The organism is Streptomyces sp. FIT100, from assembly GCF_024584805.1.
Taxonomy (GTDB): domain Bacteria; phylum Actinomycetota; class Actinomycetes; order Streptomycetales; family Streptomycetaceae; genus Streptomyces.
The window spans coordinates 6,957,763-7,188,448 of the sequence record NZ_CP075715.1; the positions used below are offsets into that span (position 1 = coordinate 6,957,763).

193 protein-coding genes, 2 tRNA genes and 7 pseudogenes (2 of these 202 running past the window's edge) are annotated in these 230,686 nt (G+C 71.6%); 111 read left to right on the forward strand and 91 right to left on the reverse strand.

The genetic code is table 11. From position 1 onward, the window contains the following. From KK483_RS31080 to KK483_RS31160, 17 genes are all read left to right on the forward strand, one after another. Positions 1-2,357, forward strand: partial view of a SpoIIE family protein phosphatase gene (locus KK483_RS31080; protein ID WP_262008538.1) — the 3' portion only. 238 nt of this gene lie to the left of the window's left edge; 2,357 of the gene's 2,595 nt are visible here — the last part of the coding sequence; the start codon falls outside the window, past its left edge; its stop codon occupies positions 2,355-2,357. A 417-nt stretch (positions 2,358-2,774) separates the two neighbouring features. After that, the gene (locus tag KK483_RS31085; RefSeq protein ID WP_262008539.1) at positions 2,775-3,956 is read left to right on the forward strand and encodes an ROK family transcriptional regulator; all 1,182 of its coding nucleotides are present in this window, start codon (positions 2,775-2,777) and stop codon (positions 3,954-3,956) included. A 197-nt stretch (positions 3,957-4,153) separates the two neighbouring features. Beyond that, positions 4,154-5,683, forward strand: coding sequence for a sugar ABC transporter ATP-binding protein (locus KK483_RS31090; RefSeq protein ID WP_262008540.1), 1,530 nt, complete (start codon positions 4,154-4,156; stop codon positions 5,681-5,683). After that, positions 5,680-6,714 (forward strand): ABC transporter permease, encoded by a 1,035-nt coding sequence (locus tag KK483_RS31095; RefSeq protein ID WP_262008541.1) that lies wholly within the window; start codon positions 5,680-5,682, stop codon positions 6,712-6,714. Before KK483_RS31090 ends, KK483_RS31095 begins: the two co-directional genes overlap by 4 nt. Positions 6,715-6,829: 115 nt before the next feature. Beyond that, positions 6,830-7,885, forward strand: a complete 1,056-nt coding sequence (locus KK483_RS31100) for a substrate-binding domain-containing protein (RefSeq protein WP_262008542.1) — start codon at positions 6,830-6,832, stop codon at positions 7,883-7,885. 46 nt (positions 7,886-7,931) lie between these two features. Continuing rightward, a complete protein-coding gene (locus KK483_RS31105; RefSeq protein WP_262008543.1) occupies positions 7,932-9,128 on the forward strand; it encodes a Gfo/Idh/MocA family protein in 1,197 nt (398 codons plus the stop codon). Positions 9,129-9,154: 26 nt separating this feature from the next. Beyond that, complete coding sequence (locus KK483_RS31110) at positions 9,155-10,159, forward strand: sugar phosphate isomerase/epimerase (protein WP_262009762.1); 1,005 nt, start codon at positions 9,155-9,157, stop codon at positions 10,157-10,159. Positions 10,160-10,477: 318 nt separating this feature from the next. Continuing rightward, complete coding sequence (locus KK483_RS31115) at positions 10,478-14,191, forward strand: ThuA domain-containing protein (RefSeq protein ID WP_262008544.1); 3,714 nt, start codon at positions 10,478-10,480, stop codon at positions 14,189-14,191. 100 nt (positions 14,192-14,291) lie between these two features. Continuing rightward, positions 14,292-15,416 carry an inositol-3-phosphate synthase gene (locus KK483_RS31120; RefSeq protein ID WP_262008545.1) on the forward strand — a complete coding sequence of 375 codons (1,125 nt, stop codon included), beginning with the start codon at positions 14,292-14,294 and terminating at the stop codon, positions 15,414-15,416. A gap of 563 nt (positions 15,417-15,979) precedes the next feature. Next, a complete protein-coding gene (locus tag KK483_RS31125; protein WP_262008546.1) occupies positions 15,980-17,002 on the forward strand; it encodes an SCO3242 family prenyltransferase in 1,023 nt (340 codons plus the stop codon). Beyond that, a complete protein-coding gene (locus tag KK483_RS31130) occupies positions 16,999-17,856 on the forward strand; it encodes a sugar phosphate isomerase/epimerase (RefSeq protein WP_262008547.1) in 858 nt (285 codons plus the stop codon). Before KK483_RS31125 ends, KK483_RS31130 begins: the two co-directional genes overlap by 4 nt. Next, positions 17,853-18,455: an EboA domain-containing protein gene (locus KK483_RS31135; RefSeq protein WP_262008548.1), complete on the forward strand. Its 603-nt coding sequence runs from the start codon at positions 17,853-17,855 to the stop codon at positions 18,453-18,455. Before KK483_RS31130 ends, KK483_RS31135 begins: the two co-directional genes overlap by 4 nt. After that, positions 18,455-19,303 carry a TatD family hydrolase gene (locus tag KK483_RS31140; protein WP_262008549.1) on the forward strand — a complete coding sequence of 283 codons (849 nt, stop codon included), beginning with the start codon at positions 18,455-18,457 and terminating at the stop codon, positions 19,301-19,303. The genes KK483_RS31135 and KK483_RS31140 overlap by 1 nt, the downstream gene beginning before the upstream one ends. Before the next feature lie 13 nt (positions 19,304-19,316). After that, positions 19,317-20,486, forward strand: coding sequence for a metabolite traffic protein EboE (eboE, locus tag KK483_RS31145; protein WP_262008550.1), 1,170 nt, complete (start codon positions 19,317-19,319; stop codon positions 20,484-20,486). Further along, entirely contained in the window at positions 20,483-21,886 is a 1,404-nt protein-coding gene (locus KK483_RS31150; RefSeq protein WP_262008551.1) for a nucleotide pyrophosphatase/phosphodiesterase family protein, read from the forward strand. The genes eboE and KK483_RS31150 overlap by 4 nt, the downstream gene beginning before the upstream one ends. A 34-nt stretch (positions 21,887-21,920) precedes the next feature. After that, a complete protein-coding gene (locus KK483_RS31155; RefSeq protein WP_262008552.1) occupies positions 21,921-22,955 on the forward strand; it encodes a sugar phosphate isomerase/epimerase in 1,035 nt (344 codons plus the stop codon). Positions 22,956-23,158: 203 nt separating this feature from the next. Further along, complete coding sequence (locus KK483_RS31160) at positions 23,159-23,857, forward strand: HAD family acid phosphatase (RefSeq protein ID WP_262008553.1); 699 nt, start codon at positions 23,159-23,161, stop codon at positions 23,855-23,857. Positions 23,858-23,984: 127 nt separating this feature from the next. On the opposite strand, the gene KK483_RS31165 is transcribed toward KK483_RS31160, so the two are convergent. The 4 genes from KK483_RS31165 to KK483_RS31180 form a co-directional block, all read right to left on the reverse strand. After that, on the reverse strand, positions 23,985-25,373 hold the full coding sequence (locus KK483_RS31165; RefSeq protein ID WP_262008554.1) for an OFA family MFS transporter: 1,389 nt from the start codon (positions 25,371-25,373) through the stop codon (positions 23,985-23,987). 143 nt (positions 25,374-25,516) lie between these two features. Then, positions 25,517-27,664, reverse strand: a complete 2,148-nt coding sequence (locus KK483_RS31170) for an acetate--CoA ligase family protein (RefSeq protein ID WP_262008555.1) — start codon at positions 27,662-27,664, stop codon at positions 25,517-25,519. A gap of 3 nt (positions 27,665-27,667) precedes the next feature. After that, positions 27,668-28,900, reverse strand: a complete 1,233-nt coding sequence (gene frc, locus KK483_RS31175) for a formyl-CoA transferase (protein WP_262008556.1) — start codon at positions 28,898-28,900, stop codon at positions 27,668-27,670. Between the two features lie 9 nt (positions 28,901-28,909). Then, entirely contained in the window at positions 28,910-30,604 is a 1,695-nt protein-coding gene (locus tag KK483_RS31180) for a thiamine pyrophosphate-binding protein (protein WP_262008557.1), read from the reverse strand. Positions 30,605-30,751: 147 nt separating this feature from the next. On the opposite strand from KK483_RS31180, the gene sucC reads away from it, so the two are divergent. The 4 genes from sucC (at position 30,752) to KK483_RS31200 (ending at position 34,871) form a co-directional block, all read left to right on the forward strand. Further along, positions 30,752-31,891, forward strand: coding sequence for an ADP-forming succinate--CoA ligase subunit beta (gene sucC, locus KK483_RS31185; RefSeq protein WP_262008558.1), 1,140 nt, complete (start codon positions 30,752-30,754; stop codon positions 31,889-31,891). Between the two features lie 11 nt (positions 31,892-31,902). Then, the gene (sucD, locus tag KK483_RS31190) at positions 31,903-32,796 is read left to right on the forward strand and encodes a succinate--CoA ligase subunit alpha (protein WP_262008559.1); all 894 of its coding nucleotides are present in this window, start codon (positions 31,903-31,905) and stop codon (positions 32,794-32,796) included. A gap of 176 nt (positions 32,797-32,972) precedes the next feature. Further along, on the forward strand, positions 32,973-34,526 hold the full coding sequence (locus KK483_RS31195; RefSeq protein WP_262008560.1) for an aldehyde dehydrogenase family protein: 1,554 nt from the start codon (positions 32,973-32,975) through the stop codon (positions 34,524-34,526). 260 nt (positions 34,527-34,786) lie between these two features. After that, positions 34,787-34,871 (forward strand) — tRNA-Leu (locus KK483_RS31200). A 115-nt stretch (positions 34,872-34,986) separates the two neighbouring features. Here KK483_RS31200 and KK483_RS31205 read toward each other — a convergent pair. After that, positions 34,987-36,357 (reverse strand): M64 family metallopeptidase, encoded by a 1,371-nt coding sequence (locus KK483_RS31205; RefSeq protein WP_262008561.1) that lies wholly within the window; start codon positions 36,355-36,357, stop codon positions 34,987-34,989. A 140-nt stretch (positions 36,358-36,497) separates the two neighbouring features. Here KK483_RS31205 and KK483_RS31210 point away from each other — a divergent pair, with 140 nt between their 5' ends. Then, positions 36,498-37,838, forward strand: coding sequence for a helix-turn-helix transcriptional regulator (locus KK483_RS31210; RefSeq protein ID WP_262008562.1), 1,341 nt, complete (start codon positions 36,498-36,500; stop codon positions 37,836-37,838). 127 nt (positions 37,839-37,965) lie between these two features. Here the strand turns inward: KK483_RS31210 and KK483_RS31215 are convergent, their stop codons facing one another. Continuing rightward, entirely contained in the window at positions 37,966-38,613 is a 648-nt protein-coding gene (locus tag KK483_RS31215; RefSeq protein ID WP_262008563.1) for a GAP family protein, read from the reverse strand. 178 nt (positions 38,614-38,791) lie between these two features. After that, complete coding sequence (locus tag KK483_RS31220) at positions 38,792-38,989, reverse strand: amidohydrolase family protein (protein ID WP_262008564.1); 198 nt, start codon at positions 38,987-38,989, stop codon at positions 38,792-38,794. Positions 38,990-38,996: 7 nt separating this feature from the next. Between KK483_RS31220 and KK483_RS31225 the strand changes: the two genes are divergently transcribed. The 4 genes from KK483_RS31225 to KK483_RS31240 all read left to right on the forward strand — a co-directional run bounded on the left by KK483_RS31225 (position 38,997) and on the right by KK483_RS31240 (position 41,750). Then, positions 38,997-39,704, forward strand: coding sequence for a TetR/AcrR family transcriptional regulator C-terminal domain-containing protein (locus tag KK483_RS31225; protein ID WP_262008565.1), 708 nt, complete (start codon positions 38,997-38,999; stop codon positions 39,702-39,704). Positions 39,705-39,810: 106 nt separating this feature from the next. Next, complete coding sequence (locus KK483_RS31230; protein ID WP_262008566.1) at positions 39,811-41,145, forward strand: OFA family MFS transporter; 1,335 nt, start codon at positions 39,811-39,813, stop codon at positions 41,143-41,145. Further along, positions 41,114-41,248, forward strand: coding sequence for a hypothetical protein (locus KK483_RS31235; protein WP_262008567.1), 135 nt, complete (start codon positions 41,114-41,116; stop codon positions 41,246-41,248). Before KK483_RS31230 ends, KK483_RS31235 begins: the two co-directional genes overlap by 32 nt. A 52-nt stretch (positions 41,249-41,300) precedes the next feature. Next, positions 41,301-41,750: a hypothetical protein gene (locus KK483_RS31240; RefSeq protein ID WP_262008568.1), complete on the forward strand. Its 450-nt coding sequence runs from the start codon at positions 41,301-41,303 to the stop codon at positions 41,748-41,750. Positions 41,751-42,005: 255 nt separating this feature from the next. Here KK483_RS31240 and KK483_RS31245 read toward each other — a convergent pair whose 3' ends face one another. Further along, a complete protein-coding gene (locus tag KK483_RS31245) occupies positions 42,006-42,290 on the reverse strand; it encodes a ribosomal protein L7/L12 (RefSeq protein ID WP_262008569.1) in 285 nt (94 codons plus the stop codon). Between the two features lie 191 nt (positions 42,291-42,481). Here KK483_RS31245 and KK483_RS31250 point away from each other — a divergent pair, with 191 nt between their 5' ends. From KK483_RS31250 to KK483_RS31280, 7 genes are all read left to right on the forward strand, one after another. Beyond that, positions 42,482-43,567: a LacI family DNA-binding transcriptional regulator gene (locus tag KK483_RS31250; RefSeq protein WP_262009763.1), complete on the forward strand. Its 1,086-nt coding sequence runs from the start codon at positions 42,482-42,484 to the stop codon at positions 43,565-43,567. 423 nt (positions 43,568-43,990) lie between these two features. Next, positions 43,991-45,238, forward strand: a complete 1,248-nt coding sequence (locus KK483_RS31255; RefSeq protein WP_262008570.1) for a sugar ABC transporter substrate-binding protein — start codon at positions 43,991-43,993, stop codon at positions 45,236-45,238. Continuing rightward, positions 45,235-46,239, forward strand: coding sequence for a carbohydrate ABC transporter permease (locus KK483_RS31260; protein ID WP_399015472.1), 1,005 nt, complete (start codon positions 45,235-45,237; stop codon positions 46,237-46,239). Before KK483_RS31255 ends, KK483_RS31260 begins: the two co-directional genes overlap by 4 nt. Further along, entirely contained in the window at positions 46,236-47,117 is an 882-nt protein-coding gene (locus KK483_RS31265; protein WP_262008571.1) for a carbohydrate ABC transporter permease, read from the forward strand. Before KK483_RS31260 ends, KK483_RS31265 begins: the two co-directional genes overlap by 4 nt. Before the next feature lie 135 nt (positions 47,118-47,252). Continuing rightward, positions 47,253-48,710, forward strand: coding sequence for a glucoamylase family protein (locus KK483_RS31270; RefSeq protein ID WP_262008572.1), 1,458 nt, complete (start codon positions 47,253-47,255; stop codon positions 48,708-48,710). Then, positions 48,707-51,253, forward strand: coding sequence for a beta-galactosidase (locus KK483_RS31275; RefSeq protein ID WP_262008573.1), 2,547 nt, complete (start codon positions 48,707-48,709; stop codon positions 51,251-51,253). Before KK483_RS31270 ends, KK483_RS31275 begins: the two co-directional genes overlap by 4 nt. A 128-nt stretch (positions 51,254-51,381) precedes the next feature. Next, on the forward strand, positions 51,382-53,541 hold the full coding sequence (locus tag KK483_RS31280) for a glycoside hydrolase family 3 N-terminal domain-containing protein (protein WP_262008574.1): 2,160 nt from the start codon (positions 51,382-51,384) through the stop codon (positions 53,539-53,541). A gap of 159 nt (positions 53,542-53,700) precedes the next feature. Here KK483_RS31280 and KK483_RS31285 read toward each other — a convergent pair whose 3' ends face one another. Further along, entirely contained in the window at positions 53,701-53,973 is a 273-nt protein-coding gene (locus tag KK483_RS31285) for a hypothetical protein (RefSeq protein WP_262008575.1), read from the reverse strand. Here KK483_RS31285 and KK483_RS31290 point away from each other — a divergent pair. The 5 genes and pseudogenes from KK483_RS31290 to KK483_RS31310 form a co-directional block, all read left to right on the forward strand. Beyond that, positions 53,869-54,114: pseudogene (locus KK483_RS31290) on the forward strand (extracellular solute-binding protein); the annotation flags it as partial. The gene KK483_RS31285 and the pseudogene KK483_RS31290 overlap by 105 nt on opposite strands. 67 nt (positions 54,115-54,181) lie before the next feature. Continuing rightward, positions 54,182-54,439 (forward strand): annotated as a pseudogene (locus tag KK483_RS31295) (carbohydrate ABC transporter permease); the annotation flags it as partial. A 79-nt stretch (positions 54,440-54,518) separates the two neighbouring features. Continuing rightward, the gene (locus KK483_RS31300; RefSeq protein ID WP_262008576.1) at positions 54,519-55,979 is read left to right on the forward strand and encodes a sulfatase; all 1,461 of its coding nucleotides are present in this window, start codon (positions 54,519-54,521) and stop codon (positions 55,977-55,979) included. Between the two features lie 16 nt (positions 55,980-55,995). Further along, on the forward strand, positions 55,996-57,660 hold the full coding sequence (locus KK483_RS31305) for an alpha-amylase family glycosyl hydrolase (RefSeq protein ID WP_262008577.1): 1,665 nt from the start codon (positions 55,996-55,998) through the stop codon (positions 57,658-57,660). Further along, positions 57,657-58,565: a formylglycine-generating enzyme family protein gene (locus KK483_RS31310; protein WP_262008578.1), complete on the forward strand. Its 909-nt coding sequence runs from the start codon at positions 57,657-57,659 to the stop codon at positions 58,563-58,565. The genes KK483_RS31305 and KK483_RS31310 overlap by 4 nt, the downstream gene beginning before the upstream one ends. A 93-nt stretch (positions 58,566-58,658) precedes the next feature. Here KK483_RS31310 and KK483_RS31315 read toward each other — a convergent pair whose 3' ends face one another. Continuing rightward, positions 58,659-59,441, reverse strand: a complete 783-nt coding sequence (locus KK483_RS31315; RefSeq protein ID WP_262008580.1) for a hypothetical protein — start codon at positions 59,439-59,441, stop codon at positions 58,659-58,661. 387 nt (positions 59,442-59,828) lie between these two features. Here KK483_RS31315 and KK483_RS31320 point away from each other — a divergent pair, with 387 nt between their 5' ends. Genes KK483_RS31320 through KK483_RS31335 form a run of 4 tightly spaced genes read left to right on the forward strand, consistent with a single transcriptional unit; the run spans position 59,829 to position 64,327 of the window. After that, positions 59,829-61,067: a hypothetical protein gene (locus KK483_RS31320; protein WP_262008581.1), complete on the forward strand. Its 1,239-nt coding sequence runs from the start codon at positions 59,829-59,831 to the stop codon at positions 61,065-61,067. Positions 61,068-61,118: 51 nt separating this feature from the next. Further along, complete coding sequence (locus KK483_RS31325) at positions 61,119-62,156, forward strand: hypothetical protein (RefSeq protein WP_262008582.1); 1,038 nt, start codon at positions 61,119-61,121, stop codon at positions 62,154-62,156. After that, positions 62,153-63,295, forward strand: coding sequence for a hypothetical protein (locus KK483_RS31330; RefSeq protein WP_262008583.1), 1,143 nt, complete (start codon positions 62,153-62,155; stop codon positions 63,293-63,295). The genes KK483_RS31325 and KK483_RS31330 overlap by 4 nt, the downstream gene beginning before the upstream one ends. Positions 63,296-63,343: 48 nt before the next feature. Continuing rightward, a complete protein-coding gene (locus tag KK483_RS31335; protein ID WP_262008584.1) occupies positions 63,344-64,327 on the forward strand; it encodes a hypothetical protein in 984 nt (327 codons plus the stop codon). 253 nt (positions 64,328-64,580) lie between these two features. Here KK483_RS31335 and selB read toward each other — a convergent pair whose 3' ends face one another. From selB to KK483_RS31350, 3 genes are all read right to left on the reverse strand, one after another. After that, positions 64,581-66,368 (reverse strand): selenocysteine-specific translation elongation factor, encoded by a 1,788-nt coding sequence (gene selB / locus KK483_RS31340; protein ID WP_262009765.1) that lies wholly within the window; start codon positions 66,366-66,368, stop codon positions 64,581-64,583. 2 nt (positions 66,369-66,370) lie between these two features. Then, positions 66,371-67,645: an L-seryl-tRNA(Sec) selenium transferase gene (gene selA / locus KK483_RS31345; protein ID WP_399015479.1), complete on the reverse strand. Its 1,275-nt coding sequence runs from the start codon at positions 67,643-67,645 to the stop codon at positions 66,371-66,373. Positions 67,646-67,929: 284 nt separating this feature from the next. Then, a tRNA-Sec gene (locus KK483_RS31350) sits at positions 67,930-68,023 on the reverse strand. Between the two features lie 56 nt (positions 68,024-68,079). On the opposite strand from KK483_RS31350, the gene selD reads away from it, so the two are divergent. Then, entirely contained in the window at positions 68,080-69,123 is a 1,044-nt protein-coding gene (gene selD / locus KK483_RS31355) for a selenide, water dikinase SelD (protein WP_262008585.1), read from the forward strand. A 300-nt stretch (positions 69,124-69,423) separates the two neighbouring features. Here the strand turns inward: selD and KK483_RS31360 are convergent, their stop codons facing one another. The 8 genes from KK483_RS31360 to KK483_RS31395 form a co-directional block, all read right to left on the reverse strand. Further along, positions 69,424-70,362: a penicillin-insensitive murein endopeptidase gene (locus KK483_RS31360; RefSeq protein ID WP_262008586.1), complete on the reverse strand. Its 939-nt coding sequence runs from the start codon at positions 70,360-70,362 to the stop codon at positions 69,424-69,426. 10 nt (positions 70,363-70,372) lie between these two features. Further along, positions 70,373-72,133, reverse strand: a complete 1,761-nt coding sequence (locus KK483_RS31365; RefSeq protein ID WP_262008587.1) for a glycoside hydrolase domain-containing protein — start codon at positions 72,131-72,133, stop codon at positions 70,373-70,375. A 342-nt stretch (positions 72,134-72,475) separates the two neighbouring features. Continuing rightward, positions 72,476-72,979: a hypothetical protein gene (locus KK483_RS31370; RefSeq protein WP_262009767.1), complete on the reverse strand. Its 504-nt coding sequence runs from the start codon at positions 72,977-72,979 to the stop codon at positions 72,476-72,478. Between the two features lie 72 nt (positions 72,980-73,051). After that, positions 73,052-73,240 (reverse strand): hypothetical protein, encoded by a 189-nt coding sequence (locus tag KK483_RS31375; protein ID WP_262008588.1) that lies wholly within the window; start codon positions 73,238-73,240, stop codon positions 73,052-73,054. After that, positions 73,241-74,155, reverse strand: a complete 915-nt coding sequence (locus KK483_RS31380; protein ID WP_262008589.1) for a peptidoglycan-binding protein — start codon at positions 74,153-74,155, stop codon at positions 73,241-73,243. It lies immediately after the preceding gene. After that, on the reverse strand, positions 74,152-74,691 hold the full coding sequence (locus tag KK483_RS31385; RefSeq protein WP_262008590.1) for a hypothetical protein: 540 nt from the start codon (positions 74,689-74,691) through the stop codon (positions 74,152-74,154). Before KK483_RS31385 ends, KK483_RS31380 begins: the two co-directional genes overlap by 4 nt. Beyond that, positions 74,667-75,422 (reverse strand): MauE/DoxX family redox-associated membrane protein, encoded by a 756-nt coding sequence (locus KK483_RS31390; protein WP_262008591.1) that lies wholly within the window; start codon positions 75,420-75,422, stop codon positions 74,667-74,669. The genes KK483_RS31385 and KK483_RS31390 overlap by 25 nt, the downstream gene beginning before the upstream one ends. Before the next feature lie 7 nt (positions 75,423-75,429). After that, positions 75,430-76,137 (reverse strand): hypothetical protein, encoded by a 708-nt coding sequence (locus KK483_RS31395; RefSeq protein WP_262008592.1) that lies wholly within the window; start codon positions 76,135-76,137, stop codon positions 75,430-75,432. 139 nt (positions 76,138-76,276) lie between these two features. Here KK483_RS31395 and KK483_RS31400 point away from each other — a divergent pair, with 139 nt between their 5' ends. Then, positions 76,277-76,492 (forward strand): hypothetical protein, encoded by a 216-nt coding sequence (locus tag KK483_RS31400; RefSeq protein ID WP_262008593.1) that lies wholly within the window; start codon positions 76,277-76,279, stop codon positions 76,490-76,492. A 47-nt stretch (positions 76,493-76,539) separates the two neighbouring features. On the opposite strand, the gene KK483_RS31405 is transcribed toward KK483_RS31400, so the two are convergent. Next, the gene (locus tag KK483_RS31405) at positions 76,540-77,991 is read right to left on the reverse strand and encodes an MFS transporter (protein ID WP_262008594.1); all 1,452 of its coding nucleotides are present in this window, start codon (positions 77,989-77,991) and stop codon (positions 76,540-76,542) included. Between the two features lie 324 nt (positions 77,992-78,315). Between KK483_RS31405 and KK483_RS31410 the strand changes: the two genes are divergently transcribed. Continuing rightward, a complete protein-coding gene (locus tag KK483_RS31410; protein ID WP_262008595.1) occupies positions 78,316-78,894 on the forward strand; it encodes a TetR/AcrR family transcriptional regulator in 579 nt (192 codons plus the stop codon). A 31-nt stretch (positions 78,895-78,925) separates the two neighbouring features. On the opposite strand, the gene KK483_RS31415 is transcribed toward KK483_RS31410, so the two are convergent. Both KK483_RS31415 and KK483_RS31420 read right to left on the reverse strand, forming a co-directional pair. Then, positions 78,926-79,717 (reverse strand): N-formylglutamate amidohydrolase, encoded by a 792-nt coding sequence (locus KK483_RS31415; protein ID WP_262008596.1) that lies wholly within the window; start codon positions 79,715-79,717, stop codon positions 78,926-78,928. Between the two features lie 273 nt (positions 79,718-79,990). Next, on the reverse strand, positions 79,991-81,079 hold the full coding sequence (locus tag KK483_RS31420) for an ADP-ribosylglycohydrolase family protein (RefSeq protein WP_262008597.1): 1,089 nt from the start codon (positions 81,077-81,079) through the stop codon (positions 79,991-79,993). A 95-nt stretch (positions 81,080-81,174) separates the two neighbouring features. On the opposite strand from KK483_RS31420, the gene KK483_RS31425 reads away from it, so the two are divergent. The 3 genes from KK483_RS31425 (at position 81,175) to KK483_RS31435 (ending at position 83,485) form a co-directional block, all read left to right on the forward strand. Next, positions 81,175-81,870, forward strand: a complete 696-nt coding sequence (locus KK483_RS31425) for a CPBP family intramembrane glutamic endopeptidase (RefSeq protein ID WP_262008598.1) — start codon at positions 81,175-81,177, stop codon at positions 81,868-81,870. A gap of 131 nt (positions 81,871-82,001) precedes the next feature. Next, positions 82,002-82,376 carry a hypothetical protein gene (locus KK483_RS31430; protein WP_262008599.1) on the forward strand — a complete coding sequence of 125 codons (375 nt, stop codon included), beginning with the start codon at positions 82,002-82,004 and terminating at the stop codon, positions 82,374-82,376. A gap of 143 nt (positions 82,377-82,519) precedes the next feature. After that, on the forward strand, positions 82,520-83,485 hold the full coding sequence (locus KK483_RS31435) for an SMP-30/gluconolactonase/LRE family protein (RefSeq protein WP_262008600.1): 966 nt from the start codon (positions 82,520-82,522) through the stop codon (positions 83,483-83,485). Between the two features lie 194 nt (positions 83,486-83,679). On the opposite strand, the gene KK483_RS31440 is transcribed toward KK483_RS31435, so the two are convergent. From KK483_RS31440 to KK483_RS31455, 4 genes are all read right to left on the reverse strand, one after another. Continuing rightward, positions 83,680-83,910: an e9imm peptide gene (locus tag KK483_RS31440; RefSeq protein WP_262008601.1), complete on the reverse strand. Its 231-nt coding sequence runs from the start codon at positions 83,908-83,910 to the stop codon at positions 83,680-83,682. Between the two features lie 98 nt (positions 83,911-84,008). Beyond that, positions 84,009-84,545, reverse strand: coding sequence for a hypothetical protein (locus KK483_RS31445; RefSeq protein WP_262008602.1), 537 nt, complete (start codon positions 84,543-84,545; stop codon positions 84,009-84,011). Beyond that, entirely contained in the window at positions 84,542-86,005 is a 1,464-nt protein-coding gene (locus tag KK483_RS31450; protein ID WP_262008603.1) for a hypothetical protein, read from the reverse strand. Before KK483_RS31450 ends, KK483_RS31445 begins: the two co-directional genes overlap by 4 nt. A gap of 30 nt (positions 86,006-86,035) precedes the next feature. Further along, a complete protein-coding gene (locus tag KK483_RS31455) occupies positions 86,036-86,473 on the reverse strand; it encodes a hypothetical protein (RefSeq protein WP_262008604.1) in 438 nt (145 codons plus the stop codon). Positions 86,474-86,725: 252 nt separating this feature from the next. On the opposite strand from KK483_RS31455, the gene KK483_RS31460 reads away from it, so the two are divergent. Continuing rightward, positions 86,726-87,613 carry a helix-turn-helix transcriptional regulator gene (locus KK483_RS31460; protein ID WP_262008605.1) on the forward strand — a complete coding sequence of 296 codons (888 nt, stop codon included), beginning with the start codon at positions 86,726-86,728 and terminating at the stop codon, positions 87,611-87,613. Further along, positions 87,610-87,798: a DUF397 domain-containing protein gene (locus KK483_RS31465; protein ID WP_262008606.1), complete on the forward strand. Its 189-nt coding sequence runs from the start codon at positions 87,610-87,612 to the stop codon at positions 87,796-87,798. Before KK483_RS31460 ends, KK483_RS31465 begins: the two co-directional genes overlap by 4 nt. Before the next feature lie 168 nt (positions 87,799-87,966). Here the strand turns inward: KK483_RS31465 and KK483_RS31470 are convergent, their stop codons facing one another. Then, a complete protein-coding gene (locus KK483_RS31470) occupies positions 87,967-89,244 on the reverse strand; it encodes a ricin-type beta-trefoil lectin domain protein (protein WP_262008607.1) in 1,278 nt (425 codons plus the stop codon). Positions 89,245-89,743: 499 nt separating this feature from the next. On the opposite strand from KK483_RS31470, the gene KK483_RS31475 reads away from it, so the two are divergent. The 6 genes from KK483_RS31475 (at position 89,744) to KK483_RS31500 (ending at position 96,075) form a co-directional block, all read left to right on the forward strand. Beyond that, on the forward strand, positions 89,744-90,532 hold the full coding sequence (locus tag KK483_RS31475; RefSeq protein WP_262008608.1) for an MHYT domain-containing protein: 789 nt from the start codon (positions 89,744-89,746) through the stop codon (positions 90,530-90,532). Between the two features lie 66 nt (positions 90,533-90,598). Next, on the forward strand, positions 90,599-93,280 hold the full coding sequence (locus KK483_RS31480; RefSeq protein WP_262008609.1) for a nitrate- and nitrite sensing domain-containing protein: 2,682 nt from the start codon (positions 90,599-90,601) through the stop codon (positions 93,278-93,280). Next, complete coding sequence (locus tag KK483_RS31485; protein WP_262008610.1) at positions 93,277-93,705, forward strand: roadblock/LC7 domain-containing protein; 429 nt, start codon at positions 93,277-93,279, stop codon at positions 93,703-93,705. The genes KK483_RS31480 and KK483_RS31485 overlap by 4 nt, the downstream gene beginning before the upstream one ends. Next, positions 93,698-94,075, forward strand: a complete 378-nt coding sequence (locus tag KK483_RS31490; RefSeq protein ID WP_262008612.1) for a DUF742 domain-containing protein — start codon at positions 93,698-93,700, stop codon at positions 94,073-94,075. The genes KK483_RS31485 and KK483_RS31490 overlap by 8 nt, the downstream gene beginning before the upstream one ends. Beyond that, positions 94,056-94,700, forward strand: coding sequence for an ATP/GTP-binding protein (locus KK483_RS31495; RefSeq protein ID WP_262008613.1), 645 nt, complete (start codon positions 94,056-94,058; stop codon positions 94,698-94,700). Before KK483_RS31490 ends, KK483_RS31495 begins: the two co-directional genes overlap by 20 nt. A 187-nt stretch (positions 94,701-94,887) precedes the next feature. Next, positions 94,888-96,075, forward strand: coding sequence for a S1 family peptidase (locus tag KK483_RS31500; protein ID WP_262008614.1), 1,188 nt, complete (start codon positions 94,888-94,890; stop codon positions 96,073-96,075). An 86-nt stretch (positions 96,076-96,161) separates the two neighbouring features. Here KK483_RS31500 and KK483_RS31505 read toward each other — a convergent pair whose 3' ends face one another. The 7 genes from KK483_RS31505 to KK483_RS31535 all read right to left on the reverse strand — a co-directional run bounded on the left by KK483_RS31505 (position 96,162) and on the right by KK483_RS31535 (position 105,825). Next, positions 96,162-98,201 (reverse strand): DUF1996 domain-containing protein, encoded by a 2,040-nt coding sequence (locus KK483_RS31505; RefSeq protein WP_313879492.1) that lies wholly within the window; start codon positions 98,199-98,201, stop codon positions 96,162-96,164. A 260-nt stretch (positions 98,202-98,461) separates the two neighbouring features. Continuing rightward, positions 98,462-98,689, reverse strand: a complete 228-nt coding sequence (locus KK483_RS31510; protein ID WP_262008616.1) for a hypothetical protein — start codon at positions 98,687-98,689, stop codon at positions 98,462-98,464. Next, positions 98,686-99,300, reverse strand: coding sequence for a ParA family protein (locus tag KK483_RS31515; RefSeq protein ID WP_262008617.1), 615 nt, complete (start codon positions 99,298-99,300; stop codon positions 98,686-98,688). The genes KK483_RS31510 and KK483_RS31515 overlap by 4 nt, the downstream gene beginning before the upstream one ends. Before the next feature lie 175 nt (positions 99,301-99,475). Next, positions 99,476-102,304, reverse strand: a complete 2,829-nt coding sequence (locus KK483_RS31520; RefSeq protein WP_262009768.1) for an NHLP bacteriocin export ABC transporter permease/ATPase subunit — start codon at positions 102,302-102,304, stop codon at positions 99,476-99,478. Positions 102,305-102,347: 43 nt separating this feature from the next. Beyond that, complete coding sequence (locus tag KK483_RS31525) at positions 102,348-104,465, reverse strand: NHLP family bacteriocin export ABC transporter peptidase/permease/ATPase subunit (RefSeq protein ID WP_399016241.1); 2,118 nt, start codon at positions 104,463-104,465, stop codon at positions 102,348-102,350. Between the two features lie 137 nt (positions 104,466-104,602). Then, on the reverse strand, positions 104,603-105,502 hold the full coding sequence (locus KK483_RS31530) for an HlyD family efflux transporter periplasmic adaptor subunit (protein ID WP_262008618.1): 900 nt from the start codon (positions 105,500-105,502) through the stop codon (positions 104,603-104,605). A gap of 95 nt (positions 105,503-105,597) precedes the next feature. After that, a complete protein-coding gene (locus KK483_RS31535; RefSeq protein ID WP_262008619.1) occupies positions 105,598-105,825 on the reverse strand; it encodes a type A2 lantipeptide in 228 nt (75 codons plus the stop codon). Positions 105,826-106,424: 599 nt separating this feature from the next. Between KK483_RS31535 and KK483_RS31540 the strand changes: the two genes are divergently transcribed. Beyond that, complete coding sequence (locus KK483_RS31540) at positions 106,425-107,627, forward strand: S9 family peptidase (RefSeq protein ID WP_262008620.1); 1,203 nt, start codon at positions 106,425-106,427, stop codon at positions 107,625-107,627. Then, on the forward strand, positions 107,624-108,160 hold the full coding sequence (locus KK483_RS31545; RefSeq protein WP_262008621.1) for a nuclear transport factor 2 family protein: 537 nt from the start codon (positions 107,624-107,626) through the stop codon (positions 108,158-108,160). The genes KK483_RS31540 and KK483_RS31545 overlap by 4 nt, the downstream gene beginning before the upstream one ends. A 43-nt stretch (positions 108,161-108,203) precedes the next feature. Here the strand turns inward: KK483_RS31545 and KK483_RS31550 are convergent, their stop codons facing one another. From KK483_RS31550 to KK483_RS31570, 5 genes are all read right to left on the reverse strand, one after another. Next, positions 108,204-109,868 (reverse strand): sigma-70 family RNA polymerase sigma factor, encoded by a 1,665-nt coding sequence (locus KK483_RS31550; RefSeq protein WP_262008622.1) that lies wholly within the window; start codon positions 109,866-109,868, stop codon positions 108,204-108,206. 25 nt (positions 109,869-109,893) lie between these two features. Then, complete coding sequence (locus KK483_RS31555; protein ID WP_262008623.1) at positions 109,894-110,457, reverse strand: NUDIX hydrolase; 564 nt, start codon at positions 110,455-110,457, stop codon at positions 109,894-109,896. A gap of 601 nt (positions 110,458-111,058) precedes the next feature. Beyond that, complete coding sequence (locus KK483_RS31560) at positions 111,059-111,883, reverse strand: metallophosphoesterase (protein WP_262008624.1); 825 nt, start codon at positions 111,881-111,883, stop codon at positions 111,059-111,061. A gap of 65 nt (positions 111,884-111,948) precedes the next feature. Continuing rightward, positions 111,949-112,380 carry a hypothetical protein gene (locus KK483_RS31565; protein ID WP_262009770.1) on the reverse strand — a complete coding sequence of 144 codons (432 nt, stop codon included), beginning with the start codon at positions 112,378-112,380 and terminating at the stop codon, positions 111,949-111,951. 5 nt (positions 112,381-112,385) lie between these two features. Beyond that, positions 112,386-112,823, reverse strand: coding sequence for an ATP-binding protein (locus KK483_RS31570; protein ID WP_262009771.1), 438 nt, complete (start codon positions 112,821-112,823; stop codon positions 112,386-112,388). Between the two features lie 281 nt (positions 112,824-113,104). On the opposite strand from KK483_RS31570, the gene KK483_RS31575 reads away from it, so the two are divergent. From KK483_RS31575 to KK483_RS31585, 3 genes are all read left to right on the forward strand, one after another. Then, positions 113,105-113,965 (forward strand): helix-turn-helix transcriptional regulator, encoded by an 861-nt coding sequence (locus tag KK483_RS31575; RefSeq protein ID WP_262008625.1) that lies wholly within the window; start codon positions 113,105-113,107, stop codon positions 113,963-113,965. Further along, a complete protein-coding gene (locus tag KK483_RS31580; protein ID WP_093657991.1) occupies positions 113,966-114,202 on the forward strand; it encodes a DUF397 domain-containing protein in 237 nt (78 codons plus the stop codon). Between the two features lie 82 nt (positions 114,203-114,284). Beyond that, positions 114,285-115,094 carry an SAM-dependent methyltransferase gene (locus KK483_RS31585; protein ID WP_262008626.1) on the forward strand — a complete coding sequence of 270 codons (810 nt, stop codon included), beginning with the start codon at positions 114,285-114,287 and terminating at the stop codon, positions 115,092-115,094. A 351-nt stretch (positions 115,095-115,445) separates the two neighbouring features. On the opposite strand, the gene KK483_RS31590 is transcribed toward KK483_RS31585, so the two are convergent. The 3 genes from KK483_RS31590 to KK483_RS31600 form a co-directional block, all read right to left on the reverse strand. Continuing rightward, positions 115,446-117,227 (reverse strand): M64 family metallopeptidase, encoded by a 1,782-nt coding sequence (locus tag KK483_RS31590; protein WP_262008627.1) that lies wholly within the window; start codon positions 117,225-117,227, stop codon positions 115,446-115,448. 409 nt (positions 117,228-117,636) lie between these two features. After that, positions 117,637-118,839, reverse strand: a complete 1,203-nt coding sequence (locus KK483_RS31595) for a DUF4157 domain-containing protein (protein WP_262008628.1) — start codon at positions 118,837-118,839, stop codon at positions 117,637-117,639. Between the two features lie 43 nt (positions 118,840-118,882). After that, on the reverse strand, positions 118,883-120,310 hold the full coding sequence (locus KK483_RS31600) for a glycosyltransferase 87 family protein (RefSeq protein ID WP_399015499.1): 1,428 nt from the start codon (positions 120,308-120,310) through the stop codon (positions 118,883-118,885). A gap of 180 nt (positions 120,311-120,490) precedes the next feature. On the opposite strand from KK483_RS31600, the gene KK483_RS31605 reads away from it, so the two are divergent. Continuing rightward, complete coding sequence (locus KK483_RS31605) at positions 120,491-121,609, forward strand: molybdopterin-dependent oxidoreductase (protein ID WP_262008629.1); 1,119 nt, start codon at positions 120,491-120,493, stop codon at positions 121,607-121,609. Further along, positions 121,609-122,550, forward strand: a complete 942-nt coding sequence (locus tag KK483_RS35390; RefSeq protein ID WP_313879493.1) for a hypothetical protein — start codon at positions 121,609-121,611, stop codon at positions 122,548-122,550. The genes KK483_RS31605 and KK483_RS35390 overlap by 1 nt, the downstream gene beginning before the upstream one ends. Before the next feature lie 225 nt (positions 122,551-122,775). Here KK483_RS35390 and KK483_RS31615 read toward each other — a convergent pair whose 3' ends face one another. The 8 genes from KK483_RS31615 to KK483_RS31650 all read right to left on the reverse strand — a co-directional run bounded on the left by KK483_RS31615 (position 122,776) and on the right by KK483_RS31650 (position 132,261). Then, positions 122,776-123,774 carry a D-cysteine desulfhydrase family protein gene (locus tag KK483_RS31615; protein ID WP_262008630.1) on the reverse strand — a complete coding sequence of 333 codons (999 nt, stop codon included), beginning with the start codon at positions 123,772-123,774 and terminating at the stop codon, positions 122,776-122,778. A 21-nt stretch (positions 123,775-123,795) separates the two neighbouring features. Beyond that, positions 123,796-124,311, reverse strand: coding sequence for a mycothiol transferase (locus KK483_RS31620; protein WP_262008631.1), 516 nt, complete (start codon positions 124,309-124,311; stop codon positions 123,796-123,798). After that, complete coding sequence (locus KK483_RS31625) at positions 124,308-125,057, reverse strand: class I SAM-dependent methyltransferase (RefSeq protein ID WP_262008632.1); 750 nt, start codon at positions 125,055-125,057, stop codon at positions 124,308-124,310. The genes KK483_RS31620 and KK483_RS31625 overlap by 4 nt, the downstream gene beginning before the upstream one ends. Then, positions 125,054-125,680: a DUF2064 domain-containing protein gene (locus tag KK483_RS31630; RefSeq protein WP_262008633.1), complete on the reverse strand. Its 627-nt coding sequence runs from the start codon at positions 125,678-125,680 to the stop codon at positions 125,054-125,056. The genes KK483_RS31625 and KK483_RS31630 overlap by 4 nt, the downstream gene beginning before the upstream one ends. Before the next feature lie 75 nt (positions 125,681-125,755). Then, positions 125,756-126,412 (reverse strand): glycosyltransferase family 2 protein, encoded by a 657-nt coding sequence (locus KK483_RS31635; RefSeq protein ID WP_262008634.1) that lies wholly within the window; start codon positions 126,410-126,412, stop codon positions 125,756-125,758. Then, on the reverse strand, positions 126,409-127,413 hold the full coding sequence (locus KK483_RS31640) for an NAD(P)-dependent oxidoreductase (RefSeq protein ID WP_262008635.1): 1,005 nt from the start codon (positions 127,411-127,413) through the stop codon (positions 126,409-126,411). The genes KK483_RS31635 and KK483_RS31640 overlap by 4 nt, the downstream gene beginning before the upstream one ends. A gap of 382 nt (positions 127,414-127,795) precedes the next feature. Then, positions 127,796-130,912: a glycoside hydrolase family 38 C-terminal domain-containing protein gene (locus tag KK483_RS31645; protein WP_262008636.1), complete on the reverse strand. Its 3,117-nt coding sequence runs from the start codon at positions 130,910-130,912 to the stop codon at positions 127,796-127,798. A gap of 11 nt (positions 130,913-130,923) precedes the next feature. Continuing rightward, the gene (locus tag KK483_RS31650; RefSeq protein ID WP_262008637.1) at positions 130,924-132,261 is read right to left on the reverse strand and encodes a 6-phospho-beta-glucosidase; all 1,338 of its coding nucleotides are present in this window, start codon (positions 132,259-132,261) and stop codon (positions 130,924-130,926) included. 279 nt (positions 132,262-132,540) lie between these two features. Between KK483_RS31650 and KK483_RS31655 the strand changes: the two genes are divergently transcribed. From KK483_RS31655 to KK483_RS31680, 6 genes are all read left to right on the forward strand, one after another. Further along, positions 132,541-135,540 carry a glycoside hydrolase family 2 TIM barrel-domain containing protein gene (locus tag KK483_RS31655; protein WP_262008638.1) on the forward strand — a complete coding sequence of 1,000 codons (3,000 nt, stop codon included), beginning with the start codon at positions 132,541-132,543 and terminating at the stop codon, positions 135,538-135,540. Positions 135,541-135,685: 145 nt separating this feature from the next. Continuing rightward, complete coding sequence (locus tag KK483_RS31660; RefSeq protein ID WP_262008639.1) at positions 135,686-136,744, forward strand: LacI family DNA-binding transcriptional regulator; 1,059 nt, start codon at positions 135,686-135,688, stop codon at positions 136,742-136,744. 86 nt (positions 136,745-136,830) lie between these two features. Beyond that, the gene (locus KK483_RS31665) at positions 136,831-138,039 is read left to right on the forward strand and encodes an ABC transporter substrate-binding protein (RefSeq protein ID WP_262008640.1); all 1,209 of its coding nucleotides are present in this window, start codon (positions 136,831-136,833) and stop codon (positions 138,037-138,039) included. Then, positions 138,039-139,109, forward strand: a complete 1,071-nt coding sequence (locus KK483_RS31670; RefSeq protein ID WP_262008641.1) for an ABC transporter ATP-binding protein — start codon at positions 138,039-138,041, stop codon at positions 139,107-139,109. The genes KK483_RS31665 and KK483_RS31670 overlap by 1 nt, the downstream gene beginning before the upstream one ends. Before the next feature lie 107 nt (positions 139,110-139,216). Further along, the gene (locus tag KK483_RS31675) at positions 139,217-140,056 is read left to right on the forward strand and encodes an ABC transporter permease (protein ID WP_262008642.1); all 840 of its coding nucleotides are present in this window, start codon (positions 139,217-139,219) and stop codon (positions 140,054-140,056) included. Next, entirely contained in the window at positions 140,056-140,961 is a 906-nt protein-coding gene (locus tag KK483_RS31680; RefSeq protein WP_262008643.1) for an ABC transporter permease, read from the forward strand. The genes KK483_RS31675 and KK483_RS31680 overlap by 1 nt, the downstream gene beginning before the upstream one ends. Positions 140,962-140,988: 27 nt before the next feature. On the opposite strand, the gene KK483_RS31685 is transcribed toward KK483_RS31680, so the two are convergent. The 8 genes and pseudogenes from KK483_RS31685 to KK483_RS31720 form a co-directional block, all read right to left on the reverse strand. Next, the gene (locus KK483_RS31685; RefSeq protein WP_262008645.1) at positions 140,989-142,764 is read right to left on the reverse strand and encodes an FAD-dependent oxidoreductase; all 1,776 of its coding nucleotides are present in this window, start codon (positions 142,762-142,764) and stop codon (positions 140,989-140,991) included. A 153-nt stretch (positions 142,765-142,917) separates the two neighbouring features. Continuing rightward, a complete protein-coding gene (locus KK483_RS31690; RefSeq protein ID WP_262008646.1) occupies positions 142,918-143,139 on the reverse strand; it encodes a helix-turn-helix transcriptional regulator in 222 nt (73 codons plus the stop codon). Further along, a pseudogene (locus KK483_RS31695) lies at positions 143,139-143,540 on the reverse strand (DUF2975 domain-containing protein); the annotation flags it as partial. The pseudogene KK483_RS31695 and the gene KK483_RS31690, both read right to left, overlap by 1 nt. 196 nt (positions 143,541-143,736) lie before the next feature. Next, positions 143,737-145,488, reverse strand: a complete 1,752-nt coding sequence (locus KK483_RS31700; RefSeq protein ID WP_262008647.1) for a hypothetical protein — start codon at positions 145,486-145,488, stop codon at positions 143,737-143,739. A gap of 1 nt (position 145,489) precedes the next feature. Then, entirely contained in the window at positions 145,490-148,744 is a 3,255-nt protein-coding gene (locus tag KK483_RS31705) for a hypothetical protein (RefSeq protein ID WP_262008648.1), read from the reverse strand. A 90-nt stretch (positions 148,745-148,834) separates the two neighbouring features. After that, positions 148,835-149,629, reverse strand: coding sequence for a hypothetical protein (locus KK483_RS31710; protein WP_262008649.1), 795 nt, complete (start codon positions 149,627-149,629; stop codon positions 148,835-148,837). A gap of 326 nt (positions 149,630-149,955) precedes the next feature. After that, positions 149,956-150,078, reverse strand: a pseudogene (locus KK483_RS35565) (IS630 family transposase); the annotation flags it as partial. Positions 150,079-150,300: 222 nt separating this feature from the next. Further along, entirely contained in the window at positions 150,301-150,573 is a 273-nt protein-coding gene (locus KK483_RS31720; RefSeq protein ID WP_262008651.1) for a YrhB domain-containing protein, read from the reverse strand. Between the two features lie 58 nt (positions 150,574-150,631). Here KK483_RS31720 and KK483_RS31725 point away from each other — a divergent pair, with 58 nt between their 5' ends. Continuing rightward, complete coding sequence (locus KK483_RS31725; protein ID WP_262008652.1) at positions 150,632-151,402, forward strand: transposase; 771 nt, start codon at positions 150,632-150,634, stop codon at positions 151,400-151,402. A gap of 334 nt (positions 151,403-151,736) precedes the next feature. Here the strand turns inward: KK483_RS31725 and KK483_RS31730 are convergent. Together KK483_RS31730 and KK483_RS31735 are read right to left on the reverse strand one after the other, a co-directional pair. Continuing rightward, positions 151,737-152,108: pseudogene (locus KK483_RS31730) on the reverse strand (transposase family protein); the annotation flags it as partial. Positions 152,109-152,854: 746 nt separating this feature from the next. After that, positions 152,855-153,112: a hypothetical protein gene (locus KK483_RS31735; protein WP_262008653.1), complete on the reverse strand. Its 258-nt coding sequence runs from the start codon at positions 153,110-153,112 to the stop codon at positions 152,855-152,857. Positions 153,113-153,324: 212 nt separating this feature from the next. Between KK483_RS31735 and KK483_RS31740 the strand changes: the two genes are divergently transcribed. Beyond that, positions 153,325-155,238: a long-chain fatty acid--CoA ligase gene (locus tag KK483_RS31740; protein ID WP_262008654.1), complete on the forward strand. Its 1,914-nt coding sequence runs from the start codon at positions 153,325-153,327 to the stop codon at positions 155,236-155,238. Between the two features lie 84 nt (positions 155,239-155,322). Here KK483_RS31740 and KK483_RS31745 read toward each other — a convergent pair whose 3' ends face one another. The 4 genes from KK483_RS31745 to KK483_RS31760 all read right to left on the reverse strand — a co-directional run bounded on the left by KK483_RS31745 (position 155,323) and on the right by KK483_RS31760 (position 160,477). After that, the gene (locus KK483_RS31745) at positions 155,323-156,585 is read right to left on the reverse strand and encodes a helix-turn-helix domain-containing protein (protein ID WP_262008655.1); all 1,263 of its coding nucleotides are present in this window, start codon (positions 156,583-156,585) and stop codon (positions 155,323-155,325) included. 504 nt (positions 156,586-157,089) lie between these two features. Further along, positions 157,090-158,088, reverse strand: a complete 999-nt coding sequence (locus KK483_RS31750; protein WP_262008656.1) for a hypothetical protein — start codon at positions 158,086-158,088, stop codon at positions 157,090-157,092. Between the two features lie 55 nt (positions 158,089-158,143). Next, positions 158,144-159,673 (reverse strand): DUF6801 domain-containing protein, encoded by a 1,530-nt coding sequence (locus KK483_RS31755; RefSeq protein WP_262008657.1) that lies wholly within the window; start codon positions 159,671-159,673, stop codon positions 158,144-158,146. Between the two features lie 156 nt (positions 159,674-159,829). Beyond that, positions 159,830-160,477 (reverse strand): hypothetical protein, encoded by a 648-nt coding sequence (locus KK483_RS31760; RefSeq protein WP_262008658.1) that lies wholly within the window; start codon positions 160,475-160,477, stop codon positions 159,830-159,832. A 699-nt stretch (positions 160,478-161,176) separates the two neighbouring features. Between KK483_RS31760 and KK483_RS31765 the strand changes: the two genes are divergently transcribed. The 14 genes from KK483_RS31765 to KK483_RS31830 all read left to right on the forward strand — a co-directional run bounded on the left by KK483_RS31765 (position 161,177) and on the right by KK483_RS31830 (position 174,837). Then, the gene (locus KK483_RS31765; RefSeq protein ID WP_262008659.1) at positions 161,177-162,175 is read left to right on the forward strand and encodes an ABC transporter ATP-binding protein; all 999 of its coding nucleotides are present in this window, start codon (positions 161,177-161,179) and stop codon (positions 162,173-162,175) included. After that, entirely contained in the window at positions 162,172-163,047 is an 876-nt protein-coding gene (locus KK483_RS31770) for an ABC transporter permease (protein ID WP_262008660.1), read from the forward strand. The genes KK483_RS31765 and KK483_RS31770 overlap by 4 nt, the downstream gene beginning before the upstream one ends. Positions 163,048-163,050: 3 nt before the next feature. Beyond that, a complete protein-coding gene (locus KK483_RS31775; RefSeq protein WP_262008661.1) occupies positions 163,051-163,854 on the forward strand; it encodes an ABC transporter permease in 804 nt (267 codons plus the stop codon). Then, positions 163,851-165,104, forward strand: coding sequence for an MCE family protein (locus tag KK483_RS31780; RefSeq protein WP_262008662.1), 1,254 nt, complete (start codon positions 163,851-163,853; stop codon positions 165,102-165,104). The genes KK483_RS31775 and KK483_RS31780 overlap by 4 nt, the downstream gene beginning before the upstream one ends. A 98-nt stretch (positions 165,105-165,202) precedes the next feature. Next, positions 165,203-166,219, forward strand: coding sequence for an MCE family protein (locus KK483_RS31785; protein WP_262009773.1), 1,017 nt, complete (start codon positions 165,203-165,205; stop codon positions 166,217-166,219). 71 nt (positions 166,220-166,290) lie between these two features. After that, a complete protein-coding gene (locus KK483_RS31790; protein WP_399016246.1) occupies positions 166,291-167,328 on the forward strand; it encodes an MCE family protein in 1,038 nt (345 codons plus the stop codon). Next, on the forward strand, positions 167,286-168,428 hold the full coding sequence (locus KK483_RS31795; RefSeq protein ID WP_399015518.1) for an MCE family protein: 1,143 nt from the start codon (positions 167,286-167,288) through the stop codon (positions 168,426-168,428). Before KK483_RS31790 ends, KK483_RS31795 begins: the two co-directional genes overlap by 43 nt. Before the next feature lie 5 nt (positions 168,429-168,433). Further along, positions 168,434-169,537: an MCE family protein gene (locus KK483_RS31800; protein ID WP_399016249.1), complete on the forward strand. Its 1,104-nt coding sequence runs from the start codon at positions 168,434-168,436 to the stop codon at positions 169,535-169,537. Continuing rightward, positions 169,537-170,805, forward strand: a complete 1,269-nt coding sequence (locus KK483_RS31805; protein ID WP_262008664.1) for an MlaD family protein — start codon at positions 169,537-169,539, stop codon at positions 170,803-170,805. The genes KK483_RS31800 and KK483_RS31805 overlap by 1 nt, the downstream gene beginning before the upstream one ends. After that, positions 170,798-171,283 carry a hypothetical protein gene (locus KK483_RS31810; RefSeq protein ID WP_262008665.1) on the forward strand — a complete coding sequence of 162 codons (486 nt, stop codon included), beginning with the start codon at positions 170,798-170,800 and terminating at the stop codon, positions 171,281-171,283. The genes KK483_RS31805 and KK483_RS31810 overlap by 8 nt, the downstream gene beginning before the upstream one ends. A 14-nt stretch (positions 171,284-171,297) precedes the next feature. After that, complete coding sequence (locus KK483_RS31815) at positions 171,298-172,095, forward strand: hypothetical protein (RefSeq protein ID WP_313879495.1); 798 nt, start codon at positions 171,298-171,300, stop codon at positions 172,093-172,095. Between the two features lie 61 nt (positions 172,096-172,156). Continuing rightward, positions 172,157-172,690, forward strand: coding sequence for a hypothetical protein (locus tag KK483_RS31820; protein ID WP_262008666.1), 534 nt, complete (start codon positions 172,157-172,159; stop codon positions 172,688-172,690). A 12-nt stretch (positions 172,691-172,702) separates the two neighbouring features. Continuing rightward, positions 172,703-173,482 (forward strand): hypothetical protein, encoded by a 780-nt coding sequence (locus tag KK483_RS31825; protein WP_262008667.1) that lies wholly within the window; start codon positions 172,703-172,705, stop codon positions 173,480-173,482. Positions 173,483-173,616: 134 nt separating this feature from the next. Next, positions 173,617-174,837, forward strand: a complete 1,221-nt coding sequence (locus KK483_RS31830) for a lytic transglycosylase domain-containing protein (protein ID WP_262009777.1) — start codon at positions 173,617-173,619, stop codon at positions 174,835-174,837. A gap of 17 nt (positions 174,838-174,854) precedes the next feature. Here the strand turns inward: KK483_RS31830 and KK483_RS31835 are convergent, their stop codons facing one another. After that, the gene (locus KK483_RS31835; protein ID WP_262008668.1) at positions 174,855-175,922 is read right to left on the reverse strand and encodes an ATP-dependent DNA ligase; all 1,068 of its coding nucleotides are present in this window, start codon (positions 175,920-175,922) and stop codon (positions 174,855-174,857) included. A 52-nt stretch (positions 175,923-175,974) separates the two neighbouring features. On the opposite strand from KK483_RS31835, the gene ligD reads away from it, so the two are divergent. Continuing rightward, a complete protein-coding gene (gene ligD, locus KK483_RS31840; RefSeq protein ID WP_262008669.1) occupies positions 175,975-177,048 on the forward strand; it encodes a non-homologous end-joining DNA ligase in 1,074 nt (357 codons plus the stop codon). A 54-nt stretch (positions 177,049-177,102) separates the two neighbouring features. Here ligD and KK483_RS31845 read toward each other — a convergent pair whose 3' ends face one another. Both KK483_RS31845 and KK483_RS31850 read right to left on the reverse strand, forming a co-directional pair. Continuing rightward, complete coding sequence (locus KK483_RS31845) at positions 177,103-179,274, reverse strand: OmpL47-type beta-barrel domain-containing protein (RefSeq protein WP_262009778.1); 2,172 nt, start codon at positions 179,272-179,274, stop codon at positions 177,103-177,105. 56 nt (positions 179,275-179,330) lie between these two features. Continuing rightward, the gene (locus tag KK483_RS31850; protein ID WP_262008670.1) at positions 179,331-181,841 is read right to left on the reverse strand and encodes a ThuA domain-containing protein; all 2,511 of its coding nucleotides are present in this window, start codon (positions 181,839-181,841) and stop codon (positions 179,331-179,333) included. A 192-nt stretch (positions 181,842-182,033) separates the two neighbouring features. Here KK483_RS31850 and KK483_RS31855 point away from each other — a divergent pair, with 192 nt between their 5' ends. Continuing rightward, positions 182,034-183,047 (forward strand): multicopper oxidase domain-containing protein, encoded by a 1,014-nt coding sequence (locus KK483_RS31855; protein ID WP_262008671.1) that lies wholly within the window; start codon positions 182,034-182,036, stop codon positions 183,045-183,047. 51 nt (positions 183,048-183,098) lie between these two features. Here the strand turns inward: KK483_RS31855 and KK483_RS31860 are convergent, their stop codons facing one another. Continuing rightward, positions 183,099-183,602, reverse strand: a complete 504-nt coding sequence (locus tag KK483_RS31860; protein WP_262008673.1) for a hypothetical protein — start codon at positions 183,600-183,602, stop codon at positions 183,099-183,101. Positions 183,603-183,731: 129 nt separating this feature from the next. On the opposite strand from KK483_RS31860, the gene KK483_RS31865 reads away from it, so the two are divergent. The 4 genes and pseudogenes from KK483_RS31865 (at position 183,732) to KK483_RS31880 (ending at position 186,208) form a co-directional block, all read left to right on the forward strand. Continuing rightward, positions 183,732-184,499 carry a phosphotransferase gene (locus KK483_RS31865; protein ID WP_262008674.1) on the forward strand — a complete coding sequence of 256 codons (768 nt, stop codon included), beginning with the start codon at positions 183,732-183,734 and terminating at the stop codon, positions 184,497-184,499. Positions 184,500-184,520: 21 nt separating this feature from the next. Continuing rightward, positions 184,521-184,901 (forward strand): annotated as a pseudogene (locus KK483_RS31870) (phosphotransferase); the annotation flags it as partial. 184 nt (positions 184,902-185,085) lie between these two features. Then, complete coding sequence (locus KK483_RS31875) at positions 185,086-185,889, forward strand: VOC family protein (RefSeq protein WP_262008675.1); 804 nt, start codon at positions 185,086-185,088, stop codon at positions 185,887-185,889. 46 nt (positions 185,890-185,935) lie between these two features. Then, on the forward strand, positions 185,936-186,208 hold the full coding sequence (locus tag KK483_RS31880; protein WP_262008676.1) for a WhiB family transcriptional regulator: 273 nt from the start codon (positions 185,936-185,938) through the stop codon (positions 186,206-186,208). Positions 186,209-186,379: 171 nt separating this feature from the next. Here KK483_RS31880 and KK483_RS31885 read toward each other — a convergent pair whose 3' ends face one another. The 6 genes from KK483_RS31885 to KK483_RS31915 all read right to left on the reverse strand — a co-directional run bounded on the left by KK483_RS31885 (position 186,380) and on the right by KK483_RS31915 (position 192,795). Beyond that, positions 186,380-187,297 (reverse strand): chitosanase, encoded by a 918-nt coding sequence (locus KK483_RS31885; protein ID WP_262009779.1) that lies wholly within the window; start codon positions 187,295-187,297, stop codon positions 186,380-186,382. 269 nt (positions 187,298-187,566) lie between these two features. Further along, complete coding sequence (locus tag KK483_RS31890; protein WP_262008677.1) at positions 187,567-188,541, reverse strand: acyl-ACP desaturase; 975 nt, start codon at positions 188,539-188,541, stop codon at positions 187,567-187,569. Between the two features lie 182 nt (positions 188,542-188,723). Next, the gene (ddaH, locus tag KK483_RS31895) at positions 188,724-189,500 is read right to left on the reverse strand and encodes a dimethylargininase (protein ID WP_262008678.1); all 777 of its coding nucleotides are present in this window, start codon (positions 189,498-189,500) and stop codon (positions 188,724-188,726) included. Positions 189,501-189,597: 97 nt separating this feature from the next. Beyond that, positions 189,598-191,235: an ABC-F family ATP-binding cassette domain-containing protein gene (locus tag KK483_RS31900; protein WP_262008679.1), complete on the reverse strand. Its 1,638-nt coding sequence runs from the start codon at positions 191,233-191,235 to the stop codon at positions 189,598-189,600. Between the two features lie 320 nt (positions 191,236-191,555). Next, positions 191,556-191,972, reverse strand: a complete 417-nt coding sequence (locus KK483_RS31905; RefSeq protein WP_262008680.1) for an SsgA family sporulation/cell division regulator — start codon at positions 191,970-191,972, stop codon at positions 191,556-191,558. 514 nt (positions 191,973-192,486) lie between these two features. Then, on the reverse strand, positions 192,487-192,795 hold the full coding sequence (locus KK483_RS31915) for a YciI family protein (protein ID WP_262008681.1): 309 nt from the start codon (positions 192,793-192,795) through the stop codon (positions 192,487-192,489). Positions 192,796-192,834: 39 nt separating this feature from the next. Between KK483_RS31915 and KK483_RS31920 the strand changes: the two genes are divergently transcribed. Further along, positions 192,835-193,515, forward strand: a complete 681-nt coding sequence (locus KK483_RS31920) for an endonuclease V (protein WP_262008682.1) — start codon at positions 192,835-192,837, stop codon at positions 193,513-193,515. Positions 193,516-193,562: 47 nt separating this feature from the next. On the opposite strand, the gene KK483_RS31925 is transcribed toward KK483_RS31920, so the two are convergent. After that, a complete protein-coding gene (locus tag KK483_RS31925) occupies positions 193,563-194,768 on the reverse strand; it encodes a trans-acting enoyl reductase family protein (protein WP_262008683.1) in 1,206 nt (401 codons plus the stop codon). A gap of 128 nt (positions 194,769-194,896) precedes the next feature. On the opposite strand from KK483_RS31925, the gene KK483_RS31930 reads away from it, so the two are divergent. Beyond that, positions 194,897-195,280, forward strand: coding sequence for an MmcQ/YjbR family DNA-binding protein (locus tag KK483_RS31930; protein WP_262008684.1), 384 nt, complete (start codon positions 194,897-194,899; stop codon positions 195,278-195,280). Between the two features lie 32 nt (positions 195,281-195,312). On the opposite strand, the gene KK483_RS31935 is transcribed toward KK483_RS31930, so the two are convergent. Continuing rightward, positions 195,313-195,915, reverse strand: a complete 603-nt coding sequence (locus tag KK483_RS31935; RefSeq protein ID WP_262008685.1) for a hypothetical protein — start codon at positions 195,913-195,915, stop codon at positions 195,313-195,315. A 118-nt stretch (positions 195,916-196,033) separates the two neighbouring features. On the opposite strand from KK483_RS31935, the gene KK483_RS31940 reads away from it, so the two are divergent. The 5 genes from KK483_RS31940 to KK483_RS31960 all read left to right on the forward strand — a co-directional run bounded on the left by KK483_RS31940 (position 196,034) and on the right by KK483_RS31960 (position 202,755). Continuing rightward, positions 196,034-197,329 carry a CaiB/BaiF CoA transferase family protein gene (locus KK483_RS31940; RefSeq protein ID WP_399015531.1) on the forward strand — a complete coding sequence of 432 codons (1,296 nt, stop codon included), beginning with the start codon at positions 196,034-196,036 and terminating at the stop codon, positions 197,327-197,329. A 2-nt stretch (positions 197,330-197,331) separates the two neighbouring features. Further along, on the forward strand, positions 197,332-198,474 hold the full coding sequence (locus tag KK483_RS31945) for an acyl-CoA dehydrogenase family protein (RefSeq protein WP_262009780.1): 1,143 nt from the start codon (positions 197,332-197,334) through the stop codon (positions 198,472-198,474). Between the two features lie 134 nt (positions 198,475-198,608). Next, entirely contained in the window at positions 198,609-199,823 is a 1,215-nt protein-coding gene (locus KK483_RS31950; protein ID WP_262008687.1) for an acetyl-CoA C-acetyltransferase, read from the forward strand. Positions 199,824-199,888: 65 nt separating this feature from the next. Beyond that, positions 199,889-202,063: a 3-hydroxyacyl-CoA dehydrogenase NAD-binding domain-containing protein gene (locus tag KK483_RS31955; RefSeq protein WP_262008688.1), complete on the forward strand. Its 2,175-nt coding sequence runs from the start codon at positions 199,889-199,891 to the stop codon at positions 202,061-202,063. Positions 202,064-202,122: 59 nt separating this feature from the next. After that, entirely contained in the window at positions 202,123-202,755 is a 633-nt protein-coding gene (locus KK483_RS31960) for an MFS transporter (RefSeq protein ID WP_262008689.1), read from the forward strand. Between the two features lie 7 nt (positions 202,756-202,762). Here KK483_RS31960 and KK483_RS31965 read toward each other — a convergent pair whose 3' ends face one another. Then, on the reverse strand, positions 202,763-203,515 hold the full coding sequence (locus KK483_RS31965) for a MerR family transcriptional regulator (RefSeq protein WP_262008690.1): 753 nt from the start codon (positions 203,513-203,515) through the stop codon (positions 202,763-202,765). Between the two features lie 154 nt (positions 203,516-203,669). On the opposite strand from KK483_RS31965, the gene KK483_RS31970 reads away from it, so the two are divergent. Then, complete coding sequence (locus KK483_RS31970) at positions 203,670-204,149, forward strand: macro domain-containing protein (protein WP_262008691.1); 480 nt, start codon at positions 203,670-203,672, stop codon at positions 204,147-204,149. A 102-nt stretch (positions 204,150-204,251) separates the two neighbouring features. Beyond that, positions 204,252-204,716: a hypothetical protein gene (locus tag KK483_RS31975; RefSeq protein WP_262008692.1), complete on the forward strand. Its 465-nt coding sequence runs from the start codon at positions 204,252-204,254 to the stop codon at positions 204,714-204,716. Here KK483_RS31975 and KK483_RS31980 read toward each other — a convergent pair. The 3 genes from KK483_RS31980 to KK483_RS31990 all read right to left on the reverse strand — a co-directional run bounded on the left by KK483_RS31980 (position 204,707) and on the right by KK483_RS31990 (position 207,634). After that, positions 204,707-205,678: a cation diffusion facilitator family transporter gene (locus KK483_RS31980; protein ID WP_262008693.1), complete on the reverse strand. Its 972-nt coding sequence runs from the start codon at positions 205,676-205,678 to the stop codon at positions 204,707-204,709. The two genes, KK483_RS31975 and KK483_RS31980, sit on opposite strands and share 10 nt — an antisense overlap. A gap of 92 nt (positions 205,679-205,770) precedes the next feature. After that, entirely contained in the window at positions 205,771-206,781 is a 1,011-nt protein-coding gene (gene sph, locus KK483_RS31985) for a sphingomyelin phosphodiesterase (protein ID WP_262008694.1), read from the reverse strand. A gap of 130 nt (positions 206,782-206,911) precedes the next feature. Further along, complete coding sequence (locus KK483_RS31990) at positions 206,912-207,634, reverse strand: aspartate/glutamate racemase family protein (RefSeq protein WP_262008695.1); 723 nt, start codon at positions 207,632-207,634, stop codon at positions 206,912-206,914. Positions 207,635-207,963: 329 nt separating this feature from the next. Here KK483_RS31990 and KK483_RS31995 point away from each other — a divergent pair, with 329 nt between their 5' ends. After that, a complete protein-coding gene (locus tag KK483_RS31995; RefSeq protein WP_262008696.1) occupies positions 207,964-208,956 on the forward strand; it encodes an oxygenase MpaB family protein in 993 nt (330 codons plus the stop codon). On the opposite strand, the gene KK483_RS32000 is transcribed toward KK483_RS31995, so the two are convergent. After that, complete coding sequence (locus tag KK483_RS32000; protein WP_399015539.1) at positions 208,919-210,103, reverse strand: LacI family DNA-binding transcriptional regulator; 1,185 nt, start codon at positions 210,101-210,103, stop codon at positions 208,919-208,921. The genes KK483_RS31995 and KK483_RS32000 overlap by 38 nt on opposite strands. A 305-nt stretch (positions 210,104-210,408) precedes the next feature. Here KK483_RS32000 and KK483_RS32005 point away from each other — a divergent pair, with 305 nt between their 5' ends. Both KK483_RS32005 and KK483_RS32010 read left to right on the forward strand, forming a co-directional pair. Next, on the forward strand, positions 210,409-211,761 hold the full coding sequence (locus KK483_RS32005) for a M14 family metallocarboxypeptidase (RefSeq protein ID WP_262008697.1): 1,353 nt from the start codon (positions 210,409-210,411) through the stop codon (positions 211,759-211,761). A 118-nt stretch (positions 211,762-211,879) separates the two neighbouring features. Then, on the forward strand, positions 211,880-213,625 hold the full coding sequence (locus tag KK483_RS32010) for a BCCT family transporter (protein WP_262009781.1): 1,746 nt from the start codon (positions 211,880-211,882) through the stop codon (positions 213,623-213,625). 125 nt (positions 213,626-213,750) lie between these two features. Here the strand turns inward: KK483_RS32010 and KK483_RS32015 are convergent, their stop codons facing one another. Next, the gene (locus tag KK483_RS32015; protein WP_262008698.1) at positions 213,751-214,767 is read right to left on the reverse strand and encodes an FAD-dependent oxidoreductase; all 1,017 of its coding nucleotides are present in this window, start codon (positions 214,765-214,767) and stop codon (positions 213,751-213,753) included. A gap of 78 nt (positions 214,768-214,845) precedes the next feature. On the opposite strand from KK483_RS32015, the gene KK483_RS32020 reads away from it, so the two are divergent. The 3 genes from KK483_RS32020 to KK483_RS32030 all read left to right on the forward strand — a co-directional run bounded on the left by KK483_RS32020 (position 214,846) and on the right by KK483_RS32030 (position 219,020). After that, a complete protein-coding gene (locus KK483_RS32020) occupies positions 214,846-215,868 on the forward strand; it encodes an oxidoreductase (protein ID WP_262009782.1) in 1,023 nt (340 codons plus the stop codon). Between the two features lie 762 nt (positions 215,869-216,630). Further along, positions 216,631-218,268 (forward strand): ABC-F family ATP-binding cassette domain-containing protein, encoded by a 1,638-nt coding sequence (locus KK483_RS32025; protein WP_262008699.1) that lies wholly within the window; start codon positions 216,631-216,633, stop codon positions 218,266-218,268. Next, positions 218,265-219,020 (forward strand): 2-phosphosulfolactate phosphatase, encoded by a 756-nt coding sequence (locus tag KK483_RS32030; protein ID WP_262008700.1) that lies wholly within the window; start codon positions 218,265-218,267, stop codon positions 219,018-219,020. Before KK483_RS32025 ends, KK483_RS32030 begins: the two co-directional genes overlap by 4 nt. A gap of 152 nt (positions 219,021-219,172) precedes the next feature. Here KK483_RS32030 and KK483_RS32035 read toward each other — a convergent pair whose 3' ends face one another. Further along, positions 219,173-221,572, reverse strand: coding sequence for a Tex family protein (locus KK483_RS32035; RefSeq protein ID WP_262008701.1), 2,400 nt, complete (start codon positions 221,570-221,572; stop codon positions 219,173-219,175). Between the two features lie 218 nt (positions 221,573-221,790). Then, entirely contained in the window at positions 221,791-222,660 is an 870-nt protein-coding gene (locus KK483_RS32040; RefSeq protein ID WP_262008702.1) for an SCO6745 family protein, read from the reverse strand. 111 nt (positions 222,661-222,771) lie between these two features. Between KK483_RS32040 and KK483_RS32045 the strand changes: the two genes are divergently transcribed. From KK483_RS32045 to KK483_RS32055, 3 genes are read left to right on the forward strand one after another with little or no spacing between them, the layout of a single operon-like run. After that, positions 222,772-223,743, forward strand: a complete 972-nt coding sequence (locus KK483_RS32045; protein WP_262008703.1) for a GlxA family transcriptional regulator — start codon at positions 222,772-222,774, stop codon at positions 223,741-223,743. Between the two features lie 24 nt (positions 223,744-223,767). After that, entirely contained in the window at positions 223,768-224,412 is a 645-nt protein-coding gene (locus KK483_RS32050) for a DJ-1/PfpI family protein (RefSeq protein ID WP_262008704.1), read from the forward strand. Between the two features lie 34 nt (positions 224,413-224,446). Continuing rightward, positions 224,447-225,124: a DJ-1/PfpI family protein gene (locus tag KK483_RS32055; protein WP_262008705.1), complete on the forward strand. Its 678-nt coding sequence runs from the start codon at positions 224,447-224,449 to the stop codon at positions 225,122-225,124. Here KK483_RS32055 and KK483_RS32060 read toward each other — a convergent pair. After that, positions 225,108-225,860: an enoyl-CoA hydratase/isomerase family protein gene (locus KK483_RS32060; protein ID WP_262008706.1), complete on the reverse strand. Its 753-nt coding sequence runs from the start codon at positions 225,858-225,860 to the stop codon at positions 225,108-225,110. The two genes, KK483_RS32055 and KK483_RS32060, sit on opposite strands and share 17 nt — an antisense overlap. A gap of 65 nt (positions 225,861-225,925) precedes the next feature. On the opposite strand from KK483_RS32060, the gene KK483_RS32065 reads away from it, so the two are divergent. Further along, positions 225,926-226,642 carry an HdeD family acid-resistance protein gene (locus KK483_RS32065; protein WP_262008707.1) on the forward strand — a complete coding sequence of 239 codons (717 nt, stop codon included), beginning with the start codon at positions 225,926-225,928 and terminating at the stop codon, positions 226,640-226,642. 143 nt (positions 226,643-226,785) lie between these two features. After that, the gene (locus KK483_RS32070; RefSeq protein WP_262008708.1) at positions 226,786-227,262 is read left to right on the forward strand and encodes an ATP-binding protein; all 477 of its coding nucleotides are present in this window, start codon (positions 226,786-226,788) and stop codon (positions 227,260-227,262) included. Positions 227,263-227,548: 286 nt separating this feature from the next. Here the strand turns inward: KK483_RS32070 and idi are convergent, their stop codons facing one another. The 4 genes and pseudogenes from idi to galE form a co-directional block, all read right to left on the reverse strand. Further along, on the reverse strand, positions 227,549-228,142 hold the full coding sequence (gene idi, locus KK483_RS32075) for an isopentenyl-diphosphate Delta-isomerase (protein WP_262008709.1): 594 nt from the start codon (positions 228,140-228,142) through the stop codon (positions 227,549-227,551). A gap of 247 nt (positions 228,143-228,389) precedes the next feature. Next, a pseudogene (locus tag KK483_RS32080) lies at positions 228,390-229,154 on the reverse strand (class I SAM-dependent methyltransferase); the annotation flags it as partial. Between the two features lie 273 nt (positions 229,155-229,427). Further along, a complete protein-coding gene (locus KK483_RS32085) occupies positions 229,428-230,369 on the reverse strand; it encodes a cation diffusion facilitator family transporter (RefSeq protein WP_262008710.1) in 942 nt (313 codons plus the stop codon). Positions 230,370-230,592: 223 nt separating this feature from the next. Then, a protein-coding gene (galE, locus tag KK483_RS32090) for a UDP-glucose 4-epimerase GalE (RefSeq protein ID WP_262008711.1) crosses the window boundary here: on the reverse strand, positions 230,593-230,686 show its end. It continues 926 nt past the right edge of the window; only the last 94 of its 1,020 coding nucleotides appear in the window; its start codon lies beyond the right edge, outside the window — the gene reads right to left on this strand; the stop codon is at positions 230,593-230,595.

Below are 230,686 nucleotides of genomic sequence, written 5' to 3' on the forward strand. Positions count from 1 at the left end.
GGTGGCGGATGCATGTGAACCGGCCCTTCCCCGTCGCCGAGGCATTCCGCTCCGGCCGGAGCATCCACCTCGCCGACGCCGAGGAGGCCATGCGCCGCTTCCCGCAGCTCATGGCCGGACTGCCGTTCCCGTTCGGCTCGATGTACGCGCCGGTCACGGGCGGGCGGGAACGGTACGGAGTCCTCGCGGTGCTGCGCCCCGCGACCACCGGGCAGCCGGTCGGCGAGCCGGACCGCCGCAGGCTCGACCAGGTGGCCGAACGGCTCGGCACCGCACTCGCCGGCATCGACAGCGCCGGCACGCCCATCCGGTGGAGCGACGAGCCCATCGTCGCCCGCGCCCCCGACACCACCCGGCGCACCGCCCGCATCGGCCGCTTCGAATGGGATCTCGGCAGCGGCGCCCTGACCGCGGACGACGGCCTGTGCGACATCATCGGCGCCGACCCGGAACACTTCCCCCGCACTATCGAGGCGCTCGCGGCGGCCGTCGCACCCGAGGACGTCTACCAGCTCTGGGCGGTCGCCCACGAGGCCGGCCCCGACGGTACGCCCGTCAGCCGCAGACTGCGGCTGCGGCGCCCCGACGGGACCACGTGCCTGGTGGAGTTCACGGGCCGGACCGTCCACGCACCTCCCGGGGGCGCCGGTGAACGAGGCGCCGGTGAACGAGGCACCGGCCCCTTGGGCGGCAGCCGGCTGACCGGCCTGCTCGTGGAACTCGGCGCCGGGGCCGCCGGCGGCGAGGCGGGCGACCGGCTGCCCGAAGGGCTGTTCTCCCTCGACAGGGCCGGACGCATCGCCTACGTCAACCGCAGCGCCCGGAAACTCCTCGGCGGCACCGGCGACGAACTGGCCGGACGGGTCCTGTGGGAGGCCGTCCCCTGGCTCGACCGGCCCGCGTACGGGGACTACTACCGCGCGGCGCTGCTGTCGGACGAGCCCCTCCAGTTCCAGGCCCGCCGCTCGGAGGGCGACTGGGTGTCCGTCACCTTCTACCCGGGACACCACGGCGCGACCTGCCGGCTCTCCGCCCTGGAACGGCCCGCCTACGAGCCGGGGTCCATGAGCCGACCGGGCGCAGGCATCGGACAGTTCGCCTCCCCCGCCGACCGCGCCAGCGCCCTCTACCGCCCGGTCGCACTGGCCATCGCCCTGACCGAGGCCGTCACCGCGCGCCAGGTGTCCGCCGTCGTCACCGAGGAACTGCTGCCCGCCTTCGGCGGCCGCCAGCTGGCCATCTACATCCTCCACGAGCAGCATCTCTACCTCGCCTGGGAGACCGGCTTCCCGACCGGCTTCCTCGAACCCTTCGACGGAGTCGGACTCGACGCCCGGCTGCCCGGCGTCGAAACCCTCACCACCGGCCGCCCGATCTTCTTCGAGTCCATGGAGCAGCTCGCCGGCGCCTACCCCGGCATCCCGCTCGACGCCTCCATCGGCGCCCGCGCCTTCCTCCCGCTCATCGCCTCCGGCCGCCCGGTCGGCTCCTGCATCCTCGGCTTCGACCAGCCACGGGGCTTCGCCCCCGAGGAGCGCACCGTCCTCACCGCGCTCGCCGGACTCATCGCCCAGGCCCTCGCGCGCGCCCAGCGCTACGACACCGAGGCGGCCCTCGCCCGCGGCCTCCAGGACGCCCTGCTGCCGAGGCGCCTGCCCGCGCTGGAGAACGTGGAGACCGTCGCCCGCTATCTGCCCGGCACCCAGGGCATGGACGTCGGCGGCGACTGGTACGACGTCATCGAGACCGGCAGCCGTATCGCCCTCGTGATCGGCGACGTCCAGGGCCACGGCGTCTCCGCCGCCGCCACTATGGGCCAACTGCGCAGCGCCGTAAGGGCATTCGCCCTCGCCGGACGGGAGCCCGACGAGGTGATCAAGGGCACCAACCGGCTGCTCATCGACCTCGACCCGGGCCAGTTCGCCACCTGCTGCTACGTCCGCCTCGACCCGGCGACCGGCGCCGCCCAGGCCGTACGCGCCGGGCATCCGCAGCCCCTGCTGCGCAGGCCGGACGGCACCACCGAGACGCTCGACCTGCCCGGCGGCGTCGTCCTGGGCGTCGACTCGGACGAGACGTACCCGGTCAGTGAGTTGACCGTCGAGCCGGGGGCCGTGCTCGCCCTGTTCACCGACGGGCTGATCGAACGGCCCGGCGCCGACATGGACGAGGGCGTCGAGCGGCTGCGCACCACCCTGGCCCGGGCCGGAGGCACGACCATCGCCGACGCCGCCGACCGGCTCATCCGCGAGGCCCGGCAGGTCGTCGACCGCCCCGACGACATCGCCCTGCTGCTCACCGCGCACTGGAGCAGCACCGACACCGAGCGGACCCTGGGCGGCCCGCCCCGCGACTGAGCGCATGCGCGCGGCGCTGCGGCCCCGCCCCGGAGATCCCGGCGGGCCCGAGTAGCACCGCCGCGCGCCCGGCTCCGGCCCCGGTCCTGACCCCGCCCCTGGCCCCGTCAGCGGCCGGGGACGGGCTGTCTGAAGTACGCGGCCCGGCCGGCGGCACGGCCGACAGGCCCGGAACGCGGCCCCGTCGTGCGTCGGGCGACGGCCCGCCGTCAGCACCACGACCGGTCCAACGGCGCCGTGCCCCCAGGGCTTTGTCCTCGGGGTGGAAAAAGTCGTAGTGGATTCATGCTCAACTTCTTCCCCCTCCGGGCAAGCGCTGCTACGTTCCCCTCGAAAGCCAGACGGAGCAGGCCGGCCGGCAACGGCCGGGGGATCCCCGTGCCGAAGGCCAGGGGAGGGGAGGGGTGCGTGAGACGTATGACGGCTCGACCCGCCAACGCGCATCAGGCGCGGCTGCTGCGGCTGCTCCGCGACGGCGGGCCCAACTCCAGGGCCCAGCTGGGGGATCAGGTCGATCTCTCGCGCTCCAAGCTCGCCGTCGAGGTCGACCGGCTGCTGGAGACCGGACTCGTCGTCGCCGACGGCCTCGCCGCATCCCGCGGTGGCCGGCGCTCGCACAACATCCGGCTCGCCCCCGGCCTCCGCTTCCTCGGCGTCGACATCGGCGCCACCTCCGTCGACGTAGCCGTCACCAATGCCGAACTGGAAGTGCTCGGCCACCTCAACCACCCGATGGACGTCCGCGAAGGGCCGGTCGCCGTCTTCGAGCAGGTCCTCGCGATGGCCGCCAAACTCAAGGCGTCCGGACTCGCCGAGGGCTTCGACGGCGCGGGCATCGGCGTGCCGGGGCCCGTGCGCTTCCCCGAGGGCATCCCCGTCGCACCGCCGATCATGCCCGGCTGGGACGGCTTCCCCGTCCGCGAGGCGCTCAGCCAGGAACTGGGCTGCCCCGTCATGGTCGACAACGACGTGAACCTGATGGCGATGGGGGAGCAGCACGCCGGAGTCGCCCGCTCCGTCGGCGACTTCCTCTGCGTCAAGATCGGCACGGGCATCGGCTGCGGCATCGTCGTCGGCGGGGAGGTCTACCGCGGCACGACCGGCAGCGCCGGCGACATCGGCCACATCCAGGTCGAGGCCGACGGACGCGCCTGCGCCTGCGGCAACAAGGGCTGCCTGGAGGCCCACTTCAGCGGCGCCGCGCTCGCCCGCGACGCCGAGGAGGCGGCCCGCACGGGACAGTCGCCCGAGCTCGCCGACCGGCTGGAGACGGCGGGGAAGCTCACCGCCGTCGACGTCGCGGCCGCCGCGGCGGCCGGGGACGCCACGTCCCTGGAGCTCATCCGCGAGGGCGGCAACCGTGTCGGCCAGGTCATCGCCGGACTCGTCAGCTTCTTCAACCCCGGCCTCGTCGTGATCGGCGGCGGCGTCACCGGACTCGGCCACACCCTGCTCGCCAGCGTCCGCACCCAGGTCTACCGGCAGTCACTGCCGCTGGCCACCGGCAACCTCCCGATCGTGCTGGGCGAACTGGGCCCCACCGCCGGAGTGATCGGCGCGGCCCGCCTCATCAGCGACCACCTGTTCTCACCCGCGTAACGGGTCACGGGCAGCCGCTCCCCGGGAGGGGAACGGGCGGGCACGCCCTGCCACCGGCCCGAACCCGGCAGCACCACCGGCACCACGGCACCAGCGGTACCACGGCACCACCCGCCCGAAGCCCGGCAGCACCACCGGCACCACGGCACCACCCGAAACGGCACGCGCAGCACCCGCACCCGCCGAGGGGACCCGTCATGGCACCAGCACCACCACCCGCACCGCCGCTCCTCACCATGTCCGGCATCACCAAGTCCTTCCCCGGTGTCCGTGCCCTCGACGGCGTCGACCTGGACGTCCAGGCCGGCGAGGTCCACTGCCTCCTCGGCCAGAACGGCGCCGGAAAGTCCACCCTCATCAAGGTGCTCGCCGGCGCCCACCAGCCCGACGACGGCGAGATCACCTGGCGCGGCGAGCCCGTCTCGCTCAGGTCCCCCATCGCCGCCATGCGCCTGGGCATCGCCACCATCTACCAGGAACTCGACCTGGTCGAGGGCCTGTCCGTCGCCGAGAACGTCTTCCTCGGCCATGAACCCACCACCGCCGGGTTCGTCGTACGCGGCCGCGAGGCCCGCCGGGAGGCCGGCGCCCTGCTGCGCCGCCTCGGCCACCCCGAGATCGACCCGGCCCGCCAGGTCGGCGAACTCTCCGCCGCCCAGCAGCAGATCGTCTCGATGGCCCGCGCGCTCTCCCACGACGTGCGCCTCATCGTGATGGACGAGCCCTCCGCCGCCCTCGACCCCGACGAGACCGACAACCTCTTCCGCATCGTCGCCCAGCTCACCGCCGACGGAGTCGCCGTCGTCTACATCTCCCACCGCCTGGAGGAGATCCGGCGCATCGGCGACCGCGTCACCGTCCTCAAGGACGGCCGGGCCGTCGCGGGCGGGCTGCCCGCGGAGTCCACGCCCACCCGTGACATCGTTGCCCTGATGACCGGCCGCAACGTCGAGTACGTCTTCCCCGGCCGGCCCGCCACCGCCCCCGACGGCGCCCCCGTGCTGCGCGTCGAAGGACTGGCCCGCGACGGCGAGTTCGCCCCCGTCGATCTCGAACTGCGCCCCGGCGAGATCGTCGGACTCGCCGGACTGGTCGGCTCCGGACGCTCCGAGATCCTGGAGACCATCTACGGGGCAAGGAAGCCCACCGCCGGCCGGGTCACCGTCGACGGACGCCCCCTCAAACCCGGCAGCGTCCGCTCCGCCGTCCGCGCCGGACTCGGCCTCGCCCCCGAGGAACGCAAGGCCCAGGGCCTGCTGATGCTGGAGTCCGTCACCCGCAATGTGTCGGTCTCCTCGCTCTCCCGCTTCTCGCGCGGCGGCTGGCTCGACCGCGGCGAGGAGCGCAGGGCCGCACAGCGCTCCACCCGGGAGCTGTCCCTGCGCCCCGACAACCCCGACGCCCGGATCCGCACCCTGTCCGGCGGCAACCAGCAAAAGGCCGTACTCGCCCGCTGGCTGCTCCGCGGCTGCCGGGTCCTGCTGCTCGACGAGCCCACCCGCGGCGTCGACGTCGGCGCCCGCGCCGAGCTCTACGCGGTGATCCGGCGGCTCGCCGACGACGGACTCGCCGTCCTGCTCGTCTCCAGCGAGGTCCCCGAAGTGCTGGGCCTCGCCGACCGGGTGCTCGTCCTGCGCGAAGGCCGCGTCGTCCACACGGCGCCCGCGGCCCAGCTGGACGAGCACCGCGTACTCGACCTCGTCATGGAAGGGAGCCCGAGCTCATGACGCAGCCCGCCTCCGAGGCCCCGCAGGCACCGCCGCCGCCCGTGGCCAAGCCCACCGCCGACCGGGGCGGCCGGCGTCCGGCGGTCGGACTGCGCGCCGATGTGCGCAATCTGTCCCTGCTCGGCGTCCTGGCCGTCCTGATCGCCGTCGGCGGCATCACCAAGCCCGACACCTTCCTGGACACCTCCAACCTCCAGCTGGTGCTCACCCAGGCGTCCGTCATCGGTGTCGTCACCGTCGGCATGACCTTCGTCATCACCAGCGGCGGCATCGACCTGTCCGTCGGCGCGATCGTCGCCCTCGCCTCCGTATGGGCGACGACCGTCGCCACCCAGGAGTACGGCTTCGCCGGCATCCTCTTCACCGCGGTCATCGTCGGTCTGGGCTGCGGACTGGTCAACGGACTGCTCATCGCCTACGGCGGCATGGTGCCGTTCATCGCGACCCTCGCCATGCTCGCATCGGCCCGCGGACTCGCCCTGCAGATCACCGACGGCAGGACCCAGATCGTCACCGTGACGTCGGTGCTCGACCTCGGCGTGCCCGACTCCTACATCCTCGGCGTCCCGCCGCTGGTCCTGGTCTTCGCCGCGGTCACGATCGTCGGCTGGCTGGTCCTGAACCGCACGACGTTCGGCCGCCGCACCGTCGCCGTCGGCGGCAACGCCGAAGCCGCCCGCCTCGCCGGCATCGACGTACGCCGCCAGCGGCTCTACCTCTACCTGCTCTCCGGGCTGTGCTGCGGAATCGCCGCATTCCTGCTGATCATCCTGTCCGGCTCCGGCCAGAACACCAACGGCAACCTCTACGAACTCGACGCCATCGCCGCGGCGATCATCGGCGGCACCCTGCTCAGCGGCGGCCGCGGCACCATCGTCGGCTCCGTGCTCGGCGTCCTCGTCTTCACCACCATCACCAACATCTTCGCCCTCAACAATCTGGAGAGCGCCGTCCAGCAGATCGCCAAGGGAGCGATCATCGTGGCCGCCGTCCTGGTCCAGCGCAGCACCCTGCGCAACGGCGAGACGTGACAGCCGGGCCCGCCCGCCTGTCCCGCACCTCACGCCTCGCCACCGTCCACCCCCCTCACCCCCGCACCCGCCCCGCACGCCCGATCGCACCCTGTCCCGAAAGGGGTCTGTCGCCATGCCAGAAATCACGGGCACCAGCCGCAGAGGACTGCTCTTCGGCACCGCCGCCGTCTCCGCCGGCGCCCTGCTCACCGCCTGCACCAGCAACGAGCCCAGTAAGTCCGATAAGGCGGCCACGGCCACGAACAACGCGCCGGCCGCCGACGACGCCCCCGGCAAGGCCGTCACCATCGGTTTCGCCGGACCCCAGGCCGACCACGGCTGGCTGAACGCCATCAACCAGAACGCCAAGGACCGGGCGGCCAAGTACTCCGACGTGACCCTGGAGATCACCGAGGGCTCCAACGACACCGCCGCCCAGATCGGCCAGATCCAGACCCTCATCAACAAGAAGGTCGACGTCCTGGTGATCCTGCCGGCCGACGGCAAGGCCCTGACCCAGGTCGGCCTCCAGGCCATGAAGGCCGGCATCCCCGTCATCAACCTGGACCGGATCTTCGCCTCCCCGCAGGCGTACCGCTGCTGGATCGGCGGCGACAACTACGGCATGGGCCTCAACGCCGGCCGCTACATCGGCGAACAGCTCAAGGACAAGCCGAACGCCAAGGTCATCGAGCTCGCCGGGCTCGACAACCTGGAGCTCACCAAGCAGCGCAGCCAGGGCTTCGACGACGCCCTCAAGAACTACCCCAACATCACCAAGGTGGCACGCCAGGCCGCCGAATTCACCGTCGAGTCCGGCCAGGCCAAGATGGCCCAGCTGCTCCAGGCGCAGAAGCAGTTCGACGCGCTGTGGAACCACGACGACGACCAGGGCGTGGGCGCCCTGCGCGCCATCCAGCAGGCCGGCCGCGACGACTTCCTCATGGTCGGCGGCGCCGGCGCCAAGTCCGCGATGGACGCCATCAAGGCCGACAACAGCGTGCTCAAGGCGACCGTCCTCTACCCGCCGACCATGGCCGCGTCCGCCATCGACCTGGCGCGGGCGCTCGGCCAGGGCAAGGGCATCGGCGGTCTCGCGGAGCTGGAGATCCCCGCCTCGATCACGCTCTACTCGGCCGTCGTCACCAAGGACAACGTCGCCGAGTACGAGCCCACGGGCTTCAGCTGACCGTCCCGGCCCGCCGCCACCGAGCAATCGACGAGGAGGAACCCGCATGGAACAGAGGGACAGTGAGGCCGCGCCGCCGACGCTCGGCATCGGCATGGTCGGATACGCGTTCATGGGCGCCGCCCACTCCCAGGGGTGGCGCACCGTGGGCCGCGTCTTCGACCTGCCGCTGAGGCCGGTCCTCGCCGCGATCGGCGGCCGTGACGCGACCGCGGTCAGGGCCGCGGCGGACCGGCACGGCTGGGCGGCTGCGGAGACGGACTGGCGAGCCCTCGTGACCCGGGACGACGTCCAGCTGGTCGACGTCTGCACCCCCGGTGACAGCCATGCGGAGATCGCCATCGCGGCGCTGGAGGCGGGCAAACACGTCCTGTGCGAGAAACCGCTGGCCAACTCGGTCGCCGAGGCCGAGGCCATGGCCTCGGCGGCCGAGCGGGCCGCGGCGCGCGGCCAGGTGGCGATGGTCGGCTTCAACTACCGGCGGGTGCCCGCGATCGCGTACGCCCGCCGGCTCATCGACGGCGGCCGGCTCGGTGCGCTGCGCCACGTACGGGTCACCTACCTCCAGGACTGGCTCGTCGACCCCGACTTCCCGCTGACCTGGCGGCTGGAGCGCGAACACGCCGGCTCGGGAGCCCTCGGCGACCTGGGCGCCCACGCCGTCGACCTCGCCCAGTACCTGGCGGGGGAGCCGCTCGTCGGCGTCTCCGCGCTCACCGAGACCTTCGTGCGGGAGCGGCCGCTGCTCGCCGGGGCGTCGAGCGGTCTGTCGGCATCCGGCGGCGCCGCGCGCGGAGCGGTCACCGTCGACGACGCCGCCCTGTTCACCGGGCGGCTCGCCTCCGGCGCCCTCGCCTCCTTCGAGGCCACCCGGATGGCGTCGGGCCGCAAGAACGCCCTGCGGCTGGAGATCAACGGTGAACTCGGCTCGCTCGCCTTCGATCTGGAACGGCTCAACGAGCTGTCCTTCCACGACAACACCGAGCCCGCCGCGTCGGCCGGCTTCCGGCGGATCCTGGTCACCGAGGCCGACCACCCGTACCTCGCGGCGTGGTGGCCGCCCGGCCACGCCCTCGGCTACGAGCACACCTTCACCCACCAGGCACACGACCTGGTGCACGCCATCGCCGAAGGGACCGCGCCCGCACCGTCCTTCGCCGACGGCCTCCAGGTGCAGCGCGTCCTCGCAGCGGTGGAGGAGAGCGCCGAGAAGAACGCCGTCTACACACCCATCCCCCTGTGACACAGCCGTCCGAGGAGGTCCTCGCCGTGCCACGTCCCTTCACCCTCTTCACCGGCCAGTGGGCCGATCTTCCCCTGGAGGAGGTCTGCCGGCTCGCCCGCGACTTCGGCTACGACGGACTCGAACTCGCCTGCTGGGGCGACCACTTCGAGGTCGACAAGGCCCTCTCCGACCCCTCCTACCTGGACGGGCGGCGGGCGCTGCTCGACAAGTACGGGCTCCAGTGCTGGGCGGTCTCCAACCATCTCGTCGGGCAGGCCGTCTGCGACCACCCGATCGACGAGCGGCACAAGGCGATCCTGCCCGCCCGGATCTGGGGCGACGGCGAGCCCGAGGGCGTACGGCAGCGGGCGGCACGCGAACTCGCCGACACCGCACGCGCCGCCGCCGCCTTCGGCGTCCGTACCGTCATCGGCTTCACCGGTTCCTCGATCTGGCATCTGGTCGCCATGTTCCCGCCGGTGCCCGAGCACATGATCGAGCGCGGGTACGAGGACTTCGCCGAACGCTGGAACCCGATCCTCGACGTCTTCGACGCCGAAGGCGTCCGCTTCGCCCACGAGGTCCACCCCAGCGAGATCGCCTACGACTACTGGACCACGCACCGCGCCCTGGAGGCCGTCGGCCACCGCCCCGCCTTCGGGCTGAACTTCGACCCCAGCCACTTCGTCTGGCAGGACCTCGACCCGGTCGGCTTCCTGTGGGACTTCAAGGACCGTATCTACCACGTCGACTGCAAGGAGGCGCGGCGCCGCCTCGACGGCCGCAACGGCCGGCTCGGCTCGCACCTGCCCTGGGGCGACCCGCGGCGCGGCTGGGACTTCGTCTCCGCCGGGCACGGCGACGTGCCCTGGGAGGACGTCTTCCGGATGCTCCGTTCCATCGGCTACGACGGCCCGATCTCCGTGGAATGGGAGGACGCGGGCATGGACCGCCTCGCCGGCGCCCCCGAAGCGCTCGCCACCCTCAAGCGCTACGACTTCGACCCGCCGTCGGCCTCGTTCGACGCGGCCTTCGGAGGCAACGACTAGGAGAGGACCGGGGGCCTGTGTCCCCGTCCGCCCGTCGGGGGCGGGCCCGCGTCCGGTGGCGGCAGCACGCCGCCGGGCCGGTCCGGCCTGCCCCGGCCCCGCTTTGTCCTGCCCCGGGAGAAAGTTCAACTTCCTTGCTGCGCAAGGGCTTTCGGCCCTGGACGAACCCGGCTACCGTCCCTGAGGTGTACAGGACACGGACACGAACCTGTGACACAGCACCGAACGTGACCAGCGTGACGGCGCACGCCGGTCCCCGGACCTTCCGAACGGCAAGCAGCACCCGCCCGTACGACCGGCTACCTCCGGAGGACACACGTGCACAGAAAACGGCCCGGAGCACAACGAGCCCGCATCAGAAAGGGACTCGCGCTCCTCACCGGCAGCCTTCTCGCCGCGACGTCACTGGCCATCTCCGCCCCCGGCGCCGCGGCCCACCCGGACCACCCGGCCCCCGCCCCGGCGGCCGAGGAGTTCCAGCAGGTCACCCTCGCCAAGGGCGAGCCCGAGACCGGCGAGCCCATGTCCCTCGCCGTCCTGCCCGACCGCAGCGTCCTGCACACCTCGCGCGACGGCGAGCTGCGCAGCACCGACGCCGCCGGCAACACCAAGGTGATCGGCACCATCCCCGTCTACTCGCACGACGAGGAAGGTCTCCAGGGCGTCGGCATCGACCCCGCCTTCGCCGAGAACCGGGCGATCTACCTCTACTACGCGCCCCCGCTGGACACCCCCGCAGGCGACGCGCCCAACGACGGCACGGCCGCCGACTTCGCCAAGTACGACGGAGTCAACCGGCTCTCCCGCTTCGTCCTCAAGGCCGACGGAACCCTCGACAACGCCAGCGAGAAGAAGGTCATCGACATCCCCGCCACCCGCGGCATCTGCTGCCACGTCGGAGGGGACATCGACTTCGACGCGCAGGGCAACCTGTACCTGTCCACCGGCGACGACTCCAACCCGTTCGCCTCCGACGGCTACACGCCCATCGACGAGCGCACCGGCCGCAACCCCGCCTACGACGCCCGCCGCACCTCCGGCAACACCAACGACCTGCGCGGCAAGGTCCTGCGCATCAAGGTCGCCGACGACGGCTCCTACACGGTCCCCGACGGCAACCTCTTCGCCCCGGGCACGGACAAGACCCGGCCCGAGATCTACGCGATGGGCTTCCGCAACCCCTTCCGCTTCAGCGTCGACAAGAAGACCGGAATCCTCTACGTCGGCGACTACGGGCCCGACGCGGGCGCGGCCGACCCCAAGCGCGGCCCGGCCGGACAGGTCGAGTTCGCCCGCATCACCAAGCCCGGCAACTTCGGCTGGCCCTTCTGCACCGGCGACAACGACCCCTACGTCGACTACGACTTCGCCACCAAGGTGTCCGGAGCCACCTTCGACTGCGCGGCCCCGAAGAACGACTCGCCGTACAACACCGGCCTGGTCGACCTGCCGCCCGCCGAGCCGGCGTGGCTCCCCTACGACGGCGGCTCCGTCCCCGAGTTCGGCACCGGCTCCGAGTCCCCGATGGGCGGGCCCGTCTACCGCTACGACCCGGACCTCGACTCCCCGGTCAAGTTCCCCGAGGCGTACGACGGCGACTTCTTCGCCGGCGAGTTCGGCCGCCGCTGGATCAAGCGCATCGAGCACGGCGACGACGGCACCGTCCAGTCCATCAACCCCGTCCCGTGGACCGGAACGCAGATCATGGACATGGCCTTCGGGCCCGACGGGGCGCTGTACGTCCTCGACTACGGCACCGCCTGGTTCGGCGGCGACGAGCACTCCGCGATCTACCGCATCGAGAACGCCACCGGAGGCCGCTCCCCGGTCGCCGAGGCCGGCGCCAGCAAGACCTCCGGCACCGCCCCGCTGCGGGTCGCCCTCTCCTCGGCCGGCACCACCGACGCCGACGGCGACGCCCTCACCTACAGCTGGGACTTCGGCGACGGCGGCACCTCCACCGCGGCCAACCCCACCCACACCTACCGCAAGAACGGCACCTATACGGCGACCGTGACCGCCAAGGACCCGACGGGACGCACCGGCTCCGCCAGCGTCCAGGTCGTCGTCGGCAACACCGCACCCAAGGTCACACTGGAACTGCCCACCGAGGGCGCACTGTTCAGCTTCGGCGACGAGGTCCCCTTCAAGGTGACCGTCACCGACCCGGAGGACGGCACCGTCGACTGCGCCAAGGTCAAGGTCACCTACGTCCTCGGCCACGACAGCCACGGCCACCCCGTGACCTCCGCGAACGGCTGCACCGGCACCATCAAGACCTCCGCCGACGGCGGACACGACCCCAACGCCAACATCTTCGGAGTCTTCGACGCCGAGTACACCGACGGCGGAGGCGGCGGCCAGGCCCCGCTCACCACACACGACCAGGCGCAGCTCCAGCCCCGGCACCGGCAGGCCGAGCACTTCAGCGCCCAGTCCGGCATCACGGTCTACGACAAGGCGCCCGCCAACGGAGGAAGGACCGTGGGCGACATCGACGACGGGGACTGGATCTCCTTCAAGCCCTACAACCTGTCCGGCTCCACCAAGCTCACCGCCCGGATCTCCTCCGGCGGCGCGGGCGGCTTCCTCGAAGTGCGCACCGGCTCGGCGACCGGCACCCTCCTCGGCTCCGCCCCCGTCCCGGTGACCGGCGGCTGGGAGACCTTCCAGGACATCGACGTACCCCTGCGGGCCGTGCCGAAGAAGACCACCGAACTCTTCCTGGTCTTCAAGGGCGGAGCCGGAGCGCTCTACGACGTCGACGACTTCGAACTCTCCAGCACCCCCGTCGACCGCACCGCCAAGCGGGTCCTCGTCTTCTCCAAGACCGCCGGCTTCCGCCACGACTCCATCCCCACCGGTGTCGCCGCCCTGAAGGAACTCGGCGCCGGAAGCAACATCACCGTCGACGCCACCGAGGAAGCCGCCCAGTTCACGACGAGCAACCTCGCCCGCTACGACGCCGTCGTGTTCCTGTCCACCACCGGTGACGTCCTCAACGCCGACCAGCAGAAGGCGTTCGAGAACTACGTCGCCACGGGCGGCGGCTACATGGGCGTCCACGCCGCGGCCGACACCGAGTACGACTGGGGCTTCTACGGCGGACTCGTCGGCGCCTACTTCCACTCCCACCCGCAGATCCAGAAGGCCACCGTCCGCGTCGAGGACCACGACCACCCCGCCACCTCGCACCTGGAGGCGGCCTGGGAGCGCACGGACGAGTGGTACAACTACCGCACCAACCCGCGCGGTCAGGCCCGCATCCTCGCCACCCTGGACGAAACCACCTACCAGGGCGGCAACATGAAGGGCGACCACCCCATCGCCTGGTGCCAGACCTACCAGGGCGGCAGGGCCTTCTACACCGGCGGCGGACACACCAAGGAGTCCTACGCCGAGCCGGCCTTCCGCCGGCACCTCCTCGGCGGACTGCGCTACGCCTCCGGACAGGTCAACGCCGACTGCAAGCCGGCGACCGGCTACCGCGACCTGTTCAACGGCCAGACCCTGGAAGGCTGGAAGCAGGCGGGGCCCGGGAAGTTCAACGTCGTGGGCGGCGAGCTGCAGACCGAGGGCGGCATGGGCATGCTCTGGTACCAGGCCAAGCAGTTCGCGTCGTACTCGCTCAAGCTCGACTGGAAGATGGCGGGCGACGACAACTCCGGGATCTTCGTCGGCTTCCCGGCCTCCGACGACCCCTGGTCCGCCGTGAACAACGGCTACGAGATCCAGATCGACGCCAGCGACGCACCTGACCGCACCACCGGTGCGATCTACAGCTTCAAGTCGGCCGACCTCAAGGCCCGCGACCGGGTGCTGCGGCCCCCGGGCCAGTGGAACAGCTACGAGGTCAAGGTCCAGGGCGAGCGGCTCCAGGTCTTCCTCAACGGAGTGAAGATCAACGACTACACCAACACCGACCCCGTCCGCAGCCTGAAGGACGGCTACATCGGCCTCCAGAACCACGGAGCCGACGACCAGGTCTCCTTCCGCAACATCCAGATCAAGGAGCTGCCCTCGGCGTCGTAGGGCGGCCCCTGCCGGATCCACAAGCCGGCGGCGGGCGGGGAGACGCCGTACCCCCGCCCGCCGCCCCACCACCGCCGCACCGCAGCCAGGGAGGCAGCCCGTGACCAATCCCAAGGAACACCGCACCGGGGTCTGGCTGATCGGAGCCCGCGGCTCCGTCGCCACCACCGCGATCGCCGGCTGCGCCGCGGTCACAGCCGGACTGCACCCGGCCACGGGCATGGTGACGGAAACCCCGCCGTTCGCCGCGGCCGGACTGCCATCGTTGTCATCGCTGGTCTTCGGCGGCCACGACACCACCGCCTGCCCCCTGCCCAAGCGGGCCGAACACCTCGCCGCCGGCGGCGTCCTGCCCCACGGCCTGCCCGCCGCCCTGCGCGCCGAACTCACCGCGGCCGACGAGGAGATCCGCACCGGCGGACCACTCCCCGGAGACACCCGCACCGACACCGAACTCATCGCAGCCTTCACCGCCGACCTCACCTCCTTCCTGCGCCGCCACGACCTCGCCCGCGCCGTCGTCGTCAACGTCGCCTCCACCGAACCCGCCCCGGGCCCGGACGCCGAACGGCTCCCCGCCAGCTCCCTCTACGCGGCCGCCGCGATCGAGGCCGGCTGCCCCTACATCAACTTCACCCCCTCCACCGGGCTGCGCACCGCGGCCCTCACCGACGCCGCCTCCGCCCGCGGACTTCCCCACGCGGGCCGGGACGGCAAGACCGGCCAGACGCTGCTCCGCTCCGTACTCGCCCCGATGTTCGTGCAACGTGCCCTGTCCGTCCGGGCATGGTCCGGCACCAACCTGCTGGGCGGCGGGGACGGGGCGGCGCTGGCCGACCCCGCGGCGGCAGCGGCGAAGAACGCCGGCAAGGAACGCGTCCTCGCCGACAGCCTCGGCGCCGCACCCCAGGGCGAGGTGCACATCGACGACGTGCCCGCACTCGGGGACTGGAAGACGGCCTGGGACCACATCGCCTTCGACGGCTTCCTCGGCACCCGCATGGTCCTGCAGACCACCTGGCAGGGCTGCGACTCCGCCCTCGCGGCCCCCCTCGTCCTCGACCTGGCCCGCCTCCTCGCCCGCGCCCACGAGGCGGGCATCTCCGGCCCCCTTCCCGAACTCGCCTTCTACTTCAAGGACCCCGACCCGGGCGCCCCGGCGGCCCTCGCCGAGCAGTACGGGGAGCTGCTCGGCCTTGCCGACCGCCTGCGGGACGCCCGATGACACCCGGCCGCGGCCTCGGCCGGGGCACCCGCGGCGCCGTGGCGGCCGTGACCGCGCTCGGGGCCGTGGGCGTCCTCGGCGTCCTGGCGGCACTGCGCTCCTCGGCCGGGCCGCAGCCGTCCCGGTCCCCGACGGGCCCCCGCCCCGCACCGCGAGCTGTCACGGGCTCCCACCGCCCGCCGGCGGGCGGTGCGCCGGCCCGCGCCGAAGAACAGGCGGGGGACAGCCCCGGCGGGACGAGGGGACCGGAGCCCGCGGCCGCGTCCGGGCCCCCCGACGCCCCCGACGCCCCCGACGCCCCCGACGCCCCCGACGTGCCGGAAGGGACGGCGCCCGATACGCCCCCCGGTGCGGCGCCTGATGCGGTGTCGGGCCGCACCGGGGCACGGGCCGGGGCTACCGGCGCCGATCCGGCTCAGCCGAGAGCGTCGGCACCGACACCGGCACCCGCACCCGGACCGGCACCCGCGCCCGGACCGGCACCCGCGCCCGGACCGGCACCGGCACCGGCACGGGCGGCCGGGAGGCGGGCGCGGCCGGACGCCGCGGCCACCCCCGCCGCGGTGGCCGCGGGGCGCGGCGGCCGACTACGCGCATGGGCCGAACTCCTGCGCGTCTCCGCCCTGTTCACCGTCCCCGGCGACGCGCTCGCCGGCGCGGCCTGTGCCGGGCTGCGCCCCAACCGGGGCACTGCGCTCGCCGTGGGCGCCTCGCTGTGCCTGTACGAGGCGGGCATGGCCCTCAACGACTGGGCCGACCGCGACGAGGACGCCGTCGAACGCCCGCACCGCCCCCTCCCGTCCGGCCGGATCAGCCCGCCCGCGGCCCTGGCCGCGGCCGGCGCCCTGACCGCCGCCGGCCTGGCCCTGGCGGCCCGGGCGGGCCGCGCCCCGCTGGCCGTCGCCACGACCCTGGCGGCGGCGGTCTGGTCGTACGACCTCCACCTCAAGCACACCCCGGCAGGCCCGGCGGCGATGGCCTCGGCCCGCACCCTGGACCTCCTCCTCGGCGCGACGGCCACCCGCCCCACGGCACTGCGCCCCGCCCTGCCGCACGCCGCGCTCCTCGGCGCCCACACCTACGCGATCACCTCCGTCTCCCGCCACGAAACCCAGGGCGGTTCCACCAGGGCGCCCCTCGCGGCGCTGGCGACCGCCCTGGTCATCACCGCGGCGACGGCCCGCCCACGCAACCGGCCCTCTCCCACCGCCGGGACCGGGGTCGGGAGCGGCACCGGGGCCTGGGCCGGGACCGGGGCAGGGGCAGGGGGCAGCCCGCCCACGGCACCGGCCGGACGCCTCCGGGACCGGGCCGCGTCCCTGATGCGGGCATCCGACGGCCTCGCCCCCGTCGCCGCCGGGCTCGCCGCCTCCGCCTACGCCCGCACCGCCCTCACCCCCTTCCTGCACGCCGCCCTCAACCCCTCCCCGCCCCTCACCGAACGCGCCGTCGGCGCCGGGATCCGCGCCATGATCCCGCTGCAGGCCGCCCTCGCCGCACGCTCCGGCGCGCCCGGCACCGGCCTCGCCGTCCTCGCGCTCGTCCCCGTTGCCCGACGCCTCGCCAGGAAGGTGAGCCCCACATGAGCCTGCGCCTCGGCTATGGAACCAACGGCCTCACCGACCTCCGCCTCGACGACGCCCTCGTCCTCCTCGCGGACCTCGGCTACGACGGCGTCGGCCTCACCCTCGACCACATGCATCTCGACCCGCTCGCCCCCGATCTCGGCTCCCGCACCCGCCGGCTCGCGGGCCGCCTCGCCGACCTCGGCCTGGAAGTCACCGTCGAGACCGGCGCCCGCTACGTCCTCGACCCGCGGCGCAAGCACGGCCCGTCGCTTCTCGACCCCGACCCGGACGCCCGCGCCGCCCGCACCGGACTCCTCGTCCGCGCCGTGCAGGTCGCCGAGGACCTCGGCGCGCACGCCGTGCACTGCTTCAGCGGCATCACCCCCGCGGCCACCGCGCCCGAGACCGCCTGGCAGCGCCTCGAAGCCGCCCTCACCCCCGTCCTGGACGTCGCGGCCACCGCCCGCGTCCCCCTCGCCGTCGAACCCGAACCCGGCCATCTCCTCGCCACCCTCGACGACTTCCATCACCTGCGCACCCTCCTCGGCGACCCCGAACCCCTCGGCCTCACCCTCGACATCGGCCACTGCCAGTGCCTGGAGACGGCACCCCCCGCCGACTGCGTCGAACAGGCCGCCCCCTGGATCCGGCACGTCCAGATCGAGGACATGCGCCGCGGCGTCCACGAACACCTCCCCTTCGGCGACGGCGAGATCGACTTCCCGCCCGTCCTCGACGCCCTCGCCGCCACCGGCTACCGCGGCCTGACCGTCGTCGAACTGCCCCGCCACTCCCACGCGGGCCCCGAACTCGCCCGCGCCTCCCTCGACTTCCTGCGCTCCCACCTCCCCTCGAACGGAGCCGCGGCATGACCACCCTGACCCGCGACGAACTCGACACCCGGCTCGACGCCGCCGCCCGCGCCTGGCTGCGCCAAGCCCTCGACGAAGCGTCCCGCCCCGACGACGGCACCCCACCCGCCTGGGAAATCCGCTTCGCCGCCGCGGGCCGCCACTGCGGCCAGGACCACGCCGACTCCGTACGCACCCTCCTCCTGCGCGAAGCCCGCGCCGACGCGGCCACCCTCACCCGCCTCTACCAGCAGGGCACCGCAGCCGAACGTCGCGCCGTCCTCCTCTCCCTGCCCCAACTCGCCCCCGCGCCTGCCGACGGCCTGCCCCTCGTCGAGGACGCCCTGCGCACCAACGACACCCGGCTCGTCGCCGCCGCCGTCGGCCCCTACGCCGCCGAACACCTCGATGCGCACTCCTGGCGCCACGCACTCCTCAAATGCCTGTTCACCGGCGTGCCACTGGCCGCGGCCGACGGACTCGAACGCCGTGCCCGGGGCGACGCGGAACTGGCCCGCATGCTCGGCGACTACGCCGCCGAACGCACCGCCGCCGGCCGCCCCGTCCCCGCCGACCTCCACCGCGTCCTCGCCCTGACGTCCCCCACGGAGAAGTCCTGATGCGCATCTTCGACCCCCACATCCACATGACCTCCCGCACCACGGACGACTACCAGGCGATGCACGCCGCCGGCGTCCGCGCCGTCGTCGAACCCTCCTTCTGGCTCGGCCAGCCCCGTACCTCACCCGCCTCCTTCTTCGACTACTTCGACGCCCTCCTCGGCTGGGAACCCTTCCGCGCCGCCCAGTACGGCATCGCCCACCACTGCACCGTCGCCCTCAACCCCAAAGAGGCCAACGACCCCCGCTGCACCCCCGTCCTCGACGCACTGCCCCGCTATCTCGTCAAGGACAACGTCGTCGCCGTGGGCGAGATCGGCTACGACTCCATGACCCGCGCCGAGGACACCGCCCTCGCCGCCCAGCTCCAGCTCGCCGCCGACCACCAGCTGCCCGCCCTCGTGCACACCCCCCACCGTGACAAACTCGCCGGCCTGCGCCGCACCATCGACGTCGTCCGCGAATCGGCGCTCGCCCCCGAGGACGTCCTCCTCGACCACCTCAACGAGACGACCGTCAAGGAGGCCAAGGACGCCGGCTGCTGGCTCGGCTTCTCCATCTATCCCGACACCAAGATGGACGAGGACCGCATGGTCGCCATCCTCAGGACCCACGGCACCGAGAAGGTCCTCGTCAACTCGGCCGCCGACTGGGGCAAGAGCGACCCCCTCAAGACCCGCAGGACCGCCGACGCCATGCTCGCCGCCGGATTCACCGCCGACGACGTCGACCAGGTCCTGTGGCGCAACCCCGTCGCCTTCTACGGCCGAAGCGGCCGCCTCCAGCTCGACGTCCCCGCACCCGAGGCCCTGCACGAGGGCAACTCGATCCTCCGCGGCGGGGAATGAGGAGGCGACCCGTATGCGCTTCCGCCACCCCGACGGCTCCACCGTCCACCTCTCCTACTGCACCAACGTCCACCCGGCCGAGACCCTCGACGGCGTCCTCGCCCAGCTGCGCGACCACTGCGAACCCGTCCGCAAACGCCTGGGCCGCGACCGCCTCGGCATCGGCCTGTGGCTGGCCAAGGACGCCGGCCGCGCCCTCGTCACCGACCCTGCTGCCCTGCGCGGACTGCGCGCCGAACTCGACCGCCGCGGCCTGGAAGCCGTCACCCTCAACGGCTTCCCCTACGAGGGATTCGGCGCCGACGAGGTCAAGTACCGCGTCTACCGGCCCGACTGGACCGAGCCGCCGCGGCTCGCCCACACCAGCGACCTCGCCCGGCTCCTCGCCGCCCTGCTCCCCGACGACGTCACCGAGGGATCCGTCTCCACCCTCCCGCTCGCCTGGCGCACCCGCTTCGACGAGCAGGCCGCCGCCACCGCACGCACCGCGCTGACCACCCTCGCCGAACGCCTCGACGCCCTCCAGGAACTCACCGGCAAGTCGATCCGGATAGCCCTCGAACCCGAACCCGGCTGCACCGTGGAGACCACCGCCGACGCGATCGGCCCGCTCACCGCCATCGCCGACAACCGCATCGGCATCTGCATCGACACCTGCCATCTCGCCACCTCCTTCGAAGAACCCGGCCCCGCGCTGGACGCCCTCGCCACCGCGGGCATCACCATCCCCAAAGCGCAGCTCTCCGCCGCCCTGCACGCCGAACACCCCCACCTCCCCGAGGTCCGCGACGCACTCGCCGCCTTCGCCGAACCCCGCTTCCTCCACCAGACCCGCACCCGCACCGCCGCCGGCCTGCGCGGCACCGACGACCTCCACGAGGCACTCGCCGCCGACGCCCTCCCCGACGGCGCCCCCTGGCGCGCCCACTTCCACGTGCCCCTCCACGCACCACCGGCCCCGCCGCTCACCTCCACACTGCCCGTACTCCAGGACACCCTGGCCCGCCTCGTCGGCGGCCCCACACCACTCACCCACCACCTCGAGGTCGAGACCTACACCTGGCAGGCCCTCCCCGCCGAGCTGCGGCCCCGCAGCCGTGCCCAGCTCGCCGACGGCATCGCCGCCGAACTCACCCTCGCCCGCGACCTGCTCACCGAACTCGGCCTCAAGGAACTCCCATGACCGCCACCTCCGCCCAGGGCACCGTGCGACCCACCCCCCTCCTCGTCCTGGACGTCGTCGGCCTCACCCCTCGTCTGCTCGACCACATGCCCCACCTCAGGAAGCTCGCCACCACCGGCTCGCACGCCCCGCTCGGCACCGTGCTCCCCGCCGTCACCTGCACCGCCCAGTCCACCTTCCTCACCGGCACCCTCCCCGACGAGCACGGCATCGTCGGCAACGGCTGGTACTTCCGCGAACTGGGCGACGTCCTCCTGTGGCGCCAGCACAACGGCCTGGTCGCCGGCGACAAACTCTGGGACGCCGCCCGCCGCGTCCACCCGGACTACACCGTCGCCAGCATCTGCTGGTGGTACGCGATGGGCGCCGACACCGACATCACCGTCACCCCCCGCCCCGTGTACTACGCCGACGGTCGCAAGGAACCCGACTGCTACACCCGGCCCCCGGCGCTCCACGACGAACTCACCGAACGCTTCGGCACCTTCCCCCTGTTCCACTTCTGGGGCCCGGGCGCCGACATCGTCTCCAGCCGCTGGATCATCGACGCCACCCGGCACATCCTGCGCACCCGCACCCCCGACCTCGCCCTGTGCTACCTCCCGCACCTCGACTACGACCTGCAGCGCTACGGCCCCGACGACCCCCGCTCCCTGCAGGCCGCCGCCGACCTCGACACAGCCGTCGCCCCCCTCCTCGACGACGCCGCCCGCGAAGGCCGCACCGTCGTCGCCCTCTCCGAATACGGCATCACCCGCGTCACCCGCCCCATCGACATCAACCGCGAACTGCGCCGCGCCGGCCTCCTCGAAGTCCACACCCAGGACGGCATGGAGTACCTCGACACCATGGCCTCCCGGGCCTTCGCCGTCGCCGACCACCAGCTCGCCCACATCTACGTACGCCGGCCCGAGGACCTCGACGCCACCCGAGAAGCCCTCGACGGCCTGCCCGGGATCGCCCAGCTCCTCGACGACGAGGGCAAGAAGGAGCACGGCCTGGACCACCCGCGCTCCGGCGAGCTCGTCGCCGTCGCCGACCCCGACGCCTGGTTCACGTACTACTACTGGCTCGACGATACGAAGGCCCCCGACTTCGCCCAGCTCGTCGAGATCCACCGCAAGCCCGGATACGACCCCGTCGAGCTCTTCATGGACCCCGAGGACCCCTACGTCCGTATCAAGGCCGCCGCGGCCCTCGCCCGCAAGAAACTCGGCATGCGCTACCGCATGGCGGTCGTGCCGCTCGACCCCTCACCTATTCGCGGCAGCCATGGCCGCCTCCCCACGAGCGATGACGAAGGTCCGCTCATTCTGTGCTCCACCCCCCGCGCCGTAAGCGGCCGCGTCGCGGCCACCGATGTGAAGTCCCTGCTGCTTCACCTCGCCGGACTCCACTGAACCACAGGACACCGACAACGAGGAGTTATCCACAATGAGCCGCACGAGCAGCACCCCCGACCCCGAGCTCAGCCGCAAGCTCAGCAGACGCGGCATGCTCGGCGTCGCCGCCGGAGCCACCGCCGCCGCCCTCCTCGGCGCCGCCGCCCCCACCGCCGCCGCACACGGCAAGGGCCACGGCCACGGCCGCCCCGTACTGCCCCCGGGACGCCTCGGCATCCAGCTCTACTCGCTCCGCGACAAGGTCTCCACCCTCGGATTCGCCGCCGTCTTCGCCGAACTCGAGAAGTACGGCTACGACGAGGTCGAGTACGCCGGCTACACCCAGGGCTCCGCCGGCGCCATCACCCTCGACCAGCTCCGCCGGCTCACCCGCGACCACGGACTGCGCGCCATCGGCAGCCATGTCGGCTACTACTCCAACGACCCGGCCGCGTACACCTTCGCCCAGAACCTCGACCAGGTCCTCGACGACGCCCAGGCCCTCGGCCTCAAGCACATCGGCACCGCCTCGGGGCCCTGGCGCTACGGCTCCACCGTCGACGGCTGGAAGCGCTGCGCCGAGGAGTTCAACGAGTACGGCGCCGCCGCCAAGGCCCGCGGCATGAAGTTCTACCAGCACAACCACGCCGAGGAGTTCTCCTTCGCCACGGACCGGCCGGACGTCCGCCTCTACGACGTGCTCCTCGCCGAGACCGACCCGGATCTCGTCTACCTCGAAATGGACATCTACTGGGCCTACGCCGGCCAGTTCCGCTTCTCCAAGCGCGCCGACGGCACCCTCGACCCCTTCGACCCGCTGCGCTACGTCCTTGAGCAGCCCGACCGCTACCCGCTCTTCCACGTCAAGGACGGCGAGCACGACGAGACCGCCCGCGACGGCTACCGCATGGTGGACGTCGGCGACGGCGACATCGACTACCAGCGGTTCATCTCCGCCGTGACGAGGACCCGCGGCGGCCGCCTCGACCACCACTGGCAGGCCGAACACGACAACCCCGTCGAGTCGTTCGCCTTCGCCCGCAAGTCCAGCCGGCACCTGCACTCGCTGCGTGAGAAGGACTGCTGACGGACTTCGGCCCACCCCCGCCCGCGGCGAACGATTCGCCGCGGGCGGAGCCATGCGCCGGGAAAGTCACCGGAACTTCTCGCTACTGACCAGTAGAAGGAATGTTGCATTCCGTCCACCATGGGGCGCGAGCATGCCAAAGCCCGTCCGCCGGACCGGCGAACGGACTTCCTGAGCACCACCGAACCCAGGAGAACCCCCCCATGCATGCACGCAGTTGGACCACGGGAGCCGCGGCAGCCGTCGCCGCAACCACCCTCACCCTGGCGGCCCCCGCCGCATCGGCCGCCACCGCCACCGCCACCGCGCCGGCCGCCACCGCCACCGCGCCGGCCGCCACCCCCACCGCGCCGGCCGTCAAGCCCCCCACCACCAGCGCCACCGCAACCGCCGTAGAGACGACGGACGTCGACTACGCCACCTGGCAGCGCGACGTCGCCGCCGTCATCGCCGTCGCCCGCCCCTACATCGAACAGCGCACCGCACAGCCCCACGGCGAGAAGCAGGCGATCGTCCTCGACATCGACAACACCTCGCTCGAAACCGACTTCCACTACTTCTGGGAACTGCCGACCCCCGCGGTCACCCAGGTCCGCGACCTCGCCCGCTTCGCCGACTCCCGCGGCGTCGCCATCCACTTCGTCACCGCCCGCCCAGGCATCATCCACTCGCTCACCGACTGGAACCTGAAGCGAGCCGGCTACCCCGTCGACGGCCTCTACGTCCGCGACCTGCCCGACCTCTTCCACGAAGTCAGCGCCTACAAGACCGAGAAGCGCGCGGAGATCGAAGCCAAGGGCCACACCATCATCGCGAACATCGGCAACAACACCACCGACCTCGTCGGCGGCCACGCCGAGCGGACCTTCAAACTGCCCGACTACGGCGGCCGGCTGTCCTGACCGGGCGAACCACCCCCTGAAAAAGGCCGAACGGTCGTGGTGACCGGAACCCCGGCCACCACGGCCACCCGCACTTTCTCCACCCGCGCCTTCTCCACCGGCGCGGACCCCGACCCCATCCGCCCGATCAGCCCGCATCCCGGCTGATCGGCCGCGGATTCACCTCGATCCGCCCCACCCGCGGACGCCCCGGCGCACTCAGGAACAACGCCACGAACCCCGCGAACAGCGAAATCGAACCCGCGAGCACAAAGGCCCCCTCGTAGTCCCACGCCCCGACGACCACAGCCCCCATGCCCGAACCCAGCAGACCCGACACCAGCTTCGAGCTGTACACCAGACCGTAGTTCGACGCGTTGTTGTTCTCCCCGAAATAGTCCGCCGTCATCGCCGCGAACATCGGGAAGATCGCCCCGCCACCGAACCCGGAAATACTCGAGAACAGCAGGAACAACGGCAGATTGCTGATGTTCCCCGACCAGAGAATGCCGTACTGGGACAACCCCAGCACCACACACACGAAGATCAGACACTGCTTGCGCCCATAACGGTCCGACAGCCAGCCGATCACACCGCGCCCCGTACCGTTCACAATCGCCTTCAGCGACATTGCGGTCGCCACGATCCCGCCGGCGAAACCGGCCTCGTCACCGAACGGCACCTGGAACGCGATACCGAAGATGTTCACACCCGACGTGCACAGCAGGCAGAACCACATCAACGCCACCCGGCCCGTCCGCCACGCCTCGATCGGCGTGTACTGCCGCACCGCCGGCGGATTCTTCTCCAGCGCACGCCGCGCCCGCGGATCATCGGGCTTCCGCAGCGGATCCACCTCCGCCGGCCACCAGTTCTTCGGCGGATCCTGGAAGTAGAACCCCGCAACCGCCACCACCGCCGCCAGGAACAACCCCACCGACACCAGCACCCAGCGGAAATTCGTCAGGTCCATGAAGCCGGTGAAGATGAACACGAACGGCACCGAACCATAGGCGAACCCGCCATTGACGAAACCCGTCTTGCCGCCCTTCCGCTCCGGATACCACTTGCCGACCATGTTCACGCACGTCGCGTACACCATGCCCGCACCCATACCGCTGAACATGCCGAACCCGACATACGCCACCACGACATGCGGCGCAAAAGCGAGCGACAGATAACCCAGCAAGGTGCCCACCGCACCCAGCATCATCGCCCACCGCGCAGGCAACTTCCCGCTCTCCCGCAGTTTCCCCGCCGGGAAAGCCACCGCCGCCTGGAAGAACACCCACACACCCAGCATCCAGAAAATGTGCTGGTTGCTCCACTGATGCGCCGTGTGCAGAGTCTCCTCGGCCGACGCGAACGCATACTCCGCCGAACTGATGCCCATCATGCCGACCCACGGCAGAATGACCATCCATTTACGCTTGCGGCCCATGATGTCCACATCGGACTCGCCGATGCGATACACCCGGCCATTGGCGTCCGTCACCTCCCTGTAGGAGACGGGCGTGGAGATGTCTGTTGTCGCCATGCAGATCGAACCCCTTGCGTCGAAGAAGCCAGGCCAGCGCCCCCTGTCCGTACTCCTCGTGCCAGGGCCCGCGACACCCCGCCCGGCCGATCCGGCCGGGCAGGCCGATTCCACGGACCCCGTGGGTCGTTCTCCGGCTCAGTTCATCGACCACCACCCGGCAACAAACCCGCCGCCCGCGCCCACGCGTACTTCGCGCCCAGCACCGCGACCGGCTTCTCCGTCGTGTACGGATACGCCACGACACCCCGCTCGAAGAGATACGCGCACGCCTCCTCGACCTCCACATCACCGGCCAGCGACGCCACCACCGGCTTCTCGATCCCACGCGCCCGGAACTCCTCGACCACCCGCGCCGTCAACTCCGCGAACACCATCGGGGGAGTGACGATCGTGTGCCAGTAACCCAGCACCAGCGCATGAATCCGCGGATCCTCCAGACCCAGCCGGATCGTCGCCTCATACGTCGACGGCGGCTCCCCACCCGTGATGTCGATCGGATTCCCCGCCGCCCCGAAAGGCGGAATGAACGCCCGGAACGCCGCGTCCAGATCCTGCGGAATCTCCATCAACGACAGCCCACTGTCGACAACCGCATCCGACAGCAGCACACCCGACCCGCCCGCCCCCGTGATGATCACGACATTGTCGCCCTTCGGAGCCGGCAGCACCGGCAGAGCCCGCGCATACTCCAGCATCTCGTTCAGCCCCGGCGCCCGGATCACCCCCGCCTGCCGCAGCACGTCGTCGTACACCGCGTCATCACCGGCCAGCGCACCCGTATGCGAACCCGCCGCCCGCGCCCCCGCACTCGTACGACCCGCCTTCAGCACCACCACCGGCTTCTTCGGCACCGTCGCCCGCGCCGCCTCCACAAAAGCACGGCCATCCTTCAGATCCTCCAAATGCATCGCAATGCACTCGGTATGGGGATCCTCACCGAACCACGTCAGCAGATCGTCCTCGTCGATGTCCGACTTGTTGCCAAGACCCACGATCGCCGACACACCCGTACGCGTCGTCCGGGCAAACCCCAGAATCGCCATCCCGATACCACCCGACTGCGACGTCAGCGCCACCCCACCCCTCACGTCGTACGGAGTGCAGAACGTCGCGCACAAGTCCTGCCACGTCGAGTAGTAGCCGTAGATGTTCGGACCCAGCAGCCGCACACCGTGCCGCTCACCGATCGCGACGATCTCGTCCTGCAGCGCCTGCTCGCCCGTCTCGGCGAACCCCGAAGGAATCAGCACCGCATTCGGAATGCCCTTCCGCCCCACCTCCTCCAACGCCGGCGCCACCAACCGGGCGGGGATCGCGAAAACCGCCACATCCACCTCACCGGGAACGTCGGTGACACTCTTGTACGCCTTGCGGCCCAGAATGTCATCGGCCCTCGGATTCACCGGATGGATCTCCCCGGAGAAACCACCGTCGATGAGATTGCGCATCACCGAATTGCCGATCTTCCCCGGCTCCCCAGAAGCACCGATCACCGCCACCGAACGCGGCTGCATCAGCCGGCGCATCGACCGCAGGATCTCCTCACGGCCATACGCACGCCGCCGCTTCGGCGAGCCCTCCGCGAGGATCACCCGAATGTCCGCCGCCACCGCACCGTCCGGCGTCGCGATCACCGGATTGAGATCGACCTCCGCGATCTCCGGGAAATCCGTCACGAGTTCGGACACCCGGCGGATCTGCTCCGCCACCGCCCACCGGTCCACCGCCGCCCCGCCCCGCACACCGCGCAGAACCTCCGCCGACCGGATCGAATCCAGCATCGACAAAGCCTCGTCCGAACCGACCGGCGCCAAACGGAACGTGACATCCCGCAAAACCTCGACCAGGACACCCCCCAGCCCGAACGCCACCACCTTGCCGAACGTCGGATCCGTCACCGCACCGACAATCACCTCCTGCCCCGGCGGCAGCAGCTCCTGCACCTGCACACCCTCGATCCGCGCCGCGGAATCGTAAGCCCGGGCATTGCCCACGATCCGGCGGAACGCGGCCCGCACCTCCGCCGCACCCTCCACACCGACCACCACACCGCCCGCATCGGTCTTGTGCAGGATGTCGGGCGAGACGATCTTCATCACCACAGGCCCGCCGAAGCGCGCCGCGCACGCCACCGCCTCCTCGACGTCCGCCGCCACCTCCTCGCCCGGCACGGCGATCCCGTACGCATCGGCGATCACCTTGCCCTCCGGCGCGGTCAGCGCACCACGGCCCTCGGCCCGCACCGACTCCAGCAGGGCACGGACCCTCAGCACCCGCTCCTCGGCCATCAATCAGATCACCCCGTTCGACTTGAGCAGACGCAGCTCCTCGTCGCCGAGACCGAGCTCGCCGACGTAGACCTCTTCGTTGTGCTCGCCGAGCAGCGGCGAACTCCTCACGCTCACGGGGGAGTCGGAGAGCTTCAGCGGACTGCCCACCGTCACGAACTCACCCCGCTCGGGATGCGGCACCGTCACGACCATCTCGTTCGCGACCAGCGACCGGTCCTCGATGATCTCCCTGGTGGACAGGATCGGCCCGCACGGAATGTTGTGCGCGTTGAGCCTCTCCAGCACCTCCCACTTGGGAAGCGTGGCCGACCACTCCTCGATCAGCTGGAACATCTTCCCCAGCTTGGGCAGCCGCGCCTCCGGCGTCGCCCACTCGGGATCCTCCGCCAGCTCGGGCCGGCCGATCAGCTCACTCAGCGGCTTCCAGCCGACCGGCTGGACGATGACATACACATAGTCGTTCGGACCCCCCGGCGCGCACCTCACCGCCCAGCCCGGCTGACCACCCCCCGACGCATTGCCCGAGCGGGGAACCTCCGCACCGAAGTCCTCGTTGGGATATTCAGCGAGCGGGCCATGGGCCAGGCGCTGCTGATCGCGCAACTTCACCCGGCAGAGGTTGAGCACAGCATGCTGCATGGCCACGTTCACCCGCTGACCACGCCCGGTGTTCTCCCGCTGGAACAGCGCAGCGAGAATCCCCGCCACGGCGTGGACACCCGTGCCCGAATCCCCGATCTGGGCCCCCGTCGCCAACGGCGGCCCGTCCTCGAACCCGGTGGTCGACATCGACCCGCCCATCGCCTGCGCGACGACCTCGTACGCCTTGAAGTTGGTGTACGGACCCTCGCCGAACCCCTTGATGGAGGCATAGACGACACGCGGATTGATCTCCTGGATGCGGTCCCAGGTGAAACCCATACGGTCCACCGCGCCCGGCCCGAAGTTCTCCACCAGAACGTCGGAACGCCGGATCAGCTCGGTCAGGATCTCCTTGCCGCGCTCCGTCTTGGTGTTGAGCGTGATGCTCCGCTTGTTGCAGTTGAGCATCGTGAAGTAGAGGGAGTCGACATCAGGGAGATCACGCAACTGCTTGCGCGTGATGTCCCCCGTCGGCGCCTCCAGCTTGACGACGTCCGCACCGAGCCAGGCGAGCAACTGGGTCGCGGACGGCCCGGACTGGACGTGCGTCATGTCCAGGACACGGATGCCTTCGAGAGCCTTGGTCGTCACCGGATCACCTCACTTGTACATCGTCTGGTTCATGGTTCCGGGGGCATACGCGTCCGGGTCGACCCAGACGTTGATCAGCGACGGCTTGCCCGACTCACGAGCACGCCGCAGCGCAGGCCCGATATCGGCGGGATCACGCACCTCCTCGCCGTAACCGCCCAGCATCTGCGCGAACTTGTCGTAGTGGACGTCCCCGAGCGTGTTGCCCACCCGCTCACGCTCCAGGCCGTACTTCCGCGCCTGGCCGTAACGGATCTGATTCATCGACGAGTTGTTGCCGACAATGCCGACGAACGGCAGGTCGTAGCGGACGAGCGTCTCGAAGTCCCAGCCGGTCAGCGAGAACGCCCCGTCACCGAACAGCGCCACGACCTCCTTGTCCGGCCGCGCCTGCTTCGCCGCCAGCACGAACGGAACACCGATGCCGAGCGTGCCCAGCGGACCCGGGTCCATCCAGTGCCCGGGCGACTTCGGCTGTACCACCTGCCCGGAGAAAGTGACGATGTCCCCACCGTCCCCGATGTAGATCGAGTCCTCCGTCAGGAACTCGTTGATCTCACTCACCAACCGGTACGGATGGATCGGCGAAGCCTCCGACCGCAACTGGGGCAACCGCTTCTCCACCGCCGTCAGCTCGGCCGCCCGCAACTCCTCCAGCCACTCCTTGCGCCTCGATGCACCCCCGTCGACGCGCCCCGAGGCCGCCTCCGCCACCGACTTCAGCACCAGACCCGCATCACCGACGATCCCGAGATCGACATCCCGGTTCTTGCCGACGGTCCGGTAGTCGAGATCGATCTGCACCACGGTCGCCTCCGGCGACAGCCGCTTGCCGTAGCCCATACGGAAGTCGAACGGCGTCCCCACGATCACGATCACATCGGCGTTGGAGAACGCGTACCTGCGTGACAGCTGGAAGTGGTGCGGATCCCCGGGCGGCAGCGTGCCGCGCCCCGCGCCGTTCATGTACGCGGGGATGTTGAGCGCACGCACCAGCTCGATCGCCGACTCGGTGCCGCGCGTCGTCCACACCTGACTGCCCAGCAGGATCGCCGGCTTCTCGGCGTGTACGAGCAGATCGGCGAGCCGCTCGATCGCCTCGGGGTCGCCGGCCGAACGGGTCGACGCACGGTAGCGGCCGGGCTCCGGCACCCGCGCCTTCTCCACCGGCGCCTTCGCGTCCAGCACATCGCGCGGGATCTCCAGGAACGAAGGCCCCGGAGCACCGTGATAGCACTCACGGAACGCCATCGAGACCATGTCGGCCGCCCGCGCCGTGTCCGGCACGGTCGCCGCGAACTTGGTGATCGGCGTCATCATGTCGACGTGCGGCAGGTCCTGCAGCGACCCCATCTTGTGCTGGGTGTGCGCTCCCTGGCCACCGATCAGCAGCATCGGGGACTCGGCCCGGAAGGCGTTGGCCACACCGGTGACGGCGTCCGTCGTCCCCGGCCCCGCCGTGACCACCGCACAGCCCGGCTTGCCGGTGATCCGGGCGTAGCCGTCGGCGGCATGGGCGGCGACCTGCTCATGGCGCACGTCGACGACCTCGATGCCCTCGTCCACGCAGCCGTCGTAGATGTCGATGATGTGGCCGCCGCACAGGGTGTAGATGACGTCGACCCCCTCGGCCTTGAGCGCCTTGGCGACCAGATGCCCACCGGAGATGAGGTCCTGCTGACGGTCCTGGCTGTCGTCGGGCATGGCGGAGTCCCGTCCCTTCGTAGGGGGAGTTGAGGTGGCTCTCTCGCAGATTGCATACAGTCGACGAATACTGTATGAAGCTTGTTATCCCGCATCCAGTGGGTGGTGTCCAGGGGGCGTGCGGCACTTTCCCAGACAGGAGCCGGCATGGATCTGTACGAGTACCAAGCGCGCGAGATCTTCCAGCAGTACGGCATCGCCGTACCCGAAGCCGAAACCGCGGACACGGCCCGCGAAGCACGCCACGCCGCCGACCGCCTCGGCGGCCGCGTCGTCGTCAAAGCCCAGGTCAAGACCGGTGGCCGCGGCAAAGCAGGCGGCGTCAAACTCGCCACCGACCCCGCCGCCGCCGAACTCACCGCCCGCCACATCCTCGGCATGGACATCAAAGGCCACACCGTACGAAAAGTGATGCTCGCCCAACCCGTCGACATCCACGCCGAGTACTACGTCTCCTACGCCCTCGACCGCGCCGCCGGCCGCTTCCTCGCCATCGCCTCCGCCCACGGCGGCATGGACATCGAAGAAGTCGCCGCCACCCGCCCCGAAGCCGTCACCCGCATACCGGTCGACCCGGCCGAAGGCATCACCCCCACCGCGGCCGCCGCCATCGCCACCGCAGCCGGACTCCCGCCCACCACCGCACCCGTACTCCAGCGCCTCTGGAAGATCCTCACCGACGAAGACGCCCTGCTCGTCGAGGTCAACCCCCTCGTCCGCGCCACCACAGGGGACATCCTCGCCCTCGACGGCAAGATCACCCTCGACGACAACGCCCGCTTCCGGCAGACCCGCTGGGGCGCCGGCGCCCCCACGCACGACGACCCCCTGGAAGCCGCCGCGGCGGCGAAGGGCCTCAACTACGTACGCCTCGAAGGCGAAGTCGGCGTCATCGGCAACGGCGCCGGACTCGTCATGTCCACCCTCGACGTCGTCGCCGGCTGCGGCGCCCGCCCCGCCGACTTCCTCGACATCGGAGGCGGAGCCTCCGCCCAGGTCATGGCCGACGGCCTCACCATCGTCCTCGCCGACCCCGGCGTCCGGTCCGTTCTCGTCAACGTCTTCGGCGGCATCACCGCCTGCGACGCCGTCGCCGACGGCATCGTCAAGGCCCTCGAAACCGTACGCCTCACCAAACCGCTCGTCGTACGCCTCGACGGCAACAACGCCACACGCGGACGCGCCATCCTCGACGCCCGCGCCCACCCGCTCGTGGAACAGGCCACCACCATGGGCGGCGCCGCCCGCCGGGCCGCCGTCCTCGCCACCGACGCCGCAGCAGTGTGAAGGGACCGGACATGGCCATCTTTCTCAACAAGGACAGCAAAGTCCTCGTCCAGGGCATGACAGGCGCCGAGGGCATGAAGCACACCCGCCGGATGCTCGCCGCCGGCACCGACGTCGTCGGCGGCGTCAACCCCCGCAAGGCAGGCCGTACCGTCGACTTCGACGACCGCACCGTCCCCGTCTTCGGCACCGTGCGCGACGCCGTCGACGCCACCGGGGCGGACACCACCGTCGTCTTCGTCCCGCCCGCCTTCACCGGCGCCGCCGTCACCGAGGCGGCGGACGCGGGCATCGGGCTCGCCATCGTCATCACCGAGGGCGTACCCGTCCACGACGCCGTCCGCTTCACGGCGCACGCGAAGCAGCGCGGCACCCGCGTCATCGGCCCCAACTGCCCCGGTCTGATCAGCCCCGGCCAGTCCAACGCCGGCATCATCCCGGCCGACATCGCCCCCGCTCCCGGCCGCATCGGACTCGTGTCCAAGTCCGGGACGCTCACCTACCAACTCATGCACGAACTGCGGGACATCGGCTTCTCGTCCGCCGTCGGCATCGGCGGCGACCCGGTCATCGGGACGACACACATCGACTGCCTGACCGCCTTTGAGGCCGATCCCGACACCGAACTCATCGTGCTGATCGGCGAGATCGGGGGAGACGCGGAGGAACGGGCGGCGATGACTATCAGAGATCAGATGTCAAAATCTGTCATCGCCTACGTCGCCGGCTTCACGGCACCCGAAGGAAAGACCATGGGCCACGCCGGAGCCATCGTCTCCGGTTCCACCGGCACCGCACAGGCGAAGAAGACCGCGCTCGAAGCCGCCGGCGTCAGGGTCGGCTCGACGCCCAGCGAGACCGCCCTCCTCGTCCGCGAAGCCCTGGGACGACCCGGCGTCACGTGACATCGCGTGACCTCACCCACACCGGGCGCAATCACCGGGACAGGACCCGGGCCCGCCTCACTACCTTGGTGTCCAGACGCGTCGATGCCCGTACCCCTCGGTCCCGGTCTCCGTACGCGCCCGCACGAGCCATCGCACCTCCCGCCCCGACTGTGCACCGAGAGCGGAGAACCACCATGGCAACCACCCTCACCCCGCCCCTCTCCCTCAAACCCGGCACCTCCTGGGCCGACGCCTGGCAGCGCTGTCTGACCGTCGCGCCCGAAGCGTTCCACGACGACCGGGTCCTCAACCTGTGGGACACCCGCTGGCAGGCCGACGGCCGTGCGCTCGCCGCCACCAGCCCCGTCGACGGCGGCCCCATCGCCGGCCCGCCCCGCCTCGATGCGGCCACCGCCCAGCGCGCCGTGCGCGCCTCGCTCGACCAGCACCGCGCCTGGCGCCACGTCCCCCTCGCCGAACGGCGCGCCCGCGTCTCCGCCACCCTCGACGCCCTCACCGAGCACCGCGAGCTGCTCGCCCTCCTCCTCGTCCACGAGATCGGCAAGCCGTGGCGGCTCGCGCAGGCCGACGTCGACCGGGCGATCGACGGAGTCCGCTGGTACGTCGACGGCATCGAGGACATGCTCGACGGCCGGGCCCCCTTGGACGGCCCCGTCTCGAACATCGCCAGCTGGAACTACCCGATGTCCGTCCTCGTCCACGCCATGCTCGTCCAGGCCCTCGCGGGCAACGCGGTCATCGCCAAGGCCCCCACCGACGGCGGCCTGTCCTGCCTCACCCTCGCCTGCGCGCTCGCCGCACGCGAAGGGATCCCCACCACCCTCGTCAGCGGCAGCGGCAGCGAACTGTCCGCGCCCCTCGTGCGCGCCCCGGAGATCGGCTGCGTCTCCTTCGTCGGCGGCCGCGACACCGGCGCCCGTATCGCCACCGCCGTCGCCGACCTCGGCAAGCGCCACATCCTCGAACAGGAGGGCCTGAACACCTGGGGCATCTGGAACTTCACCGACTGGGACTCCCTCACCGCCGTCATCCCCAAGCTGTTCGACTACGGCAAGCAGCGCTGCACCGCCTACCCGCGTTTCGTCGTGCAGCGCAGCGCCTTCGCCGAGTTCCTCTCCGCGTATCTGCCCGCCGTCCGCTCGGTGCGTGTGGGCCACCCCCTCGCCGTCGCCGACCCGGCCGACCCGCTTCCCGAGCTGGACTTCGGCCCCCTCATCAACGCCGCCAAGGCCAAGGAGCTGACCGATCAGGTCGCCGAGGCCATCGACAGGGGAGCCGTCCCCCTCCACCGCGGCTCCCTGGCCGACGCCCCTCTCCTCCCGGGCCAGGACACCGGCGCCTACGTCGCCCCCGTGACGCTCCTCGGCCCGCCGCCGTCCTCCCCGCTCCACCACGCGGAGCCCTTCGGGCCCGTGGACACGATCGTCCTCGTCGACACCGAGGCCGAGCTCCTCGCCGCGATGAACGCCTCCAACGGCGCCCTCGTCGCCACGCTCTCCACGGACGACCCGGAGACGTACGAGCGCTTGTCCCCCCAGATCCGTGCCTTCAAGGTGGGCCGCGGTAAGCCCCGCTCGCGCGGCGACCGAGAGGAGCTCTTCGGCGGCTTCGGGGCGTCGTGGCGCGGCGCCTTCGTCGGCGGCGACCTGCTGGTGAAGGCGGTCACCGAGGGGCCGGCGGGGGAGCGCCTCCCCGGCAACTTCCCCGACTACCAGCTCAACGCCTGACCGCCCCCGGGGCGGGGCTGTCGCCCAGGATCCGCGGGTCCCGGGCGACAACCCCGCCCCGGGGCCCGCACCTCGCGCGGTCGCGCACCGCGCCCGCTCCGTCACGGTGCGCACGGGGTCGGGCCGAGCGGACTGCCGGTGGGCCCGGCGGTCCCTCGCCACCCCACTGACCATGCGAAATGCGGTTCGGAGGCACCTCGAAGCCCTGGTAGAGTTATCCATGTCGCCGCGGGGAACGCCCGCGATCGGCAAAACACCTGGTCCGGGTGGCGGAATGGCAGACGCGCTAGCTTGAGGTGCTAGTGCCCTTTATCGGGCGTGGGGGTTCAAGTCCCCCCTCGGACACAACAGTTCACGGTACGGATGCGAGGACCTCGGCCTTATGGTCGCGGTCCTCGCGGCGTTTCCGTAGAGGCGTGGGCGCGGCGAATGGACGGAGCCGAGGTGGGGCGCTCCGTGGTCAGAGGCGGACGTTCCAGTCGACCGTGGACGTCAGAGTCTTCGCGATCTCCGGGTCGCGCACCGCGGCCGTGTGGTTCTCGACGGTGACCGACAGCTTGTGCGTGCGCAGGTCGAGCAGCCACAGGGCCAGGTCCGTGACCCGCACCCGGGTGCGGCCCGCGAGCGGCTTCAGTTCCCTGCCGTCCAGGTGCCAGCGGACCTTCAGTCCGTGTCCGTCCGGGCCGGTGAGCCGCGGCACGGACACCCGCGCCGTGTCCCGCAGTCGGAGGAGGCGCCCGGCGGGCGTGAGTGCGGTGACGAGACGTGCGTGGCGGTGGAAGCCGGCGATCATCGCCTCGACTCCGGGGAGGTTGAACGGTCTGCCCAAGGAGCGCATCAGGGAGTCGTCGGTGGGCCGGTACAACCCGGTGGCGAAGTAGCCCCCGCCCTCGTACGCGCCGACCGCCCCGCCGTCGGGCGACTGTTCCCCAAGCCAGCGGTGCCACTTGGTGCGCTGCCCGGCCATGTCCCCTGCGGTCAGCACGGAGATGTTGGAATCGGCCGGCTCGGGCCCCGTGTACTCCTCGAACCCCGGCTGGTCGGGGTAGAAGTACTCGTCGGCCAGCTTGCCCAGTGAGTGGCCGGTCTCGTGGATGGCGACCTGACCGGACTTCTCGTTGCCCGCCGACATGGTCGAGATCCCCTCGTAGCCCAGGGTCTCGCTCGGCTCGTTGTAGCCGGCGCCGCCGTACTTGGCGCTGTTGGCGAGCACGACCACCAGGTCGGCCTCCGGCGCCTTGGCGGCGTACCCGTCGACCTTCGTCCGGTCGACGCACAGCAGCCGTTCGATGCCGTCGCACCAGAAGAAGGAGCCCAGGGCCGTGTCCCGTACGTCGCCGGGTGCCGGATCGCCCGAGACGCCGGACTGGTTCGAGACGGCCTCGACCGTCCAGACGTTGAAGAGGCCCTGGTACGTCGTGTAGGGCTCGACGCCGGCGAGTTCGGCCCATATCTCCTTCGCGTCGGTGTGGAACCGGTCGAGTTCGGTGGCCGTGTAGCCGTCACCGATGACGACGATGTCCAGCCGGTCGCCGGTGGGGCCGTTGTCGAGCAGTTCGGTGACGGCGCCGTCCGCGGCCTTCTCCACCGCCGAGAGTCTCGGGGAGGGCCGGTGCCGTTCGTCCCGCGGGACCCGTGTGTGGCCCGACCCTGCGGAGTTGGCGTGCTCGGGGCCCGGGATCTCCACCTCCACCTGCGGCCCCGGACCCGTGGACAGCCACGGGCCGGTGGGCACAGCCGGGTCGGCGGCGGCGCCGGGCGCCGCCAGGACCGTCGTGAGAACGGCGGCAGCGGCGGCCGTCGCCATGACCCTGCGCCATGCTGTGCGCATGAAAGCCTCCCCCTGACACATGAATTAAGCGTCTGTGCAAGCTCATTTAAGGGAGTGCTTAAACTAGGCGTGGGTCAGGAAGCTGCGCAATGGTCTACTGCCCCTGAATAATGGGGACTTCGAGCGACCCAGGGGATCCGATGGACGAACCGGCCGAGATCGGCCGCCGCGTGCAGCAACTCCGTGCACACCTGGGCCTGACCCAGCGGCAGTTGGCCGAACCCTCGTACACTCCCGCCTACATCTCGACCCTCGAGGCCGGGAAGGTCAGGCCGTCCGAGGCGGCGCTGCGCTTCCTCGCCGACCGGCTCGGCACGTCGTTCGAGGAGCTGTCCACCGGCCGCCCCGCCCATCTGGCCACCGAGCTTCGCCTCGCCCTCACCGACGCCCAGCGCGAGCTGGCCACCGGCTCCGCCGAGGAGGCCGCCGTGAGCTACCGGCGGCTCCTCACCGACGCGGAGCATCTGCAGCTCACCGCAGAACAGGCCGAAGTGCTGCTCGGCCTCGGCGAATGCGCGCTGGAGACAGGGCAGCTGGACAACGCGAGAAGGCACTTCGAGGCGGCGGAACGGCTCCTCGGCGACGAGCCGCTGCCCCGGCGGGCGCGCGCGGTCCGGGGACGCGCCATCGCGCACCTGCTCGCCGGTGAACTGCGCTACGCCTGCTATCTCCTCGAAGCCACGATCGACGAGCTGAACGCCGGAGGACTGGCCGATCCCGAGGCCCTGGTCCTGCTGTACGCGGCCATCATCGGCCCGTACATCGACATGGGCGCCCACGCCCGCGCGGCCCACGCCGCCGAACTCGCCCTGGCCCTGGCCCCGCAGGTCAACGATCCGGCACTGGTCGCGGGCATGCACCGGCAAGTGGCCCGCACCTTCCTCGCGGAGGGCCGCACGGCCGACGCCGACGCCTCCCTCGCCAAGGCGCAGACCGTCTACCGGCAGTTCGGGCTGCGGACCGACCTGGCGCACTGCCACTGGATGCGCGGCTACGTCCAAGCGCAGGACGGCGAACTGGCCCTCGCGGAGCAGGAGCTGCGCACCGCGCGGGACATGCTCACCGCCAAGCGCGCCGTGCTCTTCGCCGCGCAGGTGGAGGTCGAGCTGGCCGATGTGCTGCGCCGCCTCGGACGGCTCGACGAGGCTTCCGAGCTGCTCACCGAGCTGCTCGAACTGGGCGACCGGCACGGCGCGGTGCACGCGGGCGGGGCGCACCGGCTGCTCGGACTGATCTCCGAGCAGCGCGGCGACGCCGATGCCGCCGAGGAGCACTACGTCCTGGCCCTGGGGCTGCTCGAACGCAGCGGGGCCAGCGGTGACCTCGCCGATCTGTGCCGCCTGCTGGGCGACCTGCTGCGGCGCGGTGGACGCACGGAGGCCGCGCTGGACGCCTACCGCACGGGCCTCGGCCATCGGGCGGCGCCGGGCACGACGACCCTGGGCCCGGCCCCGGCCACGCCGTCGTTCCTGCCGCGCTAGCCAGAGCGGCCCCCGCCGACACTTGCCTCCGCAAGGCTGGCTTCGTCGGTCTGGCCTCCGCAGGGCTGGCCCCTGTCGGTCTGGTCTCCGCCGACCTGGCCCCCGCCCGGCCCGGCCGCGGCGCGGCTCAGAGCCCGACGGCGCCTTCGCAGAGCACGAGCACCCCGATGGCGGCGATCACCACGGCCATCACTCCGGCGGCATGGTCCTCCAACCACGCCCTGACCTTGGTCAGGGGGGCCAGGACCCGCTCGCCCAGCAGCACATGGAGCACCACGGGCAGGGCCACGGTGCTGGCGGCGCACAACGTGAACACCGCCATGGCCAGCACGGCGGTCGTGGCGGTGGGCTCGGCCGAACCGACCGCGAGGCCGGCCGCCGCGGAGAGCAGCAGGATCTTCGGGTTGGCCACCGACAGCAGCAGCCCGAGCCGGAACGCCTTGGACGGGCCCGCGTCGGAGAGGAGCCGCATCCAGGCCGGCGCCGCCCTGCCGTGCCGGGTCAGCCATTGCCGGAGCCCGAAGAGGATCAGGAGCGACCCCAGCGCCACTCTGGCCCAGTCGAGCCAGGCGTGCCCCGCCGCGGGACGCTGGACGACGGAAGCCAGCGCCGCGCACAGGCCGGCGGGCACGACGATCCCGATGACCCAGCCGGCCAGGAAGGCGCTGCTGGAGGCCCGGGGCCGGGGCGTGAACTGCATGAAGAGCGCGGGGATGAGAGTGAACGGCGACACGGCGATCACCGTCGCGAGGACCACGACCTCACCGAACGCCACGGGCACCGCCTTCTGTGCTCGCCCGCGCCGGGGTCGGGCCTCCGGGCAGGGTTCCCCCGAGAATGCCACACGGCCCGGCGGATCCGGCGGCACCGACAGCCCCGTGGCCCTTCGGTGAGTTCATGACGTCGTAGCCCCCGCAAGGGCGTCCGGACCGACGCCGACCGTCGATGAACCTCTACAGCGGCCCTGGGTCCGCGGCATGCACCAGGACGCCGCCCACGTACGTCCGCACGCAGCGGATGCCGTGCAGCTCCCGAGGGTCGACGGCGAACGGGTCCCGGTCCAGGACCGCGATGTCGGCGAGCCGCCCGGGGGCGAGGACACCGGCCTCGGTGGCGCGGGCTTGCCCGGGGGCATCACCGGCTGATCTCATCGGGTGCATGGCATCGCAACGCACGGCGGTACGGGGCAGGGGGCGGCCGCCGAAGGTGGTCCTCGACGTGCCGATCATCGTGGACGCGGCGCTGGCGCTCTGCGACGAACAGGGTGCCGAGGCGCTGACCGTCAGGAAGCTGGCGGCCCGGCTCGGCGTGGACTCGTCGGCGCTGTACCGGCATGTCGCGGACAAGGACGAGCTGCATCTGCTCCTCGCGGACCGGCTCTTCGAGGAGGTCCTGGAGACCTTCGCGCCGAGCGCCGGCGACTGGCGCACGACCCTGCGCGACCTCGCGGTCGCCAGCCGCGAGACGGCCCTGCGGCATCCGGCGGCCGCGGTCGTCGCCACGTACCGGACAACGCGGCGGCCCGCGGAGATGCGGATCGTCGAGCACATCCTGACTGCCTTCGCCGAAGCCGGCTGCGACCCCGGGCAGTCCGCCCTCCTGCACCGCGTCTACGGCGACTTCACCCTCGCCTGGTCGGGCATGGACGCCGCCTTCGCCACCCTCGACCCGGCGGCACAGGCCGGGGACGAGGCGGCCTGGACCCGCGAGTACGCGGCAGCCGACCCGGCCCGCCACCCGTCGATCGCGCGCAGCTCCGCACACATGGCGACGATGACGGGGGAGCGGGTGTTCCGCGCGGCACTGGAGGTGCTGCTGGACGGGCTGGAGGTGCGGATCGGGCGGGGCGGCGGACCGGTGGGGTGAGGCCGGGGGCCGGCGCGACCGTTCGTCGTGCCCGGGATACCGCTCACCGCATACGGTCGACGCGAAGCCTTCTCAACTCCTTGAGCCCTTCCTACCGTTCCGGATCATGAGTCCTCCTGTTGCTCCCCCGGGATGGAGCCGCTGGCTGGTCCCGCCCGCCGCGCTCTCGGTCCACCTCTCCATCGGCCAGGCCTACGCCTGGAGCGTGTTCAAACCCTCGCTCGAATCGGCGCTCGGCCTCAGCGGCACGCAAAGCGCTCTGCCCTTCCAGGTCGCCATCGTCATGCTCGGCCTGTCGGCCGCGTTCGGTGGCACCCTCGTCGAGCGCAACGGGCCGCGCTGGGCGATGACCGTGGCCCTGGTCTGCTTCTCGTCCGGCTTCCTGGTCTCCGCGCTGGGCGCCGCCACGGAGCAGTACTGGCTGATCGTCCTCGGCTACGGCTTCGTCGGCGGAATCGGCCTCGGCATCGGCTACATCTCGCCCGTCTCGACGCTGATCAAGTGGTTTCCGGACCGGCCCGGCATGGCCACCGGCATCGCCATCATGGGCTTCGGCGGCGGTGCGCTGATCGCCTCGCCCCTGTCGGCGCAGATGCTGGAGTCGTTCGGGTCCGACAGCTCCGGGATCGCGCTCGCGTTCCTCGTGCACGGGCTGTCGTACGCCGTGTTCATGTCGCTGGGCGTGCTGCTGGTGCGGGTGCCCCGCAGCGAGAAGCCCGTGCAGGGCGCACCGAGCGCCTTCGAAGGCGTACAGGTGTCCGCACGCGACGCCGTGCGCACCCCGCAGTTCTGGTGCCTGTGGATCGTGCTCTGCATGAACGTGTCCGCCGGAATCGGCATCCTGGAGAAGGCCGCCCCGATGATCACGGACTTCTTCGCGGACACCTCCGCACCGGTGTCGGTGTCGGCGGCGGCCGGCTTCGTCGCACTCCTGTCGGCGGCCAACATGGCGGGCCGCATCGGCTGGTCGTCGACGTCCGACCTGATCGGCCGCAAGAACATGTACCGCGTGTACCTGGGCGTCGGCGCCCTGATGTACGCGCTCATCGCGCTGTTCGGCGACGCGTCGAAGCCCCTGTTCATCCTGGGCGCACTGGTGATCCTCTCCTTCTACGGCGGCGGCTTCGCGACGATCCCCGCGTACCTGAAGGACCTCTTCGGGACCTACCAGGTCGGCGCGATCCACGGCCGGCTGCTCACTGCCTGGTCCACGGCCGGCGTCCTCGGACCGCTGATCGTCAACTGGATCGCCGACCGGCAGGAGGAGGCCGGCAAGCACGGCTCGTCCCTGTACGGCCTCTCGTTCGGCATCATGATCGGGCTGCTCGTCGTCGGCTTCGTCGCCAACGAACTCGTCCGTCCCGTGCACCCCCGCCACCACATCCCCGCACCGAGGCAGGAGACCGCCGATGCCGAACGACAGCCTTCAGAGCCCGCCTGAGCGGCGACTGCTGATCGCCTTCGCCTGGTTGTGGGTGGGGGCGCCGCTGGCGTACGGGCTGTACGAGCTCGTGCGAAAGGCGACGCAGCTGTTCACCGGATGATGCCGGCCGGGCAGCTCGTGCCGCCCGGCCGGACTGGGGGAGGAGGAAGCCGATGACCGGTGTCGGCCGGGACATCGAGGACCTGGCCGGGTGGTCGGCATGGGTGCCGCTCACCGCGGCCGAGGTGCCGCGGCTGCCGGGCGTCTATCTGGCCAGGCGCGGTCCTGACGGGCCTTTGGTGTACGTCGGTAGGGCGGGGGAGCGCGGCGGCTCGGGGCTGTGCGGCCGGCTGCGGCGGTACACCAGCGGCAAGGCGCTGGCATCGGGGCTCGGCGAGGCCGTCCTCGACCGTGCCCTGGCGGATCCGGCCTGGTTGCGCGAGCGCCTCGCGGAGGTCGAGGGCGGCAGGGCGATGCGGGCCACGAGCTGGGGGAAGGCCGCTCTCGCCTGGGCGGACATTCACGTCTGCTGGGCGGTCGCGGAGAGCGGTGAGGCGGCTGCCGCCCTGGAGAAGCAGGTGCTGGCGCTGAAGACCGAGCAGTGGTGGAACCGCGCCCGATGACGCGGGCGGGGCGCGAACTCCGTGGCCTCCGACGGTACGCGGAAGGCCCCGGGGGCCCCGGGGGCCACGGGGTTGGCGCCGACCGCCCCCGGTGCCCACGCTGCGGGTGCCGGGTGCCGGGTGCCGGGTGCCGGGTGCCGGGTGCGGTGCCCCACGTTGCGGGTGCGGTGCCCCACGTTGCGGGTGCGGTGCCCCACGTTGCGGGTGCGGGATGCGGGATGCGGGATGCTGGTGCTGGTACTGGTGGCGTGTCGCTCAGCCGCCGGCCTCGATGCGATCGACCGCGTCCTTCGCCTCCTTGAGACCGGCGTCCGTGATCTCGCGGTAGACCTTGATCGCCTCGATCTTCCTGCCGTCGCGCACCAGCGCCGCCACCTGCTCCAGCCGCGGCTCCGTCTCCTGGATCCCGAGGTGGTCCAGCACGCGGTCGATCTTGCGCTCCAGACGGGCGAGCCTGCGGTCCACGCGGCTCAGCCTTCGCTCCAGGGACCCGCTCAGGAGCGCGAGGCCGACGATGAGGACAACCGCTGCTATATACATGGAGGGACATACTAGGCGGACAGGCCGGCAGGGGGACCGTCAACGCCGGGTCGCGTCCGTGCAGTTGGGGTGCGGGGCCGCCCCGAGGGACAGCCCAGCCCGGACGGCCAGGGCTCGGTTGTCATCCACAGCCGGGGCAATCTAGGCTGAATGCGCTTCCATTGTCAGGTATCGAGGGCGGCGGCTCCACCATGGGCGATCCCACCGTTTACGACGTGGCCGAGCGCGCCGGTGTGTCCATCGCGACGGTGTCGCGGGTCTACCGCAGTCCCGACTCGGTGCGGGCCGCGACGCGCGAGAGGGTCCTCTCCGCCGCGCACGTCCTGGGGTACGTGCCCAGCGCGAGCGCACGCGGACTGGCCAGCCGGGCCACCGGGGTGCTCGGGCTGTGCTTCCCCGACTTCGCCGACCCCGAGGCCGAGGGCACGGCGCCGGACGCCGACGAGGCGGAGCTCAGCTTCTACGGCGACGAGGTCATCCGCGGCATGGAGCGCGCCGCCAGACGGCACGGCTATGCGCTGCTCATCTCCGCCGCGCATGCCGACCGGGCGGGCGAGGTGCTGGCGGACGTCGCCGGACGCGTCGACGGCCTGGCGATCCTGGCGCAGCACGTTCCGCCCGCCGTGCTGGACGTCGTCTCGCGGCGGCTGCCGGTCGTGGTGCTGGCGGGGCGGCTGTCGCCCGGTCTCGACCGTATCGAGGTGGCCAACTTCGACGGCCAGCTGGAACTGACCCGGCACCTGATCGGCGACCACGGGCTCAGCGATCTCGCCTTCATCGGCGGGCCCGAGGACTCGCCGGACGCGGAGGCCCGTTTCCGCGGCTTCCAGGCCGCCCATCTGGCCGCCGGGCTCCCGCTGCCCGCACGCCCCGCCGCGCGGGGCGACCTGACCCTGGCCTCCGGCCGCAAGACCGCGGTGGAGCTCCTTGACCGGGACGGTCCGCGCCCGCAGGCACTCGTGTTCGCGAACGACCAGATGGCCGTCGGGGCGCTCCAGGCGCTCGGCGAGCGGGGGATCGCCGTCCCCGGCGACCTGGCGGTCACCGGGTTCGACGGGATCCCGCTGAGCCGCATGGTCAGCCCGGCCCTCACCACCGTGCGGCAGCCCATGAGCCGGCTCGGCGAGGAGGCGGTGGAGCTGCTCGTTGCACGGCTCGCCGACCGGGGCCGGCCGACGGCCTCGCGTACGCTGCCGACCGCGCTCGCCCGGCGCGCCAGCTGCGGGTGCGAAGTCCGCCCCGTAACGGGCTCCGGAACCGGAACCGGCACCGTGTGATCCTCTCCGAACTCCGCCTGACCCCCTCGGTCCGGCTGCCGGGCGCCGCGCGGCCATGCTGCTGGGCGCCGTCCTCCGCGAGCAGGCAACCAGCGCCGCACCACCGCCTGATCCCCGTCCGGGCTTCGTCCGCTGTCCGTTCGGCACTGCCCGGGGCCCGGGGCCCGGGCCCTGCGCCGGGACCCCGGGGCCTCTGCCTGGTCCCCACTCGCGGAGGCCCGGCGCCGGCCGCCGGAGCGACTGCCGCACGCCCGCCCGCCCGGCGCCGCCGCCCGGCGGCCGCCGACATGTCCGTCTCCTCCGACCAAGGTTTCGGTGGGTTTACGGAAGCGTTACCACCCGCCTCTTGTGTCACCGGACCGCTTCTTGGAAGGTCATGTATGCGCTTACAAGCACGACGCGCGTACTCGAGGAGGAGCCCGCATGTCCCGCAAAGCCTTGTCCCTCACCATCGCTCTCGCCGTTGTCCCGGCGCTCGCTCTGACCGCCTGCGGCAGCGGCGACGGCGGCCAGGTGGGCGCCGACGCCAAGCAGACCCTCACCGTGTGGGGGATGGGCGAGGAGGGCGCGCGGCTCCAGAAGGTCGCCGAGGAGTTCACCAAGGAGAACCCCAACATCACCGTCAAGGTGACCCCGGTCGGCTGGGACGTCGTCCACCAGAAGATGGTGTCGGCCGCGGCCGGTGGCAAGCTGCCGGACATGGCGCAGATGGGCTCCACGATGATGGGCGAGTTCATAGCCCTGGACACCCTGGAGCCGGTGGACGAGAAGGTCTTCGACAAGAACGACTTCTTCCCGGCCACCTGGGACGGCAATGTGCAGGACGGCACCGCCTACGGTGTGCCGTGGTACGCCGACGCGCGCGGCCTGTACTACCGCACCGACCTCGCGGAGAAGGCGGGCATCGACAAGGCCCCCACCACGTGGCAGGAACACCGCGCGCTGGCCGAGGCCTACCAGAAGAACGGCGCCAAGTGGGGCACCGAGCTGCAGCCCGGCAGCACCGGCGCCTGGCAGAGCTGGCTGCCGTTCCTCTACTCCGAGGGCGGTGAGCTGGTCGACAAGGACGGCAAGTCCGCGCTCGGCTCCGCCGAGGCCGTGAAGGCCTTCGACATGTGGGGCGGCTACTTCAAGGACGGCCTGGCCAAGAAGAACTTCGTCGTCGGCCACGACCCGGTCAAGAGCTTCGGCTCCGGCGAGGCCCCGACGTTCATGTCCGGCCCGTGGATGGTCCAGAACATCACCGACCAGCAGCCGCAGCTCGAAGGCAAGTGGAAGGCCGCTGCGTTGCCGGCGGGCAGCAAGGGCTCGGTCTCGTGGGTCGGCGGCTCCTCGCTGGTGACCTTCAAGGACAGTGAGCACAAGGCCGCGGCCGAGAAGTTCACCGCGTTCCTGACCACGCCCGAGACGCAGGCCGAGTGGTACGCGATGGCCAAGTCGCTGCCGGCCAGCAAGGCCGCCTGGGACCAGCCGCAGCTCAAGGAGGGCGGCGAGAGCCTCATGGTGTTCAAGCAGTCCCTGGACACCGCCAAGGAGGTCCCGCCGCTGGAGAAGTGGAGCGAGATCGCCGCGCTGATCGAGGGCGCCCTGGAGAAGATCGCCCAGGGCGCCGACCCGGCTGCCGAGGCGAAGAAGCTCCAGGGCTCGACCGAAGGGCTGATGGCCAAGTGAGCACCGCCGCCACCAAGGCCGGGGACGCGGACCGGGACTCGCTCCCGGCCGCGGGCCCGGCCCCGGCCGGCGGCCCTGACCGGAAGGCGGCCGGGGCAGGCCGGACGCTCCGCCCCGACCGGTTGTCCCGGCAGAACCTCGCCGGCTGGCTCTACTCCACTCCGTTCCTGGTCTTCTTCCTGACCTTCATGGCCTTCCCGATTGTCGCCACGTTCGCGATGAGCTTCACCGACTTCGGGCTGCGCAACGTCACGGACCCCTTCGCCGCGCAATGGGTCGGCCTGGACAACTACACCGCCCTCGCCGACGACGAGAAGTTCGTCAAGGCACTCTTCAACACGGGCTACTTCGTGGTGCTCGGTGTGCCGCTGACCATCGGCAGCGGACTGGTGGCGGCCGTCCTGCTCAACTCCGGTATCGACCGGTTGCGGACCTTCTTCCGGGTCGGTTTCTATGTCCCGGTGGTCACCGCCATCGTCGCGGTCGCCGTCGTCTGGCGGTTCGTCCTCGACCCGTCCGAGGGCCTGATCGCCGGGCTCGGCGCCCAGCTGGGCTTCGGGACCCCTGACTTCCTGGCGTCCGAGGCGCTCGCCATGCCCTCCCTGATCGCGATGGCGGTCTGGCGGAACATGGGTACCGCGATGGTCCTCTTCCTCGCCGGACTGCAGTCCATCCCGGTCGAGGTCCGCGAGGCCGCGAAGCTCGACGGTGCCGGCCCCTTCCAGGAGTTCCGGAAGATCACCATCCCGCTGCTGCGGCCGACCATGCTGTATGTCGCGGTGATGACCTCCATCGGCTTCCTCAACGTCTTCGAGGAGCCCTTCGTGATGACCAACGGCGGCCCGGGCGACAGCACGCTGACGGTCTCCCTGCACATGTACGAGGAGGGCTTCGACTTCTTCCACATGGGCTCCGCGAGCGCCATGGCGTATGTGCTGTTCACGATCGTCCTGGCCGTCACGCTGCTCCAGCTCCGCCTGCTGAAGGACAAGACCCGATGAGCGCCACCGAGACCGAAGCCGCTCCCGCGCCCACCGGCCGCACGGCCACCTCGGGCGTACGCGGCGCCAAGGCCCTGACGTACGTCCTGCTCGGCGTGGGACTGCTCGTCATGTCCGCGCCGTTCCTGTGGATGGGGCTCTCCGCGTTCAAGACGCAGGCGGAGCTGGGAGCCAGCCCGCCGGTGTGGATCCCCACCACGTGGACGACGGAGAACTTCCGCGAGCTGCTGTCCCTGATGGACGTCGGCCAGGCGTTCCTCAACTCGGCGGTCGTCGCCGTCTTCGTCACGCTCTGCAACCTGGTGTTCTGCTCGATGCTCGGGTACGCGCTGGCCAAGCTGAACTTCTCCGGCAAGCGCGTGGTGTTCGGCGTGGTGCTCGGCGCCCTGATGGTGCCCGGCAACCTCATGCTGCTGCCGAAGTTCGTCATGATCAGCAAGATGGAGCTGCTCGACTCCTACGCGGCGCTGATCCTGCCGTTCGCGGCCGGCGCGTTCGGGGTTTTCCTGATGCGCCAGTTCATGATGGCGATCCCGGACGAGCTACTAGAGGCGGCCCGGATCGACGGTGCCGGCGAGTGGTACATCTTCTGGCGTATCGTGCTGCCGCTGGTCAAGCCCGCGCTGGCCACGCTGACGATCTTCACCTTCCTCGGGTCGTGGAACAACTTCCTGTGGCCGCTGGTCGCCACCAACGATCCGGAGAAGTACACGCTGCCGGTGGCGCTCGCGACCTTCGCGATCGACCCCACCAAGGCCGACGGCTCGAACGGCGTCCTGATGGCCGGTGCCTTCCTGGTGGTGCTCCCGGTGATCGCGGTCTTCATCGCGCTCCAGCGTCACTTCACCCAGGGCATCGCCACGGCCGGCCTCAAGTAGCCGGCGCCCCCTGATCCGTACGGGGCCGGCGGCAACCTGACGGCCTCCGGCCCCGTACAACCCCCCCCTGCACGAGCCCTCTCCACATCACGCTGCCCGCACATCTTTCCGCTGCCAAGGGAGTTGGATCGCCCTATGCACCGCCGTACCCTTCTCGCCGCGACGGCCGGCGCCACCGGTGCCCTCGCGCTCGGCGCCGCCCCCGCCCACGCGGGCCGACGCCCCTCGGGGGACCCCGAGGCCCTGCTCAAGCGCTGGTTCGCGGACACCTACCGCTCGCTGGAGACGATGGTCGCCGACAGCGGACTGCCCGCCGACAACATCAGGCTCGGCGGCGAGCGGCCCGTACTCACCGACAACACCTCCACCACCAACATCGGCTGCTGGCTGTGGTCCACCGTCGCCGCCGCCGGGCTCGGGCTGATCGGCGAGCGCGAGATGCACCGCCGCCTCTCCCGCACCGTGGCCACCGTCGAGAAGATGGAGCGGCTGCACGGCTTCTGGTTCAACTGGTACAACACGTTCACCGGCGAGGTCCTGGACAACTGGCCCGGCAGCGGCGCACCCGTCGACCACCTGCTGTCCACCGTCGACAACGCCTGGCTCGACGTCGGCCTGCGCATCGCCGAGGACGCCGACCAGCTGCTCGCCCCGCGCATCCGCAAGCTCCGCAAGGACATCGACTGGTCCTTCTTCTACGAGCCCTACGACGCCGCCGACCCGGTCGCCCACCCCGGCCATATGCACACCGGCTTCCGCGTCGCGGACAACGCCCTCACCCCGTACTTCTACGGCGCCCTCGTCTCCGAGACCCGCATGGCCGGCTACCTCGGCATCGCCGACGGCACCGTCACGGGCGACCACTACTGGCGGATGCTGCGCACCTTCGAGCCCGGGCAGAAGCAGGAGATGCCGCCGGGCGGCGACTGGACCACCCGCGACGGGGTGCGCTACTTCAACGGCCACTACACCTACCGCGGCCGCAACTCGGTCCCCGGCTGGGGCGGCGACATGTTCGGCCAGCTGATGCCGGAGCTGTTCGTGCCCTCCGCGCAGTGGAACGCCTCCTGGCGCACCAGCCTCACCCACCACGCCCTGGGCCAGCGCGACCACGGCCTGATCGACACCGAGTACGGCTACTGGGGCTTCTCCCCGTGCAACGTCCCCGAGGGCGGCTACCAGGAGTACGGCGTCCAGTACCTCGGCATCAACCCCGGCGGGTACTGCTCCAACACCGACCGCACCTACGTGCCGTACGGCGAGCCGAAGCCTGACCCGTCCGCGTACACCAACGGCGTCGTCACTCCGCACGCCGGCTGCCTCGCCCTGATGGTCACCCCGCGCGAAGCGCTGCGGAACCTGATGCGCATCGAGCGGGACTTCGACTCGTACGAGGACGGCATGGGCTTCTACGACTCCGTCAACGTCTCCACGGGCAAGGTCAGCGACCGGATGCTCTCCCTCGACCAGGGCATGGCGGCCGCGGCCCTCGCCCAGGTGCTCAAGCCGGGGCTGCTGCAACGTCCGTTCCACAGCGGCGGGTTCCGCAAGAACCTGCAGCCGCTGATCGCGAAGGAGGACTTCGGGCTGTGAGCGCCTTCTCTTCCGTCAGCCGCCGTACGGTCCTCGGCACGGCCGCGGCCGGCGTGGCCACCGCCGCGACGTCCGCCGCTCCCGCATCGGCCGCCGCATCGGCCGCCGCGTCCGCGGCCGGCTTCGCCGCGGCCGACAACGCCGGGGAGCCGGCCCGGGTCACGTACCGGGACAAGCAGATCCTGATCGACGGCAAGCCCGCCCTCGTCCTCGGCGGAGAGATCCACTACTTCCGGCTCAAGCGCGAGGACTGGCAGTCCCGCCTCGACAGGGCGAAGGACGCCGGACTGGGCGCCATCGCCACGTACATCCCCTGGATGTGGCACGAGACGCCCGACGGCACCATCGACGTCACCGGCCGCACGCGTCCGGAGCGCGACCTCGGGGCGTTCCTCGATCTGTGCATCGGGAACGGCTTCGACATCGTTCCGCGGCCCGGCCCGTTCACGATGGCCGAGCTGAAGGGCGAGGGCGTCCCGGAGCGGGTGCGCAGGGAGCACCCCGAGATCAACCCCAGGGGCTGGAACGGCGCCGACGGCCCCACCCCGGCCATCGACTACCTCGCGCCGGCGTTCCTGACGGAGACCCGCCGCTGGTACGACGCCGTCATGCCGGTGCTCGCGAGGCGGCTGCGCGGCAAGGGCCGTCCAGGTGTCGTCGCCTGCCAGCTCGACAACGAGATCGGCATGCTCGACTGGGTGAGCAACACCCCCGCGCTCACCGACCACCTGCTGATCGACTTCAACTCCTGGCTGGACAGGACGTACGGCAAGGACCTCGGCGACCGCTACCCCTTCGCCGGGAAGCCCGCCGCCGATCGGGACAGGGCGATCCGAACACCCGAGGACGGCTACGCGGCCGCGCTCATGCACGACCTCGGTACGTTCATGCGTGGGCGCTTCGCCCGGTATGTGACCGAACTGCGCGAGGCCGCCGAGAAGAACGGTGTGCGTGGCGTCCCGTTCCTGATCAACATCCACGGCACGGGCGGCGGCAGCGCCGAGAACTTCCCCATCGGCATCAGCCAGTTGATGGAGACGTACTCCGGCAAGCCGGGCATGGTGTCCGGCGCCGACTTCTACCTCGGCGACCTGAGCTTCCGCAACGTCACCGATCTGTATCTGGTGAACGCGTTCATGGACGCGGTCCACGACGCCGACCAGCCCGTCACCGCCCTTGAGTTCGACGCGGGGCACGCCGACTACGGCAACACGCTCAACAACCAGTCCGGCGCCGAGGCCACCGACCTGAAGACCAGGCTCTGTCTGGCCCAGGGCGCCAAAATGATCAACTACTACCTGTTCGCGGGCGGCTTCAACCCGAAGCTCGACGAGCCGGCGGGCGACGGCAACGACCGCATCGGCTCGACCGGCGAGCGGCACGGATTCGCCGCGCCGGTCGATCCCGAGGGCCGCCCCGGACCCAGCTACCCGTCCCTCAAGCGCACCGTCCACGCGGTGAACGGCAACGCCGCGCTGCTCGCGCCGATGAAGACGCAGTACGACCGTCTCTCGCTCGGCTTCGTCCCGGACCACTACCTCACCGAGTACCACCCGGACACCGCCTCGGCGAAGGCCGTCATCGACGATGTGCGCCCGGTGCGCGGCTTCGGTCCCGACGGGGCGCTGTCCCGCGCCATGCTGCTCAGCGGCTTCCGCTACGACAGCGTCGACATCCAGGCCGGTGACCTGGATCCGGCGCGTACGCCGGTACTCGCCCTGGCCACGGGCGAGTACCTGGACGGCGCGCTGCAGCGTCGCCTGGTGCGCTACCTGGAGGCGGGCGGCAGGCTGCTGCTCTCCGGGCTGCTGCCGGGCAAGGACATGGCCGGCCGCCCCGCGACCCAGCTGCGGGACGCCCTCGGCCTGAAACCCGGCAGGACGATGACGGACGCCAACCGGTTCTTCCTGTCGGTGTCGGCGCACGGGTGGGCCGCTCCGCGCGCCGAGATCCGGGTGAACAAGGCCCAGCTGGGCAGCGCGAGCCGCGGCGACGTGGTGCTGCGCGAGGTGTCCACGGGCGACGGCTGCGGCTTCGACATCCCCGTCGGCAAGGGCCGGGCGGTCGTCGTCACCAACGCCTACCGCTGCGACCTCGGCTTCTGGACCGCGGCCCTGCGCGAGCTCGGCGCGGTGCCGGGGATCACCCATGACGCGCGGCTGCCCGGGGTCTTCCTGCTCACCACGGCCGATCCGGCCGGCGGACGGCTCCTGCACGCCTTCAACATCTCCTCCGGCTACGCCCAGGACGTCACCGTCACGGAGCGCGGCAAGCCCCTCTTCGGCGGCGAACGGCTGCACCTGCCCGGGCGCGGCGCGGCCATGCTCCCGCTCGGGCTCGACGCGGGCGGTCTGCGCATCGCGTACGCCACCGCCGAGATCAGCGCGGTGGCGGAGGGCCGGGTGGCCTTCCGGGCGATGGGGGACGAGGCGGTCGTGGCCGTCGAGGGCCGGGCGCACTGTGCCGGGGCGAAGGTCTCCGTCGAGGGGACGCTGACGGTCCTGCGGGTACGGCGGGCGGAGTTCACCGTGCACAAGGGCTGACCGCCGAGGTGCGCCGACCGGTGCGGCGCGCCTCGGCACGGACGTTTGCAAGCAATGATGTATGCGCATACATTCAGGGCTGGGAGGCACCCTGCCCCGGGCAGCGCGAACAAGGCAGAAGGACTGAGATGCTCCGACCGTACGAAGGCCCGGACTACGACGACAAGGTCAAGGACCTGCTCGGCAGGATGACGGTCGAGGAGAAGCTGGGCCAGCTCCAGCAGTTGACCTGGACCGGCGACACCGGCCCGGGCGGCGGCCAGACCGAGGAGGTCGAGCGCGCCGCCCGAGCGGGCCTGCTCGGCTCGGTGCTCAACCTGTACGGCGCGGCGCACACCAACACCCTCCAGCGCATGGCCGTGGAGGAGTCCCGGCTCGGCATCCCGCTGCTCTTCGGCCTGGACGTGATCCACGGCTTCTGGACCACCTTCCCGATCCCGCTCGCCCAGGCGTCGAGCTTCGATCCGGCGGTGGCCGAGCGCGACGCCGAGGTGTCCGCGAAGGAGACCCGTTCCAACGGAGTGCGCTGGACGTTCTCGCCGATGATGGACGTCACCCACGAACCCCGCTGGGGCCGGATCGCGGAGAGCTGCGGCGAGGACCCGTACCTGAACGCCGTGCTCGCCGTGGCCAAGGTCCGCGGCTACCAGGGCGACGACCTCGCCGCCGAGGAGAACGTCGCCGCCTGCGCCAAGCACTTCGTGGCCTACGGCGGCGCGGAGGGCGGGCGCGACTACAACACGGTCGACGTCTCCGAGCAGCGGCTGCGCAACCTCTACCTGCCGCCGTTCCGGGCGGCCGTCGACGCGGGCGTGGCCACCGTCATGGCGGCGTTCAACACCGTCAGCGGCGTCCCGGCCCACGGCAACCCGCACACGCTGACCGGCATCCTCAAGGAGGAGTGGGGCTTCGACGGCCTGGTCGTCAGCGACTACACGGGCGTCGACGAGCTGATCGCGCACGGGTACGCGGCCGACGGCGCCGACGCCGGCCGCCTCGCCCTGATGGCCGGCGTCGACATGGAGATGGTCAGCACCCATATCGCCGGCCACGGCCGGCAGTTGCTCGCGGACGGGCGGATCACCGAGGACCGGCTGGACGACGCGGTCGCCCGCATCCTGCGGCTCAAGTACGCGCTCGGCCTCTTCGACGACCCGTACACCGACGAGGCCGCCGCCGTCGGCGCGCCCACGCCCGCGGCCCTGGCGGCGGCGCGGGAGACCGCGGCCCGCTCCATGGTGCTGATGAAGAACGACGGCGTCCTCCCGCTCGACCCGGGCACCCGGTCCATCGCGGTGGTCGGCCCGTTCGCCGACCACACCGATCTGCACGGCACCTGGGCCGGCCCCGGCTGCCGCCGCTTTCCCACCGTCGGCGTGCTCGACGCCGTACGCGCCGCCGCCCCGGGGGCGGAGGTCGGCCACGCCGACGGCCGGGACCTCGCGCAGGCCGTCGCCGCGGCCGAGGCAGCCGACGTCACGATCGTCGTGGTCGGCGAGGAGCCCGAGCTCAGCGGTGAGGCGGCGGTGCGCAGCGAGCTCTCGCTGCCCGCCCGGCAGCGGGAGTTGATCGCCGCCGTCGCGGCCACCGGCAGGCCGTTCGCGGTCGTCCTGGTCAACGGCAGGCCGCTGACCGTCGGCGACTGGGTCGACGGCGTCCCGGCGCTGCTGGAGGCATGGCACCCCGGCATCGAGGCCGGCAACGCCATCGCCGACGTCCTCTTCGGCGCCGTCAACCCCGGCGGCAAACTGCCGGTGACCTTCCCCCGCGCGGTCGGCCAGATCCCCGTCTACTACAACCGGGAGAACACCGGGCGCCCCTACGACCCCGCGCACGCGGACGAGAAGTACGTCTCCAAGTACCTGGACCTCGCCGACGGGCCGCAGTTCGTCTTCGGCCACGGCCTGAGCTACACCACGTTCACCACCGGCGAGCCGCGGGCGGACCGCGACTCGCTCACCGTGGACGAGCTCTCGGACGGCGCGTGCGTCGAGATCGCGGTCGACGTGGCGAACACCGGCGGGCGCGCGGGCGACGAGGTCGTCCAGCTGTACGTCCACGACCCGGTGGCGAGCATCGCCCAGCCGCTGCGGCGACTGCGCGGCTTCAGCCGCGTCACGCTGGAGCCGGGGGAGAGCACGGTCGTGCGCTTCACGCTCGGCGCCGAGGATCTCGGCTTCTGGACGAACGACCCCGCCGGGCGCTTCGTCGTCGAACCGGGCCGCTTCGACATCTACGCCGGCACGAGCTCGCTGGCCGCGGCCCGCTGCACGCTGACGGTGCGCTGAGGCCCCCGCACACCCTGTGCCGCGCCAAGGCCGCGCACGCCGCCCCGCGCACTCGCCGGCTGCGGGAAATCCCACACGTTCCGCTGCCGCCTGCGAGAGAAACGCAGGGTGTGCGGCGGTCCGGCAGGCGCGGCCCCACACGTATCCGAGGACACAGGGTCACCAGGACTCGAGGAGGAGTTCCCCTTGCCCCGCACGGTCAGGAAGGCGCGAGTGGCGGGCGTCGCCGTCGCCCTCGCGGCGGTGATGCCCGTACTCGGCGCGTGCTCCGGCGGACCCGTCCGCCAGACGGCACTGGACGAGAAGCAGACGCTCACCGTGTGGGGCATGGGGGAGGAGGGCCAGAGACTCGGCGAGCTGGCCGACGGCTTCGAGCGGGAGCATCCCGGCATCACGGTCGAGGTGACCTCGGTCGGCTGGGACGTCGTCCACCAGAAACTCGTCTCGGCGGCGGCGGCCGGCACCCTCCCGGACATGGCGCAGATGGGCTCGACGCTCATGGGCGAGTTCATCGGCCTCGATCTGCTGGAGCCGGTCGACACCCGGCAGTTCCGGCGGGACGAGTACTTCCCGGCGGCCTGGGACGCCAATGTGCAGGGCGGCACGGTCCCCGGCGTTCCCTGGTACGCCGGGGACGCGGCTGGCCGACTCGTACCCGGCGCTGATCCTGCCCTTCGCGGCCGGTGCGTTCGGGGTCTTCCTGATGCGGCAGTTCCTGCAGGCCGTACCCGACGAGATCCTGGAGGCCGCGCGGATCGACGGCGCCGGCGAATGGTACGTCTTCGGGCGCATCGCGCTGCCGACGGTCAGGCCGGCCCTGGCGACGCTGGCCGTCCTCACCTTCCTCGCCTCCTGGAACAACTTCCTGTGGCCGCTGGTCGCCACCACCGACCCTGACACCTGAGCATCGCCACCACGGGCCTCAAGTAGCGCACGTGCCCGCCCCTCAGCCCCTGTTGCCCGGAGGTTCACCGATCATGACCGCTCCCCGGCGGCCGAACATCATCCTCTTCATGACCGACGACCACGCCCCGGCCGCCATCGGCGCCTACGGCAGCGTGATCAACAGGACCCCGGCGGTGGACCGCCTCGCCGCCGAGGGCACCGTCTTCGAGAACGCCTTCTGCACCAACGCGATCTGCTCGCCCGCCCGGGCCACCCTGCTCACGGGCACCTACAGCCATGTCAACGGCATGACCTCGCTGGAGGGCCCGGCCCACCGGTTCGACGCGGGCCAGCCGTCGTTCCCCAGGATGCTCCAGGAGGCCGGCTACCAGACCGCCATCATCGGCAAATGGCACCTCGGCCACGGCGAGGGCCACGACCCGCAGGGCTTCGACCACTGGGAGATCCTCCCCGAGCACGGCGTCTACCACGACCCCGACTTCGTCTCCGCCGACGGCACGAGGAAGTACCCCGGCTACGTCACCGACATCATCACCGACCTGGCGCTGAACTGGCTCGACGGACGCGACCCGGACAAGCCGTTCTGCCTGCTCGTCCAGCACAAGGCGCCGCACCGCCCCTTCGAGCCCGCGGCACGCCACCGGCACCTGTACGAGGACCGGGACATCCCCGCCCCGCCCACCCTCCACGACGACCTCGCCGGCCGCGCCCCCGCCGCGCACGAGGCGCGGATGAGCATGGAGGACCTCACCGACGAGGACCTCAAGGGCGTGCCCGTACCGCCCGGGCTGTCACCGCGCGAGGAGCGCGAGTGGCGCTACCAGCGGTACATCAAGGACTACCTGCGGGTCATCGCCGCCCTCGACGAGAACGTCGGCCGGGTGCTGCACTACCTCGACATCAGCGGCCTGGAGGCGTCCACCGCGGTCGCGTACACCTCCGACCACGGCTTCTTCCTCGGCGAACACGGCTGGTTCGACAAGCGGTTCATGTACGAGGAGGGCATGCGCATCCCGCTGGTGCTGCGCTGGCCCGGCGTCACCGGGGCCGGCGACCGGCGCGGGGAACTGGTGGCGAACATCGACTACGCCCCCACGCTCCTCGACATGGCGGGACTCGCGCCGCACCCGCGGATGCAGGGCCGGTCGCTCCTGCCGCTGCTGAGGGGAGAGGGAGAGGAGGAGCGCGGCGAGTGGCGGGACGCCGTCTACTACCGCTACTACATGCATCTGGACGTCTGCCACAACGTCCAGGCCAGCTACGGCATCCGCACCCGGACGCACAAACTGATCCACTACCCCGGCCACGGCTCCGGCGCCGACGGGTCCAAGGACGCGCCGCGCACGCCCGCGTGGGAGCTGTTCGACCTGGCCGAGGACCCGAACGAGCTGCACAACCGCTACGACGACCCGCACTACGCCGGCGTCGTCGAGGAACTCACCGCCCGACTGGACGAGTTGCAGCGCCACTTCGGCGACACCCCGGAGGGCGTACTGCCGTCCCCGACCACCGCGGCCCCGCCGGCCTCCTGAAGGGAAGCAACCCCCCATGACGACAGACCCCGAGCTCCCCGGCGCACGTCCCGAGCTCCCCGGCACCCGCCCGGCGACCGAGTGGCTGGCCGACGCCGTCCTCTACCAGATCTATCCGCAGAGCTTCGCCGACGCGGACGGCGACGGCATCGGCGACTTCGCCGGCATCGAGCAGCGGCTCGACCACCTGGCCTGGCTCGGCGTGAACACCGTGTGGCTCAACCCCTGCTTCGCCTCGCCGTTCGCGGACGCGGGCTACGACGTGTCCGACTACCTCACCGTCGCCGCCCGCTACGGAACCAACGAGGACCTGGCCCGGCTCGCCGACAGCGCCCGGCGCCGCGGCATCCGCGTCCTGCTCGACCTCGTGGCGGGCCACACCTCCGACCGGCACCCCTGGTTCACCGCGTCCGCCGACGACCCGTCCGACCACCGCTACATCTGGGCCGATGCGGGAAGCGACCCGGGTGACGGCTTCCAGCCCTCGCCCGGCACCCGGCCCGGCTGGTACAAGCCGAACTTCTTCCCCAGCCAGCCCGCCCTCAACTTCGGCTACGCGCGCACACATCCGGACGAGCCCTGGCGGCAGCCCGTCGACGCCGAAGGACCGCGCGCCAACCGCCGGGCCCTGCGCGAGATCATGGACCACTGGCTCGGCCTGGGCCTGTCCGGCTTCCGCGTCGACATGGCGGCCTCGCTCGTCAAGGACGACCCGGGACACGCCGAGTCGGCCCGCCTCTGGCGCGAGATGCGCGACTGGCTCGACACGAGGCATCCCGGCGCCGCGATGCTCTCCGAGTGGGGCGACCCCGCCGTCTCGGTCCCGGCCGGCTTCCACGCCGACTTCTTCCTCCAGTTCGGCGCCGACGACGACGGCCTCAAGCTGCGCTCCCTGTGGAACAACTCCACCGGCACCGTCAGCGAGCAATGGGCCCCGCTGGCCCCCTACTTCGGTGCCGAGGGCGCCGGCTCACCGGCGATCTTCCTCGACGGCTGGAAGGCCGCCACCACCGCCATAGCCGAGGCGGGACGCGGCGGCTTCGTCGCCCTGCCCACCGCCAACCACGACTTCTCCCGCCTCGCCTGCGGCCCGCGCACCGCGGAGCAGCTCCCCGCGGCCTTCGCCTTCCAGCTCACCTGGCCGACCCTGCCCGCCGTGTACTACGGCGACGAGATCGGCATGCGCTACGTCCCCGGCCTGCCGGAGCACGAGGGCAGCGTCCTCGGCCCCCGCTACAACCGGGCCGGCTCACGCACCCCGATGCAGTGGGACTCCACCGCCAACGCCGGCTTCTCCACCGCCCCGCCCGAGCGCCTCTACCTCCCCGTCGACCCCGACCCCGCCCGCCCCACGGTCGCGGCGCAGCGCGAGGACCCCGGCTCCCTGCTCAACCTCGTACGCCGCCTGATCGCGCTGCGCAAGGCCGCTCCCGAGCTGGGCAGTGCGGGCGGCACGCAGGTGCTGCACGCCGGATACCCCTTCGTGTACGTACGCGGCGGACGGTATCTGATCGTGGTCAACCCCCGCCGTACGGAGGCGGAGTTCACGCTCCCCGAAGGAGTCACCGTGGGCGAGACACTGGAGGCGTCAGGGGTAGGGGTCGGGGTGCACGACGCGGTGGTGAGGGCCGCAGGCTTCGCGTACGGCATCTTCACGGTCACGGCCGAGGGAGGACGATGAGCGACGGACCCGGCCCGTCCGCGTGCTGCGCTCCTGGGCGCGGGCGACGGGCGAGCACGCCGGCGGCGCCATCCGTCCGGCACACGGCCGTCACCGTGGAACCGCACGGCGGCTGGTGCGCCTTGACGGGCGGCGCCTTCCTGATGGGCAGCGACGACTCCCCGTATCCGGCGGACCGCGAGGGCCCGGTCCGCCAGATGACGGTCGACGCCTTCGCGATCGGCGCGACGGCCGTCACCAACGAGGAGTTCGCCGCCTTCGCGGGGGCCACCGGCCACCGCACGGACGCCGAGCACTTCGGCTGGTCCTTCGTCTTCGGAGGCTTCCTCCCCGACGACTTCCCACCCACCCGCGCCGCCGCCGCCACCCCCTGGTGGCGCCAGGTCCACGGCGCCGACTGGCGCCACCCGGAAGGCCCCGGCTCCGGTGTGCGGGACCGCCGGGACCACCCGGTGGTCCACGTCTCCCACGGCGACGCCCTCGCCTACTGCCGCTGGGCGGGGGCACGGCTGCCCACCGAGGCCGAGTGGGAGTACGCCGCACGCGGCGGCCTTGAGGGCATGCCGTACCCCTGGGGCGAGGAGCGCGAGCCCGGCGGCCAGTACCGCATGAACATCTTCCGCGGCGCCTTCCCCGGCCGTAACACCGCGGCCGACGGCCACCGCGGCACCTGCCCCGTGGACGCCTTCCCGCCGAACGCGTACGGCCTGTACAACACGGTGGGAAACGTCTGGGAATGGTGCGCGGACCTCTTCGCCCCCGGCGCGAGAGTGCTCAAGGGCGGCTCGCACCTGTGCCACGAGTCGTACTGCCTGCGCTACCGCACCTCGGCCCGCATGGGCAACACACCGGACAGCTCCAGCGGCAACACCGGGTTCAGGGTGGTGCGGGGCCGGTGCCGGTAATGCCGGCTGTGTGGCAGCGGTGAGCCGCGCCCCGGAGCGGCGACGGGACTTCAACCGCCCCGCACTCTGCGGGGGCACGCCTTGGGGATCGTCCTACGGCGGCATCTGCCGCAACCTGGTGGCCTCCTGAGTGAGTCCGGCGACGCCGGCCTGGGGTAGGCCCGCAGCCTGGAGAACGTTTGCGATCTGATCAATGGTGTTCGGGAGTCCCGTGTTGCGGACAGCCCGCTCGGCCGGGTTCTTCGCGATGGCGTACTGGTTCTCCCGGCCGGTCACGAAACCCGCGATGGCCTGGGCCGAGGTGGTGATGCCCACAGCCGGGGCGTCGTAGTTCCCGCCGATGGGCACGGTGGTCCGGATGAAGTGCAGGATCGTCTTCAGCTCGATCCAGTAGGCGTAGGACTCGCCCTGGTGTTGGGCATCCGCCGCCCCCAACAACGCGTGACCGAGTTCGTGCAGCGGAACCATCGCGGACAGGAAGTTGACATCGGCGTCCTGAAGGTTGTCCATCCATTGCTGCTGCAGTCTCACGAATATCACCGGCAGGTAGTAGTGCGGCCCCTCCTCGAAGAGCCGGTACTCCGGCATCGGATATTCCAGCGGAGGGCCGGGGTAGTCCAGGTTGTACTCGTTCATGAACCGCTGGGTGGTGAACGCCAGCAACTGGCCGCGGGAGACCGCGGGGACGTAGAGGGCATTGTTCGCCTGGCCCGCAGCGATGCCCATATTGACCGGAGCGTTCGGGCTGAAGCAGAGGATTCTGACGTCCGCCACGTTCGCGGGAAGCTCATACAGCACATCGGCGACCTGGGCACTCTGGGCGAACCAGGCCCTGAGACGCTGATATCGATCAGTGATCATCTGAGGAATGGGCATCTCCCGCCTCCCCTGCCGCCAGTTCGCCCGGCAGGCCGGCACTCGGCGCAGCCAAGGGGGCGCCTTCCTCAATCCATCAACTCACCGGGGAGGACCTCCTGCATCTCGGGGCGGGAGAACCGCCGTTCGGCGCGGGAGTCTCCGCGGACGTGCCAGAAGCCACGAGTTGATTTGCCTCGCGCGGCCCGCAGGCGAGGCCCCAACCGCGTTGACCTGCCGGCCGGAGCTCACTCCAGATGCGATGACCACCGCCTGGGGGCACCGTGGAGTGAGGACAGCGATGGGATTCCTGCGCCGAACTCCGCCGGGGTGGGACCAGGAGCCGGAGCGGCTGATGCAGTGGGGTGGCTGTCGCGGCCGCGCCCGTACGGACGGAAGGGACGGGGCGTGAGAACGATGGCCGAGAAGGTGTACAGCATCATCGAGGTGGCGCAGCAGGACGGGAAGTGGGGGTACTCGGATATCAACTTCTCCGAGGGGCGGTCGGCCCATTCCCCGGAGTCCGCTGCCGGGCCGGGATGGCGGCAGATCAGTCCGGTGGCGATCGCGGGCAGCGGCCTGGCGGCGGCGGGATCCGGCGAGGACCAGCGACGGGTCTACTACCAGGAGCAGGACCGCAGCCTGGTCGGCGCGGCGTACGACCCGTCGTCGTCGGACGGGCACTGGGCCGGGTACCGCGTCTTCACCAGGGAGACCGGCGCCCCGACCGCCGACGTGGGCAGCGCGGTGGCGGTGACGGGCCGGATCGGGGGCCTGCGGGTCTACTACCTCGACGACGGCCGGGGCGAGGACGGCCGGCGCCCGGTACGGCTGGCGGAACGGGGACGGGAGTGGACGTACAGCGTGTGCGCCGACGCCCCGCGCGGCTCCCCGATCAGCCCGCTGGCCGCCGTCACCACCGAACAGGGCGAGTACGCCTACTACCTGGACGCGCGGGGCCACCTGTTCGAGGCGTCCTGGCTCGGGGAGGAGGGCTGGTCGGTCTGCGACGTGACCTCCGGCATCGAGGGGTGCCCGACCCCCTCCTCGCTCAGCCGGCTCACCGCCGTCGGGTGCGGGACCGACTCCCGCCTCGTGTACTTCCTCGACGAGAACAACCGCCCCGTCCAGCTGGAGCACTCGGTCATCGCGGGTACGAAGAAGCGGCCCGAGGGCGGCGTGGAGTGGCGGCTGCGCCGCCTGTCCGACTACGGGGCCCCGGCCGCGGCGGCGGGCAGCCAGCCGGCGGTCGTGCTCACCGCCGACGGCCATCCGCAGCTCTACTACCTGGACGTTGACCGGATGGTGGTCGAGGTGGAGTTCAACGGCCGCGGGTGGGAGGTCAACCGTGCGGGCGCGGACGCCGATGACGGCGCGGGCGCTCCCGCGGCGGCCGGCGCTAGCTCCCTGGCCGCCGTGCCGGGCGGCGACCGCTCGGCGGCCCAGCTGTTCTACCTGGGCGCCGCCGATCTGGGTGACGGCCCGGGCGACAACCACCTGATCGAACTGCGGGGGGCCGGGGACAGGTGGACCTCCCGCAACCTGGGCGCCGAGCTGGACCTCCCCGACGTCGCCACCGGTGTGCCCAGCCCGTTCGCCGCCATCCGCACCAGCGGCCCGCGCGTCTACTACACCAGCGAGGAGTAGTCGGCGCCGCGGGCCGCCGGCCCGCCGGCCGTACGCGCGAAGGAGCCACCCATGCGCATGAACGAGACCTACCAGGACGCCGTGAGCGGAACGCTCATATCCGTGAACAAGGGCAGCCGGACCAACATGACGGTCACCAACGCCACCCCGGTGCACCTGCTGGTGTACTGGGTCGGCCTCGACGGCCTGCTGTACGGCCGCAACCCGCGGACCCAGAAATTCGCCCCCGGTCATCCGGGCCAGGTCCTGGACCCCGGAGCGACCGCGACCTGGAAGAACATCGACCGCTCCTACTATTTCGTCGCCAAGGCCGGGTATTCGGGTGCCTTCGCGGCGGTCTGGCGGGCCACCGAGGACAACGCCGCCGTGACCCTGACGGGCCGTGACCTGCTGGATCCGGACGACATCGGGGAGACCCCCGTGCCCACCAGCTCCGTGATCATCCCGCCGAACGGGCCGAGGATCCTGGTGGGGGCCGGGGTGCTGCCGAACGGCAACTCCGTCACCCGTGAGCAGTTCTGGCAGCGCCTCCCGGAGTCGTACAGCCTCGCGGCGGGCGAGGAGAAGAACGTCAACTACACACAGACGCAGGGGATGCAGGCAAGCTCGTCGGACACCAAGACGGTGACGGCATCGGTCAGCGCGAGCGCCAGCGCCGGCTGGGGCCCGTTCAGCGCCTCCGTCAACGCCTCCTTGAGCAAGTCCTCGACCAGGACCCAGCAGGTCACCGTCTCCACCCAGACGACGAGCTTCATGTCGAACCAGTACACCAACGACAGCTCCCACGGCCGGATGTGCCTGTTCTGGCAGCTCACGGACGTCCTCACCGTGTTCGACTGCACGGGGACGCCGCTGTCGTCGGTCGTCTCCGCCAAGGGCCCGACGGTCGTCTGGGGGCCCGTCAACGTTGACGAACTGGACACTGAGAAGCCGGGCACGTTCGCCCAGCGCGTCGACGAACCGGACCTGCCCGAGCTCGTCTCCGTACGGCCGGCGTTCGAACCACCACGGCCAACGCTCTCGCAGTCCGGAACGCGGAGCCGCGTTCCGGGCACGGGTACGACCACCAGCAGCCGGAGGAGATCATGACGACAGCCGGCGCCCGCCCCATGGGCGTGACCCCGGGCGGCGACTACACAGCGGTCATCGAGGTGGCACGGGAACCGGACGGCTCGTTCCAATGGACCAACCTCAACATCGCCGCCGGGACGAAAGTGGGCCCCGGCATCCTCAGACCCGCTCCCTTCCCGTCCCTGACCGGCGGGTTCGCCGCCACCGCATGGGGATCGGTCAATCGGCGCGTCTACTATGCGAACGCCGACGGCGCCGTCGGTGAACTGGCGACCGACGGAAACGGCTGGACGTACCAGAACTTCACCAGCGGCGAGGGCACGCCCGCGGCCGCGTGGAACAGCCCGCTGGCCAACAGCGGGATGCGGTCCGGGACGATGGCGCTCTCCTACGTGGACGAGACCGGTCAGCTCATCATCATGAAGTTCAGCGGCGACTGGACCTGGGGTGCCAACCCCAAGCTCCCCCAAGTCCCGGAGCGCAGCCCGCTGACCGCGATGCAGAACGGCCGCGGCCGTTTCGTCTACTACTTCGACAGCGGCAACCACATCACCGAGGTGGAGGAACAGGGGGTGGCGGGCAAGCTCACCGATCTCACCACGTACGCGAGCCTCCCCGCCGCATCCCCCATCAGCGGGTTGTCCGCCGTGGGCTGGGGCACGGACAGGCGCCGCGTCTACTACGCGGACCGCCAGGACAACCTCATCGAGGTGGTGGGCTTCGGGGACGACGGCGGATGGAAGTGGCAGAACCTCTGCAAGCTGAGCGTCAGCCAGCCCAAGGACGGGAGCCCGCTGGCGGCCGCGGTGGGTCCCGAGACCCTGGCAGGCGTCGCCCTGTGGAACGAGGCGTCCGAACCGCTCTGGGCGAGTTGGGACGGCGGGTGGTGCAGCCGGCAGATCCACACGACCGTGGCTGCCAACAGCTCCGTGGCAAGCGTGGTGGACAGCGACGGCCACCCCTGGGTGTCCTACGTGGACAAGGACAACCACCTCTCCCTGTGGCGAGGGCCCGAGGCGGACTGGCAATGGTGGGACCTGACCGCCGATCTGCGCCTTCCGGCCGCCGCCAAGGTGGCCACCCAAGGTCCCCTGGCCCTCGTGCACACCGAGCGCGGCCCGCGCGTCTACTACCTCACCGACGAGCCCGAATTCTGACGGACCCCGCCCCGCACGTGGATGCGCGGCAGGTGATCGGAGCGCACCATGCGAATGAACGACACCTACCAGGCGGCCCTCGACGGGACCCTGTTCTCGCCCCCCAAGGAGTCCAGGGCCGAGATCCTCGTCTTCAACGACCTCTCGATCCCCCTCGATCTCTTCTACCTCGACCAGTCCGGCGACCTGTGCGGGCCCGTCGACGGGAACTGGACCGCGGGCCTGCCAGGGCTCGTACTGGAGCCCAACGGCGGCAACATCGTGATCAGCGGTGACTGCTGGGCGGACGGCTACTGGCTGGCCAAGTCCCACTACTCCGGCGCCTTCGCCGCCGTCCTGCAGAACCTGCCCGGGAAGAGCACCATGACCTTCTCCGGATCCGACCTGCTGGACCCCAACAACATCGGACCGATCCCCCAGCCCACGGCCGACATGCTCATCCCGCAGGACGGCCCCAGCGTCCTGGTGGCCACCGGTCTCGTCCAGCACGGCGCCACGACCCGGACTCCGGTGACCACACCGGGAGACGACCAGGTCGGACTCGGCGTGGCCGTCACCCGTGAACAGTTCTGGCACTGCACGGGAGAGTCGTACAGCCTCGCCCCCGGCGAGAGCCGGACCGTCAGCTACACCGTCACCCAGGGCAAACAGGACAGCAGCTCGGAGTCCGACACCACCAACGCCTCCGTCGGCGTGAGCGCCGGCGCCGGCTGGGGCCCGTTCAGCGCCTCCGTCTCCGCTTCCCTGAGCGAGTCCTCCACCACCACCCAGCAACTCACCGTGTCCACCCAGTCGACCTCCTTCATCTCCAGCACCTACGTGAACCTGAGCCGGCACTCCGAGCTCAACCTCTTCTGGGAACTGACCGACGTCGCGACCGTCTACGACAAGGACGGCCGGCCCCTCGCCTCCGTGCTTTCCGGCGAGGCCCCGGCGGTCGTCTCCGGGCCCTGGGAGGTCCAGGAGATCGAGGAGACGAAGAAGAAGGAGCTGAAGCCGAAGGCCAGGCACGACCGGCCCGCCAAGGAGTGAGCGGACCTGAGCGATCCAGGACCGGATGTCCCCACCAGGGCCGGAGGTTCTTGTGGACCCCGCGCCGTGTCCGCCCGTCCGTCAGCAGCCCGAACCAGCGCTCGACCTGGTTGGGCCACGGTGCTCGGGCATGCCAGGCATACTGCTGGGCCGGCGCCTTGCGCGGACGTCGCCTGCCGCGGCCGGCGCACCGGCGTCTCGCGTACGCCGCCGGTCGATGTCGGTCGATGCCGGCTCAGCGGCAACACCGGGTTCAGGGGCGTGCGGGGGCCGGTGCCGGGTGCTCGTGGGGCGGACACCGGCGGCGCTTGTCGGGGAGCAGCTGGGTGATGCCCTGACCGTCGCAGTGCTCCAGCAGGGGCATGGTGACGCGTCGGGCGGTGTCCAGGGCGCGGCTCGCCGCACCGACGGTGAACGGCTGGTCGAGTCCGCTGAGCCGCTCGGCCGCCAGCCGCGGGGCGTCCGGCAGCAGCACCACGTGCTCCGCGAGCCGCAGCACCGCCCCGTGGCTGGCCGCCGCCGCCAACTCGCGTCGGCCGAGGCCGAGTTCCGGGAGGCGTCCGGCGTGCGGGGCGGCGAACGGCCGGCCGGCGAGCTCGGCGGCGAGCCGGCGCACCGCGTCCGCGACGGCGGTGGGCAGGGAGTCGGGTCCGGCGGTCACGCGCCCGCGGCTCATCCGCAGGGGCGGTGCGACCAGCGCCTCCACGAGTGCGGCGGAGGGCAGCCCGAGACGCTGCCGAGCAGTCTCCAGCGGTATGCCGCCCTCGGCGGGCCGCTCGGAGCGGTACGCGGCGACCAGTTCGGCCAGCCGGGCACGCAGGGCGGACCAGTGGACGGGCTCGGCGAGCCAGTCGTCCGCGACCGGCGCGGTACGGACGACGACCCCCAGCGCGGTCAGCTCCCCGCGTCTGACCAGCAGTCGGCGCCGTAGCTCGGCCGCCTCGTCCAGAGCGCCCCGGGCGCCGGCCAGTTCGCCCGCCCGTCGTGCCGCGGCGCCGCGGCGCCGCAGGTCCGGTGGCTGGGGATCGAGCACCGTCAGACCGGCCAGCACCCGCCGCAGACCGGGATCGCGCAGCACCGCGCGGTCACCGATGCGCAGCGGCAGCGGCTCCGGCAGGGTCAGCCGGACGATGTCCGCACCCAGCGGCCGTACGCGCACCGGCACGGCCGCCGAGCCGACGTGGGCGACAGCGGTGCGGGGCAGCTCGGCGGCCGGGGCTCCGCCGTGTACGCGCACGTCGCAGCGCAGGCAGGGGAGGAAGCCGTCCGGCGTGAGCAGGGCGTCGCCGCGGCCCGTCGACTCCTTCCCGAGGCCCCGGAGGTTCACGGCGACCCGGGCGGTGGCCCCTACCGAGCCGGTCTCCTCGCCGAGGGCCTGCAGCGCCCTGACGCGCACGGAACGGCCGGACCGCGCGGTCACCAGGGTGTCGCCCCGCCGGATCCGCCCCGCACCGAGCGTGCCCGTGACCACAAGACCACTGCCGCGCACGGTGAAAGCACGGTCGATCCACAGCCGCACCGGGGCGTCCGCGTCCCCGTCCGGCAGCCGCGCGGCAAGCCGGCCGAGGGCGGCACGCAGCTCGGCAAGGCCCGCGCCGGTGCGGGCGCTGACGGCCACGGCCTCGACGCCGCCGAGGGCGCTCGCGCGGATCCGCTCCTGTGCCTGCGCCGCGGCGGGGCCGGGATCGGCCAGATCGCAGCGGGTGACGGCGAGCAGTCCGTGCCGTACGCCCAAGGCGTCCACGGCGGCGAGGTGTTCCGCGGACTGCGGTTTCCAGCCCTCGTCCGCGGCGACGACGAACAGCACGGCGGGCACCGGCCCCACACCGGCCAGCATGGTCGGGACGAACCTCTCGTGTCCCGGGACGTCGACGAACGCGAGCCGCTCGCCCGAGGGCAGGTCCGTCCATGCGAAGCCCAGGTCGATGGTCAGACCACGGCGCCGCTCCTCCGCCAGCCGGTCGGGGTGGGTGCCGGTCAGCGCCTGGATCAGCGTGCTCTTGCCGTGGTCGACATGCCCGGCCGTCGCGATGACCCGCATGCTCACCGACCCGCCGCGCGCAGCACCGCGCCGAGGACGGCGCCGTCGCACTCCTCCGGCACGCATCGCAGGTCCAGCAGCAGCCGGCCGCGCACCACCCGGCCGAGCACGGCCGGTTCACCCGTGCGCAGCGGTGCCGCCAGAGCGTCGGGGAGGCTGAGCGCGCAGGACGGCAGAACCGTCCCGGGGGCGCCGCCTCCTCCGACCACCGCTTCGCAGGGCACGACACGGCCGTCGAGTCCCCGGCGCGCAAGGTCCTCCGCCAGGCGCAGGGTGCGGGTGCGCAGCAGCGGCAGCGACAGGTGCACGGCGGCGTGCACGGGGGGCTCGGGACCGCGCAGCGTCGCTTCCAGCGCGGCCAGGGTGAACTTGTCCACGCGCAGGGCGCGGGCCAGCGGATGGCGGCGCATCCGCTCCACCACGGCGGCGCGGCCGAGGACCAGCCCTGCCTGCGGACCGCCGAGCAGCTTGTCCCCGCTGGCGGTGACCAGCGTGGCCCCGGCGCGCAGTGTGGTGGCCGCGTCCGGCTCACCCGGCAGCAGCGGGTCGGGTGCGAGGAGGCCGGAGCCGATGTCGACCACCACGGGCAGGCCCAGCGCGGCCAGTTCGGCGGCGTCGACTCCTCGGGTGAAGCCGCTCACCGTGAAGTTCGACGGGTGGATCTTGAGGATGAAGCCGGTGTCCGGGCCGACGGCGTCCGCGTAGTCGCCGAGCCGGGTCCGGTTGGTGGTGCCGACCTCGCGTATCCGGGCGCCGCAGCAGGCCAGCAGCTCGGGTATCCGGAAGCCGTCGCCGATCTCCACGAACTCGCCCCGGCTGAGCAGGATGTCGCGCCCCGGGGCCAGCGTGGCCGCGGCCAGGGCGAGGGCGGCCGCTCCGTTGTTGACCACGTGCACGGCCTCGGCGGCCGGTACCGCCTCCCGCAGCGCCGCCATGGCGCTGCGGCCGCGTGATGCCCGTCTGCCGGTGGCCAGGTCCAGCTCGACGTCCGTGTAGCCGCCGGCCGCCGCCATCGCCTCCAGCGCCGACCGCGACAGCGGGGCCCGCCCCAGATTGGTGTGCAGCACCACGCCGGTGGCGTTGTACACGGGGCTCAGCCCGGTCCCGCGTGCGGGGAGCGCGGCGAGCGCGGCACCCACGGCGTCGTCCGGCCCGATCCGCCCTTCGCGTACGGCCTGCTGGGCAGTGGCGACCGCGGCCTTGACGACCGTCCTGCCCAGCCGTGCGGACGCCTCGCCCAGCCGGGGATCGCCGAGCAGCAGCGTGGTGCTCGGCACCCGCCGCCGGGGGTCCGGGGTCTGTGCCGGGCTCCAGGCCGGGCTCGCGACGCCCTGCGGCTCCAACTCCGGCGTTGCCGCCGGTCGCCGACTCCCCGGTGGCCCTTCGGGCACGGAGGGTACCCCCACCGCGTCGCCCGCGGCGGCAGTCGCCGATGACACAGCCTCCTGCGCCTCGGATCCGAAGCCGCGTGTCGCGGCTTCCCGATCCAGCCTGGCACCCGGCACAGGCCCCGGTGGCTCCGGCTGCTCGTCCGCCACCCGCGCCACCCCGATCGAAGTCAGCGGAGGCGGACGGGAATCGAACCCGCCTGGCCCGGTTTCCGGACCACACCGATGTTGAAGATCGGGAGGGGCACCAGCCCGCCCAACGCCTCCGGAGCATGATTGTTGTCCCGGCACACTCCTGGGGCAAGAGGTGAAATCATCGCCGTATGACGACAGTTGGCCCTGCAGCCGGACCCGCCGCGCCCGTGCGGCTGACCCAGTACGGACACGGCGGCGGCTGCGCCTGCAAGATCCCTCCCGGGGAGCTGGAGACGATGGTCGCGGGACTGCTGCCGTCCCGGATCCCCGGACAGCCCCCGGACGCCGACGGGGACCGGCTGCTGGTCGGACTCGACGACGGGGACGACGCCGCGGTCGTGCGCACCGGTGACGGCTCCGCGCTGGTGTCGACGGCCGACTTCTTCACGCCGGTCGTCGACGACGCCCGCGACTGGGGCCGGATCGCCGCCGCCAACGCCCTGTCCGACGTCTACGCGATGGGCGGCCGGCCCGTCGTCGCGCTCAACCTGCTGGGCTGGCCCCGGGACGTCCTGCCCGCGGACCTTGCCCAGGAGGTCCTGGCGGGAGCGCTCGATGTCGCCGGCAGGGCCGGCTGCTTCGTCGGCGGCGGCCACAGCATCGACAGCCCGGAACCGCTCTACGGAATGGCCGTGACCGGACTGGTGGACCCGGACCGGCTGCTGCGCAACGACGCAGGCCGGCCGGGTGTGCCGCTGACCCTGACCAAACCGCTGGGCGTCGGGATCCTCAACAACCGCCACAAGCGCACGGGAGAGGTCTTCGCGCATGCCGTCGCCTGCATGGCGGAGCTCAACGACAGGGCCGGTGCCGCGGCCCTGGAGGCCGGCGCCGTGTGCGCCACCGATGTGACCGGATTCGGGCTGCTCGGCCATCTGCACAAGCTGGCGCGGGCGAGCGGCGTCACCGCCGTGGTGGACACCGGCGCCGTCCCGGTGCTCGACGGCGTATGGGAGTCCCTGCGCGCCGGGTACGTCAGCGGCGGCACCCGGCGCAATCTCGACTGGGTGCGCCCGCACCTGGACGCGGGGCGGGCGACCGCCGACCAGCTGCACTTGCTCGCCGACGCGCAGACCTCCGGCGGGCTGCTGGTCGCGGGGGAGGTACCCGGCCACCCGGTCATCGGGGAACTGGTCCCCGCCGTGGCCGGCACGACACTGGTGGTCCGCTGAGCCTTGTGCTCGGTGCTCGGTGCTCGGTGCTCGGCGGTCGGCGGTCGCGGACCCGCAGGCCTTGTGCTCGGTGCTCGGCGGTCGCGGACCCGCACGCCATGCGGCCGGCGGCCGCATGGCGTGCGCGAGGACGGGCCGGCCCGGACGTCGTCACCGACGCGGGTGGCATGACCCGTGCAGCCGATGCGTCAGCCCAGTCGGACGCCGCGCTCGGCCGGCCAGGCCACCGGATCCACCGCAGACCCGTAGGACGGCGTGAGCCCCCCCGCAGGCGATGCCCGGGGCCCGCGGCCGGCGCGCCTACCGGTAGCGGATGTGCAGATGGTTGTCGTGGTTCGGATAACTCGTGGTCAGCCCCTCCGAGATCAGCTGCGGATCGTTGAAGAAGACCAGCTCGACATGGCCGGGTGCCTTCGCCCGGATCTCCTGCACGAGCCGGCGGGTGGCCGCGCGGTCGTAGGTCGACGACTGCCAGGTGATGCGCCCGGCGGTGCACTGCGCCGAATCGGTGCGGATCGGCCACACATCGATGTCCATCCCGACTTCGTGGCTGGCGTGACCGGGTATGTCCCCGCCGTGCTCGAAGCCCGCGTCACCGACCGGCAGTCTGCCGCTCCCGGTGGAGGCGAAGGCGGCAGCGGCGGCCTCCAGTTGGGCGACGGCGCCCGCTGTCGCCCAGTGGGCGCCTGCGTTGCCGTCGGGGCTCTGCGCGCACATCGTGCCGGCGCCGAAGTCGATGTTCTCGTAGTGCCAGAGCAGGTTCTGCCAGGTGACCGGCCCGACGACGCCGTCCGCACCGATCCCGGCGTGGGTCTGGAAGGTGCGCACGGCGGAGGCGGTGGCCGGTCCGAAGTTCCCGTCGACCGTGAGGCCCGCGCCCCGCTTGGCGTTGAGCAGCGACTGGACGGCGTTCACCGCGGGCCCGTTGTCGCCCTGCCGCACGGTGACGGCGAGCGCTCCCCAGGTGGCGGGCCCGGCGATGCCGTCCGCGGTCAGGCCCTTGGACTGCTGGAAGCCCACCACGGCGCTGTGCGTGCCCGGGCCGAAGACTCCGTCCACGGCCACGGAGCGGCCGTGCGCGGCGAGCAGGTGCTGAAGCGCGACGACGTCGGTGCCCCGGTTGCCGCTGCTCGTCAGCGGGAACGCGGCCTGAGGGAAGGCATGTGCGGGGACGCCCAGTCCGAGGAGCAGACCGGCCACCGCGGCGAACAGCGTGATGATCCGCGCGAGTTGTCTCATGATTCCTTCCTCACTTTCCCGACTGGAGGGCGTCCCAGGTGGCGGGGCCGACGATGCCGTCGGCGCCGAGCCCGCGCGAGGACTGGTAGTCGCGCACGGCCTGGGCGGTGCCCGAGCCGAAGACGCCGTCGATGGCCACCGTCCGGCCGAGCGCGGCGGTCAGCGCGCGCTGCAGTCGTGTGACGGCCTCTCCCGTCGAGCCGCTCTGGATGGTGGGGGTGGATCCGCGGGACAGCAGGGCGGTCCAGGTCCTGGGGCCGACCGCGCCGTCCGCCGTGAGCCCGGTGCCGGTCTGGAAGTTCCTGGCGGCGGTGGTCGTGTCGGGGCCGAAGACGCCGTCCGGTGTGCCGGGGTCGTGGCCGGCGGCCTTCAGCAGGCACTGGGCGGCCTTGACCAGACCGCCGGTCGAGCCGCTCTGGACGGTGGTGTACGCGGTGAAGTCGAGGTTCGCCCCGGTGCAGGTGGGCGTGGGCGGGGTGGTGCCGGTGCCCACGTCCAGGTAGTCGCGGTCGATGTTGATCGAGTAGCCGCCGTAGGACTCGGTGACCTCGCCGACGTACTGGTGGATCCGCTGGTGGTCGGACCACTGGCTCGCCGGCACGTAGGTACCGGTGTCGGTGTCGGCGGCTCCGTTCCACCACGCGTAGAAGAGGTGGTCGACCCGCGTGTAGGCGCTGTTGTCGTACTCGCCGGCGGCGTCCCTGATGCCGGAGGCGGCGCTGGAGTAGAAGCCCGACAGATAGCCGCTGCTGTGCAGCCGCTCGGTCCAGCCGGACAGGTACGACAGCACGGCCGCCTTGCAGGAGGCCGTGGAGGTGTACGCCTCGATGTCGCTGTAGATGGCGCTGCCCGCCGGGATGCCGAGGTTCGACGCGGCGGTGATGGCGCCGGCCGCCGCGGTGACGCCCTGGGACCTGGCCGTGGCGGGGTCGGCGGACATCTTCAGCGAGTAGCTGGTGCACGGTGCCTGGCGGCCGACGTCGATGGGGATCAGACGCCATCCGTTGGCGGTCTGGGCGGTCACCCAGCTCGCCGTCAGGTTCGGCTGGGCGCAGCCGCGGAAGGAGCCGCTGATGTAGACGCCGACCGCGCTGTACGGCGAGCTCGTCTGCCAGGCGTCCATGGCGGCCTGGGAGGGCGCGGTGCAGGCGTCGAAGCCCTTGCCGAGGTAGCTGCCCGGTTGCGGCCCGGCCGCGGCCAGCGGAGCGGCGTCGGACCGCTGCGCCGCACGGGGCAGCTCGGTGCGTTCGGCGCCGGCGGTGAGTTCCGCGGAGGCGAGGACGTCGCGTACCAGGGCCTCGGTCCCCGGGGCGTGGGCCGCGGTGACGAGGACCCCGGCGTCCTCGACCGCGATCTGGATGGTGTCGTTGCTGGACGCGGCGGCCGGGGCGGTGGCCCTGCCGCGCGCCGTCCGCGCGGTCGCCGCCGATGCCCGCCCGGCGGAGCGGGCGGTGAGGGGCTCCACGACGATGCCGGCCGTCCGGCCGACGACGCGGGCGGGGCAGTCGTTCCGGTCGGCGGGCTCGCCCACGTAGACGGTGGGGCGGTCGAACCGGAGGCAGGCGCGCGGGTTCTCGGCCAGATCGACCACCTGCCAGTCGGCGGGCACCGCGATGCGGTAGCCGTGGAACGTGACGGTCCGCCGGCCCTCGGGCGGCGAATCCGCCACGGCGGGGCCGGGGTCGGCGAACGCGCCGATGCCGGCGAGCACCGCCAGCAAGGCCGTTCCGGCGCGGACGCGCCACAGGTGCCACAGGTTGCGGGACGACATCAGGGCACTCCTACTCGATGCGGGGGAGAGCGAGGAAGAGCGGCGCGGCAGATGTGCGCCGTGCCGGGTCGAGCGGTGCTGTGCGCGTCGGACTCGCTGTTCGGATGCCGGGACCGGGCGTGGCCGGTACGGTCCCCAGTGAAGGGCATGGTCATGACAAACAGACGAAAGGGATCGGTCCGTGCGTCGAATCCTCGTGCCTGCGTGCTGCCGAGTCTGGCGCCCCCGACCGCGGCGTGTCCACTCCAGGACCATCTGCCACAGGACCAGACCTCCGGCACAACACCCCTGTGAGCAGGGGCCGTTGAGCCGCAACCGTGCGATGCCGTCGGACAACCGGCGCTACCGGGGCACCGCGCAGGCGACGGAGGCGATCAGCGCGGAACACAGGACGGCCGTGCCGGTCAGCCGCCGCGCGAGCAGAGCGTCCCAGCGCTCCCCGTTCCCGGAGAGCCTGCGCAGGGCCGGGGTGAGAGCACGGCCCGCGCCGAAGCCCAGTCCGGCGGCCAGGGCGGGCAGGTACGAGCCCCCGGACAGCAGCACCGCGACCGCCATCGCGTACGGCGCGGTCGCCGAGAGGTAGGTGCGCACGCCCGTACCGAGCTCGAAGCCGAACTGCACGGCGCCGCGCATCAGATGGCGGCGCAGCACGTCCTGCGGTATCTGCCGCGCGTTCTGCGGCAGCCGTAGCGTCAGCCGGCCCGCGTCGCGCACCACGGCGAGCAGTGCGGCCGCCACGATCAGCCCTTGCCGCACACCGGCCGGAAGCGGTGCGAAGAGACCGGAGAAGAGCCACAGCACCCCGGCCGTCAGCGCCCCGCCCGCCAGCAGCCCGGCGGAGAACATGCCGAGCACCAGTGCCTGTCTGTACGTCGCCCGCCAACCTGGCGAGGCCAGCGCGAAAGCGCTGTTGCGCGTTCAAACGGACCCGGAGAGCGAATAGCCGGCAAGCCCTCCGGTGATCGCCCAGGCCAGCACGGGGGCGTGCAGGGCGGCGGCGATCGCGGCCGCCCCCAGGGCCGCCACGGGCAGGGCGGGATCGGTGAGCGGCCCCCGTACGGAACGGATGCGGCTCCGCCGGGCCGCGGGACGTCCGGACTCGCTCATCTACACGGTCCCGGTCAGCGTGCGCCAGGTGTTCTGGCCGACCACGCCGTCGGCGGTCAGGCCGTGCAGCGACTGGAACGAGACGACTGCCTGCCGCGTGAGCGCACCGAAGTTGCCGTCGACCGTCAGCGCGTGGCCGTGCTTGTTGAGCTGCCGCTGGGCGCCGCTCACGGCATCGTTCACGTCTCCCTGGCGGACGGTGACGACCAGCACCGGCCAGGTGGCCGGGCCGACGCTGCCCGTGAGGCCGAGCCCGTTCGCCGACTGGAACTCCTCGACCCGCGCCTCGGTGTCCGGCCCGAACACGCCGTCGACGTCCGTCGGATGACCGTGGTGGGTGAGCAGGTGCTGGACGGTGTGGACGTCGGGCCCGGTCGCCCCGCGGCCGACGGTCGGCCAGTCGAGGGAACCGGGGCAGCCGCAGTCGGTGGTCCAGCGGCAGATGGACTTCACCCAGCCGGAGCCGGTGTTGCGGTATCCGTCGTGGCAGCGCCGCTCGATACCGCAGCCGCAGTTGCCGCAGGCCGCGCTGTACGCCCACAGCCAGCCGTCGTAGGTGCCCGCGTAGCACTGGTTCGGCCGCAGCGTCCAGGTGACACCGTCGGACCGGTGGAAGCCGGTGTTCGTCCCTGACGTCACACAGGCGTCGGCGTAGATCGTGCTCGGCCCGCAGCCCGGGGAGCAGTTGTGGTCCGCGGCGTAACTCGGGCACGCGCCGGTCCAGATGTCGTAGCCGTCGGCATACGCCTGCCGGGCGGCGGAGAACACCCCCAGCGCGGCGAAGCCCGCGGCGGTCGCCGCCTGCAGCACGGTGCGCCTGCGTGGCGCGAAGGACGGCAGGGTCCCGCGCCGGGGCCGGGAGCGGCCGCCGCTCCCGGAGCGGCGCAGCATGGGCACGTCGTCCAGTGCGGTCATGGCAGGCTCCTCGGCGTTGCGAGTGGGATGTCGTCGAGCAACCGCAGCAGCGCGGTGGGCGTTCCGAGCGGTTCCGAGCGCGCGATCCGGCCGTCCGGATCGATGGCCACGGCATAGGGAGTCGCGGGGATGTCGTACGCCGCGAACAGCTCCGGACGATCGCCCAGGACCGGGACGGCGGACTCGCCGGCTCCCGGCGCGGTGCCGGCGTAGAGCCCGACCACCCGCGCGGCGGAGGCGTCGCCCCGGCGGGCGGTCCAGGCGCCTGCCTCGGCGAGCACCTGGCCACATGTGCGGCAGTCGGCGTCGAGGAACAGCAGCACCGCGGGGCGGCCCGGCGCCAGGAGGCCGTCGAGTCCTGCCGCATCGAGCCCGGGCGCCGATGCGCCGGACGCGATGCCCACCCGTCCGGGGCGGTGCTGCGCCGTCTGTGTGCGCGACAGTTGGTGCACCTGCCTGACCAGTCCCGAGACGACCAGCGCGAGCAGCGCGATCGCCGCCCACGAGACGATCAGGGCGCTGGTGGTGAAGTCCATCGCGTCGACACTCCTTCGGCGGTCCGGTGCACGGTGGCGCCGGTCGGGTGGTGCACGGTGGCGTCGGTCGGGTGGTGCACGGTGGCGCCGGTCGGGTGGTGAACGGCGTCGTCGGTCGGGTGGTGAACGGCGGCTGCGGCCGGCCGGTGCACGGTGGCTCCGGTCGGGTGGGGGACGGTGGCCCTGCCCGGCCGGTGAACGGCGGCCGCGGCCGGCTCGTGCATGGCGGCGGGCAGCGACCACAGCAGCACGGTGCAGGCGGTGGCCGCGAGTATCAGCGTGACCAGCTCCGCCGAGGAGAGCCGGACCGGGCCGGCGCCGGCGAGGACCGCCCCGGCCAGTGCGAGGCCGGCGAGCGCCGCGGCCCGCCACGTCACCCAGCGACTCAGGGGAACGTCCTCGTGCGAACAGCCGCACGGACCCCCGCGGCCGAGGGTGAGGGCGTGCCGCGTGTAGCCGGCGTAGAGCCCGAAGAGGCAGGCCGCCGCGGTGAGTACGGCCTGAAGTCCCCGTTGGTGACCCGTCGGCAGCGCGACCGCGCCGGCCGCCCCCAAGGCCCCTTCGACGAACGGCAGGACGGCGGCCGCGAACCTCAGGAGCCGCGGGCCCAGCACGCCGTGCGCCCGCAGCGCCTCGCCCAGGGCGGCGGGCCGGGCGGCGTGGGAGACCGCACCTGCGAGCAGGCCCAGCGTCACGATCGCGGCGGTCAGGCCGCCCAGGAAGCCGGTCACCGCCGGCTCACCCGGTGCGCCGCAGCGCGAGCCGCCCGACGAGCTCGGGGACCCGCGCGACGGAGGTCGACGCCAACGGCACCAGCGTGGCCCAGATCTCGGTGGAGGAGAGTACGAAGAACGGGCTGCCGTCGGAGAGGGTGTCGCGGAACAGCTCGCCGGACGCGACCGCCACCCCCTTCCAGGGCGGAAGCTGGGCCGTGTGCTCCTTCGTCCGCCGGGACAGCTCCAGCAGCCCGAGGCCGGGGATCTCCTTGATCACCGTCGCAGGCCGTGCGAAGGCGCTTCCGGCCGACGGATCGGGGTCGAGGGCGAGCCCGTACTCGCTCTCGGACATGCGCACGGACCGCAGCAGCCCGAGCACCTCGGCCAGGTCCAGGCCGTACAACCGGGTCACGAGCGCGTGGCGCTCGCCGCGCCACACGACGAGCGACGGCCGCTCCACGAGACCCGAGCGCGCTTCGCGCTCGATCGACCGGTGGACGCGCAACGTGCCCTTCTGGAAGGTGAGTTCGGAGTCGGGCGCCCCGATGCCCAGAGACGCGGCGACATCGTCCCCCAGGGCGGCCGGCCCCGCGGTGAACTCGACCAGCCGCCCCCCGGCCACCACCTCGGCGGCGGAGGTGCACGGCGCCCGGAGGTCGAGGTCGCCCTCCAGGCGGTAGGTCCCGCCGTCGAGGGCGCGATGAGTGACGAACGATGCGACCATGTTCATCCTCCCGGAGGATGCGGGTCTGTGCGACGCCGCGACCGCAGAGGAAACTAGACAAGGGTCATGGACCTGTCAATCGCGCAGGCCGTCCGATGCCGTCCGATGCCGTCCGATGCCGGCGGATGCCGACACGCGGCCTCCGATGCCGACTCCTCGCGGCCGTCGGGCGGCGGGCCCGCTGCCGTGCAGCGGGCCCGCCGGCCGCCCCGAGCAGGGCGTGCAGGTCGACCTGACCTATCTGGAGCGGCTGCTGACCGACCCGGAGAGCGGGATCACCAAGCCGGCCGCCGTCTTCGTCGAGGCCGAACGGGCAGCGGTAGTCGTAGGGGTAACGGTAGATGGTGCACGTCGGGCATGAGCGACGCCACCGGCTCCTTGAGGCCCCGATCGCGCGTCCGCGCGGCATCAGCCGCGGACGCCGGCCGCGTCGGTCCTGGGCTCCGCGCGTGACGCGTCGTCAGAGCCGCCTGCCACCATGGACGTACGCGCGGCACGACGCACCGGTACGAGGAGGGCGGCCAGCGCCGCGCCGAGGCAGAGCAGGGCCAGCAGGCCGAAGGCGTGCGTGTAGCCGGAGGCGTGGGGAAGACCTGACGGCTGCGTGTGGCCGGTCACCAGTGCCGTGGTGACCGCGGCGCCGAGGGAGCCGCCGATGGTCCGGATGTTCGCGTTCATGCCGGTCGCGGCGCCGGTCTGCTCGGGCGGCACGCTGCGCACGATCAGGTTGGCCATCGAGGCGAAGGCCAGGCCGATGCCGAGGCCGAAGACTCCCGCGGCGAGGGCCACCTGCCACTGCCGGTCGTGCCAGGCCGCCAGCAGGCCGCAGGCGACGGCGCCGAGCACGGCGCCCGTGGTGAGCAGGTTCCTGGCGCCGACCACGGGCTCCAGACGACCGCTCAGCACACCCGAGCAGAACATCGCGATCAGCATCGGCAGCATCAGCAGTCCCGCCGCGGTGACGCTCGCGCCGAACCCGTACCCCGCGGAGCGCGGGGTCTGCACGAAGGCGGGGAGGAAGGACCAGACCGCGTACATGCCCGCGCCGAAGAGGAGTCCGGCGGTGTTGGTGGTCCACACCGCGGGCAGGCGCATGATCCGCAGGTCGATCAGCGGGTGGCCGGAGCGCGATTCGGCGGCCAGCCACGCGGCGAAGACCACCGCGGCGAGGGCGAGCAGGCCGATCACCTTCGCCGACCCCCAGCCCCAACCGGTCGCCTGGCTGAGCGGGAGCAGCAGGGCGACGAGCCAGCCGGACAGCAGCACGGCGCCGAGCCAGTTGATGCGTCCCTCGGCCCTGCCGGGCGACTCGGGGACGTAGCGCTGCGCGATGAGCGCGGTGACGGCGACGACGCCGACCGGGAGCCAGAACAGCCACCGGTAGTCGAGCGCGGACACGATGGGACCGGCCGCGACGATGCCGACACCGCCGCCGGCGGCGATCACGGCCGACAGGTTGCTGATCCTGGAGCCCACCTCGGCCGGGGCGAACTCGTCGCGGATGATCCCGAAGGACAGGGGGAACAGCGCGCCCCCGATGCCCTGGACGACCCGGGCGACGATCAGGACGCCGATGGTCGGCGCGAGTGCGGCGAGCAGACAGCCGAGCGTGAGGGCCACGAGCACGGCGACGAGGGTGCGCTTCTTGCCGATCAGATCGCCGACCCGGCCGAGGATCGGTGTGAAGACCGAGGCGGACAGCAGATAGGCGGTCATCACCCAGGTCGCGGTCGCCTGCGACGTGTGCAGGGCGTGCTGGACGGTGGGCAGGGCCGGCGCGATCAGTGACTGGAGCATGGAGAACACGCCCGCACCGGTCGCGAGGACCACGAAGGTGAGGCGGGTGGAGTTGCGGGGCATGAAAGGTCTCTCCGGACAGGACACGGCCGGTGATCCGGCCGCGGTCGTACGGGCTGGGCGGCCCGGTCGGGCTGCGGCGCAGCGTCGAGGAGGGCGACGGCGGCGTGGCCGCCGTCGCGGAGGAGTCAAGGGAGGAGTCGAGGGACGGGCGGCCGTGCGGACGGCGCACGGCGGAGTGTGATCAGGCAAGGGCCCGCGTCCCTGCGATGCGTGCCGACGCACGTGTCGCCCGGGACCGCACCCCGACTGGTAAAGTGGAGGTATGCCTCCACTGTAGTGGAGGTTGCCCTCCGCTTCAATCCGACTGCCGCCAGGGAGGCAGCCATGGCACCCCAGCCGTTCCCCGTCAGCGAGATCGTCGCCTCCCAGCGCCCCCACCGCCGCGACGCCGCACGCAACTACGACGCCCTCCTGGCCGCCGCGCGCGAAGCCTTCACGGAGAACGGCGCGGGTGCCTCCCTGGAGGACATCGCCCGCCGCGCGGGCGTCGGTATCGGCACGCTGTACCGGAACTTCCCCACCCGCCGCCATCTCTTCGAGAGCGTCTACGCGGACGAGGTGAACGCCCTGTGCCAGGTGGCGCTGGACGTCGCCGAGCTGGAGCCGTGGGAGGCGCTGACCTCGTGGCTGCGCCGGTTCGTGGACTACACCGTGACCAAGCGGGCCATCCGCGAGGCGCTGAGCAACGAGTCGGACATCTTCCTGACCTGCCGGGAGTCGATGTTCCAGGCCGGCGGCCCACTGCTGGACCGGGCCCAGGAAGCCGGCGAGGCGCGCGCGGACATGAGCTTCGACGACCTGCTGCGGATGGTCGCCGGGATCACCGCGACCACCTTCCTCGACGACGCCCAGCGCGACCGGGTCCTCGCGGTCGCCCTGGACGGTGTCCGCGCACGGGCCTGACGCCGGCCGGTGCCACTGGGGTCCGTCGTTCTCACAGGGCGCCGGCCAACTCGGCCAGAGCCCCGGCGAGCGCCGCGAGGCCGGGTCCGGCCCGGCCACCCGGCTCGTCCATGTACACGTCCCGGCGGATCTCGATCATCAGGGCGCTGACCCGCGGGTCCTTGCCGTAGAACGCCAGCGGTACGTACGTCCCCGCGAAGGGGCTGTCCAGCCCCGTGCCGCCGAAACCGTGGAAGACCTCCTGTGCGCGGGCGAGCAGCGCGGGCGGCGTGTGGAAGGCGTCGGTGCCGAGACAGACCGGGGGCCGCGGCCCCCTGCCGTGGAGCTCGTACGGCAAGGGCCGCGTCGGGTACGAGTGCACGTCGATGACCACCGCGCGTCCGACGGCGTCCAGGCGGTCGGCGACCGCGGCCGTCATCGCCTCCGCGTACGGGTGGAAGTACCGCTCCAGCAGGGGCCGGGGGTCCGCGTCCGCGCGCCGGAGCGGCTCGCGGTGCGTGGTCCGGGTGTAGACGGCGCCCATGCCGACCGCCGCCATCTCCTCACGCTCGTCGGGGAAGCGCTCGGGGTCGACCACCAGGCGGGACAGCGAGTTGACGAACCGCCAGGGCACGACGGGTGCGGCCTCGGCCGCGGCGGCGGCGAGCTCCGCCGTGTGGGCGTCGGTGATGTGGTCGAGCTCGCGCTCCAGGGCGGCGTCGTCCAGGACGATGCCGCGGCGGACGTCGGCCGGCACGACCCGTGACGAGTGCGGCACATGAAGGATCACCGGCGACTCGGAGGCACCGGGAAGGAGCTGGAAGGAAGCGGACTCGTCGCCCATGGGGGTCCCTTGCTGGTCGGGTCGTACGCGCAGGGGCAAGCGTGCCTCACCGGCAGCCCGGCAGCCGCGCCATTGGGGAGCACCCCGAGTGGGCAGACGCAGGCGTCCGGCAGGAGCAGGCGCGCGATACCCGGCGCCGCCCCGCCGGTCCTCGATCAACGCCGCAAGGACGGGCTCGCACGGTCGATGAGGGACGGCCGCCGTCCGATGAATGTCGGCCGCCGTCCGATGCATCACGGCCGCCGTCCGGGCCGATCTCCCGACAGCCGTGCGTCATCCGCCGGGGTAGCGGTTCCACCAGTTCGGGTCCCACCCTTCGGTCCACTCGCTCCCGCACGGGGAGTCCGCGAACTGGACGACGAGGTCGCGGGCCAGGGTGTCCAGGACCCACGACAGCTCGTGGCGGCTCACCAGGTGGACCGGGAGCGCCTCGACGCCGTGGGCGGCACCGAGGAGCGCCCCGGTGACGCACGCGACGGCCCCGCCGTCGGGTGCGCCTGACGCGAAGCGGAGCGCCGCGTCGACCTGGGCGCGTTCGGGGAAGGACGCGGCCGCGTAGAGACCGCCGAGAAGGGCCGAGGGCGCGGTCCGGTCCGGAGCGAAGTGGGCCAGCGCGGCAGCGTCGCCGGGCCGGTCGGCGCCGTGACGGAGGGCCGTCGTGAGCCGGTCGAGCTCATCGGCCGTGGCCTTCGGGTCGAACGAACGCAGTTCGGACAGGGCCGTGGCGAACGCGTCATGGACCCCGTCGCCGGTCGGACAGTGGCGAGCGAGGAGGGCCGCGTGGGCGGCCGCGGACTGCGCCGCCGGGTCGCCGTGTGTCAGGGCCGCGGTCTCACGGACGGTCGCGCCCGAGCACCACGCGGGCACCGCGGCCACCGGGAGCGTACGGCCCAGCGCGTGCCAGCCGCGGCTGGGCGTCGCCGGCTCCGTGAGCGTGCCCTGCTCGATCCTGGTGAGCGCCGCCACGGTCGCCGGGGCGGAGCCGCGCCGTTCCGCGAGCGCGGGCACCTCCGCGAGCCATCCCGTCGGCCACGGCCGGTCGAGGCCCATGGTCCAGCGCTCCCGCATCCGGTCGGCCTCGATGCCCTGCAGCGCCGCCCACCGGCAGTAGGCGTGCCACAGCACCGACGGCGGATGGCCGATGCCCCTGTGGTCCATGCGCACACTCGCCCGTATCAGGCCCTCGGCCGTGAAGCAGGCCAACTGGGTGCAGACGCCGGCGTGCAGCGGGCCGTCGGCCGGCACCGTGCCCCGCGCGTTCCCCAGGGTCTCTCCCAGAGCCAGGCCGATGAGCATGCCGCGCGCGGCGGAGTCGGTCCTGCCCCTGCGGACCTTCTCCGGGTCCGCCTTCACGTAGTTCATGGGACCAGCAAACCTCCCGGACGGCGAGGGGTATCGAGCGGGGTGCGGCGCGTTGTGCGCAGCCAGTGGGGTAAATCGGACATTCTGGTCTGGTTATGCCGATGCTCCTCCTGGCCGTCGGAGTGCTCGCGGCCGTGAACGTCCTCGTCAACCGGCTCGGGCCGCAGCTGTACGTACCCGTGTGCGTCGCCGCGGCCGCCGCACTCCTGCTGATCGCCCGGCGGTCCGGGATCACCTGGGACGAGCTCGGGCTCGGCCGTGCGGCCGCCCCGCGCGGACTGCGCTGGGGCCTCGTCCTGACCGGGGCCGTGCTCCTCGTCTACCTCGTCGCGCTGGCCGTGCCGTTCACCCGCGAGGCGTTCCACGACGAGCGTGCCGCGGAGCTGTCGGCCGGGGAACTGGTGTACCGCGCGCTGGTGCGCGTCCCCTTCGGGACCGTGCTCCTGGAGGAGATCGCGTTCCGGGGGGTGCTGTGGGCCATGATGCGGCGGCGCTGGGGCACCGGGTGGGCCACCACCGTCTCCTCGGCTCTGTTCGGGCTCTGGCACGTCCAGCCGTCCCGCGGGCTGACCGGCTCGAACGCGGCGGCCGAGGCCGTCTTCGGCACCGGCCGCACCGGTGTCGCCCTCTCGGTGGCCGCGGCGGTGGCCGGCACCGGGCTCGCCGGAGCCCTCTTCTGCGAGCTGCGCCGCCGCTCCGGGAGCCTGATCCCGCCGGTGGCGCTGCACTGCGCGCTCAACAGCGCGGGGTACGCGCTGGCGTGGGCGGCCTCCCGCCGGTGGGCCCGTTGACCCGGCCGTGGCGGCACAACGCGTCGGTCCGGGCGGGGAGTTGCGCGAGCGCCGTACGGCGTGTGTCCTGAGAACGTGGACGAGTACGCGTACCGATGCGGTCGACGGACCGCCGTCACCATGTTTCGGCCATGACGGAGAACCGACGCCCCACTGGCCGTGGCCGTGGCCGTGGCCGTGGCCGTGACCCGAGCGCCGCGTCGATCGCGCTCCGGGTCCTGGGCGGGCTGGCGGCCACGCTGCTCGCCCTCGCCGTGGTCTTCCACGGCTTCGTCATGGGCCTGGAAGGCACGCACTGCGAGACCGTCCTGGTGTTCGTCGCGCGATGCGACCCCTTCACCCGCTGGACCGTCCGGATCCTGATGATGGGCGTGGTTCCCGTCGGCTGGATCACGGCCATGGGCGGGCTCTTCCTGCCGTCCCGGCGCGCCCGGCGCTACTGGTGGTCCGGGATGCTGCTCATGCTCACCGGATGGTCGGCCGCTGCGCTGATCGCCTACCGCTGATCGCTCGCCGCTGAGGAACTGCCGCTACAGAAAAGCGCGTTGGCAACAATGAGAACGTTCAACCGAGTTGAATGACCGGTGTCCCGAGTTCGCCGTGTCGCCGAGTTCGCAGCGCCCCGCTCCCACCCCCGGAGGACCGAACCATGACCCGGAACCCCTTCCAGCCGTCCCGGCGTGCCGTCCTCGGCGGCGCCGCCACCGCGGCGCTCACGGTCGCGACCGGCGCCGCCACGGCGAGCGCCACGGCGCGCGCCACCGGCGGCGCCCCGGCCGCCGCCTGGCCGACCGAGTTCGCCCTCCCCAATGGCCTCCTGCCCGAGGGCATCACCATCGGCGCACGGCCGTATGCCTACATGGGCTCCCGCGCCAACGGCGCCGTGTACCGCACCGATCTGCGCACCGGAAAGGGCGAGTTCATCCACGAGGGCACGGCCGGCACCGCGGCGATCGGGCTCAAGCTCGACCACGACGGCCTGCTCTACATCGCCGGAGGCGGCGGAGGCACGGCCAAGATCGTCGACGCCCGCACCGGCCGCCTCGTTTCCACGCACCAACTGACCGACACCACCGGCCACTTCGTCAACGACGTCATCCTCGTCCGGGACCGCGCCTGGTTCACCGACTCGCGCGACAGCGTGCTGTACGGCGTACCGCGCGGCTGCGGCGGCGAGATCCACCGCCTTCCGCTCGGCGGCGCATGGGTCCAGACGCCCGAGGTGAACAACGCCAACGGCATCGTCGCCACCCCCGACGGCCGGGGCCTGATCGTCGTCAGCAGCACCCCCGGCACGCTCTACCACGTGGACCTGAGGACCGGACACGCCACCGTCATCGCGCTCAACGGCGCGGAGAACGTCGCCAACGGCGACGGCCTCCTCCGCATCGGCCGGACGCTGTACGTCGTCCAGAACCGGCTGAACGCCATCAGCGTCTTCGAACTCGACGCCGCCACCCGCACGGCGACCCTGCGCCGCACGATCACCGACCCCCGCTTCGACATCCCGACCACCGTCGCCCGCTGGTCGCACCGCCTCTACCTCGTCAACGCCCGCTTCACCTCGCCCCAGACGCCCGACACGACGTTCAACGGGGTCGCCGTTCCTCTCTGACGCGGCCGGAGAGCCAGACGGCGGTCATGCGCCTCCCTCTCCTGCCGGTCGGCAACGGCCGCTGGGGCCCGGTGGCGGGATCACGGGCAGCAGTCCCGCGCCGTGGCCACCGGCTATGACAGGCGCGGCATGTCTTCCCGGGCACCGCCACTGCCGCCGAGCTGGTCATCAGGCTCCGGATCGAAGTCCGGGTCTCACAAAGCGATCGGGCGATACGCCAGCGCCTGATCGACTACCTCATCTGCAGAAAGCTCCCGCTCCGGCGGCCAGAAGATCAAGCCACCGACGTGACCAGACGGACAGGCCAGGAGTCTGTCGAGCCGGTCCGACCAACCGGCCAGCTCGGCTTCGGAGGCGTAGTCCGCGTCCATGATCCGCTGCACGAGCACGACCGTCTCCGCACGGCTCATCTCCAGTGCACTCATCAGGTCCCTCCGCCACGATCACCCTAACGGGACGCGTGATCGCCCGGACAGTCCCAGCCGCGCCGGCCGTGCGGAATCTGCCTCCTCTGCGGGAGCCGTCAGTACGCCGCGAGATAGACCCGCACGCGATCCGGCGCCCCCTCGGCGACATGGATCTCGATGGCCTGGACATTCCCTCTTCGCGCGTCGCCGACGCACGGGGGACAAGCGGTCGTCGTCCGTACGCTCGCGAGTTCCTGGGGCGGAGCGACCCCCAGATGCTCGAAGCCGTCCCCACTCAGTGAGGAGATGGTTTTCTGCTGCTGCAAAGGATGGTCGGGGCGCAGATCATCGGCGATCGCTTCGGCCGTCTTCTCGTCGGTGAGGAAAGACAACAGGTAGACGTTCTCCTGCGGCTGGACGCGAACAGCGCCTTTCACCTCCGTCGCGCCTTGGGGGACCCGGAGCTTCATGAACTCCGCGGCCTCGGGGGCGCCGGCTCCCTTTTCCCAGTACGGGTACGGGTCCTTGCGAGCGACACCGTCAGGGTGTGTCGGTGAACAGGCGACGAGCAGCAGTCCGGCCGCGATGGCGGCTGCCGGAGTCGCGAGCGGCCGCATCCGGGTGCCGTACGAGGTGCCGTACGAGAGCTTCATCGGTTCTCCTCGTCGCCGCGGGAGACATCCCCGCGTGTGCCCTCGCGCCCCTGGTCCTCCGGTGTGACGGCGGGGGACGTGTGGCCGCTGAGGTCATGGGTGTACGTGGAGCTACTGCCTCGCATGTCGAATTCCCTGGCGATGCCCACCGTATGGAGACGGCTCATGTCGGAGTCCTCGATGGTGACGCCGCCCGGGAAGGCCGTCGACTTGCCGGCGTCCCAGTTGTAGCGGTCCCATACGTTGACCTGGTAGTCGAGCGAGACCTTCGGGGCGGCCCCGTTCGCACTCGGTGCCACGGTGACGAACCCCGAGACGTTCTGCGCGTGGGATCCCACCGCGTGGAACCATTCGTCATGTGCGAAGGTGCGGTGCTGCGTTGCGCTCTCGACCGGGACGACCACTGTCTTGCTGCCTCCCGACTTCTGGAACTCGTCCATTGCCTTCTGCCGCCAGACGGCCTGATTGGCGGCCACATGCTCGCGCTCGACTCCTGAACGGAACCCGGAATCGTCGTGCAGCGCCCGGTCCACGTCCAGGTTGAGGGGCTGTCCCGTGCCGCGCAGGTAGTGCAGCATGTTGCGCGACGCCCCGGTCTCTCCGATGACGTCGCCGGCCGTCGCGATGGACAGCGCCTGGGCGTGGAGCCATACGTCCCGTGGCGTGGGGTCCTCGACGTCGAAGTTCCCCGATCCTTCGTCGGGGGACTTCCACTGGTACAGCGGAGCCATGATCCCCGCTGCCCGCAGCTCGTCACCCTGCTCCTGGAGGAGGATGCCTCGGGTGACCGGGTCGAGTCCGCGCCACCACTCCGCGACCTTTTCCTTGTCTTTCGGCATGTTGGCGGCCTTACCTGCCTCCTCCAAGGAGGGGTACGGGTTCTCCGTCGGCCTTCTGTTGAAACCGTTGAACGTGCCGTCGAGGAAGTCGGAGTCCAGAACGGCGGCTTGGAGAGCAACGCGTAAGCCGTCGTCGGCGTCGGTCACTGCCTTGACCGCCTGGTCGAGGCGCTGGGCCCACTCCGCCGCCCTGGCGCGCGCACTGTCCTGATAGCTCGGGTCGTGGGTGTAGGCCGTGCGCTCGCTCTGGCTGAGTTGCTCGGTGTCGAAGGCGACGACGCCCTGATCGGAGACGCGCATCCCGTCCTTCACGGCATCGTCGCGGACTGACTTGATCCTGCTCCGCAAGTCCGTGAGTTGAGCGTGGGCCTCGCGCAGGATGGAGGCGACCGCCTTCGCCTCCTGCTGGGCCCCTTGGAACTCCTTGAGCGTCACGGTGAATCTGTCGTTCGCGGCCTGGGCACTGAGCCCTTGCCAGGACTCGCCGAGCGCGACGCCCTGCACATCGCGCTTGTACTGGTCCTCCAGCTTCCCGAACCTGCCGGCGATCTCGTCCCACTTGTCCGCCGAGGCGGTGAGCTTGGACAGGTCGGTGCTGACTGCTTCGTGGTACGTCGGCATACATCCCTCTGCCGTTGGTCGGTCAACGGCTCAGTGGTCCCCGATTCGGGACCTCCGGCCGAGCTGCGTGGCGATGTCGATCTCGTTGCTCTGGAAGCTGATGGCTGTCGTACTCAGGAGGCCCTTCTCGGTTGCCAAGCGGCCGAGCAGCATCCTGACCTGCTTCTCCCAGGTCTCATGTGCCCTCCTCAATGCGCCTGAGGCGTCCCAGCCGTAGCCATCCCTGGGGCCGAACTCCTTGACCGCTGCGCTCACGCTCGCCGCGGCGTGCTTCCCGTCTCGTGCGACACCTGGCTCCAGGTCGTCATTGATCGCCTTCGCCGCCGCCTGCTTCTGCGGCGAACTGGCAGCCAGACCGGGGACGGAACCGCCGCCTCCCCCTGCCGGGGCGAGCTGATTCAACTGCATCGGGGCTGCGTGCGGATCCGCGACACCGGATTTGATCTGATCCCACTCTTCCCAGGCCATCGGTCCCCCTCCGTAGCATGATCGCTTCCTGCATAACATACGCAATCGGAATTCGCGAAGCTGATACGCCGACACCCCTCCGTGGACCCCGGGGCCGTGTGCATCCGAGGGGAGTCGACTGAGGGCGGCCCGTACGGTGCGTCAGCGTACGGGCACTTGCGGTGGACCGTACGCGTTACCGTCCGTCACTCTGGGTGCCGTCGCAAGCGGGCGGCGATGGACAGACGTGTACGGAACCGGAGGTGGCCGCGGATGACGGGCGGCGTCGGCATCGAGAACGGCGACGAGGGCCACGACCGCGTGGCGGAGGGCGAGTCCGACCGGGAGCCCGATCCCTCGGACAGCCTGCGGACCTTCGGGGCCGTCACCCAGGCGTTGCGCGAGCACGCGGGCTACAGCAGGGCCGAGTTCGCGGATCTGGTGCGCTTTTCCAAACACACCGTGGAGTCCGTGGAGCTGGGCCGGCGGATGCCCGACGAGTCGTTCGTCACGAGGGCGGACGAACTACTGGGGAACACGGGCGCGTTACGGAATTCGGCTCGGTACGTGACACGGGGGCGCGGCGACGCGGGGCTCGCGGCATGGTTTCGGCGATGGGCGCAGCTGGAGCGGGTGGCGATGAGTCTGTGCACGTATGAGTGCAGGCTGGTGCCGGGGCTGTTGCAGTCGGAGGTCTATGCGCGGGCGGTGTTCGAGGGAACCGTGCCGGTGGCGCCGGACGACCAGCTGGAGAGCTTCATGGCCAAGCGGATGGAGCGCCAGCGCATGCTGTTCGAGCGGCCGACGACGCCGTTCAGCTTCATCGTCGAGGAGCATGTCTTCCGGCGCCGGTTCGGGGATGCCGGGCAGGTGCGGGGGATGGTTGACCATGTGCTGGAACTGAGCGCGCCGCGCAATGTGACGCTTCAGATCGTCCCGCTGGAGGCCGGGTTGCACGCGTGCCTGGACGGTCCCGTGCGGCTGTTGGAGACTCCCAAGGGGCAGAGGCTCGCGTACTCGGAAGGTCAGCAGAACGGCCGTCTGATCTCCGACCCGAAAGAGGTGAGTCTCCTCCACCAGCGCTATGACACACTGCGCTCGCAGGCCCTGAACGCCAAGGACTCGCGGGGTCTGCTGGAGCGACTCCGAGGAGAGCTATGAACGCGACGCCGGAACCGGCCTGGTCCAAGTCCAGCTACAGCGGCAGCCAGGGTGACGACTGCGTCGAGGTCGCCGTCATCGAGCAGGCCGTCTGCGTACGGGACTCCAAGGACGTGGCGCGCCCCCACTTCGCGGTCGGGCGGGACGGCTGGTCGCGGTTCGTGGGGTTCCTGACGGACGTCTGATCGGGGTGCTCACCGCGCCGGTGCGCGACGCCCAGTGGGCCGCCGGAGAGCCTCACCCCTGAGAGCGCCCGCACGGTCGTGTGCGCCGCGGTCCCGCCGACCGGTGGGTCCCGACCGGCGGGACCCACGCGGCGCACCGGGCTGAGGCCCGGCGGTCGGCCCTGACGCCTACGCCACCAGCGACCACTTCTGGTTCGCCCCGCCCGAGCAGGTCCAGATCTGCGTCGGGGTCCCGTCCGCCGGGTTGTTGTCCAGGACGTCCAGGCACTTGTTCGCCGGCAGGTTGACCACGTCGTTGGTCGACGCGTTGTACGACCATCTCTGCGCGCCCGTGCCGTTGCAGTCCCACAGCTGGACGCGGGTGCCGTCCGCCGTGCCCGCGGCGGCCGCGTCGAGGCACTTGCCGAGGGCGCGGACGGTGCCGTCGGTGCCGACCGTCCAGCGCTGGGCGGCGGAGCCGTTGCAGGTGTACAGCTGGACGGGGGTGCCGTTGGCGGTCGCGGCGCCGGCGACGTCGAGGCATTTGCCGGAGAGGCCGCGCAGGGTGCCGGTGGTGCCACCGCCGCCGCTGTCCGAGGTGGTGACGCGGACGTGGTCCACGACGAGCTGCTGCGGGAAGACGGTCGAGCCGTCGGGGTCGCCCGGCCAGTAGCCGCCGACGGCGAGGTTCAGGATGAGGAAGAAGGGCTTGTTGAACACCCATTGCCTGCCGCCGAGGTCGGCGGGGGTGCGGCGCTGGTAGACCGTGCCGTCGACGGACCAGGTGATCGAGTCGGGCGCCCAGTCGACGGCGAAGGTGTGGAAGGCGTCGGCGAAGGGCTGGCCGCCGGGCAGGGAGTACGCGGCGCCGATCCCGCCGCTGCCCGAGTAGCCGGGGCCGTGGAGGGTGCCGTGGACGGTGCTCGGTTCGAAGCCGACGTTCTCCATGACGTCGATCTCACCGCTCGCGGGCCAGCCGATGTCGCCGATGTCGTTGCCGAGCATCCAGAAGGCGGGCCACATGCCCTGGCCGCGCGGGACTTTCAGTCGGGCCTCGACATGGCCGTAGGTTGTGGTGAAGCGGCCGGCCGTGTTGAGGCGTGCGGAGGTGTACTCGCAACGGCCGTACCAGCACTGGTAGTTGCCGGGGTTCTCCCGGCGGGCCGTGATGACCAGCTGCCCCTGGCCGTTGAGCGAGGCGTTGGCGTTGCCCGCGGTGTAGTACTGGCGCTCGTGGTTGGCAACGTTGTCGCCGGTCTCGATCTGCCACTTGGAGCCGTCGACCGCGGATCCGGCGGCGCCGTCGAAGGTGTCCTCGAAGGTCACGGCCTGGACCGCCGCGGTGGAGGCGGGGGCCGGGTCGGGTGCGGCGGACGCGGAACCGGGGGTCCAGCTGAGCGCGGCGGTGAGGGCGGCGACCGCCAGGGCGATGCCGCGGAAGGGGTGGTGGCGCATCCGTAAGGACATATGACTCGCCTCGGTCTCTGCGGGTGGGGGGTGGGGCGGCCGGTCGCTCGGGCGGGGCCGGCCGAGGGGGAGAGGGCGGCGGAAGGCGGTCGGCGTGGCGCCTTGGTCCGGACCAGCCTTCGGGCAGTGAAGCGCTGTTGATGAGGCCCTGTCAATCCCTCTGCTGAGAGCGCTCCCATTTCAGGGTTGCCGCACGTGAGTGGGTGGGTTGCCCGGTGTTGCACCGAACCCCTGGAATGTGAAGGAGCGTCACCCCCAGTCAAGTCCGCATGGCCTCTGCAACTGTTTCCGCGTAACCGGTTCCGTGATCTGTGTCACCTGTCATATCGGCGAAGTGTCCGGGTGACGCGCATTGATGATCACTCAACTCGCGAGTAGCGCCGCGCGCGGTGAGGGCTTGTGAAACGCGCCTCCATATATGGAGCTTCCTCCAAAGATCCGTGGAGAAACGGAGTGTTAGCGTCCACGGCCTTGAAGTCAACACGGAACGGAGGGACTTGTGGCTCACCTTCAACACTTCAGCGCCGGATGGCTCTCCCCGGTCCTTGCCTATGTGATGGCCTGCATCGGCGCCGCGCTCGGACTGCGCTGCACCGTGCGGGCCCTGGCCGCGGACGGCAGTTCGCGGCGCAACTGGCTGGTGACGGCGTCGGTCGCGATCGGTTCGGGCATCTGGACGATGCACTTCATCGCCATGCTCGGTTTCGGCGTCGCCGGATCGGCGATCCGCTACGACGTCCCGCTCACCCTGCTCAGCCTGCTGGTCGCCGTGGCGGTGGTCGGGGCCGGCGTCTTCACCGTCGGCTACGGGCGCTCCCGTTGGCGCTCGCTCCTGCTGGGCGGACTCGGAACGGGCCTCGGCGTCGGCGCCATGCACTACCTCGGGATGGCCGCGCTCCGGCTGCACGGCAGCGTCGGCTACGACCTGCCGATGGTCGTCCTCTCGCTGGCCGTCGCCGTCGGTGCGGCAACCGCCGCACTTTGGGCGGCCCTTGTCGTCCGCGGCGCCGCGGGCGCCGCCGTCGCCGCCCTCGTCATGGGGGCCGCGGTGTGCAGCATGCACTACACCGGAATGGCCGCCGTACGGATCGAACTCGACCCGGGACGGGGCGCCTTGGACGGCGCGACCGCCATGGAGTTCATCTTCCCCCTCGCGGTGCTGCTCGGCTCGTTCCTCTTCCTGGCCTCCGCCTTCGTCGCGCTCTCGCCCACCGCGCGCGAGTCCGCCGAGAGCGCCGATGCCACCGCGGCGCCGCTGCTCGACGACACCGCGGCGCAGGCCGGCTGAGCCCGGCCGCCGCACCGCCCCCACCGTCCCCACCGAACCACCCGCCCCCGACAGCTCGAGGAATTGATGAGCACACTCCTGGTGCCACGTTCGATCCGGGCGAAGATCGTCTGTCTGCTGATGGTCCCTGCCGTCTCCCTGATGGCGCTGTGGGCCTTCGCCACCGTCACCACCGCACGCAGCGTCTCGGAGCTGAGTCAGTACAAAGAAGCCAACGCCACCCTCCTGAAGCCCGTGGACTCGCTCGTCGCCGCCGTGCAGTCCGAACGCTCCGCCGCACTGCGCCACATCGCCGCACCCAGCGACGAACGCGCCGAGAGCCTGGCCGAGCGGGAGAAGGACACCGACGCGGCCGCCGCCGCGCTCCGTCGCGGGGTCCGGGACAGCAGCCTGGACACCGAAGCCTCCGGCGCGGCCCTCGCCGGCCGCACCGACCTCCTGCTGACCGGCATCGACGGTCTCGGGACGCTGCGCGAGCAGCTGCGCGGCCGCGACGCCGGATGGCAGGACGCCTACGACGCCTACAACGCCATGATCGGCCGGGCTTTCGCCATGCAGGGCTCCCTCGCCGGGATGCACGCGCCCGACACGGCGTCGGCGGCGCGCGTCGTCCTCGAACTGGCGCGGGCCAGGGAGATGATCGCCCGCGAGGACGCACTGCTGGGCGCCGCGCAGACGGCCGGCCGCATCACCCAGGGGCAGTACCTGGAGCTGGCCGGCGCCGTCCACACCCAGCGGCAGCTCCTCGCCGCCTCCGTGGACGAGCTGCGGCCCGCCGACGCGGCCGCGTACCGCGAGATCCTCACCGGCAGCGCGATGCGCGAACTGCGGGCCGTCGAGGACGGCCTGCGCCGCGAGGGCAACGCCGCGGACGCCGGGCCGTTGGCCTCGTCCGCCCGCTGGAGCACCCCCGCCGGGGACGTCCTCCAGCAGCTCGCACTCGCGCAGGAGCAGGCGAGCACGGGCGCCGCCGACAGCGCGGAGCCGCTCTCCTTCGACGTACTGGGCGGATCCGGCGTCGCCGTCGTGCTCGGTCTCGGGGGCGTGGTGCTCTCGCTGCTGATCTCGGTCAGGATCGGCCGGGGCCTGGTCGTCGAACTGATCGACCTGCGCAACTCCGCGCTCCGCCTGGCCGGACGCGAACTGCCCAGGACCATCGCGGAACTCCACGCCGGCAAGCCCGTCGACATCGACGCGGTCGCACCGCTGCGCGCGCACCGCGACGACGAGGTCGGCCAGGTGGGCTCCGCGCTGGTGGCCGTCCACCGGGCCGCGGTCAGCGCCGCCGCCGAGCGGGCCGAGGTCCTGCACGGCATCTCCGGGGTGTACGTCAACCTCGCCCGCCGCAGCCAGGCGCTGCTCCACCGCCAACTGGCGCTCCTGGACACCATGGAGCGCCGCAACGAGGATCCGGTCGAGCTGGAGGACCTCTTCCGGCTCGACCATCTGACGACCCGGATGCGCCGGCACGCGGAAAGTCTCATCATCCTCTCCGGCGCGGTACCGGGGCGCGGCTGGCGGCACTCCGTACCGCTCATGGACGTCATCCGCGCCGCCGTCTCCGAGGTCGAGGACTTCGACCGGGTCGAGATCGTGGAGGTGCCCGATGTCCGGCTGCCCGGCGTGGCCGTCGCCGACCTGACGCACCTCCTCGCCGAACTCGTCGAGAACGCGACGGTGTTCTCGCCCCCGCACACCAAGGTGCGGGTGTCCGCGGAGCGAGTCGGGTCCGGCATCGCCCTGGAGATCGAGGACCGCGGCCTCGGAATGGACCGGGCCGCACTCGAAGAGGCCAACCGGCGCATCGAGGACACGGAGCGGATCGACCTGCTCGACAGCGGCCAGCTGGGCCTGTTCGTGGTGAACCGGCTGGCGCACCGCCTGGACGTACGGGTGGCCCTGAGACCGTCGGTGTACGGAGGCGTCGTCGCCGTGGTGCTGCTCGCCGGGCAGGTGGCCGGCGAGGCGATCGAGGACGCCGCCGGGCACTCGGACACGGAGCCGGTCCCCGAGACGCCCGTGGGCCTGCCCCGCCGGGGCGGGACCGTTCCGCGCCAGGCGACTCGCGCGGACCGGGACCGGGGGGACCTGAGGGAGGCGGCCCCGGCGGTGACGGCCTCGGCGGGCGATGAGCCCGCGGCCGAAGTCCCGGCAGACGCGGCCCGGTCGGACGTCTACCGGCTGGACGCTGCCCGGCTGGACGCGGCCGGGTCCCGGTCGGACGAGGCCCGATCAGGCACTGCCCGATCGGACGCGGGCCGATCAGGCACTGCCCGGTCGGACGCGAGCCGATCAGGCACCGCCCGGTCGGACGCGGCCCGACCGGTCGCAGCACAGCCGGACGCGCCCCGCGCCGAACCAGCCGCCTCGGCTGCCCCGACCGCCCCGGCTGCCCCAACCGCCCCGACCGCCCCGACCGCCCCGGTGGCGCCGATCCGGGTCCACGCCCTGGGCGAACCGTCCCACCGCACCGGGGCCCCGGCCCCGGCGGCCGGAGACCCCCCACCGCCCACCGGCCGTGCCGAACTGCCCCGTCGCGTACGCCAGGCAGGTCCGGCGCCCGGCCTGGCCGACGAGGCCGAACCGTACGAGCCGCCGCCGGCGGGGACCGGGAGAACCCCCGAGCAGGCCCGCGCCACCATGGCGTCCTTCCGCGCGGGCTGGACGCGCGGAAGGACCGCCAGGACGGCACCGCGGCCGCAGGGGGAGAGCGAGAACGAGACAGCAGGCGAAGGAGAGAGCCGATGACCGCCAGCCCCCACCGCTCCGGTGAACTGAACTGGCTACTGGAGGAACTGGTCGCCGACGTGCCCGAGGTCAGGCACGCGGTCGTGCTCTCCGGCGACGGCCTCCCGGTCGGCACGTCGAAGGAGCTGACCAGGGACGACGGAGAGCGGTTCGCCGCGATCGCCTCCGGCTTCCACAGCCTCGCCAAGGGCACCGGACGCCACTTCAGGGCGGGCAGGGTCGTGCAGACCCTGGTCGAGCTGGAGGACGGCTTCCTGTTCGTCGTCGCCGCGGGAGAGGGCTCCTGCCTCGCGGTGTTCAGCGGCGCAGGCGCCGACGTCGGCCTGGTCGCGTACGAGATGGCCCGGCTGGTCAAGCGGGTCGGTGCCCACCTCGGCACTCCAGCGCGCGGCGAGACCGGTGTGACGTCACGCGTCCATGACTGACCCCGGCCGCCGCTGGTACGACGAGGAGGCGGGCCCGCTGGTGCGCCTCTACGCGGTGACCGTCGGCCGGGCCCGGCCCGGCGGTGACCGCCTCGATCTGATGACCGTCATCCACGCCGTGCCGCCGGACGCCGGCCGTGACCCGGTGCTCCCGCCCGAGCAGACGGCGATCCTGCGGCTGTGCAGCCCCCGCCCGCACCCGGTGGCCGACATCGCGTCCGACTCCGGACTGCCCCTGACCGTCGTACGGGTGCTGCTCGGCGATCTGCTGGAAGCCGGCCTGATCCGGGCCACCCCGCCGGTCCCGCCGGCCCAACTCCCCGAAGCACGCATCCTCAGGAGAGTGATCGATGGACTCCGAGCCCTCTGACGCGCTCGCGCCGTTGCCCGCCGACGCCCCGGCGCCGTCGCCGGCCGACGCGCCCGCGTCCTTCCTCGCCCTCAAGATCCTCGTGGCCGGGGGTTTCGGGGTCGGCAAGACGACGTTCGTGGGCAGTGTGAGCGAGATCCGGCCGCTGAACACGGAGGAGGTCCTGAGCGAGGCCGGCCGGTCGGACGACCGGCTGGACGGGATCGCCGACAAGCGCACGACCACCGTGGCACTGGACTTCGGCCGGATCACCCTCGGCGAGGACCTCGCGCTGTACCTGTTCGGCACCCCGGGCCAGGACCGGTTCTGGTTCCTGTGGGACGAGCTCGCGGGCGGCGCCCTGGGCGCGGTGGTGCTCGCCGACACGCGGCGGCTGCCGGACTGCTTCCCGGCGGTCGACTACTTCGAGCGGCGCAGGCTGCCGTTCGTCGTGGCCGTCAACTGCTTCGACGGCGCCCGGGACTACAGCGCAACGGAGGTCGCGGCGGCGCTGGACCTCGACCCGGGGACGCCGGTGGTGCTGTGCGACGCGCGCCGTCGCGAGTCGGGGAAGGAGGTCCTGATCAGGCTGATCGAACTGGCAGGCGGTTTCGCGGCCGCCGACGTGGCACCGGAACCGGTGTGACGGGTGGTGCCCCGGGGCGCTGCAGGGAAGCCTGTGTGACGGGTGCCCCGGGGTGCGGTCCTGTCGTGGAGGCCCGGTAGGTCTGGACAAACTCAGCCACCGGTGCTGTCGTAACGGGGAGTTGAGAGCGCTCTCACAAGCTGGTGTTCCACCCCCACTTCATCGGACAGCCGAAGGGTGCACCAAGATGAGACACACGACGAGACACACGACGAGACACACGACGAGACACACGACGAGACGCAGGCTCGGCTTACGCCTCGGCCTCTCCGCTCTGCTCGTCCTCGGCACGTGGGGCGGCGCCGCACTCGCCCCCGCCGCGGCCGGGACCCCCACGCCCCAGCCGGCTTCGCCCGGGTTGCTCTCCGCCATGCAGCGGGACCTGGGGCTGACCGAACAGCAGGCGCGCGAGCGGCTGGCGCAGGAGAAGGCCGCGTTCGCCGTGGAGAGAAAGGCACAGCGCGCCGCAGGCACCTCGTACGCGGGATCGTGGTTCGACGCGGACAGCGGGAAGCTGATCGTGGCGGTGGCGGACCGTCAGAAGGCGGATGCCGTACGGGACACCGGTGCCGCGGTCCGGATCGTCCGGCACAGCGCCGCACAGCTCGACGCCGCCAAGAAGCGCATCGACGCGCTCGGCGCACCGGCAGGGGTGAGCAACTGGTACGTCGACCCCCAGGCCAACACGGTCGTCGTCGGTGTCGTCGCGGGCGAGCGGAACGACCCGCGCGTCCGCGCCTTCCTGGACCGCGCCCGCGGGGCCGGGCCCGTGAAGGCCGAGACCGTGCCGGATACGCCGGTCACCCACGCCGCGGGGGTCGTCGGCGGTGATCCGTACTACACGGGCAACGTCCGCTGCTCCATAGGCTTCTCGGTGCACGGCGGATTCGTCACGGCCGGCCACTGCGGCGGTCCCGGCAGCTTCGTGCGTGGCTGGGACGGCTCCGACATGGGCTGGTTCCAGGGCTCGTCCTTCCCCGGCGACGACTACGCCTGGGTGAGCACGGGCTACGGCTGGTGGACCGTCCCCGTCGTGCTCGGCTGGGGCACCACGCCGGACCGGCTCGTCCGCGGCTCGTGGGAGGCGCCGGTCGGTACGTCGATCTGCCGCTCGGGCTCCACCACCCACTGGCACTGCGGCACGGTGCTCGGCAGGAACGAGACCGTCAACTACGAGCAGGGCGCCGTGCACGAGATGGTCAGGACGGACGTCTGCGCCGAGGGCGGTGATTCGGGCGGCTCGTTCATCAGCGGCGACCAGGCCCAGGGCGTGACCTCCGGCGGCTGGGGCAACTGCAGCTCGGGCGGGAACACCTGGTTCCAGCCGGTCAACGAGATCCTCGGCCGGTACGGGCTGACGCTGCACACCGCATGACACCGTCGCGCGGCTGCCCCTGAGCCCCTGAGGCAAGGGCAGCCGCGCGACACGTCAGCGGATCACGGTGTCGGGTCGAGCCGGCCTCACCGGCGACGCGCACCCTCGCGGCGGTTGCCCATCCGGAGCAGCACCACGCCGCCGACGAGCAGCAGGGCTCCGGCCGCCGAAGGCCACAGCCGGGCGCCTGTGGAGGCGAGCCCGCCACCTTCTCCCGCGGCCTGCGGATTGCCGGCGCTGTTCGCCGCAGGAGCGTTCCCATCGGACTCCGGCGTGCTCTGTGCGCCGGGTGCGGCGGCGTCGGCCCCTGCCGCGGCGGTCGGCGGACTCACGTCGGGCGTGGCGGCAGCCGAGCCTGCCCCGACCTCGGGCTTCTGCACCTCGGGGGCCGGGTCCGGCGCGGGCCGGGCGCGAGGAGTGGCCGCAGCCATCCCGTACGCGGCTTTCGGCTCCTGCGCCTTGGGGGTGGGGTCAGCGCCGCCGGTCTCCTCTGCGGGCTGCTCGTCCGCGGGCTTCTCCTCCACGGGCTTCTGCTCCTCGTCGGAGGGATCCGGATCCGGTGTGTCCGGCAGCTCGGTGGAACCGCCACCGGAGCCGTTCCCGTCGCCCGGCTCCTGCCCGTCGCCCGGCTCCTGCCCGTTGCCCGGCTCCTGCCCGTCGCCGGGCGCAGGGGCGCCCTGGCCGTCGGGGCCGCACGTGAGGCCCTCGTTGATGCAGTCGACCAGCTCCCGCATGAGGTCGTCGTCGAAGACGTTGATGAAGTCGCCGTGGTCGGTGACCGGCTTGTGCAGCTGCTCGGGGAAGGAGTCGACCGCGAAGACGCTGGGGTTCTCCCCGTCGAAGAGCGGCGGCGGTACGTCGTAGACGATTCGCTGCACGAGCTGCGGAATGGCCCGGAAGCCGTTCTGGCAGCGGCCGTTCCCGTCCGCGAAGGCGACATGGGTGCGGTGGTTCGCACTGTCGGTGTTCTGACCGTCCCAGCAGCTCTGGAACGTGAAGGTGCGGACCACCTGACTGCCCTCGGGACAGATCGGGTACTTGTCCTTAAGCTGCCGGTCCTCGAATCCCGTACAGCTCCAGGACGCATTGGCGTTCGCGTTCCCGTTGACGAACGCCTTGGCGTCACCCGTGATGATGCGCAGGAAGCGGGGCATCGCGGTCACCTTGCCGACGGGGCTGCCCACGAAGTCCAGTGTGACCTGGGCCGGGGTCTGGATCTCTCCGACGTTGCGGTCCTTGCCGCCGCCGTCGGCATTCGCGTCGTTCTCGTCCTGGCCGTTCTGCAGTCGCAGCACGGGCCAGTAGTACGTCGACCTGTCGCCCTGGTCACGGCAGGTGGTCTCACCGTTGGCGAGGTCGTCGTCGCTCGCGAAAGCGTCGTTCGCCTGGTTGCCCACGTAGTCGTGCATGTGGTGCGCACCGTTGCCGACACCGGGGGCCACGATCACGTTGTCGGGATTGAACTTGCCGTTCGCGTTGACGCCGCAGTCGGTCGAGAAGACACCGCGGGAGGCGTCGTTGCGTTCATCGGGCTCGCGGACGTTCGGCTGTACGGTCCGGATGTCGACGAAGTCGGACGCCTCGGGGCCGTTGCCGGCTTGTCCACCGTTGCCGTTGCCGCCGTTGCCCTGATCGCCGTTGCCCTGGTCCCCGCCGTTCTGAGCATCGCCCTCGTCCTGCCCCTGCCCCTGGCCCTGGCCCTGGTCGTCCACCTGGAGGGTGCAGGGTGCCAGCGCCTCCAGGCCCGGCGGACGCTCCCCCGACACCCGGCCGATGGCGATGGCGATGCGGTCGACGGACGCCGCGCGCTTGTCCCGCAACGGATCGAGGACGGCGTTCCGGGCGAACTGCGGATCCCTGTCGATCTGCTCCTTCTCGTCCATCAACCGCTCGTACGCGTCGGTGATCTGGGTGTCGAGCGCCGCCAGTTCGCGATCCACCTCGGGTCGCGCGGCGTCCGGCACCTCCGGGAGTCCGTTGGCGACTTCAGGACACTTGATGGTGGAAGCGGCGGGTCCGGCGCTGCGGGTCTCGCTCTGCTGTTGCTCACCGCCGGGCGGGGCGCCCCACCCCTCACCGGCGGAGGCATAGGAGTTGACCGCGATGAGGGCACCGCCGCCCAGCATCAGGGCGATCGAGGCAGCGAAGGCTCTTCTGCCGCCTCTTGAACGTCTTCTCGCTGAATGTCCCATTCCGACTCCTCTGCTTCATCACCGGTCCGCCCTGAGCCACGGCGGCCGGCCGTGGGGGAAGCGCTGACCTGGATACGGAGGGGACGGGTGATGTGTTCAGCGTGTGAAGAAGTTCCTGGCGACGAACGTCCGGTGAACCGCCCGCCTGTCGTCCGAGGCCGATCGGAGAAGGCAGTGCCGCCGCCGGCTCGCGGTCAGAGACGAACCGCCCGGCCCAGGGTGCGCAGGACGGTGGTGCCGGCCACCATCACCGCGGAGACCGCCGGAGCCGTCCATCGCGTCAGGTCGCGCTGGAGGTCCGGATCCACTTCGATGGTCACCTGGACGTATCTGCTCTGCAGCGTGGCGACCTTGGCGGACCGCCCGGCGCCGTCCTCCCCGCGCGACAATGCGGCGCGGTACCTGTCCTTCCGCTCGCTCATGCCTGCTCCTCGCGCTTGATGAGTTCGTCGGCGAGGTCCATGTACGCCGACCCCTCCGCCCGGACCCGGCTTCCGAACGACTGGGCGTACAGTTCGAGCCGGGCGATCTGGGTGTCCAGGACCGTGAATCCCCACTCGGTGAGCGCCTCGCGGGCGTCGGCGTCGGGGCCCGTGCGGGTGGCGTCGGGACGATTGGTGCGATTGAGGAGGACGGCGCTGCGGGCCCGCTCCGCGCGCAGGGACTGCACGTCGTCCATCTCGGAGCGGATGGGTGCCATCCGGTCCAGTTCGATGGGGGCGGGGGTCACCGGGACGATCCACTCGCTCGCGTACCTCATGATGCTGCGGGCGATGCGGGGATGGTCCTCCAGCTGCGGGGCATCGAGCACCACGGCCTGCCGGTCGCCCAGGAAGTCGTTCACACGGCGGTGCACGTCCCCCACGGGCAGGGCGATGACGGGAAACGGGAAGCCGTTGGCCAGTTCGCTCCAGCGCAACGCCGAGGAGGCGGGGTCGCCGTCGACCATGAGCGGCGAATAACCCGACTCGTGCAGCGCGTGGGCCAGCCACACGGCGCTGGTCGTCTTGCCGACTCCCGGCTTCAGATTCACAAAGGCACAGCTCAGAGGCACGAGAGCCGACCATAACGGGCGTGATCGACTCAGGGGGTCCGGCGCGAGCGCGGAACCCGGCCGTTCACCCGCACGCAGCACCGGCAGTCGGCGGGACCCGGGAAACCGGCCGAGGGCGGCAGAGGGCGGCCGAGGGCGGCCGAGGGCCCTGCTGTCACATCATCTGACGCCGCACCAGCTCGTGCAGCCGCCCGCCCGTGTCCGCCAGGAGCTGGGCCGGCGGGCCCTCCTCGACCACCCGGCCGTCGCCCATGACCACGACCCGGTCCGCGTCCATCACCGTCGACAGCCGGTGGGCGATGACGACCCGTGTCGCCCGCAGCGCCCGGGTGCTCTCGGTGACGATGCGCTGGGTCGCGTTGTCGAGCGCGCTCGTCGCCTCGTCGAAGAAGAGCACCCGAGGGCGCCGGATCAGGGCCTGGGCGATCATCAGGCGCTGACGCTGGCCGCCGGAGATCGCGCCCGAGCCGGCGATCATGGTCTGCATGCCCATCGGCATACGGCGGATGTCCTCGGCGAGGCCCGCCATCTCGGCGGCCTCCCACGCCTCTTCCTGGGTGAAGGGCTCGGTGCCGCAGATGCAGTCCAGGATCGAGCCGGTGAAGGGCTGGGCGTTCTGGAGTACGACACCGCACTGGCGGCGCACGGCCGCCTGGTCGAGCGCGGCGAGGTCCTGGCCGTCGTAGAGGACGCTGCCCGACGCCGGTTTGTCGAAGCCGATCAGCAGGCGCAGCAGGGTGGACTTGCCGCAGCCGCTCGGGCCGACGACCGCGACGAACTCGCCCGGCCGGATGGCGAAGGACACGTCATCGAGGACGAGCGGACCCTCGTCGGAGTACCGGAAGGACAGCTTCCGGGCTTCGATCGCGCCGGACAGCTCGCCGGGCTGGGTGCTGGCCCCGCGCACCTCCGGGGCCTCGTCCAGCACCGGTTTGATCTGCTCGAACATCGGCAGCACGGCGGCGGTCGAGACCAGCGCGCCCGTCAGCTGCGTCACCGACGCGAGCATCATGGTGACCGCGGTGTGGAACGTCAGGAACTCGCCCGCCGTGAGGCTGCCCCGCGCGGGCCCCGCCAGCAGCATGAACATGATGAGCGCGCAGAGCGGCAGGTACACCGCGTCGAGGACCGTCGTCAGATTGCGGATCCTGCCCGCCCGCCGGTGCAGCTCCCGGCTGCGCGCGAACTGCTTCGCCCACGCCGCGTACGCGAAGCTCTCCGCCGCCGCGACCCGCAGCTTCGGCAGTCCGCGCAGGGTCTGGAAGGCCTGATTGTTGAGCTTGTTGCCGAGCTCGACCAGGCGCCGCTGCCAGCGCAGCTGCCACAGCCCGAGCCCCAGGAACACGCAGCCGATGACGACGAGCATCCCGATCGCCGCGAGGGCGAGCGGCACGCTGTAGGCGAGCAGCAGGACGAGGTTCATCGCCCCGACCGTGGTCGCCTGCACGATCACCGGACCGACGCCCGACAGCAGCCGGCGGATCGCGCTGATGCCCATCGCCGCGCTCGCCAGCTCGCCCGTGGAGCGCTCGGCGAAGAACTTCGTCGGCAGCCGCAGCAGCCGGTCCCACACGGCCGGCTGGAGGGTGCTCTCGATCCGGCCCTCCATGCGCAGGATGGTGAGGTTCTGGAGCAGCATGAACGCCGCGGAGACGACACCCGCCACCATCACGGCCACCGACACCTGGACGATGAGGCTCGTCTCGGCCTTCGGCACGTACTCGCCGAGCACCTTTCCGGTCGCGATCGGCACCAGTGCGCCGAGCGTGACCGTCACCAGTCCGGCGATCGCCAGATTGCGCGCGTCGGGGCGTGTGCCGCGCAGGCTGAAGCGCATCAGCCCCAGGGCCGTCATCGGCCGCTCGGGCAGCGGCCGGTAGAACATCACCGCGCGCGGCTCGAACTCCTCGGCGTTCTCCTCGTCCACGCGGATCCTGCTGCCGGTGGCGGGGTTGGCCGCGACGTAACCGCCGCGCCGCCACAGCAGGGCGACCGGCGCACCGGACTTGGCCCTCGCGCCGACCAGGGGGCCGCTGTTCTCCCGCCACCAGGGTCCGTCGAGGCGGACGGCGCGGGTGCGGACACGGGAGACGAGGGCGATCCGCTCCACGGGGCCGACGCGTTCGTTCACCGGCCCGCCCCGGGGCGGTTCGGCCAGCGTGATCCCGGCCGCCGACGCGACCAGCCGGCACACGGCGTACGCCGCGTCGTCGGTGGCCCCCGACGCCCGGCCGGGCGCCGAAGCCGACGCCGTCCGGCGCGAGCGGCCCATCGAGGCGATCAGCGCCTGGTCGGCGCCCGCGCGGACCGCCTCGCCCGCCTTGAGGCCGGCCGCCGCCCGGTCCTCGTGGGCGCGTTCGAGCCGCTCGATCCAGCGGTCGAGCCCCGACAGCAGCCGGTACTGCTGGTTGACCATCTGCTGCCACAGCGAGCCGTCCACGAGCAGGTCGGCGGCGGCGTCCGCGCTGAACGCCGCGCCGTACTGGACGCTCCCTGGGAAGACGGGCAGCCACAGGATGTCCTGGTCGGTCACCGCCTCCTCGTCGGTCGTCCGCCCGTCGAGCGGCGCCTCGAACAGCACCCGCTGGCCGCGGCCGACGCCGAGCGCGAAGGCGTGCTCCAGCAGGCTCAGGGTGCCGTCCTGGCTGTCGTACTGGCTGCGGTACTGCTGCTCGTACGCGTACGGGTCGGCGTACTCCTGGGGCCGGTACAGCTCCCGCAGCGGGATCCGGCGCAGCACGCACCCCTGCAACGGCCTGCCCACCAGCGTGTGCTGGGGCCCCTCGACCGGGCCGAGCAGCAGCGTGCCCGTCTCCAGCCGGCCGAGGAAGTGCCAGTGGCCCTGCTGGGCGGCGTCGACCGCGAAGAGGTCGAGCGCGCCGTCCACGACCAGCCACAGCACCTGGGGCCCTTCCAGGGACAGGCTGCGCAGGCCCGAGCAGTCGACCGGCGCGCCGAGGCCGCCGAACGCGGCGAGCACCATGTCGTCGGCGTGCGGGGCCTGAGGCTGCTGGACCGGTATCACCTCAGTGCTCCTTGACCAGTTCGGCGTAGGCGCCCCCGTGCGCGACCAGCTCCTCGTGGCGCCCGCGCTCCACCACCGAGCCGTGGTCGAGGACGACGATCTCGTCGCTGTCGCGGACCGTCGACAGACGGTGGGCGATCACCACGCACGCGCAGCCGCGCCGCCGCAGGTTGTCGATGATGACCTGCTCGGTCTGCGCGTCGAGCGCGCTCGTCACCTCGTCGAGCACGAGCACGCTGGGGCGGCGCACCAGCGCCCGGGCGATCTCCAGGCGCTGGCGCTGCCCGCCGGAGAAGTTGCGGCCGTCCTGTTCCACCCGGCCGTGGATGCCGCCGGGCCGGCGCGAGACGACCTCGTACAGCGCCGCGTCCCTGAGCGCGTCCACGACGGCCTCGTCCGGGATCGACGGGTCCCACAGCGCCACGTTGTCCCGCACCGTCCCCTCGAAGAGGAAGACCTCCTGGTCGACGAAGGAGACCGAGGCCGCGAGCGCGCCGCGCGGGATCTCGTCGAGCCGCCGGCCGTCGATGCGGATCGTCCCCTCCCACGGGCCGTAGAGCCCTGCGATCAGCCGTGAGACGGTCGATTTGCCGCTGCCCGAGCCGCCGACGAGCGCGACCTGCTGCCCCGGGCCGACCGACAGCGAGAAGCCGGTGAGCAGCGGCTTGTCGAGGGGGCTGTAGCCGAAGGTGATGTCCTCCAGCGTCACGTGGCCCATCAGTCGGCGGGTGCTCGCGGGCGGTTCGCGGCGGGTGTAGAGCGAGTCCGCGGGGAAGTTCTCGACGTCCTTCAGGCGGGCCACGTCGGCGGCGAAGTCCTGGATCCGGGACGCCATTCCGTTGAGCCGGGTGATGGGGGCGGTGAAACGGGTCACCAGCGCCTGGAAGGCGACGAGCAGACCGATCGAGATATGGCCCTCCACGGCCCGCATGCCGCCGATCCACAGGATCAGCGCGCTGTTGAGCGTCGCGAGGGTCGGAGCGACGACGGCCAGCGCCGCGCTCGGCACACCGAGCCGCTGCTGCTCCTCCAGCGTGGTCGCGTGCTGTCCGGCCCAGCGGCGGAAGTAGCCGTTCTCGCCGCCGGTGGCCTTCATCGTCTCGATGAGCTGGATGCCGGTGTACGACGTGTTCGTCAGCCGGGCGCTGTCGGCGCGCAGCTTCTGCGTACGGGTCGCCCGCAGCCGCACCACCACCCGCATCGCGACCACGTTGAGCAGCGCGATCAGCACGCCGACCACGGTCAGTTGCGGATCGTACGTCCACAGCAGGAACGCGTAGAGGACGACCACGATCCCGTCCACGCCGAAGGCGGTGAGGTCGCGGGCGAGGGTCTCGGCGACGGCGTCGTTGGACTGGAGCCGCTGGACCAGGTCGGCCGGGCTGCGCTGGGCGAAGAACGTGACGGGCAGCCGCAGCAGATGGCGCAGGAAGCGGGCGCTGCTCAGGGTGGACGCGATGACGCGCCCGCGCAGCAGATTGGCCTGTTGCAGCCCCGTCAGCACGGCGGTCAGCGCCACCATCGCGGCCATCGACGCGAACAGCACGCCCAGCAGCGAGGTCTGGCGTCCCACCAGGAACATGTCGATGTACGTACGGCTCAGCGCGGGCAGCGCCGCGCCGACCGCGACCAGCAGCAGGCTGGCGAGGAGTGCGGCGAGCATCGTGCCGGTGGTGCCGCGCAGCCGGGCGGGCACGGAGCGCAGGAAACCGGGCCGGCGGCCGCCCGTGCGGAAGCCGTCACCCGGCTCGAGGACCAGGACGACACCCGTGAAGCTGGTGTCGAAGTCCTCCATGGACACGAAGCGGCGGCCCTTGTCCGGGTCGTTGATGTGCACGCCGCGGCGGCCGAAGCGGCGCCCCATGCCGTCGTAGACGACGTAGTGGTTGAACTCCCAGAACAGGATCGCGGGCCCCTGCACCCCGGCGAGCGCGGCGGGCTCCATCTGCATGCCCTTGGCCTGGAGGCCGTAGCTGCGGGCCGCCTTGAGGATGTTGCTGGCCCGGGAGCCGTCGCGGGAGACACCGCAGGCGATGCGGAGCTCTTCGAGCGGCACATGGCGGCCGTGGTGGCCGAGGACCATCGCGAGCGTGGCGGCGCCGCACTCGACGGCCTCCATCTGGAGGACGGTGGGGGTGCGGACGCTCTTCGGCTTCGGCAGCCGCTCGGGCCCGCGGGACCGGCCCGGCTTCGGCGCGCGGCGGGGGTTGGCGGCGCGGCGACGGCCGGCCGCCCGGGTGGGGGAGGGGGCGGCGGTCACGGCAGCAGCCAATCGATCGGACGCTGGTCGGCCAGGTGGACGGAGCCGGTGGCCAGGGTCATGGAGCCGATCGCGAAGGGCGGGCCGTCCTGCGAGGACCAGCGGTAGCCCGACTTCGTACGGGAGGAGCGGTTCAGCTCGACGAGGACGGGCACGGGCCGGCCCTGCTGCGAGAACTGCTCGGCCAACTGGCCGTCGCCGAGGAAACCGGCGATCTGCTGCGCCGACTGCGAGCTCCGGCCGACGGCCTTCACCGTGCCCCGCAGCACTCCGTACTGCTGGGCCGGCACGGACTGCACGGCCAGGTCGACGCGGGCGCCCTCGGGAACGGCCGTGCCGTTGCCGGCCGGGAGGTAGAGCATCGCCATCAGCGGTGCCCCGGCGTCCTCCACCCGCTCCAGGACCGCGACGTTCGCGCCGGTGGTGACGACGGCGCCGATGGTGGCGACGAGGGCAGTCACCCGGCCCGCGGCGATGGTGCGTACGACGGTGTCGGAATTCTCCTCACCCTTCTCCCCACCGTTCTCCTCGCCGCCGGATCCGCCCTGCTGTGTGTCGTCCGCGGTTTCGTCCTGCCGCTCACCGCCCGCCGTAGCGGTACGGACCTTCAGGAGGGGCGCTCCCGCGGGGAGCTGCTTGCCCTCTTCGGCGAGCACTTCGGTCACCTGGCCCGCGACCGGGCTCTGCAGGACATAACTGCCCTGCCCGTGCGTGAGAATGCCCGGAACGCTGACGGTGGACGAAACGGATCCATAGGCGGACCAGAATGACGCGCCGACCATGACGGCCACGGTGACGGCCAGCACGAGCCAGCCCTGCGGCCGGGCGAAACGCACCGGCAGATCTATTTCTTCGGGCGATTGCAGCTTGGAAAGTGCCTTCTGGCGGAACTGCACGAAACTCTTCCCTCGCCTGCAAATGTCCGGGTCAGGGTACGATGACGCGATGAGCCCCGGAACCTTGACCGTTCCGGGGCTCACGCATGCGGGTCTCAGAGACCGGCGACCAGGCCCGTGACGGCGCCGGTGTTGAGGCCGGTGGCGCCCTCAACGGCGCTGACGGCCGTGCCGACCACGCCGGAGACCGGGGCGACGGACTCGAGGGTGGAGGTCGCGTTGCCGACCACACCGTTTACGACGGAGCTGTGCAGACCGCCGGAGACGTTGTCGAGGTCGGCGTCGGAGATCTCAGCGGTCTCGACCTGGGGGGTGAAGTTCATGAGAGCTTCCCTTCGTGTGGATATTTCTCAAAGGCCGCGGCCGATCCCGCCGGATAACGATCCGGCCGCGTCGGCGGTCGTGCCCTCGGCGCCCGGTGAACCGGACCCCTTCGGTGCAACTCCCGCAGTGCGCAGGATCAAAGCACGCCGACGCGTCGCACAGCCAATCGGGCGACTCCCCGTCAGGGGTATTGCGGTCACGGAATTCGCGTTCGCGTGCAGGCGCGTCCACGCGTCGGGACCGACTCCTTCACAAGCTTCACCGCCCCGATTCCGTCCGGTGGGAATGGTCGTTCGGCATCGAATCGGACACTCCGGTTTCAATGCCCAGCATGCGGCGGCGGCCGGCACGGAGAGGTGAGCGAGGCTCAGCTCCTGTGCATCGGTTGAGTGTTCGGTGTGCAGGTTTACGGAAGATGTGGAAGCCGACCCTCCAGTAGCGTGCCTCGGCCCTCGGTCACCCCGGCCGGGGCGCCCGGTTGGCCGCGCGCCCGGCGCGCCTCGGCCCCCGGCGGGCACGGGCCTGTGAAGGATCGGTCGGACACCGCCACGGCCCGACGTCCCCGTACCGCACCGCCGCCCCGCGCTGAGGACCGCCCATGCAGCTGCACCTGTTCGACGACCCGCTGTTCCAGATGCACACCGAGCGGGCGCTGGCGCTGATCGGACGCGGCGCCGCCGAGTACGGCGAATGCGCGGCGACCGCCGCCCACATCGCGGACGGCGACCGCGACGCCTGGCACCGCGCCTGGACGGCCACCGCCGCCCGGGTCGCCGCGGCGGCCGAGGCGAGCGCCGCACACGGCCACCGGGTCAGCGCCGCGGACGGGTTCTGGCGCGCGACGACCTACTACCGCATCTCCTACCAGCCGCTCTTCGGCGCCCCTGTGGACCCGCGGCTCGCCGAGACCTTCAAACGCGAGCGCGCCTGCTTCGCCCGCCATGCCGCCCTCGCGGAGCGGCCCGTGGAGCTGGTCGAGATCCCCTTCGAGGGCACGAGCCTGCCCGGCTGCCTGTGCCTCCCGGACGGCGACCGCACCCTCGCCCGGCCCACCGTGGTCGCCGTCAACGGCTACGACTCCAACCTCCACGAGATGTACGGGGCGCACGCCCTGCCCGCCGTCCGCCGCGGCTACGCCTGCCTGCTCGTCGACGGCCCCGGCCAGGGCAGGGCGCTGATCGAGCAGGGACTGCACCTGCGCCCCGACTGGGAGACCGTGCTGCGCCCGGTCATCGACTACGCCACCGCCCGGCCGGAGGTCGACGCCTCCCGCATCGCCGTGACGGGCTGGAGCCTCGGCGGCTATCTCGCCCCGCGCGGAGTCTCCGGCGACGACCGGGTGGCGGCGCTGGTGGCGGACCCCGGCCAGTTCGACCTCGTCGACGTGATGCGCCTCCCGCCGGAGCTCGCGGGCGGGCTGTCCGACGCCGACCCCGAGGCGCTCGACGCCGTCCTCGCCCCGCTCACCGAGGACCCAGTCACGCACTGGCGCCTGGTCCAGCGCGGCCTGTGGGCGCACGGACTGGACTCGCTGGGCGAGTACCTCGTCGCCATGGACCGCTTCCGGCTGTCCGGCGTCGCCGGGCGCATCACCTGCCCCACGCTCGTCGTCGCGAACGACGAGGACCCGCTGGCCGCGCAGGCACAACGGCTCCACGACGCGCTGGGCGGCCCGAAGACCCTCGTGCGCTTCGGCGGCGACGACGGGGCCGGGGGCCACTGCGAGGCATGGAACCGTTCGCTCCTCGACCAGCGGGTCTTCGACTGGCTCGACACCACCCTCCCGGGAGACACCGTATGACCAGCACACCCCGCACGCCGGCCGCCGAGCTGGAGCGCGTCTGGGACCTCCACACCACCAGCGAGTTCGACACCCAGGACGTCGACGCGACGATGGCCACGATGACGGACGACCCCGTCGTGCTGCATGTGCCCACCGCCATGGGCGCCCGCGGTCGCCGGGCCGTGCGTGACTTCTACGGGCGCTGGTTCATCGGGCACAACCCGCAGGACTTCACCATCGCGCCGGTCACCCGCACCACCGGACCCGACCGCATCGTCGACGAGATGCTCGTCTCCTTCACCCATGACATCCCGGTGCCCTGGATCCTTCCCGGTGTCGCCCCCACCGGGCTGCCGGTCACCATCGCCGTGATCGCCGTCGTGTCCTTCGACGGCCCCCTCGTCGCGAGTGAACACATCTACTGGGACCAGGCGTCGGTCCTCGCGCAGACGGGGCTCCTCGACGCCGGGACCATGGCCGGGCTGCCCGTGGTCACGGACCAGCGCGCCACCCTCGCGGGCGGTCCGCTCAACCGGCTGGCGGAGGGCTGAGCACTCAGGCCGGGCTGAGCACTCCGGCGGGGCTCACGGCCCGTCAGAGCGCCGTGCCGAACGCCTGGGTCCACCACGGACCGCCGGACGCGTCGTGGATGCCGACGCCGAGCTCCTTGAAGGAGCAGTTGAGGATGTTGGCGCGGTGGCCCGGGCTGTTCATCCAGGACTCCATCACCGAGGCCGGCGTCTGCTGGCCGCGTGCGATGTTCTCGCCGTACGTGCTCCAGCTGTAGCCCGCCGCGGTGATGCGGTCGCCGGGGTCCTCGCCGTCCGGGCTGGTGTGGTCGAAGTAGTCGCGGGCGGCCATGTCGGCCGAGTGGCCGGTGGCCGCCGTCGCCAGCTTGCCGTTGGCGCTGACGGGGCCGCAGCCCGCCTCGGCGCGTTCGGCGTTGACGAGCGCGAGGACCTGCTGGGCGGGCCCGCCGCTCGGCGGCTCGGGCACGGGGTCGGGCCGCTGCGGCGTGGGGGTCGGTTTCGGCTTCGGTCTCGCCGTGGTGGGGGCCGGTTTCGGCGTGACGGGCGTTCTGCTCGGGCTCGGCGAGGGGGAGGCGGAGGCCGAAGGGCTCGGGGACGCCGGCGACGGGCTCGTCCGTGCCGAGGGCGGCAGCGGGGAGGCCGGGGCCGCGACCGAGGCGGGCGGCGCTTCGTCCGCGTCCGGGGCGGTGAACAGGCGGACCGCTCCGCCGCCGGTGACGAGCGCGGCGACGGCGGCGGCCACGGCGGTCGTACGGCGGCGGCGTCTGGCCCGCTCCCGGCGCGCCCGCGTACGGGCCGGGGCGGCGGCGCCAGAAGGGTCGCCACCACCCGCCGCTGCGGCCCCGCCCGGCCCGCGGCCGGCGGCGGCGGAAGCCGTGCCGACGAGCCCCGGCGACGCGAACGTCCCCACGTACCTGCCCGCCAGCGACGCCGCCACCGGCACCAGGGCGAGCCCCACGAGCAGGCCCTCGGCGGGCACCAGGCCGGACCAGTGGCCCGCGCAGACCGTGCAGTCGCGGGCGTGGCGGGCCAGGCGCTTGCGCCAGAGGGCCGAGGGTATGCCGTCCCAGGCGGCGGCTATCGGCTCCAGCAGCACACAGCGCGGCTCCGCCGCCAGCGCGCGGACCACCACACGGGCCGTCTCCAGCTGGGCCTTCATCCGCTGCACCCGTACCGCCGTGTGCTGGGGCGTCAGCTCCAGCGCCGTGGCCACCTCCGCCCGCGACAGCTCCCCGGCGGCCTCCAGCCACCACAGCGAGAGCAGCGCCCGGTCGTCCTCGTCCAGCCATCGGGTCGCCTCGGCGGTCTCACGCCGCTGGCCCGAGAGACCGAGCCGGGTGATGGTCAGGTCCACGAAGTCCGCACCGGGATCGACGACGTCGTACGTGCCTTCGTACGTGCCGTCGTACGAGCTGCCGTACGCGCCCTCCAGACCGCCGCCCGCGGGGATCGCGCCGGACCGGCGCTCCCGCCAGTGGCCGCGGATCTGGTTCATCGCGATCGCCACCAGCCAGCTGCGGAAGTTCTCCGGGCTGCGCAGCCCGCCCAGACCGCGAAGGACGCGGAGCATGGTCTCCTGCACCACGTCGTCCACGTCCGCGTGGCCGTTCAGGGCGCGGCCCACGATGTTGTAGACCAGCGGGAGGTACTCGGCGACCAGCCGGTCCTGTGCCTGCTGGTCCCCGGCCCGTGCCGCCGTGATGGCCGCGGCTTCGCGTTCGCTGCTCACGCGGTGTCCACTCTCCTTCAGTCCTTCAGTTCGGGAGCCCGTCTCCTCCGACACAGGGGAGACGCCCGGCCTCCGCCGCGATAACGGAAACCGGGCCGCCGACCGGATAGACGTGTGCGGCGACGGGCGGCAGGGACAGTCCGGGCCGCCAGGCGCGCAGCACGGCGGCGGAGGGCGGGAACAGTTCGGTGGGCAGGGCCTCCGGCCGGTGCCACTCCCAGCGCACGATCTTGTCCGGCTCGGTCACCTCCGCCTCGCCGCGGGCGTCCGTGACCAGGCCCGCCGCCGAGACCCTCGGCATGCCCGGCGCGCCGTCGAGGACCACGGCGACGATCCGTACGTCCTGGTGCCGCACCCGCAGCGCGGTCTCCTCGGCCAGCTCCCGCGCCCCCGCCTCCTCGAAGCTCTCGCCAGGGTCGACCTTGCCGCCGGGCAGCTCCCAGCGGCCGTTGTGGGCGAGACCGAGGAGGACGCGGCCGCCCGGATCGACGACGATCATGCCGACACCGGTCAGTCCGTTCGGCGCCGGGAAGGCGCGTGCGGCACGTTCGGCGGGTTCGGCGCGTTCGGCAGGGGAGTGGGTCACCATGGGGGCGATCGTACGGGCTGTCGAAAAGCTGCCGAGGAGGACCCGGCGTACCGTTCACGGACCCGCTTTGATCACCGGGCCGATGGGCGACTTCGAGGAAGGCGGTTCGCGGTCGTCGCGGATCCCGAGGGCGCGGTGTACTCCCTCCGGCAGGGCCGCAGCTTCGCCGGCGCCGAACTGCCGGACGCGCCGGGCGCGCTGGGCGCACCGGGCTGGGCGCACCGGGCTGGGTCGAGCTGCTGACCCGCGACCCCGCAGAGGCCAGACGGTTCTCCGCCGCGGTGTCCGGCTGGAGTGTGACCGTGCCGGAGCACCACACCCAATGCGGCGTCGGGGACCGGGACTTCGGTGGCATGCTGCGGATGTCCGACGAGCGCTTCCCACCCGAGGTGCCCGCGCACCGGCTGCCGTACTTCGAGGTGACGGACGTCGACGCCACCGCCCCACGCCGGGTCCGGTGCGGGCGGCGGCGTGCCCCTCGAACCGACGCGGATGGAGGACGGGCCGCGCTTCGCCGTCCTCCACGACCGGCAGCGCGCGGCGTTCGGCGTCCACACACCGCCCACCGCCGCGAACTGACGCGGCGGCCGGGCCGCAAGCCTCAGCGCAGCACTGTGGTGGGCTGAGCGGGCCGGCCCTGCGGCCGCTCGCGCCATTCGCGGGGGTATCCCACCGACACCTCGTGGAAGGGCACCCCGTCGTGCCGGGTCGTACGGGGGATGTGGAGGTGCCCGTACACCATCGCCCGCGCCCGGTGCCGGATGTGCCAGTCGGCCGTGTGCTCCGTCCCGCACCACAGCGCGAACTCGGGATAGCGCAGCACCCGCGTCGGCTCGCGCACCAGCGGGTAGTGGTTGACCAGCACCGTCTCCAGCTCCGCGGGCACCGCGGCGAGCCGGGCCTCCGTCAGCTCCAGCCGGGCCCGGCACCAGGCGTCCAGGCTCGGATACGGGTCGGGGTGCAGCAGCCGCTCGTCGGTGCAGACGACGTGCGCGCTCCGCGCCTGTGCCAGCGCCTCCTCCTGGGTGGCGGTGCCCTCCGGGCGGAAGGTGTAGTCGTACAGCACGAACAGCGGGGCGATCGCGGCGGGCCGCCCGTCCTCGCCCGTCCACACCGGATACGGGTCCTCCGGCGTCAGCACGCCGAGTTCGCGGCACAGCGCCACCAGCAGCTCGTAGCGCTCCACGCCGCGCGCCTGCACGGGGTCGGCGGAGACGGTCCACAGCTCGTGGTTGCCCGGGGCCCAGACGACCCTGGCGAACCGGTCCCTCAGCAGCCGCAGCGCCCACTCGATGTCCGGCACCAGATCACCGACGTCGCCCGCGACCAGCAGCCAGTCGTCGTCGGACTCCGGCCGCAGCGCCTCGACGTGCTTGCGGTTCTCCGGGTGGTTGATGTGCAGATCACTGATGGCGAGCAGAGACATCGCGACCCCCGTGCGTGGACAGCCTGCCGGACACTGGGGCGATCCTCGCACCCAGCGGCCGCGGTTCAGGCTCCCTGGGCGCTTCTGAGCCCGTAACTCGCCCAGGCGGGCGCGGTTCCCGTGATCTGACAGATCATCAGATAGAGCGGGATCGGCGGGGTGTACGGGCTGGCGTCGTCGGGCCAGTGGATCAGCCGGGGCGCCGCCGGCACGTATGCGCCGGGCGAGTAGTACGAGGGCAGCGGCCAGGTCAGCTCGGTGTCGGAGCCCGCCGGGACGATCCACCACCACCAGTCCGTGTCCGAGTAGACACAGCCCGTGCGCGGCAGCCTGGACAGCATCCGCAGCCCGTGCCGTGCGGGCACCCCCACCGCGTCGTAACCCAGCGTGACGGGCAGTCCGGGCGGCACCTCCAGGCGCAGCCCGCCGGGGTCGCCGGCCCGCTCCCGTCCCCGCTCCCGTCCCTGCTCCCACCTGCGGGAGAGCAGGCCGCCCATGCTCCTCAGCACGTCCGCCCCGCGTCGAGCGCCAGCTCGGCCCAGACGATGCGGCCGGGGCCCGGCCGGGCGTCGTGCGCCCCCCAGGCGCTGCTCACGGCGTCCACCAGCAGCAGCCCGCGGCCGCGCTCCTCCGCCGATATGCGGCGCAGCCGGGGTTCGCCGGGCGGGCAGCCCTGGTCCTGCACCGCTATCCGCAGCTGCCCCTCGTCATCGCGCAGTTCGCGCAGTTCGCACAGCACGCGATCGCTCGCGGTGTGCACCACGGCGTTGGTGAAGAGCTCCGAGGTGACCAGGGCCGCCGTGTCCAGGGGGTCGCCGCCGATGCCCCAGCGCCGCATCCGCTCGTGGATGAGCCGGCGGGCCCGGGCGACCGACTCGGTCCTGCCGGGCAGCTCGAATCCGAAGCGGCGGACGGCCTGTGCGGGGGGAACCGGGGACACCGAGGAGTTCGGGGAGTTCGGGCTGTACTGACCGACGAGCTGGGAGCGGAGCGCGTTACCAGGAGCCACGACCGAGTCCTTCACGGTGGGGGAGCGACGCCGGACATGCCTGTCCCCGAGCAGGGCGTGCCGGCTTCGTGAACTGGTTCACCGAGCCACTCTCCACCCGGACGCGACACTTGGCAAGAGGCACTCTGAAAATTGCAGAGTGCCGTGTTCTCCGGGAAAGTGGCATGGCACACTCGTCCTGACATCGAGAACAGCGCGTGGGGAGGTCTGTAGTGAGCGAGCCGCGGTCGGCCCCCACCGTGGGACAGGTCGTGCTCGGCAAGCGACTGCAGGATCTGCGGGAGCGGGCCGGCCTGAAGCGCGAGGAGGCCGCCAAGGTGCTCCGCGTCGCCCCCGCCACCATCCGCCGGATGGAAATGGCCGAGGTCGCGCTGAAGATTCCCTACGTGCAACTCCTCCTCAGGGCCTACGGCATCGCCGACGACGAGGCCGAGGGCTTCGTCCAGCTCGCCGAGGAGGCCAACAGGCCCGGCTGGTGGCAGCGGTTCCACGACGTCCTGCCCGGCTGGTTCAGCATGTACGTCAGCCTGGAAGGGGCCGCCAGCCTCATCCGGGCCTACGAACCCCACTTCGTGCCCGGACTCCTCCAGACCGAGGAGTACGCGCGCGGTGTCATGCGCAGCGGAGCGCTCGGCGCCACCAGCGCCGATGACATCGAGCGGCATGTCGCACTGAGGATGGAGCGGCAGTCCCTGCTCACCAGGGCCGAGGCCCCCAGGTTCTGGGTGATCATGGACGAGACGGCGCTGCGCAGGCCCGTGGGCGGCCCGCAGACGATGCGGGCCCAGCTCGACCGGCTGCTGGAGGCCGCCGAACTGCCGAACGTCACGCTCCAGGTCGCGGAGTTCGCGAACGGGCCGCACCCCGGCACGTACGGGCCGTTCGTCCTCTTCCGGTTCGCGGTGCCCGAACTGCCCGACATGGTTTACAGCGAGTACCTGACCGGCGCGGTCTATCTCGACGCGCGCCCCGAGGTGGCGTCCCACCTCGAGGTCATGGACCGCATGGCGGCCCAGGCCGCCACCGCACAACGCACGAAGGACATCCTCCGGGGCGTCCGCAAGGAGCTGTGAATGGATCGCATATACAACGGCATGCCTGCCCGCGAGCTGGGCTCGGAGGGCTGGCACAAGCCGTGGAGCGGCGGCAACGGCGGCAACTGCATCGAGGCCATGAAGCTGGCCGACGGCAGGGTCGCGGTGCGCCAGTCCGCCGACCCTGACGGCCCCGCGCTGATCTACACCCACGGCGAGATCGCCGCTTTCATCCAAGGTGCCAAGTCCGGTCAGGCAGACTTCCTTCTGACGTGACCGGGGCACAACCCCCCACGCAGCACGCGCAGTTCCGTTCGTCCCTCAGTCGACCACCGTCGCAGACCCTTGGAGACGCCAGATGACCGGGCAGGACCCCACCGCGGTTCACATCGACACGAGCAAGCCCCACCCGGCCCGTATGTACGACTGGTTCCTCGGCGGCAAGGACAACTACCCGGTCGACGAGGAGATGGCCAGGCAGCTTCTCCAGCTCGACGCCCGCGGCCGGGACATGGCCCGCGTCAACCGGGCCTATATGCACCGCGCCACCCGCTGGCTCGGCGCCAACGGCATCCGCCAGTACCTCGACATCGGCACCGGCATCCCCACCGAGCCCAATCTGCACCAGATAGCCCAGGAAGTCGCGCCCGAGTCGCGCGTCGTCTACTGCGACAACGACCCGATCGTGCTCGCGCACGCCGAGGCGCTGCTGCGCAGCACCCCCGAGGGCGCCACCGAGTACATCCAGGCCGACGCCCGCGACCCCGAGGCGATCCTGGAGGCCGCGGGCAAGGTCCTCGACTTCTCGAAGCCGATCGCCCTGTCGCTGCTGGCGCTGCTGCACTTCGTGTCCGACGAGGACGGCGCGTACGAGCTGGTGGACCGGCTGGTCCAGCAGCTCGCACCCGGCAGCTACCTCGTGCTCTCGCACACCACCGGCGACTTCGACCCGGCGAAGGCGGAGCAGGCCCGCGCCATGTACACGGCGCGGGGCCTGACGCTGGCGCTGCGCACCCGCGAGGAGTTCGCGCGCTTCTTCGACGGACTCGACCTCGTCGAGCCGGGCGTCTCGCTGACCGCGGAGTGGCACCCGGAGCTCGGCGAGCTCATCGAGGTCCTCGGCGACGAGCCGATCCCGGGATACGCGGGCGTCGCACGCGTGCGCTAGCTAGGGAGTGTCTTCACAGTGGCGTCGTCCGCCCGAAGGGCGGGCCTGGCGGCGTCTGGTGGGTGCGATCGCAAGGCGGAGGAGGGAGTCCATGCGGTGGGGGCACCTCCCGTGCCCGAAGGGCTACGGGGGACATAGGCGACCGACGACAACGCGGCGAGGGTGCGTGCCAGGCGTCGCCGGGCAGACGGGACTTTGAAGACACGACCTAGCCACAATGCCGCCTGGCGAGTGAGCCGAAGGGGCGCGTGGCTGTCGAAAGGGAGAACGCGCACAGGCCCCGAGGAACGAGGGGCCGAGCACGATCGACCGTCGACAGACGCTGAAGCGCCCCGGAGGTGAACCGAGCCCTCATGAAGGAGGCAGCAGGGTGACGAGGAAACCCGTCGCCCTGCTGACGTTTCCGGCCGCGTCGATCGTCCGGTGCTCGATCGTGTGGGTGCCGTAGTCGGGCGTGGCGTCGTCCCAGGGCACGACGCGCGGCGTGCCCAGCTTGCCGTAGACGAGGTCGTCGATGACCGTGCCGCCCGGGGTGAAGCGGAACGGCGCGTCGGCGTCGGTCGGCCAGCCGTAGTAGGTGTACCAGCCGTCCCCGTCCACCCGGAACTGCGAGACCACCGCGCCGGGTCGGCCGTCGCGCGCCGTCAGCTTCATCGTGAACGGCCCGTCGTACACGTACTCGGGCGGGCGGCCCGGCCGGCGGACCGTGCGCAGCGGCTCCGACAGCTCGTACGCGCCCACGGCCGCCGTCGCGTCCACGCTCCAGCGCAGCTCGGCCACCGTGCCGGCGATCCTCGCCGTGAGGGTGTGCGTGCCGGGACGCAACCGCAGCGCACCCAGGTCCAGATCGCGGTCGTTGCCGGTGCCGGCGAGCGGGCGGCCGTCGAGCGACCAGCGGACGGCCGGGATCCGGTCCGTGGGGTGCGTCGTGTCCGCGTGGACCACCGACTCCGCGCCGACCGGGCCGTCCGTGGCCGTGTGTCCGGTGAACGCGGCCGGGACCGGTGTGTGCGCGGTGCGTACGGAGGTGTCGACCGTCCAGCTCACGCTCCGGGTCAGCGCCGCCGACGCACGGACCGCGGGGTCGCGCACGAACGGGGTCGGGTCGGTGACGGTGGCCGTCAGCGTGTGCGTTCCCCCGGTGACGGCGACGCGGCGCAGATCGATCGTCCGGGCGCCCGCCGCCTGCCGCAGCGGCCGGCCGTCGAGCCGCCAGACGACGTCCAGTTCCCCGCCGACCGGGTGCAGCGTCTCGACCCACACCGTACGGTCGGCGCCGATCGGGGCCGCGTTCGGAGTGTGGCCCTGGACCAGGTTCACCTTGGCGGAGATCGCCTGGACCATCACCTCGCGCTCGACCTGGTCGAAGGCGTAGCCCAGCGTCTTCATCATCGAGTGCTTGCTCGGCCGCCAGACGCCCTTGGTGCTGTACATCCCGCCCTCGTACCTGCCGATGGCACCGCCCGACTCGCTCTCCTCGCCCAGCCAGCGCCACCACTTCGCCCGCTGGTCCCTCATCTGCCGCTCGGTCAGCAGCGTGTGGTGCACGGAGGACGGCTCGCCGCCTTCGTACGCGCCGCCGGGGACACCGCGCGCGTAGTAGTCGTACTCGTCCTGGAGCCGGCCCAGCGAATGCCCGATCTCGTGCGGGGTGATGAGCGAGGAGAGGGCGTTGCCGCCGGACGCCGTCGCGTAGGTGCCGCCCGCGCCCCCGTAGGTGTCGCTGTTGGCGAGCGCCACGATCTGGCGGTTGGCGCTCGACGTCCCGGCGACGAGATCGGCGAGCGCGGTCGCCGCGCCGCTGTCGACCGTGAGCAGCCGCTGCACGCTGTCCGGGTTGCAGCCGCCCCAGAACCCCATGTCCAGCGGGGTGTCACGGCGCGGCGCGTCCAGCGACGGATCGCAGTCGACGCCCTCCTCGGGCGACGGCACCTCGACCGCCCAGACGTTGATGTACGAACGGTAGGAGGCGAACGGCTCGATGCTCCACAGCACATTCAGGTGCTCGTCGACGTCGGCGCGGAACTCGTCCATGCCGGCCGCGGTGTAACCGTCGCCGAGGACGACGAGGTTGAACCGCTTGTCCGCCGGGCCGGTGGTCTGGACGGGCACGACGGCGGCGCTCTCGGTCACGGGCGCAGGGGCGGCGGAGGCGGCGCCGAGAGGGAGCCCGGTCAAGAGAAGGGCGCCCGCCGTGGCGAGCGCCAGAACTCTGGGAAGGCGTGTACCGGAGGTATCCATGCGGCGGGAGCGTAGATCCGGGCCAACGGCCCGTAAAGAGCGCCGTATCAGACGCCGGTCCACGCAACCAGCCCCAGCGGCACGCCCGCTGGGGAGCGTCTTCACAGTGGCGTCGTCCGCCCGGAGGGCGGGCCCGGCGGTGTCTGGTGCGTGCGATCGCAAGGCGGAGGAGGGGGAGTCCATGCGGTGGGGGCACCTCCCGTGCCCGAAGGGTCACGGGGGTGGGGACACCCCCCCCAGGCGCGAGCTCTGGGGAAGCGCGCCAGACACCGCCGGGCAGACGGGACTGTGAAGACACGACCTAGGACTGATTGCGTGTCCTGCCGTGCAGGGCCGGGATGTCCAGATGGCGGCAGGCCGCGAAGTGGACGTCGCCCATCCCCCGCTGGAGGATCGCCGACAACTGCACGTCGTGGGTGAACGTGATGGTCCGCCCGGCGAGCTGAGGGTCCCTCAGGTCGGCCACCAGCACCGTCGCCGCCTGGGTTGGGTCGAGCTGCACCGCGTAGCCGTTGTTCGTCACGGTCACCGCCACCGGGGTGCCGTGGATGTCCAGCCCGCTCGGCACATGGAGGGTGTAGTCGGGGATGGTGTGCCGGCCGTCGCGGGTGCTCTCGGGCGCCAGGTCGGTGCCGGTCTCCACCCGGGCCCCGTTGGCGTCCAGGACCGTGTTCCCGTGCTGGCAGTAGAGGTGCACCTTCGTGCCCGCGGGGACCCGGAAGTCCGCGGTCGTGTTGGTCCACGAGCCATGGCCGCTGAGGACGAGACCGTCCGTGCGGCCGGGCGTGTTGTGCGCCTCCCACTCGTCGGCGGTGCCGGCGTTCACCGTCGGCCGGGTGCTCGGCATCCGCTGCACCCCGGCCTCCGCCAGGGGTGCCGAACGGCGCTGCACGGCCGTGCGGCCCGGCAGACCGAGGTCGGGGGCCGCCCCCCGGGCCATCCGACGGCCGTTCGCCGCGGCCCGGACCTCGAACGCGTCCGAAGGGCTGGACACCTTGAGACCGGCGCCGTTCCCGGTCCCGGAAACCGGGCCGTGCGCCTGCTGGTGGACGTGATCGACCTCGTGGTACATCGTCTCGTCGTCCAGGCGCCGCCGCCCCGAGACGATGTGGGCCCCCGTGGTGTACGCGGCCGCGCCGAGCTCCTCGGCCGAGCGCTGTGCCACCGGACCGGTGTGCACCCGCACGTGCCCGAAGTCCATGCCGTACGCCTCTTCCGCCTTCGCGCGGATGCGCGGCTCCAGCGGCACGCCGGGGGTGGCGAGCGCCTCACCGACCGTGGACCGGCGCTGCACGGCCGGCTGCCCGGCGGAGGTCTCGGCGTGGCCGCAACCGGGACCGTGCTCGTGCCGCCCCGCCTCCACCGCGCGGACGACGGCCGCGTTGCCCGCCGCGAGCGGAAGGCCGGGCAGGCCGTGCGTCGATGTGCCGGAACCACTCGGGCGGGTGGGCCTGCCCTGGACCCCGGAATCGGTCTCGCGGTCCCTCGACTGCCGCCTGCGCACGACCGGCGCCTCCCTCAGTCGCTCGATAGCTGACGTTCCTGATCTACCGGTGGGGACGGACCTCGGGGAAGGACCTCCGGGGCAGACCGGGGGCAGACGTGTCGGCCCCGGCGTGCCGTGCGCGCCGCCGCAGGGCGCAACCGGCGAGCACCGCGACCGCCGCCGCACCGTACGCCCACGCGGTGATCGCGAAGGCGTCGCCGCCGGAGTGGACCGAGACGTACTTGGCCGCCCCGGCCGCCGCCACCGTGAGCCACTCCCACCTCCCGTCCAGCGCCACCAGCGCGACCAGCAGCAGCGCGTACCAGGAATAGCCGGGGGTCAGCAGCAGGAACGCGGTGCCGCTCACGAGCAGGGCGCCGCTCCAGGGCCGCTCGGGATCCCCCCGCCACAGCACGTACCCGACGACGCACACCATCGCGCCGGCCAGGGCCCACGCCGCCCAGCCGTCGGGCAGCACCAGCCGCAGCAGCGCGTAGCGGCTGCGTGCGGCGGCGTCCCCGTACCCCTCCTCCTCGACATAGCCGGACAGATAGCCGAGGACCGAGCGCCGCGACAGCAGGACATAAGGGAGGTAGACCAGCGCCACGACGGCCCCCGCGGGCAGCAGCACCGCTGCCGCGTCCCGCCATCGGCGCACCCCGGACAGCGCGCCCGGCAGCAGGATCGCGGGGAGCAGCTTGGTCGCGGTGGCCGCGCCCAGCAGCGCACCGCCCGCCACCCGCTGACGGACGACGACCGCGAGCCCGGCCACGCCCAGGAGCACGCCGAGGACGTCGGCGTGGGCGTTGTTCACGGCCTCCAGCGGGACCGCCGGGCACCACGCCCAGTACGCGGCCTGCCGCGGATCGCCGCCGCGGCGGCGCAGCACCAGCAGCAGCGCACCGGTGACGCCCACGGAGAGCAGCGCACCGCCGATCTGCAGCGGCTTGTGGCGGGTGCCGTCCGGGGAGAGCGTGTGGACCAGCAGGAAGTAGCCCTCGGCAACGGGCGGATAGATGGTGGGGACGTTCGGCCGGTTGAGCCGGGTGCAGTGCAGCGCGCCGCCCCCGGGCCCTTCGATCCTGGCCCGGTCCCGGCCCGTACAGACCGCGCCCGAAGGGAAGAGCCAGCCGTCGCGCAGCGCGGCCAGGGCAGGATCGGCGGGGGTGTGGTCGTACGGCGAGATCCCGGCGGCCTGCACCCGCCCGTCCCAGGCGTAGCGGAACATGTCCGTGCTCGTGGCGGGAGGGGCGAGCAGCCCCGTCGCGGCGACGACGGCACCGCCGCCGAGGACCAGCGCCACCGCGTGGCGCACCGGAGCCCTGCGCAGGCAGCACACCGCCGCGGCGAAGAGCAGCCAGCAGGCCCCGTACCACCAGGCGAGCCCGACGGCGTCCGTGTAGTAGCCGTCCCTGCGGACGGTCAGGGCGAGTACGGCGGCCAGCGCGGCGAGAAGAAGGGCGGTGGCGAGGGTGCGGCGGCTGATCACGCTGCTCAGCCTGGCAGCCGCGGGGCGCCCGGCCGAGGCGTGACGCGTGACGTCAGAGATCCGTAAGGTGCCGCAACCGCCCGGGAGGGGGCCGGCGGGGGTGTGATGGGAACCATGAAGCTCCGAAATGTCCGATGGCCGGCATGGCGGGTGCCCTCCGTCCGGCTGCCGGAAGTACCCATGCCGTCGTTCAAGGGCAGGCTGCACGACCCCCGCACCGCCACCGCCGTCGGCCGCTGGCTGGGCGTCGCGATCGCCGTGTGCTTTCTGACGGGCCTGATCAGCCACTTCCTGCAGAAGCCGCCCGACTGGCTCCAGCCGCTGCTGCCGCCGCGCCCGGTCTGGGGCTACCGGCTGACGCAGGGGCTGCACGTGGCCAGCGGCATCGCCGCGATCCCGCTGCTGCTGGCGAAGCTGTGGACCGTGTACCCCCGGCTGTTCGTGTGGCCGCCCGCCCGGAACGTACGGCACGCGCTGGAGCGGCTGTCGATCGCGGTACTGGTGGCGGCGGCCGTGTTCCAGCTGTTCAGCGGGCTGCTCAACATCGTCCAGTGGTATCCGTGGCCGTTCTCCTTCGTCCCCGTGCACTACGCCGTCGCCTGGGTGCTGGTGGGCGCGCTGCTGCTCCATCTCGCGGTCAAGGCGCCCGAGATCAGGGCGCACTGGAGCCGCCGCTCGGCCGGAACCCTGGAGCTCCCCGCGGAGGACCGGCCGGACCGGCGCTCCTTCCTCGCGGGCGTCGCGGCGGCGGTCGGCGCGGTCACCGTCGTCACCGTGGGCCAGTCCCTGACCCCGCTCAAGCGGCTGGACCTGCTGGCGCCGCGCCACCCCGACCACGGACCGCAGGGCCTGCCCGTCAACCGCACCGCTGCCGCCGCCGGGCTCGCCGCGGGCGTCGCGCCGGCGAGCTGGCGGCTCACCGTGACCGGCCCGCGGCCGTACGAACTCGGCCTCGCCGAACTGCGGGCCATGCCCCAGCACACCGTCACCCTCCCGATCGCCTGCGTCGAGGGCTGGAGCAAGTCCGCCGAGTGGACGGGCGTACGCGTCCGCGATCTGCTGGACCGAGCCGGGGCACCGCCGGGGGCGCTGCTGCGCGTGGTCTCGCTGGAACGGCGCGGCGCGTACCGGGTGATGGAGATGGGCCGGGGGTACGCCCGCGACCCGCTGACACTGCTCGCGCTGCGGCTCAACGGCGAGGTGCTCTCGCTCGACCACGGCTTCCCCGCGCGGATCATCGCCCCCAACCGCCCCGGTGTGCTCCAGACCAAGTGGGTCAGCCGGCTGGAGGTGCTGTGATGCGGTACGCACTGGGCGCGACGGGCGTCGCCCTGATGGGCTTCGGGGCCTGGCTGCTGTTCGGCTCGGGCGACGTACGCGACCCATGGGACGTCGTCGTCTGGCTCGCCGGCGCGGTCGTCCTTCACGACGGCCTCATCGCGCCGCTCGTCCTCGCGGTGGGCTTCCTCCTCGCCGCCCTGCCCGCACGCGGCGTGCTCCGCGCCGCCCTCGTCGTCTGCGGCGCCCTCACTCTGATCGCCCTGCCGCCCCTGCTGCGGCCCGGCGCGCCGACGAACCCCTCCGCCCTGCCCCTGGACTACCTGCGCAACTGGCTGCTGACGCTGGCGGTCGTCGCCGCCCTGACGGCCGCGGCGCTGCTGCTGCCGCGGGCGGCGCGTGTGCTCTCGGACCGTACGTCCCGCCGCCGGGCGCGGCGCGCGGCCGGTGATCCGGGTGGTGGCGGGGGTCCCGGCGAAGGCGGTCCCGGCGACGGGGGTTCAGGTGGTGGGAGTTCAGGCGACGGTGGTGCGAACGGCGGTGACGTCGGTGCTGGTGGCTCCGGCGCTGGTGGTCCGGACAACGGTGGTCCCGGCGACGGGGGTTCAGGTGGCGGGGGTTCAGGGGACGGTGGTCCCGGCGACGGGGGTTCAGGTGGCGGGGGTTCAGGGGACGGTGGTCCCGGCGACGGGGGTTCAGGTGGTGGGAGTTCAGGCGACGGTGGTGCGAACGGCGGTGACGTCGGTGCTGGTGGCTCCGGTGTCGGTGGTCCGGACAACGGTGGTCCCGGGAACGGGGGTTCAGGCGACGGTGGTGCGAACGGCGGTGACGTCGGCGCCGGTGGCTCCGGCTCCGGCGCCGGAGCCACCGCTCCCGGTGATGGGGGCCCCGGTGTCCCCGAGTCCAGGGGGCCCGAGCCCTCCGGGCCGGACTCCGGGGAGCCCGGCAGCCGTGACCGCTAGCCGCTGTCGTTCGGATCCTGCCCGGGCTCGCGTGTCCTGGCACGCACATCTGCTGCGTTGTCGTCGGTCACCGACTCCCTCGTAGCCTTTCGGGCACGGGAGGTGCCCCCACCGCGTCGACTCCTTCCTTCGCTTCACAGCGGCACGCACCGCTGTGCCATCAGCCGCTCCGCGCCGGGCCGCCCGCTGACCCGGCCTGATCCGAACGACAGGGCCTGGGGCACTTCAGTCCCCGGCGGCGAGCGCGGCCTCCGCCGCCGCGAGCGCCGCCGGGTGGCCGAAGAGGCCCGGCAGGCCGCCCGTGTGCAGGAACACCGTGCGCCGCCCGGGGCCGATCCCGCCGTCCCCGACGGCCGAGACCAGGCCGGCCATCGCCCGTCCGGTGTAGACCGGGTCGAGCACCAGGCCCTCGGTGCGGGCGGCCAGCGTCAACGCGGCCATGACCGGCTCCGTCAGGGTGCCGTAGCCCTTGCCGACCTGGTCGAGCCGGAGCCTCAGGTCCTGCGGGGCGCAGTCCGTGCCGGACAGGCCCGAGGCGAGCGCGGAGACGGTCCCGGCGGGATCCGGGACCGCGCCGCAGTGGACGCCTAGCACGCGGGCGGACCCGAGCGCGGCGACGAGGCCGGCCATCGTGCCGCCGGAGCCGACCGCGGTGACCACGGTGGTCAGGTCGGGGGCCTGGCCGAGGAGTTCGCGGCCGCACTCGGCGTAGCCGCGCGCGCCGAGCACGCCGGAGCCGCCGAAGGGGAGCAGCGCGGGGACCTCGCCCCGCTCCCGCAGCCGCTCGGCCACACGCTCGGCGGCCGGGCCGAGCGCCGCGCCGCTGACGTCGCCCGCCCAGACGACGGTGGCGCCGAAGAGGCCGTCGAGCGCGAGATTGCCCGAGCCCGACGCCCCGGGCGCACCGGCGAGTACGAGCACGACGTCGAGCCCGAGCCGGGCGCCCGCGGCGGCGGTCAGCCGGGCATGGTTGCTCTGCGGCGCACCGGTGGTCACCAGGGTGGTGGCGCCGTCGGCGAGCGCCGCGCCGCAGAGCCACTCCAGCTTGCGGATCTTGTTGCCGCCGCCGCCCAGGCCGGTGAGGTCGTCCCGTTTGACCCAGAGGTCGTCCGGGCCGAGGCCGAGCGCCTCGGCGAGCCTCGGCGCGGGTTCGAGCGGGGTGGGCCAGGTGCCGAGCCCGGCCCGTCGCGGGGCGTCGGCGGGGGTCGGCGTCGTGGTGGGCATCGGCGGCACCTTCGGGAGGGTTCAGCGGCGGCGGCGTTCGAGTGAGCCTCGCACGAATGCGGCCTGGCCGGCGTGTTGCAGGTCGTCGGCGATGACGCTCACCAGCCGGACGCCCAGGGTGACCGGAGGGGACCACGCCTCGTCCACGACCCGGTTCAGCGCCGTTCCCTTCAGACCCGTCACGAACTCCAGGGTCTCCTCGTGCACGGCGTCGAAGTAGCCGATCAGCAGCTCACCCGAGTCGACCCTGACCTGTGCCACCTGCTTGCCCGAGTGGCCGTAGCCGGTGGCCCCTTCGTCGAACGGAAGCCCGAAGCGGCCCACCCAGTCCTGGGACAGCCACACCTGCTCGCGGCCGGCCGCGTCCGCCACGTGGTCGTCCTGGATCCGGGTGAGGTGCCACACCAGCCAGCTGATGGAGTTGGCGCCGGGGTCGAGCCGGGCGTTCAGCTCCTCCGCCGAGAGCCCCTCGACCGCTCCGTGCACCACCTCCTGGATGCGTCCGAACGCGTCTGCGAGCACATCTGCGGTGTTCATACCGGGAGTGAACCGCGTGCCCCGCGAGCGGCTGAGGTCCGACACGCATGGCCGTCGGCCGCGTGGCCCTCCGCTGCGCGACCGCGCGACAGGGCCACGAAGGTCCTCCCCGCCGCCGTCCACAGTTCCGCCTGCCGCCAGCCGGTCGCCGTCGCATGGCCCAGCAGGGCCCGCAGGCCGACCCGGGCCCACGGGAACGGCGCGCCCAGTGCCCCGCTGCCGTCCGCCACACGGACGTCGACGCGTTCGTCCACGTCGACGGGGACCGCCTCGGCGATCAGGAGGCCGTCCGGGGCGACGAGTGCGGCGACCCGGGCCAGCAGGGCGCGCGGATCACCGCCTATGCCGATGTTGCCGTCGACGAGCAGCGCCGTACCCCAACCGCCCTCCCTCGGCAGCGGGTCGAAGACCGACCGGCACAGCGCGCTGCCGCCCGAGGCCACCGTCCGGGCGACCGCGGCGGGGCTGACGTCCACGCCGAGGGTCGCCCGGCCGAGCCCGGCCAGCGCCGCCACCAGCCGGCCGGGCCCGCACCCGATGTCCAGGACCGGGCCGCGGCAGCGGTCAAGGACGGTACGGTCCGCCGCGTCGGGCGCCGCACACCAGCGTTCGACCTCCAGCGGCAGCAGCCAGCCGTCGTGGCGGCGCAGGAACAGCGGGCCGCGGCCGGTGCGCAGGGCGTCCGCGTACGGGTCGGCATGCCAGGGGTCCGCCTCCGGCCGCTGCCGGGCGGCGGCCGTCGTCATCGCGCTCCGGCCGCGCGCGCGAGCCGCGCCACCGCGGCGGCGAACCGGCTGCCGGGCGCGGCGGCCGCCACCAGCCGGGCGTCCTCGGGCGTGTCGACATCCCTCAGGACCGGCAGGTCGTGCACCGTCAGACCGGCCTCGACCAGCCGCCGCCGCTGGAGCGCGCCCGTCTCCGGCACCGACATCGGCACCCCCGAGACCACTGCCGGATCGGGCTCGGCCAGCCCCAGGGCCCAGAAGCCGCCGTCCTCGGCGGGGCCGAACACGGCGCCTTCCGCGGTGAGTTCCAGGCCGCCGCCGAGCAGGTCGGGGGTCACCTGCGGTGTGTCCATCCCGATCAGGAGGGCGGGCCCGGAGCACGCCGCGAACGCCGCCGCGAGCCGGGCGTCCAGGCCACCCGTGGTCTGGGGCACGACCTCGATCCCGTCCGGCAGCCAGGGGCCCGGTGCGCCGTCGAGCACCAGGACGCGGCGTGCGGCCGGTGTGCGGCGCACGGCGTCCAGGGTGTCGGCGAGCGCGGCCTCGGCGAGGACGGCGGCGTCGGCGGGCGTGCACCAGGGGGTGAGGCGGGTCTTGACGCGGCCCGGCACGGGGGCCTTCGCGATGACGAGGAGGGTGGTCATGGCGCCTTTCGTCCAGGGAGGTGGTGGCGTACCGGGGGAGCCGAGCCGGTCCGGGGCCCGGCCCCGCAGGCGGCGCTACTCGCGGAGCACCGACCGCATGTCCCGCACCGCCTGCCAGGTGCCCCGCCAGGTGCCGGTCACCTTGGACCTGCCGGCCCGGGGCAGGTACGGCACGTCCACCTCGGCGACCCGCCATCCCGCGTCCGCCGCCCGCACCACCATCTGGAGCGGGTAGCCGCTGCGGCGGTCCGTCAGGTCCAGGCCGAGGAGGTCCTTGCGGCGGGCCGCGCGCAGGGGACCGAGGTCGTGGAGGCGCAGGCCGGTGCGGCGGTGGAGCATGCGGGAGAGGGCCAGGTTTCCGGCGCGGGCGTGCAGGGGCCACGCGCCCCGCCCGCGCGGGCGGCGGCGGCCCAGGACGAGGTCGGCCTCGCCGGACGCGATCCGGCGTACGAAGTCCGGCAGCAGGCCGGGGTCCAGCGAGGCGTCGCAGTCGCAGAAGCAGACGTACTCCGCCTCGGCGGCCAGCAGACCCGCGTGGCAGGCCGCGCCGAAGCCGCGCCGGGACTCGTGGACGACGGTCGCGCCGAGCGAGCGGGCGAGGTCCGCGGAGCCGTCCGTGGAGCCGTTGTCGACGACGACCGGCCGCCAGCCGGCCGGGATCCGCTCCAGGACCCAGGGGAGCGCCGCCGCCTCGTCGAGGCAGGGGAGCACGACATCCACCACCGCGTTCACCTCGCGAACTCCCGCATGCCCTCGGCGAAGCCGACCTCCGGCTTCCAGCCCAGCTCGGCCCGCAGCCGCCCCGAGTCCGCGGTGATGTGGCGGACGTCACCGAGCCGGAACTCCCCGGTCACCACCGGCTCGGGACCGCCGTGCGCGGCGGCCAGCGCGGCCGCCAGGTCGCCGACGGTGTGCGGGGTGCCGCTGCCGGTGTTGTACGCGGTGAGCAGGCCGGGCGCGCGGCCGCGCACGGCCTCAAGGGCGACCGTGTTGGCGGCGGCGACATCGCGCACGTGCACGAAGTCCCGCCGCTGGCGCCCGTCTTCGAAGACACGCGGCGGCTCGCCCCGCTGCAGCGCCGAGCGGAAGAAGGACGCCACTCCGGCGTACGGCGTGTCGCGCGGCATCCCCGGCCCGTACACGTTGTGGTACCGCAGCGCCACGGCACGGCCGTCCGTCGCCCGGGCCCAGGCCGCCGCCAGATGCTCCTGGGCGAGCTTCGTCGCCGCGTACACGTTGCGCGGGTCCGGCGGGGCGTCCTCGTCGACCGGACCGGGCGTCAACGCACGGCCGCAGACCGGGCAGCCGGGCTCGAAGCGGCCCGCCTCCAGGGCCGCGACCGGCCGCGGGCCCGGCCGGACCCGGCCGTGCTCCGGGCAGTCGTACCGGCCCTCGCCGTACACCACCATCGACCCGGCGAGCACCAGGTCGCGCACACCGGCCTCCGCCATCGCGGCGAGCAGTACCGCCGTGCCGAGATCGTTGACGCCGACGTATTCGGGCGCGTCGGCGAAGTCCTTGCCGAGGCCGACCATCGCCGCCTGGTGGCAGACCGCGTCGGCGCCGCGCAGCGCCCCGGCGACCGCCTCTCGGTCGCGGACGTCCCCGCGGACCGATTCGGCGGAGGGGAAGGGCCGCAGGTCGAGGACGACGGGTTCATGGCCGCGGGCGGCGAGCGCGGCCACGACGTGCGTGCCGATGAATCCCGCGCCTCCGGTGACGAGTACTCGCATGTCACCGACGCTACGGCGCGGATCACCGTTCGCCCCGGTCACACGCGGGGGCGTCACAGGTCCGTAAGGACTGGGCCGTGTCCTCGAAGTCCCGTCCGCCCGGCGGCGCCCGGCGCGCACGAACGCCGCTCTCCCTGGGCCCCGCGGGCCCGGGAGGCGCCCCGCCGCACGGCTCCGGATGGCTCCGGGTGGACTCCTTCAGGTGGACTCCTTCCTCCGCCTTCCTCCGCCTTGCGACGGCGCGCACCGGACGCCGCCGGGCCCGCGCTTCGGGCGGACGACGCTACGTCGGCGACGCAGCCTGCACTCCCTCGGGGCGGGCGTTCGGATCTCGCCGGGCTCGCATGCCCCGGCACCGGCACGCTCCCTCCAGTGACGGGTCCTACGCCCGGCTCAGCCGCACCGTCAGGATCTGGAAGGGGCGCAGTGACAGCGGCACCGCGGTGCCGTCCACCACCGGGACCGGCTCGGCGACCGGGCGTTCCAGCAGATCGGTGAGGACCGCCCCGGCCACGCGGAACCCGGGCCGCAGCACCGTCTCCGCCCGCCCGCCCAGCGACTCGTACAGCCGGACGACGACATCGCCGGAGCCGTCGTCCGCGAGCTTCACCGCCTCCACCGCCGCCGACGGCCCGTCCGTCGTGACGACGGGCGGCATGTGCGCCCCGCCGGGGCCGACCCGCAGCGGCAGGTTCAGCGCGTACCCCTCCGCCACCGCGTCCTCGATCGTGGCGCCCGGCAGCAGGGAGTAGGTGAAGCGGTGCAGGCCCTGGTCGGCCCCCGGGTCGGGCACGCGCGGGGCGCGCACCAGGCTCAGCCGTACCGTCGTCGTCGTGCCGCCGTCCTCCTCGCGTGTCGTACGAGAGACGTCGTGGCCGTACGTGGCGTCGTTGACGACCGCGACGCCGTAGCCGGGCTCGCCGATGTGCACCCAGCGGTGGCCGTACACCTCGAACCGGGCCGCCTCCCAGCTGGTGTTGGTGTGCGTGGGCCGGTGGACATGGCCGAACTGGATCTCGGCGGCGGACCGGTCCGCGCGCACATCGACCGGGAACGCGGCCTTGAGGATCTTCTCCTTCTCCTGCCAGTCGATCTCGGTCGCGACGTCGATACGCGGGCTGCCCGCCCGGACGGTGACGGTCTGCACGATCCGCGAGCCCCTGCCGAAGCTCCGCTCCACACGGAGCGCGCCCAGCAGCCGGCTCTCCTCGGCGATCCTGATCGCCGCTCCGTCCAGCAGATCCGTGAAGCGGCCCAGATAGTGCTTGTCGATGTCCCAGGCGTCCCAGTAGTTGGGCAGATCGGTGTGCAGCCGCAGCAGATTGCCCTTGCCGCCGGGCGCCAGCACCTCGCGTCCGGCGGCCAGGTCGCGTACGGACCTGAAGGTGCCGTCGTCGGCCAGCTCGACCCGTACCAGACCGTTGTCGAGGGACCGGTTGGTGACCGTGACGGGCTCGTGCGCCGGGTCCCCGGTGGTCACCGGAGCGCAGCCGGCCGCGGGCACCTCGGCGAAGACCGCCGCCGAACCGTCCGACAGCCGCGGCAGACCCGGATCGAGGACATCGGCCAGCACGCCCGGCACGCGGACGACCTCGGCCCGGTCCCGCGGACCCGCGTTGTACACCCAGGGCGCCACAGGACCGGCCCCGCCCACCGCCTCGAGCGCCTGTGCCGTCAGCGCCTCCAGCTCGGCCGCGACCCGCGCGTACTCGGCCTCCGCCTCCCGGTGCACCCAGGCGATCGAGGAGCCCGGCAGGATGTCGTGGAACTGGTGCAGCAGCACCGTCTTCCACAGCGCGTCCAGCTCCTCGTGCGGATACGCGTACCCGGGTACGTGCAGCGCCGCGGCCGTCGCCCACAACTCGGTCTCGCGCAGGGAGTGTTCGCTGCGCCGGTTGCCCTGCTTGGTGCGGGCCTGCGTGGTGTACGTCGCCCGGTGCAGCTCCAGATAGAGCTCGCCGGACCAGACGGGTGCGTCGGGGTACTCGGCCCGCGCCGCCTTGAAGAAGGCGTCCGGATGCTCGATCACGACCTTCGGCGAGCCCTCCAGATCGGCCAGCCGCCGCGCCCGCTCCAGCATCTCCCGGTTGGGCCCGCCCCCGCCGTCGCCGTGCCCGAACGGCGCCAGCGACCGCGTACCGCGCCCCTTCTCGCGGTAGTTGCGCACCGCGTGCGCCATCTCCCGCCCGGAGAAGACCACGTTGTAGGTGTCGACGGGCGGGAAGTGCGTGAAGACCCGGGAGCCGTCGATCCCCTCCCACCAGAAGGTGTGGTGGGGGAAGGCGTTGGTCTGGTTCCAGGACAGCTTCTGCGTCAGGAACCACTCCATGCCGGCCAGCCTCGCCAGCTGCGGGAAGGCCGCCGTGTACCCGAACGAGTCCGGCAGCCACACCCCTTGCGTCTCGATGCCGAAGGCGTCGAGGAAGAAGCGCTTGCCGTGCACGAGCTGGCGGGCCAGCGCCTCGCCGCCCGGCAGATTGCCGTCGGCCTCCACCCACATCCCGCCGACCGGCGCCCACTGCCCGCCGTGCACCGCCTCCTCGATCCGGGCCCACACCTGCGGGTGGCTCTCGCGCACCCACGCGTACTGCTGGGCCTGCGAGCAGGCGAAGACGAACTCCGGGTACTCCTTCGCCAGCGCCGTCACGTTGGAGAACGTACGGGCCGTCTTGCGCCTGGTCTCGCGCAGCGGCCAGAGCCAGGCGGTGTCGATGTGCGCGTGCCCGACCGCCGAGAGGGTGTGCGCGCCGCCGTGCGCGGGCCGCGCCAGGGCGTCCGCGAGGACCGCACGGGCCGCGGTGGCCGTGCCGGAGACGTCGTCCAGGTCCAGGGCGTCCATCGCCCGGTCGAGGGTGTGCAGGAGTTCGTGGCGGCGCGGGTCGTGCTCGTCCAGCTCCAGCATCAGTTCGCGCAGCACCTGGAGGTCCAGGGAGAGCTGCCAGACGCCCTCGTCGAGCACGGCGAGATCGGCGCGGGTGAAGGTGTAGAGCGGTGCGCTGCCCGCCGTGCGCCTGTCGCCCATCGGGGTCGGCCGGCGGAAGCGGTCGGCGAGGATGTCCGGGTTGGAGGCGGCCTCCACGAAGAAGTCGACCTGTTCACCGCCGGCCGCGGGGGCGGCGACGGACACGTACTGGTTCTGCGGGTTGACCGCCTTGAGCGGGGTGCCGTCCGGGAGGTGGACCAGCGCCTCGGCCTGGTTGCCCGGCCAGCCGCTGGTGAAGCCCAGGTCGAACCAGGCTTCGACGCGCCGCCCCGCCCACTCGGCCGGCACCTCGCCGCGCACCCGGAACCAGGTCGTGCCCCACGGCGGACCCCATGCCGTGCCCGTCGCGAACGGCTCGTACGCCGCCTCGCGGGCCTCCTCGAACGGCACCGGTTCGTCCGGCACCTGCCAGGCCGCCACGGTCAGCGGCACGGTGGCCGAGTGGATCAGTGGCAGGACCCGCTGGTCCAGTACGCGTTCGACCCGCTGCTCGATCCTCCGGCGTTCGTCGTGCATGGTTGGGGCACCTACTTCCGGTCGAGATAGGCGAGTCCGGGATGTGCGTGCGTGTACCCGTCGAGGAGGCGACGGGCGACGGTGACGGAGTCGACGAGCGGGTGGAGGGCGAAGGCCCTGACGGCGGCGGCCCGCGAGCCGCTGTCGGCGGCGGCGATGACCTCCCGTTCGACCGCCTTGACCGAGGCGACCAGGCCGGCCGCGTGGCCGGGGAGCGGATCGGCCGCGTACGGGTGGGCGCCGTTGGCGTCGACGAGGCACGGCACCTCGATCACGGCGTCCGCGTCGAGCAGCGAAAGGGTGGTGCCGTTGCGGACGTTGAGGATGAGCGTGGCCCGCTCGTCGCGGGCGATGGCCCGCATGAGCGCGAGCGCGACCTGCTCGTAGCCGCCGGACTCGGGGGCCTGGCCGTCCGCGGCCCGTTCGCCCGCGCCGGCGCTCGCCCGGTTGTCCGCCATGTACGTGGCCTCGCGCTCGGCGCGGGTCGCCTCCCAGCTCCTGAGGGACGGCTCCGCGTAGAACGCGGCCTGCTGGTCGCGCAGGAACGTGCCCCGGGTCCGCCCCGCGGACCGGTACGCGGCCACGGTCTCCCGGTTGAAGTAGTAGTAGTGCAGGTACTCGTTGGGGACCGCGCCGAGCGAGCGCAGCCACTCGGCGCCGAAGAGCCGGCCCTCCTCGAACGAGCCGAGGGCGTCCGCGTCGGCGAGGAGCCGGGGGAGCGCGTCGCGGCCGGCGACGCGCAGGCCCCGCAGCCAGCCGAGGTGGTTGAGCCCGACGTAGTCGATCCAGGCGTCGGCGGGGTCGGCGAGGCCGAGGGCGCGGGCCACGCGCCGGCCGAGGCCGACGGGCGAGTCGCAGATGCCGATGACGCGGTCGCCGAGCACCCGGGACATGGCCTCGGTGACCAGACCGGCCGGGTTGGTGAAGTTGATGGTCCAGGCGTCCGGCGCGAGCGCGGCGATCCGACGGGCGATGTCCATGGCCACGGGTACCGTCCGCAGCCCGTACGCGACACCGCCCGCGCCGACCGTCTCCTGGCCCAGCACCCCCTCGGCCAGGGCGATGCGCTCGTCGGCCGCGCGGCCTTCGAGACCGCCGACGCGGATCGCGGAGAAGACGAAGTCGGCGCCGCGCAGGGCCTCGTCGAGGCCGGTGGCGACGGTGACCTCCGGGGCGCCGGGGATCCCGGCCGCCTGCTCGGCGAGCACGGCGCCGACGGCCGCCGGCCGGGCCGGGTCGACGTCGTGCAGGGTGACGTGGGTGATCCGGCCCTCGGCGCGGTCGCCGAGCAGGGCGCCGTACACCAGCGGCACACGGAAGCCTCCGCCGCCGAGAATCGTCAGCCTCATGCCGTGACCGTCCTCGTCCCTCGACCGTCCTCGTCGACCGTGCCGGTGCCGGAGCCCGTGCCCGTGCCCGCGCCGGTCTTCGTGCCCTGTCCGTGCTGTGCCCGCGTCGTGCTTGCTCATGCGCTCGCCATCCACGCTGTCACTCTTCGCGGGGGCTGCTCAATCACCGCGGCAGGAGTCGTTGATCAGCGAGGCGTACGCCGTTGGATTCTGTCGGATTTCGTTGGATACTGTCCGGGCCCGGCACGGCAGGCGACCCGGCAGATGGAGAGACCCGCGATGACCTTCGACAGTCCCGTACGTCCCTGGGCATCCCCCGAGCTGACGAGCTGGCAGCGGCTGCCGATGCACGCCGTCGACCGCCGGCCCGGCTCCGTCTCCCTCGACGGGACCTGGCGCTTCCAACTGCTGCCCGCGCCCGACGCGGAGCCCGGCCCGCAGTGGGACGAGGCCCCGGTCCCCGGCTGCTGGACCATGCACGATCCGCGCGACCTGCCGCACTACACCAATGTGCAGATGCCCTTCCCGCACCACCCGCCGCTGGTGCCCGACGCCAATCCGACCGGGGTGTACGAGCGCGAGTTCGAGATCCCCTCGGAATGGGCGGGCCGCCGGACCGTGCTGCACGTCGGCGCCGCCGAAAGCGTCCTCGTCGCCGAGATCGACGGCACACCGGTCGGTATCGGCAAGGACTCCCACCTGGCGAGCGAGTTCGACATCACCGCCGCCGTACGGCCGGGCGGGCGGCACACCCTGCGCCTCACCGTCGTCAAATGGTCCGACGCCTCCCACATCGAGGACCAGGACCAGTGGTGGCACGGCGGCATCACCCGCTCCGTGAGCCTCCATACGACCGACGTCCTGTACCTCGACGACGTGGCCGTGCTCGCCGGCCACGACGGCGAGCTGCGCGTCGACTGCCGCGTCCGCGGCCCCCTCGACGACGGCTGGTCCGTCAGCGGAGAGCTGGAGGGCTACGGGGAGCTCGTCCAGGACACCGCCCACGACGCCGGGAACCGGTCGCTCGGGCGGGTCTCCGCCTTCCTTGGCGAGGCCCGCCTGTCGGCCATCGTGTCCGGCGTGCGGACCTGGTCGGCCGAGTCCCCCTCGCTGTACGGACTGACGGTGCGGCTGCACCGCCCCGACGGCTCCGTCGCCGACACCTCGTACCAGCGCATCGGCTTCCGCACCGTGGAGATCCGCGGCCGCGACCTGCTGGTCAACGGTGACCGCGTGCTCATCCGCGGCGTCAACCGGCACGACTTCCACCCGCTGACCGGCCGTGTCGTCACCGAACCCGACATGCGGGCCGACCTGGTCACCATGAAGCGCTTCGGCTTCAACGCCGTGCGCACCTCGCACTACCCGAACGACCCCGTGCTGCTCGACCTCGCCGACGAGCTCGGTCTCTACGTCGTCGACGAGGCCGACATCGAGAGCCACGACCACGCCCACGAGATCGCCGACGACCCCCGCTACCTGCCCGCCTTCGTCGATCGCGTCTCCCGCATGGTGCTGCGCGACAAGAACCACCCGTCCGTCATCATCTGGTCGCTCGGCAACGAGAGCGACTACGGCGCCCACCACGACGCCGCGGCCGCCTGGGTGCGCCGGCACGACCCCACCCGCCCCGTCCAGTACGAGGGCGCCGCCAGGACCGACTGGGCGTCCACCGAGATCGCCAGCGACATCGTGTGCCCGATGTACGCCTCCCTCGGCGAGATCACCGCACACGCCCGCTCCGGCGAGCAGACCAAGCCGCTGATCCTGTGCGAGTACTCGCACGCCATGGGCAACAGCAACGGCACCCTCGCCGACCACTGGGCCGAGATCGAGACCACGCCGGGTCTCCAGGGCGGCTTCATCTGGGAGTTCCGGGACCACGGCATCCTCCAGCGCACCGCCGACGGCCGCCCGGCCGGCCCCGCCGCGACGCCGGGGGCGTACGCGGACGGGATCACCGCGCCCGGCTACCGCTGGGCCTACGGCGGAGACTTCGGCGACACCCCCAACGACGGCGTCTTCTGCGCCGACGGCATGGTCTTCCCCGACCGCACGCCCAAGCCCGCCATGTACGAGCACCGTGAACTCGCCGCGCCCGTACAGCTGTCGTACGACCCGGTGACGCGCACCGCCACCGTGCACAACCGGCAGTACGTGCGCGATCTGGCCTGGCTGCGCGCCGCGTGGCTGATCGGCGGCGAGGAGGCCGGCAACCGGACCGTCCCGGCAGAGCTCCCCGGCGTAAGCCCCGGTGCCTCGGCCCCCATCGCCCTGCCCGCCGGACTCTCCGAGCTCTCCGAAGTCCCCGAAGTCCCCGAAGTCCCCGAAGTCGCCGAAGTCGCCGAAGTCCCCGGACTCCCCGCCGACGGCGGCGAACTGTGGCTGACGCTGCGGGTCACCACCGCCGCCGACCAGTCCTGGGCACCCGCGGGCACCGAGATCTGCACCCCGACCGTCCGGCTCCGGGAGCGCACGGCCGCATGGCCCCCGCCGGCCCCGGTCGGCGGCGCCGTCGAGACCGACGCCGACGGCCTGCTCGTCCACCCGCTCCTGACCGCCCCGCCCGTGCTGGGCCTGTGGCGCGCCCCCACCGACAACGACCTGCTCGGCGGCGCCGCCGGGCGCTGGCGCGACTGGGGTCTCGACGCGCTCGTCCGCAAGCCCGTCTCCGTCACCCGCGACGGCGAGGGCCGGGTCACCGCCGTCGCCGAATACCCCACCGCCGCGGGCACGGTGGTCCACGAGCAGACCTTCACCGCACGCGCCGACGGCTCGCTCCTGGTCGAGGAGACCGCCACGCTTCCCGAGGCGCTCCACGACGTCGCCCGCGTCGGCTCCGTCCTGGAGACGGCCGCCGGACTCGACACGATGGAGTGGTACGGACCCGGGCCCTGGGAGAGCTATCCCGACCGCTGCGCGGGCGGGGCCGTGGCCCGCCACCGGGCGCCGGTGGACGCGCTGTTCACCCCCTATCTGCGGCCCCAGGAGAGCGGCGGCCGGGGCGGCGTACGGAGCTTCACGCTCACCGGCGCCGACGGGTCCGGACTCGCCGTACGGCTCGACGCGCCCCGGCAGGTGTCCGTGACCCGCCACCGGGCCGCCGATCTGGCGGCGGCCGCCCACCACGACGAACTCACCCCGCTCGACCGGTGCGTGGTGCACATCGACGCCGCCCACCGCGGAGTCGGCACCGCCTCCTGCGGCCCGGACACCCTGCCGCCGTACCTCGTGGTGCCCGGAACCCACCGCTGGTCCTGGACCGTCCGGCCGGTGTAGAAATTCCCGGGGGGAACGTCCCGGGTGCTTGTCCCGGGAGATTCCTCCCGGGACAGGACACTGAGGACAGAGCAGCCGCTTTCCGGTACTTTCCTGAGCGAGAAACCGGTTACCCGCATCTGGGTCGGCCGAAGGGGAGTGGCGAGTGGTTGCCTCGAAGCGCGCCAGGCGGAGCAACGCCAAGCGGATCACGATCGCCGATGTCGCCCGGACGGCCGGAGCCTCGGTCGCGACGGTCTCCCGGGTGCTCAACGGAGTGGACACGGTCGACCCCGTCCTCGCCGAACGGGTCAGGCTCGCCATCGGCGACCTCGGCTACCGGCCGAGCGCCGCGGCCCAGGGCCTCGCCCGCGGCCGCTCGGGCACCATCGGCGTGCTCGTGCCCGACCTGGCGAACCCGTACTTCAGCGATGTGATCAAGTCGGTCTCCGCGGTGGCCCGGACCGCAGGCAGCCGGGTCCTCGTCATGGACTCCGACGAGGACCCGGAGATCGAGCGTGAGCTGACGGAGGACCTGCTCCGGTACGCGGACGGCCTGCTGCTCTGCTCCCCGCGGATGCCGCGCGCCCACCTCGCGGCCCTGGCCGGCCGCGGCACCCCGATGCTCGTCACCAACCGGCAGGTCACCGGCCTCGCCCTGCACTCCCTCACCGTCGACTTCTTCCAGGGCGTCATGGCCGTGTGCGGGCATCTCGCCCGGCTCGGCCACCGCCGGGTCGTCTATCTCGCCGGGCCCGCGCACGCCTGGGCCAACGCCGAGCGGCTGCGCGCCCTGTCGGGAGCCGAGGCGTTCGGCCTCCAGGTCTCCACCGTGGCCTGCGGGTTCACCGCCGACGACGGGTACGCGGCCGCGCCCGCGGCACTGGAGAGCGGGGCCACCGCCGTCGTCGCGTACAACGACTTCGTGGCCCTCGGGGTCCTCGCGCACCTCCACGAACTCGGCGTCGACGTGCCCGGCGACATCTCGCTCACCGGCTTCGACGGGATCGACATGACCCGCTTCTCCGGCCCGCCGCTGACGACGGTGGCGGTGCCGCGGGACAGGCTGGGCCGGGCCGCGGGCGAGGCCCTCGCCCGGATCATGAGCGGCGACGAGGACATCGAACCCGAGACGGTTCCCGTGGAGTTGCTCGTCCGCGGCTCCACCGGCGCACCACGTGGTTCCGGCGGCGCACCACGCGGTTCCGGCGGCACACCGTCTTGACAGGCCCGCGGCCGGGGTGGACCTTGTTCGGGCACGGCTGAGAAAGCGCTATCTCACGTTCTTCCGACCGAGAGGTGCGAACCGCCATGTCCCGTCCCACGAGCCGACGCACGTTCAGGACCGCGCTGGCGGGGCTGCTGCTCGCCCTCGCCGCCGCGGGCTGCGGGGCCCCCGACGCCGGCGGGGGAGCGGCCGAGGACAAGGGCCCGCAGCAGGTCCCGGCCAGACCCGGGGAGCCGGTCGTCCTCGACATCCTCGACGTCGCGGGCAACCTCCAGCTCACCCAGGGCATGATCGACGCATTCGTCGCCGAGCATCCGGACATCGTCAGCAAGGTCACCTACTCCAAGGCCCCGGCCCCCGACCTCGCCGGCAAGATCAAGGCCCAGCAGCAGGCGGGCCGGGTCCAGATCGACCTCGTCCTCACCGGCACCGACGGCCTCGCCGCGGGCATCTCCCAGAAGCTGTGGTCCTCGATGGACGCCCACCGGGCCTTCCTCGGTACCCCCGACTACCTGGAACCCGCCGCCGAGATGCAGAAGCTCGCCCAGGGCCAGGGCACCGCCGTCGTCTACTACCCCTCGGGCCCGCTCATCGAGTACAACCCGGACAAGGTGAAGAACCCGCCCAGGACCCCCGCGGAGCTGCTGGCCTGGGCCAAGGCCAACCCGAAGCGCTTCCAGTACGCCGACCCGGCCAACTCGGGGCCCGGCCGCACCTGGCTCATGGGCCTGCCGTATCTGCTCGGCGACAAGGACCCCTCGTCCCCGGCGAGTTGGGACAAGACATGGGCCTACCTCAAGGAGCTCGACAAGTACGTCGACGTCTACGGCTCCGGCACCACCGAGACCATGAAGAACCTGGCCTCCGGACAGACCGACATGATCATGTCGACGACCGGCTGGTACATCAACCCGCGCGCCCTCGGCACCGTGCCGAAGAAGATGAAGGCCGGCCACTTCGACAACATGACCTGGGTGACGGACGCGCAGTACGCGGTCGTCCCGAAGGGCGTCGACGCCGACACCATGTCCGCCGCGCTCAACCTCGTCAAGTGGATGCTCACCCCCGAGCAGCAGGCGAAGGCGTACGACGACGGCTACTTCTACCCCGGGCCCGCGATCAAGAACGTACCGCTGGCGATGGCGCCGGAGAAGTCGCGGCGGACGCTGGAGGAGTACGGCGTACCGGAGTTCGACCAGTGGATCGAGCGCTTCCCGAAGAAGCCCTCGCTCCCGGCGGAGGCCCAGGTCGAGGCGTTCGACCTGTGGAACCGTGAAGTGGCGGGCGGCTGATGGCCCGCTTCACCTCGCTCACGCTGGAGAAGGTCTCCCGGTCCTTCGGCCGCCACGCGGCCCTGCACGAACTGGACCTGGAGATCTCCGGCGGCGAGTTCGTCGCCCTGCTCGGCCCCTCCGGCTGCGGCAAGTCCACCGCCCTGAACTGCCTCGCCGGACTCCTCCCGCTCACCGGCGGAACGATCCGGATCGACGGCGAGCGCATCGACCCCGTCCCGCCCGAACGGCGCGGATTCGGCATGGTCTTCCAGAACTACGCCCTCTTCCCCCACCTCACCGTGCGCGGCAACGTCGCCTTCGGGCTGCGGATGGCGAAGGTGCCGAAGGCCGACATCGCCCGGCGCACCGACCGCGCACTGGACCTGGTCCAGCTGGCCGGCCACGCACACAAACGCCCCGGACAGCTCTCCGGCGGCCAGCAGCAACGGGTCGCCATCGCCCGCGCGATCGTCCTGGAGCCCCGGCTGGTCCTCATGGACGAGCCGCTCTCCAACCTGGACGCCGCGCTCCGCCTTGAGATGCGCACCGAGATCCGGCGGCTCCACCAGAGCCTCGGGCTGACCACGGTCTACGTCACCCACGACCAGGAGGAGGCCCTGTCCCTGGCCGACCGGCTGGTCGTGCTCCGGGACGGGGTGATGCAGCAGGCCGGCACGCCGGAGGAGGTCTACGGCACCCCCGCGAACCGCTACGTCGCGTCCTTCATGGGCTACCGCAACATGCTGGACGTCAAGATCACCGGGCAGGACGGGGCGTACCACGCGGTCGCCCTCGCCGGCTCGGAACTGACCGGCGTCGCCCGCGACGGCCTCCCGCCGGACGGCCCCGCCGTCGCGGCGATCCGCCCCGAGGACCTGGACGTCGCGTCCCCCGACGCGGCGGTCCGCCTCCCGGCCGACGTCGAGGTCGTCGAGTACCACGGCCGCGAACTCGCCGTCCAGGCCCGCCTGCGGGACTCGCGACCCGTCCACTTCCGCACCGCGCACCGGCTGGCGCCGGGCGACGCGGTGGAACTGGCGGTTCTGCCGGAGCGGGTGCTGCTGTTCGGGGCGGAGACGGGCCGGTGACCCGGACCGGAGCCCCACCGCCACCCCCGTCCTCGCCCCCGCCGCCGTCTCCGCCCCCGCCCTCGGGCGCGCGGCCGGCGCTGCGGCACCGGCTCGCGGAACGAGGGGTGGACCGGACCCTGCTCCTGCTCGCCCCCGGCGCGCTCTTCCTCGTCCTGCTCTTCTGCTACCCCTTCCTCTACGGCCTCCAGCTCTCCTTCCAGCCGAAGACCGGCGGCGGCCCCCTCGCCAACTACCGCACGTTCTTCTCCGACCCCTACCTCCGCGAGACCGTCTGGATCACGCTCCGCCTCGCCGTCCCCGTCGCCCTGCTGAACTGCCTCGCCGCCGTGCCCGTCGCCTTCCGCACCCGGGGCCCGTTCCGCGGCCGGCGGACGGTCACCACACTCCTCGTCATGCCGATCACCCTCGGCACGGTGCTCACCGCCGAGGGGCTGCTCGGCTACCTCGGCCCCAACGGCTGGCTGAACAAGGCACTCATGGGGATCGGCCTGATCGACGAGCCGCTGGCGCTCGTGCACAACTACTGGGGCGTCTTCGCCTCGCTCGTCATCACCGGATTCCCGTTCGCGTATCTGCTCACGCTGTCCTATCTCACCGGGATCGACCCGAGCCTGGAGCAGGCGGCCGCGACGCTCGGCGCGGGCCGGCGGCAGCGGTTCCGGCATGTGCTTCTGCCGCTGCTCGCGCCCGGGCTCGCCATCACGTTCTGCCTGTCCTTCGTGCTGGCCTTCGCCGTCTTCCCCTCCGCGCAACTCGTCGGCGACCCGCGCGGATCGACGCACGTGATCTCGATCGAGGCGTACCAGGCGGCGTTCCAGAAGTTCGACTACGCGCTCGGCTCGGCGATCGCGATGGTCATGGCCGTCGTGATGCTGGCGGTCGTCGTGCTGGTCCTGGCGTGGCGCTCGATGCTGTACCGGGGCTCGACGGGAGGCAAGGGCTGATGACCGCCGCACCGGACACCACCCGTGAGACCCCGGCCCCCGCGCCCGGCACCCCCGAACAGGCCCCGCCGGGGCGGCGGCACCGCCTCGGCCGTCCCGCCACCTGGCTGACGGCGGCCGTCTTCGGGTTCTTCTTCCTCAACCTCGCCGGCGTCGTCGGCGTACCGCTCGTCAACTCCTTCGGCACCCGCTGGTTCACCAGCTGGCTGCCGGACGGCTGGACGACCATGTGGTACGGCTCCGCCTGGCGGGAGTTCTCGCTCGGCCAGGTCTTCTGGACCACGGCCCTCGTGTCCGTCCTCGTCGTCGCGGTCTCGGTGGTGGTCGGGGTGCCCGCGGCGTACGCGCTGGCCCGCCGCACGTTCCCCGGTAAACGGCTCGTCATGCTGCTGTTCCTGCTGCCGATCCTGGTGCCGCCGATGACCTACGGCATCCCGCTCGCGACCGTGCTCTACAAGTTCCAGCTCGCGGGCACGCTCACCGGCGTGGTGCTGGCGAACCTCGTGCCGTCCGTGCCGTTCGTGGTGCTGACGATGACCCCGTTCATCGAGCAGATCGACCCCCGGATCGAGGCGGCGGCCCGCATGTGCGGGGCGAGGACCGCGTCGGTCCTCCTGCGGATCCTCGCCCCGCTGCTCGTGCCCGGGATCCTCGCCGCCTCGGTCCTCGTCCTGGTCCGCACGGTCGGCATGTTCGAGCTGACCTTCCTCACGGCCGGGCCCGACAGCCAGACGCTGATCGTGGCGCTGTACTACGCGGTGTTCTCGGCCGGTATCCGCACCCAGCAGTCCATCGACGCCATGGCCGTGATGTACACGCTGTCGATGCTGGTCCTGCTGGTGGTCGCGCTGCGGTTCGTCAATCCGACCCAACTGGTGACCCGGGTGAAGGAGGAGGGTCGCTAGGGTCCGCTTCGCCCTCCGGATCAGGCTTTACCCGACGTCGAAGACGTTCCGCAGCCCCAGCCGGTGGCGCGTACGGTCACGGCGCTTGAAACCCTCCAGCTCCGGGGCGCGGAACAGCGGGGTGATCGTGCAGCGCCCGGCCGGTGAACCGATGCGGCCGAGGAGGGCGTTGACCGCGGCGCGGGCCGAGGCGTTGGCACCCTCCATCGTCGCCAGGTCGATGTCGACGGCGACGTAGTCACCGGACAGGTAGAGGTTCGGCACCTTCGTCGCCGCGGACGGCCGGTTGTGGAAGGTGCCCACCGGGTGGACGAGCAGCTCGTCGTCGTTGGTGGGGTGCGGGGTGCCGAGCCCGTCCACGCCCGGGTCCAGGAACCAGGAGTGCAGGGCGCCGTCCTTGAGCACCGTGCGCCCCGTGTCGTTGAGCGCGGCCTTGAGCTGCGCCCACACCTCCCGGGCGACCTGCTCGCGCGTGCACTGCTTGGCCGTCTTCCCGTAGAGGATGCCCGGTCGGTCCCATTCGGAGATGTCCACGGAGACGCAGTCGACCGCCGTGCCGTCGCCGTAGTCGCGCGGGAAGTCGCGGTGCGGACGCCAGTGCTCGGCCTGCTGGATCGCCGTGAGGGACCAGGGCGAGTCGACGCAGTTGAGGTGCCCGTGCAGCAGCGGGGCCCGCTCCGTCAGATAGAACTGGATGCCCGTCATCCAGTCCGTCTCCAGCGCGTCGCACCGCGCGAGCTGCGGATCCGCCGCCCGCAGCGCCGCACCCCAGGTGCGTCTCGCGTGCTCCACCGGAATGGCCGAGACATAGTGGTCCGCGGTGACGGAGCGGCGCGCCCCTGCCGGGTCCTCCAGCAGCGCCTCGGTGATCCGGCCCGCGCCGTACGCCAGCTCGCGCAGCGTCCAGCCGACCCTGAACTCCACGCCGAGCGTGCGCAGATGGGCCACCCACGGGTCGATCCACGCCTCGTTGGTGGGGGCGTTGAGGATCCGGTCGAGGGGACCGTCCGCGCCCCGCCCGAACGCGTTGAGGACGAACGCCTCCAGGAGGGTGGCGACCGTGCGCGTGCTCGCCTCCTCGGCCTTCGTCGCCACGATGTTGCGGGTGACGCCGACGGCGAGGATGCGCTGGTAGTCGTACGACATCTGCTCGGCCCGGATGAACTCCCACCAGGGCGTGCGCTCCCACACCTCGTCGCGCCGCTCGTCGCAGCTGGTGAGGAAGGTCAGGATCCGGCTCACGAAGTACGCCGTCTCGTGCGGCGGGACGGCGGCGGTCGTGTCGAGGAACGCGGTGACGGCGCGGCGGAGTTCGTCGAGGGTGAGCTCGGCCGGGCGGTGGCCGGGCCAGGGGAGCGGCAGGCGCAGGTCCTCGCCGCCGGTGCGGGCGAAGGACATCTCCGGTGGCGCGACGAGGTTGTCCCAGACGCCGTTGGGGTTGCCGGGGAAGGGGATGCGCCGCATCGTGTCCGGCAGATTGTGGTAAATGCCCGGAATGAAGCGGAAGCCGTGCTCGGCGGGGAGCGGCCGGCGGCCGCCCTTGCCGCTGTCCGGTACGTCCATGCTGCGGGCCTTGCCGCCGAGCGCCCTGCGCTCGTACACGGTCACCCGTAAGCCGCGCTCGGCGAGTTCATGGGCCGCGGTGAGGCCCGCCACGCCACCGCCGAGCACGGCGACGGAAGGTGCCCCGGGGACACGGGCCGCCGCTGACGCCGTCCCGCTCCCCGTGGCGAGTGCCGCCGCGGAGCCGGCCGCCGCTGCTCCCGCGATGAATGTGCGCCGTGTGGTTCCCGACCCGTCCATGCCCTGCCCCCTACCCGACGGTAACTGTCGCGTTCGGCGCAGGAGCATACGGACGGGCCTCGCCCCCCGGAAGTGCCGCGCGGGCCCCATCACCCAGCGCGACACACCGCGCGACACAATGAGGACATGCCCCGACGCCTGTTCGGGGGTGTGTCATTCGCCCGTGGTGCCCTCGGTTTCCCATCGCAGCAGGTCGCCCGGCTGGCATTCGAGCACGTCGCAGAGCGCGGCGAGTGTCGCGAAGCGCACTGCCTTGGCGCGGCCGTTCTTGAGTACCGCCAGGTTGGCGGGGGTGATCCCTACGCGCTCGGCGAGCTCACCTACGGACATCTTCCGCCTGGCCAGCATTACGTCGATGTCGACGGTGATCGGCATCAGATCACCTCGTCCAACTCGGCCTGCATTTGTGCCGCTTCGGCGTCGCGCGCGACGGCCTGGGCGAGCAGCATCCGCAGTACGAGCACGAGGAGCGCGACCCCCAGGATGGCCACGCCGACCCCGCCCATGATCACGGAGACGCCCGGATCTTCCCGTTGGCCCGGTGCGTTGAGGGCCGTGACCGCGAACCACACGAGGGCTGCCGCCACGATCGCGCCGATCACGACGTCCACGTACCGGAAGGCGGCGCGGGAGAACACCGTCCCGCGTCGCACCATCGTCACCAGCTGCCATACGCAGACCAGGGCGACCTGGACCGACACCATGCCCAGGATCGTGATCACGCGCAGCGGGGTCAGCGGGAGCGATCCGTCCTCCGGATCGCTCCCGCTGACCAGCAAACGGTGGGACGGAGAGCGGGCGGCGGTCTCGCGCCGTGGCGGGACGCCGCCCCTCCAGTGGCATGGCGTTCGCGCGAACCACTTGATCTTGTCGAAGTCGCCCTCGCTTGAGCGTAGATCGGACGCAACTCGACCAGACCGAAGCCCTGCTCCTACACCCAAGGCAGGCAGCCGGGCGCACCGCGGGCTTGGATCACACCACGACGAGAGCGCATGTCCAGTCGTGGCTTGCCTCTTCTCCTGAGATCTGGAACAGAGTCGCGGCGTCCGCCGCGGAGGCCGATCGACGAAGCCGGACACTCTCTATGGTCGGCAGAAACTCCAACTCGTCACCAAGATTCTTTTCGCCGACGAGCGCACCGATTTCCTTGGGGCCGAACCCACGCTTGCCGAGGTCGCAGATGAGGTCATAAGACCATCCCTGAGCTTCTTTGAATAGTTGGCCGGTAAAAAGCCAATGAGCGTCGGAAGACAGTGTGCCGAATTCCAGACGGGCGTCGAAGGCCGTTGTTTGATGGCTGAGCTCTGCCGACATCTCCAGGGATACTTCGTGATCCATCCAGGAGGTACTTCCTGAGAGATGAAGATCAGTTTTCACTGCTCCCCCCTTGGGGATGGTGATGACAGCAGCGATGGAGTGCAAAGTGATATTGCGTAATATATCAGGGAAGTGTGCATCTCCCAACTTGCCACCCAGCCAGTCGTCGAGGGATCTCTTGTCGAGATCGCTCATATCGATATGGAACTGCATGGCGGAGTCGGAGTAGAATCCGCTCACCGAGCAGACGATTCCCTTGACAAGCACACTTCCGGAAACCTCGACAGCACGGTTTCCTCCTTCCCAGGTGATACCAATGCGAGCTCCGGTCACGGCGAAGTCGGAGGATACCTGGATCACACTGGCAAGGGTGGCGCTCAGAAGGAAGCGACGCTGCTTTATATTTCCTGACAGCACTGCACGAGCAATGGTGCACTCGGTGAGTTGAGAAGGGGAGGAGTCTGCGGGCAGTGCGCCCAGTTTCCCCAGTGTTTCGGCACCGCCCGACCTCAGAGTCGCCGTGAAGTCAAGGTCGGGAACGGAGAGACTGGCGGAGAAGGTGACACTGCCGAAAGTTATCTCACCTGCTACCGAGCAGCGTACCTTCTCGGCGGCATATGGCGAGATAATCAATTCGGCCGACGCCTTCTTGAGCTCTATGGGAAACGGATCCGAGGTCACCGAAATCGGATCTTTCATGGACAAGCAGACAACAGCTCGCTCCAATTTGAACGAGGGGTCGACCATGAAGTAGACACAACCGAGCTGAATATTTCGAGAGATGCTGCTGACAGCCTTCACGCATTCATTCAATGCACTTTCGACACCGTTGGCCTTCAGAGGGATGATTTTGTTCAAATAGGGAAGGCCCTTCAGTAAGGGGTCGATGGGGCTAGTTGCCGATAATCCTGGCGCCGGCCTGCCGGTGAACACGAAGCCGCCGTACTCGCCGGCAGCGACTGAGAACTCGACACCTCCGACGTCAGGGACCGTGAATCTCCAGTAGAGACCTTCGTCAACAGAGATCTCACCGTTGTTCCGGAGTGCGGCCACCCGGTAGTGCAGGCTGAGCACGTTCTTGATTTCATCGATTGAGGACCCCAGCCCCTCCAAGAAGGATTCGATGTCAAGGGTTCCGGCTCTGGATGAGATATCTGAAAAGGGTAGATCAACCTCCAGGACGGCTTGGGACAGGGCCCCTGAGTCGGGTTTCGCGGTAATGGAAGCAGGATAGAGGGATTGGGAATCCTCAAAGATGATGGAACCTTGCATCCGGCGCGGCACAGAGCCGGATTTAGGTTCGTGGATGACGAGCTTACCGTCGGCCAATCCCCTGCCCAGCGCTGATGCCAAGGCCGTGTCCTCGGTCCACTCAATGATCGTTGCCGAATTCACCGAATCGTTCATGTCATGCCACCGAATTGAATTCGTAGACAAAAATTCCAGGATTCTTCCCCGCCACATCGACCTCATACGTGCGAAGAAACTTCTTCCCATTGGTCGGTGGGCGTACCGATGAATGACTCACCACGGAGAGGGTGGTGGATTCTCGTGAGCCATGATCCTCACCGGCACCGTTCATCTCACTGAAGGTCGAGTGGAGGACCTGTGGGTAGTGTGCACGCTTGGCAATCTCATCTGGAGTCCGCCAGTCCCAGAAGACCGGAGACTGGGGCGCCTGGTACCCCCAGACGGCGAAGAAGGTCTCATCGGTGAAAGCGAAGGGGTCATGCCCGGGGTCGGGCATGACGAGTCTCCGGTTCACTATCTCCCGCATCGACGTTGTAGTGGCATGACTGCTCAGCAGGAACCGAACATCGTGATAGACCAGCAGAAGAACCATGACCTGATCGTCATTCACCGTCGATGAATATCCGGAAGTGTTTGCTGCGGCGCACATGATCTTTGCGTCTCCCAGGACGAGCTCGGGGTACGCCAGGTTTCCATCATGCACCGCCATCCAGTGGCAACGACTCTTCTCTGGTCCGGCCGGATCGGAGAGGTACCAGTTGAGAAACTTGTCCACGACATACTTCTTCGCGGCATCCGCCAGATAGTCTCCGCTTTTCAGGAGCTCATCCACCTTCTCGAGAACGCGCTTCCCCAGAGATTCGCCCTCCTTGCCCGGAGTGAGCTTCCTTTCGAACCAATCCAGCATGACCTGCTGCGCCACACCGCCTGCGGCTATGCTCTTAAGGCCCTCGAAGGAGACGGGGTCTGCTGCACAGGAAATACCACCTACCGCGACTTGATCATCGATTACCGCCGGCAGAAGGTTGAAGCAGTCGGGATCTGCGCTTGTGACGAAGAGATGATCGAGGTAAAGAGTGCCACTTCCTTGCTGGTTGGGAATGTACTGCTTCAGGACCTCCTTCACCTCTTTCACCTGTGCTTCCGCATGGTCCCCCGCTGCATCAGTGGTTCCACAGTCCACGAGTACGCTACTCCACCTCTGGGACGGGGCGTCCGGGATTTCTTCCCCATCGCCCGGAGGTATGAGTATCAATGCAAAACGCAAGCCAGGGGTTCCGGAGACTATGACCTCAAGAGGAGGCTGGTCCGACAGACTCAGCCTTGCCGGGCTGGGTTTCGCGCAACCGACAGTTGAAACAACGAACCTCGCCTCCAACTGACTCGCATCATTCTTGAGTTGACTCCGCAGCAGTGATGAAGGATCCGTATCCAGTCGAATTCCATTTGGATTTCTGAGGACGCCGTTCTTCTTCAGGAACGCTTCGAATTTCTGTTGGTCCGGCCATCCGCGCTGTTTCCAGGCTTCCTTTGTTTCACCAGTTGGGAAGTAGTCCGCCACGGGCATCGCTATGTCCATGACCGTCTTCAGTTTTCCCAGTGCACTGCCTCCCGGCTGGTAGCCGGGGGTTCCTATTTTCTGTAGGTAGCCGAAGCCCTTTTCGCCGAGGCAGTAGGTGCCGAACCTTGACTGAGTCTCCTGCGAAGCCTTTCCCAATCCGAATTTGATCAATGTCTGAGTGTATGCCGAGCCCTGGACCCGACGCAGCACGTCCTTGAATTTCTGATAGGCTGATAGATCATCATAGGTAACGCTGTTGCCGTCCCCGAGGGCCTCGAAAGCCAGCTTTCTCACCTCGGCGGTCGACTTCTTGTTGCTCCAGGTCATATTGGCGATCGAAGTGTCCACCGATCCGACCTTCTGCTGCACGAGCCATGATGCCTTCGCTAGGTCATTGCTCAATGCGTACACCGTGGTGGGGTTGGCAAATTTCAACAGTATCTGTATGGGTGTCAAACCGGCTATGCTCTCCGGCGCGCTCTTCTTCCAGATCAATTCACTTATGCTGTTTGCGACGAACCAGACGGCCTTGCCCGCCACATATTCCTCAACCACAGCCGCTATGGACAAGACCTTCGCGACACCGTTCCAGACGCTATCGACAGCAGCTTTGACAGCGTCTCTCTTGCGCGTTGGATCGTAGAGCGGAGTCATATGGGTCAAGTATCCATGAGTCCATGCCTTCGCGGCGTCCATGGCGTATGCGTTCTTGAACCTTTCGGGGGAGCAGGTAAGCCGACCTTGAGTGATGTAATGGGGCCCGTGTGGGGTGAAGTTGTGTCGTCGCTTCTGCCCGAAGGACTTGCTGATCATCGCCTCATTTATCCCGAGCACATCCTTACGCGACTTGAGGAGGGCTCGCGCGAATGGGATAATTGCCGAATTTTCTGCGGTGGCATCCTGAAAGTCTTCGGCCATTTTGAAGGACTTCTTGAAGCTGTCCATCGGGTCGAGGTCGGAGATATCGTGTCTGTTCTGCTCCTTCAGATACCGGATCGCTGCTGAACATCCCATGACCTGCGCCTGCCACAGAGGCATCTTCTCGACCGCGAAGTACGGTGTCTTGAAGGAGATGGGCACCTCCACTTCGGTGTAGTCCATCGACCCACTGAGGATGAAAGTCGCATGGGCGAGCAGCCCCCCGAGCATGATCTCGGGTCGCAAGATGTGCCCTTGATACTGGAGTACCCAGGCGAAGGGGACGGAGAGAACCGCGTAGGTGCCAGTGCCGTCGGCCGAGCGGGGGCCACTGCGTGGCGTAGCCCAGGCGTTGAGAGCGGTGTTGCCCCCGTTGAAGATGACGACACGGATACCACTGTCCTTGTTCTCCTGAAGGGTTCTGAGTATCTGCAGATGTGTTCCCTGCTCGTCGACGTCGTAGCCTTCGATCATGCTGTTGGCTACGTATCTGTAGCCGGCGTCTGCCGCGCGCGCCTTTTCGTATGTGCCCGGTATGGGAGCAAGTCCCTCTATCCCACGTACGAGCTTCTGGGGTTCGCCTCCGGCTTTGTCGAGCATGAGGATCAGCCTTTTGATGTACCGCCAGAACGACATCGCTCCGCAGGGGTCCCGATCCGCACCGAAGGACGGTATTTTCACCTCTGGTCTTTCTTTCGGTATCGTCCACCCTTCACGTTCGACCATCTCTTTGAGTCGACCGGCATGGCTCGTGTACTGTTTGCTGCTTTTGATCAGATCCGCTACTCCCTCCAGAGGGAGATTGCAGACACCGATGCCGGGCCAGATCTTCTGCACCAAGAAAGGGATGGCATAGTCGCCGTTGCCCCCTAAGTTGACCATGATCGCTTCGCGGTATTCTGGGTTGCTGAAGTCTGCGTTCTGTGTGTTCACAATGGCCTTCTCCTCGCATCTGACCCTGAGCATCCGTATTCGGTCGCCTGGGTAGGTTATGGGTCTTCCTCGACGCGCATTCACCCTTCGTCAGGACGGAGAAGCGAATTTTATCTCTTCCGGTTTTCCGAAAGGGAAGTTCCGCTTCTCGTCTTCTTGTGAGGGAATGAACTCTCGCTTGTACTTCCAGGAGGTCGCATTGGAGGACAGGAGAGTATTGAAGAACTTGCTTCCAGGCACGTGCAGCTTGAGTCCGTATATGTCCATATAGGCTCCGTAGCCTACGAGCCCGGTCCATCGGGTCTCCGCGCTGGAAAACGGATCGAATCCGCTTCCCGAGGCTCCGGCGGAGGGCTCTATGAATGCCTGGTCCACACGTAAGGAAAGGCTGTAAGGAATTCGTCCGGTTACCGATTTGGCCTCAATGGTGGCTGGCCATGCCCTGGTGATCTGGCTCGGGGGTACCCACCCGGGAGCCAGCCATCCATGGTTGTCTGCGGTGTCCGACAGCTTCCCTATGAATCTTCGCCGATTTCCGCTTATGTTTTTCTGGAGGCCAAGGAAAAACTCGGTGGGTTTGATCCCGTATAGCCAGCCGCTCAGCGATAGTCCGCCCCGGTAAGGCATGGCGGCAAGAGCTGACTGAGCCATTCCGATGGACAGGGTCCTCTTTGATTTCTGAGTCGAGTCTCCTTCGAGGGGAACGTAGTTGGCTATATTCTTCATTTCCAGAAATCTGTCCACCAATTTTTTTCTGGCGCTCGCCTCGTCCCTGGCAAAGTCTGTGATGCGGGCGTAGTCGCCGATGAACCACAGAAGATAGGAAAATGCGGCGGCCTGTGGTGAAGTGCTTGTCGCCACGAAGCCGTCGAAGTAGCTGTACACCACCGACTTCTTACCGCCACGTGACTCGATGTGATGGCGTAGATCATAGAGTGTGCCAGGAGGTTTGAAGCCGTCATGGAATGCTGAGTTTGGTGAGGCGACATCGAAGATGTAGGTAGCCGACGGAGGTTCGGCCGGGCGATAAGGGAAAATTGGGTACTGTAATTTTGGATCTACCATGAGGTCTCCTGGGTGGAGTTCCTGACCAGCTTCTTCATGTTGGTCTGGACGGGGTGGACCTTCGTAAGGGCCTCGCCGGCGGTCGCGGTCCATGTGAAGGGTTTCGCGTTCTCGTTCCAGACGTGGATGGCCTTGCCGGCGTGCGGTTTCACGGCCTTCTTCAGGAAGGCCAGGAAGTTCACGGCGTTCCCGTTCGGCCTGCACTCGCCGAGCACTTCGCCGGTGGTGACGTTCAGGGCGGCGAACAGGTCCGTGGTGCCGTGGCGGACCTAGCTCAAGCTAGGGCGTGTTGCGAAAGTCCCGTCTGCGCGGCGGCGTCTGGCACGCACGCTCGCGGCGTTGTCGGTCGTCGGCGCAGCCCGCTGCGCTCTCCTTCCTCCGCCTTGCGATCGCCCGCACCAGACACCGCCGCGCCCGCCCTACGGGCGGACGACGCTTTCGCAACACGCCCTAGCTAAGGGCTGTCCCGTAACTGTGGTTGCGGACAGCCGTCAGGCGCTCAGGTTCCTCCACAGGTGTCGGTCGTCCAGCGTCCCGAATCGCACGTCTCCGCGTTCAAGGTCGACGAGGATGGGCCAGCAGTCCAACAGCTGCTCTCTCGCATCACGCGAGGCGAGGTACTGCACAGAGTTGTAGGGCACGATCAGCAGCCCGTTGCTCTCACGGACCCGCTCTGCGTCGATGGCGAGAGGCGGCTCGTCATCACGCTGGCTGTGCGCGAGAAACACCACCGCGAGTTGCAGGGCCTCGTCCTGCTCCATCATCCGTCTCCAGTCCGTCGGCTCGAAGAAGGCACCCTAACCGGCCTGGGATGATCTTGTTGTGGCTGGTGTGATCACGGCGTCGGAGCCGTCCTGGATAGCCCCATTCACCGGGCTCAGCCCAAGGCAGTTCGGGAAGCTGGTGACCGTTCTGCGGCGCCAGGGTGCGGATGCCATTCGCAAGGGCCGGCCGTGGAGTCTTCCGCTGGAGGACCGGGCCCTGCTGGTCGCGGCCTACTGGCGCACGAACCTGACCATGCGGCAGCTCGCGCCGCTGTTCGGCGTCTCGAAGTCGGCGGCGGACCGCATCATCGACCACCTCGGGCCGATGCTCGCTCTCCAGCCCCGTAAACGGTTCGCCAAGGACACCGTGCTCATCGTGGACGGCACCCTGGTCCCCACCCGGGACCACACCGTCGCCGAGCGGTCGAAGAACTACCGGTACTCCACCAACCACCAGGTCGTCATCGACGCCGACACCCGCCTGGTCGTCGTGGTCGGCCGGCCGCTCGCCGGGAACCGCAACGACTGCAAGGCATGGGAGGAGTCCGGCGCCAAAGCCGCCGTCGGCAACACCCTCACCATCGCCGACGGCGGCTACCCGGGCACCGGACTCGTCATCCCGCACCGCCGCGAGCGCGGCCAGACCGAACTCCAGGACTGGAAAGAAGAGCACAACAAGTCCCACAAACAGGTCCGGGCCCGGGTCGAGCACGTCTTCGCCCGCATGAAGACCTGGAAGATCCTCCGCGACTGCCGCCTCAAAGGCGACGGCGTCCACCACGCCATGCTCGGCATCGCCCGGATGCACAACCTCGCCCTCGCCGGATAGGCAGGCGGGCCGCACGGCGGCCAACCACGCCCGCGCAAGCAGAAGATCATTTACGGGACAGCCCTTAGTCGCCGATCGCGTCGGCGACCTTGTCCGCGTACGCCGGGTCCCTGGAAATCTTGAAGGTGCCGCTGCGGTGCGGCTTGAGATTCTCCTCGCGCCAGTTCCGCGCGATGTAGGCCAGGACACCGAGGTTCCCTCGTGCCGCCTCAGCGGTCCACCGTCACCGGCACCACTCCGGCAGGCACAATCCGGGCCCGCAGGGCCACATCAGCGGACATGTGCCGCACTGCCCGCCGCCAACACCTGAGATTCACCGGCCACTGGCCATGGGCCATCGTGATGACCAGCGTGGTCGAACGACCGGCACCGTGTCGGGCAGGGCTCGGCGGACGGCCTCGGCATAGGTGGCCGAGCCGTCCCGGCACACGACGGGCACGGCCAGCAGGCCAGCCAGGCGTGAGGCCGCCCGGCCGCATAACTCCCGTGCCACCTGGGATATCTGCCCGACAAGACGCACCGTGCGGCGCTGATGTCGCTCCAGCAGCCCGGGAATCTGCTCGCGGAAGGTCTGCCGCCCACAGCCCAGGGCGGGACAGGCCAGCCGCCGTACGCGCAGGTGGACGACGACCTTGCGGCCGTCGACCGGCACGTCCCTCACCGTTCGGCGGTGATAACCGTGCACCTTCACCGTCGGCGTCCCGCACGAGATCATGGTCAAGAGCGGCTACTCGGCGCCACCACTGACTACGGGCCAGAGCCGAACGAGTGACAGACCCACTTGCGGGAGTTGGTGAGCTCGCGGCCCGGCTGGGCGCCGGAGGAGAGGTGGAGCCGTAGATGCAGAAATTCCCATCCTCCACCTGGAGTGTGACGCCTGCCACATCCAGCGTCAAGGAGGCCTCTGCGCATCATTCTCCCAGAACCGAAGTCGAGCGGGCCGCGACGTTCAGCGCGCCAAAGTCCGCCTTGGTCTCGTCGGCGCCCGCTCCGGCGTGATTCGGCTCCGTGGCCGCTGTCGATGCGCGGCTGTGTCTGATAATGCTCCAACGCCAATGCGGCCAGGCTGAGTTCACCGTCCAGGGTGCGCCGTAGCGGGGGCCCGTTCCGCGGTAGCACTCCATGTTCGCCGGAGCGCTTCCGCTCCTCCGGCGGAGGTCATCGCGTGGGACGTACCAGTCCGTGGGTGGCGCCGCCACGGGAAGGGACGGTCTTGGGGACCTTTCGTCGACCGCTGCGTATTCGGCGTGCTTTCCCGGGCGGTGCCGACCGCCAGGAGGTACGCACGACTCCGAAGGGCGAGCTCATGTCCGAGTACTGGGAGAGGGATTCCGCCCTCGCGACCTGCCGGCGCCCGGGTTGTGGGCGCCGATGGCCCGGCCGATGTCCGGGAATCCGTCGATGCGGGAAGCCGTGACGGTCCGGAGCATGAGCCACGCCCACGACCAGGCGTCAGCTCGCTCGGCGCGGCAGCAGCACCAGCCCCGGGTTGTACGCCCCCAGTACCTTGTTCGCCCTGGCCAGGGCCGCGAGCGCGTACTCGCGGTCCGCCCGGTCCTCGTTGCAGAAGGGGGCACGGAAGCTCAGGACCTCGCGCGCCGCGCACTCGGCTTCGATCTCCGCCTGGAGTACACCGGCCGGCATGCAGGACCCGATGAGGGCTGCCACCCCGTCGGGGATCGGGACGGGTACGAGGTTGGACGCGGTCACGTGGAGTCCTTCGCTGATGGTGCCCCGGGGTCGCCGGGCATGTGTGGTGTTCCCCTATATACGTACCTGATGGGCTTCACGGATCGTCGGCCGGTACGTCTCTGTGCTGCAACCGTTCCGTACGCGACCGTTGATTTCTTCTTACGCGGGAGTAAGTTGACCTGCCTGTAACCCCCGGTAGTCCGACGTCGCACCGTGAACAGGAGCAGGCCATGGGCGTACGCAAAGACCTCGAGCGGGCCAGGCGCCGAGCCGACCTGGCCGGGCGCGCCGCCGTCGAGCTGATCCGGGAGGGCGGGGCCGTGCGCGAGGTGCGCGCCGCCCCGCTCGTGGCGGCCGCCGACACCGGGTCCATCGCCGACATCCCCTTCGCGAACGCCGAGGAGGCCCCCGACGCCGTCGTCCTGCGGCGCAAGGAGGCGGGTGGCTGGCGGGGTGTCACGGCCGCCGAGTTCGCCTGGCAGGTCACCGCGGTCGCCAAGGGCCTCATCGCCGCCGGTCTGGAGCCCGGCGGACGGGTCGCGATCATGTCCCGCACCCGCTACGAATGGACCGTCCTCGACTTCGCGGTCTGGGCGGCCGGCGGACAGGTCGTGCCCGTCTACGCCACCTCGTCGGCCGAGCAGATCGCCTGGATCCTGCGGGACTCCGGCACCCTGTTCGCCGTCGTCGAGAACGACGACAACGCGGCGACCGTCGACGAAGCGGCGCGGGGACTGTCCGAGTCGCCCCGTGTCTGGCGCATCGACGACGGCGCCGTGCGGGAGCTGGCCGAGCTCGGGCGCTCGACACCCGACGAAGAGGTCACCAAGCGGCGCGCCGCCCTCACCCCCGCGACCATCGCCACCCTCTGCTACACCTCCGGCACCTCCGGCCGCCCCAAGGGCTGCGTCCTCACCCACGGCAATCTGCACGCCGAGGCCGCCAACACCGTGGAACTGCTCCACCCCGTCTTCAAGGAGGTCACCGGGCAGACCGCGGCCACCCTCCTCTTCCTCCCGCTCGCGCACATCCTCGGCCGTACGATCCAGGTGGCCTGCCTCCTCGCGCGCATCGAACTCGGCCACTGCCCGAGCATCAAGCCCCACGAACTGCGCCCGGAGCTCAAGGAGTTCCGGCCGACCTTCGTCGTCGGCGTGCCCTATCTCTTCGAGAAGATCCACGACACGGGCCGGGCCGCAGCCGAGAAGCTCGGACGCGGCGCCTCCTTCGAGCGGGCCGACCGGATCGCCGTACGGTTCGGCGAGACGCACCTCGACGGGCTCCTGGGGCGGGGCAGGGGACCGGGCATCGGGCTCCACCTCGCCCGGGCGTTGTACGACCTGCTCGTCTACCGCCGGATCAGGAAGGAGCTCGGCGGCAGGCTGCGCTACGCGATCAGCGGCGGCTCCCCGCTGGACCGCCGGCTCAACCTCTTCTTCCACGCCGCCGGGATCGTCGTCTACGAGGGCTACGGCCTCACCGAGACCACCGCCGCCGCCACGATCACCCCGCCGCTCAGCCCGCGCCCCGGCACGGTCGGCCTCCCGGTGCCCGGCACGTCGGTCCGGACGGCCGACGACGGCGAGGTGCTCATCAAGGGCGGGATCGTCTTCGGCGCGTACTGGAACAACCCGGAGGCCACCTCGCAGGTGCTGGACGACGAGTGGTTCGCCACCGGTGACCTCGGCTCACTGGACGAGGACGGCTATCTGACCATCACCGGCCGCAAGAAGGACATCCTCGTCACCTCCGGAGGCAAGAACGTCTCCCCGGCCGTCCTGGAGGACCGCCTGCGCAGCCGCCCGCCCGTCGGCCAGTGCATCGTCGTCGGCGACAATCGCCCCTACGTCGCCGCACTCGTCACCCTCGACCCGGAGGCCGTCCCGCACTGGCTCGCGGTGCGGGGGCGCCCGGCGGACACCTCGCTCGCATCGCTGTGCGACGACCCGGAGATGATCGCGGACATCGCCAAGGTCGTGGAGTACGCGAACAAGGCCGTCTCACGGGCCGAGTCGATCCGTGAATTCCGTGTCGTGGAAGGTGAGTTCAGCGAGGAGAACGGTCTGCTGACCCCGTCCTTGAAGATCAAGCGGCATGCGGTGACTGCGGCGTACGGGGACGAGATCGAGGCGCTGTACGCCTGACGCGGTGCGCCGCGGTGCGCCGCGGTGCGTCGCCATGCGTCGACGGACGACGCGCCTGCGCATGACCTGCCCCCCGCCACTTGATCACTGTGCGGCGGGCGCACGCGTACCGGCATCCGTACGCGTCGGCGGCCGGCGGCCGTTGCGCGTCGTCCGCTCGCGCAGATGCCGGGCCCGCAGCACGATCTCCGTGGCGAAGCGGCTCTCGGGGTCGGTCAGCTGGTCGCCGAAGATGGAGTCCAGGGTGCGCATCCGGTAGCGGACGGTCTGCGGGTGGACGTCGAGGAGCTCGCCCATCTGCGCGGCCGTGCCGCGGGTGTCCAGCCAGACCCGGAGGGTTTCGACGAGTCGGTCGCGGCGGGTGGCGGTGAGGGCGGCGACCGGGGCGAGTTCGCGTTCCGTGAGCTGGTCGAGGAGGGCCGGGTCGGAGAGCAGCCAGAGGGTGACCAGATGGTCGTCGCAGAGAGCCAGCGGCGCGTCCTCGACGACGTCCGCGTCGATGAGGTCGAGGAGTTTGCGGGCCCAGCGGACGGAGTCGGCGGCGGTCGCGGTCGGGACGGTCAGGCCGACGGCGCCGCAGGTGGCGCGAAGTGCCGTCTGGAGCATGCGTCTTCGGCTCTCCCCGAAGGTGCCGGGGATCAGGAGATGCGGCTGCGGGTCCGACAGATCGACGAGGACGTCGTTGTCCAGCGCGGCCCTGTCGACCTCGGCCGGAGGGCGCAGCGCGACCAGCGTCACCCGCTCCGGCAGCGGCCAGCCGGTCTGCTCGGAGAGCTCGGTGATGGCGGTACGGGGCACGGGCGGGCCGGCCAGCACCAGATGCAGCAGCCGGCGCCGCAGCGTCTCGGCCTGCTCCACGGTGTGCGCCTGCACTTCCAAGTAGCCTTCCCTGGACAGTGCTTCGAGCTCGTCGACGTAGGCGAAGAGCGCGTCGGCGAAGCTCAGCATCAGCGTGGGGGAGAGGTTGTACCGGCGGCCTATCCGCTTGGCCCGCCGCAGCGCCACCCGCGCCCCGAGCCGGTACGCGCCCTGGAGCGTCTCCAGGCTCCGTCCCTCGTACGCCTCGAACCGGCCGAACCTGCGGCACATCTCGTCCCGCAGCGTGGTCGGGGCGGACGGCGACGCGACCTGGTCGACGAAGGCCGAGATGTTCTGCTCCACCCCGACCTGGATGGCCTTGCCGTACGGGCCGTTCAGCAGCCGCGCGTACTCCGGATAGGCGCGGGTCACCTCGATCCCGATCTCCTTTATCAGGCTGGGCAGTTCGGGACGGATGATCGCGGCGAACTCCTGGGGCAGCGGACCCAGCGGCTCACCCACGTCCGACGGCTGCGTCGATCTCGGCATACGTGTGCTCTCCCCTTGCGTTCCGGGCTTCCGGTGTGGGGGGTGCTGGTGCGGGAGGAAAGCGCTCCCACGGCCCGACAGCTGTGACCACTGTGTGGATGCTTCGTGGATGCCGAACATAAACCAGGAACTACGCCCTGCGCACCGTTCGTGACGCGAAAAGCTGCGTCGTATGGGGCTGGAGCGCTCACTTCCGGACAGGGCGCCGGAGTGAGATCTGCTGCGTCGGCAATGGGAAGTACCGGTCGGTAAGGGGTTTCTCGGGGGTGCCCGGGGCTGCTTGACGCGCGGTCACGCGACGCGTCGCGTTCACGGCCCCGTCATGGCACCTCCACGAGGTACCCGATCAGCTGGCCGAATCCCTCCCCGTCGTCGTGGTGCGAGGTGTGGCCGTGACGCGGGGCGCCCTCGGAGTGCGAGGGGCGCCCCGGGCTCATGTCAGGCGCGCACCTTGGGACCCTCGGGCGGCTCGTGCCTCGGGCAGGGCGCCTGGGAGCGGATACGTCACCGGCCGCCGGCGGAGTGCCAGTACTGCGAGAGGACCTTGCCCGCGTCGGGTTTCACGAGGCCGGGGGCCGTGAGGCCGGCACTGTAGGTGGAGGCGGAGTCCAGGGTGAGCGCGTTGTTTCCCGCTCCGGAGGGCAGTCCGGTCTTGAGATTGACCGCGCCGTTGAGGATCCCGGCCAGACCGCAACCGGTCGCCCCGGGGACGGAGAACGCCGAGTCGCCCTGCGTGCTGCCGGTCAGGGCGAAGCGGAGCATCGCGCCTCCCGTGGCGTTGGGGGTGCCGTCGGGGTCGAAGCGTTGCACGGCGAGAGCGGGTGCGGTGACGTTCTGGGGCCGCAGCACGATGGGGCTGGACGCGGTCCCGATGTAGCAGTCGTCACCGAGGAACGGGTTCTCCAGATGGATGCGCACCGGCAGCGCGACGATGGGGCGTCCCGTGGACAGACCCGCGGTCAGGTCGAACTCCGTGGGTGTGCCGATCGGTTCGACGGTGGCGGTCACCCGGTTGAGGCTGATGTCGGTGAGCTGCCGGCAGATCTGGGTCACGAACGGGATGTCGCTCGGGCACATCAGGCCGAGCAGGCCGCCGGGGATCGCGGTGGGCTCGCTGACGATGCTGCCGCCCGCAGGCGGAACGACGGTGAACGTCCCGGCCGCGGTGTCCTGGATGACGCCGAACTGCAGCTCGGTGGCGCCGGTCGTCGCGGTGGTGTTGCCGAGCTTGATGGTTCCGCCGGGCGATGTGGACGCCACGCAGGTGGCCACCAGGGCCTGCCCGTCGGTGGCCAGCATGGCCTCGTCGTCGACGGGGCAGCGGTCGAACGGCGCCCAGTGGCCGTTCAGCTGGACCGCTGGGACATCCGCTGTCGCGACGGCAGGGGACACGCCGTCCGGTTCTTCCGCGCTCGCAGGCGCTGCGCTGAGGGCCATCGCGACGAGGACGGCGGTGAGCGCGCCGGAGACCGCCGCGCGGGCTCTGGTGGGAACGGGTCTCATCTTCTCCCTCGATCCTTCCGGTGCTGGAGGGTTGGGCCTGGGGCGGGTTGTGGGTTCAGCGCTGCGGCTTCGGGATGTCGACGGGCTGAACGTCGGACGTGCAGAACCTCGGGTCCGGGACGGGGACGCCTGATGCGCAGGGTGCGCCCTGTATCTGCTTGACGTAGCCGGGTGAGCCGCTGATGGGGGCGGTGAAGAGGGCGTCGAGGTCCTCGGTCACGCCGCAGCCGGAGAATGCCGGGATGGTCGCCTCGCCGGTCAGCGGGCCCCCGGTGACGAGGGTGTAACTGCCGGGGAGGAAGACGCCCCCACGACGTACCGCGTTGCCGGTCAGCGTGAGGGTGAAGGGCGTCTTGGTGCGGCACTGGGCGCCGACGTCCAGCGCCTGTCCGTTCACACTGGCTTCGGTGATGCGCAGGACCAGATCCATGGTGATGACGGTCTGCCCAACGCCGTCGAACGCATTGTCGATACGCAGGTCGGACTTGACGTTCGCCACCTTGTTCCCCTGGTCGTCGGTGCGCAGGGGCATCTGCTCCAGTTGCATGGTCGCCGTGGTCGGCATGAAGCCGAAGCTCAGGAACGTCGCCTCGGCCGGTGGCGTTGCGGGGCGGCCCTGGTGGTCCAGCGTCGCGAAGGAGTCCTGGAGCAGGTGGAGCTTGCCGTTCATGAAGACGGGGCGCTGGGGTCCTTGAATGATGCGGGCGCAGGAGACGGGGATCTCTGCGGCTCCCTTGAGTTTGGTGACGTTGGAGAAGCCGGTGGCGTAGGCGACGAGGTACTGCGGGACGGTCCTGTCGCCGGCGCAGGGCGGTGCTCCTGTCGCGCCCCCCTCGGCGGCCGTGCTCTTCTGCCTGCGGGGCTCCGGCGAAGGAGGCGTGGCGGACGGCGTGCTGCCCGCGTCCGCGGAGGGGGTGGCGGAGGGGCCGCCGGGATCGGTCGAGGGCGACGTCGTCTCCACGACGGTCACTGCGGCGATCTCCGAACTCTCTTGGTCCGGAGTGCAGTTCACCGTCACGGAAGTGTCCGCCTGCTGTCCGTCCTCGCCGGTCAGGGGTGTGAGGCGAAGGCTGAGGTTGCCCGCGGAAAAGGTGAGGTCGCCGGGCGAACCGGCTGTGACGGACGGCACCTCACCCGAAGCGGTGACGGTCAAGGGGCCGGCATCGGGTACCGGGGCGGGCGCCTGGCCGTCGCCGGTCCAGACGGCCTCGGCCGTGTGCCGCGACTGGGCCAGGGCGATCGTGAGGCTGGTGGAGGCCGTGACCGCGCGGGCGCCTTCGCCGAGGAGCGGCACGACGGACTGCTCGGGTATCTCGACGTCCACGGCGACGATGCCCGGCTGGATGCTCTCGCCGACCGCGGCCGTCTCGGGAAGCGTCGTGGACACCCGGACCTGTGCCGGGCCGGTCGATCCGGCGGGCAGGGTGCACATGTAGCCGAGTGCGGCCTTGATGTCCTGCGGCTGCGGGGAGGGTTCGGCATGCGAGGGCGGGACCACCACTCCCAGGGTGAGCGCTGTCGCGGCGGCGGCCACCCGGCGGCCCCGCATTCGGCTGGCGCCCCGTGGTGCTGTCCGGTCGGCCATGGGCCTCGACTCCCGTCCCTGTGTGAGCCAAGGGCCGCGCGGCGAGTGAAGACACGCGCCGCGCGACCCTGTTCTTCTCCTGATGGCGTTCTGCCTGACGAGGCCGTCCACGCGAGGTCACCGCGCGCGGCGGGTCACCTCAGTGGCGCGAGGCGGTCAGGTGCCCACGATGGTGGGCGCGGTGGTGCCGCCCGCGGGGGCCACGACGCCGTACGCGCCGGTGAAGGTGGGGTGGTCGCCATTCGCGATGAACCCGGCGCAGCCGGCCGTTGCGTTGCTGACGGTGAGCTGCCGGGTGGCGTTGTTGGACACACTCAGCGTCCCGGATGAGTTGGTGTAGGTGACGGCCACCTCGCCCGTGACGTCGAAGTCACAGGTCAGGACCGTGAGATGGGCCTTGACGTTGTTGATGAAGCCCGTGGTCACACCGGTGGCCGAATCGTACGTCTCGGCCCACAGCTCCCAGGGCGGAGCGGTGTTCGTGGTGGGCGTCACGGGTCCGAGCGGGCTGGTGCACGGGTTGGCGGCATCGCCGAAGGAGGCCGCAGTGATGTCACCGACGTGGCCGGGGTTCCCGGTTGCGTCGAAGAGGTTGCCGCTCGCCCGCGCGATGGGGCAGGTCAGCGGAATCCCGTTGACCTCCAGCACGGTGTTCGTCGATGCGGCCGAGAAGGTCGTGGGCGACGGTGTGACATCCCAGTTGGTGGCGTTGATCGGGTCCGCCACCGCCGTTCCGGCGGCCAGTGCGACCGAGGCCGTCGCGGCGCCGACCACGAAGGCGAGCTTCTTGAGACGTCTGTTCATGACTCCTCCGATTTTCTGGACGGGACGTGGAATGCCCGTCCCCGAACGACGGCTGAACTTCGGCCCGGCATATTCTCTGGCCGCGACCCAGGACGTTACTTGCGGGAAACTTGGCGCAACAATCCTGGAGTTCATGATTTTTGAGGAGGGGTGGTTTCTGGTCACACGGTGAGTGTCCGAGGTGGAGAATTTATCGCCGAGTGAGGGTTATCGGCATTGCGCACCGTGTGACAGATCCGGGGCTGTGGCTTATCACCCGATGACAGGAACCGAATCGGCCGACCCGCTCCCACGAGAACTTCCGGACCCGGTATTGCCGAGCGAGGTTACCCGGTCGTAGCGTCACCGGTGCGGTCGCTCAACTCCTGGTCGGCGCTCCCCTGTCGGCCCGGGGTCGCCGCGGGACCCAGCCGGCCCGGCCCTTCCTCCGGGGCGGCGTCCCCGGTAGGCGGCCGGTAAGCGGGGTCTTGCGAATCCAACCCCCCGGACGCGTGAGGCCCCGTTTTTCGCACCCTGCTTTCTGTTTCCCGGGTGACAAGTTCTTCGGGCGGACTTGTCACCGGCTGACAAAGGGCCGACAGGAAGTGAAGATTCGGTGCCCGGCTGCTTGTGCGTGCGCTCCGCTGCAACTTAGCGTGCGCCCTCGGCATACGACGGCCCCGGTCGTCGCATCGTATGCGAGCGCCTGCTGGAGGTGACATGGGAATCGAGGTCGTGGTCGAGGGACTCACCAAATCCTTCGGCAAGCAGAACATCTGGCAGGACGTCACACTCACGCTCCCGGCCGGAGAGGTCAGCGTCATGCTCGGCCCCTCCGGCACCGGAAAGACGGTGTTCCTGAAATCCATCATCGGATTGCTCAAACCGGAGCACGGACGCGTCCTCATCGACGGCGTCGACATGGTGAACAGCCGCGAGCGCGACATCTACGAGACTCGCAAGCTCTTCGGCCTGATGTTCCAGGACGGGGCGCTCTTCGGGTCCATGACCCTCTTCGACAACATCGCCTTCCCGCTGCGCGAGCACACCCGCAGGAAAGAGGCCGAGATCCGCCGCACCGTCATGGAGCGGATGGAGATGGTCGGCCTCGTCGGAGCCGAGGGGAAGCTGCCCGGGGAGATCTCCGGCGGTATGCGCAAGCGTGCGGGGCTCGCCCGCGCCCTCGTCCTCGATCCGCAGATCATCCTCTGCGACGAGCCCGACTCGGGCCTCGACCCGGTCCGCACCGCCTACCTCTCGCAGCTGCTGATCGACCTCAACGCCCAGATCGACGCGACGATGCTGATCGTCACGCACAACCTCGACATCGCCGCGACCGTGCCCGACAACATGGGCATGCTGTTCCGGCGCAGCCTCGTGACGTTCGGGCCGAGGGAGGTCCTCCTCACCAGCGAGGAGCCGGCGGTCGCCCAGTTCCTCAGCGGGCGGCGCGAAGGGCCCATCGGGATGTCCGAGGAGAAGGACGCCGCCACTCTCGCGCTCGAACAGCGCACCGCCGACGGCGCCCCGGCGCCCGGGCCCCGGCCCCTCGTGCCCCAGCTCGAACCCTCCCCGGGACTGCCCGAGCGGCGGGCCGTGCAGCGGCGCCGCGAACGGGTCCTCGGCATGCTCGCCCAACTCCCCGAAGCGGCGCGCTCCGCCATCGTGCAGAGCTACGCCCACGCGGCGGCGCCGGGCCCGCGGGGAGCGGCGTCATGACCGCCCCGCCCTCGCTCCAGCCGGGGACACCGCGGACACCGCGGACACCAGGGACACCGCAGACGCCGGGGCAGCCGGAGACGCCCCGGCCGCCCCGCCCCCCGCTCCGTGTCCTCGCCCCCCTCCGCGAGACCGGGAAGCTCTTCGCGCTCGCCGCCGCCGTCACCCGTGCGATCTTCCGGCGGCCCTTCCAAGTCCGCGAATTCATCGAGCAGTTCTGGTTCATCGCGAGTGTGACGATCCTCCCGGCCGCCCTGGTCTCCATCCCCTTCGGCGCGGTCATCGCACTCCAGGTCGGCTCGCTCACCGAGCAGCTCGGCGCCCAGTCCTTCACCGGCGGGGCCAGCGTCCTCGCCGTCATCCAGCAGGCGAGCCCGCTCATCGTCGCCCTGCTGATCTCGGGCGCGGGCGGCTCCGCCATCTGCGCCGACCTCGGCTCCCGCAAGATCCGCGAGGAGCTCGACGCGATGGAGGTCATGGGCGTCTCGCCCGTCCAGCGCCTCGTCGTCCCGCGCGTCCTCGCCACCATGTCCGTCGCCGTACTCCTCAACGGCATGGTCTCCGTCGTCGGCACCCTCGGCGGCTACTTCTTCAACGTCATCATGCAGAACGGCACCCCGGGCGCCTACCTCGCCAGCTTCTCCGCACTCGCCCAGCTGCCCGACCTCTACATCAGCGAGATCAAGGCCCTGATCTTCGGCTTCATCGCCGGCATCGTCGCCGCCCACCGCGGCCTTGGCCCCCGCGGCGGTCCCAAGGGCGTCGGCGACGCCGTCAACCAGTCCGTCGTCATCACCTTCCTCCTCCTGTTCTTCGTGAACATGATCATCACGGCGGTCTACCTCCAGATCGTGCCGCCGAAGGGGGGCTGAGCGATGTCGATGCTCGGCTGGCTGGACCGGTCAGGGGACCAGCTCACCTTCTACCTCCGCGCACTCGTCTGGATCCCGCGCACCCTGCGCCGCTACCTCAAGGAGGTCCAGCGCCTCCTCGCCGAAGTCGCCTTCGGCAGCGGCGGACTCGGCGTCATCGGCGGCACCATCGGCGTGATGATCGCGATGACGCTGTTCACCGGCACGGTCGTCGGCCTCCAGGGGTACGCCGCGCTCAACCAGATCGGCACCTCCGCCTTCACCGGCTTCGTCTCCGCGTACTTCAACACCCGCGAGATCGCGCCCCTCGTCGCCGGACTCGCCCTCTCCGCCACCGTCGGCGCCGGCTTCACCGCCCAGCTCGGCGCCATGCGGATCAACGAGGAGGTCGACGCGCTCGAAGCGATGGGTGTGCGCTCGATGCCGTACCTCGTCACCACCCGCATCATCGCCGGAGTCGTCGCGATCATCCCCCTGTACGCGATCGGGCTGCTCAGCTCCTACCTCGCGTCCCGCTGGGTCACCGTCGTCCTCAACGGCCAGTCGGAAGGCACCTACGACCACTACTTCGGCCTCTTCCTCTCCCCGGACGACGTGCTCCTGTCGATGCTCAAAGTGCTGATCTTCAGCGTCATGGTGATCCTCGCGCACTGCTACTACGGCTTCCGCGCCTCGGGCGGCCCCGCAGGTGTCGGCGTCGCCGTCGGCCGGTCCGTACGGAACGCGATCGTGCTGATCAGCGTCACCGACTTCTTCCTCTCCCTCGCGATCTGGGGCGCGACCACGACGGTGAAGGTGGCGGGATGAGCGGCGCGACGGCAGCGGCGACGCTGCGCAGAAGGCTCGCGGGCGTCGTCTTCCTCGTCGTGCCCGCCCTGCTGGTGTGGCTCTCGGTCGCCGTCTACGACAAGGAGTTCACGGACGACGCCACCGTCACCGTCCTCACGGGCAGCGTCGGCAACGAGATGCACGCCAACGCCGAGGTGAAGCTGCGCGGTGTCGTGATCGGCGAGGTGCGCTCCATCCGGGCCGACGGCGACGGGGCCCGGCTCACCCTCGCCATCGACCGGGACCAGATCGGCCGCGTCCCGGCCGACGTCACCGCCCAGATGCTGCCGACCACCCTCTTCGGCGAGCGGTTCGTCGCCCTCGTACCGCCGGCCGGACGCGCCACGTCCGAGGCCCTCAGGGCAGGGGCCACCATCCCGCAGGACCGCTCCGGCAACGCCATCGAACTGGAGCAGGTGCTCGACAACCTCCTCCCGCTCCTCACCGCCGTCCAGCCGGAGAAGCTGTCGGCGACCCTCACCGCCGTCGCCCAGGCGCTGGAAGGACGGGGCGAACAGCTCGGGCAGACCCTCGTCACCCTCGATGCCCATCTGAAGAAGCTCAACCCCCATCTGCCCACGCTCAACCGGGACATCAGCCGGCTCGTCGAGGTCAGCAACCTCTACGCGGACGCCGCACCCGACATCGTCCAGGCGCTCACCGACTTCACCACCACCAGCGGCACGATCGCCGGGCAACAGGCCGAGCTGGCGGGGCTCTACGGCTCGACGACCCGCACCGCGCAGGACCTCACCACCTTCCTGCGCAACAACAAGGACAACCTCATACGGCTCTCCGCCGTCTCACGGCCGACGCTGGAGCTGCTGGCCGCGTACTCGTCCTCCTTCCCCTGCACCCTGCGCACCCTCGCCGGCTTCGTACCGGCCATGGACAAGGCGCTCGGCAAGGGCACCGACCGGCCCGGGCTCCATGTCGAGGTGAAGACCGTGCCGTCGCTCGGCAGGTACGTGCCGGGCAAGGACACACCCGTCTACGAGGCGTCCGGCGGCCCGCACTGCTACTCCGTCCCGTACACGGGCAGGCCCGACCCGGCACGCGCCACGGCGGACGCGGAACAGACCCTCGGCCTGCCCAACTCCCCCCAGGAGAACGCGCTCGTCAACGAGCTCATCGCACCGGGCATGAAGGTCGCGCCCCAGTCGCTGCCGGACTGGAGCAGCGTGCTCACCGGTCCCGTCTACCGCGGTGCGGAGGTGACCCTGAAGTGAAACTCCCCTGGACCTCCGGCGCCGCGGACACCGCGGACACTGCCGGCACCGCTGACGCCGCCGACGCCGCCGGCACGCCCGGCGTCCGGCGCCGCAGCATCGCGGGGCCCCTGGCCAAGTCGATCGTGTTCATCGTCGTGACCGTCGCGACGACGACCGTGCTGGCGTTCTCCATCGCCAACACCGGAGTCGGCGAAACGGTCTCCTACAAGGCCCGCTTCACCGACGTCACCGGCCTGATCGAGGGCGACAGCATCCGCATCGCCGGGGTGAAGGTCGGCCAGGTCGAGTCGGTGCGGGTCGCCGACCGGCGCGTCGCCGAGGTGTCCTTCACCGTGCGCAAGGGGCGCGCGCTGCCCGCGTCCGTGACCGCGTCGATCAAGTACCTCAACATGGTCGGCCAGCGGTACATCGACCTCGACCGGGGGGCCGGGCCCGTCGACGAGGTCTTCATGCCGGGGGAGACCATCCCGCTCTCCCGCACCGCGCCGGCGCTCGACCTCACCCAGCTCTTCAACGGCTTCCAGCCGCTCTTCGAGGGACTGGCCCCGGAGGAGATCAACGACCTCGCGGGGTCGATCGTGAAGGTGCTCCAGGGCGACGGCGGAACGGTCGACAGCCTGATCCGGCACGTCGGTTCGCTCACGACGACCGTCGCCGCCAAGGACAAGGTCATCGGCGAGGTCGTCACCAACCTCAACACCGTCCTGAAGACCGTGAACGAGCGCGAGGAGGGCTTCGACGACCTCGTCGTCACGCTCCAGCAGCTCGTCTCCGGATTCGCTGACGACCGGAAGCCGCTCGGTGAGGCGGTCGAGGCGATGGGCGACCTCACCACCGTCACCGCGGGCCTCATCGAGGACGGCAGGGCGCCGCTGAAGGCGGACATCCGCGAGCTCGGCCGGCTCTCCGAACTCCTCGCCGACAGCACCCCGCAGGTCGAGAACTTCCTGACGACGACCCCCGCCAAGATGCAGGCGCTCGGCCGGCTCGCCTCGTACGGCTCCTGGCTCAACCTGTACCTCTGCGAGGCCCGGGTCACCGGAGTGCGGACATCCGACGGCAGCGAGCCGCCCACCGGCATCGCGATCACCGAGGCGAGGTGCCAGGGATGAAGCTGCCAGGGATGAAAGTGCCAGGGATGAAAGTGAAAGGGACGAAGCTGCCACGGACGAACGGGCTCCGGATGCGGGCGCCGCGGATGAAGTCGGTACGGGAACGCGATCCGGTCGCCGTCAGCCTCGTCGGCCTGCTCGTCCTCGCCCTCCTCGGCCTCGCCGCCTACCGGGCCGAGTCCCTGCCCTTCATCGGCGAAGGCACCACCTACACCGCCGAGTTCACCGAGGCGGCCGGGCTCGACGAGGGCGACGAGGTCCGTATCGCCGGGGTGAAGGTCGGCGAGGTCACCGCCGTCGGCCTCGACGACGCCAAGGTGAAGGTCACCTTCAGGGTGAAGGACGCCTGGATCGGCGACTCCTCCACCGCCGCCATCGCCATCAAGACGCTGCTCGGCGAGAAGTACCTCGCCGTCGACCCCGTCGGCACCCACCGCCAGGACCCCGGCCGGCGGATCCCGACCTCCCGGACCACCTCCCCGTACGACGTCACACAGGCGTTCAACGACCTCGGCGAGACCATCGGGGAGATCGACACCGAGCAGCTCGCCAAGAGCTTCGAGGCCATCTCCGCCACCTTCGAGAACTCCCCTCCCAGTGTGCGCAGCGCGGCGACCGGACTGTCCGCGCTGTCCCGTTCCGTCTCCGAGCGTGACGCGCAGCTCGTCGAACTCCTCAAGAGCAGCAGGCAGTTGACGAAGACACTCTCCGGGAAGAAGAGCAGCTTCGAGACCCTGCTGGAGGACGGCAGCCTGCTGCTCGGCGAACTGAAGGCCCGCCGGGACGCCATCCACCGGCTCCTCACCGGGACGCGCGGCCTCAGCACCCAGCTCAGCGGACTCGTCGCCGACAACGACCGGCAGCTCCAGCCCACGCTCAAGGCCCTGAGCCGGGTGACCGGCGTGCTGGTGAAGAACCGCACGAGCCTGGACGCCATGCTGGCGCTCGCCGGTCCGTACTACCGGCTCGTCGGCAACACCCTCGGCAACGGCCGCTGGTTCGACTCGTACGTCTGCGGCCTCGTCCCCAAGGACTACCTGCCCCCGGGTACGCCTCCCGCCACCGGATGCATGTCGCCCAAGCCCGGGAAGGGCGGTGCTGGCTCGTGAACCTCGGACGCGTCATCGGCATCGTCACCGGACTCGCTGCGGTCGCCGTCGTCGCCACCTCGGGCGTGAGCGCCCTGGAGACGTCCGAATCGACCCGGATCACCGCCTACTTCCGCACCGCGACCGGTGTCTACGAGGGCTCCGACCTGCGCATCCTCGGCGTCAAGGTCGGCACCGTGGGGGAGGTGCGGCCCCAGGGCGACGAGGTGCGGGTCACGCTCCACGTCGACGAGGGCGTCCCGGTCCCCGAGGACGCGCACGCCGTCGTCGTCGCCCCCAGCGTCGTCGCCGACCGCTACGTCCAGCTCGCCCCCGCCTACACCGGCGGCCCCCGGCTCGCCGAAGGCGCCGTACTGCCCGCCGCACGCAACGCGACCCCCCTGGAGGTCGACCAGCTCTATGCGGCCATCACCGAACTCAGCACCGCACTCGGCCCGGACGGCGCCAACGCCGACGGAGCGCTCGCCGGGCTGATCGACACCGGCGCCGCGAACCTGAAGGGCAACGGCGAGGCCATCGGCGACTCCATCGAGGAGTTCGGCAAGGCCGCGAAGACGCTGGACGGCAGCAGCGACGACCTCTTCACCACCCTCGCCCACCTCCAGTCCTTCACCACCATGCTGAAGGACAACGACGGCAAGGTCGCCGAGGCGGAGCAGCAACTCGCCGCCGTCACCGGCTTCCTCGCCGAGGACAAGGAGAACCTCGGCGCCGCCCTGAAGGAACTCGCCACCGCGCTCGGCCGGGTCAAGTCGTTCATCCAGAAGAACCGCGGCGCGCTCAAGGAGAACGTGGACGCACTCGTCCCGCTCACGCAGACACTCGTCGACCAGCGCGCCTCGCTCGCCGAGGCCATGGACACCGTGCCGCTCGCCGCGTCCAATGTCCTCAACGCGTACGACCCCGGGCACCGCACCCTCAACGGCCGCGCCAACCTCAACGAGCTGAGCCTGGGACCCCCGGTCATCCACCCCGGGAACACCACGGCCGGGCTCGTACCCGTCACGCCCGAGCGGCTGAAGTCGCTGCCGGCCCTGCCGCTGCCGCCCGTCGGCACGGTCTACGGCACCCCGGAGAAGAAGAAGGGGGGATCCCGGTGAGAAGACTGCCCCTCGTCGGCGCCGTGACCGCCCTCGCGCTGCTGACCGCCGGCTGCGGGACACCGCAGCTCTCCGGCATCCAGGACCTGCCCCTGCCCGGCGGCGCCGACCTCGGTGACCGTCCGTACGAGATCAGCGCCGAGTTCGCCGACGTGCTGAGCCTCGTACCGCAGTCGGCGGTCAAGGTGAACGACGTCGCCGTCGGCCGCGTCACCGGCATCACTCTCGCCCCCGGCTCCTGGTCCGCCAAGGTCACCATGCGCATCAACGGCGACGTGAGGCTTCCCGCCGACGCCTACGCGCACCTCGAACAGTCCAGCCTGCTCGGCGAGAAGTACGTCCAGCTCGCCCCGCCGCCGAAGACACCGAGGACACCGAATTCGCCGAAGACACCGGTCAGCGCAGCCGGACCACTGCGGCCCGGAGCCGTGATCCCCCTGAGCCGCACCAACCGCAACCCGGAGGTCGAGGAGGTGCTCGGCGCCCTGTCGATGCTCCTCAACGGCGGCGGCATCAACCAGATCAGGACCATCGCCACCGAACTCAACAAGGCCATCGGCGGCTACGAACCCGAGGTCGCATCCGTGCTGAAGCGGCTCGACACCCTGGTCACCAGCCTCGACAGCAACAAGACCGACATCACCGCCGCACTCGACGGCGTCAACCGGCTCTCCGTCACGCTCGCCATCCGCAAGCAGCAGGTCGGCCGGATCCTCACCGGGCTCAGCCCCGGCCTGAAGGTCCTCGAACAGCAGCGCGGCTCGCTGCTCACCATGCTGCGCGCCCTCGGGACCCTCTCCACGGTCGCCGTCGACACGGTCAACAAGAGCAAGGACGACACGATCGCCGACCTCAAGGCCCTCGCGCCCACGCTGAAGGCGCTCGCCGACTCCGGGAAGGCGCTGCCCGACTCGCTCCAGGTGCTGCTCACCTATCCCTTCACCGACGAGGTGCTGCGCGGCATCAAGGGCGACTACCTCAACCTCTATCTGCACGTGGCGGCCGTGCCCGGGACCACCGTCATCCCGCCGCTGATCCCGCAGGAGCCCACGGGCGGGCAGTCCGCCGCGCAGCTCCCGCTTCCGCTTCCGCGGGCAGGGGGGAACTGATGCTGACACTCGCCACCCGCCTCAAGAACGTCGCCTTCCTCCTCATCGGAGTCCTGGTGCTCGGCTTCGTCGGCATCCGCTACGCCGACCTCGGCCGCTACGCCGGCATGGACGGCCACTACACCGTGCGGGTCCGACTCGACAGGACCGGCGGCCTGTTCACCCACTCCGACGTCACCTACCGGGGCGTGTCGGTGGGCAGGGTCGGCCCGATCCGCCTCACCGACGAGGGCGTCGAGGCCGAGCTGCGGATCGAGGACTCGGCGCCCCGGATCCCGGCGGACCTGGAGGCGGTCGTCGCCTCGCTCTCCGCCGTCGGCGAGCAGTACATCGACCTGCGGCCCGTCGGCGACACAGGACCTTATCTGCGGGAGGGCTCCGTCATCGACCAGGCGTCCACGCAGGTGCCGGCGCCCGTCACGGACGTCCTCACCAGCGTCGACCAGCTGGCGTCCTCCGTCGACCTGGAGGCGCTGCGGACCGCGGTCGACGAGTTCGGGGCGGCGCTCGGCGGACGCGGGGACGACCTCCAGACGCTGATGGACAGCGGCAACGACTTCGTCATGGCGGCGGACAATGCCCTGCCGGTCTCGGTCCGGCTCATGGAGGACGGCGAGACGGTACTGCGCACCCAGGCCGAACAGAGCCAGGCGCTCACCTCCTTCGCCCACGGCGCCAAGGAACTGGCGGGGCAGCTCAGGAGCTCCGACAGCGATCTGCGGCGGCTGATCGCCACCGCGCCGGACGCAGCAGGCCAGATCAGCGCAGTGCTGCGGGACCTCGAACCCGGCCTCGGCGTCGTCGTCGCCAATCTGCTCACCACGTCGGAGGTGGCGGTGACCCGGCAGCGCGGCATCGAGGAACTGCTCGTACGCCTCCCCGCCGTCGCTGCCGCCGGTTCGACCGCCGTCAACGACAAGGGTGCGAGCTTCGGCATGTCGGTCACGTTCTTCCAGCCGCTGCCCTGCTTCGAGGGCTACGGCTCGACGGTGTACCGCAACGGCCTCGACACCAGCGCCGCGAAGCCGCCCTTCAACACCAAGGCCCGCTGCACCGCGCCGCCGAGCAGCGGCAAGAACGTCCGCGGCAGCGCCAACGCGCCTGGCGGCGGCCCGGTGCCTGACCCGGCCGAGCCCGGCTCGCGGCCCCTGCCGCCGCTGGCGCTGCCAGCCGTGCCGGAGCCGGCGTCCGGGACGGGTGGGACGGGCGGGGCGGGTAGGGCGGCGGGGATGGCCGGACTGCTCGGCCTGGAGGCCGCCGATGAGTGACCGGAACCTGCTCCTTCGAGGTCTCGCCGTCACCCTCGCGGTGCTGTTCTGCGCGTACGGCGGCTGGTCGTACGCCCAGGCCCGCGGCGACGAGTCGACGGCGTACGCGACAGCGCGCGACGCGGCCCTCGCCGACGGGCGACGCCATATCGCCGAACTCAGCACCGCCGACGCCCGCCGTCCGCAGGATGCCCTGCGGACCTGGCTGTCGGCGTCGACCGGCCCGCTGCGGGACCAACTGCGCAAGGCCGGCGCCCCGTCCGGCACGACGGCCCGCGCCACCGTCACCGACGCGTCGCTCACCTCCCTGGACGCCCGGGCCGGTACCGCGGAGCTGATCGCGACGCTCCGGGTCGACCTCACGCCGGCCGGCGGCCAGGAGACGAACGCCCGCAAACGCCTGGAGGCCACTCTGACGCGCACGGCCGACGGCTGGAAGATCTCAGAACTCGGCGCGGTACCGGTCGGGACGCCATGAAGGGGCACGCGGAGATGACGACGACCGACGAGCCGACGCGCGCTGTCGCACCTGTGCCGGACGGACGCGCCCCGGAAGCGAGGCACGAAGCGCGCGACGGGCGGGGCGACCCGGCCGGTGGCACCCCGCCCCTGACCATGCATGAGCCGGACGCGGGCATCGAGCCCGGGCGGGTGCCCGCTGCCGAGGCCGATGCCGAAGCGGGGTCCCCGGCCGCGGCCGGTCCCGCGTCCGCCCCCGCATCCCGTCCCGCGTCCGAGCCCGCAGCCGGGCGAGAGGCCGCGCCCTCGGCGCACGGCGAGCCGGCGCGCGCGGCGCGACGCGGCGGCGTGCTCGCCGGCTGCCTCGTCGCCGCCCTGCTCCTCGCGGGAGCCGGACTCCTGCTGCGCGCCCACCAGTTGGGCGACAACCCCGCCACCGCGAACCGCGCCCTGACCGACACGGTGGCCACGGCCCGGGTCACCGGCGACGTCAGCAGCGCCGTCGCCAAGGTGTTCTCGTACGCCGCCGAGGACACCGCGGTGACCCGGCAGGCGGCGCGCGAACTGCTCGCGGGAAAGGCGTCCCGCCAGTACGAGTCGCTGTTCGCGCAGGTCGAGCGCCGCGCGCCGGAGCAGCGGCTGACGCTCACCACGCGGGTCGTGCGGGCCGGGGTCACCAGCCTCGGCGCCGACCGTGCCGAGCTGCTGCTCTTCCTCGACCAGATCGCCCAGCGCAAGGGCGGGCCCGCGACCACGGCCGCCGCCCAGCTCTCCGTCACCGCCGAACTCCACGAAGGGCGCTGGCGGATCGTCGACATCACCTCCCGATAGGCACCGCGACAGGCACCGCGACAGGCACCTCCGACAGGCACTTCCGATAGGGGCGACAGCCATGGCACGACGCACGCCGAGGAACCCGCTGCTCATCGCCGCCGTGGCGCTCGCCGTCGCGGCCGCCGGCTGGGCCGGGCTGAGCGGCTGGTCCTGGTACGCGGCCGCGCACGACGACGCGGCCGCCTACGCGCACGAGCGCGACCGGGTGCTGGCCGCCGCGGAACAGGCCGTGCAGAACATGAACACGCTCGACCACCGGGACGTCGCCCGGGGACTCGACCGCTGGGAGGACTCCAGCACCGGTGACCTCCACAGACAACTCGTCGACGGACGGGGCCAGTTCGAGAAGCAGATCAAGGAGGCCAGGACGGTGACCACCGCGAAGGTGCTGTCGGGGGCGGTGTCGGAGCTCGACGAGCGGGCCGGGAGGGCGAGCGTCATGGTCGCCCTGCGGATCACGGTGACCGCTCCGAAGGGCGAACCGGCGGCGAAGGAGAGCCGGCTCCTCGGCGAACTCACCCGGACGCCCGAGGGCTGGAAGCTCAGCGCCCTGGGCCAGGCACCGGTCGGCAACGCCCCGGCGGCAGGCTGAGGAGGGCAGGCCATGTCGACGACCCGCCATCTCATCAACCGTCAGCGCCGTCTGGTCAGGTCCGCACAGGCCCCCGCCCCGGCGGCAGAAGCCCGTACCCGTACCCGTACCGCCACGGACGCGCCGCACCTGGGCTCCGCCCCCGATCGATCCGCCGAGTCCGCCGAGTCCGCCGAGTCCGCCGAGTCCGCCGGGTCCTTCGAGTCCGCCGAGTCCTTTGAGCCCGTGGACTCCGACGACCTCGCGACGCCTGCCGCACACCCGCGCCGCGCCCGTGTCCAGGCGCTGCCCGCCGCGCTGTGCCTGCTGACCGTGCTCCTCGGCGGCTTCGCCGCCTGGGCCGGGAACGAGGCGTCCGCGCTGCGCGACGACGCTTCCGCGCGGAACACCGCCCTCACGGACGTGGCCCGCACCACCGAGGTCAAGGGCCAGGTCGCCGACGCGGTCAACGCGGTCTTCTCGTACAACTACGCCGCCACCGCCACGAACGACCGCGCCGTCAAGGACCGTCTCACCGGGCGGGCCGTCGCCCAGCACCGCGAGATGCTCGCCACCGTCCGCGCCAAGGCCGCCGCCCAGAAGCTCGTCCTGACGACGACGGTCACCGAGAGCGGCGTCGAGCTGATCGACGGTGACCGCGCACGTGTCCTGGTCTTTGCCGATCAGAGCAACACCAGTACCGCGTCGTTGGGCGGTACGACATATGGCGCCGCGATGTTCGCTGTGGACCTGGTACGGATGGGCGATCTGTGGCTGATCGCCAATATCGAGACGTTTGGGGCGAGTTCATGAGGCGGATCGGCGTACGGCTCGGCAGTGCGCTCACACGGCGTGCCCTCGCACGGCGTGTGTTCACACCACGTGCGCTCCCACCGCGGGCGCTCACACGCCGACGGATCGGCGGCACGGCGGTGGCGGTGGCCGCGATGGCGGCGCTCACCGCCTCGCAGGCGCCCGGGCTGACCGGGGTGGCGGCGGAGCCGCCGGCGGACGACGCCCTGCCCGCGGGCCAGCCGGAGTGGGCCGGTCCGCCGCCGGACGACGACTCGTACCACACCGAGCTCCCTCCGCTGGTCTCGCCCGCGCCGCTCACCCGGCCCGGCGGCCCCACCCTCGGCACCGTCGCCGAACAGGCCGTGTGGGACCAGTCCGGAATCCCCGCGACCGTGCTCGCCGCCTACCGGAACGCCGAGCGGAGCATCGCCGGGAGCGACCCGGGCTGCCGGCTGCCGTGGCAGCTGCTCGCGGCCATCGGCAAGGTGGAGTCCGGTCACGCCGGCGGCGGTCGCGTCGACGCCCACGGCACCACCCGCACCGCCATCCTCGGACCCGTCCTCGACGGCGTCAGCTTCGCCCTGATCAGCGACACCGACGGCGGTGCCTACGACGGCAACACGGTCTACGACCGGGCCGTCGGCCCGATGCAGTTCATCCCCTCCACCTGGGCGGGCTGGGGCGCGGACGGCAACGGCGACGGCCTCGCGAACCCCAGCAACATCTTCGACGCCGCCCTCGCCGCCGGGCACTACCTCTGCGCGGGCGACCGCAACCTGGCCGTGCAGGCCGACCTCGACCGTGCGGTGCTCAGCTACAACCACTCGCGGACCTATCTGAACACGGTCCTGTCCTGGCTGGAGTTCTACCGCAACGGCACGCACGCGGTGCCGGACGGCACCGGCCCCGTGCCCTCCACGCCGGGCGCGGGCGGCACCACCCCGGCGGTCCGCCCGGTCGGCGGCCGCGGCCCGTCCTCGAACGGCAACGGCGACGGCACCTCACCCCGTCCCGGGGACGACGGCATCGTCGTCGGCCCCAAGCCGTCGCCGTCCACGAGCCCGCAGCCGACCCCCTCCGGGAGCGACCCGGCGTCGCCCACCCCGACGCCCACCGAGACCCCGACGGACCCGACGGAGTCGCCCGACCCGAGCCCCAGCACCTCGGAGCCCGAGCCCACCCCGTCCGAGCCCGAGCCGAGCCCGACCGATCCCGGCCCGACCCCGTCGGAGCCGGAGCCGACCCCCACCCCGACCCCGACCGAGCCGGATCCCACCTGCACCACCCCGGCCCCCGACCCCTCGGCCGGCGAGACCCCGTCACCCGACCCGACCGAGACACCGGGCGAGACCTGCCCCGCGCCCACTCTCTGAGCGCGTCGGCGAGCAGTTCACCCGCGGCCCGACAGCACCTCCGACAGGTCGTACCGCACCGGCTCCTCCAGCTGGGCGTACGTACAGCCGTCGGGGGTGCGGTCGGGCCGCCACCGCCGGAACTGGGCCGTGTGGCGGAAGCGGTCGCCCTCCATGTGGTCGTACGCGACCTCCACCACCCGCTCGGGCCGCAGCGCCACCCACGACAGGTCCTTCTTGCCCGACCAGCGGCTCGGCGCCCCGGGCAGCCGGGCCGTCCCGTGCGCCTCCTCGTCCGACCAGCGCGCCCACGGATGCTCCGACACATCGTCCATGCGCAGCGGCTCCAGCTCCGCCACCAGCTCCTCGCGGCGCTTCATCGAGAACGCGGCGCAGACGCCGACGTGCTGGAGCACGCCCTCGTCGTCGTACAGGCCGAGCAGCAGTGAGCCGACGACCGGCCCGCTCTTGTGGAAGCGGTAGCCGGCGACCACGACATCGGCCGTCCGCTCGTGCTTGATCTTGTACATCAGCCGGGCGTCCGGCCGGTAGGGAAGGTCGAGCGGCTTGGCGATCACCCCGTCGAGCCCGGCGCCCTCGTACCGCTCGAACCACTCGGCCGCGACCTCGGCGTCCGTCGTGGCGGGCGCCAGATGGACCGGGTCCCGCGCGCCGCCGAGCGCCTCGGCGAGCGCGGCGCGCCGGTCCGCCAGCGGGGTCTCGAGGAGCGCCTCGTCACCGAGCGCCAGCAGATCGAAGGCGACGAAACTCGCCGGGGTCGTCTCGGCGAGCATCCGCACCCGCGAGTCCGCCGGGTGGATGCGCTCCGTCAGCCTGTCGAAGTCCAGCCGCCCCTCGTACGCGATCACGATCTCGCCGTCGACGACGCAGCGCTGCGGCAGGTTGGCGCGCAGGGCCTCGACCAGCTCGGGGAAGTAGCGGGTGAGCGGCTTGCCCGTACGGCTGCCGATCACGACCTCGTCGCCGTCCCGGTGGACGATCGCGCGGAATCCGTCCCACTTGGCCTCGTACTGCATCCCGGGCGGGATCCTCGCCACGGACTTGGCGAGCATCGGCTTCACGGGCGGCATCACCGGCAGGTCCATGGGGCGATTCTCCGGTATGCGCGGCCACTCGGCACGGCCTACGCTGACGGGCATGGCCGGAGCCGTGGAACTCGAAGTGGGCGAGCGGACCGTGCGCGTGTCCAACCCCGACAAGGTGTACTTCCCCGAGCACGGCTACACCAAGATGGACATGGTCCAGTACTACCTGGCCGTCGGGGAGGGCATCACCCGGGCGCTGCGCAACCGCCCCACCACCCTGGAGCGCTACCCCGACGGGGTGACCGGCGAGTCCTTCTTCCAGAAGCGCGCCCCCAAGTACCTGCCCGACTGGATCCCGACCGCGCACATCACCTTCCCCAGCGGCCGTTCCGCGGACGAGATGTGCCCGACCGAGCCGGCCGCCGTGCTCTGGGCCGCCAACCTCGGCGCCGTCACCTTCCACCCCTGGCCGGTGCGGCGCGAGGACACCGACCACCCCGACGAGCTGCGCATCGACCTCGACCCGCAGCCCGGCACGGACTACGCCGACGCCGTCCGCGCCGCCCACGAGCTGCGCGCCGTCCTGGACGAGCACGGTCTGCGCGGCTGGCCCAAGACCTCCGGCGGACGTGGTCTGCACGTCTTCGTACCGATCGAACCGCGCTGGACGTTCACCCAGGTCAGACGCGCGGCGATCGCCTGCGGCCGGGAGCTGGAGCGCCGTATGCCGGACCGGGTGACCATCAAGTGGTGGAAGGAGGAGCGCGGCGAGCGGATCTTCGTCGACTACAACCAGACCGCCCGCGACCGCACCATCGCCTCCGCCTACTCGGTCCGCCCGCGCCCCCACGCCCCGGTCTCCGCGCCGCTGCGCTGGGACGAGGTCGACGACGCCGTCCCCGAGGACTTCGACATCACGACGATGCCCGCGCGCTACGCCGAGGTCGGCGACGTCCATGCCGACATGGACGCCCGGCGCTTCAGCCTGGAGAGCCTGCTGGAGCTCGCCCGGCGGGACGAGGCGGAGCACGGGCTCGGCGATCTTCCGTATCCGCCCGAGTACCCGAAGATGCCGGGGGAGCCGAAGCGCGTCCAGCCGAGCCGCGCGAAGAAGACCGCGAAGCCGGAGAAGCCCGAGCCGGCCGCGAAGCCGGAGAAGTCCGAGCCGGCCGAGAAGCCCGAATGACGTCGGCCCCCTCCCGTGGGGAAGGGGGCCGGCGCGCTCACAGCCGTCGGAGCGCTACAGCTCCTTGATCCGGATGTTGCGGTACGAGATCACATCCGTCGTGCCGTGCACCTGGAGGCCGATGTACCCCTGCGCGTACCGGCGCCCGTCCGTGCCCGGGTCGTCGGCGCGCGGCGGGACGAACTCCTGGCCGCCGGTGTTGTCGAACTCGTTGATCAGGACACCGTTGCGGTAGACCGCGTAGTGCTGGCCGACCACGCGGATCTCGTAGTCGTTCCAGGTGCCCTTGGGGGTGACTCCGGCGCCGCCGAGGCCGACGCGGTCGAAGCCGTAGACCGAGCCCGTCTTGTACATGTCGCCGTCGGGCCGGTCCAGGACCTGCACCTCGTGGCCGTACTTGATGGCGACCCACTCGGGCCGGGACTCCTCCGGGTTGTCGTGGACGTTCGGGAAGCGGACGAAGACCCCGCTGTTGGCGTTCCCGGTGCCCGGGGCGTCGTCCCGCCACTGGAGCTTCAGCGAGAAGTCGCCGTACTGCCGCTGCGGGAACCAGAGCATGCCGAGGCCGCCCTTGGTGGTGCCGCTCGTCATCGACCCGTCGGCGTTGAGACCGAACGAACCGCCGCCCACGTGCTGCCACTTGGCGAACGACGCGGACGTACCGTCGAACAGATCGCGGTAGCCGCTGGTCTGGCCCGGCTTGCCGATGCCGGACTGCCTGGCCGCCTTGTAGATCTTCTTGTGCTCGCGCTGGTCGATGACGCCGTCCGCGAGCAGCTGGTCCAGCACCTTGTCGACGTGCTTGAGGAAGAGCGCGTGGGACGTCCAGTCCCGCTCGTCCTCGATCAGCTCGTTGATGGTGCAGCGGCTGCGGGTGACCCGGTTCGGCACGCCCGTGTCGACCGTGCCGACGATGACGGTCAGCCGCTCGTCGTACTCGGGGCAGTTGGGCGCCGGGACGCCGCCGCCCTCCGCGACGGTGAAGGACACCTCCTTCGCCTCGGAGGTGTTGCCGGCCTTGTCGGTGGCCCGGTGGAGCACGGTGTGGAAGCCGACCCGGTCGACGATCACCGGTGCGGTGTACGCGAGATAGGGGCCGCCGTCGAGCGAGTACTCGACCTTGTCGACGCCCGAGTCCGCGTCGGTCGCCGTGACGGTGACCGTGGCACTGGTGATGAACGCGCCGTCCGCGTTCTTGTCCCCGGTCACCGCCGCCGATGTCACCGGCGGAGTCCTGTCCTGCGTCGGCGGGGCGACGACCTCGAAGTCCACCGACTTCTCCGCCGCCGCGTTGCCCGCCTTGTCGGTGGCGCGGTAGCGGACCTTGTGGGTGCCGACCTCGTGGACCATGACCGGGGCGGTGTAGGGCTGCCAGGCGCCGTCCGCCCCGAGCGCGTACTCGATCGTGTTGACGCCCGAGCCGGTGTCGGACGCGGTGACGGTGACCGTCGCCATCCCCAGGTACCTGCCCTGGTCGTCCTTCTCGCCGCTCACGGTCGCCGATGTCTCCGGCGCGGTCGTGTCGTCCGTCGGCGGGGCGACGACCTCGAAGTCCACCGACTTCTCCGCCGCCGCGTTGCCCGCCTTGTCGGTGGCGCGGTAGCGGACCTTGTGGGTGCCGACCTCGTGGACCATGACCGGGGCGGTGTAGGGCTGCCAGGCGCCGTCCGCCCCGAGCGCGTACTCGACCTTGTCCACGCCCGAACCGGCGTCCGTCGCCGACACGGTCACCGTGGCATGGCCGATGTACGCGCCGTCCGCGTCCTTCTCGCCCTCGACCTTCGCGGAGGTCTCGGGCGCGGCGGTGTCCTCGCCGCCCCCGCCCTCGGTCACCGTGAGGATGCCCTGCATCTGGCCGTGGCCGGGGATCGTGCAGTGGAAGAGGTAGCGGCCCGGTGTGAGGGTGACCTCCACCGAGTGCTTCCCGCCCTGGTCGTCGTTGGGATTGGCCAGGATGTTCAGCGGGACGTCGTGGTTGTACTCGGGATCGGAGGCGTCGAACGTCAGCGTGTGCGGCATGCCGGTGGTGTTGCCGGTCGCCGTGCTGTTCTCGAAGACGATCGTCGTCGGACCCGCCACCGCCGTGGTCGGGAACGTCAGATAGCGGTCGATCGCATCGCCCGCCGTCCAGTTGAGCACCTGCGCCGCGGCGGTGCCGGCCGCGCCGGACGCCTCCCGGTCGTCGGTGCGCCCGTAGGCGACCGTCGAGGTCAGCCCCAGGACCATCACCAGCGCACCGAGCAGGGCCGTCCACAAGCGGAGTTGTCTGTGCCGTACGTGCCTCACTGCGCCGCCCTCCTTGCGAGCTCGTCGGCGGCTGGGGTGGCCTCGCCGCCCTTGTACGTCACGCGCCACAGCGCGGACTTGGAGTCGGAGGTGAAGAAGCCGCGCCCGTAGTCCAGGACGTAGAGCGAACCGTCCGGCGCGAACTTCCAGTCCATCAGGTTGCGGATGCCGTCGGCGCCCACCGGGATGATCTTCTTCAACGACTCGGCGTGGACCGGGATCCCGCCCTTGCCGACGGTCTTCGGGTCGGTCAGCACCGCGTGGCGGGGCTGGTCGCCGTCGTAGAAGTCGCCGACGAACCACTTGCCGTCCCAGTACGCCGGCCACGCCACCGCGGGGTCGCTCGCCGCGCCGCCGGAGCGGTACACCGGGCCGTTCATCGTGGCCTGGCCGCCGCCCTTGAGCCACGGCAGCAGCAGCTTCTGCTCCTCCGCCTTGTAGCTGGGGATGCCGGCCGCGTCGCGCGGATAGTCGGGGCCGCCGCCCTGCGGCGAGTACCAGATCGTGTTGGCGGTGACGGGCGGCAGGTTCACCAGGCCGTCGTTGTTCGGGGACTCGTTCTTCGGCGCGTCGCAGTCGTACCAGCCGAGCGGCTTGGTCGGGTCGGGCAGATTGCGGTCGCGGTAGGGCTGCTTGTTGCCCATGCAGTACGGCCAGCCGTGGTTGCCCGGCTTGGTGATGGCGGCGAAGGTGTCGTACTTCGCCGGGCCCCAGGTGGTCGACGGCGCACCGGCGTCCGGGCCGACCCAGCCCGCGTAGAGGATGTCCGTGGTCTTGTCGACGAAGATGCGCGCGGGGTTGCGCACACCCATCACGTAGATCTCGCCGCGGGTCTTGCCGCCGCCCTCGTCCGGCTCCTCGCCGGTGAAGAGGTTCCCCTCGGGGAGCGTGTACGTGCCGTCGTCCTCGGGGTGGATGCGCAGGATCTTGCCGTTGAGGTTGTTGGTGTTGCCCGCGGTGCGCCGCGCGTCCGCGAACGAGACGCCCTTGAAGGCCGGCTCCGGGTTGTTTCCGGAGTAACCGTCGCTGAAGCGGGAGGAGTTGTTGTCACCGGTCGCGATGTAGAGATTGCCCTTCGTGTCGAAGGCCATCCCGCCGCCCGCGTGGCAGCAGCTGTGGATCTGCACCGGCCACTTCAGCAGCACCTTCTCGCTCGCCAGATCCAGCTTGTTGGTGGCAAGATCCAGTGTGAAGCGGGAGACATAGCGTTCGGCCATATGCGTGTCGCGGTTGATCCGCGAGTGGGGTGTGTAGTGCAAATACACCCAGCCGTTGGTCATGAAGTCGGGGTCGAGTTCGATGCCGAGCAGGCCCTCCTCGACCTTGATCAGCTCGTCGCCGCCGCCCTTGTTGCCGAAGACCGTGAGCGCGCCCGCGGCCGTCACCTTCTTCGTCTTCGGGTCGTAGACGTGGATCTCGCCCTTGCCCTTGCCGATGTCCGGGTTGTTCCAGTCGGTGATCACCGGCTGGGAGGAGTCGGCGCCGCCGCGGCCGATGTAGAGGATCCGCCCGTCGGGGGCGGCGACCAGGCCGTGCGGCTCGCCGATCTGGTCGTTCCGGCCGGGCTGGTTGGGCTGTGTGACCCGCTCCGCCGTGTAGTTGGCGGTGATGGTGGCCTTGCAGTCGGCCCGCGAGATCCGGGTCGTCCAGGCCAGTGCGCCGCGCAGATGGTCGCGGAAGTCGGTCTCGGAGTACGAGTCGACCGTGCCGCCCATGCCGGTGTAGAAGGAGCGGCCGCCGTCGTAGTCTCGGCACCAGGAGACCGGGTGGTCCCAGCCGTTGGCGCCCTGGCCCGGCTGGTAGGAGTTCTCCTTGACCCGGGCCACCGTGTGGACCGAACCGGACGGGTTCACCGCCCAGTTGAACCACTTGTCGGGCCGCTTCCAGTTGAGCGGAAGGCTCTTCGTGGCGGGGTGCTGCCGGTCGCCGATCTCGACGACCGCGCGCTGCGCCGTCGCCGGGGAGGTCGTGGGCCGGGCGCCGACCAGTCCGGTGAACCAGTCCGAGTACGGCTCCGTACGGGCCGCGTCATGGACGCCGACGAACCCGCCGCCGGCCTCCATGTACGCCTCCAGGCCCGCCTCCTGCTCCGGATCGAGCACATCGCCGCCGCCGGTCAGGAAGACCACGGCGTTGTACCGTCCGAGCTTCTTGGCGTTGGTGAAGACGGAGGCGTCGTCGGTGGCCTCGGTGCGGAACCGGCCGGCGGCCGGACCCGAGAGCCCGATCTGCTCGATCGCCGCGATCCCGGCGTCGACGGTCGGCGACTCCTCGGCGGCCGAGGCGTGGAAGACCAGCACCCGTACGTTCGCGCCGCCGGGCGGTGACGGCAGGGACAACGTTGTCCGGACTGTCCCGGGACTCGACTGCACGCCGCTCTGCACTCCCGGATCGGGCCGCGCCATGGCCGCGTTCCCGCCGAGCAGCGACGCGCCGAGCGCCCCCGTGAGCAGGACGGCGGCCGTGGCGCGCCGCCGTCTCGACCGGTGATGTGGTGCGCGGTGCATATGTTCACCCACCCCTCATTGGTCACAGCAACAGGCGTGAAGCTAGACCTCTTTCGGTGCGTCGCCAATAGGTATGACCGCAATCCGACGAACTTTGTCCTGGGTGTGGAGAAACGAAGATCACCCGGCTACCGTGTGCCGCCCGGCCTGATTTCCGCCCGGCCAATGTCCGATCGGTACTGGGGAGTTCACATGGACAGACGGAGCTTCAACCGGCGCCTGCTCGCGGGAGGCGCGGCCGCCGCGGCCGGCGCGACATCGTTGTCGTTCGCCGCCGCCCCTGATGCGACCTCCGCCACGTCCGCCGCGGCCGAGGACGTCCCGAAGACCGCCCCGGCCGGCGGCGCCGTACGCCATCTCAAGCTGTACGCCGAGAAACTGGCCGACGGTCAGATGGGCTACGGACTGGAGAAGGGCAAGGCGGCCATCCCCGGGCCGATGATCGAGCTGATCGAAGGCGACACGCTGCACATCGAGTTCGAGAACACCATGGACGTGCCCGCCAGCCTCCATGTCCACGGTGTCGACTACGACATCGCGAGCGACGGCACCAAACTGAGCCGCAGCCATGTGGAGCCGGGCGGCACCCGCACGTACACCTGGCGCACCCACACCCCGGGCAAGCGCAAGGACGGCACCTGGCGGCCGGGCAGCGCGGGCTACTGGCACTACCACGACCACGTCGTGGGCACCGACCACGGGACGGGCGGGATCCGCAAGGGGCTCTACGGCCCCGTGGTGGTGCGCAGGAAGGGCGACATCCTCCCGGACAAGCAGTTCACGATCGTCTTCAACGACATGACGATCAACAACAGACCGGCCCACCAGGGGCCGGACTTCCAGGCCACGGTGGGCGAGCGGGTGGAGATCGTCATGATCACCCACGGCGAGTACTACCACACCTTCCATATGCACGGTCACCGCTGGGCCGACAACAGGACGGGCCTGCTCACCGGCCCTGACGACCCCTCACGCGTCATCGACAACAAGATCACCGGCCCGGCCGACTCCTTCGGCTTCCAGATCATCGCGGGCGAGCACGTGGGCGCCGGCGCCTGGATGTACCACTGCCATGTGCAGAGCCACTCGGACATGGGCATGGCCGGGCTCTTCCTGGTGGCGAAACCGGACGGCACGATCCCCGGGTACGAACCGCACCACCCCGCGGCGGAGGCCGAAGGGGCCGCCGGGGAGCACGAGCACTGACGGACCGCTCGGAGCGGACCCTCGCCCGGGCCACCTCGGTGAGAGGCCCGCTCAGCGGTCGAAGTTCTCCCGGCACAGGCTGGTGAGCGAGGGATCCGCGAGGCCCCGGGAGTCGTTGCAGAGCCTGCCCATGTCGTAGTGGGGACGGGGGCGCACCGGCGGGCGTACGCCGGTGTCCGGTCGCGTCGCACGGGGCGGCCGGGGCTTCGGCGGGGTCTGGCGGGCCGGGGGCCCGGCCTGTACGTCGTCACGGCGCGGCGGCACGGGACGGGGCCGGGCACCGTCGCGGGGAGCCGGCGCGGCAGGCGTCGCGGAGCTCGCGCCGTCGGACTTCGCGCCGTCGGACTTCGCCAGCTCCGCCCGCGCCGATGCCTGCCCCGGAGCCGGCGCGGTCGCGGGCGGTGCGAGCGGCGACGCGGAGGCTTCGCCGGCCGGGGTGAGCCCGGGCGGTGGAGCGGCCGGCTCCCGGGCACCGGAACCGTGACCGGACACGGAGACACAGCCGGTGGCGGCGAGCAGGGCGAGCAGAGCGACGGGCATGATCCGGAGGCGCATCCGCCCACCCTGCCGCAGGGACGGCGCGGCACGGTAGCGGCTCCCGGCGGGTCCACCATGACGAGTGACCGGGCGGACCGCGGGCGACGGCGGAAATCGGATGGACAACCCGCGCCGCGGACCGGTGTGATGAGCGACGTCGTTCACATCGGCGTTCCTGACGGGGAGTTGCTGATGTCGACAGGCGGTGACGACGAAGTCGCCATCGACGAGGAGCTGGTGCGCCGGCTGCTCGACGCGCAGTTCCCCCACTGGTCGGACCTGCCCATCGCGTCGGTGCCGGTCTCCGGCATGGACAACGCGACGTTCCGGCTGGGCGACCGCCTGTCCGTACGGCTGCCGCGCTTCCCCCGGTGGGCCGGCCAGGTCGAGCGCGAGCACGAGCACGAGTGGCTGCCCCGGCTCGCCCCGTGTCTGCCGCTCCCCATGTCCAGGCCGGTCGCGATGGGCGGCCCCGGAGAGGGCTATCCCTTCCCCTGGTCGGTCTGCCGCTGGCTGGAAGGCGAGCCCGCGACGGCCAAGAGCCTGGCCGATCCGCTCGCCACGGCGACCGAGCTCGCCGGGTTCATCACCGCCCTCCAGGCGATCGACGCCACCGGCGGGCCCGACCCCCGATGGAGCAACGCGTTCCGCGGCGTGCCCCTGGGGGACGAGTGCGACTCGCCGGCTTCCGAGGCCCGCGTACGCCCCAGGATCGAGGCGCTGCGCCGGGCGGGTCTAGGGGGTGTCCGGTGGATCATGCTGGGCTCGCGGCGTCATGCCACTCCGTCTCCCGCGTTGTCGTCGGTCGCCAACTCCCCCGTAGCCCTCCGGGCACGGGAGGGGCCCCCACCGCGTTGTCTCTCTCCTCCGCCTTGGATCCGAAGCCCCATGACGCCGCTCCCTGATCCAGCCTGATCCACCGGACACCCCCTTGCCGACGCCGATGCCGTGACCGCCGTGTGGGAGGAGGCCCTCGCGGCTCCCGCGTCGGACGGACCACCCGTGTGGATCCACGGCGACCTCACGACCGGCAATCTGCCGGCGGTCGACGGCCGGCTGAGCGCGGTCATCGACTTCGGGACCCTGGCGGTCGCGGACCCCGCGGTCGATCTGCTGCCCGCGTGGACGTTCCTGCCCGCCGAGGCCCGCGGCGTCTTCCGCGAGGCGCTCGGCGTGGACGACGCGACCTGGGCGCGGGGCCGCGGCTGGGCGCTGGCCGGCTCCCTGCCCGTACCCGACGACCCCTTCTTCGCCGCCGACCCGGCACGCGTGACCACGGCACCGGACCGCCTCGATCAGCTCGTCGCCGACCTCTGAACCCGCCGGCGGAGCCGCCCGACGAGTCGCGGCCGACGAGTCGCGGCCGACGAGCCGCGCCCGAGGAGCCGCGCCCGAGGAGTCCGCGGTGCGTGCGGACACCCACGCGGCACGACCGGCACTGCGTGCGGCGGGGCGCGATCGGTAGCAGACTCGGGAGAAACCGAGGAAAGGGCGACGTACCGTGCTCACCACCCGCTATGTCACAGGCTCCCCGAACTGGATCGATCTCGGCACCCCCGACATCGAGGGCGCGAGCGCCTTCTACGGCGGTCTCTTCGAGTGGACCTTCCAGTCCGCCGGCCCGCAGGCGGGCGGCTACGGGATGTTCCAGCTCGGCGGGCGCACCGTGGCCGCGGGCATGACCGTACCCCCGGAGCAGGGGCCCGCCGCCTGGAACCTCTACTTCCAGTCGCCCGACGCAGCCGCCACCGCCCAGCGGGTCAGGGACGGCGGTGGCAGCGTCTCCGCCGAGCCGATGGACGTCTTCGACGCGGGCCGCATGGCGGTCTTCGCCGACCCCGCGGGCGTGGCCTTCTCCACCTGGCAGCCGGGCACCAACAAGGGCCTGGACGTGGTGAACGGCGTGGGCACGCTGCGCTGGGCCGAGCTCTACACCCCCGACACCCAGGCCGCGTTCGCCTTCTACCGCTCGGTCTTCGGCTGGGAGGAGTACGGCATCCCGATCCCGGGCGGTGACACGTACACCACGGTCAACCCCCATGGCGCGGGCCCCGAAGGCATGTTCGCCGGCCTCGTCCCGCTGGAGACCGACCCGGCGGAAGCGGCCGACGGCCCCTACTGGCTCCCGTACTTCGAAGTCGCCGACACGGACGCAACCGTTGCGCGCGCCGAGGAGCTCGGCGGTAAGGTCCGCCTGGCGCCGCTCGACCTGGAGGACGTCGGCCGCATCGCGAAGCTCGCGGACCCGTACGGGGCGCGCTTCGCGGTCATGAAGAGCGAGCCGAGCGAGGGGCAGGCGTGTTGATCGCTCGTTGACGCGGCGTTTATCGGCGACGGGCAACGTGTCGGGCATGCCGATCAACACGACCACGGTGTCCGCCACGCCCGACGAAGAGTTCTCCTGGCAGGAGAACGCCCTCTGCGCGCAGGTCGGCCCTGAGTTCTTCTTCCCCGCTCCCGGCTCCTCGACCCGCGAGGCCAAGCAGTTGTGCCGCGCGTGCGAGGGGCGGGTGGCATGCCTGGAGTACGCGCTGGCGAACGACGAGCGGTTCGGGGTGTGGGGCGGGATGTCGGAGAAGGAACGCGGCAGGCTACGGCGCGGCGCGCACCAGCGGCGCGGATGACGGCACGGCCGTCGCGTAGGCGGCCCCGGCCGAGGCACGGCATCGCCTTCGCCATCACCGTCGCGAACCGCACGTGCGCCTCCAGCGGCAGCTCCGCCATCTGCACCGCGGGCAAGGCGGCCACCGCCGAGTGGACGGACCTGGCCGTCCGGCTCTTCGCGGGCCGGTGGCTCAGCCTGCCGGGATGCGGAACGTCTCCCCGTACATCCGCCACTCCAGCGGAGCCGACAGCTCCATGTTGCCGTCGCGCAGGAACACCCGCTGCGCGGTGTCGATACGGGACGTGTCGCGCTGCGCGGTGGTGAGCCTGGCCCTGATCGCGGCCCTGCCCTCGTCCAGGAAGGCGTTGAGGTACGCCGTCTCGTCGCCGCCCTCCGCGGCGGTGCGCGCCTTCTTCATCGCCGCCTGCCGGATGCCGTAGAAGCCGTCCGCCTCCAGACCGGGGCCGTGCAGCACCATCGCGTCGTAGTAGACGAACTGGCCCAGCGTGCCGAGGCCGTCCATCTTCGCGAGCCGGACGGCCGGGTCGAAGTAGAGGCGGTCGCGGGTCTCGTCCTGAGCCTTGCGGAAGGCCGGGTCCTGCGCCTCGCGTGCCCAGGCGTCGGTGAAGCCGGGATCGAGGCCCTCGTGCGCGTCGGTGCCGTCGACCTCGCGGAGGGCGGGGAGGTAGCGGGCGAGGCCGTTGTCCGGGTGCGCGGCGGTGTACGCCTCGACGAGTTGCAGCATGTCGTTCGTGCCGGAGCAGAAGCCGATGATCCCCGCGGTGTACCCGTTGCCGTCGCCGAGGTCGGTGATGGCGCCGTAGCGGCTGCGCCAGTCGAGCGTCGAATGGTCCGCGCTGGCCACGAGCCGCGCCGCGATCTCCTTCTTGCCGGGCGCCGCGAGGCCCGGCGGCAGCTTCGCTATCCGGGCCTCCAGCGCCTTCTGCTCGGCCGCCGAGCCCGACTCCAGCGGGTTCGGCGCGCCGCTCGGCCGCTGGGCCGCCGGGTACGGCCGGTCGGCGAGCGGAACGTCCGGATCGCCGACCGCGCCGATGACGAAGGACACGGCTGCGGCGGCCGGGACGGCGACGAGGAGGACACGGGTCACAGGCTTCACGCGGCACAGCGTACGGTCCGCCTCCACCTGCGAGAACGCCCCGTCCTCGGAAAGTTCCCGCAGCGACGGCGGCCCGGCGCCGGGGGAGCGCCGCCCGTGCGCCGGTGGATCCGTGACGGCACCCCAGGCCCCTGCGCGCCGGGCGCCCCGGACACACGTCCCGGTCCGCACCCCCGGCCATCGCCCGCCGGCCATCGCCCGCCGTCCCGCGCCCACCCGGCCGCACGCGACCGGGTCCGCGCTCGTGCGTCAACCGGCCGTCAGCCGGCCGCGCGGGCCGCCATCCTGGCCTTGCGGGCCGCGAGCTTCTCGTCGAACTTGCTGGCTTCGGAGTCCAGCCCGCCCATGTACAGGCCCAGTTCCTCCTGCGCCTTGGCGCCCTCGGGGCCGAGCCCGTCGATGTCCATGACCTTCAGGAAGCGCAGCACCGGCTGGAGCACGTCGTCGTGGTGGATGCGCATGTTGTAGATCTCGCCGATCGCCATCTGCGCGGCCGCACGCTCGAAGCCCGGCATGCCGTGCCCCGGCATACGGAAGTTGACCACGACGTCGCGCACGGCCTGCATCGTCAGATCAGGGGCGAGCTCGAACGCCGCGCCCAGCAGGTTCCGGTAGAAGACCATGTGCAGGTTCTCGTCCGTGGCGATCCGCGACAGCATCCGGTCGCAGACCGGGTCGCCCGACTGGTGGCCGGTGTTGCGGTGCGAGATGCGCGTCGCCAGCTCCTGGAAGGCGACGTACGCCACGGAGTGCAGCATCGAGTGGCGGTTGTCGGACTCGAACCCCTCCGACATGTGCGACATCCGGAACTGCTCCAGCTTGTCCGGGTCGACCGCGCGCGAGGCGAGGAGGTAGTCGCGCATGACGATGCCGTGCCGGCCCTCCTCCGCCGTCCAGCGGTGCACCCACGTGCCCCAGGCGCCGTCGCGGCCGAAGAGCGTGGCGATCTCGTGGTGGTAGCTCGGCAGGTTGTCCTCGGTGAGCAGGTTCACGACGAGGGCGATCTTGCCGATGTCGGTGACCTTGGACTGGCCGGGCTCCCAGGGCTCGCCGTCCTCGAAGAAGCCCGGGAAGTTCCGCCCGTCGGTCCACGGCACGTACTCGTGCGGCATCCAGTCCTTGACGACCTTGAGGTGCCGGTTGAGCTCCTTCTCCACCACCTCTTCCAGCGCGTACAGCAGCCGGGCGTCGGTCCACGCTTCCGAACTGCCGAGGTGGGGAGAGGTGATCGTCACGGGTGCTCCTGGGGGACGCGGAGAAGTGTCAGGGACGCATGCAGTGCTGAAGCCGTGGGCAACCCGCCCGACGGTGCCGGGGAAGGCGGGCTACCTACGGCTTCGTAGGTTACGAAACCGTAGGTTAAAGGTCCGGTAAGCCATGGGCCAAGCCGGGCACTGTTATGTCCCCGTACGTTCTGCTATGCCTGCAGGTCCCGCAGGCGCACCGAGAGACATGTCACGCAGCCTTCGAGCTTCTCGAACTCACTGATGTCCACCTGAACCGGGTCATAGCCCAGGTCCGCGAACAGCTCCGCCGTCTTCGGCGCGCTCGCCGCCATCAGCAGTTTCCCGCCGCCGAGCAGCACCACGTGCGCACCCGGCTCCTCCGGCACCGGCAGGAACCGAGGGAAGAGCGAGGGCCGCTCCACCAGCGGTCCGTACCCGATCACCGTCCCGTCCGGCAGCGCCGTCACCGCGGACTTCAGATGGAGCACCTTCGACACGGGTACGGGGACGACACGCGCCCCGAGCGGCTCGAAGGCCGCCCTGAGCTGCTGGACGCCCGCGGCGTTGGTCCGCCCGCCCCGGCCCACGTACACCGTGTCGCCGATCTTGAGCACATCGCCGCCTTCGAGGGTGCCCGGCGGCCACACCCAGTTGACGGAGCAGCCGAGCCGGGCCAGCGTCTCCTCGACGGCCGTCGTCTCCGGCCTGCGGGACTCCGCCCCGGGCCGGCTGATCAGCGCCACGTTCCGGAACATCACGACCGTGTCCTCGACGAAGACGCCGTCCGGGCAGTCGTCGGCCGGCGTGGTCTCCACGGTCTCCCAGCCGTGCTCGCGCAGGGCCGCCACGTACGCCTCCCACTGCGCGAGCGCCGCCGCCGCATCGACGGGGCGGCGCTCGACATGGGTGACCAGGCCCTCGGCCAGACGTGGGCTCGGGCGGCGGACGAGGGCTTTTCTGCTCGGCACGATTCCTCCTGGGAGGTTCGGGGGTGACGGCGCCATGATGAGCGCCGTCTACCCGGTGCCGTAAGGACCCACTCGGGGGCGAGCGGGCCGCCGCCGGTCATTCGGCCGCCTGCGCACCCACCTCCTCGGGCGTCGTCGGCCGCAGCTCGCCGTCGAGCAGCAGCCAGCGGGTGATCCCGACGGACTCCAGGAACCGCACATCGTGGCTGGCCACGATCAGCGCCCCCTCGTACGCCTCCAGCGCCGTCGTCAGGCTGCGCACGCTCGCCATGTCCAGGTTGTTGGTCGGCTCGTCCAGCATCAGCAGCTGCGGAGCGGGCTCCGCGAGCAGCAGCGCCGCCAGCGCGGCACGGAAGCGCTCCCCGCCGGACAGCGTCCCGGCCGGGCGGTCCGCCCGCGCCCCCCTGAACAGGAACCGGGCCAGCCGCGCCCGGATCGCGTTGTCCGTCGCCGCGGGCGCGAACCGGGCCACGTTCTCGACCACGCTCAGCTCGTCGTCGAGGACGTCGAGCCGCTGCGGCAGGAAGCGCAACGGAACCTGGGCGTCCACCTCGCCCGCGACCGGCGCCAGCTCCCCGGCGACCGTACGAAGCAGCGTCGTCTTGCCCGCGCCGTTCCGCCCGACGAGCGCGATCCGCTCCGGTCCGCGGAGCTCGAACTCGCCCGTGATCCGCGCCCCGTACGCCAGCTCCACGGCGGACAGCCGCAGCACACCGCGGCCCGGATGCACCTTCGTGTACGGCAGCTCGACGCGGATCTCGTCGTCGTCGCGCACCGCGTCGACCGCCGCGCCGAGCCGCTCCTTCGCCTCGGCCAGCCGCTCGGTGTGCATGGTGCGCTGCTTGCCGGCCGAGACCTGGGCCTCCCGCTTGCGGGCACCCATCACGATCTTCGGCTCGCGCTTGCTCTCGAACATCTTCTGGCCGTAGCGCTTGCGACGGGCCAGTTTGACCTGGGCGTCGGCCAGTTCGCGCTTCTGCCGCTGCACATCGGCCTCCGCGACGCGCACCATGCGCTCGGCGGCGTCCTGCTCCACGGCCAGCGCCTGCTCGTAGTCGGAGTACGTGCCGCCGTACCAGGTCACCTCGCCGTCGCGCAGATCCGCGATCTGGTCGACCCGCTCCAGCAGTTCGCGGTCGTGGCTGACCACGACCATCACCCCGGACCAGGCCGCGACGGCGTCGTACAGCCGCTCGCGCGCGTACAGATCGAGGTTGTTGGTCGGCTCGTCGAGCAGCAGCACGTCCGGACGGGCCAGCAGCAGCGCGGCCAGCCGCAGCAGCACGCACTCGCCGCCCGACATCTCGCCCACGGTCCGGTCGAGGCCGATGTGGCCGAGCCCGAGCTGGTCGAGCGTGGCGCGGGTGCGCTCCTCCACGTCCCAGTCGTCACCGACCGCCGCGAAGTGCTCCTCGCGGACGTCACCCGCCTCGATGGCGTGCAGCGCGGCCCGGGTCGCGGCGACACCGAGCGCCTCGTCGACGCGCAGGCCGGTGTCGAGGACCAGGTTCTGCGGCAGATACCCGACCTCGCCCGCGACCCGCACGGTGCCGTCGCCGGGGGTGAGCTCGCCCGCGATCAGCCGGAGCAGCGTCGACTTCCCGGCGCCGTTCAGGCCGATGAGGCCGGTCCTGCCGGAGCCGACGGCGAGCTGGAAGCCGTCGAGGACGGGGGTGCCGTCGGGCCAGGAGAAGGAGAGCGAGGTGCAGGTGATGGAGGTGGGAAAAGTAGACACGAGGGTCTCCCTGTTGCGAGGGGAAGGGCATGGGCAACGGGTGAGACACCGGTGAGGACAGCACAAAGGCCCTGGTCCGGAGAGACGGGACGGCTCGTACGCCGAGGTCGTACACACGGGCACGCGGGCGGATGCCGCGGCACACGGTGTCTCAGGACCTCAGACGAGCAACGTCCTACTCCTATCGACGACTACAGGGCCGATGAAGACGCTACGCCCGGCCGGGAGGCGGGGCAAACGAATTGATGCGAGTGCGGTGGGAAGAGGGCACTCAGAGGAGGTTCAGGGGACTCAGGGGGAGGACGACCGGGGGAGAGCGGTCAGCAGGCGTCGCGCATCAGCTCGGCGAGGTCCTCGTCCAGGTCCATGAAGAGGTGCTCGCGCCCGGCCGGCACCAGCTCCTCGGCCCGCTTGAGGAAGCGCCGCAGCTCGGAGGTGCGGATGTGCACCATCGCCGTGCCCTCGACGGCGTGGAACTCCAGCACCGTGCGGTCGTAGCCGTACGGCCGTACCCGCACGTCCCCCACGCCCGCGGGCGCCTCCATGCCCTCCGTGAGCAGTTCGCGGGCGAACGCCCAGGACACCTCGGTGCCCTCCAGGGTCGCCGGAGCCGGGAACTCCATGCTGACGGCGAACGGATCGGCCCGGTCGTAGCGGAGGGTCGCTGGTACGGATTCCATCTGTGGTGCCGAGGCGACCAGACGGGCCTGCACGGCCTGCTCGATGACGGTGGACAAGGGCCTGCTCCCTCTCTTCGTTACAGCGCGGCGACGTCTCCACGCACCGGGAAAGACGGTGGAACGACGAATTCCGTGCATTGGGAGGGGGAGGTCGTCGGCGTGAGCTGTGTCACCGCCGCAGGCGTTCCGGACCGGACCGGACCGGGAGGGTCGGCTACGTCCGCGCGCCATGACGGACCTGTGCGGGGCGGCACTGCCGCGGTCGTCGCGGCGCCGGTCCGCGCGGCGCCCGGCGGCGACCCGGCCCGGGGCGCCTTCCGGCGGGCGTGTGCACCTTTCGCGACCGCACGCACGGAGTCGCGGGCGGCGGTGACTACCGCACTGGTGAGCCGTTCCCTCGGGTGGCCGCGGTCGCCCGAGGCGGCGGTCGCAGCCGGCGGACCGTTGACACCGGGTCGTACGAAACCGTCGACCGCACGCCCGGCTTCCGGCGCTGGGCGCCGGGGAAGGAGCGCCGGGTGGCGCGCCTGGCTGGCGCTTCAGGGCTTGTGGGGCTCCGGAGCGCCGGGGTTCAGGCGTTCCCGGCGGGCGGCTGCTGCTTGTAGCGCCCCAGCTCCGGTGCCGTCTTCGTCGCGACGAACTCCGTGATCCGGTACGTGCACACACCACCGGTGACGAAGGGGTCGGCCGCCGCGATCGCCTCGATCCGCGCCCGGTCGTCCCCGACGGCCAGCAGCACCCCGCCGTCGCGCGGGTTCTTGCGGCCGGACGCGATGACCACGCCCTCCTCGTACAGGCGGTTCAGCCAGTCCAGATGAGCCGCGTGGAACGCGTCCACCTGCTCGACGGGCGCGGTGTAGGTCAACTCCATGACGAACATGATCGGCAGATTAGCCGGGTGTCTAAGGTGGGGCACATCATGACCACCATCAGGACACCCGCCGACGAGGCCGAGGCCAGGGCCGTCCAGGACGAGCTGCGCGCCCGTGTCCTCCTCGACGAGCCGGGACCGCCGCCGGGCAGCGGTCTGGTCACCGGCGTCGACGTGGCCTACGACGACGAGCGCGACGTCGTCGTCGCGGCCGCCGTCGTCCTCGACGCCCGTACGCTCACGGTCGTCGAGGAGACCACCGCGACCGGCAAGGTCGCCTTCCCGTACGTGCCGGGGCTGCTCGCCTTCCGTGAGATCCCGACCGTGCTGGCCGCGCTGGAGTCCCTCACCGCCGGCCCCGGGCTGGTCGTCTGCGACGGCTACGGCCGGGCGCATCCGCGGCGGTTCGGCCTTGCCAGCCACCTCGGTGTGCTCACCGGGCTGCCGGTGATCGGCGTCGCCAAGAACCCCTTCACCTTCGCGTACGAGGAGCCGGCCGCGGCGCGCGGCAGCTTCTCGCCGCTGGTAGCGGACGACGGCGAGGAGCTCGGCCGTGCGCTGCGCACCCGTGAGGGCGTCAAGCCCGTCTACGTCTCCGTCGGTCACCGCGTGTCCCTCGACAACGCCTGCGCCCACACCCTCGCCCTGGCCCCTGAGTTCCGCCTTCCGGAGACGACGCGCCGGGCGGACGCGCTGTGCCGGCGGGCGCTGAGGGAGACGACGGGCTGAGCCGCAGCGCGGTGGGGCCGCCTCCGTGTGCGGTCCGCCGGCCCCGCCTACCGCGTGTGCGCCACCCGGAACTCGATCCCCGCGTCCCGCAGGCGCCGCAGCAACGCGTCCCCCATCGCGACCGCCGTCGTCACCTGCCCCGCCGTCGGCGGCAGCTCGTCGAGCGCCAGGCTGAGCGCGGACTCGGCCAGCATCTTCGCCGTCTCGCCGTAACCGGGATCGCCGCCGGACACCTCCGTGAAGACCCGCCGCCCGCCGCCCTCGCCGACGAAGCGCACCCGGAACCAGCTGCGTTCGCGCTGCTCCGCGCCAGGGCCGCGGCCCGGCTCGTAACGGCTCATCAGCCACTCCCGCGCGGGCGGGACCTGGGCGAGCGCTGCGAGGGCGCCGAGCGCGGCCGGTGCCGCGAGGGCGACGGGGAGCGTGCGGACCGAGGCGTAGTGGCGGTACCGGAAGTCGGGGCCGTACCGCTCCAGGCCCGCCGCCGAGCGCGCGACGATCCGCGGGTCGAGCGTCGGCAGCGGCAGCGCCCACGCACCGGTCTCCCGGCTGAAGCGCGGGGCCCCGAGCGGTGCCCTGGCCCGCCGGCCCACCAGCCGCGGCTCGTGCAGCCGCCGCTCCCGCGCCGCCCGCAGGGCCTCGCGCTGCCGGCCCATGATGGTGACGGCGGAGGCGAAGGTGCCGCCGGAGAACATCCCGCCGCCGCTGACGAAACCGTCGACCCGCAGCGGCACGTCCTGTGGCAGCTGCTGGACGGTGAAGTACGCGCCCAGATCGTGCGGCACCGAGTCGAATCCGCACGCGTGCACGAGCCGTGCGCCGGTCTCGCGGGCGCGTGCGTCGTGCCGTACGAAGACGGTGTCGACGAACTCCTCCTCGCCGGTGAGGTCGGCGTAGTCCGTCCCGGCCTCGGCGCAGGCGGCGACGAGCGGCTCCCCGTACCACACATAGGGGCCGACGGTCGTGGCCACGACCCACGTCGACTCGGCCAGCTCGCGCATGGACTCCGGGTCGGAGGCGTCGGCGGTGATCAGGGGCAGCCGCGCGCAGCCGGGGTCGATCGCGGTGAGCCGCTCGCGCAGCCGCTCCAGCTTCGCCTCGCTGCGACCGGCGACGGCCCAGCGGCAGCCCGCGGGCGCATGGGCGGCGAAGTACTCCGCGGTGAGCCTGCCGACGAAGCCGGTGGCCCCGAAGAGGACGATGTCGTACGGCCGCTCGGGGCCGTTCCGGGTGTGTCCCTGCTGACTGTTCACTGACGCCTCCGCCGCTTCCGCCCCGCGCCCCCGGGGGCCTGTCCTTCGGATCGGCCCCGGCCCCGCGCCGATGTCGCTGGGCGAGGCTAGCGTGAGACGGAACAGTCCGCGCGACCGGGAGGACGGGGATGGCGGCACCACCGAAGGCGGCCCTGGCGAAATGGGAGAAGGTGCGGTCCTTTGCCCTGGGACTGCCGGGTGCGGGCGAGGAGTTTCCCTGGGGCGAGACCGTCGTCAAGGTCAACAAGAAGGTCTTCGTCTTCCTCGGTGTGACCGACGGCAGTTATCCCCTCGGGATGGGCGTCAAGCTCAAGGACGAGGCGATGCACGCCCATGCCCTGTCCTGCCCGGGCGCGGCGCCGTCGGGATACGGCCTGGGCAAGGCGGGGTGGGTGCAGATCCCGCTGGCGCAGAAGGGCGCTCCCGGTGCCGAAGTGCTCTGCGACTGGGTTGAGGAGAGCTACCGCGCCATCGCCACGAAGAAGCTGATCGCGGAGCTGGACGCGCGCTGACGCCCGGCGCGGCCGCCGCTGCGCGCCCGGGTTCACCGGTAGTCGTCGGGGTGGTCCTGCATCCAGACGTTGATGCGGTCGCGGGTCCCCACGAGTTCCTCCTGGTGCTTCTTGAGGTTCGGGTAGGTCCGGTCCGTGCCGAGGGTGTCGCGCAGCTCCGCGATCCAGGCGATGGGCTCGGGGAAGTGACCGGGGCCCTTGGGGTCGGCCTTCATGGCCCTGTCGAGCCCTTCCAGCTCGTCGTGGACGCGCCCGAGGAAGTAGGCGCACTGTCCTTCGCTCGTGCAGCTGTCGTCGAGCGTGGCCTGGAGGCCGGCGAAGGCGTCGCGGACCTGCTCGGGTCCCGGGGCGGGCTCTGCGGTGGGCAGCGTTCCGGCAGAGGGCTGCGTTCCGGTAGAGGGCTGCCCTTCGGCGGCGGCCTCGTCCCCGTCCCCGGCTTCGGCTTCGATCCCGGTCGTCTCCGGATCGCCGCCGGCCCCGGCACCGTCCTGCGGCGCGGACGCCGTGGCCGTCGTGGCCGTCGTGGGGGTGCCGTTCGCGCCCGGCGCCCCGCTGTCCGCGGAGGAGCAGGAGATCAGCAGTGCCGCCGGAAGTGCGACGAGCGCTGCGGCCCGGGCGGGGCGGGGTATACGCATGGAGTCTCCGCTTCCTGGATCCGGCGGGTCGGCAGACCTTACCGTCACAGGGGAAACAACCAAGCGCTTGCTTGTCCACAGGGCTTGTGCGAAGTGGAACGTGTTCCTAACATCGCTGATGTTACATCAGTTGTGTCATACCGCTGGGGGCTTGATGGCAGCGAGAACGAGCGGTTCCGGCGGTCCCGGCGACGAGCTCCGCGGCGCACCCGGCGACGGTGGGGACGGGCCCGGCGACGGCCTCGGCGAGGGGCCCGGCGAGGGGCCCGGCGGCAGCGGCCCACTGGCCGGAGTGCGCGTCGTCGAGCTGGCGGGGATCGGCCCCGGGCCCTTCGCCGCCATGCTCCTCGCCGACCTCGGCGCCGATGTCGTCCGGGTCGACCGGCCCGGCGGCGCGGGCCTCGCGATCAACCCGGCGTACGACCTCACGAACCGCAACAAACGGTCCGTACTGATCGACCTCAAGGCCGACGGCGGCCCCGCACAGGTCCTCGACCTGGCCGAGCGCGCCGACGTCCTGATCGAGGGATACCGCCCGGGGGTCGCCGAGCGGCTCGGCGTCGGCCCCGAGCAGTGCCACGCCCGCAACCCCCGGCTGGTCTACGGGCGGATGACCGGCTGGGGCCAGGAGGGCCCGCTCGCCCAGCGCGCGGGCCACGACATCACCTACATCGCCCTGACCGGCACCCTCGGCATGATCGGCAAGCCGGACGAGGCGCCCGCCGTCCCCGCCAACCTCCTCGGCGACTACGCGGGCGGCTCGCTCTACCTCGTCATCGGCCTGCTCGCCGCACTCCAGCACGCCCGCACCCCCGGCGGCACCGGCCAGGTCGTGGACGCGGCGATCGTCGACGGCGCCGCGCACCTCGCCACCATGATCCACGGGATGGTGGCCGCCGGAGGATGGCAGGACCGCCGCGGTGCCAATCTCCTCGACGGCGGCTGCCCCTTCTACGGGAACTACGCGACCGCCGACGGGGGATACATGGCGGTGGGCCCCCTGGAGCAGCGGTTCTACGACCAGTTCATCGAGCTGCTCGGCATCGGGGACGAGGCCCCGGCGCGCAAGGACTTCGCCCGCTGGGGCGAGCTGCGCGCTGCCGTCGCCGCCCGCTTCCTCGCGAAGACCCGGGCGGAGTGGACCGCGGTCTTCGAGGGCTCCGACGCCTGCGTCGCGCCCGTGCTGTCGCTCGCCGAGGCCCCCTCGCATCCGCATCTCGCGGCCCGCGGCACCTTTACCGACCACGGGGGCATCACCCAGCCGGCCCCCGCGCCACGCTTCTCCGCGACCCCGGGCTCCGTACGCAGGCCGCCGGCCCTCCCCGGCGCGGACACCGAAGAGGTCGCGCGCGACTGGGACGTACCGACTATCCGGCCGGATTTCCGGCAGCAGGGCGGGGAGCAGCAGCGATGACCATGAAACGGCAGATCTTCGGCGCCGACCACGAGGCGTTCCGCGAGATAGTGCGCACGTTCCTCGCCAAGGAGGTGCTGCCCCACTACGACCAGTGGGAGAAGGACGGCATCGTCCCGCGCGAGTCCTGGCGCGCGGCGGGCCGCCAGGGCCTGCTCGGCCTCGCGGTCCCCGAGGAGTACGGAGGCGGTGGGAACGCCGACTTCCGCTACAGCGCGGTGCTCGCCGAGGAGTTCGCCCGCGCGGGCGCGGCCGGCCTCGCGATCGGCCTGCACAACGACATCATCGGGCCCTATCTCACCTCGCTCGCGACCGAGGAGCAGAAGCGGCGCTGGCTGCCGGGCTTCTGCAGCGGCGAGATCATCACGGCCATCGCCATGACCGAGCCGGGCGCGGGCTCGGACCTCCAGGGCATCCGGACCACCGCCGAGGACCGGGGCGACCACTGGCTGCTCAACGGCTCCAAGACGTTCATCTCCAACGGCATCCTCGCCGACCTGGTGATCGTCGTCGCGAAGACCACCCCCGAGGGCGGCGCCAAGGGGTTGTCGCTGCTCGTCGTCGAGCGCGGCACGGCGGGCTTCGAGCGCGGGCGCAATCTCGACAAGATCGGCCAGAAGGCCCAGGACACCGCGGAGCTCTTCTTCACCGACGTCCGCGTCCCGAAGGAGAACCTGCTCGGCGAGCTCAACGGCGCCTTCGTCCATCTGATGACCAACCTCGCCCAGGAGCGGCTGAACATCGCGGTGGCCGGTATCGCCGCGGCCGAGTACCTGCTGGAGATCACCACCCGGTACGTGAAGGAGCGCGAGGCGTTCGGGCGCCCGCTCGCCAAGCTCCAGCACGTTCGCTTCGAGATAGCCGAGATGGCCACCGAGTGCGCCGTCACCCGCACCTTCCTCGACCGCTGCATCGTCGACCACTCCGACGGGGAGCTCGACGCGGTGCACGCCTCGATGGCCAAGTGGTGGGCCACGGAACTGCAGAAGCGCGTCGCCGACCGCTGCCTCCAGTTGCACGGCGGATACGGCTACATGAGCGAGTACCGGGTCGCGAAGGCGTTCACGGACGGCCGTATCCAGACGATCTACGGAGGCACGACGGAGATCATGAAGGAGATCATCGGCCGCTCCCTGCTCTCCTGACCTCCCCTTCCCCGGACCACCCCGCTCCTCCCCGGCCGAATTCGCCCACGCCCCGCACCCCCCACCCCCAGCCTCGACTTCACCCTCACCCTCACCCCCCTCCACGTCACGTACGTCATGCGAAAGGCTCTGCTGTGAGTACCGAAGCGTTTGTGTACGACGCGATCCGCACCCCGCGCGGCCGCGGCAAGGCAGGCGGCGCCCTGCACGGCACCAAGCCCATCGACCTCGTCGTCGGTCTGATCCACGAGATGCGCGCCCGCTTCCCCGAGCTCGACCCGGCGGCGATCGACGACATCGTGCTCGGTGTCGTCGGCCCGGTCGGCGACCAGGGCTCCGACATCGCCCGGATCGCCGCCATCGCCGCCGGGCTGCCCGACTCGGTCGCCGGCGTCCAGGAGAACCGCTTCTGCGCCTCGGGCCTCGAAGCGGTCAACATGGCGGCGATGAAGATCCGCTCCGGCTGGGAGGAGCTCGTCCTCGCCGGCGGCGTCGAGTCGATGTCGCGCGTGCCGATGGCCTCCGACGGCGGTGCCTGGTTCGCCGACCCGATGACCAACTTCGCCACCGGCTTCGTGCCGCAGGGCATCAGCGCCGACCTGATCGCCACGATCGAGGGCTTCTCCCGCCGTGACGTCGACGAGTACGCGGCGCTCTCCCAGGAGCGTGCGGCGGCTGCCTGGAAGGACGGCCGCTTCGACCGCTCCGTCGTCCCCGTCAAGGACCGCAACGGACTGGTCGTGCTCGACCGCGACGAGCACATGCGCCCGGGGACCACCGCGGACTCGCTCGCCTCCCTCAAGCCGTCGTTCGCGGGCATCGGCGACCTGGGCGGCTTCGACGCCGTCGCCCTCCAGCGCTACCACTGGGTGGAGCAGATCGACCACGTCCACCACGCGGGCAACTCGTCCGGCATCGTGGACGGCGCCTCCCTCGTCGCGATCGGCTCGAAGACGATCGGCGAGCGGTACGGACTCACACCGCGCGCCCGGATCGTCTCCGGGGCGGTCTCCGGCTCCGAGCCCACCATCATGCTCACCGGACCGGCCCCCGCCGCCCGCAAGGCGCTCGCCAAGGCCGGACTGACCATCGACGACATCGATCTGATCGAGATCAACGAGGCGTTCGCCGCCGTCGTGCTGCGCTTCGTCCGCGACATGGGGATTTCCCTGGACAAGGTGAACGTCAACGGCGGCGCGATCGCACTCGGCCACCCGCTGGGCGCCACCGGCGCGATGATCCTCGGCACCCTCGTCGACGAACTGGAGCGGCAGGACAAGCGGTACGGCCTTGTCACGCTCTGCGTCGGCGGCGGCATGGGCATCGCCACCGTCGTCGAACGACTCTGACCCTCCCGGCCCTCCGCCCTCCACCGCACTTCACGGCGCCTCCCCCTTCTTACGGAGCAGCAGCAATGACCGAGAGCACGACCATCCGCTGGGAGCAGGACGAGACCGGGATCGTCACCCTCGTCCTCGACGACCCCAACCAGTCCGCCAACACCATGAACCAGGCGTTCAAGGACTCCATCGCGGCGATCGCCGACCGCGCCGAGGCCGAGAAGGACGCGATCCGCGGCATCATCTACACCTCCGCCAAGAAGACCTTCTTCGCGGGCGGCGACCTCAAGGACATGATCAGGCTCCGTCCCGAGGACGCCCGGCTCGCCTTCGACACCGGCACCGCGATCAAGAACTCCCTGCGCCGCATCGAGACCCTCGGCAAGCCCGTCGTCGCGGCCGTCAACGGCGCCGCGCTCGGCGGCGGTTACGAGATCGCGCTCGCCTCCCACCACCGCATCGCCCTCGACGCGCCCGGTTCCAAGATCGGCCTGCCCGAGGTCACGCTCGGCCTGCTCCCGGCCGGCGGCGGCGTCACCCGCACCGTACGCCTCATGGGCATCGCGGACGCGCTGCTGAAGGTGCTGCTCCAGGGCACCCAGTACACCCCGAAGCGGGCGCTGGAGAACGGCCTCGTCCACGAAGTCGCCGCGACGCCCGAAGAGATGCTCGCCAAGGCGCGCGCCTTCATCGACGCCAACCCCGAGTCGCAGCAGCCGTGGGACGTCAAGGGCTACAAGATCCCCGGCGGCACGCCGTCGAACCCCAAGTTCGCCGCCAACCTGCCCGCCTTCCCCGCCAACCTGAAGAAGCAGCTGAACGGCGCCCCGTACCCGGCCCCGCGCAACATCCTCGCCGCGGCCGTCGAGGGCTCCCAGGTCGACTTCGAGACCGCGCTGGCCATCGAGGCCCGGTACTTCACCGAGCTGGTCACCGGCCAGACCGCGAAGAACATGATCCAGGCGTTCTTCTTCGACCTCCAGGCCGTCAACTCCGGCGCCAGCCGCCCCAAGGGCGTCGAGCCGCGCCGGGTCCGCAAGGTCGCCGTGCTCGGCGCCGGGATGATGGGCGCGGGCATCGCGTACGCCTGCGCCAAGGCCGGGATCGACGTCGTCCTGAAGGACGTCAACGCCGACGCCGCCCAGCACGGCAAGGCATACTCGCAGAAGCTGCTCGACAAGGCCGTGAGCCGCGGCCGCAGGACCGAGGCGGAGCGCGACGAGCTGCTCGCCCGGATCACCCCGACCGCCGACCCCGCCGGCCTCGCGGGCTGCGACGCCGTCATCGAGGCGGTGTACGAGGACCCGGCGCTCAAGCACAAGGTGTTCCAGGAGATCCAGGACGTTGTCGAGCCCGACGCGCTGCTCTGCTCCAACACCTCCACCCTGCCGATCACCCTGCTCGCCGAGGGCGTCGAGCGGCCCGCCGACTTCATCGGGCTGCACTTCTTCTCGCCCGTCGACAAGATGCCGCTCGTCGAGATCATCAAGGGCGAGCGGACCGGCGACGAGGCGCTCGCCCGCGCCTTCGACCTGGTGCGCCAGATCGGAAAGACGCCGATCGTCGTCAACGACTCGCGCGGCTTCTTCACCTCCCGCGTCATCGGGCAGTTCATCAACGAGGGCGTGGCGATGGTCGGCGAGGGCGTCGAGCCCGCGTCGGTCGAGCAGGCGGCCGCGCAGGCCGGATACCCGGCGAAGGTGCTCTCGCTGATGGACGAGCTCACCCTCACCCTGCCGCGGAGGATCCGCAACGAGACCAGGCGGGCCGTCGAGGAGGCGGGCGGCACCTGGACCGCCCACCCGGCCGACGCGGTCATCGACCGGCTGGTCGACGACTTCGCCCGCACGGGACGCAGCGGCGGCGCCGGCTTCTACGACTACGTGGACGGCAAGCGGACCGGCCTGTGGCCGGGCCTGCGCGAGCACTTCGCCGGGCAGGACGCCGCGGCCGTGCCGTTCGAGGACATGAAGGAGCGGATGCTCTTCTCCGAGGCCCTGGACTCGGTCCGCTGCCTGGAGGAAGGCGTCCTCACCTCGGTCGCCGACGCCAACATCGGCTCCATCATGGGCATCGGCTTCCCGGCCTGGACGGGCGGCGTCCTCCAGTACATCAACGGTTACGAGGGCGGTCTGCCCGGCTTCGTCGCCCGCTCGCGCGAACTGGCCGCGACGTACGGCGAGCGCTTCGAGCCGCCGGCGCTGCTGGTGGAGAAGGCGGAGCGGGGCGAGATCTTCACGGATGCGTGAGCCGTCGCCGCCGACGGCGGGGTGATGGCGCGACGGTGAGGTGACGCCGCGACGGCGGGGTGACGGGCGCCGGTGAGGCGACGGGCGACGGGCCCCTGTGCATCGCACGGGGCCGTCGCCTCGTCGGCGTCAGCGGCGATCCCCCTCTGGGGCGCCCCGGGTTCCCGGGCGGCGACGCTTCCACCGAGGGCACGGCCGCCCTGGACGTCTTCCTCGTGATCGGCTTCGGGCTGGCGATCCTGCTCGTCGACCGGGTGGGGCGCGTCCCGCTCCAGCTGACCGGCTTCGCCGTGATGACCGGCGCGCTCTGCCTCCTCGCCGCGACGGCCCAGCTCTCCGGCGGCGCAGAGGCCCATCTCGTCCTGGTCTTCCTGGGCTTCGCCCTGTTCAACACCTTTATGAACATGGGCCCCAACGCCACGACGTTCGCCCTGCCCGCCGAGGTCTTCCCCGCGGAAGTGCGCGCCGCGGCCACGGCTTCGCCGCCGGATGCGGGAAGCTCGGTGCCGCCCTGGGCACCTTCCTCTTCCCCGTACTGCTCGCGGACGTCGGCCAGAGCGCACTGCTGTACGGCATCGCGGCGACCAGTGCGCTGGCGTTCGTCGTCACCCTGCTGTTCCGCATCGAGCCGGCCGGCCGCTCGCTCGACGAACTCAGCGGCGAGGCGACGGCGGCGATCGCCCCCCGGGTGACGCCGCCCTAGAAGGTGTCCGCCCCGGGTGCCGACTGCGAACGGAACGCCGCCCGCAGTTCCTCGCGCAGGGACCGCTGGAAGGCCGTCACGAGCGCCTGGATCACCATCGGCTGCATATGGGCCGACAGCGACTTCATCGCCGCGACGTGATCGGGGTCCGCCTCCCGCTCGCGGTAGGGACCCCACACCTCCTCCCGGAACAACCGCGTCAGCTCGTGCGCCGCCGCCCGGGCGTGCTCCAGCAGCACGGTCCGCGAGGCGAGGATGGTCTCGTGCGCGATGGGCACGTCGAGGAGCTCGATCCCGAGCCGCAACAACCCCCCGTCCAGCCGGAACCCGTCCCGGTCCCCGGTGCGGTCGAGCACCCCCATCGCCGCGAGCCGGTCGATGTCCTGCTCCGACAGCACCCGCCCGGCCCGCCGCTCCAGCTCCCCCCGCGCGACGTCCTCCGCCGACTCGGGCGCCCAAGCGGCCACCAGGGCGCGATGGATCGCCAGATCGTGCGCGCTCAGATCGGACGGCAGCTGCTCCAGATAGCGCTCGATCGCGGCGAGTGTCATGCCCTGGTGCTGCAACTCCTCGATCAGCGCCAGCCGTGACAGATGCTCCGCCCCGTAGTGCCCGACCCGCCGCGCACCTATCACCGGCGGCGGCAACAGCCCCCGCGTGCCATAGAACCGGATGGTCCGCACGGTGACCCCGGCCCGCGCCGCCAGCTCATCGACGGTCAGCGTCGGCCCTTCGGTTCCGGTGGCCATACCGTGCCTCGCTCTCCGCCGCTTTCAGCTTTGTGCCTGGGTGCAACAGTATTGCTGTCTCACCAGTGTGGTGAAAGCGCCGGGAACGGGCGGGGCGAGAGCTGTCGCACCCTGCTCAGGCCGCGTTGTCAGTGGTGGCCCGTACGGTGGTGCCATGTCCGGGATCACGTATGTACGGGGGGACGCCACCGCTCCGCAGGGCAAGGGCGTCAAGCTGATCGCCCACGTCTGCAACGACCTGGGCGGCTGGGGCAAGGGCTTCGTCGTCGCCCTGTCCCGCCGCTGGACCGAGCCGGAGGCGGTCTACCGGAGGTGGCACCGGGAGCGGGCGGGGAACGACTTCGGGCTCGGCGCCGTCCAGTTCGTCCAGGTCGGCCCCTATACGTGGGTGGCCAACATGGTGGGGCAGCGCGGCATGCGCACGGGCAGCAAGGGCGTGCCCGTGCGGTACGAGGCGATGGACAAGGCCCTGGGCGCGGTGGCCGACAAGGCCGTCGAGCTCGGCGCGTCGGTCCATATGCCCCGGATCGGCTGCGGGCTGGCAGGCGGCAGGTGGGCGAGGGTCGAGCCCTTGATAGCGGAGCGGCTCGTGGCGCGGGGCGTCGCGGTGACGGTGTACGACCGCGGGCCGTAGGCCACCGGCACGGCCCGGTCGGGACCCCCCTCGGGATTGGTGTGTACCTGACGCTAGAGTGCGGTGCTTGTTCGATTTGCGGCACTGCGAAGGGGGAGGGGCATGAGTGCGCAACTGAGGGAAACCGCAGGTGAGTTGGCCGACGTGCTGTGGCGCGAGCACACCGTGTACCGCGAGCGGGGTGGAGGGGTGGTCATCCGGGGCGAGCATGTGCAGCGGTGGATCAGTATCGCTCCGGGCGGTGGGCGGGACGAGGTGCTGCTGCGGGCCGGGCGGATTCTGGACGGGGGGACGACCGCGCCGGCGCGGTCGGAGGCCGTGGCGAGGCTCGACGCGGGGACGGGTGAACTCGCCGCGACGTGCCGTCGGCTGCTCGCCGAGGCCGCCGCCGACGCCGCGCCCCCTCCGTCGCGGCGGAGGGCGCCCGCACGCTCCGGGCGGCAGGCTGAGCAGAGACGGAACAGACCGCAGGGGCGGCACACCAGCCTCGGCTCCTGGGTCGTGATCCTTTGCGTGGCCGGAGTCGTCGTGCTGTACGCGTACCAGGCGTCGGCGGTCTACCGGTAGCCGGCGAAGTGGTGGGCCAGCGCCGCGTGCGGGTCCTGGTCGCCCGCCTGGACGTGGTCGATGTGGACGGTTGCACCCGCGAGCCTCGGCACCGCGTGCAGCAGGGCGTGCTCCGCGGCCACCGCCACCGCATGGGCCTGGACGACGGTCAGCGCGGGATCGACCCCGACCGAGGTCTCCGCGCGCAGCGTGTGCCCGAGCCAGCGCATCCGCACGGCGCCGACGGCCCTCACGCCCTCCACATGGGAGAGCGCGTGCTCGGCCTCGTCCACCAGCGCCGGGTCCACCGCGTCCATCAGCCGGTGCCAGATCTCCCGGGCCGCGCCGCGCAGCACCAGCAGGATCGCGCCGGTGATGACGAGGCCGATCAGCGGGTCGGCGTACCGCCAGCCCAGCGCCGAGCCGCCCGCGCCCAGCAGGACCGCCAGCGAGGTGAACCCGTCGGTGCGGGCGTGCAGTCCGTCGGCCGTGAGCGCCGCGGAGCCGATGCGCCTGCCGGTGCGGATACGGGCCCTGGCCACCCATTCGTTGCCGGCGAAGCCGACCAGCGCGGCCGCGGCGACGGCCGGCAGATGGGTCACCTCCTGGGGCTCCAGCAGCCGCCGGACCGCCTCGTACCCCGCGAAGGCGGCCGATGACGCGATGACCAGGACGACGAAGACGCCCGCGAGGTCCTCCGCGCGCCCGAAGCCGTACGTGTAGCGGCGGGTGGCGGCCCGGCGGCCGAGGACGAAGGCGAGCGCGAGCGGAAGCGCCGTCAGGGCGTCGGTCGCGTTGTGGACGGTGTCGCCCAGGAGCGCGACCGACCCGGACAGCGCCGCGATGACCGCCTGTACGACGGTCGTGGCGGCGAGGATCCCGAACGAGAACCACAGCGTCCGCAGACCGTCCGCCGAACCTTCGAGCGCCTTGTCGATGCGCTCCCCGTGGTGATGGTGATGGTGGTGTCCATGACCCGTCATGGACACCACCATGGCAGCAGGAAAGCCTTGCAGCCACTGCCGAAGAGCGGCCTCTGACCAGCTGCGAAGGGCTTGCTGATGCCTCCGTGCGGCTACTGCCCGGACGCCGTGACCGGGTAGTGGTCCGACAGGTTCGTGTACGTGTAGTCCGTGCCCCAGCTGGTGACCGTCCAGGGCGCGGTCTGCTCCTTGACCACCTGGTTCGTCCAGCCCGCCGGCCTGGCGTGGCCGGAGCGGTGCAGGACGTAGTCCAGGTCCTCGCGCGGGTCGTCCGGGTAGCGGTCGGCCGCGATCGAGTTCTCCTGCGTGTCGAAGGAGTACGCGTGCCCGGTGCGCGCGTCCGCGCCGACCAGCCCGCCGTCCGCGAGCATCGCCGCGTACTCGGCCGAGTGCGAGTCGACGTTGAAGTCGCCCGCCACGATGACCTGCTCGGACGCCGGGATGTTCTTGCCGTCGAGGAACGCGTCGATCGCCTTGAACTGGAGGCTGCGCATCTGGGCCGCCTCACCGTCCGAGCAGCCCGGGTCGGTGGACTGCGCGTGCGTGCCGACGACGTGCACGCGGGTGCCGTCGATGTCCAGGACGACGTACACGAAGCCCTTGTTGGACCACCAGTCGGAGCCGCACGCGTCCTTGTAGACGTACTGCTCCTTGCGGACGATCGGCCACTTGCTGATCACGGTCACGCCGCCGTCCTCGGGGACGGTCGCCGAGTAGGCCCCGCCGGTCGCGTCCCAGCCGCTCTTGGAGCGGCCGAGCACCGGGGTCTGGTACGGGTACCGGCCGGCGGCGTTCTGCTTCAGCGCGTCGGAGGAGGAGTTGTCGAACGCCTCCTGGAGCACGACGACGTCGTGGCCCTGGAAGAACGACGCGGCGGGGATCTCCCGGGCGCGGTGGTCCTGGCCCCAGTTCGGGTAGAGGGTCTTGCTGAAGAGGAAGGCGTTGTAGGTCAGCACCTTCAGCGACGGCGTCGCGGCGGCGGTCTGCGCGGCCCCGGCGGCGGGCGCGGCGGAGGCCGCGGGCACGGCGGCGGCGAGTGTCACGGCCGTGAGCGCGGTGGAGAGGGCTGCACCGGTGACACGGCGGAGCGCGGAGTGCGGCACTGGAACTCCCGATGATGGAAGGGGTTTTGACCGGCGCGCACATCAAAGCAGCGGGAGTTACCTTTGGGTAACCACCAGGTGCCGGGTTTCTGGCCGCAGCCCCACGATCCCCATAACTTGTTTGAACAACTCAGACCGGACCACCCCGCCACCGGGGCAACTCCCTGACACCGACGGCCACCTCGAACGCCGCGCGCGCCAGCAGCCGCGTCGAGTCCAGCGACGGCAGCGGGACCGCGCCGGGCGTCACGAGCAGCGGGATCTCCGTGCAGACCAGCGCGACCGCATCGCAGCCGCTCGCCGCCAGCTCCTCGACGATCCGTACGAACGTCTCCCGCGAGACGTCCGTGAACTCGCCGTTCACCAGCTCCTCGAAGATGATCCGGTCGACGACGGCGCGCTCCCGCGGCTCCGGCTCCTCCGCGCCGATGCCCCGGCTGCCGAACGCCCTGCGGTAGACCGGCCCCTCCATCAGACGGCGCGTCCCCAGCACGCCGATCCGCCGGTGCCCGTCGGCCTCGGCACGCTCCGCGACCACCTCGGCGATGTGCAGCCCCGGCAGCGCGAGGTCCGCGCCGGGCAGCTCCAGGGCCTCGTGCGCGGTGTTGTCCGGGCAGACGAAGAAGTCCGCTCCGGCGCCCGCCAGCCGCCGTACGCTCTCGGCGAGCGTCGTCCGGACCGCGGCCAGGTCCCCGGCGTCCCAGGCGGACATGCTCCGCGCCAGCGGAATGCAGTCCAGGGTCACGTCGGGATGGTCGTGCGGGCCCAGCTCCCGGAAGCCCTCCTGGCAGAAGGCCCGGAAGCAGAGCGCGGCGCCTTCCGCGCTGTGCGCGAGGATGCCCAGGTGCGTCATGAGGACTCCCAGCCGCTGTCACATCGCCCGAGCTGTTCACCCTAGGGCCTGTCGTTCAGATCAGATCAGATCAGATCAGATCAGATCAGATCAGATCGGCGAGCGGCCCGCCGCGGAGCGGGGAAAACCTCCCGTGCCCGAAGGACTACGGGGAGTCGGAGCCGGTGACGACACCAACGCACCGGGTGCGCGTGCCCGGGAGAGATGAGCCCGGCGGGATCCGAACCGACAGGGCCCTGGCCACGGGCTGATCGCATACTGGATCGTGGAGGCCGGCACCGCCGTACGTCCCCGATCGCCCGTACGTCCGCAGACCGTGGGAGCGCCCCATGAGCACGCAGGATCCCGCACCGCCGCCGCCCGGCGGCGTGCTGTGGAGCGTCGCCGGGGACATCCGCGCCCTGCTGATGCTGCCCGCCGCGCTCACCATGCAGGTCGCGCACCCGGCCGTCGGCGCCGGTGTCGACCAGTACTCCGTCTTCCGCACGGACCCGTGGGGCCGCGGCGAGCGTTCGGTGCGCTCGCTGCTGACCTGGGTGTACGGCGGCGACGCGTCCGCCGAGGAAGGACGCAGGCTGCGGCAGCTGCACCGCACCATCCAGGGCACCGACACCCGCGGCCGCGCCTACCACGCACTCACCCCCGAGTACTACGCCTGGGTCCACGCCACCGGATTCCCCGTCTACCGCCACGGCATCGGCTGCCTCTACCGCCGCCCGCTCACCGGCACCCAGGAGCGGCAGCTCTACGCGGAGTGGCTGCGGGTCGGCCGTGTCCTCGGCATCAACGACCGGGACATGCCGCAGACGATCGAGGAGTTCTGGCCGTACTACCGCAAGGTGCTCGACGAGGAACTGGAAGCGAACGATGTCGTCCGGGAACTCATCGCCACCGACCGGCCGTTGCCGCCACCGGCAACCGGGCCGCTGCCGCTGCGGCTACTGCTGCGCGTTTGCTGGCCGCTGCTCCTGCCGCCGTTCGCGCGCTTCCGGCGCTTCCTCACCATCGGGCTGATGCCGCCCGACGCACGGGCGGCGATCGGCCTGCCGTGGACGGACCGGCAGGAGCGGCGACTGCGGCGGTTCGGGCGCGTCGCGGCGACCATGGTGCCGCTGCTGCCGGAGCGGCTGCGCTATCTGCCGCCCGCCGGCGCGGCGCGCAGGGCGGCCCGGCGGAATGACGCGCCGGGTGCGACGGGTGCGCCGGGTGCGACGGGTGCGACGGGTGCAACGAGTGCGCCAGGTGCGCCAGGTGCGCCGGGTACGACCGGGAAGTGGCGGCGGCTCACGCCGAGGCGCGGCGTACGAGCGTCGTCGGGGTGACCACCGACGTCCAGGCACCGGAGTCCTGCCGGATGTCCGGACAGATGTCCACCTCTGTGTCCACCTCGGTGCTCTGCCCGGTGTCCGGCCCAGAGCTCTGCCCGGTGCTCTGCCCTGTGTCCTCGGCGCTGTCCCGTCCGTCGTCCCCGGCCGTGTCCCGCTGATGCGAGTCCTCGTCGATCACACGCATCAGCAGCCGCACCATCAGCCGCCCGTTGCCCTCGATGTCCTGACGGACCGTCGTCAGCGGGGGATCGGTGGCCTCGGCGATCGACGTCATGTCGTCGAAACCGACGAGCGCGACGTCCTCCGGCACCCGCAGGCCCCGCTCCCGCAGCACCCGCAGCGCGCCCGACGCCATCAGATCGTTCGCGGCGAACACCGCGTCCAGGTCCGGCCGCCGCTCCAGCAGCTCCGCCATGGCCCGCGCCCCGCTCTCCGCGGTGAAGGCCCCCTGGGCGATCAGCCCTCGGCCCGCCGCCCCGCCCAGCGCCTCCCGGTAGCCGTCCACCCGGTCCAGCGCGGAGGTCTGGTCGCGCGGCCCCGCGATGTGCGCGATCCTGGTCCTGCCGAGCGCCACGAGATGGCGCACCGCCTCGGCCGCGCCCCCGCGGTTGTCGCAGTCGACGTACGGCACCACGGGCCCGGAGCGGGGTCCCGAGCCGGGCCCCGGACGGCCGCCGAAGACCGTGGGCACCCCTGACTCCCGGACGATGGCGGGCAGTTCGCCGCTGTCGTGCAGCGAGAAGGCGAGCGCCCCGTCTACGTGCCCGCCGCCGAGGTAGCGGGCGATCCGGTCGTGGTCGTCCACGCCCTCCACCCACAGCAGCACCAACTGCGAGTCGTGGGCCGCCAGTTCCCGGCTGATGCCGCGCACCTGCCGCTCGAAGAACGGGTCGGAGAAGATCCGGAACTCCGGCTCGGCGATGATCACCGCCACCGCGCCGTTGCGCCGGGTGACCAGCGACCGCGCCGCGTGGTTCGGTACGTAGCCGAGCTCCGCCACCGCCTGGCGCACCCGGTCCGCCAGCGGCGCGCGGACCCCCGCACCGCCGTTGACGACGCGCGAGACCGTCGCCCGCGAGACCCCGGCGCGGGCGGCGACGGCCTCCAGCGTGGGCCGGGCTCCAGTGGTCGGATCGGACAACGGATGCTCCTCGTCGGCGCGTCGGACCGTGAACCGCAATCACACGAGGGTATCCGCAGGCGCCGCCGCCGGGACCCGGCAGGCGGCGCCGCACGACACGGCGGGCGGCCAGCGCCCCGGCCCTGGTCGTGGCCGTGCTCATGGTCCTGCTTGTGTCCCCGGCCCCGGCCCCGGCCCGCCCTGTTCACGCCTTCCGTCCGGAGCCATGTCCATGGCTCCTGCTGTCACACGAATGCCATTCGGCCGACATCCGTCACGGTGCATGCCCTCTGCCGCAGGGGAGTTGACCGGAGTACCTTCCCCGCATGCCGATACGTGCGCGGTACAGCCGCCCCAGCGTCCTTGCCCTCGCCGCCTGTGCCGCCGCGCTCACCGCACCGCTGGTGAGCGCGCCCGTCCAGGCGGCGACGACCTCCGTTGCGCACGCGCCGACCACCCCCGATGCCAGGGTGCCGGCACCCTCCCTGCCGGAGACCGAATTCGAGCGTTCCGGCGGTGAGCGCTGGACCGGCCAGCCCGCGGAATGGCGGTTCCTCGCCGCTGTCGACCGGGCGAGCGACCGGGTGTCGCTGCGCACCATCGGCACGACCGGCCAGGGCCGCCCCCTCCACCTCGTACGCATCGGCGGCGAGCGGCCCACCGCCGGCACCATGCTGCTGATCTGCAGTCAGCACGGCGACGAGCCCTCGGGCCGGGAGGCGTGTCTCACCACGATCCGCGACCTCGCGCAGGCCGGGGACGCGAAGACCCGCCGCTTCCTGGACCGTACGACCGTGCTCGTCGTGCCCACCGCCAACCCCGACGGCCGGGCCGCCGACACCCGCGGCAACGCGGACGGCGTCGACATCAACCGCGACCACATCGCCCTCGCGACCGCCGAGGGCCGCGCCCTCGCCGCCGTCATCCGCGACCAGCGTCCGGACGTCGTCTACGACCTGCACGAGTACGGCGCGACGCCGGGCTACTACGACAAGGACCTGCTCTCCCTCTGGCCGCGCAACCTCAACGCCGACCCGAAGGTGCACCAGGAGGCGCACACCCTCTCCGAGGCTCATGTGCGCCCGGCCGCCCATGAGGCCGGATTCAGCAGCGGCACCTACGGCATCTGGACGGACCCCGTCACCGGCGAACCCGTCAAGCAGGTCGCGGGCGACGGCCAGGAGCGGATCCTGCGCAACACCGCCGGCATCAAGCACTCGGTCGGCCTCCTCGTCGAGACCCGCGTCGACCCCGTGACCGATGCCGAGCAGCACGACCCGGCCCTGAACAACCGGCGCCGGGTGGCCTCCCAACTCGCCGCCCTGGACGGCGCCTTCGGCTTCGTCGACGAGCGGCGCGGCCGGATAGAGGCCGCCACCACGGCCGCCCGGCTCAAGGGGATCGCCGATCGTGGACCGGTGTACCTCGCGGGCGCCGACAACGACCCGGCGGCTCCCGAGGAGATCCTTCAGGACCCGCCCTGCGGCTACCGGCTCACGGCCGGCCAGTACGCGGATGTGCGGGACGAGCTCGCCCTGCACGGTGTGCACGTGAAGGCGGCCGGGGGCGGAGCCGCCTTCGTACCGCTGCGGCAGTCCCAGCGGGCCCTGGTTCCGCTGCTGCTGGACGGACGCGCCGCGTACCACCTCGTGGCGGGAGAGCCGGTCGCCGCCTGTTGATCCCGGGCGGGGCGGCGCCGGTGTGGTAGGGGGTACCTGGGAGCGAGATCAGTTCCACGAATTTCGTGAAAGGTACCCCTTGTCGCACGACGAACAGAGCCCGAGGCAGCGACGGCGACTGCCCGTGACGGCGGCCCTTCCGGGGCGCCACCCGCACGAGGACAGGCCGCCCGTGACCGACCGCGCGGTGTTCGGCGTGACGGCCGTCCTCACCCTCGCCTTCGTGATCTGGGGATCACTCGCCACCAAGTCCCTGGAGAGCGTCTCCGACACGTTGCTGAACGGTCTGATGCACATCGGCGGCTGGGCGTTCGTCCTGGCCGCTTCCGGCTTCGTCGTCTTCGCCCTCTGGATCGCCATCAGCCGCTACGGCAGGATCGAGCTCGGCCAGGAGCACGAGGAACCCGAGTTCCGTACCGTCTCCTGGGTCGCGATGATGTTCAGCGCGGGCATGGGCATCGGCCTGATGTTCTACGGCGTCAGCGAGCCGCTCGCGCACTTCACCAGCCCGCCGCCCGGGACCGACCCCGCCGACGCGGCCGATGCCATGCAGACCGCCATGGCCACCACGCTCTTCCACTGGACCCTGCATCCCTGGGCGATCTACGCGGTGGTCGGCCTCGCCATCGCGTACAGCACCTTCCGGCGCCGCAGGCGGCAGACCATCAGCGCCGTCTTCGAGCCGCTGATCGGCAAGCGGCACGCCGACGGCGTGCCGGGCAGGGTGATCGACGTCCTCGCGATCTTCGCCACGCTCTTCGGATCCGCCACCTCGCTCGGCCTCGGCGCCCTGCAGATCGGCAGTGGATTCGGGGAACTGGGCTGGCTGGCGAAGGCCGGTACCGGCCTTCTGGTCGCCATCATCGCCGTCCTGACGGCGGCGTTCGTCTTCTCTGCCGTCTCCGGGGTCGAGCGGGGCATCCAGTGGCTGTCCAACATCAACATGGTGCTGGCCGTGGCGCTCGCCCTCTTCGTCTTCGTCGTCGGACCGACCATTCTCGTGCTCGATCTGGTGCCGACCTCGATCGCGGCCTACATCGGCGACCTGCCGCAGCTCGCCGGGCGTACCGAGGCGTCGACCGGGGGCACGGAGGTCGCCGACTGGCTGAGCAGCTGGACGGTCTTCTACTGGGCCTGGTGGATCTCCTGGACGCCGTTCGTCGGCATGTTCATCGCCCGCATCAGCCGCGGCCGGACGATCCGTCAGTTCATCGGCGGGGTGATCCTGGTGCCGAGCACCGTCAGTCTGATCTGGTTCGCCATCTTCGGCGGCACGGCGATGAAGCTCCAGGAAGAGGGACGGCTCGGGGCCGAGTCGACGCCCGAGGGGCAGTTGTTCGGCGTGCTCCAGCAGTTCCCGGTCGCGGGCGTGACGAGCATCGTGGTCATGATCCTCGTCGCCATCTTCTTCGTCTCCGGGGCGGACGCCGCCTCGATCGTGATGGGCACGCTGTCACAGAAGGGCACCTTCGAACCGGCTCGGCTCGTCGTCGTCTTCTGGGGCGTGGTGACCGGTGCGGTGGCGGCCGTGATGCTGCTCGTCGGCGAGGGCAAGGGCGATGCGCTCGCCGGTCTGCAGCACCTGACGATCCTGGTCGCCGCCCCGTTCGTGCTGGTGATGGTCGGTATGTGCCTGTCCCTCATGCGGGACCTGCGCCGGGACCCGCTGATCGTCCGCACCGAGCTCGCCGAGGAGGCCGTGGAGGAGGCCGTGATCGCGGGCCACGAGAAGTACGCGGGTGCCTTCGAGATCCGTATCGGACCCGGACCGGTGGAGGAGAAGGGCACGACACCGGAACGGGGGGCCGGTACGGACGGGGGAGGCGAGCCCGGGACCGGCCCGGACGCCGCAGGGGACGCCTGAACGCGCGGGTCCGGTCCGATCCGCGAGAGGGGCCGGGCGGCAGGGCCGTCACGCCGGTGGCGACGCGGGGCCGTCACCTCATCAGTGCGGCGGGGCCGTCACCTCATCAGCGTGACGCGGTGCCGTCACGCCAGCAACGACGCCACCGCGTACGCGCACCCCCACGAAACCGTCACCCCGGCACCCCCGTGCCCGTAGTTGTGCAGCAGCCGCGCCCCGCCCGGCTCCCGCTCCCGCTCCAGCCGTACGCCGCCCACCCGCACCGGCCGCAGCCCCACCCGGTGCCCGAGCACCCGGGCGTCCGCGATCTCCGGGCGGATCCGCGCACAGCGCTCGACGATCGCCGCGGCCGTCGCCGGGTCGGCCTCCGGCGACCGGTCGCCCTCCTCGGCGGTGCCGCCCAGCACCAGCCGCCCGGGCTGCGGGAAGAAGTACGTGGACGTGCTCGACGCCTTGTCCGCCGCCGCGAACCACGACCCGATCCCGGGGTTCTCGACGAGCACCAACTGCCCCCGCACGGGGACCACGTCCGGGTCGGGTACGAGGTCACGCGCCCCCAGCCCCGTGCAGTTCACCACCGCGCCGGCCGCGGACCCGGTGCCCGCTTCGGCCACCGCCTCGTCGAGCGAGCCCACCTCCCGGGACTCCACCGTCCCGCCCGCCGCCTCCAACCGCCCCCGCAGCCACGCCAGATGCACTGGCATGTCGATCAGCGGAAGCCGCGCCGCGAGCCCGTAGCCGTAACCGCCCGGCACCTCGTCCGGCCCCAGCTCCCGCAGCCCCGGCACCTGCCGCGCCCAGGCGCCCAGCTCGCCGAGGCGGGACCCCGCCTCCACCCCGGGAACCAGCCGCACCCCCGTCTCCCCGGGCCTCGCCGCCAGCTCCCCGTACACCCGCAGCGACGTCAGCGACCACGCGCCGACCAGAGCCTCGGGCTCGATCCGGTAGGGCCACCACAACGCTCCCGCCACCGCCGACGTCGTCTCCGCGGCCGGCTCGCGCGTCCACACGCGCACCCGGTGGCCCCGGCCGGCCAGCACCACCGCGGTCGTCAGACCGATGACCCCGCTTCCCACCACGATCACATCGCCGCTGCGACCGCCCGTGTGACCACCCGTGTGACCGCCCATGTCACCGCTCATGGCCGGACCGTAGCCCATTCGGTAATGCCGTGCGCACGCCGCGTCGCGAGTGGGGATACTCCAGACATGTCTGCAGACATGCCTGCCGGGTACGCGACCTTCGGGCTGGCGCCGGCGATGCGGGCCGGGGGAGTCCTCGCCGACGGTGGCTACCAGGTCCACCGGGACTTCATCGACTTCGTCGTCGACGGCCGGCCGCTCCTGTTCCAGCTCTCCGACCTCGACGCCGTATCGCCGCTCGCCTCCGACATCCCGCCCGCGATCTTCACCCACCAGGTGCGCGGCCTGCTGCTGGAGGCCGACGCACCGCTGCCGGACGGGCGTTATGTGATCTACGGCTGTCCTGAGTGCGAAGGGCTCGACTGCGGCGCCGTCACCGCGGTCATCGAGCGCGACGGGGACGCCGTCGTCTGGCGGGACTTCGCCTGGCAGACGGCCGAGACCGCCGACCTGGAGCTCAACGGCTACCACGAAATAGGCCCGTTCCGCTTCCGCGCCGCCGAGTACCGGGCGGAGCTCGAACGGCTCCTCGACGCCGAGGCGTCCCGCCCGCGCCGCCGCGTCCTGCTCATCGGCGCCCGTGTGGCCGGCCTCGCCAGGCTCGCGGCCGCACTGCGCACCATCGGCATCGGCGCGGAGATCACCGACGACGTCGGCACGGTTCCGGCCGAGGAGCTCGGCACGTACGGCGCCGTCGCCTTCGGCCGCACGGCCGGCGAGCCCGAACGGGCCGCCGTACGGGCGGCGTTCGCCGCGGCCGGGGTCGACGCCGCCTACGTGGAGGGCCTCGCCCCCGTCGTTCCGCTCCTGGTCGCCCAGGTCGAACACGCCCTGGACCGGAGCCCGTCGGAACGGCGCCGGCTGACCGGCCTCACGGCCGACGGTGACGAGGCGGAGGTGACCGTCGCCTCCACCTGCCGCGTCCGGCTCGTCACCTACCGCGTCGACCGCCTCCGGCGGACCCGCACCCAGGACGTCTTCGACGGTGTCCTGGAGCCGGGCACCCACCGGATTCCGCTGGCCGCGCAGGCGGTGAAGTGGCGATCCTTCGTCGTGGCGCGCGCCATGGGGGGCGTGCTGGTCGCACCCGTGGTGCGATGAGCCGCACGGGAGGTCCGCCTCCCCGCGCCGATGAGCGGCGCACGGAGGAACGGACCGGCGATCCGTCCGCGTACCCCGGCGGACCGCGCCGTGCGCGCGGACCCGGCCCCACTCGTGCTGGAGCCACCTCCGTGCGGCCCCCCTGTGGCCGTTGCACGGGGCCGACCTCGGCACCCGTGCCTGCGACGCGGCTTGCACCGGCGGCCCGCATCCGTGGCCTGCACCCGTGGTCCGTGCCTGTGACGGGGGCTGCACCCGTGGTCCGTGCCTGCGACGGGGGCTGCACCCGTGGCCCGTGCCTGCGACGCGGCTTGCACCGGCGGCCCGCACCCGTGGCCTGCACCCGTGGCCCCGTGCCTGCGACGCGGCCTGCACCCGTGGCCCCGTGCCTGCGACGGGGCCCGCACCCGTGGCCCGCGTCTGCCTGGCCCGTGCCGCGCTTCCCCGTGGTGCCCGAGACGCCGGCGCGCGAAAACACGCTGCGCAAGCCGCTGCGCACGCACGGGACCGGTGAGCCGCTGGGCCGGCGGCCGGCCGACAGACCGACCGGGCAGCGGAAGCGCGCGGGAGCGCGCGGTGTACGGATCGTGGGCGTCGGCTGCGTCGACATGCAGCGGTCATGGTCCTCGGCCATGAACACACCTCCACGCCGCGGCACCGGCCCGCTCCGAACGTAGCCGTCGCCGGGACCGCTCGCCCTCCACCGGCGCACCGGGCTCCGCTGACCGCGTCCCGCGACTCTGACCTAGGATCGACCCCCTGATGACTGCAACCCTCGTCGCCAAGGACCTCGCCGCCGGACACGGCGACCGCTCGCTCTTCTCCGGGCTCGACCTCGTCGTCGCGCCCGGCGACGTCATCGGCCTCGTCGGGGCGAACGGAGCCGGGAAGTCCACCCTGCTCCGGCTGCTCGCGGGGCTCGACACGCCGGGACGCGGTGCGCTGCGGCTCTCCCCGCCCACCGCCACCGTCGGCCACCTGCCGCAGGAACCGGAGCGGCGTGACGGCGAGACCGTGCGCCGGTTCCTGGCCCGCCGCACCGGCGTCGACGCCGCGCAGGCCGCGATGGACGAGGCCACGCAGGGCCTCGTCGACGGCGCGCCGGGCGCCGACGACGCGTACGCCGTGAGCCTGGAGCGCTGGCTCGCGCTCGGCGGCGCCGACCTCGACGAGCGCGCCGACGAGGTCGCCGGCTCGCTCGGCCTCACCGTCGGCCTCGACCAGCCGATGACCTCGCTCTCCGGCGGCCAGGCAGCCCGCGCCGGGCTGGCGTCGCTCCTCCTCTCCCGCTACGACGTCTTCCTCCTCGACGAGCCGACCAACGACCTCGATCTCGACGGTCTGGAACGGCTGGAGACGTTCGTCCAGGGCCTGCGCGCCGGCACGGTCGTCGTCAGCCACGACCGCGAGTTCCTCACCCGCACCGTCACGAAGGTGCTCGAACTCGACCTCGCCCAACAGCAGATCACGCTGTTCGGCGGCGGCTACGAGGGCTACCTGGAGGAGCGGGAGACCGCCCGCCGGCACGCGCGCGAGGACTACGAGGAGTACGCCGACAAGAAGGCCGCCCTCGAAGGCCGCGCCCAGATGCAGCGCTCCTGGATGGACAAGGGCGTCAAGAACGCACGGCGCAAGGCCAGTGACAACGACAAGATCGGCCGCAAGTTCCGCAGCGAGGCGAGCGAGAAGCAGGCCGCGAAGGCCCGCCAGACCCAGCGGATGATCGAGCGCCTCGACGCCGTGGACGAGCCGCGCAAGGAGTGGGAGCTGCGGATGGAGATCGCCGCGGCGCCGCGCTCCGGCTCGGTGGTCGCCACCCTGCGCGAGGCGGAGGTGCGGCGGGGCGACTTCCGCTTCGGCCCGGTGTCGCTCCAGATCGACTGGGCGGACCGGATCGCCATCACCGGCGCCAACGGCTCCGGCAAGTCCACGCTGCTGGCCGCGCTTCTCGGCCGCCTCCCGCTCGACTCGGGCCATGCGGCGCTCGGCTCCGGCGTGGTCGTGGGCGAGGTCGACCAGGCGCGCAAGCTCTTCCACGGCACCGAGTCGCTGCTGGACGCCTTCTGCGCGGCCGTTCCGGACACCGAACCCGCCGAAGTCCGCACCCTGCTCGCCAAGTTCGGCCTCAAGGCCGACCATGTGCTGCGCCCGGCGGTGACGCTCTCCCCGGGCGAACGGACGCGCGCCGCGCTCGCCCTCCTCCAGGGCCGCGGGGTCAACCTCCTCGTCCTCGACGAGCCGACCAACCACCTCGACCTCCCGGCGATCGAGCAGCTGGAGTCGGCGCTCGGCTCCTACGGCGGCACACTGTTGCTGGTCACGCACGACCGGCGGATGCTGGACGCGGTCCGCACGACGCGGCGGATCGAGGTGGCGGACGGGAAGGTGACCGAGGCATGACCGGTATCCGCTTCGAGTGGGGGGCGGCCGGGGCGCGGCACGTCGCTCCGCATGTGTCCTGCCTGGTGGTCGTTGACGTCCTGTCCTTCACGACGGCGGTGAGCGTGGCCGTGGACGCGGGTACGCGCGTCTTCCCGTACCGGTGGCGGGACGCGAGCGCCGAGGAGTACGCCGCCAGGGTCGGCGCCGCCCTCGCCGTCGGGCGCCGCGAGGTCGGCGCCGGCACGCCCTGGTCCCTCTCACCTGCGGCGCTGCGCCGCGCCCCCTTCACACCGCGCCTCGTCCTGCCCTCGCCGAACGGATCGGCGATCGCCGCCGAGGCCGCCGGCCTGGGGGTGACGGTCGTCGCGGCCTCCCTGCGGAACGCCCGCGCCGTCGCCCAATGGCTCACGACCCAGGAGTACGGCACCCCCGACCGCCCGCTGGCCGTCGTCGCCGCCGGCGAGCAGTGGCCCGACGGCTCCCTGCGCCCGGCCCTGGAGGATCAGCTGGGCGCGGGCGCCGTGATCTCCATGCGCCGCGACCTCGGCGACCTCGGCGCCACCCACCCGAGTCCGGAGGCCGCGGCGGCCGCCGCGGTCTGGGACACGACGGCGGACCCGGCGACGATGCTGCACCGCTGCCACTCGGGGCGGGAGCTGACGCAGGGCGCGCACGGGGGGTTCGCCGAGGATGTGGACATCGCGGCGGAGCTGAACGGCTCGAAGGCGGTTCCGGTGCTGACGGACGGCGCGTTCACGGCCGCGCCTTGAGCCTCTCGGGCCTCTGAGCCGCTCGGGCCCCGTCCCAGCCCTCGCTCCTCCATCGCCGGAGGGGCTCGTCCCAGCCCTCGCTCCTCCATCGCCGGAGGGGCTCGTTCTGAGCCCGTCCGGCGATGGGGGACACGGCAGGAGGCCGTGCCGGGTCAGCGGCGCCGGCCGCCGCCCTCGTTCGGGTCGAGCAGGCCCGCCTTGCGCAGGGCGTCGGCCATGGCGCTGTTGGCCGGGGCCGGCGCCTGGCGGGGGGCGCCGCCGCGGGCGGCGGCGGGACGGCGCTGCTTCGGAGGGCGGCCGCCCTGTCCGCCCTGGCCCCCTTGTCCGCCCTGTCCGCCGCGGGCCTGCGCCGCCGGCCCCGCCGCCGCGTCGTCGTCCAGCCGCAGCGTCAGCGAGATCCGCTTGCGGGGGATGTCGATGTCGAGGACCTTCACCTTGACGACGTCGCCGGGCTTCACCACGTCCCTCGGGTCCTTCACGAAGGTGCGCGACATCGCCGAGACGTGGACGAGCCCGTCCTGGTGGACGCCGATGTCCACGAACGCGCCGAACGCGGCCACGTTCGTGACGACGCCCTCCAGCACCATCCCGGACGCCAGGTCCGAGATCTTCTCGACGCCGTCCTTGAAGGTCGCCGTCTTGAACGCGGGCCGCGGGTCGCGGCCCGGCTTCTCCAGCTCGCGCAGGATGTCCGTCACGGTCGGCAGACCGAAGGTCTCGTCCACGAAGTCGTCCGGCCGCAGCGACCGCAGCACTGCCGTGTTGCCGATCAGCGACGCCACCTCGCTGCCCGTCCGCTTCACCATCGACCGCACCACCGGGTACGCCTCGGGGTGCACGCTCGACGCGTCGAGCGGGTCGTCGCCGCCGCGGATGCGGAGGAAGCCCGCGCACTGCTCGTACGCCTTCGGGCCGAGCCGCGCCACGTCCTTCAGGGACTTGCGCGACCGGAAGGGGCCGTTGGCGTCACGGTGCGCCACGATGTTCTCGGCGAGTCCGGCGCCGATGCCGGACACGCGCGAAAGGAGCGGCGCGGAGGCGGTGTTGACGTCGACGCCGACGCCGTTCACGCAGTCCTCGACGACCGCGTCGAGCGAGCGCGACAGCTTCACCTCGGACAGGTCGTGCTGGTACTGGCCGACGCCGATCGACTTCGGGTCGATCTTGACCAGTTCGGCGAGCGGGTCCTGGAGGCGCCGTGCGATCGACACCGCGCCGCGCAGCGACACATCGAGCTCCGGCAGCTCCTGCGAGGCGAACGCGGAGGCCGAGTACACCGACGCGCCCGCCTCGGACACCATCACCTTGGTGAGCTTCAGCTCCGGGTGCCTGGTGATCAGCTCACCGGCCAGCTTGTCCGTCTCGCGCGACGCCGTGCCGTTGCCGATGGCGACGAGGTCGACCGCGTGCTCCTTGGCGAGCCGCGCCAGCTTCGCCAGCGACTCGTCCCACTTGTTCGCGGGGACGTGCGGATAGATCGTGTCGGTGGCGACGACCTTGCCGGTCGCGTCGACGACGGCGACCTTCACGCCCGTGCGGAAGCCGGGGTCGAGGCCGAGCGTCGCGCGCGTGCCTGCCGGGGCGGCGAGCAGCAGATCGCGCAGGTTCGCCGCGAAGACCCGGACCGCCTCGTCCTCGGCCGCCGTGCGCAGCCGCAGCCGCAGATCGATCCCGAGGTGGACGAGGATCCGGGTCCGCCAGGCCCAGCGCACCGTGTCGGTCAGCCACTTGTCGGCCGGCCGGCCGCGGTCGGCGACGTCGAAACGACGGGCGATCATGCCCTCGTACGTCGAGGGACCGGGCACGTCGGACGGCTCCTCGGGCTCCAGGGTCAGGTCGAGGACCTCCTCCTTCTCGCCCCGCAGCATCGCCAGCACCCGGTGCGACGGAAGCTCGGTGAACGGCTCCGCGAAGTCGAAGTAGTCGGCGAACTTCGCGCCCGGCCCCTCCTTGGCGTCGCCCTTGCCCTCGCGCACCTTCGCCGCGAGCCTGCCCCGCGTCCACATCCGCTCGCGCAGCTCGCCGATCAGGTCCGCGTCCTCGGAGAAGCGCTCGGTGAGGATCGCCCGGGCGCCCTCCAGAGCGGCCGCCGGGTCCGCGACCCCCTTGTCCGCGTCGACGAAGGCCGCCGCGGCCGCGAGCGGATCGACCGACGCGTCGCCGAGCAGGCCCTCGGCGAGCGGCTCCAGACCGGCCTCGCGGGCGATCTGCGCCTTGGTGCGCCGCTTGGGCTTGAAGGGCAGGTAGATGTCCTCCAGGCGCGCCTTGGTGTCGGCGGCCCTGAGCTGCGCCTCCAGCTCGTCCGTGAGCTTGCCCTGCTCGCGCACGGACTCCAGGATCGCGGTCCGCCGCTCCTCGAGCTCCCGCAGATAGCGCAGCCGCTCCTCGAGCGTGCGCAGCTGCGCGTCGTCGAGCATCTCGGTCGCTTCCTTGCGGTAGCGGGCGATGAACGGCACGGTCGACCCGCCGTCCAGCAGCTCGACGGCCGCCTTCACCTGCCGCTCGCGTACGCCGAGCTCCTCGGCGATCCTGCCTTCGATGGTCGTCGTCACGGTTCCCCGACTCGCCTTCTGCTGCTGGCTGTGCTTGGGGGCCCGGGGGCCCCTAGGCCATGTCTTTCGGATCCTGCCGGGCTCGCGTGCCCCGGCGCGCCCCGCGGCCGCAGCCGCTGATCACTGCCGGGCCGATCCGAACGGCATGCCCTACGCCTGCATTCTGCCGGGTGGCCCTACGCCGTGTCGCGCACCCCCTCCCGCGTCGGGCCCGCGCGTCAGCCCTTGCCGTTCAGGTCCGCGGGGAACGCCCCGGCAGCGACCGCCGTCAGCAGGAAGCCCCGGCCCAGCTCGGTGAGCCGTTCGACACCCGCCGCGCCGAGGTGCTCGTACGGGGCCAGGTCGAGCCGGTCCGTGGCCTCCTCGACCTCCGCCCGCAGCGCGGCGCCCTCCTCCGTCAGCGTCAACTCCGCGTCCCCGGCGAGCAGTCCGCGCCCGCGCAGCCGGTCCGCCGCCGCGTCCCAGTCGGCGCGCCGCCAGCCGCGGGTGCCGAGGACCCAGCGGGGCGCCATGCCCTTGCCGGTCGCGGTGTGGCTGACGAGGGCCTCCAGCGGGTCGAGACCGGCCGACAGCAGCGCGGTCAGATGGCCGTCGCCGCGGTGCTCGCGCAGCAGGGTCGCCGCGTGCCAGTAGGCGAGATGCGGCTCGTCGGGCACGGGCAGATCCGCGTGCGCCGCGTACAGCGGCCGGGCGTGGCGGGTGCACGCCTCGGTGGCGCGCAGCGCGAGCCGGGCCGCCTCGGCCATCTCCTCCGAGGCCACCGCCTCCGCGCCGAGGAGCCTGCGCAGCGTCGCGTCCACGGCCCGCAGCCGGGCCGTGCGCACGTCCTCGGGCGACGCCTTCTCCCAGACCGCCGGGAAGTGGCGGGCGATCAGGTCGTAGTTGTAGTTGTAGAACGTGGCCGCCACCACGCCCGGCCCGACGGCGCCCAGCGCCGCGCTGCGCCCCGCCAGGCGTGAGGCGTCCCTGTCGTCGAGGCCGATCTCGGCGAACGCGGCCTCGAAGTCGGGCGAGAAGTAGTGCGTGGAGTGCAGCGGGTTGAGCACGCCGAAGCAGCGGCGGCCGGCGCGAGGCGGGAGCGAAGTCATGCAGGCACCTTACTGACTGGTCGGTATGGCGGGAAGTGCAGGGCGACGATGGCAGGAAAGGTGGGGTACTCGTCATTGCGGTCATGCCTCCGGCGGCCGGAGCATGGAGGCATGGAGAAGCGATCCGTGCTCGTCGTCCTCTTCGACGACGTGCAGAGCCTGGACGTGACCGGGCCCGTCGAGGTGTTCGCCGGAGCCAACAAGCGCCCGTCGCCGCCGTTCACGTACGGCATCCGCACCGCCTCGCTCCGCGGGCCGGTCCGCACGTCCAGCGGACTGACGCTCGTACCGGACGGGACGCTGGACGCGTACGAGGCCGCGCCCCCGCACACCCTGATCGTCCCCGGCGGCCAGGGCACGCGCCGCCCCGACCCGGCGCTCGTCGACTGGCTGCGCGCCCACGCCCCGCGCGCCGAACGCCTCGTCTCCGTCTGCACCGGCGCCCTGCTCCTGGCCGAGGCCGGGCTGCTCGACGGACACCGCGTGACCAGCCACTGGTCCGTCTGCGCCCAGCTTGCCCGCAACCACCCCGAGGTGCATGTCGACCCCGACCCGATCTTCGTACGGGACGGCAGGCTCGCCACCTCGGCCGGGGTCACCGCGGGCATCGACCTCGCCCTCGCCCTCGTCGAGGAGGACATGGGCCGCGAGACCGCCCTGGTCATCGCCCGCCATCTGGTCGTCTTCCTGCGCCGCCCCGGCAACCAGGCTCAGTTCAGTGCCCAGCTCGCCGCCCAGACCGCACAGCGCGAGCCGCTGCGCGAGGTGCAGCAGTACATCACCGAGCACCCGGACGGCGACCTCTCGGTCGAGGCGCTGGCCGCCCGCGCCCGGCTCTCACCCCGTCAGTTCGCCCGCGCCTTCCGCGCCGAGACCGGGATGACCCCCGGCCGCTACGTCGACCGGGTCCGTCTCGAACACGCCCGGCGGCTCCTGGAGGACACCGGCGACGGCGTCGAGGAGATCTCCCGCGCCTGCGGCTACGGCACGCCCGAGGCGATGCGCCGGGCGTTCACGAAGGCCCTGGGCGCGGCGCCCGCCGAGTACCGCCGCCGCTTCCACGCACCTCTCACCGCCCGATGACCCCGTCCGACGAAAGGGACGTCCATGCAGCTCGCCATCCTGCTCTACGACCGTTTCACCCCGCTCGACGCCGTCGGCCCCTTCGAACTGCTCTCCCGGCTCCCGGGCACCGAGACCGTCCTCGTCGCCGAGGAGGCGGGCCCGGTACGCAATGACCAGGACAATCTGAGCCTCGTCGCCGAACGGAGTCTGGCCGAGGTGCCGGCCCCCGACATCGTCCTCGTGCCGGGCGGGACCGGCACCCGCCGGGTGGTGGAGAACACGGCGGTCCTCGACTGGCTCCGTACGGCCGACTCCACCAGCACCTGGACCACGTCGGTGTGCACCGGCTCGCTCATCCTCGCCGGGGCGGGGCTGCTGAAGGGCCGCCGGGCCACCTCGCACTGGCTCGCACTGGACGAGCTGGTGGCCTACGGCGCCCGGCCGGCCGAGGAGCGGGTGGTCGTCGACGGCAAGTACGTGACGGCGGCCGGGGTCTCCTCCGGGATCGACATGGCGCTGCACCTGCTCGGCCGGATCTCCGGGGACGCCGCCGCCCAGACGATCCAGCTGCTGACCGAGTACGACCCCCAGCCGCCGTACGACGCGGGCTCGCCCGCCAAGGCCCCCGAGGACATCGTGGCGCCCTGGCGGGACCAGGGCGAATGGATCCTCCACGGCGGGAGCTGACCCGCCCCCGGCCGTACCCCTGAAAGGAACCGCCATGCAGATCGCCATCCTCCTCTACGACCGCTTCACCAGCCTGGACGCGATCGGCCCGTTCGAACTGCTCGCCCGGCTGCCCGGCGCCGAGACCGTCTTCGTCGCGGAGGAGGCCGGTCCGGTGCGTAATGACCGGGACAACCTCGGCCTGGTCGCCGACCGCAGCCTCGCCGAGGTGCCGGCTCCCGACCTCGTCGTCGTGCCCGGCGGGCCGGGCTCGCGCCGGGCCCGGGCGGACGGGACCCTCGTGGAGTGGCTGCGCGCCGCGGACGCCACCAGCACCTGGACCACGTCGGTGTGCACCGGTTCGCTGGTGCTCGCCGGGGCCGGACTGCTCAACGGCCGCAGGGCCACCAGCCACTGGCTGGCGCTGGACCTGCTCGGCCGGCTCGGCGCCGAGCCCACCGGCGAACGGGTCGTCTTCGACGGCAAGTACGTGACGGCGGCCGGCGTCTCGTCCGGCATCGACATGGCCCTGCACCTGCTCGGCCGGATCGCCGGCGACGAGTTCGCCCAGCGGGTCCAGCTGATCACCGAGTACGACCCGCAGCCGCCGTACGACGCGGGCTCGCCCGCCAAGGCCCCTGAGGAGGCCGTCGCCTACTGGCGGGCGCGGGCGGCCTCCGACGACGAGCTGCGGATCCCCGACGAGGGTCCGGGCCTCAGGCGCTCCAGGTGAACCGCGGCGGCCTGCGCTCCAGGAACGCGGCGACACCCTCCGCGGTGTCGCCGCTCGCGGCCGCCTGCTCCGCCCAGTACCCGTCCCGGTCGGTGCGGCCCGACGCGAACTCCTTCGCCGCCGCCTGCGTCAGCCGCGAGCGTGAGGTGAGCACCCGCAGGAAGTCCGCGACCCGCTTGCCCAGTTCCCCCTCGGGCAGCACCTCGTCCACCAGACCGGTGCGCAGGGCCCGCTCCGTACCGATCAACTCGCCCGAGAAGAGCAGGTACTTCGTGGCCGCCGGGCCGGTCAGCGCGACCAGCCGCCGGGTCGATGACGCCGGATAGACGATCCCCAGCTTCGCCGGCGTGACCCCGAAGGAGGCCCCCTCCTCGGCGAACCGCAGATCGCAGGCCGCGGCCAGCTGGCAGCCGCCGCCCACGCAGTAGCCGCGCACGGCCGCCAGCGTCGGCTTGGGGAAGGCGGCGAGCGCGTCCTCGGCACGGACGGCCAGGCTCTGGGGATCCTCCCCGCCGCCGAGCGCCTGCCCGCGCAGCGAGGCGATGTCGGCGCCGGCGCAGAACGTGCCGCCGGCGCCGGTCAGCACCAGCGCCCGTACGGACGGGTCGCGGGCGAGACCGTCCAGGACCTCCGGCACCGCCCGCCACATCGCGGCCGTCATGGCGTTGTGCTTGCCGGGGTTGCTGATCACGACGGTGGCGACCCCGTCCGCCACCTCGGCGACGATCTGCTCCATGCGCCGGATGCTATCGGGCAGGAGCGAACCTATGATCAAGAAGGGGGTATGGCGAGGAGGCGCTGATGGCCGGTCGAACCCAGGAAGAGGGAAGCGGGACGCGCGAGGGGAGGAACCTCCGGCGCAGCTTCGGCTGGCTGACCGGGCTCGGTGTGGTCCTCGTCGTCTGCGGGCTGGTCGGACTCGTCTACGCGAACGTCGCGACGCTCACCTCGATGCTGCTCTTCGGCTGGCTGCTGCTGATCGGCGGGCTGGTCGGGCTGCTCCAGGCGATCGAGTCGCGCGGCAGCAACTACTTCTGGCTCGCGGTGATCGTGGCCGCGCTGTACATCGCGGCCGGCGTCGTCGTGATCCGCCATCCGCAGGGCACCGCCGAGGCGCTGACCATGTTCGCCGCGCTGCTCTTCCTGACCGGGGGAGTGTTCCGGCTGGTCGGAAGCGTCGTGGTGCGCGGGCCGCACTTCGGCTGGACCCTGCTGCAGGGTGTCTTCGGCCTGCTTCTGGGGGTGCTGGTGCTGGCCAACTGGCCCGACAGCAGCCGCTATGTCCTCGGCATCTTCTTCTCGCTGGCGCTGCTCTTCGACGGCCTGGGGCTCATCGCGGTCGGCGTCGGCGGCCGCCGGATCCTCGGCATGGTGGCCGAGAACGACGAGAACGACGAGAACGACGAGAACGACAAGGAAGGCAAGAGAGGCGACGACGGCAAGAGAGGCGACGGCGGCAAGGGCGCGGAGGCGTCCGAGAAGTCGACAGAAGAAGATCAGGACCAGTCGCGCAACTGACACCGTCATGCGTACTCGGTCGGATTCCGTCGATAGCGGCTGACTTCTTGTCAGCGGGCCGGTACGGACCAACCCATTCCCAACACTCGGTCAAGAAATCAATTGATTCCTGACCACACGTCACGAGGGTGGGTGCCGGACTTATGGAGAGCCCCGGGAGCATCCCGGCCCGGCCGCTGTCGTACGAAGGCGTCTGGCGGTTCACGGCACCTGCGCTCGATGTCTCCGTGCCCCAGGCCCGCCACGCAGTCCGCGACCTGATCCGCCGCCAGGGCGTGCCGGTCCACGATGACCTTCTGCAAGGGCTGCTGGTGATCGTCTCGGAGCTGGTGACGAACTCCGTCCGCCACGCGGCGCTGCTGTCGCCGCAGGTCGCGGTGGAGGTCGCGGTCGGCCCCGAGTGGATCCGGGTGGCCGTCGAGGACAACCACCCGTACCGGCCCAAGGCGCTGGAGACGGACTACGCGCAGACCGGCGGCCGCGGCCTGCTGCTCGTCAAGGAGATCACCCGGGAGGCGGGCGGCACCTGCGACGTCGAGCACACCGCGACCGGCGGAAAGATCATCTGGGCCGCGCTGCCGCTGACGACCCTGGGCGTCCGCGGCGAGGGCGCCTTCTAGGTCGTGTCTGACAAATGGCGCCGTCCGCCCGCAGGGCGGGGTGCGCGGCGTCCGGTGCGTGCAATCGCAAGGCGGAGGATCATCCTCGTACTGGACGTACTTGGATGACTCCGACAACGCAGCGTGGGGGCACCTCCCGTGCCCGAAGGGCTACGGGGGAGTGCGTGCCGGGCGTCGCGCGCCAGGCGGGATTTGTCAGACACGGCCTAGGGGGGCGCCGCGAGCCCGGCATGGTCCACCGGACACCCCCGGGCTCCGGGGCGCGCGGCCTCCCCGGAGCGTACGGTCACCAGCCCCCGGCCGGGCCCGTGAGTTCCTTGATCGCCGGGCGCGCCGCGTCCAGCACCGTCATGAACCACGCGGAGAACGGGTCGCGCGCGTGCCGCTCGGCCAGCTCGGCCGCCGTCACGAACGCCGTCTCACCGATCTCCTCGGGGTCGGGCCGCAGCTGGGCCTGCACCATGCCGACGAAGAGGTGGTTGTACTCCTGCTCGACCAGGCCCGACGCCGGGTCCGGATGGTTGTAGCGGACCGTGCCGGCCTCCGCCATCAGCGACGGCGACACGCCCAGCTCCTCATGCGTCCGGCGCGCGGCGGCCGCGAACGGCGCTTCGCCCGGGTACGGGTGCCCGCAGCAGGTGTTCGACCAGACACCGGGGGAGTGGTACTTCCCGAGCGCGCGGCGCTGGAGCAGCAACCGCCCCTGCTCGTCGAAGAGGAACACGGAGAACGCCCGGTGCAGCTGTCCGGGTGCCTGATGGGCGGAGAGCTTCTCCGCGGTGCCGATGGTATGGCCGTTCTCGTCGACCAGTTCGAGCAAGATCGGCTGCTGGGTGCCGTTGGGCGAGCTGGTCGCCGCGGTGGCGGGTGTGGTCGGCATAGCCATCCTTCGCTTCGGTCCTCGGCCCTGCGGGGGCCACCACAGTCTGCCGTACAAAAGCGGCTTGTCCGCACTTCACCGCCTTGGGCATGTCCGCGCCTGCCGCACGGGTGCGCGGCAGGCGCGGACACGGTCCTCAACGGCTCGGAGGCCGAGCGCCCCCGGCGAGGTGAGCGTGCCCTGCGGCGCAGTCGTGGAACCGTTCACGACCGGCCGCGCCCCGTACACACCCGCGCCGGGTGGCTCAGCGGCCGTCCACGGGGCGCAGCACACGGCCCGTGTAGCCGTACTCACCCCCGTCGCCGCCGTGGTCGCGCCACATGGCGAGCTCGGCCTTCGTGCCGGCCAGCGCCTGCGCCATGCCGGGGGCCGTGGCATCGGCGGCGTCCGCACGGGCGGCGAGCGGACCGTAGTACTCCTCCCAGTCGCTCGCGGGCAGACGGTGCACGCCCAGTACGTCGTACCCGGCAGCCACGGCGGCCGCCGTGTTCGCGGCCGTCGTACGCAGCGGGTAGTGCTGCTCCCAGAAGGCGCGGGCCTCCTCGCTCGGCGAGCCGGCGGTCCACTCGCACTCGGTGACCACGAGCGCGCCGCCGGGCGCGAGCAGCCGGCGCCAGTCGCGCAGGGCGGTGTCGAAACCGATCGCGTACGCCGAGCTCTCCGCCCAGACCAGATCGAACGATCCGTCGGGATACGGCAGCGCGCCCATGTCGGCGTCGACGGCACGGATGCGGTCGCCGAGCCCGCGGGCCTCGGCGGCCCGCCGCAGTTCGTCGAGGAACGGCCCGTGCAGATCGACGGCCGTGACCTCGGCGTCGGCCTCGGCGGCCAGCAGCAGTGCGGCGCGGCCCGGGCCGCAGCCCAGGTCGAGGACGCGCGGACGGGACGGCAGCGGACCCGCGGCAGCCGCGAGGGTCAGCAGACGGCGGGTGGTGGCGTCGGAGCCGGGCCCCTGGCGCGGCAGTCCCTGGTGAAGAGCGAAGAAGGCGTCGCGAACGGCGTTGTCGGACAACGTGGGAAAACCTTTGGGGTGAGCGGGCCCCGGCAGACGTACGGGATGACGTACGGAACCGGGTCAGCGTACGGAACCGGATCGGTCGGGCGCCCGGAGATCGATGACGGGCCGGGTGCTGCGCTCGGCTGGAGATCCCCCCACGCCGGCGCAGGGGGAGTCCGCGGCGACGGTCATCGACCTCGACTCCCCTCGGATCCATGATCCTGATCCCTGCTTCCCCGAGATCACGGCTGCGCGCCAATCTAGCAGCGCGCAGCGCGCGGCGGGCCGTCAGTGGCAGAGCCCCGCCTCGTGCGCGGCATGACCGCTCGGCTCCAGCTGGAACGTGCAGTGCTCGACGTCGAAGTGCGAGCCCAGGCAGCCCTGGAGATCGTGCAGCATCTTCTCGTGGCCGACCGCGTCCAGGACGTCCTGCGCGACCACGACATGGGCGGAGAGCACCGGCATCCCCGAGGTGATCGTCCAGGCGTGCAGATCGTGGACGTCCTCCACGCCGGGCAGGGCACGTATGTGCTCGCGCACCTCCGCCATGTCGACCCCCTTCGGCGCCGCCTCCAGGAGCACGTCCAGCGTCTCCCGCAGCAGCTTGACCGTCCGGGGCACGATCATCAGGCCGATCAGCAGGGAGGCGATCGGGTCGGCGGCCTGCCAGCCGGTGGCCAGGATGATGACCGCCGAGATCAGCACGGTCAGCGAGCCGAGGGTGTCGGCGAGGACCTCCAGATAGGCCCCGCGCACGTTCAGGCTCTCCTTCTGGCCGCGCATCAGCAGGGTGAGCGACACCATGTTGGCGACCAGGCCGACGACCGCGAACGCGATGGTCAGGCCGCCGTTGGTGTCGGCCGGGGTGATGAAGCGCTGGACCGCCTCGTAGAGCAGATAGCCGCCGACGCAGAGCAGCAGCAGGCAGTTGGCGAGCGCGGCGAGGATCTCGGCACGGGCGAAGCCGAAGGTGCGGCTGGTGTCGGCGGGGCGGTTGGCGAAGTGGATCGCGAGCAGCGCCATCGCGAGGCCGAGGCCGTCCGTGGCCATGTGCGCGGCGTCGGCGACGAGGGCCAGCGAGTCGGCAAGGATCCCGCCGACGATCTCCAGCGCCATCACGCCGAGGGTGATCGCCAGGGCGATCCGCAGACGTCCTTTGTAGGCGGCGGCCGCGGTGCCGGTCGGTGGGGGACCGCCGTGCGCGTGTCCGTGGTCGTGCCCAGCCCCCATGCGAGCCGCCTCCCGGATTGTGGGTCCGATCTGTCCGAGTGGCCAGTGAACTACGGGTGGGGGGTATCGGGCAACACGACGCTGAACACCGTTGTCATATGCTCTGACCTGCGGCGATGGCCCCAGGTCAGAGCGTTGCGGGCGGACTGTGGATCAATGGTTGTGGATCAACGGCTGGGGATCAGCGAGTGCGGTTCAGCGGCTGGGGATCAGCGGGTGCGGTTCAGCGGGTGCGGATCTCCGGGTGGTGCAGCAGCCATCCCTCCCAGGCCGACTCGACCATCTCGCGCACCCCGCGCGTCGCCGTCCAGCCGAGC

What these genes read in the sequence shown, in the direction of transcription:
- KK483_RS31085 (WP_262008539.1), top strand. Translation starts at nt 2,775, where the DNA reads ATGACGGCTCGACCCGCCAACGCGCATCAGGCGCGGCTGCTGCGGCTG.
- KK483_RS31090 (WP_262008540.1), top strand. Translation starts at nt 4,154, where the DNA reads ATGGCACCAGCACCACCACCCGCACCGCCGCTCCTCACCATGTCCGGC.
- KK483_RS31095 (WP_262008541.1), top strand. Translation starts at nt 5,680, where the DNA reads ATGACGCAGCCCGCCTCCGAGGCCCCGCAGGCACCGCCGCCGCCCGTG.
- KK483_RS31100 (WP_262008542.1), top strand. Translation starts at nt 6,830, where the DNA reads ATGCCAGAAATCACGGGCACCAGCCGCAGAGGACTGCTCTTCGGCACC.
- KK483_RS31105 (WP_262008543.1), top strand. Translation starts at nt 7,932, where the DNA reads ATGGAACAGAGGGACAGTGAGGCCGCGCCGCCGACGCTCGGCATCGGC.
- KK483_RS31130 (WP_262008547.1), top strand. Translation starts at nt 16,999, where the DNA reads ATGAGCCTGCGCCTCGGCTATGGAACCAACGGCCTCACCGACCTCCGC.
- KK483_RS31135 (WP_262008548.1), top strand. Translation starts at nt 17,853, where the DNA reads ATGACCACCCTGACCCGCGACGAACTCGACACCCGGCTCGACGCCGCC.
- KK483_RS31140 (WP_262008549.1), top strand. Translation starts at nt 18,455, where the DNA reads ATGCGCATCTTCGACCCCCACATCCACATGACCTCCCGCACCACGGAC.
- eboE (WP_262008550.1), top strand. Translation starts at nt 19,317, where the DNA reads ATGCGCTTCCGCCACCCCGACGGCTCCACCGTCCACCTCTCCTACTGC.
- KK483_RS31150 (WP_262008551.1), top strand. Translation starts at nt 20,483, where the DNA reads ATGACCGCCACCTCCGCCCAGGGCACCGTGCGACCCACCCCCCTCCTC.
- KK483_RS31155 (WP_262008552.1), top strand. Translation starts at nt 21,921, where the DNA reads ATGAGCCGCACGAGCAGCACCCCCGACCCCGAGCTCAGCCGCAAGCTC.
- KK483_RS31160 (WP_262008553.1), top strand. Translation starts at nt 23,159, where the DNA reads ATGCATGCACGCAGTTGGACCACGGGAGCCGCGGCAGCCGTCGCCGCA.
- KK483_RS31165 (WP_262008554.1), bottom strand. Translation starts at nt 25,373, where the DNA reads ATGGCGACAACAGACATCTCCACGCCCGTCTCCTACAGGGAGGTGACG.
- KK483_RS31170 (WP_262008555.1), bottom strand. Translation starts at nt 27,664, where the DNA reads ATGGCCGAGGAGCGGGTGCTGAGGGTCCGTGCCCTGCTGGAGTCGGTG.
- KK483_RS31180 (WP_262008557.1), bottom strand. Translation starts at nt 30,604, where the DNA reads ATGCCCGACGACAGCCAGGACCGTCAGCAGGACCTCATCTCCGGTGGG.
- sucC (WP_262008558.1), top strand. Translation starts at nt 30,752, where the DNA reads ATGGATCTGTACGAGTACCAAGCGCGCGAGATCTTCCAGCAGTACGGC.
- sucD (WP_262008559.1), top strand. Translation starts at nt 31,903, where the DNA reads ATGGCCATCTTTCTCAACAAGGACAGCAAAGTCCTCGTCCAGGGCATG.
- KK483_RS31195 (WP_262008560.1), top strand. Translation starts at nt 32,973, where the DNA reads ATGGCAACCACCCTCACCCCGCCCCTCTCCCTCAAACCCGGCACCTCC.
- KK483_RS31205 (WP_262008561.1), bottom strand. Translation starts at nt 36,357, where the DNA reads ATGCGCACAGCATGGCGCAGGGTCATGGCGACGGCCGCCGCTGCCGCC.
- KK483_RS31210 (WP_262008562.1), top strand. Translation starts at nt 36,498, where the DNA reads ATGGACGAACCGGCCGAGATCGGCCGCCGCGTGCAGCAACTCCGTGCA.
- KK483_RS31220 (WP_262008564.1), bottom strand. Translation starts at nt 38,989, where the DNA reads ATGAGATCAGCCGGTGATGCCCCCGGGCAAGCCCGCGCCACCGAGGCC.
- KK483_RS31225 (WP_262008565.1), top strand. Translation starts at nt 38,997, where the DNA reads ATGGCATCGCAACGCACGGCGGTACGGGGCAGGGGGCGGCCGCCGAAG.
- KK483_RS31230 (WP_262008566.1), top strand. Translation starts at nt 39,811, where the DNA reads ATGAGTCCTCCTGTTGCTCCCCCGGGATGGAGCCGCTGGCTGGTCCCG.
- KK483_RS31235 (WP_262008567.1), top strand. Translation starts at nt 41,114, where the DNA reads ATGCCGAACGACAGCCTTCAGAGCCCGCCTGAGCGGCGACTGCTGATC.
- KK483_RS31240 (WP_262008568.1), top strand. Translation starts at nt 41,301, where the DNA reads ATGACCGGTGTCGGCCGGGACATCGAGGACCTGGCCGGGTGGTCGGCA.
- KK483_RS31245 (WP_262008569.1), bottom strand. Translation starts at nt 42,290, where the DNA reads ATGTATATAGCAGCGGTTGTCCTCATCGTCGGCCTCGCGCTCCTGAGC.
- KK483_RS31250 (WP_262009763.1), top strand. Translation starts at nt 42,482, where the DNA reads ATGGGCGATCCCACCGTTTACGACGTGGCCGAGCGCGCCGGTGTGTCC.
- KK483_RS31255 (WP_262008570.1), top strand. Translation starts at nt 43,991, where the DNA reads ATGTCCCGCAAAGCCTTGTCCCTCACCATCGCTCTCGCCGTTGTCCCG.
- KK483_RS31265 (WP_262008571.1), top strand. Translation starts at nt 46,236, where the DNA reads ATGAGCGCCACCGAGACCGAAGCCGCTCCCGCGCCCACCGGCCGCACG.
- KK483_RS31270 (WP_262008572.1), top strand. Translation starts at nt 47,253, where the DNA reads ATGCACCGCCGTACCCTTCTCGCCGCGACGGCCGGCGCCACCGGTGCC.
- KK483_RS31280 (WP_262008574.1), top strand. Translation starts at nt 51,382, where the DNA reads ATGCTCCGACCGTACGAAGGCCCGGACTACGACGACAAGGTCAAGGAC.
- KK483_RS31300 (WP_262008576.1), top strand. Translation starts at nt 54,519, where the DNA reads ATGACCGCTCCCCGGCGGCCGAACATCATCCTCTTCATGACCGACGAC.
- KK483_RS31305 (WP_262008577.1), top strand. Translation starts at nt 55,996, where the DNA reads ATGACGACAGACCCCGAGCTCCCCGGCGCACGTCCCGAGCTCCCCGGC.
- KK483_RS31310 (WP_262008578.1), top strand. Translation starts at nt 57,657, where the DNA reads ATGAGCGACGGACCCGGCCCGTCCGCGTGCTGCGCTCCTGGGCGCGGG.
- KK483_RS31315 (WP_262008580.1), bottom strand. Translation starts at nt 59,441, where the DNA reads ATGCCCATTCCTCAGATGATCACTGATCGATATCAGCGTCTCAGGGCC.
- KK483_RS31325 (WP_262008582.1), top strand. Translation starts at nt 61,119, where the DNA reads ATGCGCATGAACGAGACCTACCAGGACGCCGTGAGCGGAACGCTCATA.
- KK483_RS31330 (WP_262008583.1), top strand. Translation starts at nt 62,153, where the DNA reads ATGACGACAGCCGGCGCCCGCCCCATGGGCGTGACCCCGGGCGGCGAC.
- KK483_RS31335 (WP_262008584.1), top strand. Translation starts at nt 63,344, where the DNA reads ATGCGAATGAACGACACCTACCAGGCGGCCCTCGACGGGACCCTGTTC.
- selB (WP_262009765.1), bottom strand. Translation starts at nt 66,368, where the DNA reads ATGCGGGTCATCGCGACGGCCGGGCATGTCGACCACGGCAAGAGCACG.
- selD (WP_262008585.1), top strand. Translation starts at nt 68,080, where the DNA reads ATGACGACAGTTGGCCCTGCAGCCGGACCCGCCGCGCCCGTGCGGCTG.
- KK483_RS31360 (WP_262008586.1), bottom strand. Translation starts at nt 70,362, where the DNA reads ATGAGACAACTCGCGCGGATCATCACGCTGTTCGCCGCGGTGGCCGGT.
- KK483_RS31365 (WP_262008587.1), bottom strand. Translation starts at nt 72,133, where the DNA reads ATGTCGTCCCGCAACCTGTGGCACCTGTGGCGCGTCCGCGCCGGAACG.
- KK483_RS31370 (WP_262009767.1), bottom strand. Translation starts at nt 72,979, where the DNA reads ATGTTCTCCGCCGGGCTGCTGGCGGGCGGGGCGCTGACGGCCGGGGTG.
- KK483_RS31375 (WP_262008588.1), bottom strand. Translation starts at nt 73,240, where the DNA reads ATGAGCGAGTCCGGACGTCCCGCGGCCCGGCGGAGCCGCATCCGTTCC.
- KK483_RS31380 (WP_262008589.1), bottom strand. Translation starts at nt 74,155, where the DNA reads ATGACCGCACTGGACGACGTGCCCATGCTGCGCCGCTCCGGGAGCGGC.
- KK483_RS31385 (WP_262008590.1), bottom strand. Translation starts at nt 74,691, where the DNA reads ATGGACTTCACCACCAGCGCCCTGATCGTCTCGTGGGCGGCGATCGCG.
- KK483_RS31395 (WP_262008592.1), bottom strand. Translation starts at nt 76,137, where the DNA reads ATGAACATGGTCGCATCGTTCGTCACTCATCGCGCCCTCGACGGCGGG.
- KK483_RS31400 (WP_262008593.1), top strand. Translation starts at nt 76,277, where the DNA reads ATGCCGACTCCTCGCGGCCGTCGGGCGGCGGGCCCGCTGCCGTGCAGC.
- KK483_RS31405 (WP_262008594.1), bottom strand. Translation starts at nt 77,991, where the DNA reads ATGCCCCGCAACTCCACCCGCCTCACCTTCGTGGTCCTCGCGACCGGT.
- KK483_RS31410 (WP_262008595.1), top strand. Translation starts at nt 78,316, where the DNA reads ATGGCACCCCAGCCGTTCCCCGTCAGCGAGATCGTCGCCTCCCAGCGC.
- KK483_RS31415 (WP_262008596.1), bottom strand. Translation starts at nt 79,717, where the DNA reads ATGGGCGACGAGTCCGCTTCCTTCCAGCTCCTTCCCGGTGCCTCCGAG.
- KK483_RS31420 (WP_262008597.1), bottom strand. Translation starts at nt 81,079, where the DNA reads ATGAACTACGTGAAGGCGGACCCGGAGAAGGTCCGCAGGGGCAGGACC.
- KK483_RS31425 (WP_262008598.1), top strand. Translation starts at nt 81,175, where the DNA reads ATGCCGATGCTCCTCCTGGCCGTCGGAGTGCTCGCGGCCGTGAACGTC.
- KK483_RS31430 (WP_262008599.1), top strand. Translation starts at nt 82,002, where the DNA reads ATGACGGAGAACCGACGCCCCACTGGCCGTGGCCGTGGCCGTGGCCGT.
- KK483_RS31435 (WP_262008600.1), top strand. Translation starts at nt 82,520, where the DNA reads ATGACCCGGAACCCCTTCCAGCCGTCCCGGCGTGCCGTCCTCGGCGGC.
- KK483_RS31440 (WP_262008601.1), bottom strand. Translation starts at nt 83,910, where the DNA reads ATGAGTGCACTGGAGATGAGCCGTGCGGAGACGGTCGTGCTCGTGCAG.
- KK483_RS31445 (WP_262008602.1), bottom strand. Translation starts at nt 84,545, where the DNA reads ATGAAGCTCTCGTACGGCACCTCGTACGGCACCCGGATGCGGCCGCTC.
- KK483_RS31450 (WP_262008603.1), bottom strand. Translation starts at nt 86,005, where the DNA reads ATGCCGACGTACCACGAAGCAGTCAGCACCGACCTGTCCAAGCTCACC.
- KK483_RS31455 (WP_262008604.1), bottom strand. Translation starts at nt 86,473, where the DNA reads ATGGCCTGGGAAGAGTGGGATCAGATCAAATCCGGTGTCGCGGATCCG.
- KK483_RS31460 (WP_262008605.1), top strand. Translation starts at nt 86,726, where the DNA reads ATGACGGGCGGCGTCGGCATCGAGAACGGCGACGAGGGCCACGACCGC.
- KK483_RS31465 (WP_262008606.1), top strand. Translation starts at nt 87,610, where the DNA reads ATGAACGCGACGCCGGAACCGGCCTGGTCCAAGTCCAGCTACAGCGGC.
- KK483_RS31470 (WP_262008607.1), bottom strand. Translation starts at nt 89,244, where the DNA reads ATGTCCTTACGGATGCGCCACCACCCCTTCCGCGGCATCGCCCTGGCG.
- KK483_RS31480 (WP_262008609.1), top strand. Translation starts at nt 90,599, where the DNA reads ATGAGCACACTCCTGGTGCCACGTTCGATCCGGGCGAAGATCGTCTGT.
- KK483_RS31485 (WP_262008610.1), top strand. Translation starts at nt 93,277, where the DNA reads ATGACCGCCAGCCCCCACCGCTCCGGTGAACTGAACTGGCTACTGGAG.
- KK483_RS31490 (WP_262008612.1), top strand. Translation starts at nt 93,698, where the DNA reads ATGACTGACCCCGGCCGCCGCTGGTACGACGAGGAGGCGGGCCCGCTG.
- KK483_RS31495 (WP_262008613.1), top strand. Translation starts at nt 94,056, where the DNA reads ATGGACTCCGAGCCCTCTGACGCGCTCGCGCCGTTGCCCGCCGACGCC.
- KK483_RS31500 (WP_262008614.1), top strand. Translation starts at nt 94,888, where the DNA reads ATGAGACACACGACGAGACACACGACGAGACACACGACGAGACACACG.
- KK483_RS31505 (WP_313879492.1), bottom strand. Translation starts at nt 98,201, where the DNA reads ATGCTGGGCGGCGGTGCCCTCATCGCGGTCAACTCCTATGCCTCCGCC.
- KK483_RS31510 (WP_262008616.1), bottom strand. Translation starts at nt 98,689, where the DNA reads ATGAGCGAGCGGAAGGACAGGTACCGCGCCGCATTGTCGCGCGGGGAG.
- KK483_RS31520 (WP_262009768.1), bottom strand. Translation starts at nt 102,304, where the DNA reads ATGGTGCTCGCCGCGTTCGGCGGCCTCGGCGCGCCGGTCGACTGCTCG.
- KK483_RS31525 (WP_399016241.1), bottom strand. Translation starts at nt 104,465, where the DNA reads ATGGAGGCCGTCGAGTGCGGCGCCGCCACGCTCGCGATGGTCCTCGGC.
- KK483_RS31535 (WP_262008619.1), bottom strand. Translation starts at nt 105,825, where the DNA reads ATGAACTTCACCCCCCAGGTCGAGACCGCTGAGATCTCCGACGCCGAC.
- KK483_RS31540 (WP_262008620.1), top strand. Translation starts at nt 106,425, where the DNA reads ATGCAGCTGCACCTGTTCGACGACCCGCTGTTCCAGATGCACACCGAG.
- KK483_RS31545 (WP_262008621.1), top strand. Translation starts at nt 107,624, where the DNA reads ATGACCAGCACACCCCGCACGCCGGCCGCCGAGCTGGAGCGCGTCTGG.
- KK483_RS31555 (WP_262008623.1), bottom strand. Translation starts at nt 110,457, where the DNA reads ATGGTGACCCACTCCCCTGCCGAACGCGCCGAACCCGCCGAACGTGCC.
- KK483_RS31560 (WP_262008624.1), bottom strand. Translation starts at nt 111,883, where the DNA reads ATGTCTCTGCTCGCCATCAGTGATCTGCACATCAACCACCCGGAGAAC.
- KK483_RS31565 (WP_262009770.1), bottom strand. Translation starts at nt 112,380, where the DNA reads ATGGGCGGCCTGCTCTCCCGCAGGTGGGAGCAGGGACGGGAGCGGGGA.
- KK483_RS31580 (WP_093657991.1), top strand. Translation starts at nt 113,966, where the DNA reads ATGGATCGCATATACAACGGCATGCCTGCCCGCGAGCTGGGCTCGGAG.
- KK483_RS31585 (WP_262008626.1), top strand. Translation starts at nt 114,285, where the DNA reads ATGACCGGGCAGGACCCCACCGCGGTTCACATCGACACGAGCAAGCCC.
- KK483_RS31605 (WP_262008629.1), top strand. Translation starts at nt 120,491, where the DNA reads ATGCCGTCGTTCAAGGGCAGGCTGCACGACCCCCGCACCGCCACCGCC.
- KK483_RS35390 (WP_313879493.1), top strand. Translation starts at nt 121,609, where the DNA reads ATGCGGTACGCACTGGGCGCGACGGGCGTCGCCCTGATGGGCTTCGGG.
- KK483_RS31615 (WP_262008630.1), bottom strand. Translation starts at nt 123,774, where the DNA reads ATGCCCACCACGACGCCGACCCCCGCCGACGCCCCGCGACGGGCCGGG.
- KK483_RS31620 (WP_262008631.1), bottom strand. Translation starts at nt 124,311, where the DNA reads ATGAACACCGCAGATGTGCTCGCAGACGCGTTCGGACGCATCCAGGAG.
- KK483_RS31625 (WP_262008632.1), bottom strand. Translation starts at nt 125,057, where the DNA reads ATGACGACGGCCGCCGCCCGGCAGCGGCCGGAGGCGGACCCCTGGCAT.
- KK483_RS31630 (WP_262008633.1), bottom strand. Translation starts at nt 125,680, where the DNA reads ATGACCACCCTCCTCGTCATCGCGAAGGCCCCCGTGCCGGGCCGCGTC.
- KK483_RS31640 (WP_262008635.1), bottom strand. Translation starts at nt 127,413, where the DNA reads ATGCGAGTACTCGTCACCGGAGGCGCGGGATTCATCGGCACGCACGTC.
- KK483_RS31645 (WP_262008636.1), bottom strand. Translation starts at nt 130,912, where the DNA reads ATGCACGACGAACGCCGGAGGATCGAGCAGCGGGTCGAACGCGTACTG.
- KK483_RS31650 (WP_262008637.1), bottom strand. Translation starts at nt 132,261, where the DNA reads ATGAGGCTGACGATTCTCGGCGGCGGAGGCTTCCGTGTGCCGCTGGTG.
- KK483_RS31655 (WP_262008638.1), top strand. Translation starts at nt 132,541, where the DNA reads ATGACCTTCGACAGTCCCGTACGTCCCTGGGCATCCCCCGAGCTGACG.
- KK483_RS31665 (WP_262008640.1), top strand. Translation starts at nt 136,831, where the DNA reads ATGTCCCGTCCCACGAGCCGACGCACGTTCAGGACCGCGCTGGCGGGG.
- KK483_RS31670 (WP_262008641.1), top strand. Translation starts at nt 138,039, where the DNA reads ATGGCCCGCTTCACCTCGCTCACGCTGGAGAAGGTCTCCCGGTCCTTC.
- KK483_RS31680 (WP_262008643.1), top strand. Translation starts at nt 140,056, where the DNA reads ATGACCGCCGCACCGGACACCACCCGTGAGACCCCGGCCCCCGCGCCC.
- KK483_RS31685 (WP_262008645.1), bottom strand. Translation starts at nt 142,764, where the DNA reads ATGGACGGGTCGGGAACCACACGGCGCACATTCATCGCGGGAGCAGCG.
- KK483_RS31690 (WP_262008646.1), bottom strand. Translation starts at nt 143,139, where the DNA reads ATGCCGATCACCGTCGACATCGACGTAATGCTGGCCAGGCGGAAGATG.
- KK483_RS31700 (WP_262008647.1), bottom strand. Translation starts at nt 145,488, where the DNA reads ATGAACGATTCGGTGAATTCGGCAACGATCATTGAGTGGACCGAGGAC.
- KK483_RS31720 (WP_262008651.1), bottom strand. Translation starts at nt 150,573, where the DNA reads ATGATGGAGCAGGACGAGGCCCTGCAACTCGCGGTGGTGTTTCTCGCG.
- KK483_RS31740 (WP_262008654.1), top strand. Translation starts at nt 153,325, where the DNA reads ATGGGCGTACGCAAAGACCTCGAGCGGGCCAGGCGCCGAGCCGACCTG.
- KK483_RS31745 (WP_262008655.1), bottom strand. Translation starts at nt 156,585, where the DNA reads ATGCCGAGATCGACGCAGCCGTCGGACGTGGGTGAGCCGCTGGGTCCG.
- KK483_RS31750 (WP_262008656.1), bottom strand. Translation starts at nt 158,088, where the DNA reads ATGAGACCCGTTCCCACCAGAGCCCGCGCGGCGGTCTCCGGCGCGCTC.
- KK483_RS31755 (WP_262008657.1), bottom strand. Translation starts at nt 159,673, where the DNA reads ATGGCCGACCGGACAGCACCACGGGGCGCCAGCCGAATGCGGGGCCGC.
- KK483_RS31760 (WP_262008658.1), bottom strand. Translation starts at nt 160,477, where the DNA reads ATGAACAGACGTCTCAAGAAGCTCGCCTTCGTGGTCGGCGCCGCGACG.
- KK483_RS31765 (WP_262008659.1), top strand. Translation starts at nt 161,177, where the DNA reads ATGGGAATCGAGGTCGTGGTCGAGGGACTCACCAAATCCTTCGGCAAG.
- KK483_RS31770 (WP_262008660.1), top strand. Translation starts at nt 162,172, where the DNA reads ATGACCGCCCCGCCCTCGCTCCAGCCGGGGACACCGCGGACACCGCGG.
- KK483_RS31775 (WP_262008661.1), top strand. Translation starts at nt 163,051, where the DNA reads ATGTCGATGCTCGGCTGGCTGGACCGGTCAGGGGACCAGCTCACCTTC.
- KK483_RS31780 (WP_262008662.1), top strand. Translation starts at nt 163,851, where the DNA reads ATGAGCGGCGCGACGGCAGCGGCGACGCTGCGCAGAAGGCTCGCGGGC.
- KK483_RS31790 (WP_399016246.1), top strand. Translation starts at nt 166,291, where the DNA reads ATGCGGGCGCCGCGGATGAAGTCGGTACGGGAACGCGATCCGGTCGCC.
- KK483_RS31795 (WP_399015518.1), top strand. Translation starts at nt 167,286, where the DNA reads ATGCATGTCGCCCAAGCCCGGGAAGGGCGGTGCTGGCTCGTGAACCTC.
- KK483_RS31805 (WP_262008664.1), top strand. Translation starts at nt 169,537, where the DNA reads ATGCTGACACTCGCCACCCGCCTCAAGAACGTCGCCTTCCTCCTCATC.
- KK483_RS31810 (WP_262008665.1), top strand. Translation starts at nt 170,798, where the DNA reads ATGAGTGACCGGAACCTGCTCCTTCGAGGTCTCGCCGTCACCCTCGCG.
- KK483_RS31815 (WP_313879495.1), top strand. Translation starts at nt 171,298, where the DNA reads ATGACGACGACCGACGAGCCGACGCGCGCTGTCGCACCTGTGCCGGAC.
- KK483_RS31820 (WP_262008666.1), top strand. Translation starts at nt 172,157, where the DNA reads ATGGCACGACGCACGCCGAGGAACCCGCTGCTCATCGCCGCCGTGGCG.
- KK483_RS31825 (WP_262008667.1), top strand. Translation starts at nt 172,703, where the DNA reads ATGTCGACGACCCGCCATCTCATCAACCGTCAGCGCCGTCTGGTCAGG.
- KK483_RS31830 (WP_262009777.1), top strand. Translation starts at nt 173,617, where the DNA reads ATGGCGGCGCTCACCGCCTCGCAGGCGCCCGGGCTGACCGGGGTGGCG.
- KK483_RS31835 (WP_262008668.1), bottom strand. Translation starts at nt 175,922, where the DNA reads ATGGACCTGCCGGTGATGCCGCCCGTGAAGCCGATGCTCGCCAAGTCC.
- ligD (WP_262008669.1), top strand. Translation starts at nt 175,975, where the DNA reads ATGGCCGGAGCCGTGGAACTCGAAGTGGGCGAGCGGACCGTGCGCGTG.
- KK483_RS31845 (WP_262009778.1), bottom strand. Translation starts at nt 179,274, where the DNA reads ATGGTCCTGGGGCTGACCTCGACGGTCGCCTACGGGCGCACCGACGAC.
- KK483_RS31850 (WP_262008670.1), bottom strand. Translation starts at nt 181,841, where the DNA reads ATGCACCGCGCACCACATCACCGGTCGAGACGGCGGCGCGCCACGGCC.
- KK483_RS31855 (WP_262008671.1), top strand. Translation starts at nt 182,034, where the DNA reads ATGGACAGACGGAGCTTCAACCGGCGCCTGCTCGCGGGAGGCGCGGCC.
- KK483_RS31860 (WP_262008673.1), bottom strand. Translation starts at nt 183,602, where the DNA reads ATGCGCCTCCGGATCATGCCCGTCGCTCTGCTCGCCCTGCTCGCCGCC.
- KK483_RS31865 (WP_262008674.1), top strand. Translation starts at nt 183,732, where the DNA reads ATGAGCGACGTCGTTCACATCGGCGTTCCTGACGGGGAGTTGCTGATG.
- KK483_RS31880 (WP_262008676.1), top strand. Translation starts at nt 185,936, where the DNA reads ATGCCGATCAACACGACCACGGTGTCCGCCACGCCCGACGAAGAGTTC.
- KK483_RS31915 (WP_262008681.1), bottom strand. Translation starts at nt 192,795, where the DNA reads ATGTTCGTCATGGAGTTGACCTACACCGCGCCCGTCGAGCAGGTGGAC.
- KK483_RS31920 (WP_262008682.1), top strand. Translation starts at nt 192,835, where the DNA reads ATGACCACCATCAGGACACCCGCCGACGAGGCCGAGGCCAGGGCCGTC.
- KK483_RS31930 (WP_262008684.1), top strand. Translation starts at nt 194,897, where the DNA reads ATGGCGGCACCACCGAAGGCGGCCCTGGCGAAATGGGAGAAGGTGCGG.
- KK483_RS31935 (WP_262008685.1), bottom strand. Translation starts at nt 195,915, where the DNA reads ATGCGTATACCCCGCCCCGCCCGGGCCGCAGCGCTCGTCGCACTTCCG.
- KK483_RS31940 (WP_399015531.1), top strand. Translation starts at nt 196,034, where the DNA reads ATGTTACATCAGTTGTGTCATACCGCTGGGGGCTTGATGGCAGCGAGA.
- KK483_RS31945 (WP_262009780.1), top strand. Translation starts at nt 197,332, where the DNA reads ATGAAACGGCAGATCTTCGGCGCCGACCACGAGGCGTTCCGCGAGATA.
- KK483_RS31955 (WP_262008688.1), top strand. Translation starts at nt 199,889, where the DNA reads ATGACCGAGAGCACGACCATCCGCTGGGAGCAGGACGAGACCGGGATC.
- KK483_RS31965 (WP_262008690.1), bottom strand. Translation starts at nt 203,515, where the DNA reads ATGGCCACCGGAACCGAAGGGCCGACGCTGACCGTCGATGAGCTGGCG.
- KK483_RS31970 (WP_262008691.1), top strand. Translation starts at nt 203,670, where the DNA reads ATGTCCGGGATCACGTATGTACGGGGGGACGCCACCGCTCCGCAGGGC.
- KK483_RS31975 (WP_262008692.1), top strand. Translation starts at nt 204,252, where the DNA reads ATGAGTGCGCAACTGAGGGAAACCGCAGGTGAGTTGGCCGACGTGCTG.
- KK483_RS31980 (WP_262008693.1), bottom strand. Translation starts at nt 205,678, where the DNA reads ATGACGGGTCATGGACACCACCATCACCATCACCACGGGGAGCGCATC.
- KK483_RS31990 (WP_262008695.1), bottom strand. Translation starts at nt 207,634, where the DNA reads ATGACGCACCTGGGCATCCTCGCGCACAGCGCGGAAGGCGCCGCGCTC.
- KK483_RS31995 (WP_262008696.1), top strand. Translation starts at nt 207,964, where the DNA reads ATGAGCACGCAGGATCCCGCACCGCCGCCGCCCGGCGGCGTGCTGTGG.
- KK483_RS32005 (WP_262008697.1), top strand. Translation starts at nt 210,409, where the DNA reads ATGCCGATACGTGCGCGGTACAGCCGCCCCAGCGTCCTTGCCCTCGCC.
- KK483_RS32015 (WP_262008698.1), bottom strand. Translation starts at nt 214,767, where the DNA reads ATGAGCGGTGACATGGGCGGTCACACGGGTGGTCACACGGGCGGTCGC.
- KK483_RS32020 (WP_262009782.1), top strand. Translation starts at nt 214,846, where the DNA reads ATGCCTGCCGGGTACGCGACCTTCGGGCTGGCGCCGGCGATGCGGGCC.
- KK483_RS32025 (WP_262008699.1), top strand. Translation starts at nt 216,631, where the DNA reads ATGACTGCAACCCTCGTCGCCAAGGACCTCGCCGCCGGACACGGCGAC.
- KK483_RS32030 (WP_262008700.1), top strand. Translation starts at nt 218,265, where the DNA reads ATGACCGGTATCCGCTTCGAGTGGGGGGCGGCCGGGGCGCGGCACGTC.
- KK483_RS32040 (WP_262008702.1), bottom strand. Translation starts at nt 222,660, where the DNA reads ATGACTTCGCTCCCGCCTCGCGCCGGCCGCCGCTGCTTCGGCGTGCTC.
- KK483_RS32045 (WP_262008703.1), top strand. Translation starts at nt 222,772, where the DNA reads ATGGAGAAGCGATCCGTGCTCGTCGTCCTCTTCGACGACGTGCAGAGC.
- KK483_RS32050 (WP_262008704.1), top strand. Translation starts at nt 223,768, where the DNA reads ATGCAGCTCGCCATCCTGCTCTACGACCGTTTCACCCCGCTCGACGCC.
- KK483_RS32055 (WP_262008705.1), top strand. Translation starts at nt 224,447, where the DNA reads ATGCAGATCGCCATCCTCCTCTACGACCGCTTCACCAGCCTGGACGCG.
- KK483_RS32060 (WP_262008706.1), bottom strand. Translation starts at nt 225,860, where the DNA reads ATGGAGCAGATCGTCGCCGAGGTGGCGGACGGGGTCGCCACCGTCGTG.
- KK483_RS32065 (WP_262008707.1), top strand. Translation starts at nt 225,926, where the DNA reads ATGGCCGGTCGAACCCAGGAAGAGGGAAGCGGGACGCGCGAGGGGAGG.
- KK483_RS32070 (WP_262008708.1), top strand. Translation starts at nt 226,786, where the DNA reads ATGGAGAGCCCCGGGAGCATCCCGGCCCGGCCGCTGTCGTACGAAGGC.
- idi (WP_262008709.1), bottom strand. Translation starts at nt 228,142, where the DNA reads ATGCCGACCACACCCGCCACCGCGGCGACCAGCTCGCCCAACGGCACC.
- KK483_RS32085 (WP_262008710.1), bottom strand. Translation starts at nt 230,369, where the DNA reads ATGGGGGCTGGGCACGACCACGGACACGCGCACGGCGGTCCCCCACCG.